General features: G+C 61.9%; 232 protein-coding genes, 2 tRNA genes and 8 pseudogenes (1 of these 242 running past the window's edge). 149 read left to right on the plus strand and 93 right to left on the minus strand.

Translation table 11 applies throughout. The annotated features are described in order from the left end of the window. Positions 1-706 precede the first annotated feature (706 nt). A complete protein-coding gene (locus X760_RS54090) occupies positions 707-1,603 on the minus strand; it encodes a LysR family transcriptional regulator (protein ID WP_023719100.1) in 897 nt (298 codons plus the stop codon). 97 nt (positions 1,604-1,700) lie between these two features. After that, positions 1,701-2,675 carry a thioredoxin-disulfide reductase gene (gene trxB, locus X760_RS54095; RefSeq protein ID WP_023719101.1) on the minus strand — a complete coding sequence of 325 codons (975 nt, stop codon included), beginning with the start codon at positions 2,673-2,675 and terminating at the stop codon, positions 1,701-1,703. A 268-nt stretch (positions 2,676-2,943) separates the two neighbouring features. Between trxB and X760_RS54100 the strand changes: the two are divergent. Then, positions 2,944-3,494, plus strand: a pseudogene (locus tag X760_RS54100) (Lrp/AsnC family transcriptional regulator). Positions 3,495-3,733: 239 nt separating this feature from the next. On the opposite strand, the gene X760_RS78855 reads toward X760_RS54100, so the two are convergent. From X760_RS78855 to X760_RS74710, 4 genes are all read right to left on the minus strand, one after another. Further along, positions 3,734-4,225, minus strand: a complete 492-nt coding sequence (locus X760_RS78855) for a DUF4145 domain-containing protein (protein ID WP_280940417.1) — start codon at positions 4,223-4,225, stop codon at positions 3,734-3,736. A gap of 282 nt (positions 4,226-4,507) precedes the next feature. Next, the gene (locus X760_RS73710; RefSeq protein WP_051409668.1) at positions 4,508-5,077 is read right to left on the minus strand and encodes a DUF4145 domain-containing protein; all 570 of its coding nucleotides are present in this window, start codon (positions 5,075-5,077) and stop codon (positions 4,508-4,510) included. A gap of 136 nt (positions 5,078-5,213) precedes the next feature. Next, positions 5,214-5,654, minus strand: a complete 441-nt coding sequence (locus tag X760_RS54105) for a hypothetical protein (protein WP_023719104.1) — start codon at positions 5,652-5,654, stop codon at positions 5,214-5,216. 113 nt (positions 5,655-5,767) lie between these two features. Continuing rightward, positions 5,768-6,247, minus strand: a complete 480-nt coding sequence (locus tag X760_RS74710) for a DUF2321 domain-containing protein (RefSeq protein ID WP_198030484.1) — start codon at positions 6,245-6,247, stop codon at positions 5,768-5,770. A gap of 192 nt (positions 6,248-6,439) precedes the next feature. Between X760_RS74710 and X760_RS76345 the strand changes: the two genes are divergently transcribed. Beyond that, the gene (locus X760_RS76345; RefSeq protein ID WP_156948076.1) at positions 6,440-6,862 is read left to right on the plus strand and encodes a hypothetical protein; all 423 of its coding nucleotides are present in this window, start codon (positions 6,440-6,442) and stop codon (positions 6,860-6,862) included. Positions 6,863-7,072: 210 nt separating this feature from the next. On the opposite strand, the pseudogene X760_RS0137950 reads toward X760_RS76345, so the two are convergent. The 3 genes and pseudogenes from X760_RS0137950 to X760_RS54120 form a co-directional block, all read right to left on the minus strand. Next, positions 7,073-7,624: pseudogene (locus X760_RS0137950) on the minus strand (SIS domain-containing protein); the annotation flags it as partial. Positions 7,625-7,631: 7 nt separating this feature from the next. Next, the gene (gene rfaE1 / locus X760_RS0137955) at positions 7,632-9,110 is read right to left on the minus strand and encodes a D-glycero-beta-D-manno-heptose-7-phosphate kinase (protein ID WP_031194062.1); all 1,479 of its coding nucleotides are present in this window, start codon (positions 9,108-9,110) and stop codon (positions 7,632-7,634) included. A gap of 139 nt (positions 9,111-9,249) precedes the next feature. After that, positions 9,250-9,882: a LysE family translocator gene (locus tag X760_RS54120; RefSeq protein WP_023719109.1), complete on the minus strand. Its 633-nt coding sequence runs from the start codon at positions 9,880-9,882 to the stop codon at positions 9,250-9,252. Positions 9,883-10,056: 174 nt separating this feature from the next. Between X760_RS54120 and rfaD the strand changes: the two genes are divergently transcribed. Genes rfaD through waaC form a run of 3 tightly spaced genes read left to right on the plus strand, consistent with a single transcriptional unit; the run spans position 10,057 to position 12,973 of the window. Then, on the plus strand, positions 10,057-11,007 hold the full coding sequence (gene rfaD, locus X760_RS54125; RefSeq protein ID WP_023719110.1) for an ADP-glyceromanno-heptose 6-epimerase: 951 nt from the start codon (positions 10,057-10,059) through the stop codon (positions 11,005-11,007). Beyond that, complete coding sequence (waaF, locus tag X760_RS54130) at positions 10,980-11,987, plus strand: lipopolysaccharide heptosyltransferase II (protein WP_023719111.1); 1,008 nt, start codon at positions 10,980-10,982, stop codon at positions 11,985-11,987. Before rfaD ends, waaF begins: the two co-directional genes overlap by 28 nt. Then, positions 11,984-12,973, plus strand: a complete 990-nt coding sequence (gene waaC, locus X760_RS54135) for a lipopolysaccharide heptosyltransferase I (protein ID WP_023719112.1) — start codon at positions 11,984-11,986, stop codon at positions 12,971-12,973. Before waaF ends, waaC begins: the two co-directional genes overlap by 4 nt. A 245-nt stretch (positions 12,974-13,218) precedes the next feature. Here waaC and greA read toward each other — a convergent pair whose 3' ends face one another. Both greA and X760_RS54145 read right to left on the minus strand, forming a co-directional pair. Next, complete coding sequence (gene greA, locus X760_RS54140) at positions 13,219-13,692, minus strand: transcription elongation factor GreA (RefSeq protein WP_023719113.1); 474 nt, start codon at positions 13,690-13,692, stop codon at positions 13,219-13,221. Positions 13,693-14,020: 328 nt separating this feature from the next. Next, a complete protein-coding gene (locus tag X760_RS54145; RefSeq protein ID WP_023719114.1) occupies positions 14,021-14,578 on the minus strand; it encodes a tetratricopeptide repeat protein in 558 nt (185 codons plus the stop codon). 237 nt (positions 14,579-14,815) lie between these two features. On the opposite strand from X760_RS54145, the gene X760_RS54150 reads away from it, so the two are divergent. The 3 genes from X760_RS54150 (at position 14,816) to X760_RS54155 (ending at position 17,260) form a co-directional block, all read left to right on the plus strand. Then, positions 14,816-15,241 carry a DUF3775 domain-containing protein gene (locus X760_RS54150; RefSeq protein WP_023719115.1) on the plus strand — a complete coding sequence of 142 codons (426 nt, stop codon included), beginning with the start codon at positions 14,816-14,818 and terminating at the stop codon, positions 15,239-15,241. Between the two features lie 76 nt (positions 15,242-15,317). Continuing rightward, positions 15,318-16,289: an extensin family protein gene (locus tag X760_RS0137960; RefSeq protein ID WP_031194065.1), complete on the plus strand. Its 972-nt coding sequence runs from the start codon at positions 15,318-15,320 to the stop codon at positions 16,287-16,289. A 116-nt stretch (positions 16,290-16,405) separates the two neighbouring features. Beyond that, complete coding sequence (locus X760_RS54155; protein WP_023719117.1) at positions 16,406-17,260, plus strand: extensin family protein; 855 nt, start codon at positions 16,406-16,408, stop codon at positions 17,258-17,260. 53 nt (positions 17,261-17,313) lie between these two features. Here the strand turns inward: X760_RS54155 and X760_RS54160 are convergent, their stop codons facing one another. Beyond that, a complete protein-coding gene (locus X760_RS54160) occupies positions 17,314-18,003 on the minus strand; it encodes a gamma-glutamylcyclotransferase (protein WP_245278589.1) in 690 nt (229 codons plus the stop codon). Positions 18,004-18,147: 144 nt separating this feature from the next. On the opposite strand from X760_RS54160, the gene X760_RS54165 reads away from it, so the two are divergent. After that, positions 18,148-18,855, plus strand: a complete 708-nt coding sequence (locus X760_RS54165; protein ID WP_023719119.1) for an LssY C-terminal domain-containing protein — start codon at positions 18,148-18,150, stop codon at positions 18,853-18,855. A 44-nt stretch (positions 18,856-18,899) separates the two neighbouring features. On the opposite strand, the gene X760_RS54170 is transcribed toward X760_RS54165, so the two are convergent. Beyond that, on the minus strand, positions 18,900-19,919 hold the full coding sequence (locus X760_RS54170; RefSeq protein ID WP_023719120.1) for an NAD(P)-dependent alcohol dehydrogenase: 1,020 nt from the start codon (positions 19,917-19,919) through the stop codon (positions 18,900-18,902). 126 nt (positions 19,920-20,045) lie between these two features. On the opposite strand from X760_RS54170, the gene X760_RS54175 reads away from it, so the two are divergent. Then, entirely contained in the window at positions 20,046-20,960 is a 915-nt protein-coding gene (locus X760_RS54175; protein ID WP_023719121.1) for a LysR family transcriptional regulator, read from the plus strand. A gap of 190 nt (positions 20,961-21,150) precedes the next feature. Then, positions 21,151-22,461 (plus strand): hemolysin family protein, encoded by a 1,311-nt coding sequence (locus X760_RS54180; RefSeq protein WP_023719122.1) that lies wholly within the window; start codon positions 21,151-21,153, stop codon positions 22,459-22,461. Positions 22,462-22,570: 109 nt separating this feature from the next. Here X760_RS54180 and arr read toward each other — a convergent pair whose 3' ends face one another. Further along, positions 22,571-22,993: an NAD(+)--rifampin ADP-ribosyltransferase gene (gene arr, locus X760_RS54185; protein ID WP_023719123.1), complete on the minus strand. Its 423-nt coding sequence runs from the start codon at positions 22,991-22,993 to the stop codon at positions 22,571-22,573. A gap of 184 nt (positions 22,994-23,177) precedes the next feature. Between arr and X760_RS54190 the strand changes: the two genes are divergently transcribed. Then, positions 23,178-23,471, plus strand: coding sequence for a hypothetical protein (locus X760_RS54190; RefSeq protein WP_023719124.1), 294 nt, complete (start codon positions 23,178-23,180; stop codon positions 23,469-23,471). Positions 23,472-23,524: 53 nt separating this feature from the next. Here the strand turns inward: X760_RS54190 and X760_RS0137965 are convergent, their stop codons facing one another. Next, on the minus strand, positions 23,525-23,815 hold the full coding sequence (locus X760_RS0137965) for a hypothetical protein (protein WP_023719125.1): 291 nt from the start codon (positions 23,813-23,815) through the stop codon (positions 23,525-23,527). A gap of 189 nt (positions 23,816-24,004) precedes the next feature. On the opposite strand from X760_RS0137965, the gene X760_RS54195 reads away from it, so the two are divergent. From X760_RS54195 to X760_RS54205, 3 genes are read left to right on the plus strand one after another with little or no spacing between them, the layout of a single operon-like run. Beyond that, positions 24,005-24,847 carry an N-acyl homoserine lactonase family protein gene (locus X760_RS54195; RefSeq protein ID WP_023719126.1) on the plus strand — a complete coding sequence of 281 codons (843 nt, stop codon included), beginning with the start codon at positions 24,005-24,007 and terminating at the stop codon, positions 24,845-24,847. After that, positions 24,844-25,317 carry a winged helix DNA-binding protein gene (locus tag X760_RS54200; RefSeq protein WP_023719127.1) on the plus strand — a complete coding sequence of 158 codons (474 nt, stop codon included), beginning with the start codon at positions 24,844-24,846 and terminating at the stop codon, positions 25,315-25,317. Before X760_RS54195 ends, X760_RS54200 begins: the two co-directional genes overlap by 4 nt. A gap of 7 nt (positions 25,318-25,324) precedes the next feature. Continuing rightward, the gene (locus X760_RS54205; protein WP_023719128.1) at positions 25,325-25,735 is read left to right on the plus strand and encodes an SRPBCC family protein; all 411 of its coding nucleotides are present in this window, start codon (positions 25,325-25,327) and stop codon (positions 25,733-25,735) included. Between the two features lie 58 nt (positions 25,736-25,793). Here the strand turns inward: X760_RS54205 and X760_RS74715 are convergent, their stop codons facing one another. Next, entirely contained in the window at positions 25,794-26,117 is a 324-nt protein-coding gene (locus X760_RS74715; RefSeq protein WP_084642673.1) for a GFA family protein, read from the minus strand. A 159-nt stretch (positions 26,118-26,276) separates the two neighbouring features. Between X760_RS74715 and X760_RS54210 the strand changes: the two genes are divergently transcribed. After that, positions 26,277-28,322, plus strand: coding sequence for an ABC transporter ATP-binding protein/permease (locus tag X760_RS54210; protein ID WP_023719129.1), 2,046 nt, complete (start codon positions 26,277-26,279; stop codon positions 28,320-28,322). Between the two features lie 41 nt (positions 28,323-28,363). Here the strand turns inward: X760_RS54210 and X760_RS76355 are convergent, their stop codons facing one another. Beyond that, a complete protein-coding gene (locus tag X760_RS76355; RefSeq protein ID WP_156948077.1) occupies positions 28,364-28,615 on the minus strand; it encodes a hypothetical protein in 252 nt (83 codons plus the stop codon). Here X760_RS76355 and X760_RS54215 point away from each other — a divergent pair. Beyond that, positions 28,608-29,081: a VOC family protein gene (locus X760_RS54215; protein WP_198030495.1), complete on the plus strand. Its 474-nt coding sequence runs from the start codon at positions 28,608-28,610 to the stop codon at positions 29,079-29,081. The two genes, X760_RS76355 and X760_RS54215, sit on opposite strands and share 8 nt — an antisense overlap. Before the next feature lie 120 nt (positions 29,082-29,201). After that, the gene (locus X760_RS54220; RefSeq protein ID WP_023719131.1) at positions 29,202-29,978 is read left to right on the plus strand and encodes a class I SAM-dependent methyltransferase; all 777 of its coding nucleotides are present in this window, start codon (positions 29,202-29,204) and stop codon (positions 29,976-29,978) included. Positions 29,979-30,039: 61 nt separating this feature from the next. Here X760_RS54220 and X760_RS54225 read toward each other — a convergent pair whose 3' ends face one another. Next, the gene (locus X760_RS54225) at positions 30,040-30,933 is read right to left on the minus strand and encodes a transcriptional regulator GcvA (RefSeq protein WP_023719132.1); all 894 of its coding nucleotides are present in this window, start codon (positions 30,931-30,933) and stop codon (positions 30,040-30,042) included. Positions 30,934-31,124: 191 nt separating this feature from the next. Here X760_RS54225 and X760_RS54230 point away from each other — a divergent pair, with 191 nt between their 5' ends. The 6 genes and pseudogenes from X760_RS54230 to X760_RS54250 all read left to right on the plus strand — a co-directional run bounded on the left by X760_RS54230 (position 31,125) and on the right by X760_RS54250 (position 34,239). Further along, the gene (locus X760_RS54230; RefSeq protein ID WP_031194070.1) at positions 31,125-31,310 is read left to right on the plus strand and encodes a hypothetical protein; all 186 of its coding nucleotides are present in this window, start codon (positions 31,125-31,127) and stop codon (positions 31,308-31,310) included. Positions 31,311-31,382: 72 nt separating this feature from the next. After that, a complete protein-coding gene (locus tag X760_RS54235) occupies positions 31,383-31,868 on the plus strand; it encodes a VOC family protein (protein WP_023719134.1) in 486 nt (161 codons plus the stop codon). Positions 31,869-31,903: 35 nt separating this feature from the next. After that, a complete protein-coding gene (locus X760_RS54240) occupies positions 31,904-32,632 on the plus strand; it encodes an SDR family oxidoreductase (protein WP_023719135.1) in 729 nt (242 codons plus the stop codon). A 237-nt stretch (positions 32,633-32,869) separates the two neighbouring features. Further along, complete coding sequence (locus tag X760_RS54245; RefSeq protein ID WP_023719136.1) at positions 32,870-33,304, plus strand: peptidylprolyl isomerase; 435 nt, start codon at positions 32,870-32,872, stop codon at positions 33,302-33,304. An 87-nt stretch (positions 33,305-33,391) separates the two neighbouring features. Then, positions 33,392-33,478: pseudogene (locus tag X760_RS74720) on the plus strand (AraC family transcriptional regulator); the annotation flags it as partial. Positions 33,479-33,507: 29 nt separating this feature from the next. Beyond that, a complete protein-coding gene (locus tag X760_RS54250) occupies positions 33,508-34,239 on the plus strand; it encodes an HAD family acid phosphatase (RefSeq protein WP_245278590.1) in 732 nt (243 codons plus the stop codon). A 49-nt stretch (positions 34,240-34,288) separates the two neighbouring features. Here the strand turns inward: X760_RS54250 and X760_RS54255 are convergent, their stop codons facing one another. Beyond that, on the minus strand, positions 34,289-35,269 hold the full coding sequence (locus X760_RS54255) for a zinc-binding dehydrogenase (RefSeq protein WP_023719139.1): 981 nt from the start codon (positions 35,267-35,269) through the stop codon (positions 34,289-34,291). Between the two features lie 98 nt (positions 35,270-35,367). On the opposite strand from X760_RS54255, the gene X760_RS54260 reads away from it, so the two are divergent. After that, positions 35,368-35,760 carry a helix-turn-helix domain-containing protein gene (locus tag X760_RS54260; protein ID WP_023719140.1) on the plus strand — a complete coding sequence of 131 codons (393 nt, stop codon included), beginning with the start codon at positions 35,368-35,370 and terminating at the stop codon, positions 35,758-35,760. A 73-nt stretch (positions 35,761-35,833) separates the two neighbouring features. On the opposite strand, the gene X760_RS54265 is transcribed toward X760_RS54260, so the two are convergent. Continuing rightward, positions 35,834-36,439 (minus strand): NADPH-dependent FMN reductase, encoded by a 606-nt coding sequence (locus X760_RS54265; protein WP_023719141.1) that lies wholly within the window; start codon positions 36,437-36,439, stop codon positions 35,834-35,836. 90 nt (positions 36,440-36,529) lie between these two features. Here X760_RS54265 and X760_RS54270 point away from each other — a divergent pair, with 90 nt between their 5' ends. After that, positions 36,530-36,898: a helix-turn-helix domain-containing protein gene (locus tag X760_RS54270; protein WP_023719142.1), complete on the plus strand. Its 369-nt coding sequence runs from the start codon at positions 36,530-36,532 to the stop codon at positions 36,896-36,898. Between the two features lie 50 nt (positions 36,899-36,948). Here X760_RS54270 and X760_RS54275 read toward each other — a convergent pair whose 3' ends face one another. The 7 genes and pseudogenes from X760_RS54275 to X760_RS54300 all read right to left on the minus strand — a co-directional run bounded on the left by X760_RS54275 (position 36,949) and on the right by X760_RS54300 (position 42,074). Further along, a complete protein-coding gene (locus X760_RS54275; RefSeq protein WP_245278591.1) occupies positions 36,949-37,314 on the minus strand; it encodes a hypothetical protein in 366 nt (121 codons plus the stop codon). Between the two features lie 97 nt (positions 37,315-37,411). Further along, positions 37,412-37,807 (minus strand): acyl-CoA thioesterase, encoded by a 396-nt coding sequence (locus X760_RS54280; protein WP_023678380.1) that lies wholly within the window; start codon positions 37,805-37,807, stop codon positions 37,412-37,414. Between the two features lie 157 nt (positions 37,808-37,964). Further along, positions 37,965-38,936 carry an MBL fold metallo-hydrolase gene (locus tag X760_RS54285; RefSeq protein ID WP_023719144.1) on the minus strand — a complete coding sequence of 324 codons (972 nt, stop codon included), beginning with the start codon at positions 38,934-38,936 and terminating at the stop codon, positions 37,965-37,967. A 266-nt stretch (positions 38,937-39,202) separates the two neighbouring features. Then, positions 39,203-39,358, minus strand: a pseudogene (locus tag X760_RS77960) (LysR family transcriptional regulator); the annotation flags it as partial. A 165-nt stretch (positions 39,359-39,523) separates the two neighbouring features. Then, on the minus strand, positions 39,524-39,976 hold the full coding sequence (locus X760_RS54290) for a nuclear transport factor 2 family protein (protein ID WP_023719146.1): 453 nt from the start codon (positions 39,974-39,976) through the stop codon (positions 39,524-39,526). 39 nt (positions 39,977-40,015) lie between these two features. Next, complete coding sequence (locus tag X760_RS54295; RefSeq protein ID WP_023719147.1) at positions 40,016-40,657, minus strand: hypothetical protein; 642 nt, start codon at positions 40,655-40,657, stop codon at positions 40,016-40,018. A gap of 130 nt (positions 40,658-40,787) precedes the next feature. Beyond that, the gene (locus X760_RS54300; RefSeq protein ID WP_198030486.1) at positions 40,788-42,074 is read right to left on the minus strand and encodes a LuxR C-terminal-related transcriptional regulator; all 1,287 of its coding nucleotides are present in this window, start codon (positions 42,072-42,074) and stop codon (positions 40,788-40,790) included. On the opposite strand from X760_RS54300, the gene X760_RS77210 reads away from it, so the two are divergent. Next, positions 42,063-42,365, plus strand: coding sequence for a hypothetical protein (locus X760_RS77210; RefSeq protein ID WP_198030487.1), 303 nt, complete (start codon positions 42,063-42,065; stop codon positions 42,363-42,365). The two genes, X760_RS54300 and X760_RS77210, sit on opposite strands and share 12 nt — an antisense overlap. Before the next feature lie 317 nt (positions 42,366-42,682). Here X760_RS77210 and X760_RS54305 read toward each other — a convergent pair whose 3' ends face one another. After that, positions 42,683-43,618, minus strand: a complete 936-nt coding sequence (locus tag X760_RS54305; protein ID WP_023719149.1) for a LysR family transcriptional regulator — start codon at positions 43,616-43,618, stop codon at positions 42,683-42,685. Between the two features lie 105 nt (positions 43,619-43,723). Here X760_RS54305 and X760_RS54310 point away from each other — a divergent pair, with 105 nt between their 5' ends. Beyond that, positions 43,724-44,515 carry an alpha/beta fold hydrolase gene (locus tag X760_RS54310; RefSeq protein WP_023719150.1) on the plus strand — a complete coding sequence of 264 codons (792 nt, stop codon included), beginning with the start codon at positions 43,724-43,726 and terminating at the stop codon, positions 44,513-44,515. A 211-nt stretch (positions 44,516-44,726) separates the two neighbouring features. Next, positions 44,727-45,206 (plus strand): GNAT family N-acetyltransferase, encoded by a 480-nt coding sequence (locus X760_RS54315; RefSeq protein ID WP_051409675.1) that lies wholly within the window; start codon positions 44,727-44,729, stop codon positions 45,204-45,206. A 16-nt stretch (positions 45,207-45,222) separates the two neighbouring features. On the opposite strand, the gene X760_RS0137975 is transcribed toward X760_RS54315, so the two are convergent. Continuing rightward, positions 45,223-45,831, minus strand: a complete 609-nt coding sequence (locus X760_RS0137975) for a hypothetical protein (RefSeq protein ID WP_198030488.1) — start codon at positions 45,829-45,831, stop codon at positions 45,223-45,225. Between the two features lie 394 nt (positions 45,832-46,225). Here X760_RS0137975 and X760_RS74725 point away from each other — a divergent pair, with 394 nt between their 5' ends. The 3 genes from X760_RS74725 to X760_RS54325 are packed head-to-tail and all read left to right on the plus strand — an operon-like array spanning position 46,226 to position 49,700. Continuing rightward, positions 46,226-46,840 (plus strand): SMI1/KNR4 family protein, encoded by a 615-nt coding sequence (locus tag X760_RS74725; RefSeq protein ID WP_198030489.1) that lies wholly within the window; start codon positions 46,226-46,228, stop codon positions 46,838-46,840. Positions 46,841-46,875: 35 nt separating this feature from the next. Continuing rightward, the gene (locus X760_RS54320) at positions 46,876-48,492 is read left to right on the plus strand and encodes a GMC family oxidoreductase N-terminal domain-containing protein (protein WP_023719153.1); all 1,617 of its coding nucleotides are present in this window, start codon (positions 46,876-46,878) and stop codon (positions 48,490-48,492) included. Then, positions 48,489-49,700 carry a mandelate racemase/muconate lactonizing enzyme family protein gene (locus tag X760_RS54325; RefSeq protein ID WP_023719154.1) on the plus strand — a complete coding sequence of 404 codons (1,212 nt, stop codon included), beginning with the start codon at positions 48,489-48,491 and terminating at the stop codon, positions 49,698-49,700. Before X760_RS54320 ends, X760_RS54325 begins: the two co-directional genes overlap by 4 nt. A gap of 91 nt (positions 49,701-49,791) precedes the next feature. Here the strand turns inward: X760_RS54325 and X760_RS54330 are convergent, their stop codons facing one another. Both X760_RS54330 and X760_RS54335 read right to left on the minus strand, forming a co-directional pair. Continuing rightward, on the minus strand, positions 49,792-50,214 hold the full coding sequence (locus X760_RS54330) for a GNAT family acetyltransferase (protein WP_023719155.1): 423 nt from the start codon (positions 50,212-50,214) through the stop codon (positions 49,792-49,794). 129 nt (positions 50,215-50,343) lie between these two features. Beyond that, positions 50,344-51,282 carry a diacylglycerol kinase family protein gene (locus X760_RS54335; protein WP_023719156.1) on the minus strand — a complete coding sequence of 313 codons (939 nt, stop codon included), beginning with the start codon at positions 51,280-51,282 and terminating at the stop codon, positions 50,344-50,346. A 737-nt stretch (positions 51,283-52,019) separates the two neighbouring features. On the opposite strand from X760_RS54335, the gene X760_RS54340 reads away from it, so the two are divergent. The 3 genes from X760_RS54340 to X760_RS54350 all read left to right on the plus strand — a co-directional run bounded on the left by X760_RS54340 (position 52,020) and on the right by X760_RS54350 (position 54,267). Further along, entirely contained in the window at positions 52,020-52,454 is a 435-nt protein-coding gene (locus tag X760_RS54340) for a DUF4383 domain-containing protein (protein ID WP_023719157.1), read from the plus strand. 6 nt (positions 52,455-52,460) lie between these two features. Next, positions 52,461-53,591 (plus strand): hypothetical protein, encoded by a 1,131-nt coding sequence (locus tag X760_RS54345; protein WP_023719158.1) that lies wholly within the window; start codon positions 52,461-52,463, stop codon positions 53,589-53,591. A gap of 160 nt (positions 53,592-53,751) precedes the next feature. Then, positions 53,752-54,267 (plus strand): hypothetical protein, encoded by a 516-nt coding sequence (locus tag X760_RS54350; protein ID WP_023719159.1) that lies wholly within the window; start codon positions 53,752-53,754, stop codon positions 54,265-54,267. Positions 54,268-54,275: 8 nt separating this feature from the next. On the opposite strand, the gene X760_RS54355 is transcribed toward X760_RS54350, so the two are convergent. Beyond that, positions 54,276-55,898, minus strand: a complete 1,623-nt coding sequence (locus tag X760_RS54355; protein WP_023719160.1) for an FAD-binding oxidoreductase — start codon at positions 55,896-55,898, stop codon at positions 54,276-54,278. 118 nt (positions 55,899-56,016) lie between these two features. Between X760_RS54355 and X760_RS54360 the strand changes: the two genes are divergently transcribed. Beyond that, positions 56,017-56,514 carry a DUF2314 domain-containing protein gene (locus tag X760_RS54360; RefSeq protein ID WP_023719161.1) on the plus strand — a complete coding sequence of 166 codons (498 nt, stop codon included), beginning with the start codon at positions 56,017-56,019 and terminating at the stop codon, positions 56,512-56,514. Positions 56,515-56,529: 15 nt separating this feature from the next. Here X760_RS54360 and X760_RS54365 read toward each other — a convergent pair whose 3' ends face one another. Both X760_RS54365 and X760_RS54370 read right to left on the minus strand, forming a co-directional pair. Further along, positions 56,530-57,501: a DUF3137 domain-containing protein gene (locus X760_RS54365; protein ID WP_023719162.1), complete on the minus strand. Its 972-nt coding sequence runs from the start codon at positions 57,499-57,501 to the stop codon at positions 56,530-56,532. A 73-nt stretch (positions 57,502-57,574) separates the two neighbouring features. Continuing rightward, positions 57,575-58,612, minus strand: coding sequence for a CapA family protein (locus X760_RS54370; protein ID WP_023719163.1), 1,038 nt, complete (start codon positions 58,610-58,612; stop codon positions 57,575-57,577). Positions 58,613-58,754: 142 nt separating this feature from the next. Between X760_RS54370 and X760_RS54375 the strand changes: the two genes are divergently transcribed. The 6 genes from X760_RS54375 (at position 58,755) to X760_RS54390 (ending at position 65,316) form a co-directional block, all read left to right on the plus strand. Continuing rightward, positions 58,755-60,008 (plus strand): hypothetical protein, encoded by a 1,254-nt coding sequence (locus X760_RS54375; RefSeq protein ID WP_023719164.1) that lies wholly within the window; start codon positions 58,755-58,757, stop codon positions 60,006-60,008. 113 nt (positions 60,009-60,121) lie between these two features. Continuing rightward, positions 60,122-63,292, plus strand: a complete 3,171-nt coding sequence (gene uvrB / locus X760_RS54380; protein WP_023719165.1) for an excinuclease ABC subunit UvrB — start codon at positions 60,122-60,124, stop codon at positions 63,290-63,292. A gap of 69 nt (positions 63,293-63,361) precedes the next feature. Next, positions 63,362-63,847 (plus strand): hypothetical protein, encoded by a 486-nt coding sequence (locus X760_RS0137980; protein WP_023719166.1) that lies wholly within the window; start codon positions 63,362-63,364, stop codon positions 63,845-63,847. 313 nt (positions 63,848-64,160) lie between these two features. After that, positions 64,161-64,334 (plus strand): hypothetical protein, encoded by a 174-nt coding sequence (locus X760_RS77215; RefSeq protein WP_023719167.1) that lies wholly within the window; start codon positions 64,161-64,163, stop codon positions 64,332-64,334. Positions 64,335-64,462: 128 nt separating this feature from the next. After that, positions 64,463-64,891 carry a glyoxalase/bleomycin resistance/extradiol dioxygenase family protein gene (locus tag X760_RS54385; protein WP_023719168.1) on the plus strand — a complete coding sequence of 143 codons (429 nt, stop codon included), beginning with the start codon at positions 64,463-64,465 and terminating at the stop codon, positions 64,889-64,891. Between the two features lie 71 nt (positions 64,892-64,962). Continuing rightward, positions 64,963-65,316, plus strand: a complete 354-nt coding sequence (locus X760_RS54390) for a DUF1428 family protein (RefSeq protein WP_023719169.1) — start codon at positions 64,963-64,965, stop codon at positions 65,314-65,316. Between the two features lie 109 nt (positions 65,317-65,425). Here the strand turns inward: X760_RS54390 and X760_RS54395 are convergent, their stop codons facing one another. The 3 genes from X760_RS54395 to X760_RS54405 form a co-directional block, all read right to left on the minus strand. Next, positions 65,426-67,060, minus strand: coding sequence for a tetratricopeptide repeat-containing sulfotransferase family protein (locus tag X760_RS54395; RefSeq protein WP_023719170.1), 1,635 nt, complete (start codon positions 67,058-67,060; stop codon positions 65,426-65,428). A gap of 172 nt (positions 67,061-67,232) precedes the next feature. Beyond that, a complete protein-coding gene (locus X760_RS54400; RefSeq protein ID WP_023719171.1) occupies positions 67,233-67,499 on the minus strand; it encodes a DUF1488 domain-containing protein in 267 nt (88 codons plus the stop codon). Positions 67,500-67,508: 9 nt separating this feature from the next. Then, on the minus strand, positions 67,509-67,691 hold the full coding sequence (locus X760_RS54405) for a hypothetical protein (protein ID WP_023719172.1): 183 nt from the start codon (positions 67,689-67,691) through the stop codon (positions 67,509-67,511). A gap of 410 nt (positions 67,692-68,101) precedes the next feature. Here X760_RS54405 and X760_RS54410 point away from each other — a divergent pair, with 410 nt between their 5' ends. From X760_RS54410 to X760_RS54420, 4 genes are read left to right on the plus strand one after another with little or no spacing between them, the layout of a single operon-like run. Beyond that, complete coding sequence (locus X760_RS54410; RefSeq protein ID WP_023719173.1) at positions 68,102-68,368, plus strand: hypothetical protein; 267 nt, start codon at positions 68,102-68,104, stop codon at positions 68,366-68,368. Continuing rightward, positions 68,365-68,610 (plus strand): hypothetical protein, encoded by a 246-nt coding sequence (locus X760_RS54415; protein WP_023719174.1) that lies wholly within the window; start codon positions 68,365-68,367, stop codon positions 68,608-68,610. Before X760_RS54410 ends, X760_RS54415 begins: the two co-directional genes overlap by 4 nt. Positions 68,611-68,648: 38 nt before the next feature. Next, positions 68,649-68,786 (plus strand): hypothetical protein, encoded by a 138-nt coding sequence (locus tag X760_RS77220; RefSeq protein ID WP_023719175.1) that lies wholly within the window; start codon positions 68,649-68,651, stop codon positions 68,784-68,786. Positions 68,787-68,821: 35 nt separating this feature from the next. Further along, the gene (locus X760_RS54420) at positions 68,822-69,046 is read left to right on the plus strand and encodes a hypothetical protein (protein ID WP_023719176.1); all 225 of its coding nucleotides are present in this window, start codon (positions 68,822-68,824) and stop codon (positions 69,044-69,046) included. Positions 69,047-69,056: 10 nt separating this feature from the next. Here the strand turns inward: X760_RS54420 and X760_RS54425 are convergent, their stop codons facing one another. Beyond that, positions 69,057-69,455: a Kazal-type serine protease inhibitor domain-containing protein gene (locus X760_RS54425; protein WP_023719177.1), complete on the minus strand. Its 399-nt coding sequence runs from the start codon at positions 69,453-69,455 to the stop codon at positions 69,057-69,059. A gap of 506 nt (positions 69,456-69,961) precedes the next feature. Here X760_RS54425 and X760_RS54430 point away from each other — a divergent pair. The 3 genes from X760_RS54430 (at position 69,962) to X760_RS54440 (ending at position 71,218) form a co-directional block, all read left to right on the plus strand. Further along, complete coding sequence (locus X760_RS54430) at positions 69,962-70,174, plus strand: cold-shock protein (RefSeq protein ID WP_006202520.1); 213 nt, start codon at positions 69,962-69,964, stop codon at positions 70,172-70,174. Between the two features lie 229 nt (positions 70,175-70,403). Beyond that, on the plus strand, positions 70,404-70,616 hold the full coding sequence (locus tag X760_RS54435; protein WP_006202521.1) for a cold-shock protein: 213 nt from the start codon (positions 70,404-70,406) through the stop codon (positions 70,614-70,616). A gap of 191 nt (positions 70,617-70,807) precedes the next feature. Further along, positions 70,808-71,218 (plus strand): BA14K family protein, encoded by a 411-nt coding sequence (locus X760_RS54440; RefSeq protein WP_023719178.1) that lies wholly within the window; start codon positions 70,808-70,810, stop codon positions 71,216-71,218. Positions 71,219-71,298: 80 nt separating this feature from the next. Here X760_RS54440 and X760_RS54445 read toward each other — a convergent pair whose 3' ends face one another. The 3 genes from X760_RS54445 to X760_RS54455 all read right to left on the minus strand — a co-directional run bounded on the left by X760_RS54445 (position 71,299) and on the right by X760_RS54455 (position 73,475). Then, complete coding sequence (locus X760_RS54445) at positions 71,299-71,940, minus strand: MBL fold metallo-hydrolase (protein WP_023719179.1); 642 nt, start codon at positions 71,938-71,940, stop codon at positions 71,299-71,301. 181 nt (positions 71,941-72,121) lie between these two features. Then, positions 72,122-72,436, minus strand: coding sequence for a hypothetical protein (locus X760_RS54450; protein WP_023719180.1), 315 nt, complete (start codon positions 72,434-72,436; stop codon positions 72,122-72,124). A 145-nt stretch (positions 72,437-72,581) separates the two neighbouring features. Next, positions 72,582-73,475, minus strand: coding sequence for a branched-chain amino acid aminotransferase (locus tag X760_RS54455; protein ID WP_023719181.1), 894 nt, complete (start codon positions 73,473-73,475; stop codon positions 72,582-72,584). A gap of 249 nt (positions 73,476-73,724) precedes the next feature. Between X760_RS54455 and X760_RS54460 the strand changes: the two genes are divergently transcribed. The 4 genes from X760_RS54460 to X760_RS54475 all read left to right on the plus strand — a co-directional run bounded on the left by X760_RS54460 (position 73,725) and on the right by X760_RS54475 (position 77,652). Further along, positions 73,725-74,252 (plus strand): MarR family transcriptional regulator, encoded by a 528-nt coding sequence (locus tag X760_RS54460; RefSeq protein ID WP_023719182.1) that lies wholly within the window; start codon positions 73,725-73,727, stop codon positions 74,250-74,252. Next, positions 74,239-74,958: a response regulator transcription factor gene (locus tag X760_RS54465; protein WP_023719183.1), complete on the plus strand. Its 720-nt coding sequence runs from the start codon at positions 74,239-74,241 to the stop codon at positions 74,956-74,958. Before X760_RS54460 ends, X760_RS54465 begins: the two co-directional genes overlap by 14 nt. Positions 74,959-75,009: 51 nt before the next feature. Beyond that, positions 75,010-76,425 (plus strand): ATP-binding protein, encoded by a 1,416-nt coding sequence (locus X760_RS54470; protein WP_023719184.1) that lies wholly within the window; start codon positions 75,010-75,012, stop codon positions 76,423-76,425. A gap of 204 nt (positions 76,426-76,629) precedes the next feature. Beyond that, on the plus strand, positions 76,630-77,652 hold the full coding sequence (locus X760_RS54475) for a glycosyltransferase family 1 protein (protein WP_023719185.1): 1,023 nt from the start codon (positions 76,630-76,632) through the stop codon (positions 77,650-77,652). 11 nt (positions 77,653-77,663) lie between these two features. Here X760_RS54475 and X760_RS54480 read toward each other — a convergent pair whose 3' ends face one another. The 3 genes from X760_RS54480 to X760_RS54490 form a co-directional block, all read right to left on the minus strand. Further along, on the minus strand, positions 77,664-78,023 hold the full coding sequence (locus X760_RS54480) for a tRNA-binding protein (protein ID WP_023719186.1): 360 nt from the start codon (positions 78,021-78,023) through the stop codon (positions 77,664-77,666). A 6-nt stretch (positions 78,024-78,029) separates the two neighbouring features. Next, positions 78,030-78,530: a YbjN domain-containing protein gene (locus tag X760_RS54485; RefSeq protein ID WP_023678420.1), complete on the minus strand. Its 501-nt coding sequence runs from the start codon at positions 78,528-78,530 to the stop codon at positions 78,030-78,032. Between the two features lie 329 nt (positions 78,531-78,859). After that, the gene (locus X760_RS54490; RefSeq protein ID WP_023719187.1) at positions 78,860-79,162 is read right to left on the minus strand and encodes an accessory factor UbiK family protein; all 303 of its coding nucleotides are present in this window, start codon (positions 79,160-79,162) and stop codon (positions 78,860-78,862) included. A 130-nt stretch (positions 79,163-79,292) separates the two neighbouring features. On the opposite strand from X760_RS54490, the gene lgt reads away from it, so the two are divergent. The 6 genes from lgt to X760_RS54520 all read left to right on the plus strand — a co-directional run bounded on the left by lgt (position 79,293) and on the right by X760_RS54520 (position 85,202). Then, positions 79,293-80,144: a prolipoprotein diacylglyceryl transferase gene (gene lgt / locus X760_RS54495; RefSeq protein ID WP_023719188.1), complete on the plus strand. Its 852-nt coding sequence runs from the start codon at positions 79,293-79,295 to the stop codon at positions 80,142-80,144. Beyond that, positions 80,141-81,229 carry a class I SAM-dependent methyltransferase gene (locus tag X760_RS54500; protein ID WP_023719189.1) on the plus strand — a complete coding sequence of 363 codons (1,089 nt, stop codon included), beginning with the start codon at positions 80,141-80,143 and terminating at the stop codon, positions 81,227-81,229. Before lgt ends, X760_RS54500 begins: the two co-directional genes overlap by 4 nt. A gap of 169 nt (positions 81,230-81,398) precedes the next feature. Then, entirely contained in the window at positions 81,399-82,187 is a 789-nt protein-coding gene (pgeF, locus tag X760_RS54505) for a peptidoglycan editing factor PgeF (protein ID WP_023719190.1), read from the plus strand. Then, positions 82,187-83,338 (plus strand): Xaa-Pro peptidase family protein, encoded by a 1,152-nt coding sequence (locus X760_RS54510; protein WP_023678425.1) that lies wholly within the window; start codon positions 82,187-82,189, stop codon positions 83,336-83,338. Before pgeF ends, X760_RS54510 begins: the two co-directional genes overlap by 1 nt. A 54-nt stretch (positions 83,339-83,392) precedes the next feature. Continuing rightward, positions 83,393-84,013 (plus strand): hypothetical protein, encoded by a 621-nt coding sequence (locus X760_RS54515; RefSeq protein WP_023719191.1) that lies wholly within the window; start codon positions 83,393-83,395, stop codon positions 84,011-84,013. Positions 84,014-84,266: 253 nt separating this feature from the next. Next, positions 84,267-85,202, plus strand: coding sequence for a ribose-phosphate pyrophosphokinase (locus X760_RS54520; RefSeq protein WP_023678427.1), 936 nt, complete (start codon positions 84,267-84,269; stop codon positions 85,200-85,202). A gap of 99 nt (positions 85,203-85,301) precedes the next feature. Here the strand turns inward: X760_RS54520 and X760_RS54525 are convergent, their stop codons facing one another. Then, positions 85,302-86,183, minus strand: a complete 882-nt coding sequence (locus tag X760_RS54525; protein WP_023719192.1) for a helix-turn-helix transcriptional regulator — start codon at positions 86,181-86,183, stop codon at positions 85,302-85,304. 129 nt (positions 86,184-86,312) lie between these two features. Between X760_RS54525 and X760_RS54530 the strand changes: the two genes are divergently transcribed. Next, positions 86,313-87,554 carry an MFS transporter gene (locus tag X760_RS54530; protein WP_023719193.1) on the plus strand — a complete coding sequence of 414 codons (1,242 nt, stop codon included), beginning with the start codon at positions 86,313-86,315 and terminating at the stop codon, positions 87,552-87,554. A gap of 114 nt (positions 87,555-87,668) precedes the next feature. Here X760_RS54530 and X760_RS54535 read toward each other — a convergent pair whose 3' ends face one another. Beyond that, positions 87,669-88,259: a metalloregulator ArsR/SmtB family transcription factor gene (locus X760_RS54535; RefSeq protein ID WP_245278592.1), complete on the minus strand. Its 591-nt coding sequence runs from the start codon at positions 88,257-88,259 to the stop codon at positions 87,669-87,671. Between X760_RS54535 and X760_RS77965 the strand changes: the two genes are divergently transcribed. From X760_RS77965 to X760_RS54575, 9 genes are all read left to right on the plus strand, one after another. Beyond that, positions 88,176-88,397, plus strand: a complete 222-nt coding sequence (locus X760_RS77965; RefSeq protein ID WP_245278603.1) for a hypothetical protein — start codon at positions 88,176-88,178, stop codon at positions 88,395-88,397. The two genes, X760_RS54535 and X760_RS77965, sit on opposite strands and share 84 nt — an antisense overlap. Before the next feature lie 43 nt (positions 88,398-88,440). Continuing rightward, entirely contained in the window at positions 88,441-88,935 is a 495-nt protein-coding gene (locus tag X760_RS54540) for a DUF2938 domain-containing protein (RefSeq protein WP_023719195.1), read from the plus strand. Between the two features lie 254 nt (positions 88,936-89,189). Further along, complete coding sequence (locus X760_RS54545; RefSeq protein WP_023719196.1) at positions 89,190-89,834, plus strand: 50S ribosomal protein L25/general stress protein Ctc; 645 nt, start codon at positions 89,190-89,192, stop codon at positions 89,832-89,834. 23 nt (positions 89,835-89,857) lie between these two features. Continuing rightward, positions 89,858-90,583 carry an aminoacyl-tRNA hydrolase gene (pth, locus tag X760_RS54550; protein WP_023719197.1) on the plus strand — a complete coding sequence of 242 codons (726 nt, stop codon included), beginning with the start codon at positions 89,858-89,860 and terminating at the stop codon, positions 90,581-90,583. A 3-nt stretch (positions 90,584-90,586) separates the two neighbouring features. Further along, a complete protein-coding gene (locus tag X760_RS54555) occupies positions 90,587-91,150 on the plus strand; it encodes a hypothetical protein (protein ID WP_023719198.1) in 564 nt (187 codons plus the stop codon). Between the two features lie 77 nt (positions 91,151-91,227). After that, positions 91,228-92,331, plus strand: coding sequence for a redox-regulated ATPase YchF (gene ychF, locus X760_RS54560; RefSeq protein ID WP_023719199.1), 1,104 nt, complete (start codon positions 91,228-91,230; stop codon positions 92,329-92,331). A 214-nt stretch (positions 92,332-92,545) separates the two neighbouring features. Continuing rightward, positions 92,546-93,520 (plus strand): magnesium/cobalt transporter CorA, encoded by a 975-nt coding sequence (gene corA / locus X760_RS54565; protein WP_023719200.1) that lies wholly within the window; start codon positions 92,546-92,548, stop codon positions 93,518-93,520. Between the two features lie 135 nt (positions 93,521-93,655). Next, positions 93,656-94,117 (plus strand): MaoC family dehydratase, encoded by a 462-nt coding sequence (locus tag X760_RS54570; protein WP_023719201.1) that lies wholly within the window; start codon positions 93,656-93,658, stop codon positions 94,115-94,117. Further along, the gene (locus X760_RS54575; protein ID WP_023719202.1) at positions 94,114-94,584 is read left to right on the plus strand and encodes a MaoC family dehydratase; all 471 of its coding nucleotides are present in this window, start codon (positions 94,114-94,116) and stop codon (positions 94,582-94,584) included. Before X760_RS54570 ends, X760_RS54575 begins: the two co-directional genes overlap by 4 nt. Positions 94,585-94,627: 43 nt before the next feature. On the opposite strand, the gene X760_RS54580 is transcribed toward X760_RS54575, so the two are convergent. The 4 genes from X760_RS54580 to petA form a co-directional block, all read right to left on the minus strand. Next, a complete protein-coding gene (locus X760_RS54580; RefSeq protein ID WP_023719203.1) occupies positions 94,628-95,173 on the minus strand; it encodes an adenine phosphoribosyltransferase in 546 nt (181 codons plus the stop codon). 214 nt (positions 95,174-95,387) lie between these two features. Further along, on the minus strand, positions 95,388-96,260 hold the full coding sequence (locus X760_RS54585) for a cytochrome c1 (RefSeq protein WP_023719204.1): 873 nt from the start codon (positions 96,258-96,260) through the stop codon (positions 95,388-95,390). An 89-nt stretch (positions 96,261-96,349) separates the two neighbouring features. Further along, positions 96,350-97,651, minus strand: a complete 1,302-nt coding sequence (locus X760_RS54590; RefSeq protein ID WP_023719205.1) for a cytochrome b N-terminal domain-containing protein — start codon at positions 97,649-97,651, stop codon at positions 96,350-96,352. Positions 97,652-97,667: 16 nt separating this feature from the next. Further along, entirely contained in the window at positions 97,668-98,228 is a 561-nt protein-coding gene (petA, locus tag X760_RS54595) for a ubiquinol-cytochrome c reductase iron-sulfur subunit (RefSeq protein WP_023719206.1), read from the minus strand. Between the two features lie 280 nt (positions 98,229-98,508). Between petA and X760_RS54600 the strand changes: the two genes are divergently transcribed. Beyond that, entirely contained in the window at positions 98,509-98,853 is a 345-nt protein-coding gene (locus X760_RS54600; RefSeq protein WP_023719207.1) for a cupin domain-containing protein, read from the plus strand. A 27-nt stretch (positions 98,854-98,880) separates the two neighbouring features. Here the strand turns inward: X760_RS54600 and X760_RS54605 are convergent, their stop codons facing one another. The 4 genes from X760_RS54605 to X760_RS0137990 all read right to left on the minus strand — a co-directional run bounded on the left by X760_RS54605 (position 98,881) and on the right by X760_RS0137990 (position 103,633). Further along, on the minus strand, positions 98,881-99,195 hold the full coding sequence (locus X760_RS54605) for a DUF6665 family protein (protein ID WP_023719208.1): 315 nt from the start codon (positions 99,193-99,195) through the stop codon (positions 98,881-98,883). Positions 99,196-99,294: 99 nt separating this feature from the next. Continuing rightward, positions 99,295-101,178, minus strand: coding sequence for an ABC transporter ATP-binding protein (locus X760_RS54610; protein ID WP_023719209.1), 1,884 nt, complete (start codon positions 101,176-101,178; stop codon positions 99,295-99,297). After that, positions 101,175-103,064: an ABC transporter ATP-binding protein gene (locus X760_RS54615; protein ID WP_023719210.1), complete on the minus strand. Its 1,890-nt coding sequence runs from the start codon at positions 103,062-103,064 to the stop codon at positions 101,175-101,177. The genes X760_RS54610 and X760_RS54615 overlap by 4 nt, the downstream gene beginning before the upstream one ends. Positions 103,065-103,090: 26 nt before the next feature. Next, positions 103,091-103,633 (minus strand): hypothetical protein, encoded by a 543-nt coding sequence (locus tag X760_RS0137990; RefSeq protein WP_031194085.1) that lies wholly within the window; start codon positions 103,631-103,633, stop codon positions 103,091-103,093. Positions 103,634-103,916: 283 nt separating this feature from the next. On the opposite strand from X760_RS0137990, the gene X760_RS54620 reads away from it, so the two are divergent. Together X760_RS54620 and soxR are read left to right on the plus strand one after the other, a co-directional pair. Next, positions 103,917-104,375 carry a tRNA (cytidine(34)-2'-O)-methyltransferase gene (locus tag X760_RS54620; protein ID WP_023719212.1) on the plus strand — a complete coding sequence of 153 codons (459 nt, stop codon included), beginning with the start codon at positions 103,917-103,919 and terminating at the stop codon, positions 104,373-104,375. A 170-nt stretch (positions 104,376-104,545) separates the two neighbouring features. After that, the gene (gene soxR / locus X760_RS54625) at positions 104,546-104,992 is read left to right on the plus strand and encodes a redox-sensitive transcriptional activator SoxR (protein ID WP_023719213.1); all 447 of its coding nucleotides are present in this window, start codon (positions 104,546-104,548) and stop codon (positions 104,990-104,992) included. Here the strand turns inward: soxR and X760_RS54630 are convergent. Then, complete coding sequence (locus X760_RS54630) at positions 104,989-105,246, minus strand: hypothetical protein (protein ID WP_023719214.1); 258 nt, start codon at positions 105,244-105,246, stop codon at positions 104,989-104,991. The two genes, soxR and X760_RS54630, sit on opposite strands and share 4 nt — an antisense overlap. 103 nt (positions 105,247-105,349) lie before the next feature. Here X760_RS54630 and hemF point away from each other — a divergent pair, with 103 nt between their 5' ends. The 3 genes from hemF to X760_RS54645 all read left to right on the plus strand — a co-directional run bounded on the left by hemF (position 105,350) and on the right by X760_RS54645 (position 107,255). Beyond that, positions 105,350-106,264: an oxygen-dependent coproporphyrinogen oxidase gene (gene hemF, locus X760_RS54635; RefSeq protein WP_023719215.1), complete on the plus strand. Its 915-nt coding sequence runs from the start codon at positions 105,350-105,352 to the stop codon at positions 106,262-106,264. A gap of 258 nt (positions 106,265-106,522) precedes the next feature. Next, entirely contained in the window at positions 106,523-106,783 is a 261-nt protein-coding gene (locus tag X760_RS54640; RefSeq protein ID WP_023679489.1) for a DUF1344 domain-containing protein, read from the plus strand. Positions 106,784-107,069: 286 nt separating this feature from the next. Continuing rightward, positions 107,070-107,255: a DUF1059 domain-containing protein gene (locus X760_RS54645; RefSeq protein ID WP_023679490.1), complete on the plus strand. Its 186-nt coding sequence runs from the start codon at positions 107,070-107,072 to the stop codon at positions 107,253-107,255. Positions 107,256-107,258: 3 nt separating this feature from the next. On the opposite strand, the gene X760_RS54650 is transcribed toward X760_RS54645, so the two are convergent. The 3 genes from X760_RS54650 to X760_RS54660 are packed head-to-tail and all read right to left on the minus strand — an operon-like array spanning position 107,259 to position 109,799. Continuing rightward, entirely contained in the window at positions 107,259-108,527 is a 1,269-nt protein-coding gene (locus X760_RS54650) for a CCA tRNA nucleotidyltransferase (RefSeq protein WP_031194088.1), read from the minus strand. Further along, on the minus strand, positions 108,524-109,156 hold the full coding sequence (locus X760_RS54655; protein ID WP_023719217.1) for a CoA pyrophosphatase: 633 nt from the start codon (positions 109,154-109,156) through the stop codon (positions 108,524-108,526). Before X760_RS54655 ends, X760_RS54650 begins: the two co-directional genes overlap by 4 nt. A gap of 13 nt (positions 109,157-109,169) precedes the next feature. After that, the gene (locus tag X760_RS54660; RefSeq protein ID WP_023719218.1) at positions 109,170-109,799 is read right to left on the minus strand and encodes a DUF1285 domain-containing protein; all 630 of its coding nucleotides are present in this window, start codon (positions 109,797-109,799) and stop codon (positions 109,170-109,172) included. A 145-nt stretch (positions 109,800-109,944) separates the two neighbouring features. On the opposite strand from X760_RS54660, the gene X760_RS54665 reads away from it, so the two are divergent. From X760_RS54665 to X760_RS54680, 4 genes are read left to right on the plus strand one after another with little or no spacing between them, the layout of a single operon-like run. Further along, positions 109,945-110,949, plus strand: a complete 1,005-nt coding sequence (locus tag X760_RS54665) for a MoxR family ATPase (protein WP_023719219.1) — start codon at positions 109,945-109,947, stop codon at positions 110,947-110,949. Next, positions 110,949-111,863, plus strand: a complete 915-nt coding sequence (locus X760_RS54670; protein ID WP_023719220.1) for a DUF58 domain-containing protein — start codon at positions 110,949-110,951, stop codon at positions 111,861-111,863. The genes X760_RS54665 and X760_RS54670 overlap by 1 nt, the downstream gene beginning before the upstream one ends. Then, positions 111,860-114,682, plus strand: coding sequence for a DUF4159 domain-containing protein (locus X760_RS54675; protein ID WP_023719221.1), 2,823 nt, complete (start codon positions 111,860-111,862; stop codon positions 114,680-114,682). The genes X760_RS54670 and X760_RS54675 overlap by 4 nt, the downstream gene beginning before the upstream one ends. A gap of 3 nt (positions 114,683-114,685) precedes the next feature. Continuing rightward, positions 114,686-116,773, plus strand: coding sequence for a membrane protein (locus X760_RS54680; RefSeq protein WP_023719222.1), 2,088 nt, complete (start codon positions 114,686-114,688; stop codon positions 116,771-116,773). Positions 116,774-116,813: 40 nt separating this feature from the next. Here the strand turns inward: X760_RS54680 and clpS are convergent, their stop codons facing one another. From clpS to X760_RS54695, 3 genes are all read right to left on the minus strand, one after another. Continuing rightward, positions 116,814-117,119, minus strand: a complete 306-nt coding sequence (gene clpS / locus X760_RS54685; protein WP_023719223.1) for an ATP-dependent Clp protease adapter ClpS — start codon at positions 117,117-117,119, stop codon at positions 116,814-116,816. Positions 117,120-117,374: 255 nt separating this feature from the next. Beyond that, positions 117,375-117,590, minus strand: a complete 216-nt coding sequence (locus X760_RS54690) for a hypothetical protein (RefSeq protein ID WP_023719224.1) — start codon at positions 117,588-117,590, stop codon at positions 117,375-117,377. Between the two features lie 36 nt (positions 117,591-117,626). After that, positions 117,627-117,971 carry a hypothetical protein gene (locus tag X760_RS54695; protein WP_023719225.1) on the minus strand — a complete coding sequence of 115 codons (345 nt, stop codon included), beginning with the start codon at positions 117,969-117,971 and terminating at the stop codon, positions 117,627-117,629. A 236-nt stretch (positions 117,972-118,207) separates the two neighbouring features. Between X760_RS54695 and X760_RS54700 the strand changes: the two genes are divergently transcribed. From X760_RS54700 to X760_RS74735, 3 genes are all read left to right on the plus strand, one after another. Next, complete coding sequence (locus tag X760_RS54700) at positions 118,208-118,924, plus strand: response regulator transcription factor (protein WP_023719226.1); 717 nt, start codon at positions 118,208-118,210, stop codon at positions 118,922-118,924. Continuing rightward, entirely contained in the window at positions 118,921-120,330 is a 1,410-nt protein-coding gene (locus tag X760_RS54705; protein ID WP_023719227.1) for an ATP-binding protein, read from the plus strand. Before X760_RS54700 ends, X760_RS54705 begins: the two co-directional genes overlap by 4 nt. 153 nt (positions 120,331-120,483) lie before the next feature. Next, positions 120,484-122,352, plus strand: a complete 1,869-nt coding sequence (locus tag X760_RS74735) for an ATP-binding protein (RefSeq protein WP_198030490.1) — start codon at positions 120,484-120,486, stop codon at positions 122,350-122,352. A gap of 171 nt (positions 122,353-122,523) precedes the next feature. Here the strand turns inward: X760_RS74735 and choV are convergent, their stop codons facing one another. From choV to X760_RS78860, 4 genes are all read right to left on the minus strand, one after another. After that, on the minus strand, positions 122,524-123,705 hold the full coding sequence (choV, locus tag X760_RS54710; protein WP_023719229.1) for a choline ABC transporter ATP-binding protein: 1,182 nt from the start codon (positions 123,703-123,705) through the stop codon (positions 122,524-122,526). Then, positions 123,702-124,556, minus strand: coding sequence for a choline ABC transporter permease subunit (gene choW, locus X760_RS54715; protein WP_023719230.1), 855 nt, complete (start codon positions 124,554-124,556; stop codon positions 123,702-123,704). Before choW ends, choV begins: the two co-directional genes overlap by 4 nt. 118 nt (positions 124,557-124,674) lie before the next feature. Next, positions 124,675-125,610 carry a choline ABC transporter substrate-binding protein gene (locus X760_RS54720; protein WP_023719231.1) on the minus strand — a complete coding sequence of 312 codons (936 nt, stop codon included), beginning with the start codon at positions 125,608-125,610 and terminating at the stop codon, positions 124,675-124,677. 15 nt (positions 125,611-125,625) lie between these two features. Continuing rightward, complete coding sequence (locus X760_RS78860; protein ID WP_280940418.1) at positions 125,626-125,754, minus strand: hypothetical protein; 129 nt, start codon at positions 125,752-125,754, stop codon at positions 125,626-125,628. 93 nt (positions 125,755-125,847) lie between these two features. Between X760_RS78860 and X760_RS54725 the strand changes: the two genes are divergently transcribed. The 9 genes from X760_RS54725 (at position 125,848) to X760_RS54765 (ending at position 136,552) form a co-directional block, all read left to right on the plus strand. Further along, positions 125,848-126,459 carry a thymidine kinase gene (locus X760_RS54725; protein WP_023719232.1) on the plus strand — a complete coding sequence of 204 codons (612 nt, stop codon included), beginning with the start codon at positions 125,848-125,850 and terminating at the stop codon, positions 126,457-126,459. 120 nt (positions 126,460-126,579) lie between these two features. Continuing rightward, positions 126,580-126,969, plus strand: a complete 390-nt coding sequence (locus X760_RS54730; protein WP_023719233.1) for a cytochrome c family protein — start codon at positions 126,580-126,582, stop codon at positions 126,967-126,969. Between the two features lie 212 nt (positions 126,970-127,181). Next, positions 127,182-128,270, plus strand: coding sequence for a hypothetical protein (locus tag X760_RS54735; RefSeq protein WP_023719234.1), 1,089 nt, complete (start codon positions 127,182-127,184; stop codon positions 128,268-128,270). Positions 128,271-128,304: 34 nt separating this feature from the next. Further along, complete coding sequence (locus X760_RS54740) at positions 128,305-129,450, plus strand: hypothetical protein (RefSeq protein WP_023719235.1); 1,146 nt, start codon at positions 128,305-128,307, stop codon at positions 129,448-129,450. 24 nt (positions 129,451-129,474) lie between these two features. Next, positions 129,475-131,385 carry an ATP-binding protein gene (locus X760_RS54745; RefSeq protein ID WP_023719236.1) on the plus strand — a complete coding sequence of 637 codons (1,911 nt, stop codon included), beginning with the start codon at positions 129,475-129,477 and terminating at the stop codon, positions 131,383-131,385. 137 nt (positions 131,386-131,522) lie between these two features. Next, positions 131,523-131,939, plus strand: coding sequence for an endonuclease domain-containing protein (locus X760_RS74740; protein WP_084642682.1), 417 nt, complete (start codon positions 131,523-131,525; stop codon positions 131,937-131,939). 185 nt (positions 131,940-132,124) lie between these two features. Beyond that, positions 132,125-133,429, plus strand: coding sequence for a DUF6638 family protein (locus tag X760_RS54755; RefSeq protein ID WP_023719238.1), 1,305 nt, complete (start codon positions 132,125-132,127; stop codon positions 133,427-133,429). A gap of 15 nt (positions 133,430-133,444) precedes the next feature. Further along, entirely contained in the window at positions 133,445-134,569 is a 1,125-nt protein-coding gene (locus tag X760_RS54760) for a DUF2333 family protein (protein ID WP_023719239.1), read from the plus strand. 303 nt (positions 134,570-134,872) lie between these two features. Continuing rightward, positions 134,873-136,552, plus strand: a complete 1,680-nt coding sequence (locus tag X760_RS54765) for a formate--tetrahydrofolate ligase (RefSeq protein ID WP_023719240.1) — start codon at positions 134,873-134,875, stop codon at positions 136,550-136,552. A gap of 71 nt (positions 136,553-136,623) precedes the next feature. Here X760_RS54765 and X760_RS54770 read toward each other — a convergent pair whose 3' ends face one another. Next, complete coding sequence (locus tag X760_RS54770; RefSeq protein ID WP_245278593.1) at positions 136,624-137,136, minus strand: cysteine hydrolase family protein; 513 nt, start codon at positions 137,134-137,136, stop codon at positions 136,624-136,626. A gap of 267 nt (positions 137,137-137,403) precedes the next feature. Here X760_RS54770 and X760_RS54775 point away from each other — a divergent pair, with 267 nt between their 5' ends. After that, on the plus strand, positions 137,404-138,390 hold the full coding sequence (locus X760_RS54775; RefSeq protein WP_023719241.1) for a helix-turn-helix domain-containing protein: 987 nt from the start codon (positions 137,404-137,406) through the stop codon (positions 138,388-138,390). A 6-nt stretch (positions 138,391-138,396) separates the two neighbouring features. Here X760_RS54775 and X760_RS54780 read toward each other — a convergent pair whose 3' ends face one another. Continuing rightward, positions 138,397-138,954 (minus strand): sugar O-acetyltransferase, encoded by a 558-nt coding sequence (locus X760_RS54780; protein WP_023719242.1) that lies wholly within the window; start codon positions 138,952-138,954, stop codon positions 138,397-138,399. A 146-nt stretch (positions 138,955-139,100) separates the two neighbouring features. On the opposite strand from X760_RS54780, the gene X760_RS54785 reads away from it, so the two are divergent. From X760_RS54785 to X760_RS54795, 3 genes are all read left to right on the plus strand, one after another. Continuing rightward, positions 139,101-139,562, plus strand: a complete 462-nt coding sequence (locus tag X760_RS54785) for a membrane protein (protein ID WP_023719243.1) — start codon at positions 139,101-139,103, stop codon at positions 139,560-139,562. Then, on the plus strand, positions 139,559-140,935 hold the full coding sequence (locus X760_RS54790) for an FAD-containing oxidoreductase (RefSeq protein WP_023719244.1): 1,377 nt from the start codon (positions 139,559-139,561) through the stop codon (positions 140,933-140,935). The genes X760_RS54785 and X760_RS54790 overlap by 4 nt, the downstream gene beginning before the upstream one ends. 140 nt (positions 140,936-141,075) lie before the next feature. Continuing rightward, the gene (locus tag X760_RS54795; protein WP_023719245.1) at positions 141,076-142,125 is read left to right on the plus strand and encodes a succinylglutamate desuccinylase/aspartoacylase family protein; all 1,050 of its coding nucleotides are present in this window, start codon (positions 141,076-141,078) and stop codon (positions 142,123-142,125) included. Between the two features lie 14 nt (positions 142,126-142,139). Here X760_RS54795 and X760_RS54800 read toward each other — a convergent pair whose 3' ends face one another. Continuing rightward, complete coding sequence (locus X760_RS54800) at positions 142,140-142,910, minus strand: isocitrate lyase/phosphoenolpyruvate mutase family protein (RefSeq protein WP_023719246.1); 771 nt, start codon at positions 142,908-142,910, stop codon at positions 142,140-142,142. Positions 142,911-143,229: 319 nt separating this feature from the next. Here X760_RS54800 and X760_RS54805 point away from each other — a divergent pair, with 319 nt between their 5' ends. Both X760_RS54805 and X760_RS54810 read left to right on the plus strand, forming a co-directional pair. Then, positions 143,230-145,419 (plus strand): anthranilate synthase, encoded by a 2,190-nt coding sequence (locus X760_RS54805; RefSeq protein WP_023719248.1) that lies wholly within the window; start codon positions 143,230-143,232, stop codon positions 145,417-145,419. A 47-nt stretch (positions 145,420-145,466) separates the two neighbouring features. After that, the gene (locus tag X760_RS54810) at positions 145,467-146,381 is read left to right on the plus strand and encodes a cation diffusion facilitator family transporter (RefSeq protein ID WP_031194094.1); all 915 of its coding nucleotides are present in this window, start codon (positions 145,467-145,469) and stop codon (positions 146,379-146,381) included. Between the two features lie 217 nt (positions 146,382-146,598). On the opposite strand, the gene vapB is transcribed toward X760_RS54810, so the two are convergent. Further along, entirely contained in the window at positions 146,599-146,847 is a 249-nt protein-coding gene (gene vapB, locus X760_RS54815; protein WP_023719250.1) for a type II toxin-antitoxin system VapB family antitoxin, read from the minus strand. A gap of 24 nt (positions 146,848-146,871) precedes the next feature. Next, positions 146,872-147,972, minus strand: coding sequence for a hypothetical protein (locus tag X760_RS54820; protein ID WP_023719251.1), 1,101 nt, complete (start codon positions 147,970-147,972; stop codon positions 146,872-146,874). A 102-nt stretch (positions 147,973-148,074) separates the two neighbouring features. Between X760_RS54820 and X760_RS54825 the strand changes: the two genes are divergently transcribed. From X760_RS54825 to X760_RS54840, 4 genes are all read left to right on the plus strand, one after another. Next, positions 148,075-148,527: a DsrE family protein gene (locus X760_RS54825; protein WP_023719252.1), complete on the plus strand. Its 453-nt coding sequence runs from the start codon at positions 148,075-148,077 to the stop codon at positions 148,525-148,527. A gap of 72 nt (positions 148,528-148,599) precedes the next feature. Next, the gene (locus X760_RS54830) at positions 148,600-149,397 is read left to right on the plus strand and encodes an SDR family oxidoreductase (protein ID WP_023719253.1); all 798 of its coding nucleotides are present in this window, start codon (positions 148,600-148,602) and stop codon (positions 149,395-149,397) included. Positions 149,398-149,446: 49 nt separating this feature from the next. Then, positions 149,447-149,755, plus strand: coding sequence for a putative quinol monooxygenase (locus X760_RS54835; RefSeq protein ID WP_023719254.1), 309 nt, complete (start codon positions 149,447-149,449; stop codon positions 149,753-149,755). A 269-nt stretch (positions 149,756-150,024) separates the two neighbouring features. Next, complete coding sequence (locus X760_RS54840) at positions 150,025-151,113, plus strand: AbrB family transcriptional regulator (protein WP_023719255.1); 1,089 nt, start codon at positions 150,025-150,027, stop codon at positions 151,111-151,113. A 19-nt stretch (positions 151,114-151,132) separates the two neighbouring features. Here X760_RS54840 and X760_RS54845 read toward each other — a convergent pair whose 3' ends face one another. Continuing rightward, complete coding sequence (locus X760_RS54845) at positions 151,133-151,447, minus strand: nuclear transport factor 2 family protein (protein ID WP_023719256.1); 315 nt, start codon at positions 151,445-151,447, stop codon at positions 151,133-151,135. Between the two features lie 528 nt (positions 151,448-151,975). On the opposite strand from X760_RS54845, the gene leuA reads away from it, so the two are divergent. From leuA to X760_RS54865, 4 genes are all read left to right on the plus strand, one after another. Beyond that, positions 151,976-153,715 (plus strand): 2-isopropylmalate synthase, encoded by a 1,740-nt coding sequence (gene leuA, locus X760_RS54850; RefSeq protein ID WP_031194096.1) that lies wholly within the window; start codon positions 151,976-151,978, stop codon positions 153,713-153,715. A 143-nt stretch (positions 153,716-153,858) separates the two neighbouring features. Next, a complete protein-coding gene (locus tag X760_RS54855; RefSeq protein ID WP_023719258.1) occupies positions 153,859-155,649 on the plus strand; it encodes a hypothetical protein in 1,791 nt (596 codons plus the stop codon). 185 nt (positions 155,650-155,834) lie between these two features. Continuing rightward, complete coding sequence (locus tag X760_RS54860) at positions 155,835-156,638, plus strand: alpha/beta fold hydrolase (protein ID WP_023719259.1); 804 nt, start codon at positions 155,835-155,837, stop codon at positions 156,636-156,638. A gap of 133 nt (positions 156,639-156,771) precedes the next feature. Next, positions 156,772-157,389 (plus strand): hypothetical protein, encoded by a 618-nt coding sequence (locus X760_RS54865; RefSeq protein WP_023719260.1) that lies wholly within the window; start codon positions 156,772-156,774, stop codon positions 157,387-157,389. Between the two features lie 76 nt (positions 157,390-157,465). Here the strand turns inward: X760_RS54865 and X760_RS54870 are convergent, their stop codons facing one another. Continuing rightward, entirely contained in the window at positions 157,466-158,410 is a 945-nt protein-coding gene (locus tag X760_RS54870; protein ID WP_023719261.1) for a metallophosphoesterase, read from the minus strand. A 53-nt stretch (positions 158,411-158,463) separates the two neighbouring features. On the opposite strand from X760_RS54870, the gene X760_RS54875 reads away from it, so the two are divergent. Further along, on the plus strand, positions 158,464-158,961 hold the full coding sequence (locus X760_RS54875; protein WP_023719262.1) for an NUDIX domain-containing protein: 498 nt from the start codon (positions 158,464-158,466) through the stop codon (positions 158,959-158,961). Positions 158,962-159,054: 93 nt separating this feature from the next. Then, positions 159,055-159,528 carry an ABZJ_00895 family protein gene (locus X760_RS77225; RefSeq protein WP_280940419.1) on the plus strand — a complete coding sequence of 158 codons (474 nt, stop codon included), beginning with the start codon at positions 159,055-159,057 and terminating at the stop codon, positions 159,526-159,528. Between the two features lie 10 nt (positions 159,529-159,538). Here the strand turns inward: X760_RS77225 and X760_RS54885 are convergent, their stop codons facing one another. Then, on the minus strand, positions 159,539-160,528 hold the full coding sequence (locus X760_RS54885) for a glutathione S-transferase family protein (RefSeq protein WP_023719264.1): 990 nt from the start codon (positions 160,526-160,528) through the stop codon (positions 159,539-159,541). A 272-nt stretch (positions 160,529-160,800) separates the two neighbouring features. Between X760_RS54885 and X760_RS54890 the strand changes: the two genes are divergently transcribed. The 4 genes from X760_RS54890 to X760_RS54905 all read left to right on the plus strand — a co-directional run bounded on the left by X760_RS54890 (position 160,801) and on the right by X760_RS54905 (position 163,452). Further along, positions 160,801-161,337 carry an N-acetyltransferase gene (locus X760_RS54890; protein WP_023719265.1) on the plus strand — a complete coding sequence of 179 codons (537 nt, stop codon included), beginning with the start codon at positions 160,801-160,803 and terminating at the stop codon, positions 161,335-161,337. 63 nt (positions 161,338-161,400) lie between these two features. Further along, positions 161,401-162,162, plus strand: coding sequence for a 3-hydroxyacyl-CoA dehydrogenase (locus X760_RS54895; protein ID WP_023719266.1), 762 nt, complete (start codon positions 161,401-161,403; stop codon positions 162,160-162,162). Then, the gene (locus X760_RS54900) at positions 162,134-162,940 is read left to right on the plus strand and encodes a HugZ family protein (RefSeq protein ID WP_198030492.1); all 807 of its coding nucleotides are present in this window, start codon (positions 162,134-162,136) and stop codon (positions 162,938-162,940) included. The genes X760_RS54895 and X760_RS54900 overlap by 29 nt, the downstream gene beginning before the upstream one ends. Positions 162,941-163,113: 173 nt before the next feature. After that, positions 163,114-163,452 (plus strand): metalloregulator ArsR/SmtB family transcription factor, encoded by a 339-nt coding sequence (locus X760_RS54905; RefSeq protein WP_023719268.1) that lies wholly within the window; start codon positions 163,114-163,116, stop codon positions 163,450-163,452. 105 nt (positions 163,453-163,557) lie between these two features. Here the strand turns inward: X760_RS54905 and X760_RS54910 are convergent, their stop codons facing one another. Further along, positions 163,558-164,562: a L,D-transpeptidase gene (locus tag X760_RS54910; RefSeq protein WP_023719269.1), complete on the minus strand. Its 1,005-nt coding sequence runs from the start codon at positions 164,560-164,562 to the stop codon at positions 163,558-163,560. Positions 164,563-164,862: 300 nt separating this feature from the next. Between X760_RS54910 and X760_RS54915 the strand changes: the two genes are divergently transcribed. Next, on the plus strand, positions 164,863-165,660 hold the full coding sequence (locus tag X760_RS54915; RefSeq protein ID WP_023719270.1) for an RNA methyltransferase: 798 nt from the start codon (positions 164,863-164,865) through the stop codon (positions 165,658-165,660). A 137-nt stretch (positions 165,661-165,797) separates the two neighbouring features. Here X760_RS54915 and X760_RS54920 read toward each other — a convergent pair whose 3' ends face one another. Both X760_RS54920 and X760_RS54925 read right to left on the minus strand, forming a co-directional pair. Further along, positions 165,798-166,961 (minus strand): hypothetical protein, encoded by a 1,164-nt coding sequence (locus X760_RS54920; protein WP_023719271.1) that lies wholly within the window; start codon positions 166,959-166,961, stop codon positions 165,798-165,800. 168 nt (positions 166,962-167,129) lie between these two features. Then, on the minus strand, positions 167,130-167,666 hold the full coding sequence (locus X760_RS54925) for an EipA family protein (protein ID WP_245278600.1): 537 nt from the start codon (positions 167,664-167,666) through the stop codon (positions 167,130-167,132). Positions 167,667-168,051: 385 nt separating this feature from the next. Between X760_RS54925 and X760_RS54930 the strand changes: the two genes are divergently transcribed. After that, positions 168,052-168,681: a histidine phosphotransferase family protein gene (locus tag X760_RS54930; RefSeq protein WP_023719273.1), complete on the plus strand. Its 630-nt coding sequence runs from the start codon at positions 168,052-168,054 to the stop codon at positions 168,679-168,681. Positions 168,682-168,917: 236 nt separating this feature from the next. Further along, complete coding sequence (locus X760_RS54935) at positions 168,918-169,286, plus strand: response regulator (protein WP_023719274.1); 369 nt, start codon at positions 168,918-168,920, stop codon at positions 169,284-169,286. Between the two features lie 94 nt (positions 169,287-169,380). Here the strand turns inward: X760_RS54935 and ctrA are convergent, their stop codons facing one another. Continuing rightward, positions 169,381-170,076 carry a cell cycle two-component system response regulator CtrA gene (ctrA, locus tag X760_RS54940; RefSeq protein ID WP_006203583.1) on the minus strand — a complete coding sequence of 232 codons (696 nt, stop codon included), beginning with the start codon at positions 170,074-170,076 and terminating at the stop codon, positions 169,381-169,383. A gap of 450 nt (positions 170,077-170,526) precedes the next feature. Here ctrA and X760_RS54945 point away from each other — a divergent pair, with 450 nt between their 5' ends. After that, positions 170,527-170,904, plus strand: coding sequence for a flagellar export protein FliJ (locus X760_RS54945; RefSeq protein WP_023719275.1), 378 nt, complete (start codon positions 170,527-170,529; stop codon positions 170,902-170,904). Between the two features lie 62 nt (positions 170,905-170,966). On the opposite strand, the gene X760_RS54950 is transcribed toward X760_RS54945, so the two are convergent. Continuing rightward, positions 170,967-171,362: a helix-turn-helix domain-containing protein gene (locus X760_RS54950; protein WP_023719276.1), complete on the minus strand. Its 396-nt coding sequence runs from the start codon at positions 171,360-171,362 to the stop codon at positions 170,967-170,969. Between the two features lie 94 nt (positions 171,363-171,456). Between X760_RS54950 and X760_RS54955 the strand changes: the two genes are divergently transcribed. Next, the gene (locus X760_RS54955; RefSeq protein WP_023719277.1) at positions 171,457-172,383 is read left to right on the plus strand and encodes an NADP-dependent oxidoreductase; all 927 of its coding nucleotides are present in this window, start codon (positions 171,457-171,459) and stop codon (positions 172,381-172,383) included. A 57-nt stretch (positions 172,384-172,440) separates the two neighbouring features. Here X760_RS54955 and X760_RS54960 read toward each other — a convergent pair whose 3' ends face one another. Continuing rightward, entirely contained in the window at positions 172,441-172,716 is a 276-nt protein-coding gene (locus tag X760_RS54960; protein WP_023679563.1) for a DUF1153 domain-containing protein, read from the minus strand. 260 nt (positions 172,717-172,976) lie between these two features. Between X760_RS54960 and mnmA the strand changes: the two genes are divergently transcribed. Continuing rightward, positions 172,977-174,167 (plus strand): tRNA 2-thiouridine(34) synthase MnmA, encoded by a 1,191-nt coding sequence (gene mnmA / locus X760_RS54965; RefSeq protein WP_023719279.1) that lies wholly within the window; start codon positions 172,977-172,979, stop codon positions 174,165-174,167. Positions 174,168-174,181: 14 nt separating this feature from the next. Here the strand turns inward: mnmA and X760_RS54970 are convergent, their stop codons facing one another. Beyond that, the gene (locus X760_RS54970; protein WP_023719280.1) at positions 174,182-175,141 is read right to left on the minus strand and encodes a Gfo/Idh/MocA family oxidoreductase; all 960 of its coding nucleotides are present in this window, start codon (positions 175,139-175,141) and stop codon (positions 174,182-174,184) included. Between the two features lie 236 nt (positions 175,142-175,377). Here X760_RS54970 and X760_RS54975 point away from each other — a divergent pair. Beyond that, positions 175,378-175,454, plus strand: a tRNA-Met gene (locus tag X760_RS54975). Here the strand turns inward: X760_RS54975 and X760_RS74755 are convergent. Beyond that, positions 175,411-177,045, minus strand: a complete 1,635-nt coding sequence (locus X760_RS74755) for a recombinase family protein (RefSeq protein ID WP_348633222.1) — start codon at positions 177,043-177,045, stop codon at positions 175,411-175,413. The genes X760_RS54975 and X760_RS74755 overlap by 44 nt on opposite strands. A 347-nt stretch (positions 177,046-177,392) precedes the next feature. On the opposite strand from X760_RS74755, the gene X760_RS54980 reads away from it, so the two are divergent. Then, a complete protein-coding gene (locus X760_RS54980) occupies positions 177,393-177,908 on the plus strand; it encodes a hypothetical protein (RefSeq protein WP_023719281.1) in 516 nt (171 codons plus the stop codon). Positions 177,909-178,307: 399 nt separating this feature from the next. Here X760_RS54980 and X760_RS76365 read toward each other — a convergent pair whose 3' ends face one another. Together X760_RS76365 and X760_RS76370 are read right to left on the minus strand one after the other, a co-directional pair. After that, complete coding sequence (locus X760_RS76365; RefSeq protein ID WP_156948078.1) at positions 178,308-178,496, minus strand: hypothetical protein; 189 nt, start codon at positions 178,494-178,496, stop codon at positions 178,308-178,310. Between the two features lie 79 nt (positions 178,497-178,575). Continuing rightward, the gene (locus X760_RS76370) at positions 178,576-178,740 is read right to left on the minus strand and encodes a hypothetical protein (protein WP_023719283.1); all 165 of its coding nucleotides are present in this window, start codon (positions 178,738-178,740) and stop codon (positions 178,576-178,578) included. Between the two features lie 1,256 nt (positions 178,741-179,996). On the opposite strand from X760_RS76370, the gene X760_RS54990 reads away from it, so the two are divergent. From X760_RS54990 to X760_RS76375, 3 genes are all read left to right on the plus strand, one after another. Further along, positions 179,997-181,127, plus strand: a complete 1,131-nt coding sequence (locus tag X760_RS54990) for a MexE family multidrug efflux RND transporter periplasmic adaptor subunit (protein ID WP_023719286.1) — start codon at positions 179,997-179,999, stop codon at positions 181,125-181,127. Then, positions 181,124-184,327, plus strand: coding sequence for a multidrug efflux RND transporter permease subunit (locus tag X760_RS54995; RefSeq protein WP_023719287.1), 3,204 nt, complete (start codon positions 181,124-181,126; stop codon positions 184,325-184,327). Before X760_RS54990 ends, X760_RS54995 begins: the two co-directional genes overlap by 4 nt. Before the next feature lie 143 nt (positions 184,328-184,470). Continuing rightward, the gene (locus X760_RS76375; RefSeq protein WP_023719288.1) at positions 184,471-184,629 is read left to right on the plus strand and encodes a hypothetical protein; all 159 of its coding nucleotides are present in this window, start codon (positions 184,471-184,473) and stop codon (positions 184,627-184,629) included. Between the two features lie 45 nt (positions 184,630-184,674). Here X760_RS76375 and X760_RS77970 read toward each other — a convergent pair whose 3' ends face one another. Further along, a complete protein-coding gene (locus X760_RS77970) occupies positions 184,675-185,136 on the minus strand; it encodes a hypothetical protein (protein ID WP_023719289.1) in 462 nt (153 codons plus the stop codon). Positions 185,137-185,450: 314 nt separating this feature from the next. On the opposite strand from X760_RS77970, the gene X760_RS73720 reads away from it, so the two are divergent. Then, a complete protein-coding gene (locus X760_RS73720; protein ID WP_156948081.1) occupies positions 185,451-185,918 on the plus strand; it encodes a DUF995 domain-containing protein in 468 nt (155 codons plus the stop codon). A 383-nt stretch (positions 185,919-186,301) separates the two neighbouring features. On the opposite strand, the pseudogene X760_RS74770 reads toward X760_RS73720, so the two are convergent. Then, a pseudogene (locus X760_RS74770) lies at positions 186,302-187,343 on the minus strand (IS3 family transposase); the annotation flags it as partial. A 66-nt stretch (positions 187,344-187,409) separates the two neighbouring features. On the opposite strand from X760_RS74770, the pseudogene nifA (X760_RS55020) reads away from it, so the two are divergent. From nifA (X760_RS55020) to X760_RS55060, 9 genes and pseudogenes are all read left to right on the plus strand, one after another. Next, positions 187,410-188,761: pseudogene (gene nifA, locus X760_RS55020) on the plus strand (nif-specific transcriptional activator NifA); the annotation flags it as partial. Positions 188,762-188,997: 236 nt separating this feature from the next. Further along, entirely contained in the window at positions 188,998-190,476 is a 1,479-nt protein-coding gene (gene nifB, locus X760_RS55025; RefSeq protein ID WP_023719294.1) for a nitrogenase cofactor biosynthesis protein NifB, read from the plus strand. Positions 190,477-190,507: 31 nt separating this feature from the next. After that, on the plus strand, positions 190,508-190,702 hold the full coding sequence (locus X760_RS55030; RefSeq protein WP_023719295.1) for a 4Fe-4S binding protein: 195 nt from the start codon (positions 190,508-190,510) through the stop codon (positions 190,700-190,702). A 99-nt stretch (positions 190,703-190,801) separates the two neighbouring features. Beyond that, the gene (locus X760_RS55035) at positions 190,802-191,122 is read left to right on the plus strand and encodes a nitrogen fixation protein NifZ (RefSeq protein WP_023719296.1); all 321 of its coding nucleotides are present in this window, start codon (positions 190,802-190,804) and stop codon (positions 191,120-191,122) included. After that, on the plus strand, positions 191,119-191,331 hold the full coding sequence (nifT, locus tag X760_RS55040) for a putative nitrogen fixation protein NifT (protein WP_023719297.1): 213 nt from the start codon (positions 191,119-191,121) through the stop codon (positions 191,329-191,331). Before X760_RS55035 ends, nifT begins: the two co-directional genes overlap by 4 nt. A gap of 38 nt (positions 191,332-191,369) precedes the next feature. Then, positions 191,370-192,275, plus strand: coding sequence for an SIR2 family protein (locus X760_RS55045; RefSeq protein WP_023719298.1), 906 nt, complete (start codon positions 191,370-191,372; stop codon positions 192,273-192,275). A 73-nt stretch (positions 192,276-192,348) separates the two neighbouring features. After that, positions 192,349-194,217 carry an ABC transporter ATP-binding protein gene (locus X760_RS55050; protein ID WP_023719299.1) on the plus strand — a complete coding sequence of 623 codons (1,869 nt, stop codon included), beginning with the start codon at positions 192,349-192,351 and terminating at the stop codon, positions 194,215-194,217. Then, positions 194,217-196,112: an ABC transporter ATP-binding protein gene (locus tag X760_RS55055; RefSeq protein WP_023719300.1), complete on the plus strand. Its 1,896-nt coding sequence runs from the start codon at positions 194,217-194,219 to the stop codon at positions 196,110-196,112. Before X760_RS55050 ends, X760_RS55055 begins: the two co-directional genes overlap by 1 nt. Positions 196,113-196,222: 110 nt before the next feature. Next, positions 196,223-196,474 (plus strand): hypothetical protein, encoded by a 252-nt coding sequence (locus X760_RS55060; protein ID WP_023719301.1) that lies wholly within the window; start codon positions 196,223-196,225, stop codon positions 196,472-196,474. 246 nt (positions 196,475-196,720) lie between these two features. On the opposite strand, the gene X760_RS74775 is transcribed toward X760_RS55060, so the two are convergent. The 3 genes from X760_RS74775 to nifA (X760_RS55070) form a co-directional block, all read right to left on the minus strand. Further along, entirely contained in the window at positions 196,721-197,761 is a 1,041-nt protein-coding gene (locus X760_RS74775) for an LLM class flavin-dependent oxidoreductase (RefSeq protein ID WP_023719302.1), read from the minus strand. A 91-nt stretch (positions 197,762-197,852) separates the two neighbouring features. Next, positions 197,853-198,992: a histidinol-phosphate transaminase gene (gene hisC / locus X760_RS55065; protein ID WP_023719303.1), complete on the minus strand. Its 1,140-nt coding sequence runs from the start codon at positions 198,990-198,992 to the stop codon at positions 197,853-197,855. Positions 198,993-199,227: 235 nt separating this feature from the next. Further along, a complete protein-coding gene (nifA, locus tag X760_RS55070) occupies positions 199,228-200,910 on the minus strand; it encodes a nif-specific transcriptional activator NifA (RefSeq protein ID WP_051409676.1) in 1,683 nt (560 codons plus the stop codon). A 1,089-nt stretch (positions 200,911-201,999) separates the two neighbouring features. Here nifA (X760_RS55070) and X760_RS55075 point away from each other — a divergent pair. Next, a complete protein-coding gene (locus X760_RS55075; RefSeq protein WP_023719305.1) occupies positions 202,000-203,328 on the plus strand; it encodes a dicarboxylate/amino acid:cation symporter in 1,329 nt (442 codons plus the stop codon). Between the two features lie 303 nt (positions 203,329-203,631). Next, on the plus strand, positions 203,632-204,663 hold the full coding sequence (locus X760_RS55080; RefSeq protein ID WP_023678260.1) for a LacI family DNA-binding transcriptional regulator: 1,032 nt from the start codon (positions 203,632-203,634) through the stop codon (positions 204,661-204,663). 581 nt (positions 204,664-205,244) lie between these two features. Here the strand turns inward: X760_RS55080 and X760_RS55085 are convergent. Then, the gene (locus X760_RS55085; RefSeq protein WP_023719306.1) at positions 205,245-206,174 is read right to left on the minus strand and encodes a LysR family transcriptional regulator; all 930 of its coding nucleotides are present in this window, start codon (positions 206,172-206,174) and stop codon (positions 205,245-205,247) included. 268 nt (positions 206,175-206,442) lie between these two features. Between X760_RS55085 and X760_RS55090 the strand changes: the two genes are divergently transcribed. The 13 genes and pseudogenes from X760_RS55090 (at position 206,443) to X760_RS55145 (ending at position 220,165) form a co-directional block, all read left to right on the plus strand. After that, positions 206,443-207,036: a NodA family N-acyltransferase gene (locus tag X760_RS55090; protein ID WP_023719307.1), complete on the plus strand. Its 594-nt coding sequence runs from the start codon at positions 206,443-206,445 to the stop codon at positions 207,034-207,036. Beyond that, positions 207,033-207,692, plus strand: coding sequence for a chitooligosaccharide deacetylase NodB (gene nodB, locus X760_RS55095; protein WP_023719308.1), 660 nt, complete (start codon positions 207,033-207,035; stop codon positions 207,690-207,692). Before X760_RS55090 ends, nodB begins: the two co-directional genes overlap by 4 nt. A 14-nt stretch (positions 207,693-207,706) precedes the next feature. Further along, a complete protein-coding gene (gene nodC, locus X760_RS0138055; RefSeq protein WP_031194121.1) occupies positions 207,707-209,032 on the plus strand; it encodes a chitooligosaccharide synthase NodC in 1,326 nt (441 codons plus the stop codon). A gap of 80 nt (positions 209,033-209,112) precedes the next feature. Then, complete coding sequence (gene nodS, locus X760_RS55100; RefSeq protein ID WP_031194123.1) at positions 209,113-209,709, plus strand: nodulation methyltransferase NodS; 597 nt, start codon at positions 209,113-209,115, stop codon at positions 209,707-209,709. Positions 209,710-209,744: 35 nt separating this feature from the next. Then, positions 209,745-210,029 carry a carbamoyltransferase N-terminal domain-containing protein gene (locus X760_RS55105; protein ID WP_023719310.1) on the plus strand — a complete coding sequence of 95 codons (285 nt, stop codon included), beginning with the start codon at positions 209,745-209,747 and terminating at the stop codon, positions 210,027-210,029. A 4-nt stretch (positions 210,030-210,033) separates the two neighbouring features. After that, complete coding sequence (gene nodI / locus X760_RS55110; protein WP_023719311.1) at positions 210,034-210,945, plus strand: nodulation factor ABC transporter ATP-binding protein NodI; 912 nt, start codon at positions 210,034-210,036, stop codon at positions 210,943-210,945. 3 nt (positions 210,946-210,948) lie between these two features. Further along, the gene (locus tag X760_RS55115) at positions 210,949-211,737 is read left to right on the plus strand and encodes an ABC transporter permease (protein WP_023719312.1); all 789 of its coding nucleotides are present in this window, start codon (positions 210,949-210,951) and stop codon (positions 211,735-211,737) included. A gap of 67 nt (positions 211,738-211,804) precedes the next feature. Next, a pseudogene (locus X760_RS0138060) lies at positions 211,805-212,588 on the plus strand (LysR family transcriptional regulator); the annotation flags it as partial. A 293-nt stretch (positions 212,589-212,881) separates the two neighbouring features. Next, positions 212,882-213,144, plus strand: a pseudogene (locus X760_RS74785) (hypothetical protein); the annotation flags it as partial. Positions 213,145-214,035: 891 nt separating this feature from the next. Continuing rightward, the gene (locus X760_RS55130) at positions 214,036-214,827 is read left to right on the plus strand and encodes a nodulation protein NodO (protein WP_023719315.1); all 792 of its coding nucleotides are present in this window, start codon (positions 214,036-214,038) and stop codon (positions 214,825-214,827) included. Positions 214,828-215,213: 386 nt separating this feature from the next. Continuing rightward, the gene (locus tag X760_RS55135; protein WP_245278601.1) at positions 215,214-216,986 is read left to right on the plus strand and encodes a type I secretion system permease/ATPase; all 1,773 of its coding nucleotides are present in this window, start codon (positions 215,214-215,216) and stop codon (positions 216,984-216,986) included. Then, positions 216,964-218,277 (plus strand): HlyD family type I secretion periplasmic adaptor subunit, encoded by a 1,314-nt coding sequence (locus tag X760_RS55140; protein ID WP_023719317.1) that lies wholly within the window; start codon positions 216,964-216,966, stop codon positions 218,275-218,277. Before X760_RS55135 ends, X760_RS55140 begins: the two co-directional genes overlap by 23 nt. 670 nt (positions 218,278-218,947) lie before the next feature. Next, positions 218,948-220,165 (plus strand): tyrosine-type recombinase/integrase, encoded by a 1,218-nt coding sequence (locus X760_RS55145; protein WP_245278594.1) that lies wholly within the window; start codon positions 218,948-218,950, stop codon positions 220,163-220,165. Between the two features lie 21 nt (positions 220,166-220,186). Here X760_RS55145 and X760_RS55150 read toward each other — a convergent pair. Continuing rightward, positions 220,187-220,262 (minus strand) — tRNA-Ile (locus X760_RS55150). A 171-nt stretch (positions 220,263-220,433) separates the two neighbouring features. On the opposite strand from X760_RS55150, the gene X760_RS55155 reads away from it, so the two are divergent. Further along, positions 220,434-221,144 (plus strand): SIMPL domain-containing protein, encoded by a 711-nt coding sequence (locus tag X760_RS55155; protein ID WP_023719319.1) that lies wholly within the window; start codon positions 220,434-220,436, stop codon positions 221,142-221,144. 135 nt (positions 221,145-221,279) lie between these two features. Here X760_RS55155 and X760_RS55160 read toward each other — a convergent pair whose 3' ends face one another. The 3 genes from X760_RS55160 to X760_RS79095 form a co-directional block, all read right to left on the minus strand. Further along, positions 221,280-221,639, minus strand: coding sequence for a hypothetical protein (locus tag X760_RS55160; protein WP_023719320.1), 360 nt, complete (start codon positions 221,637-221,639; stop codon positions 221,280-221,282). 247 nt (positions 221,640-221,886) lie between these two features. Next, positions 221,887-222,333 (minus strand): YcgN family cysteine cluster protein, encoded by a 447-nt coding sequence (locus X760_RS55165; protein WP_023719321.1) that lies wholly within the window; start codon positions 222,331-222,333, stop codon positions 221,887-221,889. A gap of 287 nt (positions 222,334-222,620) precedes the next feature. Then, positions 222,621-223,406 (minus strand): hypothetical protein, encoded by a 786-nt coding sequence (locus tag X760_RS79095; protein WP_348633219.1) that lies wholly within the window; start codon positions 223,404-223,406, stop codon positions 222,621-222,623. On the opposite strand from X760_RS79095, the gene X760_RS79100 reads away from it, so the two are divergent. Next, on the plus strand, positions 223,371-223,427 hold the beginning of the coding sequence (locus tag X760_RS79100) for an OmpA family protein (RefSeq protein WP_348633220.1). 1,227 nt of this gene lie beyond the right edge of the window; the window shows 57 of its 1,284 coding nt (coding positions 1-57); it begins with the start codon at positions 223,371-223,373; its stop codon lies off the right edge, out of view. The two genes, X760_RS79095 and X760_RS79100, sit on opposite strands and share 36 nt — an antisense overlap.

A 223,427-nucleotide genomic window follows, 5' to 3' on the forward strand; every position in this document is an offset into this window, starting at 1 on the left:
ATGGCCGCTCGCCCTTCAGAGCAAGCGCCGTTCTCTCTCCAAAACTTTTTGCAGAACCTTCAGGACACTATCGGCGGAGGAAGGTTCGGACGCGGTAGCCGCCTGAGCCCGGGTCGTCCGAGTGATGCCCCCATCCCCCGGACGAGCCACACCGCGTCCTATGCTCTGCTTAATCGATTTGGCGCGCCCGCGGCATGTTACCCGAGGTTACATGTCACTGTTACGCGCCAGTTCCGGCCGATTTTCTGGCGATGTGTTGGTTTCGGGCAACAAAAAAGCCGGATCAATGAAGACCCGGCTGAGTTTGATTGGAAGTGCCTGTTAAGGCTAACCTCCAGAGGGGAACACTCGAGAGCGCTAATGGGAGGAGAACGCGCTCAGGAGATGATCTATATATGTGCTCTTCATGCCCAAGAAACAAGCATCTATTTTGCAACACACACATGCAAAAAGGCGCCGGCTGTGGTCCAATCCGGCCCGAAGCGCAATAGGACCAGTTGAATCGCTGAAATGCAGCCTGCGGCAAGGCAAAAATCGATCTGCAGCCGCGAATCGGCAGCGATTCTTGCTCGGAAAGTCGAAAAACGCAGGATGACGTGGAATCGTGCAGCACGCGTTTGTTTTTTCGGCAGCCAGACCTTGCTGGGTGCATGTCGCCCAAAAGCCCGCCATCGGCGTCGCAACCTAGGCTGACTATCGACGCACTCTAAAACGACCAGCTGCGCGCCTTGGCGATGATGAAATCGCGGAAGACATGCAGCTTCGCCTGGTTCTTCATCGCGTCGGGATAGGCGAAATAGGTGTCGAAGGACGGCACCTCGGTCTCGGGCAGCAACTGCACCAGCCCCGAATCCTTGCTGACCACGTAATCCGGCAGCATGGCGATGCCGGCGCCGCCTTGCACCGCCCGCTTGATCGACAGGATGTCGTTGATCTGCAGCGTCGGCACCCTTTGCCCGCCTTCGAAATCGCCGACCGTTTCCAGCCAGTTCAGTTCCGACAGATGCGCCGGCACCGGCACGCCGAAGGTGACGATGCGATGGGCCTTCAGCTCGGCGATCGAATTCGGCTTGCCGTATTTGTTCACATAGGAGGGCGCCGCGTAGAGATGGAAATGCACGGTGAACAGGCGGCGCTGGATGAGGTCGGGCTGCTGCGGCTGGCGCAGCCGGATGGCGCAATCGGCCTGGCGCATTGTGAGGTCGAGCTCCTCATTGGCGAGGATAAGCTGCAGGCTGACCTCAGGATAGAGCTCGATGAATTCCTGCACGCGCTCGGTCAGCCAGCCGGCGCCGAGGCCGACCGTGGTCGTCACCCTGAGCACGCCGGAGGGCCGGTCCTTAGTCTCGGTCAGCCGCGACTTGATGGTTTCGAGCTTCATCAGCACGTCGTGCGCCGTGCGGAACAGCATCTCGCCCTGTTCGGTCAGCACCAGGCCGCGGGCGTGGCGATTGAACAGCGGCACGCCGACGTCATGCTCGAGCGCGCTGACCTGCCGCGAGATCGCCGATTGCGACAAATGCAGTGTTTCCGCGGCATGGGTGAACGACCCCGCTTCTGCTGCGGCGTGAAACACGCGTAGCTTGTCCCAATCCAACGCCATGATTTCCCCTCGTCCTGTTTTCTGGCGTCCGCCTGTTTTGGCGTCTGAATGAAAAATCAGGCTTTTGCGCGGCTTTTCTCAGCCGCTTGTTCAACAATCACTCCGCCGCTTCGCGGTGAACCTCGATCCCCGCCAAATATTTTTCCGCCTCGAGCGCGGCCATGCAGCCAAGCCCGGCCGCCGTCACCGCCTGGCGGTAGATATCGTCGGTCACGTCGCCGGCGGCGAACACGCCCGGCATGTCGGTGCGGGTCGAATCCGGTGCCGTCCACAGATAACCGTTCGGCTTCTGCTTCAGCTTGCCGGCAAACAGCTCGACCGCCGGTGCGTGGCCGATCGCCACAAACACGCCGTCGACCACGAGATGCATCTCCTGCCCGGTCACCACATTGCGCAGCTTCAGCCCTTCGACCGAAGGCGGCATCGGCGCCTTGCCGGGCCGGCCAGTGATCTCGTCGACGACCGTATCCCAGATGACGCGGACATTGTCCTTCTGCAGCAGCCGCTCGCGCAGGATGCGCTCGGCGCGGAAATCGCTGCGCCTGTGGATGACGGTGACGCTCTTGGCCAGGTTGGAGAGATAGAGCGCTTCCTCCACCGCCGAATTGCCGCCGCCGATCACCGCGACATCCTTGCCGCGATAGAAGAAGCCGTCGCAGGTGGCGCAGGCCGAGACGCCAAAGCCCATGAAGGTGTGTTCGCTCGGGATGCCCAGCCACTTCGCCTGCGCGCCGGTGGCGATGATCAGCGCGTCGGCGGTATAGGTCGTACCGGAATCGCCCTTGGCGCGGAACGGCCGCACATTGAGGTCGACCTCGGTGATGATGTCGTTGACGATGTCGGTGCCGACATGCTCGGCCTGCTTGAGCATTTCGCTCATCAGCCATGGGCCCTGGATCGGGTCGGCGAAGCCCGGATAGTTTTCGACATCGGTGGTGATCATCAGTTGCCCGCCCTGCTGCAGGCCGGCGACCAGCATTGGCTTGAGCATGGCGCGGGCGGCATAGATCGCCGCCGTATAGCCGGCAGGGCCGGAGCCGATGATGAGAACAGGCGCGTGCTTGGTGATCATGAAAAGCCTCTGCGGGGGAGCAGCCATGGATTGTGGCATGAACTCTCGTCGATTGTTGCGCGTAATGTAAGTGTTGCCTGCGACGCCAGCAAGGCAAGTTGCCGTTCGTCCCCGGAAAGCTTCCGCACCGGCGACGGCGACAAGCAACCGGTAGCAAGATGATGCGAAAATCCTCGATCCACCGGATGGAATAGACAGCAAAGTCGTTTAACTACAAAGTCGCGAAAGATTCTTTCGCGTCACCACGGAAGCCCGCACGGAAGCCGCCATGCCGATCAAGGCCGATCTCGATGCCATCGACTGGAAGATCCTGCGCGAGCTTCAGCAGGACGGGCGCATGACCAATGTCGAACTGTCGGGCCGGGTCGGCATTTCGGCGCCGCCATGCCTGCGCCGCGTCAGGCGGCTGGAAGAAGCCGGCATCATCCGCGGCTACCGCGCCTTGCTCAACGCGCCGGCGCTCGGCCTCGACGTCGTCGCCTTCTGCCTGATCGGCCTGCATCACCAGGCCNCGCCTTGCTCAACGCGCCGGCGCTCGGCCTCGACGTCGTCGCCTTCTGCCTGATCGGCCTGCATCACCAGGCCGACGCCGAGCTCAAGACCTTCGCCGAGCGCACCCGCGGCTGGCCGATCGTGCGCGATGCCTGGATGGTGTCGGGCGAGTCCGACTTCCTGCTGCATTGCGTGGCGAGCGACCTCGGCACCTTCCAGACCTTTGTCATCGAGGAACTGGCCTCGGCAGCCAATGTCGATACGGTGCGAACCGCGCTGACCATCCGCCGGGTCAAGGATGAAGGGCTAGTGGCGTTTTCGGCTTGAGGAGGCCCCACAGACGGCGCCTTCGCCAAAATTCTGTCTTCGGACCATGACGATTTCTCTTGGGCTGCCAAGCGGAACGAAATGCGGCGGCAGCGGCAAGCATCACGCAGGAAACCGGCTCCTTGACAATTCGTGGGAATGATCTGCGCAACGTAGGCGATGGACGCCGAACAAAGCCGCAGTCGGTTAATGGTGGCTGGAACGTCCTCGTGAGCGCCTCGCCCGGATATCGGGTCCGACTAGGGCACGACTTTCGGTTTCTTTAGAGCGGTCAACCGCGCAACCAGGGATGTGTACTGGTAGACTGCTTTCAGCAATTCCTTGGCAAGTTCTATCGCCAATTCGGACTCTTCCTTGCCTATGGCGTCATAATCCTTAGCCTCAATATGTGCGGCATCATTACCAAGAATCCGCAACTCGTCAGCCGCGGTGAGTAGCTCGGAAGGCACTACGGCGACTGAGCTCAACGCAGCCAAGCGACCTTTGAGATCTTTTCCAGCCGCTTTTTTGTCGTCGCATAGCTCTTCCAAAGTGCGCCGGACCATCAGAGCGGCCGCTCGGTAGCAGCCCGCAGCGTGGCATTTTATTGACTCCTCCAAGGTGGAGAGGATGTCTGGCGGGAGGTTCGTCGCATCGAAGTCGATGACTTCTGGTGGGTATGAGACCACTTCGTTGTTGGACGTAGCGACAAACACAAGCGACGAACACGCTGGGTTCGGGCACCTTCGCATGCCGGCCGCTGCCGACTTGGCAACCCTACGCCCATTAGGATCCGCCCATGTTATTAGCCATGTGACATCTGGGCAGTTAGAGTATCCATGAAACGATCCGGTATGACGGCAATGAGGGCAGCGAAGAGAGACTACTTGCGGATGGTGGTGACCCAAGTTCTCCTTTGGATTTAAGTCCAAATGCGCACCTCCAGTATGAAGTTAATCCAAGGTAATCAGACGTGGGTATGGTGGCAAGCGGCGCCTGACCCGCGTCCGAGGAATATCGAAGCGAGGGGCCTACTAGCTGGCCTGAGGTTCAAACCATTTTGCCGCTTGCAGGCTGTTCATTACCCTATCAGCGATGGCCTTGTAGCGTCTGGCATCGTCGACGCTAAAATCATGTGACGTTTCATGCGCAGCTCTATTGCCTAGTACCCGGAGATCATCGAGCAAAGCAGACGTGCCAGCGTCTATGAGTTCGTTGTCGCGAAGAAGTCGGATCATGTTGCCGAACGGAAGTTTACGGGCTTGCCCCGAGCTTTCGGCCAGCCCGTAAACAGCCGACTCCAATTCGGCACGGACTTCAAGGATAGCTGCGCGTGGGGATATTTGGACGATTTTGTCAAACCGAGAAATCTCTTCCGGTGTTGGTGGAGGGATCTCGATATTCTTGTGCGGCAGGTGCTCTGCCGTTTTTTCGGCTTCGCTGAGACGAAACGATATCTCCGTATCCTTGTGTTTTAAATGAAGCCGAGGAAGCAAAGGGCGGAGCTCTCCGCGGAAGATCCAGACGGCTGCCACAATGGCGGCGGGCCATGCCAAGGAAGTCGCTGATGCGAATAGGGAAGCAAAGAAATCCAAGTAATTCATTCTACCCCTTATTTGCCAGCAGCAAACCCGATTGCAGGTAATCATACATGGCGCTCACCGGCAAGCAGCGCCGCAACGCTCCCTGCAAAATGCTCCTGAGAGCCTAGGGCCATCTGTCATCAATCACCGTCGGCGACTATGAATACTCATAACGCCCGAGATCAACGTGCTTCCCGCAGTTCATGCAGTTGTATCGTCTCCGCCCTGAGTATTTGTCGTCATACTGAAGGATGGATCGCTTCCTTTGTTGAAAACAATTCGGGCAGACGAGATGGCTCGGTTCATCGCCCGGTTTCCCCGCTATCAGTTCATAAGCGTAAGTCTGGTCGCCAAAGTCTTTCAAAAGGTAGCGATCTGCTGTTTTCTCCCATCTTTCAAACTCGGCGATCTTTTCTTGTAGCTCGCGCATGGCGTCGCGCGATGCAGAGGCAGAGTGCTGAGCATCTGCGATCTTCTGCTGGAGCTCTATGACGGCAGCATTCAGTTTTACCTGGTCGTCAACATTCTTCAGGCCCTTCGCGATTTCAAAGGCTGCTGTGAGGGCCGAATAGCCACTCGCAATCACAGACAGATCCATTCGATGTCCCTCCGTCTAAAATAGATGGAAAGTAGATCAGGTTAGATGACTGCCGGCAAGAAGACTGGCGAACGAGCAAACTGATGTTGCAGAGCGAAGGTCTGCCGGGTTTGCTATAGTCCCATGGCCTTCTTCGCGGCATCGGTTGCGATTGACACCACGATATCCCGAATGCCCTTTCCAAGGATTGGTCCCGCTTTTGCGATCAGCTTGTTCACGCGAGTAGCAGCGACGGTTGTCTGAGCTGTGTCTGAAGCGAGGGCGATGAAGCTGGACTTAGCCTTCTCGCGTTCATCGGTCTCGATACCCTCTACTTCGTCGACGAGTTCTTTTGCAGCTGCGACAGCACGTTCAGTCCAGGGAAACGGCTTCCCGCATGCATGGCAGAAGGCAGGAATGTGCATCCCGGAAGAGATGTTGCCAAAATCGCTACGAATTATTCGGTTGCCGCGAATTGATGCACGACAGGAGGGGCAGGTGACGATTGTCTCTTCCCCACACCGAGGGCAAAATTTGCTGCTCGCGGCCGCCTCGACATTCCCGGTAATCGCATGGCCGTTAACGCATACTTGGCCCACCTTGTAGATTTGCAAGCGCTCCTCCAGGTGAAAAACAATCAAACTAGAAACAGAGAAATCAAATATGTCTCGCCGGGGCAATAGCCCTGGTGCTGGCTGCAAGCGTGGTACACCGAATAAAGCGAGCGTAGGGCGTCAAAAAAGTCGCTGCGACCGGCGACACCTCTCTGGCGCGACAGCAAAGCGGACGCCACGAGGCGGGACGACATGGCCAAAGCGCCAGCCCCGTATCCCAAGCTCGCCTCCATGCAGCACACCGGCCGGGGTGGCGGACCGATCCAGACCGTCGAACTCACGAAGCTGAGCGGTGATGACTTCGCACGTCTCGAATCCATCTTCGGTCCGCTTGCCGGACCCGGCGACGATCATGCGCCTAATCAGGGCGGAGAAGGCGAAGCGGCAGCTGAACGGCGTCGCATTGAGCGAGACGCTGAGAAGATCAACGCCAAGCGCCGCACGCTTGCTGGCTTCGTCAGGAGGCGTTGGCGGCTCTGGACCCCGGAACGCCATACGTCGCAGCCGGCATATCCACGCTATCTACGTGCACCTTGCCAAGTGCCTGACATCAAACAACCCGCCTCAACGGCGGTCTCGGCGCGAATCAGCACCATAGCTGAATTAGTAGCATAGCTGCCGGCACAAAGCAAGAACAAAATGTGGCGGCATCGACGAAGCTGCCGATCTCCCCCCTTGCGGGGGAGATTGCAGCTTCGCCGACGGCATCAACTCCGAATGCACAATCACCCTGCGTCGCAGAGGCGCGTTTCGACCATTTCGCACAAATGGTGATAAAGGCACAAATGCCCCTGCTGGATGATCGGCGTCGAGGTCGNGGCGCGTTTCGACCATTTCGCACAAATGGTGATAAAGGCACAAATGCCCCTGCTGGATGATCGGCGTCGAGGTCGAGGGGACGTTGAGCAGGATGTCGGAGAGCGGTTTCAGCTTGCCGCCGGTGTCGCCGGTCAGGCTGATCACCGTCATGCCCATCATGCGCGCTTGTTGGGCGGCGGCGAGGATGCTCGGCGAATTGCCGCTGGTCGAGATGGCGAGCAGCACGGCGCCCGCCGAACCATGCGCCTCGACCTGGCGCGCAAACACCGTGTCGAAGCCGTAATCATTGCCCCAGGCGGTCAGCACCGCCGCGTTGGCCGGCAGCGCGATGACGTTGTAGGCCTTGCGCTCCCTGAGGAAGCGGCCGACCAGCTCGCCGGCGATGTGGATGGCGTCGCTGGCCGAGCCGCCATTGCCGGCTATCAGCAGCGCCTTGCCCTGCGAAAGCGCGGCGAGGACGGCGCTGACCGCCCGCTCCATCTCGCTGGTCAGGTCGCGCTCGACCATCGCCGAAATGGCGGCCGCCGAGCGGGCCAGGTAATCGTTCAGTTCGGACATGAAATCCTCAGTTTCCGGCGCGTAATCTGCCAATGGTGCCGGTGGTGCTCTTGCCGGCGACGAGGTCGACCAGCACGACGCGCCCGCCGGCCTTCTGCACGACATCGGCGCCAACCACCTGATCGACCGTATAGTCGGCGCCCTTGACCAGTATGTCGGGGCTCAGCGCCTCGATCAGCGAAAGCGGCGTATCCTCCTCGAAGATGACGACGGCGTCGACGGAGGCAAGTGCTGCCAGCACGCAGGCCCGGTCATGCTGGTCGTTGACCGGGCGCCCCGGCCCTTTCAGCCGGCGCACCGAGGCATCGCTGTTGAGGCCGAGCACCAGCCGGTCGCACAGGCTGCGCGCCGCGTGCAACAGACTGACATGGCCGGCATGCAGGATATCGAAACAGCCATTGGTGAAGCCCACGCTCAAGCCCTCGTCCTTCCAGCCCGCCACCAGCCGCGCGGCGGCGGCGGCATCGAGGATGGCATCCTTGTGGGCAACCGGACCATGCGAGCGAAACAGCGCGCCGGTGAGTTCCTCGATCGTCAGCCGCGCCGTGCCGCGCTTGCCGACGACAACGCCGCCGGCGGCGTTGGCGATCGATCCGGCCATGACGCGATCCGCCCCTGCAGCAAGCGCCAGTGCAAACGTCGCGATCACCGTGTCGCCGGCGCCTGAAACGTCGAACACTTCGCGCGCCTGCGTGGCGATATGCCGGGCGTCGTCCGCACCGATGACGCTCATGCCCTTTTCGCTGCGCGTCGCGACGACGAAATCGAAACCGTGCGCCGCAATCAGCTGGCGCGCCGCCGCCTCGATCTCGTCGTCGGCGAACACCGCGCGGCCGACCGCCTCGCCGAGCTCCTTACGGTTGGGCGTGATTGCCGTCGCGCCGGCATAACGCGCATAGTCGCTGCCCTTCGGATCGACCAGCACCGGCTTGCCCGCTTCCCGACAGATCGAGATCAGCTCGCCGGCGACGCCGTCGAGCAGCACGCCCTTGCCATAGTCGGACAGGATGACGATGTCGGCGCGCGCCAGCGCGTCGCGGAAATGCCCGACCATCATCGCCCGCTCGGCATCGCCCAGCGGCTTGATTTCCTCTTCGTCGAAACGCAGCACCTGCTGGTTGAGCGCGCTGAAGCGGCTTTTCGACGACGTCATGCGATCGGCATCCTGCGCCAGCCCGCCGGTGTCGACGCCAAACTCGTCGAGCATGCGCATGAGGTTCTTGCCGGCCTCGTCAGCACCGATCACTGAGACCGGTATGGCGGCGGCGCCGAGCGAAACGATATTGGCGACGACATTGCCGGCGCCACCCATCGCCAGCGTTTCGCCGCGCCCGTGCAGCACGGGGATCGGCGCTTCCGGCGAAATGCGCTCGATTACGCCATTGACGAAACGGTCGAGGATGAAATCGCCGACCACCAGCACGGTGGCGCTGCCGAAGCGCGAGATGGCGCGGTGAAGAGGTTCGGGTGAAGGCAGCTTGATCATGTCAACGCGCGGGAGAGCCGATTTCAGTGACAGGGAAATTCGATTGGCAGGGCCGGCCGTTCATGGCGATGCCGATATACCGCAATTCCAGCCAACGCAACGGCAGGCCTTCGACCGATCGCGGCAGCGCGACGGTGCGTCAGCTTTTCTGCAACGCGACATGCACGCCCAGCCCGACGAGCACCGCACCGCCGGCGCGCCGCATCAGTCGTTGCGCCCGGCTCGAGCGCCGCAGCCTGGCGGTCACCGCGCCGGCCAGCATCACGCAAACAATGTCGGCCGACGAGAACATCAAATTGACGATCGTTCCAAGCACGACGAACTGCAGCCAGACCGGAAACCCTGCCGAGGCATCGATGAATTGCGGCAGGAACGCCATGAAGAAAATCGCCGTCTTGGGATTGAGCACCTCGACGGCAACGCTCTCGAAAAAGGCGCGGCGGGCGGATTTCGGCTGAATTCCCGGCAAAACCGCATCGCCTTGGGCCTTGGCGCGAAACAGCGAAACACCGAGCCAGATCAGATACAGTGCACCGACCAGCTTGACCGCCATGTAAAGCACCGGCACGGCATGGAAAAGCACCGACAGGCCGACAGCGGCGGCGAAGACATGGACATAGCCGCCGAGATGGATGCCGAGCGCCGCCATCAGGCCGGACCAGCGGCCGCGCGCCATGGTTTGCGCGGCGGCATAGAGCATCGCCGGACCGGGGATATAGGCGAAGATCGCCGTGGTGGCGAAAAAGGCGACAAGCAGTTCGGTTGACGGCATTACCTTGCTCCTGTCGCCGGTCGGCCGGCAGGCCGACCGAAACGAGACCTTTGCGGCGCCACTATGACGCTCATCCTGCCGCCCGCCACCTGCTTTGTCGACAGCCCGGCCCGGCTCCCCTATAAGGCCAGAATCCCACAAGGCTACAACCGACACAAGGTACCAGAGGCTTTCATGATCATCGTCACGGGCGGCGCCGGCATGATCGGTTCCAACATCGTCGCCGCGCTCAACGCCGACGGTTTCAGCGACATCCTCGTCGTCGACGACCTCACCGACGGCCACAAGATCGCCAATCTCGCCGATCTCGAGATCGCCGATTATCTCGACAAGGACGATTTCCTGGCGCGGATGGAAGCCGGGGACCTCGGCCGCATCGAGGCCGTCTTCCACCAGGGTGCCTGCTCGACGACCACCGAATGGAACGGCAAGTTCATGATGGACGTCAACTACACCTATTCGAAGCACTTGCTGCACGCCTGCCTGGCCCTGCGCGTACCCTTCCTCTATGCCTCGTCCGCTTCGGTCTATGGCGGCAGCGCCGAGTTCCGCGAGGATCCGCAATACGAACGGCCGCTCAACGTCTATGCCTATTCGAAAAAGCTGTTCGACGACTATGTCCGCCGCACCGTGTTCGATACCGACCATTCGCCGGTGGCGGGCCTGCGTTATTTCAACGTCTACGGACCGCGCGAGGCGCATAAAGGCGCCATGGCCTCGGTCGCCTTCCATTTGTTCAACCAGGTCGAACGCGGCGAAAACCCCAAGCTGTTCGGCGCCTATGACGGTTTCGGGCCCGGCGAGCAGAGCCGCGATTTCATCCATGTCGGCGACGTCGCCGACGTCAATCTGTGGCTGTGGAAACGCGGCTCGAGCGGCATCTTCAACTGCGGCACCGGCAAGGCCCAGCCGTTCCGCGCCATTGCCGAAACGGTGATCGATACGCTCGGCCAAGGCCAGATCGAATTCATCGAATTTCCCGACCACCTCAAGGGCAGCTACCAGAGCTTTACGCAAGCTGATATGTCCCGCTTGCGCGCAGCCGGTTACAATGGCCAGTTCCGCACAGTGGAAACCGGCGTCAGAGACTATGTCGAATGGCTGAAAGCCCAACGATCCTCGTGATCGGCCCACGCTGGGTGGGCGACATGGTGATGGCGCAGTGCCTGTTCCAGGCGCTGAGGGAGCTTCATCCGAGCGCCGCCATCGACGTGCTGGCGCCGGCCTGGGCAGCCCCCCTGGTCAAGCGCATGCCCGAAATACGCCAGCAGATCGATCTGCCGCTGAAATCCGGCGCGTTCGAATTCCGCGTCCGCAGGCGCTTCGGCCGCCTGCTGCGCGGCCGCTACGACATGGCCTATATCCTGCCGGGCAGCTGGAAGTCGGCGCTGATCCCGTTCTTTGCCGGCATTCCGCGCCGCGTCGGCCATCTCAAGGAAATGCGCTATGGGCTGCTGACCGACATCGTGCCCTTGCCCGATCGCCTGAAACGGCGCACCGCGCAGGCCTATTTCGGCCTTGCCCAGGGCGGCGGCTTCCGGGCTCCCAAGCTTGCCGTCGATCAGGATAACCAGGCGGCACTGCTCGGCCGTTTCGGGCTGACGGCGAGGAAATTCGTGGCACTTATGCCCGGCGCCGAATTCGGCCCGGCCAAGCGCTGGCCGAGCGAACACTATGCCGGCCTCGCCCGCGAGATGATGGCGAAGGGGTTTGGCGTGGCGCTGTTCGGATCGAAGAACGACGCCGAGGTGACGGCTGAAATCGCCGCGCTTGCGCCGGGCGCCGTCGATCTCGCCGGCCAGACGCGGCTGGAGGATGCCATCGACCTGATCGCCGCGGCGAGGCTCGCCGTCTCCAACGACAGCGGGCTGATGCATGTCGCCGCCGCGGTCGGCACGCCGGTTGTCGCCGTCTACGGCTCGACCTCGCCGCAGAACACGCCGCCGCTCGCAGAGCGTCGCGAACTGGTCTGGCTCGGCCTGTCCTGTTCGCCGTGCCACAGGAAGACCTGCCCACTCGGTCATCTCAACTGCCTGAAGACGCTGGACGTCGAACGCGTCGTGGTGGCGGCGGAGCGGCTGCTGGAAATGCCGGCCGCCGCATGAAGGTGCTGATCGTCAAGACGTCGTCGATGGGCGACGTCATCCACACCTTTCCCGCGATCGAGGATGCGCGCCGCGCCCGGCCCGGCCTGTCGTTCGACTGGTGCGTGGAAGAGGCCTTTGCCGGCATCGTGGCGCTGCATCCCGCCATCCAAACCATCCACAGCGTGGCGATCCGGCGCTGGCGCAGGAAGCTGCTCGAGCCCGGCACATGGCGGGAAGTGGTCGGCTTGTGCCGCGCCTTGCGCGATTGCCGCTACGACCTCGTTCTCGATGCGCAAGGCTTGTTGAAATCGGCGCTGGTGGCGCGGTTGGCGGCAGGACCGATCGCCGGTTTCGACCGCTCGAGCGCCCGCGAGCCTTCGGCGAGCCTGTTTTATGGCCATCGCTACGCCGTGCCGCGCGACCTGCATGCCATCGAGCGCACGAGACGGCTGTTCGGGCTGGCGCTCGGCTACGAGCCGGATTTTTCCCGGCTTGACTCCGGCATCGTGCCGCCAGCCGGAAGATCGACTTTTGTCGGCGAAAAGACCGCCTTCCTGCTGCACGGCACCAGCCGCGAGGACAAGAAATGGCCGGTCGCGGACTGGATCGAAACCGCCCGCCTGCTGGTGGATAAGGGGATGACGCCGGTCACCACCTGGTCGAACGACCGGGAAAAGGCAGTTGCCGAGGCGATCGCCGGCGCCGTTTCGCAAACCGTGGTGGTTCCCAGGTCGCCGCTTGCCGAGATCGCCGCTGTCATCGGCGGCTCGGCGCTGGTGATCGGCGCCGACACCGGCCTGACCCATCTCGCCAGCGCGTTCGCCCTGCCGACGGTGGCGGTATTCCTCGCCACCGAGCCCGGCCTGACCGGCCCGTGCGGCCCATTCTCATCGACGCTGCTGGCCAGACCCGGCCTCGGCATCACGCCGGCGGCGGTGATGGCGGAAGCCGAGAGATTGCTGGCGCTTCGGGAGATTGGTCAGCTCAAGGTCGGCAGGGGCTGATCTTCGGGACGAACAATTCCGGAAAGTCGGCGCTGGCCCTCATCAGGCTGCCGCCATCTTCTCCCCGTATTGGGACGGGGAGAAGGACGCCTTCACCGGGGATTTCGCCAATCGGTGACGTTGCAGAAGCGGCGTCGAGGTTCCGGACAGCCCCTTCTCCCCATCACTATACGGGCAGAAGTGCCCGGCAGGGCGATGAGGGGCGGCGCTGCCCGTCGGGATTAAGGCGCCTACCGCTTTGTCCCTCAGATAAATTGCACCTGGACGATCTCGTAGCCCCTGGCGCCGCCGGGCGCGTTGACCTCGATGGCGTCGCCGACTTCCTTGCCGATCAGGGCGCGCGCGATCGGCGAGGAGATCGAGATGCGGCCGGACTTCACGTCAGCCTCCTGGTCGCCGACGATCTGGTAGGTCTTTTTCTCCTCGGTATCCTCGTCGACAAGCACCACGGTGGCGCCGAACTTGACCTTGTCGCCGCTGAGCTTGGTGACGTCGATCACCTCGGCCCGCGCGATCAGATCCTCAAGCTCGTTGACCCGGCCCTCATTGAGGCTCTGCGCCTCTTTTGCCGCGTGATATTCGGCATTTTCGGAGAGGTCGCCATGCGAGCGCGCTTCGGAAATCGCCTCGATGATACGCGGCCGCTCCTGTTGCTGGCGCCAGCGCAGTTCTTCCTTCAATGACGCGAACCCCTCGCCTGTCATCGGGACCTTGTTCATATGCCTGACCTTTCCTGCCGCCGCCCCCGCAATCGGGAGCGACCTTGTCGATGGTACAAAAAGAAAACGGTCCGGCAGCCTCGGGCTAACGGAACCGTCTCACCACAATTTCGCAAGATATAGCAATCTTCGCGGGTTTTTCACGTCCAAAAAGTCGGTTTTTGAAAAATCATCCACCAATTGCGCGGGTGACCCGACGTCAAGCGGGTTTCCAAGATCGCATCGTGTGTACCGTGATGCCAAATCCCGGTTGTGGCCAAACGTGCGCAGCACAGCAAAAAACCGGCTGCGATCGCTCACAGCCGGTTATGAGGAGCGTTCCGGAGGATCAGCTCCTCATGAAATGATCGATCTGCTCCGACAGCATGCCGTATTCGCGAGACCCCTTGCCCGTGCGCTTCTCGATTTCGCGGAGCTGTTCCTGGGCGCCGGCAAGATCGCCGATCTGCAGGTGCGCCTCGCCGAGATATTCGCGCACCAGCGTGTAATTCGGGTCGATGCGCAGCGCTTCCTCGTAATAGCCGAGGCCGACGGTGATGCGGCCGGAATGGCGGTGCGAATAGCCGAGATAGTTGAGGATGCGCGGGTCCTGCTTGTTGGCGGCGAGGCTGAGCACGGCGATCGCCTCGTCATAGCGTCCATCCATCGCCAGCGCGCGACCGGCATCATAGATGCTGTCGTCGTCCAGCATGCCTTGCTTCGGCGAGACACATTTCTTCTGCTTCTTGTCCCAGGCCTCCCCCTTCTTGCACTGGCTCTGGCCGCCGCCGCCATTGCCGCCGCCGCCGCCACCACCTCCCCCGCCTTCACCAGCCGAAAACGCCGGAGCCGCAATCAGCGGCAGGGCGGCCATGGCCATGGCACAAATCAGCAATCGTCTGCGCATCGAACTCTCCTTAGAACCTGACAATGCAACACTAACGCCGGGCTGAAGCCGTTTCGTCCCCGGAAAATGCCATTCTATCTCAAAACCGCGATCTCTCCCAGCAAGGCCATCTTATCCCTGGAACAGAGGGCATCGGAAATCATGGTTCACGATCAACGCCGACGCGCAAGAGAACGTGACGAGCGCTGCAAATCCGCTATCATCGGGCCGACCGAGCACGAAGCAGGGAGACGGCCGGTGCAGCAACGCGTTGAACGAGACTGGGAGCTTTCGATCGGTCCCGACACCGTGCGCCTGTTCATCCTGAAGGCGAAGGCGCTCAGCGCCGCCGTCAACGAAGACTATGCCGACGGCGCCGAGCACGAGGTAGAGCTCGACGGCAACGCGCACGACAACCACCATCACGACGGCCTTGCCGAGGAAAGCTCCGAAAATCTCACCGAGGAGGAACTGCGCGAACTGATCGACGACCTCAATGTCGACGAAGCGGCCGAACTGATTGCGTTGGCCTGGGTCGGCCGCGGCGACTATGACGCGACGGAATGGACGGACGCGCTGACCGCCGCCCGCGAGCGCGCCAACAAGCGCACGGCAAAGTACCTGCTCGGCATGCCGCTGCTGGCGGACTGGCTCGAGGAGGGCCTGGAAGCGATCGGCGCGTGACGGCGCGGTTACCGATTGTGATCGCCGGCCCGCCTCGCCCAAGGCAACTTCCCTGCATTCTGGCCGTTGCGAAGTAATGGCGGCGTTTGGCTTTTTCAGATTGGGTAGATTGCTCCTGGCCGTTACGGCTACGTCGCTGACGGGACCCGCTCTGGCCAAGGCGCCCGAACTGCCGCAAACTGCACCGGTTCCGCAGTTCAACCAGGAAGCCACTCCGCCGTCGCCAGCCGACATCCCGGTCCCCGAACCGCGCCCGGCGGATGCCCCGGAGGCTGAGCCGCCCCAAAACGAGCAGCCGCAAAACGGGCAGCCCCAAAATGGCCAGCCCAAGACCCAGCAGCCGGAGCCGCCGGCGATTGCACCACAGCCTCCTGAAAAGCCGGCGCAGGCTGAGCCGCCGGCAAGCCCACCGGCCGCGCCACCAAACCCGGCCGAGGCAGACAAAAAGGCGGAGCAAGAAATCCTTCCAGATCCTCGCTCGGCCGCCATTGCCGGGAAGGAAATGCCGGCCGAAGAATTGGCCTGCCGCAGGCGGCTGAAGTCCATGGGCGTCGATTTCGAGGAGCGCAAGCCCGAGCATGATACGGCGGTCGGTTGCTCGATCCCTTACCCGGTCGTGCTGAAAACGCTCGGCAAATCCATCGCCATCGGTCCCGAAACCGAGCTCAATTGCCAGATGGCGGAAGCGGCCGCCCGCTTTGCTGCTTCGGTCATCCAGCCTGCCGCAAAGGCCGAGTTCGGCACGGATATCAAATCGATCGGCCAGGCCTCCGCCTTCGTCTGCCGGCCGCGCCACGCCGGCGGCAAACTGTCGGAGCACGCCTTCGGCAACGCCCTCGACATCGCCAGCTTCGCGCTTTCCGACGGGAAAGAGATCGATGTCGGTCCAACGCCGCCGCAGAAGGACGCGAAATTCCTGGATGCAGTGCGCAAGGCCGCCTGCGGGCCGTTCAAGACCGTGCTTGGCCCGGGCAGCGACGCCGATCATTCGCTACATCTCCACTTCGACCTCGAACCGCGCCGCAATGGCGGCACGTTTTGCCAATGACGCCGGGCGCCGACAGTGGCGCCGCAATTTGGCCGCAGGCGTGAACGGCGCCGCTGATTTTTCCTTTACTCTTCAGGTTTAGAGTCTGTGCCATCCAGGGACAGGGAACCCCTCCGATGGCCGGGCTATTTCGCGCTGCGCTTGCCGCTGCGCGGCACACAGGACGCGCGCGCATGGCCGGCAGGCTTGCCGCCGTGCTTGCCATTGCAGCGGTCTCGGCCTGCAATACCGACAGCGTGCTGTCGCTGCAGCCGGCCGTCGATGTCGGCAGCCAGACCGCTGCCGTTCCGCCCAATTCCGGCCCACAAGATTCCGGTCCCCAAGATTCCGGCCCGGAATATTCCGGCATGCAGCGCCTCGTCCCGTCCGACCCATATATGACGGCCGCCTATCCGCGCATGGACAACCCGATGTCGCCGGCCGAACAGATGCCGGCTACAGAGATCGATTGCCGCAAGGAACTGAAACGCCTCGGCGTCGTCTACACCGACGTTGCGGGGATCCATGAAGGCCAGTGCGGCATCGACTATCCGGTCAAGGTCTCGGCCATCGGCAGTGTCGAGATGAAGCCGGCCGCGACGCTGACCTGCGACATGGCCGCCACCTTTGCCGGCTGGACCAGGAACGAACTCGTCCCGTCGGCCCGCTGGCGCTATTTTTCAGGCGTCAAGACCATCCACCAGGGCTCGAGCTATTCCTGCCGCAGGATTGCCGGCGAAGGTGTTTTGTCGGAACACGGCAAGGGCAATGCGCTCGACGTGATGAGCATCGAGCTCAACAATGGTGACGACATCGACGTCCGCAAGCCCGGCCTGTTCGCCTTCCGCACACGCGGCTTCCTCAACAATGTGCGCGCCGACGGCTGCCAGTACTTCACCACCGTGCTCGGCCCCGGCTACAATTACGATCACCGCAACCATTTCCATTTCGACATCAAGAACCGCAAGAACGGCTACCGCGCCTGCCGCTGACCGTTCCGGTTTTCAGATGAAATTGGAACAAGCATTTCGCGAGAGCGTCCGGATCAGCTGCGTTGCGTGCCGCCGGTGGAAGCCTTGATGTGCTGCGCGACCAGACCCTGGACGTGCCACAAGTTTTTGTCGCGGATTCCGCTTTCCTCGAGCATGCTGACGGTGCGGAACAGATACTGGGCGGACGAACCCCAATGTCCGGCTGCGCGCGCCAATGTCTGTGCCACCTGATCGAGCGGCAGCCGCCCGGCATAAGCCTTGCCGTCGGGTGCCGCGACGAAGGCCAGGGCGCGTAGCGGACCGTCGCTGGCCTCGACCCAGATCCAGCGCGGCACGTTGGTAGGCGGGTTGGCGTCGATCTCCCGTCGCATCAGCCGACCGAGTTGCCCGAAATGATCTGCTGCCGGAAGTCTATAGACAACGCCTTTGCAGCTGCCGCCCCGGTCCAAAGCCAGCATCAAGGCCGGAACATCACGGGTTCCGCGCCAGCGGGTCAGCTTCAGGCAGAACGAGCGGTGCCATCCCGGCGCCGTAGCCGGGCGCCGCTCGACATAGTCGAATTCGGGATTCCAGATCAGCGAGCCGTAGGCAAAGACCCAGAGCACTTCGGGCCGGTATTCCAGCAGCAGCTGCTCGACAAGACCATCGAACTCCGCGTCGGTGTGTTCTGTCGTCCCGGGCTCGGGGCCGGGGTCGGGCTCGACACGTTCGACCAGCGCGACAAGGTCGGCGGTCAACGCCATGGCAGTGCCGCGCGCCGGTTTGCCCTTCATCACGCCCTCATTCGTGCTAGCCGGTTCTACGCCATTTCATGCTAAAATATGACGATAGACCGGCTGAGCGCCGCTTGCCAAGGATTTCCGGCCTGCCAGTTTGAGCGCCAATGCATGAGCCAACGAAGCCTTCGACGACGTGCAACGACCTGGCTGGTGGCATGCTGTGCCGCTTATCTTTCGCTCGCCTATTTCGCCGCGCCTGAGTTCTGGACGTTGCGGGACCGCAATTTTCGCAATCAGCAATTCGAGATGGTGACGCACACGCCGCAAGGCATTCCGGGCGATCCGATCAATGTCGGCCTGGTCGGCACCAAGAAGGAGCTTGTCCATGCTTTTGCCGTCGCCGGCTGGGATACGGCAGACGCGATCACGCTAAAGACCGCGATCGAGATCGGCGAAAGCGTACTGTTTAACCGCCCCTATCCCGACGCGCCGGTCAGCCGGCTGTTGTTCGAAGGCCGCGCCCAGGACCTCGCCTTCGAAAAACCGGTCGGCGCCAGCGCCGACCAGCGCCACCACGTCCGCTTCTGGCAGACCGATGCGACCGGCGACGACGGCCGGCCGCTTTGGCTGGGCTCGGCAAGCTTCGATCGCGGCGTTGGCCTCAGCCACGATACCGGCGCGATCACCCATCACATCGGCCCCGACATCGACGCCGAGCGCGACGAGTTGATGCGCGACCTCGCCGCTGCCGGCATACTGATCTCGACCAGCCAGATACCAGGCGTCGGCGCCACAAAGGCCGGGCGCAACGGCGAAGGCGATCCCTATTTCACCGACGGCAAGGCCATTGTCGGCGTGCTGCTGCAACTGCCGTAGGCGCCATCAGCCTTCCCGTCTGACAGCCATTTTCGTCGACGAGGTCAGGGCACGGTGATCACGATCTTGCCGAACGGTCCCGTCTCCAATCGCTCAAATGCCTGCGGCACCTCGTCGAAGCCAAACAGCTTGTCGATCACCGGCTTGATCGCAAGCGTCTCGATCGCCTGGTTCATCCGCTCGAAAGCGCGGCGATGGCCGATCGATATGCCCTGTACGACGATCCGGTTGCGCAGGAACGGAATGATTGGGAAGCTGAGCTCCATGCTGCCGAGAAGGCCGATGAGCGAGAGCCTGCCGTCGGCGCCCAGCGCATTGAGCGAGCGCCGCGCATTGTCGCCGCCGACCATTTCCAGCACATGCCTGACGCCGGCCCCGTTTGTCAGTTCGCGCGCCGCCTCGTCCCATGCCGGCTGGCTGCGATAATTGATCCCCTTCCAGGCGCCGAGCGCCTTCGCCCATTCGAGCTTCTCGTCGCTGCTCGAGGTGACGATGGCGCGCAGGCCGAAGGCGGTCGCGAACTGCAGCGCAAACAGCGACACGCCGCCGGTGCCCTGGATGAGAACGGTTTCGCCCGGGATCGGCTTGGCCGCCTCGACCAGCGCGAACCACGCCGTCAGCGCCGCGATCGGCAGCGTCGATGCCTCGACGTCGCTGAGCGACGGCGGCGCCGCCACGGCGGCATCCTCATGAAACAGCACATGCTCGGACAACGTGCCGGGCAGCGACGAACCCAACGTGTACTTGTGCAGTACGGGCGGGGCGTCGCCGTCCGGCCAGTCGGCGATCACCTGGCCGAGCACGCGCTGCCCGATGCCGAAGCGGCTGACTTTGCCGCCGGTAGCGACCACTTCGCCTACCGCATCCGATGTCGGCACGAACGGAAAGCTGAGGTCGGGTATCAGCACGCCATCGACGATCATCCTGTCCTTGTAATTCAGCGATACCGCTGTGACGCGCACCAGCAGGTCATGCGGCCCGGGTTCGGGCAGCTTTCCCTCAGCCGGCTTCAGCCTGGACAGGCCGAAACCGTTCATCTGCCAGGATTTGTTTTCGGTGCTCATTTGGTTCGCGCTCCGCGGTTGATGGCTGCGCGGACATTTACGCCGTTTCACTATGGAGAAAAGCGCTTCGATGTGGCATGTTTCGCAACAGATTAATGAGCGAAACTCTACAATAGGAGCGCTTCATTGGAAACGGCCAATCTGCAGGGCATCGTCGCATTCGTTCATACGGTGGAGGCTGGCAGCTTCACCGGCGCCGCTGTCCGGCTGCATGTCACGAAATCGGCGGTCGGCAAGTCGATCGCACAGCTGGAACAGCGATTGGGCGTTCGCCTGCTCAACCGTACCACCCGTAGCCTCAGCCCAACCAGCGAGGGCGTGAGCTACTATGAAGCCTGCGTCAGGGCGCTGGCCGAGATCGAAGCCGCCCAGTCACTGCTCGCTTCCCGCAAGCAGGTGCCTTCCGGGCGGCTGCGCGTCGACCTGCCTCTGGCTTTCGGCCGGCGATGCGTCGCCCCGGTGCTGTTCGACATTTCCAAAAAATTCCTGGATCTGACGATGGAAATCTCGTTCAACGACCGGCGCGTCGACCTGATCGAAGAAGGCATCGACCTGGCGGTGCGCATGGGCGATCTCGACGACAGCCTTTCGATCGCCGCGCGCCGCATCTATGCCCAGCGTTCGGGCATCATCGCCGCCCCCGCCTATCTCGATGCCCATGGCAGGCCGCAATCGATCGAGGATCTCGCCAGGCACAGCCTCATCGGCTACGGCCGCGACGGCGCTGTCCATCCCTGGACCGTCAGGCATGCCGACGGGCGTCTCGAAAAATTCGCGCCCAAGGCGCGGCTGGTGCTCGGCCACGGCGAACCGATGCTCGATGCGGTACTGGCCGGCTGCGGCATCGTCTTTCTGCCGACATGGCTGACGGCCGACAGCATCAGGCGCGGTGAGCTCGAAATGGTTCTGTCGGACTGTCTTGTCGAAAATACCGTGGTGCATGCCATCTGGCCGGTAACACGCAACCTCGCGCCAAAGGTGCGCGTCGTCGTCGACACCCTGATCGAGCATTTTTCCGCGCCGCCCTGGGATGCCGCTTGATTGCTCCGCCGGCTAGTTGAAAAGACAAAGGGCCATTGCTTAAGGTTTGCGCTGCCAGGGCGGCGCCGACTTCGACAATTGATAACCTCCAACACGAATTGGGCATTATCTTTTCTGTCTGAAGCGATTGCCCTGAAAAATCGCGACCGTCCTATTTTCGAAAACCGCGTGGCAATGCTATGGACCCGGCATGCTTTATGCTGAAATAGCCATCGTGGTCGTCCTCATCTGTGTGAACGGCCTTCTGTCGATGTCCGAGCTCGCCATCGTCTCGTCGCGGCCGGCGCGGCTCAAGGCGATGATCGACCGCAACGTCAAGGGCGCCGGCCGGGCTCTGGCGCTCGGCGCCAATCCGGGAAAATTCCTGTCCTCGGTGCAGATCGGCATCACTTTGGTCGGCGTCTTGTCCGGCGCCTTTTCCGGCGCCACGCTTGGCGAGCGGTTGGCCACCTTCCTGGCGTCGGCCGGTATCCGCGAAAGCCTCGCCGACCCGCTCGGCGTCGGCATCGTCGTTGCCCTGATCACCTATGGCTCGCTGATCATCGGCGAACTGGTGCCCAAGCAGATCGCCTTGCGCGACCCCGAACGGGTCGCCGTCAGGGTCGCTCCGGCAATGACCATCCTCGCCAGCTTCTCGGCGCCGCTGGTCTTCCTGCTCGACTTTTCCGGCCGTGCCCTCCTGTGGCTGCTTGGCCAGCGCGGCCAGAGCGAGGAGAAGGTCACCGACGAGGAGATCAAGATGCTGGTCGCCGAGGCCGAGCACCACGGCACCATCGAATCCGACGAACGCCGCATGATCGCGGGCGTCATGCGGCTCGGCGACCGTGCCGTGCGCGCGGTGATGACGCCGCGCACCGAGGTCGACTGGATCAATTTGCAAGCTGACGAGGCCGCCATCAGGAAGCTGCTGATGGATACCCAGCATTCGCGCCTGCCGGCCGGCGACGGCGGCGTCGATGCGATGATTGGTGTCGTCCAGACCCGCGACGTGCTGGCCGCGATGCTGGGCGGCCGCGCCCTGGACCCGCGCCGGCACGTGCGCACCGCCCCGATCGTGCATGACCAGGCCGACGCGCTGGATGTGCTTGCGACGCTGAAGGAATCCGACGTGCCGATGGCGCTGGTGCACGACGAATACGGCCATTTCGAAGGCATCGTCACCCCGGCCGACATACTGGAAGCGATCACCGGCGTCTTCCGCTCGGACCTCGATGCCGGCGACGAGGAAAACGCCGTCAAGCGCGAGGACGGCTCATGGCTGCTCGCCGGCTACATGCAGGCCGACGAGATGGCGGAGGTTCTCCGCATCGATCTGCCCGAGAACCGCGACTACGAAACCGTCGCCGGCTATGTGCTGTCGCATATGCACCATCTGCCGGCGACCGGCGAATGCGTCGACGCGCAAGGCTGGCGCTTCGAGGTCGTCGACCTCGACGGCCGCCGCATCGACAAGCTCATCGCCACCCGACTGCCCGGCGCCCACCGCGAGGTCGTGCGATAGGAGGCGGTGCGGTTGGGTCCTGACCCATTGCGGACGGCGAGCCGTGTTTCGCGGCGACTGCCGCCGACCGTAGGTCAGAGCCAGGCCTGGCAATTGCAGGACTTAGCGATCAATCGATCGCCTCGATGCCTTGCGCCTTCAGCCGTTCGATATGGTCCTTCATCTCTTTCAGCCGCTCCGGGGAGTGGCCCTGCCACTTGGCGACCTCGCCCGTGATCCTGAGCGGCTCGCGGGAGCGATAGGACTGCGTCGGATTGCCGGGAAATTTCTTGTCCGTAAGATTGGGGTCGTCCATGATCGGGCCGGTTGGCTCCACGATGTAGATCCTTTCCCGCCCGTCACCAGCGGCCAGCTCGGCACCCCAGATGGCCGCATCCAGAGTGCCGGTCAGATAGACCCAGGCTGCCTGCTTTCTCGCGCCGTAATTGGAGCTGTAGCCGGCTTCTATCAGGTCTCCCGGTTTAAGGTCGACCCGGGTGCCGTGGTAGAATTGGCGTGCGTTGTCGGGGGCTGTCATCGGCTCGCTACCCATCCTCGCTGTCTCAGGCATCATGGTGCCGTGGTGCGCACTATTTCATGCACGTCACCAAATCAAGCATCTGGCCGTGCGGTTATCGGCTCCCGACACCCATTCCGGTTGTCCCGCCCGATGCACGCTATCGGTCGGCTGCCGGTGCAGGTATTATCGGCGCCCTGTACGTTGCTAGGGTGGAAAAATGGATCTGCAAATCTTCAGGGATTCGATTGCAAAACCACAGCCGCCAGCCGGCTTGAGCCCTGCCCTGCAGGCGCTGTGGTGGGATGCAAAGGGCGATTGGGCTAAGGCGCACGAATGCGCGCAGCAGCGCGACGATACGGCGGGCATGCACGTGCATGCCTATCTCCACCGCAAGGAAGGCGACCAGTCGAATGCCGAATATTGGTATCGCCGCAGCAATGCCGCGCCGTCGACCTCAACGCTTGACGAGGAATGGGAAGAGTTGGCGCGTGCACTTCTAGGGCAAAGCTGACGCCTGCTCGGCCCCTCGCAAAATAGCCGGTCCTGCAACCACTCGCCGGGGCTTCAGCTGGCGCCCTGTGGCTTGTCCCTGCCGTTCCATTCCGCAGTGCGCGCCCGCGCCTCTTCGGCGATCAGCTTGAACTCCCGCATCTTCGCAGCCTCGATGGCGAATGCGCTGCTTGGCAGGACGCCGGGGTCCTCCTGACTGTTCTGAAACTGAAAACGGGCCTCCAGTTCGGCCCATATTCGCTCGGGTGCCGTATCCTTGTTGGCAAGCAGTGCGACGACCAGCGCCAAAGTCTCGCGCTGGGCGTTCAGCCGCCCTTCGATCTCTTCATTCGGCAATTCGGACATGCGGGTCGCTTCCAGTTTCTGGCTCAACGGCAAAATCGCACCCTTGTTCCGGAATTCAGCGCCTGCGCGATCGGGCTGAGCGGCAGATGCTCGCGATCGCCATCGCGCTGATCTTTTCTCCTCCGTCCTATTGACTCCTAAATATATGACGTGTCATACGATGACATATCATCTAATGGAGAGGAAAAAATGAAAGTACATGCCATCCGGACCGGGTCGGTCCGCATCAAGACGGCCCAGATCGAAGGACGCGGTCATGGGCTTGCCAGCATCTTTGCCGACAGGAACTGGTCCGGCTGGTTGCCGACCTTCGCCTGGGCCATCGAGCATGACGAAGGCGTCATTGTAGTCGACACTGGACAGGCGGCGCATCTGCTGAACGGGCACGGACGCTCGCTGCATCCGTTCTTTCGCTGGGAAGTGCACTTTCGTATCGAGCCGGAAGAAGAGATCGGGCCGCAGCTGCGTGGCCTGGGTATCGGGCCGCGCGACGTCAAACGGGTGGTGCTCACGCATCTGCACATGGACCACGATGCGGGCCTGGTGCATTTTCCCCATAGCGAGATACTCGCCGCCCCCAGTGAGATCGACACGGCGTCGGGTTTCATGGGAATGCTCCGCGGCTACCTGCCGCAGCGCTGGCCCGACTGGTTCAACCCCATACGGCTCGAGCTCGACGATGGACCGTTCGGCCAATTTGCGGCGAGCAAGCGCTTGACCAAAGCGGGCGACGTCGTGGCGATCGCAACTCCTGGTCACACTGCCGGTCATCTTTCGGTGCTGGTGGAGGATGGCGACGCAACGCTCTTTCTCGCCGGCGACACGTCTTACAACCAGGCACTGATGCTTGCCGGCAAGGTGGACGGCGTGGGACCCGATACAAAAATTGCCGCCGCCACCCTGCGAGCCGTCCGGCAGCTCGCCGAGCAGCAGCCGACGATCTATCTGCCGACCCATGATCCGGAGAGCGCCGTGCGGCTGGCGACGCGTCAGCTGGTGACCGCCCCGGTCGAACTGGGAGCGGCGGCATGAAACCAGAAGAGGAGCTGCGATTCCTCATTCTCGGCGCCCAGCGCGAAGGCAACAGGCTGCTTACCGACTTGCTCTCGCCGCTTGGCGTCACCCCTTCCCAGGCTGAAGTCATCAGCTGCCTGAAGGCCGGCGGACCAATGTCGCTCAATGCTGTTGGCAAGCTGCTGGTCTGCGAGACCGGCAGTCCCAGCCGGCTGGTAAGCACGCTGGTCGAGCGGGCGCTCGTCGTCAGGCGGGAAAACTCCGACGATCGCCGGCAGGTGGAGCTCGAACTGACACAGGAGGGGCACCGGCTCGCCGCCGAAATCCGGCAGGTCGAATCCCGGCTTTACGGATGGCTGGGCCAGCGGCTCACGCCGAACGAGGTCACAACCGCCGTCGGGCTGCTGCGAGTTCTGGTCGCCGGAACAGCCGCCGGCAACGCAATCGCCCGGCGCGATGGGCCATCATCCGATCTCCCGAAGGAATAAGTCACAAATGTTCGACATATCAATCGAGATCGACAGGCCTGCCCAGACCGTCTTCCGTCATATCGAGGATATTGAAGCGGCTCCGGCCTGGTACTCGGCTGTGCAGTCCGTAGCCAAGCTCACGGCCGGCCCGGTCGGGCGGGTCCTCGAAAACATCGTGGAGGTCACCGAGTTCGAAGTCGATGCACTGCTGACTTTGTCCAGCTTGAGCGGGCCGACGCCATTCACCTACCGCTTTCGGCTGGCGCCGACAGGCCACAGAACGCATCTCCACCTCGAGGGTTCGATTACCGGAAAAGGGCTTCCCGGGCCGATGGCGCTTCTCGCGCCGCTCGCGTCCAGCTTCTTCGAACGCGGCATGCGAATAAATCTTGAGAGCCTGAAGCGAATTGTCGAGACTGCTCGTCCAGCAGAGTGATCCCTGAAGTTCTGTTGCAACTCTGTGCCAGCGTCTGCACGCATCGCCATTTCGCTCCTCAAGCGACCTTGGGCAAGCCTTCCAAACAAAGCCATTTATGTTTCCTGTCAGGCCAGTGGAGCGTTGCCGGGGCCGGAAAATGCGGGTCCTCCAGACAGCCGACCGAGACCGACAGCGCATCCTTCAATCCTTCTGCCCGCATGAAAACGACCGATCCGCAAATGGTGCAGAATGTCTGCTCCAACCATTGTCCCGACGACCAGGTTCTGCGCCAGAATCTGGTCTCCCCTTTCTGTCCGACGAGGGCCGCGTCGGCGTAGATGGCCCGGTACGAAAACGCCGTCCCGGTGCATCGCTGACACTCCAGCCAACTGCACGCGATGCGCCTGCCGGCGGAGCTGCGTCGCGGTCACAGGAGCCGATGCAGGAGCGAGGCCGCTAGGGCAGCCGGCAATCATGAGCGAAACCCAGGCGCTGTTGGCAGCTGACCATCTCAAGCGGACGCTATGAAACCTTCTGATTTTTAAGCCGTTATCGCCGGATGCCCGAGGCTAGATTCAAGCCGAAATCGGTTGACGCCGCCCAATTGCGCGATGCCGAGAGGTCGCGCCACGAGAAACACTCGACTGTCGAAGCCGCGTCCGAGGTCGTCGGCGAGGCCGCGCCGCCGCCGGATTTCATCGAACCCGATCCGGAGCTGACACCCGAAGAGGCTGAGCAGGCGCGCAAGAGGTACCTGCTGAAGCGTTTCTGGATCAGCGCGCGCGGTTACTGGGGCAGCATTGGCGATAGGCTCGCTTGGCCATGCACGATCGGGCTGTTGGTCCTGATCGTCACCAATGTCGGCTTCCAGTATGGGATCAATGTCTGGAATCGCGCAATTTTCGACGCCATTGAGCAACGCAACGCCCATACCGTATATCGGCTGAGCGCCGTTTTCGTGCCGCTCGTGCTCGGAAGCACAAGCCTTGTGGTGGCACAAGTCTTCTTTCGTATGACGATACAGCGCCGCTGGCGCTCCTGGCTCACCACCGCAGTCATCGCGCGTTGGCTCGCAAGTGGCCGCTACTATCAGCTGAACCTCGTCGGCGGCGACCACAGCAATCCCGAAGCCCGCATCGCCGAGGATTTGCGGATTGCCACAGAATCGCCCGTCGATTTCATTGCCGGTGTCATCGTCGCATTTCTGTCGGCCTCGACCTTCATCGTGGTGCTGTGGACGATCGGCGGCGCCTTGACCCTGCCGATTGCAGGTTCGACCGTCACCATTCCCGGCTTCCTGGTCGTCACCGCGGTAATCTATGCCGCAATCACGTCCACCTCGATGGCGGTCATCGGCCGCCATTTCGTCCACCTCTCCGAGGAAAAAAACCAGGCGGAAGCTGAGTTCCGCTACACGCTGACGCGCGTGCGGGAAAACGGCGAGAGTATCGCATTGCTCGGCGGCGAGGAGGAGGAGCGCAGCGGCATGGACAAGACATTCGCCCATGTGCTCAGGCAGTGGGCGCTCCTTGCAGGCCAGCACATGCGCACAGCGCTGGTGTCGCAGGGGTCGAGCCTGTTTGCGCCGGTCGTGCCGGTTCTGCTTTGCGCTCCAAAGTTTCTCGAAGGCAGCATGACACTTGGACAGGTAATGCAGGCTGCCTCGGCCTTTGCCATCGTGCAGGGCGCGTTCGGATGGCTGGTCGACAACTACCCCCGTCTCGCTGATTGGAATGCCTGTGCACGGCGCATCGCCTCGCTGATGATGTCGCTCGACGGGCTCGAGCGGGCGGAACAGAGCAACACCCTTGGACGCATTAAGCGCGGCGAAACCGAAGGCGATGCGATGCTTGGGCTGAACAATCTCTCCGTGTCGCTCGACGACGGTACCGCCGTGGTCAAGGAGACCGAAGTCGTGATCAAACCAGCCGAGCGGGTGCTCGTTGCCGGCGAATCCGGCTCAGGCAAGAGCACGCTGGTGCGGGCCGTCGCAGGCCTGTGGCCGTGGGGTAGCGGCAGCGTCAACATCCACGCCGACAGACGGTTGTTCATGTTGCCGCAACGGCCTTACATCCCCACCGGGACGCTTCGCCGCGCAGTCGCCTATCCAGGCGCCGCCGACAACTGGACGCTGAAAAAGATCAAGGCGGCTCTCGACAAGGTGGGACTCGATTATCTCAACGCCAAGATCGAGGAGGACGCGCCATGGGACCAGACCTTGTCGGGTGGCGAAAAGCAGCGGCTCGCCTTCGCGCGTCTCCTGCTGCACAGCCCCGACATCATAGTGCTGGATGAAGCAACCTCAGCACTTGATGAGAAGAGCCAGGACAAGATGATGGAGATGATCATTCGCGAATTGCCGAAGGTCACCATCATCAGCGTAGCGCATCGCGCCGAGCTGGAAGCCTTTCATAGCCGCAAGATCACATTGGAGCGTCGCGAGGGCGGCGCAAAGCTTGTCAGCGATATCGATCTCGCCCCGCGGAAGGGCAGACGGAACTTGCTTGTGCGCCTCCTGAGGCACCGGGGCGCCCAACCGAAAGCCAGCACGACCTTGAGCAAAGCGGCGCTGCCCCAGACAAAGCTGCCCCAGACAAAAAAGTGAAGGCCACCGGTCGGGACCCGGCGGACCGTCGCCCGTTCCAGTCACTGCCCACATCTGGTCTTAAAAGTGCCAGCCGTGATACCTTGATGCCGTGCAGGTGTTGCTGTCGGAACGTCAGATGGCACGAGCGCATTCCATTTTCGTAGTGCAACGCCGAGGCTGGCTGTGCAAAAGCCCGGATTGACTTCAAGGCCCGGGTTGATTTCAAAAGCCCAGGTTGTTTCCAAAAGCCCAGGTTGATCAAAAGCCCAGGTTGATTCAAAAGCAAAGGGACCAGCAATGACAATCGCCAAGAACACGATCTGCCTTTGGTATGACAAGGACGCCGAGGCTGCGGCCCGCTTCTATGCCGAGACTTTCCCCGACAGCTTGGTGAAATCCGTCCACCGCGCTCCCAGCGACTACCCGTCCGGCAAGGCGGGCGACGTGCTGACGGTCGAGTTCACGGTCGCCGGCATCCCCTGCCTCGGCCTCAATGGCGGTCCCGCGTTCAAACACAACGAAACCTTCTCCTTCCAGATCGCCACCGACGATCAGCAGGAGACCGACCGCTACTGGAACGCCATCGTCGGCAATGGCGGCCAGGAAAGTGCCTGCGGTTGGTGCAAGGACAAATGGGGCATCTCCTGGCAAATCACGCCGCGCGTTCTGACCGAGGCGATGGCTGCCGGCGGCGACGAAGCAAAGCGCGCATTCGAGGCGATGATGGAGATGAAGAAAATCGACGTTGCCGCGATCGAGGCAGCGCGGCGCGGCTGATAGTGCTGGGGTGACCCGAAGCAGAAGTCGGTGCATCACCCGGCTGAGGAGATCATCGACAAGATCAGAGCGGAGCGGCTGGGAATGCCGCCGTGCCCATCATGTCCAGGCAGGCGTGCGATGGTGTTGAACTGCGCCGAGTTTTACGACGCCGAGCTGCGACGGCACAACGAGGTCTTCAGGGCTGCCGTCAAGGCGGGAACGCGTGATCGCGTGCTCGATATCGGATGCGGCTCGGGACAATCTTCTCGCGATGCTGCCCGCGTCGCGGTCGAAGGCAGCGTGCTCGGGGTGGACGTATCGGCCGAGATGCTCGAGTTCGCCCGGAGGCGTAGCGCGGACGAGGGATTGCGAAACGTCGCCTTCGAGCGCGGCAATGCGCAATTGCTGGCGTTTCCGCCTGCCGGCTTCGATCTGTGCATCAGTCGCTTTGGCGTGATGTTCTTTGCCGATCCGGCGGCGGCGTTCGCCAATATCGGCCGGGCGATGCGACCAGGGGCACGTCTTGTGTGGATGGTATGGCAGGGCCAGGACCGCAACGAGTGGGCGACTGCCATTCAGCGGGCGATTGCGCCGGGGACCGCCATATCGGCAGCCGCCGCCACCCCGTTTTCGCTCGGTGACCCCGTCATCACCGCGGAGGTCTTGCGTGCGTCCGGTTTTGTTTCGGTCGACTTTGCCGAAGTGCATGAACCGGTTTTCTATGGCCTGGACGTCGATGCGGCTTATGACGCTTTGCTTGGCCTGCAACTGGTGAAGGATCCGCTGGCTAGCGCGGATGTGGATGTCGCTGCGGCGCTGCGGCGGTTGCGCGAACTGCTCGACGCGCGCTTGACCGCGGACGGCGTGCTTTTCGACTCGCGTGCCTGGATCATCACCGCAGTTCGGGCGAGCTGATAGTAGCGGTTTTTCGGACATTGATCTGTAGGCGAACTGTCCCCTCGGCTCGGCCTTCCCGTCACCCTATTTGCGGCGTGACTTCTGAAAGCAGCCAATCCCGAAAAGCCCTGACTTTGCGCTGACGGATCGCCGCTGGCGGGTAGACGAGATAGAAGCTGGAGGGGGATTTCAGGGCGTGGCCGAAGGGCCGGACAAGTCGCCCGGCGGCAAGGTCGGCTGCAACGAGCATGGTCCGGCCCAGCACCACCCCTTCGCCTTGTGCTGCCGACTCCATCGCAAAGGTGGCAGAGTCGAAGGTAATCCCGCTCTGCGGGTCCACGCCGTCGACCCCGGCGCTTGCGAGCCAGGTCGCCCAGTCGATCGGAAAGCTGTCACGGATCAGCGTGTGATGTTTAAGATCCTGAGGAGTGCGGAGCGGATGTGCACCCTCAAGAAGCTTTGGGCTGCACACTGGAAACACCTCCTCGCCGGTCAAGAACTCTGACGTGAGCCCCGCATAATTTCCGCTGCCATACCGGACCGCGACATCGATGCCGTCGCCGAGGAAGTTGGTCAGCTTCCCGCTCGTCGAAACCCGCACATCGATGTCGCCATGCGCACGGTGAAAGCGATAGAGGCGTGGCACCAGCCATCTCCCCGCGAAGCCATCGGAGGTACTGACGTTCAGTGTCGAGCTCGAATAGCGGGCCGTTGCTGCAGCGGTGGCGGCAGCCAACTGGTCGAGCACCTCGCGCACCGCCCGCGCATAGGGCTCGCCGACGGCGGTCAGGCTCACCGAACGCGTACCGCGCTCGAACAGCTGCACACCGAGCTGATCCTCAAGGTTCTTGATCGCCCGGCTGATGGCGCCGTGGGTGACATGAAGTTCCTCTGCCGCCTTGGAGAAACTCAACAGGCGCGCCGCCGCCTCGAAGCTCGGCAAGGTGGTGAGGGGAGGCAGTTTCCGGGGCATGATCGATACCTGCATGTGTGAGCGATGCTCACACATTGTCGCCGATAAGTCGTTTGTCGTCCAGACCGGAAGACGGCATGTTTGCTCGCGTAATCAGCCATCCACCGCCGCTGCAAAAGGCAAGTCTGATGTGACTGATACTCTCGCTGACGAAAGTCGCGGGGCAACCGCCCACATCCACGGAGAGCACCATGAGCGCCAAACGAGTTGAACCCATCGTCGACGTCCTGACCGGCATGGCCGGCCGCATCCTCGCCTCGAGCAGCCGGCGCCGGACCGAGCGGCTGATTGCACGCTTCTCGACCCGCCGGCTCGAAGACCTCGGGTTTGCCCACGACTGGGACGGCTCGATCTATCGGCAGTCGGACCGCCGCTAGCCTGAACGAAAGTAACGGCGGACAGGTTCTTCGCGAAAGATCGCTGTCGCAAGGAATTAACGGAGAACGGACATGGCCACCATCCATCCATTCCTCTGGTTCAACACCGACGCCAAGGTGGCCCGCGATTTCTATCTCTCGGTCTTCAAGAACGGCAAAGTGCTCGAGACGATCGAATACACCGACTGGGTGTCCGGAACCAACAAGACGGTCCCGCATGCCACCTTCGATTTCGAGCTCGAGGGACTGCACCTTACAGCGCTCAACGCCGGGCCGCAGCCGCCCTTCAACGAGCGGCTCTCGCTCTACATCGAGACCAAGGACCAGGCCGAGACCGACTACTACTATGAGGCGCTCACCGCCGGCGGCGGCAGGGAACAACCCTGCGGCTGGCTCACTGACAAGTTCGGCGTCTATTGGCAGGTCATCCCGGAAATCCTGCCGCGGCTCAGTGCCGATCCGGATCGCGAAAAGGCCAACCGCGTCCGGCAGGCGATGTATGGGATGCGCAAGATCATCATCGCCGACCTCGAAGCCGCCTACGCCGGCAAGGCTTGACCCTCACCTACATCGCAAACGAATGGAGACCTCCCGTGACATCGCTCGTGGACAGGAAAGTCATCGTCGTCGGAGGCAGTTCCGGCATCGGTCTTGGCGTCGCGGAAGCTGCGCTCAACAGCGGAGCTAAGGTCGTGATCGTCGGGCGGTCGCACGAGAAACTGCAGGCCGCCGAACGGGCGCTCAATGCGGGTAATCGCGTGACAAGCTTGGTCGCCGACATGACCGACGAAGCGGGCGTCGCTCGCCTGTTCGACAAAGTCGGTGCGTTCGATCACCTCGTATCGACAGCCGGAACACTGCCGCCCGGCGACCCCATCGAGCGCGCCGACATGGAGGCGGTGCGGCGCTTCGTCGACAACAAGCTGATTGGCGCCGTCATGCTCGCCAAGCACGCGGTGCGCACCCTGAGGGCCGACGGCTCCATGACCTTCACGTCGGGTATCAACAAGGACAAGCCGCCGGTGCCGGGAGGCTCAGTCGTCGCGGCGATTGCCGGCTCATTCAGCTACTTCGCCCGCGCCCTGGCGCTCGAACTGGGCCCGACGCGCGTCAATGTCGTGTCGCCCGGATGGGTCGACACACCGATGTGGGACATCGTTGGAGAAGCCAAATCCGGCTTCTTTGCCGACATGGCTGCCCGGTTGCCATCGAGAAAAATTCCGACCGCTGCGGACGTCGCCGCCGCCTACCTCTACCTCATGGAAAGTGACTTCACGACCGGCGAGACAATCCGCATCGATGGCGGCCATAACCTGATCTAGCCGCCATTTGCACGCCGCCTGAATGGGTTGAGGCGGCATGACCGCCAGTCCGGCGCACTCCTGCCGGAGGCGGCGAGCGCCGGCGGCGTCATACCGACGTAGCTCAATCGGGGTTTACATCGGCAGCCAGGCACCTAGTTTTAACGTTTCGCGCCGTGCACTTGAGTGCGTGGATGATCGAGGACGGGACCGTGAGCTCTGGCCGGCCCCTCAAAACCTTCCAAAAGGATGACTACCATGACACAGGCCAAGAATGGCGACACCGTGCGCATCAATTACAATGGCCGCCTCGCAGACGGCACCCAATTCGATTCTTCCGGCAACGAACCGCTGCAATTCACGCTGGGTGAAGGACAGGTGATTCCCGGTCTTGAAACCCATGTCGAGGGCATGGAGGTGGGCGCGAAAAGCACCGTGACTGTTCCCGCCGAGGCCGCCTATGGCCCCCACCGCCCCGAAGCGGTCATGACCGTTGACCGCGCCCGCGTACCAGACAACATCAACGTCGATATCGGCACTCGATTGCAGGTCAGAACCCCAGAAGGGCGCCCCATGCCGGTAACAGTCGTCGGCGTGGACGACGCCAGCGTCAAGCTCGACGGCAATCATCCGTTGGCCGGGCGGGATCTGGTGTTCGACGTTGAACTGGTCGAGATCGTTCAGGCGGCGTAGGGCACGGTCAAGGCCGTGTTGGCTATGACCTGGGGTGACGCACTTGCGCCGGAGATTTCGGCGGTGCGTCACCTGTCGGAGGAAAAGACCGCGAGCAGCGCGGCGTTCGCGGTCGGTTACGAAAGCGTGTCACAATTCACCCGGGAGCACGGTCGTCTGTTCGGTCTCGCTTGACAGCGGACTTCTCGTGACCGCAAAGTCTCATGATGCGGGCGATTGGTTGGAATAGAATTGCGCGTGTCGGGGCAATCGTGCTGATGATCGGCACAAATGTTCCTGTGCCGGCACGTTCCGATTCGCTCCTTCTCACAAGCCCGTCCCAGCCAGCCAATGTCGGCGATGCGATGCTGGCGGCTGCCAATTATCATGATTCCGGCGACTATGATCGCGACCTTGCCGCAGTGGCGAAGCAGGCCGGCGACTGGGTCGTCAAGCGCGCGACGGAGGTGCCTCGCCCCGCACTGGTGCTCGACATCGACGAGACCGCTTTGGCCAACTGGGAAGTGATCACACGTGACAATTTCGGCCGCCCGATCAGCGGTGCCTGCGATATCGCAATCGACGGTCCCTGTGGCTGGGCCGCCTGGGACCAGCTTGCGAAGGATCCGGCCATTGACCCGGTGCTGGAGGTCTTCCGGCAGGCGCAAACGGCGAAAGTCGCGGTGTTCTTCATCACCGGACGTCCGGAGGACCAGCGTCAGGCAACCGAACAGAACCTGCAGTCGGCCGGCTATGCCGGCTATGAGCACCTTTACATGGTCCAGCCTGGGGCCAAATACGGCTCCGCCGCAGATTTCAAGGCACCCATAAGGGCCGAAATCGAAAAGGCCGGCTACACGATAATTGCCAATGTCGGCGACCAGCCATCCGACTTGTTCGGGGGGCATGCCGAGAAGCTGTTCCTGCTGCCAAATCCGTTCTATCGGGTTCGCTGACGGCCGGAACGGCACAAGCCCGGATCCCCGGCTCCTTGCCGAGCACCTACTAGGGTATCAAGACGACCTTGCCGGTCGCGCCGCGCTCGTCCAGCAGGCGATGCGCCTGACTGGCCTGGTCGAGCGGGAAGCGACCGCCGTTGGTCACTTTAAGCTCACCATTTGCCGCCAGATTGAAGAGCCCCGACAGGCCGTCACGGAGCACGTCTGGAGAAAGCAGCGGCAGCAGTGCAAAACCCCTCAGCGACTGGTTGCGGCCGATCATCGCCTCCATCTCCGGGGCGCCGAGCGCGTATCTGCCAAGTGCGGCAAACGCCAGCTCTCCGCGAGGTGCCAGAGCCTCCAGCGCAACCGCCGTCAGCGGGCCGCCGACAATGTCGTAGACGATGTCGACGCCGGCGCCGCCTGTCGCTACCCGGATGCGCTCTGGCCAGTCCGTTTTGCTGTAGTCGACGGCAACGTCGGCCCCCAGCGACAAAGCAAGATCGAGCTTGGCCTTGCTGCCGGCAGCCGCGATGACATTGCTCGCCCCTGCCCGCTTCGCAAGCTGGACAAGCAACGAACCGACGCCGCCCGCGGCAGCGGCGACCAGCACCGATTTGCCGGCCGGCGGGCTTTGCCGCGACAGATGCAACGCCGTCAGTCCTTGCACCATCAATGCCGTCGAGGCTTCGAACGAGAGCGCATCCGGCAAGGGCACGGCCAGGCTTGCGTCAATCGTCACATAATCGGCATAGCCGCCTAACGGGCGGCTCGAGGCGAACAACGGCGCGGCGACGCGCGTGCCGAGCAAGGAAGCATCCACCCCATGCCCGAGCGCCTCCACGATCCCGGCGGCCTCGACGCCAAGGATCATCGGCAGTTGCGGCGTCACCGCGTAGCGATCTGCGCGCATCAGCACTTCGAAGAAATTCACCCCGGCCGCACGAACGCGGACCAGGACCTCGCCGGCTTGCGGCTCGGGCTTCGGCACCTCAACCATTTCGAGAACGTCAGGGTCGCCGAAACGGTTCAGTTGAATGGCTCTCATCACATGCACCGATCGTTATTGGCATCGGCCGCTGTTTGCCACTATCTGCCTGGCTTCGACCACACACCGATTTGTCCGCCGCTGACCGGGAGGTGACCATGGCCAAGCTGATCAAGAGACTGCCGATGCTGCCGGCCGAGCGCGCGCTGAAAGTGATTTCGGGCCGCTGGAAGGCGATCATCCTCTACCATCTCTTCGACGGGCCGCGGCGGCTGTCGGCGCTGCAAGGGTTGATGCCCAATATCACGCAGAAAGTGCTGATCCAGCAGCTTCGCGAAATGGAAGAGCACGGCCTCGTTCGCCGCGAGATCTTTGCCGAGATTCCCTCGCGCGTGGAATATTCGGCGACGCTGCTCGGCCTCAGCCTCGAGCCCATCCTGCTGGCACTTTGCCAGTGGGGTCAGCACCACGCCGACGAGTTGAATGAGATGGACCGCCTTGCCGATTGCATCATCAGGCCAAGGCAAGCGCAGGACGCGCATGCCGTCTGAAAAAAGGGCGGCGCATGCGCCGCCCTGAATCCTTGGGAGAATTAATCCTTGGGAGGATTGTTCGAACCTGCGCTCAGGCCGCCTTGACTTCCTCGGCGACGGCATCGGCCTGACGCGCCGTCTTCAGTACCCTGGCCCACCATGCAATGTCGTTGACGAGCGCGGTTGCCGCCTGGTTGAGGTGCTCGAATTCATCGAGCTTCTTCTCACCTTGCTTGACGGCAAGGAAATCGGCCCAGGCGATGTGGACGGCGGACTTCACCGGCGCCATCTGCAACTCGACCGCATGCAGCCTCAGCTGCTCGACCGCACGCGCGCCACCAACGCTGCCATAGCCGACGAAGCCGGCCGCCTTCTTGTTCCACTCGTTGGCGGCGTAGTCGATGGCGTTCTTCAGCACGGCCGTCGGGCCATGATTGTATTCGGCGGCGGTGAAGATGAAGCCGTCGAATCCGGCGACCTTCTTTTGCCAGCGCTGCGCCACTTCGTTCTGCGACGGCGCCCAGGCGGAGGATGCGACCTCATCGAAGAACGGCAGCGGGAAATCGCGCAGGTCGACGACTTCGACATCGATGTCGGCATGCGACCTGGCGATCTTGGCAATCCATTGGGCCGGGACGTCGGCAAAGCGCGCGGCGCGGGTCGAACCAATGACGATGGCGATCTTGGGTTTTGACATAGAGGGGCTCTCCTTACAGGAATACTGGTATCGTTTAGATACCTGCGCTATATGAGTAACTGGCCGCTCAATGTGCAAGGAGGCACTTTTTTGTTACCAAGGCACCCGCACCGCACCGAGGACTGCCGCGCCATCTCGGAAATCCTGCAGCGCGTCGGCGACAAATGGACCGTGCTCGTCGTCGGCAAGCTCGGCGACGGGCCGCTGCGTTTCAACGAGCTGCGCAGCGCGGTCGGCGGCATTTCACAGAAGATGCTGACCACCACTTTGCGCGGGCTCGAGCGCGACGGCTTCGTCACGCGCACCGTGTTCGCGACCATCCCGCCGCGGGTCGACTACGAATTGACCGACCTTGGCTACGAGCTTCTGGTGCCGGTCGGTGCACTCGGCGAATGGGCGCGCAAGAACACCGAGCGTGTCAAGGTCGCGCGCGAAAAATTCGACGCCATGCACAGCTGAGCCCTTGCGCTGCAAGGGTTTGAACCTGACGGGGATCCTCCGGATGAGCCCTACTGCTGTAATTGCATCTTGCTCTTCGGCAGCTTCTCGATCCGGTTCCATTTCGGGTTGGGACTGACCACCTTGCCGCCAATCGTGCAGGTCGTGGTCGTCTCCTTCCGGCAATTGCTCACCGTCGTACCGCTGGTGTCGCATTTCGTCGCCGAGCAGATCTCGCACTTGGCCGCCTGCCCGTTGATGGTGCGGTTTTCCGACGTGCAGGTGGCGCCTGGATCGCCTTTTTTGACCTCGGCAAAAGCGCTTGCGGACGACAGGCAGAGCAAGGCTGCAAACGCACCGGCCAGGGCAGCGTTCAGCATGTGTTGACGCATTGTCTTTCCTCCCAAGATCCCGTCGCTCGCGCTGCAGGCGCGCATGCGGGAACCCGTTGGTCAAAGACCACGCCGGATCGCTGCCCGCATCCCCCGCGCGGGAGAGACGGCTGTTTAAGTTCGTCTTCTGGAATCAGGCCGGTCAGCCTTCCGCCGGAACCGCCTTCGGCTTGCCTTCGCCGTCCAGCGCCACCATGACGAAGTCGGCATGGGTGACCTTCTCCATCAGGTCGGAGAGATAGCGCTGCGCCCAGGCCTCGACCTTGAGCGTCATCGAGGTGCGGCCGACCCGTTCGACATGCGTATAGATGCACAGCGTGTCGCCGATCTTCATCGGCTTGGCGAAGGACATTTCCTTCACCGCCGCCGTCACCACGCGGCCCTTGGCGCGCTCGGCGGCGCGGATGCCGCAGGCGAGATCCATCTGCGCCATCACCCAGCCGCCAAAGATATCGCCCGCCGCATTGGCATCGGAAGGCATGGCCAGCGTCCTGAGCGTCAGATCGCCGATCGGCCGCCCGTCCGCGTAATGCACCATTTGGCCAATCCTCTCGAAGCCGATCGTCCGATCCCGTATCGTCATGGCACGGACAGGTCAACGCCACTGAATAGTGTCGCGGCCTGACGTTCGGCGATGCACTCTATGGCCGAGGTGAGAAAGCTGGCGCGCCCGAGCGCTTACCAATAGGTGCGCTTTACAAAGCGGGCCACGGCGTCGGGACGTAGGCGTAGGCGTTGCCTTCGCGGATCACATGACCGATGCCTGGGAAGGGCAGGTGCATGCCTGCGACGAGCAGGCCATCCGCTGACACCATGTCGAGCACCTTCTTGCGTGTGGCGATTGCGGCCTCCTGGTCCACGTCGAAGGCGATTGCCCATTCCGGATGCGCAAATTGCAGCGCGGAGGCGTGGATTACGTCAGTGAAGAGCAGCAGGTTGGCATCACCAGAGCCAATCCGAAGCGCGAGATGCCCCGGCGTATGTCCGGGCGCAGGCAATGCCCTGATTCCGGGCGCGATCTCGACCTCGCCTTCGATCTTCCTGACTTTGCCATCGTAAGGCACCAGCGATTTGCGCGCTATTTCGAAGTACGGCTTCATCTGGTCGGGCGCCTTGGATAGGATCCCGTCATCGTGCCAGAAAGCGAATTCCGGCGCGGCAACCACGACCTCCGCTGCCGGGAAGGCGGCCTTGCCGCCAATCCCGACAAGGCCGTTGGCATGGTCGGGATGGAGGTGGGTGATGATTACCGTGTCGATTTCTTCCGGCCTGACGCCGGCGGCTGCGAGCGCCTCAGGTATATGTCCCAGTATAGGCCCCATCGCCGATGCCGTGCCGGTATCGATCAGCACCCGCCTGTCGCCCCTGGTGACAAGGTAAGCGTTGACCGAGGTCGGGAGTGCCTTTGGCAGGAATGCCTTTGCCAGGAGCGCTTCAGCGGCAGCCGGATCGGCGGAAGGGAAGAGTTCGAGGCCAAGATTGAGGTAGCCGTCGCTCAGCGCAGTAATCTCGAGGTCGCCGAGCATAAACCTGTGGGCGCTCGCAAGCGAAGCCGGAGACGGGGCGGCGATAGCCGCAGCGTTGCTCGCAAAGAGGTTGATAGGGGAAAGTAGCAGGGCGCTGGCACTAAAGGCGCCAAGGCCGAACGTTCGACGGTCGATATTCATGGTCTTGTCCTTCGAATGTGCAGATGAAACTAGTCGCAGGCTACGGGGTCGCCGCCAGGGCAGATGCCGACCCCTCGGACCACTCTTCGAGCGGGGTCGGCGCGGGTCATGGCGAACTCCTTGCGACATCAATAATGCGCCTCACAAGCAGCTGGAATAGCGACGGGATGCAGTTCACTGCTGCAAATTATGCAGCAATCAATTTAGGCGGGTAAGGCCGCTCGTTTGGCCGTCCGCTGAACGGCCTGGCCGAGCCCCGGCTTTGCCTACTGGACAGGCTTCCGAGGCTCGAGCGCTCGACGCAACGTCGGCGCCTCTTGCTCGATATGATCCCACAGACGGTTGGAGATCGGCCCGTGCGGCCGGTCGCGGCGGCGCGCCACCGCGAACTCCTCGGTACGGCCTGGCAGATGACGGCCGGACGCTCCACGCGAACGCAAGGAATGGCCGGATTGCTGGACTAGCTGGACGTTGAATGTGGATCAATTCGGGCTGAAAAGAAGCAAAGTTCTGGCTCCATGACGGCGGCAGAGCCGATGGTCCCGCCAGCGCAATTCCTTTCCCTGCCCGTTTCGGACCGACGCTTTTCAGAACGCGAAATCCGCGGACTGAACGACATCGGCTGGGAGCCAGGTTTCATGAACCTGCAAGATCTCGGGCCCGCGGCTGTAGCCGCGATCGCGGACCACCATCGTCGTGACCCGGCCATTGTTCGGTTCATCGGAGTCCTTCGCGTCGCGTTGCCATTCGTGGTAGTTCACGACCGCCAGGTCGGCGCTTTGATGGCTGATCCGGATGTCGCGTATTTTGATACAGAAGGCCGGATTCGATCCGTAGATGCTCTTCATGTAACCTGCGAAGTCTTTTTTCCCGAACGCCCTGCCGCCTGGCATGATGGCGACCAGATCGTCGCTGATCCGGTCGAGCGCGTTCTTCTTGAACGTCGCGTCGTCGCCAGGGCATCGGCCCGCCACCCAGTCGGTGAAGAATTCGTGGATGTCGTGGATCGTCGCCTCGATTTCCTTCGTTTGAAGGGACATTTTTTCCTCCTGTCTCAAGATGATGCTGGATCAGGCGCTTTACGCCGTGGCTTGCCCCGACCGGACGCTGCTTGAGGACAGCCCGTACCACGCGAGCCACAGGCACATGAGAAGCGAGGAAACCAGCCAGATCGGACCCCCGATGCCGATCCCGAGCTGCTCACCGAGTGTCCACCCGGTTGCCGAAAGGATACCGAACGCCGAGCCGACGATCGCGGCCCATCGGGGCAGTATCCCGACGTTATCGCGGGCGTCGTGATACGCGACAAGCGCTGTCGCCAAGGCCAGCGCCCAGAATCCGTTACCCATGCCGCCGGAAAACGCCCACCAGGTCATGAAGGCGTTGGTGTCACCCCGGTCGGCCACGACCGCGACCACCGATGCCTCGGCGACTGCGGTGGAGAACGTGGTCAGGGCGCCGAGAGCCATCACCATCCAGGCGGAACTCAGCATCGGCGAATGCCGGACCCGGGGGTTGAGCGCCAGGTTCAGGAACGAAGCGCCGGCGATCAGGAACAGCGCCGCTGCCGCCGTCCAATGGACCATAGCCCATCGCCCATGGCCCTCGGCGATATTCTGCATCTGAACAGACAAATCCGCGTCCGGTGGCCCGTGAAAGACGAGCGCAGCCGCCAGCAGCAGCGTTCCGGTGGCGAGCCAGACACCGCCCGGCCCGCTCATGCTGTTATTATTCGTTTGCATCGGGAAAACCTCCTGTGGCCTTTACCACGCCATGAAGTTTAGACCCGCGTCACGGTTGCCCGCTTCGGCGTAAATACCCACGCAGCGAGAAATTTTGGCTTGGGTAGGATTACCCAGATACGCCCATGCCGATCAGGCCGTGCTCGACCGCAAAGGCCGTGGCTGCCGCGCGCGTGCGCACGTTCAGCCGCGTCAGGATATCGCTAACGTGACGGTCTACCGTCCGCTGGCTCAGACCGAGCTCGCCGGCAATTTCCGGGTTGGTCAGGCCTGACGCGATCAGGCGCAGAACCTGCGTCTGTCTGAGGGTGAGAACTTCGCTGCCTGTCGCCGTCATGATAGCCCGCAGCTTGCCGGCAACGGCTTCGTCGGGGCGCGCGCCGAGCTCGCGGAAAAGTCTTATCGCTTCGTCCAGTTCGGTCTGCGCCGCTTCAGTATCGCCGGTTGCGAGACAGGCCCGCGCTGTCAGCACCCGCATCCGGGCAAGATGATAGGGCGCCCGAAGGTCCCAGAGGATCTCCACTGCGCGCCGGATATGGGCCAATGCCTCCGCGGCTCGACCAGCATGGATCAGCACCCGCGCGGTAGCCTCGGCGGCTGCGGCGCGGACTGCATCCGCGGAATATTGGCGCGCGCAGTCGCGCAGTGTTTCGCACAGTTCCCAGGCGTCATCGGCCGAACCGACAGCGAGAGTGATTTCCACCGCAGCCGGCAAGAGGCGGAGTTTGCCCGGAATGTCATCGACCGACTGCAGTGCGCGGCGGATCGCCGAAAGGGCCGGCTGCTCGTGCCCCTGCTGCAATCGCATAAGCGCCAGCCCCGGCTGCGGATCGAACCCGAGCCTGCTCGCTGCGCGATAGGCGGCATCGGCCTCGTCCCATTGGCCGCGGAGGCGAAAGACCTCGCCCTTCTGGTAGAATGCCGGACCGGCGTGGTGCTTCGAGGGCCCCTGCTGAAGGCGGATGCTGGCGACACTGGCCTCGCGGCCGGCCTCGTCCCAGTGGCCGTCGAGGATCAGGATTTCGGCCCGGTGGATCAGGCATCGGCCGGTGAAGGCAACGATGTCGGGCTGTCCCGCGCACCATCCGATCAGCGCCGATGTCCATTCCCTCGCCCGGCTCGTGGCATGAAATTTCTGACAGATCTCGATCACGCTGCAGTAGACCAGCCCGGTAACGATCGGTGAGAGCCGGCCCGAGGTGACCGAAACCATCGCTTCGTCCAGCAGTTCGAAGCCTCGCACATAGTCGCCGCGCACGATCAATATCCGACCCTGAAGGTGGCGCGCGATAGCCAAGAGGTCCGGATCTTCGCAGCGCTGTCCGATCTCCGCGGCACGTGTTGCGTGGGTGAATGCTTCGTCCGGACTGTCGGCGGCGAGGCATTGTTCGACCATTGGGAGCTGAAGGTAACCTTGTTCTGCACATTCCGGCGCATGATCCGCGACCAACCGGTTGGCGCGGGTCAGCCATCCGCTGCCTTGGGCGAATTCGCCGCGAAACATCAGGGTGAGCCCGATCCAGAAGCCGCAACGCGCTGCGGATCGTTCGCGTCCGTTCCGGAGATGCTCTTCGAAAGCCCTCTCGTAGTCCCGAACGAATTCCTCCTCGCGCCCAAGCATGTAGGCGGCTTCCCCGAGGCGCTGGAGCTCGGCGCCGCCAAGTTCACTGCGGCGGCCTCTGTCTGACAGTTCGCGGTGAAGCCTGGACCAATCTCCGCGATTGGCTAGCTCCGCATACGGATCCGATGCAACTGCACCGTCTTCCGGCGACTTGTCGGGTGATCGGTCGGAGGGCGCGGGCATATCCTCAGAATAGCACATATCTTGCTGAGGAGGTGGCGGCAGGTTACCGACATGGCAGAAGTTCGTTTCGGGCTCAATCGAGCCGTTCATCGCGTCCGCCGCCGAGGACCGGGAAGGGTCGCACCCTGCCGTCTGCAAGGTGTTTGTCCAGCGACTGTTGTGTGGCGAAACCGGCTAAAATCCCAGTCGTGTGAAACTTGTCATGGCCGCTTAGGTGTCATTTCGCCCTCTACCGGAACCGCCCCCAACGTCGGCGCCTCTTGCTCGATATAATCCCACAGACGGTTCGAGATCGGCCCGTGCGGCCGGTCGCGGCGGCGCGCCACCACCAACTCCTCGGTGCGGCCTGGCAGATGACGACCGGCAATGGATTGCAGGCGTCCGTCGCGCAGTTCTTCCTCGATCAGGAAGCGGGGCATGTGGCCCCATCCGAGGCCTTGCAGGATGATTTCCTTCTTCATGCCCTGATCGGCCACCATGCATTGAGGCGCACCCTCGATCATGAAGTAGTCTTGTCGCGGTGAATGGCGGGCCGTGTCGCGCATGACACATTGGGTGAACGCGTGCATCTGATCCGGCGTGATGGGGTGCTTGATGCGCTCCGGCAGAAAGCCCGAAGCCACCACGGGAACGAATGGCACCTTGCACAGATCGATCCATTCCACCCGCGGATCGCTCTTGTCGATCCAGTGCAGGATCAAATCGGCTTCGTCATCGAAGAGGCGCTCCCACGGGCCGCCCACCGCCTCGAAATGCAGGTGCAGGCGTGTGCCCGGACACTGGGCGAAGAACCGTCCGAGCATGCCCAGTGCCTGCGGGCGCGGGCAAAGGTCGCCGATCACCACATGGATCTCGCTTTCTTCGCCCATTGACAGCTGAGCAGCATGAAGCCGCAAGCCCTCGAGCTCGCGCAGCAGCGATTGTGCCCTGCGATGGAACGACAGCCCTGCCTCGGTGGGGCGCACGCGATAGCCGCTGCGATCCAAGAGAACGAGGTCGAGTTGCCGCTCCAGCTTTGCAACGGCTGCGAACACCGCCGGGTGCGAGCGATGCAGCATGGCCGCCGCAGGCTGAAAGCCGCCGCAGCGGACCACGGCATCGAAGCATTGCAGGTCGTGCAAGGTGAATTCGGCCATGTCAGCTTACATTACAGAGATTATCCCATCTTTGTAATATCATCAAAAGCGTGCCGCCGCTAGGCTTTGCCACGTTCAACGCTCCAAAAGGAAGGTGTATTCACCATGAATGAGCTGGATTTCGTGACCGTCGGCGATGGCACGCGCATCGCCTACCGCATCGACGGCGACGCCGGGCAGCCTGTGTTGGTGCTGTCGAATTCCATCGCCACCACGCTGCGGATGTGGGACATGCAGGTCGACGAGCTGTCGAAGCATTTCCGTGTTCTGCGCTATGATTTTCGCGGCCACGGAGGGTCGAGCGTTCCGGCCGGCGCTTATTCGCTCGACCGGCTTGGCCGCGACGTGATCGAGTTGCTCGACGCCCTGGGCATTGAACGCGTACACTTCCTCGGTCTGTCGTTGGGCGGCTTCGTCGGGCAGTGGCTCGGCATCCACGCGCCCGAGCGGATCGAGCGCTTGATCCTGAGCAACTCCTCATCCTACCTCGGACCGGCAAAGCAGTTTGACGAGCGGATTGCCGCCGTGCTGCAGGCGCCGGATATGCCCGAAACCGCCGAGATGTTCCTGGGCAACTGGTTTCCTGCGCGTATGCTGGCGGCCAACGAGCCCGTCATCGAAGAATTTCGCGCCATGCTGCTGGCTATCGACCGGCAAGGCTTGGCTGGCTTGTTCGCGGCGGTTCGCGATGCGGACCTTCGCCGAACCATAGCGCTGATTTCCAGGCCAACGCTGGTAATCGCCGGCCGGCACGACACTGTGACAGCCGCCAGCCATAGCGAGCTGATCGCGGCGACGGTGCCCGGCGCGAAACTGGTTGTCCTGCCCGCGGTTCACTTGTCGAACGTCGAGTACCCCGTAGAATTCATGCAGGCCGTGCTCGGTTTTCTGCGCTGAGATGGAGCACTGAGTGAAACCCCGTTTTCGAACATCCCCCGCATGGACCGCAACCTATGATGCACTAACACGTAGCTCAGGCTAGACTGGGCAAGGTAGGTAGCGGATGACGGCTGACATGGAACTTGGCTTTCGCCCACTGACGCCCGATCTGTGGCCGGCGCTCGAGGACCTGTTCGGTGACAGCGCCGTCTGCAGTCGCTGTTGGTGTATGCACGGACGGATCGGTCGTTCTTACCGAAAGAGACCCGGCGAGGAAAACAAGGCCGCGTTCCGGCAGGACGTCCAGCATGGTCCGCCTCCAGGCGTACTTGCTTTCGACGGCGATACGGCTGTCGGATGGTGTCAGGTGACACCGCGAGATGCCCTGCCCTGGCTCGATCGGCTGTGGCAGCTCAAGCGTGTGGATGATGCGCCGGTCTGGTCCTTGTCCTGCCTCTACGTGCGAAAACGATACCGCAGGCGGGGCGTAACATTCCAGCTGATTGCGGAAGCACTGGAAGTCGCAAGGCGCGCAAATGCTCCTGTGCTCGAAGCCTATCCTTTCGACGCCGACGTATCGCCGAGCGCTTCCGGCAGCGGATATGCCTCCACCTTCGCGCGCGCCGGGTTCAGGGTCGTCGCTCGCAGAACGCCGGCCCGCCCGATCATGCGCTATGATTTCAAGCAGATTGCCGATCATCGCCTGTGATCGCAGCTTGAAGTTGTCATCCAGCCGCTATTGCGCCCGCTTCTCTTCTCGCTTTTGCGAGGATGGTCGTCTCCGGCGCAACGGCAAATTGCTCACAAAATGCATCGATGTGATGCTGGCCCCGACCCGCGTCTCCAACGGCAACAAGGGCCAAGCCCCAGGCGAGGTCTGTTTGCACATAGTTTTCCAACGAAAAACGTCGAAATTTCATCTTGGATCGTCGTTCGAAACTAGCAGCAACGTCCTTTAGTGCGGTGATTCTGGACCAGTCCTGCTGGGCAGCATTGAGCGCCGCCAAAGCTGCGCGTTCAACCTGATAGGAGCTATCGCTACTATAGAATGAGCACCAGTTGGGAATCCGGCCCGATGAATCTATCGGGTCAATGCAAAGGTCAAAATTCGCTGACTTCGCCGTCCTTTTCCACCGGAGGCTTCCGCCTCTGAAAAGTGGCACAAAGTCGATCGAGACGCCCCAACAGGCGGAGAAGGTCATGCCTTTCAACATCTGAAATTTCAGCAGATAGCGTATGTGATCTGTTGGACGGCCAACCCAGAACAAATCCCCTACTCGTTGAAAATCGGATGCCAAGCCGCCTTCCAATGCTCCAGCGGCAATGTCGCCCAACGCTTTACCACGCTGAGGCGCACGACGGAGGTCTGGCTGCCGACGAAATCTTTCGATCAAGCGGGAGAACATCTAACCTCTTCAACGGCAATCGTAAATGTTGAGCGTCACCGGCGAACATTACTGAACGCAAACAGATTAATCAAAGCCGTAGCGAGGCTCACCGACATTGCAACAGCAAGACTAGACTTCGGTAGCGGATCGCAGCTTGGCAAGTCTCACGTCTCCGGCCGAACGAACTGGCTGGCGACCTTAGGTTGTAGGCGCGAAAGTCACCGTCGGGCGTGATTACCAACTCTGTGGTGTTCGCCCGTTGTTTTCGATGTGATAGATCAGGTTGACAAGGTAGACCCTAGAACCCGTCAAAAGTGGGTAAATGGAGCTATTAGGGACAATGCGTTCGCAGGAAGAATGGTCAAGCAATGAAGACGCTCGTGCATACAGAGAGCTCCGAACCCTAGTCGATAAATGGAAACGCCTTGGGACGAAGACCTATCCGGATGGAACGGAGTGGATCGGACATACGCCAGATCGGGCTCCTGAAGCATATTTGCACCAGCTGTATGCTCCGCTTGGCGCCGTCGGAGTTGGGCAGATGGAGTCTGAAATTTCGTGCCGACTTCCAGATAATTTCCGTTGCTTTCTCATGCTCCACAACGGGATAGGTCTGTTTGCGAATTATATAAGCGTCTATGGGCTGCGACGTAGCTGGTCACGCACGAATTTGGTGGAGGCGGGTCAACAACCCTTCTCCATACTGGAACCAAATATAAAGAGACGACCAGGCAATGCACCAGACGATGTTCTCTTTATTGGTGCGCTAGGGGACAATGACGATTTAATTGGCATGAATCCGGACGGGAGGGTCTTTCGCTGGGAGAGTGATGATCCTCTGTCCGGTTCGATTAAGTCCTACACGAGCGTGTTNATTCAAACCGAATATCACCAGTCGCTTTTTTCACATCGGATGCCGGAAGACCCGGCGACGCCGCGTCGCGCCCAAGCCTAGGTTAGAGCCGAATTCCGGAGCCAGCCGCAGCCACCATGCAAACCTATGACTTCATCATCGTCGGTTCCGGCTCGGCCGGCTCGGTCCTGGCCGAAAGGCTGTCGGCTTCCGGCCGCTTCTCGGTGCTGGTGCTCGAGGCCGGCGGCAGCGACCGTCGCTTCTACGTCCAGATGCCGCTCGGCTACGGCAAGACCTTCTTCGACCCGGCGGTCAACTGGAACTACAAGGCCGAGCCGGATCCGGGTCTGGCCGGCAATGTCGACCACTGGCCGCGCGGCAAGCTGCTCGGCGGCTCGAGCTCGATCAACGCCATGGTCTGGATCAGGGGCGCGCGCGAGGATTTCGACGCTTGGGCAGCGGCCGGCAATCCCGGCTGGGGCTTCGATGACCTGCTGCCCGCCTTCAAGGCGCTGGAGGATAACCAGGCCGGCGCCGACCAATGGCGCGGCGTCGGCGGGCCGCTGCATATCACCGACTGCTCGACCTCCGTCCATCCGCTCACCAAGCGCTATCTCGCCGCCGCCAACCAAGCCGGCCTGCCGCTCAACCCGGATTTCAACGGCGCCTCGCAGGAAGGCGCCGGCGTCTACCAGATCACCACCAGGAACGGCCGCCGCATGTCGGCGGCGCGCGCCTTCCTGCGCCCGGCGATGAAGCGTAAAAACGTCCGCGTCGAGATCAACGCCCTGGCGACAAAAATCCTGTTCGAGGGCAAACGCGCCGTCGGCATCGAATATCTCCAGAATGGCGCGACGAAAACCGCCCGCGCCGGCCGCGAGATCATCCTGTCGGGCGGTTCGGTCAATTCGCCTCAACTTCTCCAGCTTTCCGGTGTCGGCCCGTCGGCGCTTCTTGGCGCGCTCGGCATTCCCGTCGTTCACGCCAACGAGAATGTCGGGGCAAACCTGCAGGACCACGTCGGCATCAACTACACGTTCAAGGGCAGGCTGCCGACGCTCAACCAGATCCTGCGCCCGTGGTGGGGCAAACTGCTGGTCGGCATGCAGTACGTGTTTTTGCGCTCGGGCCCGCTGTCGCTGTCGATGAACAATGCCGGCGGCTTCTTTCGCACCGATCCGGCCACGGCACGGCCCAACATGCAGCTCTATTTCCAGGCGTTTTCAACCGTCATTCCGAAGAGCGGCGAACGCCCGATCCTGACGCCCGATCCATGGCCGGGCTTTTCCATCGGGCTGTCCAATTGCCGTCCGTCGAGCCGCGGCGAAATCATGATCCGTTCCGCCAATCCGCGCGATTATCCCAAAATCGTCGCCAATGCCTTTTCGACCGAGGCGGACGTCGCTGAAATGCTGGCGGCGGTGAAATTCGTCAGGAAGATCGCCTCGATGCCGGCGATGGCCGAGATCATCGAGGAAGAGGTTTTGCCCGGTCCCTCGATCACCTCCGACGCGGATCTCATTCAGGATTTCAGGAAGCGCTCGGGCACCGTCTATCACCCGGTCTCGACCTGCCGCATGGGGCCGGACGCGGCGCACGCCGTCGTCGATCCGCGCCTCAAGGTACACGGCCTCGAGGCGTTGCGCGTTATCGACGCCTCGATCTTTCCCGACAACATAACCGGCAACACCAACGCCGCCGCGATCATGACCGGATGGAAGGGCGCCGAACTGGTTCTGGAGGATCAGAAATGAAAATCACCGACGTCAAGACCTGGGTGGTCGGCAATCCGCCGCCCGGCATCGGCGGTAAGTATTTCATCTTCGTCAAGCTCACCACCGATGGCGGCGTCGTCGGCTATGGCGAGGCCTACAACGCCACCTTCTCGGCTCATGTCACGGCGAAAATGGTCGAGGACATGGCCGAGCGTTATCTGATCGGCCGCGACCCGCACGATATCGAGACCTTCTTCCGCCGCGCCTATTCGTCCGGCTTCACCCAGAGGCCCGACGTGTCGGGCATGGGCTGTTTCTCGGCGCTGGAAATCGCCTGCTGGGACATTATCGGCAAAGAGGCCGGCAAGCCGGTCTACAAGTTGCTCGGCGGCCAGGTGCATGAAACGCTGCGTTCCTATACCTACCTCTACCCGCACAGCGGCAGCGTCCACACCGAGGACGCCCGCGGCAAGAACGTCTACAACGATCCCGATATGGCCGCCGCCTGCGCGCTCGAATATGTCGAGCAGGGTTTTAACGCGGTCAAGCTCGACCCAGCTGGCCCCTACACAGCCTTCGACGGCCACCAGCCGCGCCTCGTCGACATCGATCTCTCCGCCCGTATGGTCAAGGCGATCCGCGACGCGGTCGGCACAAGAGCCGACATCCTGTTCGGCACGCACGGCCAGTTCACCGCATCGGGTGCGCTGCGCCTCGCTCGCGCCATCGAGCCCTATGATCCGCTGTGGTTCGAGGAGCCGGTGCCGCCCGACATGCCCGAGGTCATGGCTCAAGTGGCGCGCGGCACTTCGATCCCGATCGCGACAGGGGAAAGACTGACGACGAAGTTCGAATTTGCCCGCGTTATCGAGAACCGTGCGGCGACCATTCTGCAGCCCGACCTCGGCCGCTCCGGCGGCATTCTCGAAACCAAGAAGATCGCCGCCATGGCCGAAGCCTATCACATCCAGGTCGCGCCACACTGCTATTGCGGGCCGATCGTCGGCGCCGCCAACATCCAGCTCGCGGTAACGCTGCCCAACTTCCTCATTCTGGAATCGCTGAAGCAGTGGGGCGGCTTCCACGAAAAGCTGCTGAAGAAGAAGATCGAATGGCAGGACGGCAACGTCATCCCGTCGAAGGAGCCAGGCCTCGGTGTCGAACTCGACGAAGCCGTCTGCGAGGCGCATCCCTGGACCGGCAAGGACCTGCATTTGCAGATGATGCAGACGCCGCTGATGCCGTGAGCGAGCGCCATGCCTTTATCGGCCTTGGCCATCCCGGCAGCCACCCGCCAGCCTGATCCGCAACGCCTTTACCATCGCCGTCCGTGCCAGCTCAGGCCTTGGAGAGCAGTTTGCTCATGCTCACGCGCTGCTCGACCTCATACCCGCACTTGCGGTAGAACCCGAGGACCGCTGAGTTGGAAGCGACAACTTGGAGGTTGATCTTTACGCAGCCAAGGGCGGCGAGCCGTTTTTCGGCTTCCTGGATGAGGGCCTCTCCGATCCCCTTGTGGCGATGGGATTGCAGGACGGCGATCCGGGAAATCCAGCCCCGGTGGCCATCATATCCAGCCATGATCGAACCGACGACCCGGCCAGATTCAAGCACAACCAAAAAGAGGTTCGGCTGGTATCTCAGCTTCTCGGGGATCGAAATATGAGCCGCGTTCCAAGGGCTGTCATCGGGGAATGCGTCCCGCCAAAGCGTATCAACCCCGTCAAAATGACTGTCGGTGTATTCAATGGTCGAGAACATTCATGTCCGTTCCAACTGGCCCGACCGGGGTTGTCTGACATCAGGCAGAATATCAGCAATTTCAAAGCGCTGAATGTATCTGCGGAATCAAAGCGGTAACGACCGGATTCAAAGTCTCAACACCTTGATTCAATATCTCAGCGTCAATGCGCCGGGCAGGATCTCGAAAGTTGCTGGTATGCGACCCGGCGATTCGCCGTCTATGTCGATCAGCGCGGCGTTCTTTTGCACATCGCCGAGCGGCTCGACAACCACTTTCTTGCCGCGCAGGATGGTGATCGCCGGATGGTTGCGGTGCCGCCCGCCATAGAGCAGGCGGATGTCCCAGATCAGCTTCAGCTTGCCGGCGGCGCGCAGGATGACGATGTCGAACTCGCCGTCGTTAAGCTCGGCGTCGGGCGCGATCATCATGCCGCCGCCGAAGAATTTGCCGTTGGCCACCGCCACCAATGCCATGCGCGCCTCGACCGGGGCACCGTCGTCGATGGTGATCGCAACCTCCTGGAACCGATAGCGGAGGAATTCCCAGACCGTGCGCCAGTAGAACAGTGCCTTGGCCGAAACCTTGCCCTTGCGCCTGTCGGCGTTGACGGCACGGTCGGTGGCGCCGGAAAGCCCGAGGCTGGCGATGTTGATGAAATGGCGGCTGGCCAGTGCGCCATGGTCGTCGACATAGCTGATGCAGCCGGCATCGACCTTGCGCGGCTTGGCCTCGGCAATCCGCTTCAGCGTCAGATCGACATTGTTCGACAGGCCGAGCCCGCGGGCGAAGTCGATGCCGGTGCCGCAAGGCAGCAGCCCAAGTTCAGCCGTCCGGCCGCTTTCCCGGAAAGCCTTCAGCAGCCCGTCGGCGACTTCGCTGGCGGTGCCGTCGCCGCCGGCCGCGATCACCAGCTCGAAGCCGATGGCGGCAAGGTCGAGCGCCAGCCGTTCGGCATCCCCCTCGGCCTGCGTTTCACGCAGCTCGAAATCACCGAAATGTCTTTTCAGCGAAGCCGCAACCTCCGGCCAATGCCGCTTGAGCCTGCCGCCGCCGGCGATCGGATTGAGAACCACCGCGACCTTCAAGCCTGCCTCCCCAAGGCCATCGAACACGCCTTCCAATCATTTGCCGGCATTGAAGCCCGCGCAGGGCCGCGGGGCAAGGGTCGATTACCCGACAATGCGGCTTCGGCATCGAGGCGGCAAATCCCGACCGGCGGCGGCAGAGATCGGAAAGTCGCTATTTTGGCAGGGTCAGTCCCCGATAATCCCGCTATCCACAGGCATGCGGCAGTTCCGCCAAACGCTTATCCGACGTACGTTAAAACCCATCTCAGGCGGCTACCGATCGCCACGCCGAAAGGCAAAGCGGAACGGCGGATTTCCTGAGGCCCGTACGGCCCTGAACGAGAACAGGCTTGCTTGTTGGAGGGATGGACGCCGAGACCTACGGGGCCGCGGGAAGCGTGCGAACGCCGACGGCGGACCGATGCTGCCATGAAGGACGGCAAAAACCTTCGATGGCGCGCTGGGCAAAGCTCGCAAGAGTGGAGACCGGCGTGGTCCGGAACGGACGCTGCCCTCGGGTGGCGACTGGCAGGACCGTCAAAATCAAGGCCGGCATGGCGCGACATCTTTCGGGAGTTGCTGCCGCGACCGTGTCCTGATCTGACAGGGAGGCGCTGGGAGAAATCCCGGCGCCGACTGTCTTTGTGGCCCCGCCTGACGATTTTGCCGGCGACGCTTCACGCTGCGCCAAAATCAGCTACTATCCATTTGCCGTCGGGGGCCGTTTAAAGGGGCCGACGGCAGGGGGACATTTCATGACGCTCATCCAGAAGCTTGCTGTTGCCTATGCTTTCCTGTTCTTCGGCGTTGTTGCCATCGGCTATGTGCCGGCTTTCAACGACGCCGGCGGCAATCTGTTCGGCCTGTTCTCGCTGCAATGGTACGACGATTTGCTGCACGCCTTCTCCGGCGTCTGGGCGCTGGCCGCCGCCTTCATCTCGCACCGCCAGGCGGTGTTCTATTTCAAGCTGTTCGGCTCGGTCTATCTGTTCGACGGCGTGCTCGGGCTGGTCACCGGTTCCGGCTGCCTCGATGGCGGCATTTTCATCAACGGCTTCCGCTCCCTGAACGACATCGAATTCCCGGCCCGCTTCTTCGCCAACCTGCCGCACATCGTCATCGGCGGCTTCGCCGTCTACGTCGGGTTCTGGCTGTCGAAACGCGTGTACGACCATTTCGCCACGGCCTGACCGGCCATGTTCCTGTTTCGCTGGCTGAAGCGCATCATCAAGGCGATCCTCTGGCTCGTCGTCATTGTCGTGTTGATCCCGATCGCCGGGCTGGCCTACGGCTTTCTCACCACGCCGTCGCTGGACACAACACCATTGCCGGGCATCGCCGGGGGTGCTCCGCCAAAGGCGCTGGCCGACAAGGTCCGTGCCGAGATCTCCGGCTACCAACGGCCGGAGGAATCGACCTTTCTCACCTATCCGGAATGGGCCATCGTCTACGCCGCCCGCGAATATGCCGGCTTTGTCGACAAGAACCAGCCGAGCGGCTTCCCTTATCTCTCCTATATCGGCCGCTTCTGGCAGGATTACGCGATGGTCACCCGCGCCAGCTCCGCCTACAAGTTCAACCTCGACAACCACCAGATGCTGGTGATCATCGGCACCAGCCACACGATCGAGCACGCCATCCAGTGGGCCTATGAAAATACGGTCGGCCGCATTACCGAAGCGACAGCCGGCAAGCGCACCACCGTCGACATCTACCAGGCCAAGGTCGCGGCCGACTACGCCGGTTTTCTCGATCAGGTGCCGTGGTACCAGTTTCCCTATGCCGAAAAACGTGCCGGCCTGTTAGCCGTCCAGCCGGCGCCGGACGACAGCGCCGTCCGCGCCGGCGAACGCAAGCTCGCCTTCGGCCTCGCCTACACCATCAAGCAGGGTTACGCCGATCTGATCAAGTCGGCGCTCGCCGCCACCACCGACCCGGCCTTGCTCGACATCCACGTCTGGGCCAAGGGTCCGGTCAGCGAGGTGACCCGCAACGAGCCCGACACCTTGCTGGAGCGCGATCTCGGCGCCGACGGCACGGTCTTCGTCACCAGGCGCTATCAGGTGTTCACCGACATGATCCCGCGCCTGATCGGCAAGGGCGTCTCCTTCGTCGAAATCGGCGGCAATGACGAGATCATGGTCACCGTGCTTTCCAATGACGAGATCAATGTTCCCCAAGGCGCACGCACCTTGTTCAGCTACCCGCTTCCGGCGGAACCTTCGACGCGCCGCACCGGCCTGACCGTCGCCGTGCGCAAGCTGCACGTCGTGCTGCCGGCGCTGATGACGGCGGGCGCCAGGCTCGAGCACGTCTACGACTACTGAGGCCTTTCGGTCACAGCCGGCCTCGGCAAGACGTTGCGTGATGCTCCGCCACGCTCATTCCACAATCGCGGCCAAATCCCGCCTTGTTCCGCAACGATTGATGATGCCGTAGCACTTTGATCTTGCGCACATGCGCCGGGCAATTCGGAGGGACAAGACCGTGATCAAGACCGCCCTTGTCGCCATGACCATCGTCGGCTGCGACTGCGACGCCAGGCTTTGCGAATATATCGGCGAGACGCCCGCCAAGTGGTCGACCATCGCTGAATGCGAAGCGGCGATGAAAAGCCAGATGCTGCACGAGCGCAATTTCGATTATCCGCTGGTCTCGGGCATCTGCCGGACACAGAACTCGTCTTCGTCATCGCAGCTCGCGGCGACCACTTCGGAGCCCGAATTGACGACGGCCAGTACGGCCGCGACAGAGCCGCTGCCAGCAGAACTGAGCCATCGGCCCAGTGCAGCGGTCGGAACGCAGGCGACGGCGACGGAAACAGAAGCCGTCCGGCCGGTCGCCTACGAAGCGGCGGTCGATGGCGGCAGCGCCCTGCTCTACCGCACGAAGACCGGTTACGCCGTGGTCAAGACCGATCTCGGCCGCGCCGCGTCGGCAACGATCGGCATCGCCAGGCGCTCGGCGAACTGGCTGGCGGCGAAGCTGCCTGACGGTCTGTAACCGGCACTTCAGGCCGTGCCGATCAGTGCCTTGATGGCGCGGTAAAAAGTCGAGGAAAACAGCTCCCCCGGATCGTATTGCCGCTTCTTCGCCAGGAAGGACGGCAGTTCCGGATAGGAGGCAAGCAGCTCCTTGCCCGTGTAGTGGAGTTGGTAGGGCAGGAAAAAACGCCCGCCATGCTTGATCGTCACGTCGATCAGCGCCCTTGTCAGTGCCCGCATCCTGGCATTGCCGTCGGCGTCGGTCGGCTGATTGATGTAGAGCACCAGCGAATAGGCCGGCTCCGGCGCATAATTCAGCGCCACATCCTCCTTGTGGACGATGCGTACCGACGCGTTGAGCACCGGCAGGCTCTGGTTGCGCAGGATCTCGCGCGCTTCCGCGATGAACGGGTTATAGGCCGCCCGCGGGATGAAATATTCGTGCAGTATGTCGGTCTCGTCGAGCAGGTCGTTGAACAGATAGGGCACTGAATCGTGCATCGGGTTGTTGCGCGTGACCAGGCAGGCCTCGCCCTCGGCCATTGCCGTCGTCCGCGCCACCGTGCAGCTCTCGAATTGCGGCTCCAGCGTCTTTTCGGTGAACCATTTCAGCTCCTGGAACAGGCTGCCCCATTTCGCCAGGTTGATGATCACCCGCTTGAGCCCAACCGAGCCCGGTTCACCGATTGCCGGCTGGTCGGCCGGCGGCTGGTCGGCGACCTTGTCATAGCGATAGACGATCATATCCTCGAGGAAATTGCCCGGCGCAGTCGACAGATGCCCATAAAACAGACCAATCGCCCTGTTTGGCTCCAGCACCTCGGCGAAGAACGTCGGGAAATCGTCCGATTTGATGATCTCGCGCGAGGTGCGGTAGACGGCGTTGTCGACGATGTCGAGTGTCGCCTCCAGCACCACGCCGAACAGGCCGTAGCCGCCGACGACGTGGCGGAACAGCTCGGTGTTTTCGGCCGGTGAGCAGGTCGTCACCGAACCGTCGGCCAGCATCACCCGCATCGAACGGATCGAGCCGGCGACCGAGCCGGCCTGATGGTCCATGCCATGCGCGTTGACCGACAGCGAGCCGCCGACCGAAAAGATGTCGGTCGACTGCATCGCCTTCACCGCGAAGCGCGGGTGCAAAAGGTTCTGGATGTCGTGCCAGCGCGCGCCCGGCTGCAAGGTCATCGCCTTCGCCGCCGCATCGATGCTGATCTTGTTGAATTTGCGCATGTCGAGGACCAGTGCGTTATCGTCGAAGGCGTGGCCGCCCATCGAGTGGCGCACCGCCGCGACCGAGACCTTCAGGCCATTGGTGCGGGCAAAGGCCAACGCGCTCGCAATGTGGTTTTCCTCGCTGACTTCGATAACGCCGTAGACCGGCGTCATCGAAAGGCCGCTGGCATCGTTGATGTCGCCGCCCTTGGTCAGCCATGGCAGCGACGGATCGTAGGCTGGCGCGTTCTCCAGCGGCTTCAGCGCCAGGTCGATGCCGTCAATGTCGGCAATGCGCCCGGAATTCTTCTGCGCCGACGGGCCGCGGGCCAGCCGCGCCACGGTCGTGCCGCCCCAGACCATCGCGCCGCCGACCACCGCCGCACCCAGCAGCAACCGCCGCGACAGGCGAAACCCCTTGCGTTCCTCGATCATAGCCCCACCCCACTGTCCCAGGAATAGCGCCGGATGGAGACAAAAACCAGTTGCCAATCAGACGTTCGGCGAATGATGATCCGGTTTGTCTGGCGGAAATGTCGAAAGCAGTCTCACCATGAAGCTTGCAGCCCGTACCGCACTTGCCATGTTGCTCGCGTTTGCTCCGGCATCATCAGCCGGCGCGCAGACTCCTGGTCAAGGCGACGACAAGGTCGTCAGCGTAGCTGGCGACGATCCGGAGATGGCGGCCGCTATCGAGCAGGCGCGTGCCGGTCTCGACGACTTCCTGGCATTGGCCGACGCGCCGCCATCCGGAACGGCCGACTTCCAATTGAAAGTCATGGTCAGGGATGGGGACGCCACTGAACATTTCTGGGTCATTCCCTTCCACCGTACGGCGGCCGGATTTGCGGGAACCTTGGACAACGAGCCGCAGACCGTTCACAACGTCGTGGCAGGCCAGGAGATCGAATTCAGCCGGGACGATATTTCCGACTGGGGCTATATGAAGAACGGCCGCCGGGTGGGAAGTTTCACTGTCTGCGTTCTCTTCAAAAAGATGTCGAAGGATGACGCCGACTATTATCGCCAGAACTATGGCTTCGATTGTTGACGGCTGAATTCCAGTTCAACCGGCTTCTACATCCTTCACGCCGATCTTTCGTACCAGTGCCGCGGTCGCCAGGATCGCGCCCATGTCGGCGATCATCGGCGCGACGTGTTTGGTGTAGTCGAGACGCGTGGAGATATCCGGCAGCTCGAAGAAATTCCTTTCCTGCGGCAGCAGCAGGAAACCGTCACTGCCGCTGAGCGCAACGCGTGCCGGATCGTTCGGCCGGGTTTCGCCGAGCCATTGCAGCGCCTGCGCCAGCCGCCCGGTCACCAGCGGCCGCGCCGCCTCGATATTGTCGGTGCGGAACTCGTAGGCGGCATCGAGCTCCGGCACGCCGCTGGACAATTCCTGCATCTTGCTGCCGAAGATGCCGCGGAAGAAGCCGACGACCTTGTTGGTCCGGCGCGCGGCGACCAATGTGCCGGGGAACGGCACGATCGTCTCGAAGGCGACGATGACGCCCTTGAACACTGCCGTCGTGCTCTTGCCCGTCCCTTCCCGGAGATCTGCTTCGTAAAGCTCGAACGGAAACCCTTCATAGCGGCCGGAAAAAACATCGTCGAAAGACTGCCGGTTGAACGGGCCAACCGTCTCGCGCGGCAACCGGTCGAACGAATTCGGCTTGACGTTGTGCCGGTATTGCATGTTCTCGATGAAGCCGAAGACGATCGGCAGCAGAGTGCTGCGGAACGACTGCCGCAATTTGCCCGCCGGCTTGATCGCCTTGAAATAGAGCAGGATCGCCGCCAGGAAGCCGCCGATATAGAGGAACACATGCGGGGTCGAGAACCACTGCTCGTTCGGGTCGGCAACCTCGTTGAAAAGCCAGGCCACAAGCGCCACGAACACCAGCAGCAGTCCGATGAACATCGGCACCCGCCAGCGCGTCTGGCGATGGGCCGAAGCTCTTTCGGCCTCGTAGACCTCGATGTTCTTCCTGATGCCGGCGATCACCGCTTCGCTCGGCATGAAATCCGCTGTTTCCATCGCCCACCCGCCGCCACAAGCCTGCCCGCGTAGCGCATGATAGCCGGTTTTGTGGACCGCGTCAGCGCAGCCGTCAGCGCGCGGCGAAGATCGCATCAAGGCGGGCCAGAACCCTTTGCCTCGATTTTCCCGCCAGCGCTTCAACCGGCACCAGCCGCTCATGATCGCCGGTGCGCAGCCGCATGAAGGCATGCAGCCGGTAGGCGGCGATGGCCCCGCGCGTGCCGGGATCGGCGCTGATGTCGACGACGAGAATGGCGCCGATACGGCCCGGCCATGGCTGGCGCGCGAAGCCGGTGCCGAAGAAATCGCCGAGCCCATAGGCAACGAGCGACTTGCCGATCCGCTCGATCGGCTGCACGACGTGGGCATGATGCCCGGCGACCAGGCCGACGCCACGTTCGGCCAGCAGCCGCGCCAGTGCCCGTGTCTTCGCACGCGGAAAATGCCGGAATTCCCAATCCCAATGCGGCACCGCGCAGAGGAAGTCGACACCCAAAGCGGCGTCGCGCGGCCATTGTCCCGGGTCGCTTGCCATCGAGACACGGCCCGCGAACTGGACCGCGTCGGCATTGCGCCACAAGGTAAAGGCGGCAAGGCCGATGGTCAGTTCCCCGACTGCAAACCGCTCGACTGGAGCCCCAGCACCGATCGTGCGGATGCCGAGCCGCGCCAGCACGGCAACGGTCTCGTCGAAGCCGGCAATGCCCTGGTCGAGCACATGGTTGTTGGCCAGCGACAGCACCAGTCTTTCCGGCGAAATGCCGGCGGCGGCCAGCGCCTCGGCAAGAAACCGCTCGCTCATCGCATGGTGCGTGCCAAGCCTTGTGCCCCAAACGGCGCTCGGCCGTTCCACCACCGGGCTTTCGCAATTGCCGACTACCAGATCGGCCGAGGCGAGCAGCGCCGCGATCGCCGGATCGCATTCCGGCGCGCTGCGATTGGCCACCGCCGAGATGTCGCCGACGAAAGCCAGCCGTACCGTCCGCACCGGCGCCGGTTCGAGCAGGGTTGCCGCCATCGGAGCGAAGCCGCGAGCAGCGCCGCCGAGCGAAGGCCGGAGGAAACGGGGAAGCCAGGACAGTTTGTAGGAAAGCGGATAATTCGACACGCGACGCCCAATCGTTTGCCCTGTGTAGACCGTCCGCCGGATTGATTGAAGCTTCGACTGTTATCGGTGAACCACAGGGCTACAGGCGCGCGAACCAAATGCGTGTATGATCCACTGCGGAGCGACAAAAGGGGCGATCACGATGAAGCGTTTTTCCAGGCTGATGGCAGGCGCCATCGTTCTTCTCCTGCCGCTGTCCTCGGCCGGAGCCGCGGCTCCCGAACCGGCGGCCCTGTTCGAGGCAAAAACCGTAGCTAAACGCGACAGCACTCTTGCCGCTCTGGAAGCCGCCGCGCCCGGCGATCCGGCCGCGACCTACGCCGCCGGCGCCGGCGAATTCTTCACCGCGCTGGAGATCCTGGCCGGCGGTCTGCACCGCCACGGTTTCGACAGCCCGCAATCCTTCATGCTGCCGCTGATGCGGCTGCCGGTGCCGGATAACGCCAATCCCGAGCCGCTGACCTACGACCAATTCCGTGCCATTCTCGTCGCCTTTCGCGACCGGTTGGAGAAATCCGCAGCCACGCTCGGTTCGGTACCCGCCGACGCCGACATCGGCATGGTCATCGACCTCATCCGTCTCGGCATCGACCTCAATGAGGACGGCACGATCGCGCCGGACGAAAGCGCCGCCGCGATCATGGCGTCTCTGTCACGCGGCGGTGGTGCGCCAGACGCGGCCGCACCCGCCTTCACGTTCCGCTTCGACCGCGCCGACGGTTATTGGCTGCAGGGCTATGCCGAGTTCCTGATGGCGCAGGCCGACTTCTGGCTGGCGCATGATTTCAGGAACACGTTCGACGGCTCCTTCCACATGCTGTTCCCCCACGCCAAACTGCCGCTTCAGGACACGCTCGTGCCGCTGGACGGCGGCAAGGGCGGCGGCATCCTGACGTCCGAATGGCGCCTCGCCGACTTCATCTCCCTGGTGCACCTCATCAACTGGCAAGTGGTCGAGCCTGAGCGCCGGCAAGCGGCACGCCGCCATCTCATGGAAATGATCAGGCTGTCGCGCGAGGACTGGAAAGCCATCCGCGCCGAAACCGACAATGACCGTGAATGGCTGCCCGGGCCGCAGCAGAAAGGCGCCAGCCCGCTCACCGGCCTCGAGGTCGGCGAGCAGCAGGTGCAGGCCTGGCTCGCCGCCCTGGCCATGGCCGAGGATCTGCTGGAAGGCCGCACCTTGCTGCCGCATTTCCGCATCGCCGACAAAGGCATCAACATGAAGCGCTTCTTCGACGAGCCGAAGCCCTTCGACCTGGTGCTGTCGATCACCGGCCCGGCCATCGCGCCCTATCTCGAACGCGGCAAGATTCTCACCAGCGAGGAGTTCAACCAGATCCAGCGCCAATTCGGCGGCGCCGGGTTTCTGACATTTGCGCTTTGGTTTAATTGAGCGGGAAACTTGGACGGTGCTCCTGACACCCTTCTGTCAGCAGCTGGATTGTGCCTCGCGCCCCTTGGCACTCCGCTCTTTCCATTTTGGCCGATACCTCCCATATTCGGGCCATGGCCAGACTCTCCGACAAGAAAACGCCGCCGCCGGCGAATGACGATCGCGCATCGCCGCCCAAGCGGCGCAGTCCGCTGACCGATTTCCTCGATGCCTCGGAGCCACTGCACGGCTTTGCCGAAGCGCCGCAGGCCGAGCTCACCGGCGCGCCGCTAACCGGCTCGATCGCCGACTGGGCCGAGCAGATCGAGCAGGAAGCCGAGAAGGAAGGGCGCGTTTCCGGCAAAGTCGGCGGCAAATTAGCGAAGTCGGCGAAAAAGATCCCCGAGCGCTCGTCTTCCCCCGGCCGTACGGCACGCGGCACCTCGATGGGCGGCGCGGCTTCGGCGCGGGAGCGCACCGCGGCCGGTCTCAATCCTGTCGCCGGCCTCGATGTCTCACTGGAAGAGGCCGAGACCATGGCTTCGGGCGGCGTCACCGCCACCGTCGCGGCGCTGTCGGCGCTGATCGAATCCGGCAATCCGCTGCACAAGGACGGCGTGCTGTGGACGCCGCACCGCCCTGCCCGGCCGGAAAAATCCGAAGGCGGCATCGCCATCAAGATGGTCTCGGATTTCGAGCCGGCCGGCGACCAGCCGACGGCGATCAAGGATCTGGTCGAGGGTGTCAACAGCAACGACCGCACCCAGGTGCTGCTCGGCGTCACCGGCTCGGGCAAGACCTTCACCATGGCTAAGGTGATCGAGGAGACGCAACGCCCCGCTCTGATCCTGGCGCCCAACAAGACGCTTGCCGCGCAGCTCTATTCCGAGTTCAAGAAATTCTTCCCGGAAAACGCCGTCGAGTATTTTGTCAGCTACTACGACTATTACCAGCCTGAGGCCTATGTGCCCCGGACCGACACCTACATCGAGAAGGAATCCTCGATCAACGAGCAGATCGATCGCATGCGCCACTCGGCGACGCGCTCGCTGCTCGAGCGTGACGACGTCATCATCGTCGCCTCGGTCTCCTGCATCTACGGTATCGGCTCGGTCGAGACCTATACGGCGATGACCTTCCAGATGCAGATCGGCGACCGCCTAGACCAGCGCGCGTTGCTCGCCGACCTCGTCGCCCAGCAATACAAGCGCCAGGACATAAACTTCGTCCGCGGCTCGTTCCGGGTGCGCGGCGACACGATCGAGATCTTCCCGGCTCACCTCGAGGACCGTGCCTGGCGCATCTCGTTGTTCGGCGACGAGATCGAGGCGATCACCGAATTCGATCCGCTGACGGGCCAAAAGACCGGCGAGCTGAAGAGCGTCAAGATCTACGCCAATTCGCACTATGTGACGCCGCGCCCGACCTTGAACCAGGCCATCAAGTCGATCAAGGAAGAACTCAAGCATAGGCTGGTCGAACTCGAACGGGCCGGTCGGTTGCTGGAGGCGCAGCGGCTGGAGCAGCGCACCCGCTTCGACCTGGAGATGCTTGAGGCGACCGGCTCCTGCGCCGGCATCGAGAATTACTCGCGCTATCTGACCGGCCGCCAGCCGGGCGATCCGCCGCCGACCTTGTTCGAATACATCCCCGACAATGCGTTGGTCTTTGTCGACGAAAGCCACGTCACCGTACCGCAGATCGGCGGCATGTATCGCGGCGACTTTCGCCGCAAGGCGACGCTGGCCGAGTACGGGTTCCGCCTGCCGTCCTGCATGGACAACCGGCCGCTGCGCTTCGAGGAGTGGGACGCCATGCGCCCGCTGTCCGTCGCGGTTTCGGCAACGCCCGGCGGCTGGGAGATGGAGCAGTCCGGCGGTGTTTTCGCCGAGCAGGTCATCCGCCCGACCGGCCTGATCGACCCGCCGGTCGAGGTGCGCCCGGCCAAGACGCAGGTCGACGATGTGGTGGGCGAAATCCGCGAGACCACCAAGGCCGGCTACCGCACGCTGGTCACCGTGCTGACCAAACGTATGGCCGAGGACCTGACCGAGTATCTGCATGAGCAAGGCATTCGCGTGCGCTACATGCACTCCGACATCGACACGCTGGAGCGTATCGAGATCCTGCGCGATCTGCGCCTCGGCGCCTTCGACGTGCTGGTCGGTATCAACCTGTTGCGCGAAGGCCTCGACATTCCCGAATGCGGCTTCGTCGCCATTCTCGATGCCGACAAGGAAGGTTTTCTGCGCTCCGAGACATCGCTGATCCAGACCATCGGCCGCGCCGCCAGAAACGTCGACGGCAAGGTCATCCTCTATGCCGACCAGATCACCGGCTCAATGGAGCGGGCGATGGCCGAGACCAACCGCCGTCGCGAAAAGCAGATGGAGTGGAACGCGGCCAACGGCATCACCCCGGAATCGGTCAAGTCGCGCATTTCGGACATCCTGGACTCGGTTTACGAGAAGGACCATGTCCGCGCCGACATCTCGCAGTTCACCGACAGCGCCGGCGCGATGATGGGCAACAATCTGAAAGCCCATCTCGACGCGATGGACAAGCAGATGCGCGACGCCGCCGCCAACCTCGATTTCGAGAAGGCGGCCCGCATCCGCGACGAGATCAAGCGGCTGCGCGAGATGGAACTGTCCATCTCCGACGATCCTTTGGCCAAATATGCCGACATGGAAAGCCCGGTCTCGGGCCGCGAAAAGGGCAAGCACAACAAGGGCGTGGCCAAACATCGTACATCAGAGGAACAGGAGCGTTTCCGCAAGCTCGACGAGGCACGTGCCGCCGAAGAGGCAGCCAAGGCTGCACGGCCCAACCTCTTCCGCAAGCCGGAGCTCGACGAAATGGGCGCCGACGGCGCCGTACCGGTGAAGAAGCCGCTGTTTGCCAAGCCGTCGCTGGACGATATGGGGCCTGGCACCGACATGACGACGCCGTCAGGCGCAGTGTCCCGTTCGCTGTTCAAGAAGCAGTCGGCGCAGGAGGCGCACGGCTCCGATTTCGGCATTCCCGGCGAACCGGCCAAACCGCTGTTCAAGAAGAACTCGCTCGACGAGATGACGGTGCGGCGCACGGAAAAGCCGGTCGAGGGAAAAGTGCCGGCCAAGCCACAGCCGATCTCCCCCCAAGTGGGGGAGATGCCCGGCAGGGCAGAGGGGGGCGCGAAGGATCGCGACGATTCCGCGAAGCCAATCGTCCGCCAGCGCGCCGGCATCGGCTCCTACGAAGATCCGGCCGATGCCCGCCGCGAAAAGCGTCGTCCTGGCAAGACTGGCAGACCAGGGAAATAGCAGCGGTTCTACCCATGGCGCTCCTCAAGCGACACATGTAACTTCACGCCACCGCTTGGGTGGCTACAGATGATGACGCGTCGTTTCTTTGGACTTCTCGCCGCCGTTGCCGCAGCCTTCCTGCCGTCACGCGCGACGTCTCAAACAACGAGCGCGCCGCGGCGCTTGCAGGACGACATTCCGGTCGCCGCGCAATGGATATCCAGCGCATTGCAAAGTTCGGGCTATCGCGTCGATTTCACGCCACGGAGCATATCGGAGGTAGAACGGTTCTTTCGCGAGCAGACGAAGGATGGAGAACCCATCTCTGGCGGGTTGATTTCACAAGATGTCGGGCCACGCCTGTTTGCGTTGGGATGTTACTGCGGTGAGGTGCTCCGCAAGGAACTCGGTGGGCATTGGCTGACGGATGACAACGATCCCGAAGGGGAAATCAACGCGGCCCTCGAAGTTGCAAGTGGAGTGACCTGCTGGCCCATGCAACGGGTCATGAAGCGGCTGCGCAGCAGCGAGGAGGACTTGGTGGCCTGGGCCGAAGGGATCAGGCGAGGCTGACACCCCGCATTGAAGATTCCGGCCTCTTACCCCTACCAACGCAAAATTACTTTTCTATAGTTATTTGCAGAACGATGATACGATCCNGAAGATTCCGGCCTCTTACCCCTACCAACGCAAAATTACTTTTCTATAGTTATTTGCAGAACGATGATACGATCCCGGTGCACCTCAAATTCTTCCGGGAGGTTGCCGAGGCCGACGGTTGAAAAATTGTGGAAAAAAATTCCGGCGCTCTGTCGGATGATGATCGCATGCCACGTCCTTGGGTTGCCGACACGGTGATGCCGGCGCCAATCGAGGAGAAAGCATCATGTCTATTCTGTCATCCATAGGTCACGCCGTGACGCGTTACTCGGCGGCTCGCGCCCGTTATCGCAGCGAACGCGCCATCCTTTCATTGCCGATCGAGTTGCGCAAAGATATCGGCTGGCCGGAAATCGTCGTCGACGCGCAAAACAGCCCGCGGATTCGCATCGAAGGTTGAAAGGTGGCAGTTGGCCGTTGCGGCAGGCGCCATTTCGAATCCAAAAAACCATCGGCCGTGTAGGATCGTCGCCGTTCCGTTCGTCCTGTGGTTCGCAAAGGCAAATCAGACGCAAAGAGGAGCATGACATGAATGACCAGCCGCAGACCCAGCCCGCCGCCAAGGTGCTTGGCGGATTGACGCCCTACCTTCAGCTGGACGGCGCTTTCAAAGCCTCCGAATTTTACCAAAAAGCCTTCGGTGCCGAGCAGGTCTTTGCCTATCCGCCGGACGAACAGGGCCGTACCATGCATATCCATCTCCACATCAACGGTTCGACGCTGATGCTTTCCGACTTCTATCCCGAGCATGGAATGCCCGCTGTGAAGCCGCAGGGCTACACCATGCAGCTCCATCTCGGCAGCGACGACATCGACGCTTGGTGGAAGCGGGCCATCGAGGCGGGCTGCGAGGAAGTCGTGCCGTTGCAGGTGATGTTCTGGGGCGACCGCTGGGGCAATATGCGTGATCCGTTCGGCGTCGAATGGGCAATGAACGCGCCGGTGAAAGCGGCTTAGGATCCCCACACAGGTATGTACCGGAAATCACCGCTCAAGAGGGCGGAAAACAATCGCATGGAGGAAATCAGATGTCTTATGTCGATGGTTTCGTACTTGCCGTGCCGAAGGCAAAGCTCGATGCCTACAAGAAGCTGGCGGAAACCGCCGGCGCCGTCTGGAAGGAGCACGGGGCGCTTGCCTATGTCGAATGCGTCGGCGACGACGTGCCCTATGGCGAGATCACCTCGTTCCCGCGCGCCGTGCAGGCCAAGGACGACGAGGTCGTCATCTTCTCGTGGGTCGTCTATGAATCGCGGCAGAGCCGCGACGCGGTGATGGCCAAGGTGATGGCCGACCCACGCATCAAGTCGGACTGGTCGACGATGCCGTTCGACGGCAAGCGCATGATCTTCGGCGGCTTTCAGCCGTTTATGGAGCTTTGATGCATGTCGCGCAGCGGTTTTGCGATAACGACATGCATAAAAACAAGGATCTAAAGCGCGTCGCATGAGGCCGATCGAGCGCGACGCGCTTTTAAGGCCCAGCGGCGCTCTAAGCCAGCCTGTCGAGCAGCGGCTTCAGCCGGTCGCCATAGCGCTTCCACAGATCGACCGAGCCCTGATACATCGGCTGCCGCACTTGCGCGGCGGACGCCGTGCGCACCGGCCGGTCGGTCCGGTGAAACGACAGCACGGCGTCATCCCATGGCAGGCCGAGATGGGCGATCAGTGCTCGCGACTGGCCTTCCTGGTCGGCGACGAAATCCTCGTAGCGAACGTCGTGCACGACATCAGGCAGCACGGCGTGCCAGTGCGCCATGATGTCGGTGTAGAGATTGTGGAAATCGGCGAGTTCGCCGAGATCGTAGCCGAAGCGGTGGCTGTCGCCGCGGAAGTGCACCTTGTAGATCGACAGGCAGGTCGCTGCCGCATCGCGCGCGCAATGGATGATCTTGGCCTGCGGCAGCATCATGTGGATGAAACCGACCAACAGGAAATTGCCGGGCATCTTATCGGTGACGTGCCGGAACCCGGGATAGCGGGCGTGCAGCATATCGAGATAGGCCTGGCCGGCCTCGGCATAGGCCTTATCGGACATGTCGGCGATGCCCCAGGGAAAGCCGCCCTTCATGCTGAGCGGAAACTGCTTGCCGACCGCCGTCTTCAATATGCTGAGCTCGCCAGCGCCATAGACTTGCGGGTGGCTGGCGATGATCTGCTCGACCAGCGTGGTACCGGAACGAGGCATGCCGACAATGAAGATCGGCGTGTCGTCGGTAATCCCGCTCGGCCTGTGCTTTTCAAAAAAGGCCTTGTCGAACACCGCCTTCATCGCCTCGAACTCGCCGCGCGTCTTGTCGGCGTCGTAGTCGATGCCCTGGCGGCGGATCGCGTTGCCTTCGGCGAAATAGTCGAAGGCGCGACCATAATCCCTGAGGTCGTCATTGGCCTTGCCGAGGCCGAAGGAAAGCTGCATGCGCGGCAGGCTGCCTTGCGGCGCCCTGGCGTGCTCCGCCTCCATCCGGGCAAGCTCGGCGTCGCGCTCCTTCTGGCGCTTGACCTGGGTGAGCATTAGCCAGGCCCTTGCCATGCCGGGATCCACCGCCAGCGCCTGCCTGAAAAGATCCGCAGCCTCGTCGAGACTGCCCTTTTCCATCAGCCCGACACCCAGGCCATGCAAAAGATCGGCATCCTTCGGCCGGATCGTCAGCGCCTCGCGAAAAACAGCTAATGCCTCATCCAGCCGGCCCGCTTCCTGCAGCGTCTCGGCAAGCCCGACACGGGCGCGGACATGGAACGGGTTGCGGCCGATCGTACCGCGATAAATATCCTCGGCGCCTTCGAATTGGCCGAGCTGCTTCAGCGACGAGCCGAGATTGTCGCGCGCCGCCAGTTGGTCCGGCCTGGTTGCCACCACCTTGCGGAAGAGATCGGCTGCGGCCGCGACCCGGCCGAGGTCGCGCAGCACGGTGCCGAGATTGTTGAGGAAATCCGGATTGTTCGGCTGCAGCCGAACCGACTGTTCGATCAGCGCCAGCCCCTCGGCGCTGCGCCCGGTCTGGTGCAGCAGAAGCCCGAGGAAATGCGCGGCGGCCGAGTGGTTAGCCTTTTGCGCCAGCACCTGACGGTAAAGCGCCTCGGCCTCCTGCCGGCGCCCCGCCTGGTGCAGCTGCAGCGCCTGCTGCACGTACTGGTCAAGCCCCAGGGGCGGCTGCCCGCCTGAGCCGTAACGTGCGCCTGCCGGTTGTCTCGGATTTCTGTTGATGGGAAACCTGCCGTGTTGTCCGCCTGCCGCGATCTAGGCCATCGCTGCGGCGCGTGCAAGAGCAGACGACGGGCACTATGGAGCAAACCCCAAACTAGCGGAAGTCGGCCGGCGTCAGCACATACATGTTCCTGCGGCCATGCGAGTAGGCTTCGCGCGCAATATCGTGGATCGACGAACGCTTGGCGTCGAAGGCGCTGAGAAATTCGGCTTCGGCTCCGCTTGCGGCCGGGTTTGCCGCCGAAAGTGCCGCAACCTCGACGAAGAACGGGACTTCGAACATGCCGTCATGGCCGACGAAACGAATACGCTTGGCCGCCGCGTCGTAGGAACGGCTGGGATTGGGAAAATTGAGTGTCATGGCTGCGCGTCAAATCAGGCGGTTGCTTTCGGCAAGCTGGCGCGCCCGCCGCACCGTGCCATCGGTGTCGGCAAGCCTTCGCCTTGCCGCCTCGTCGCTTCTTATCGTGAGGCGCGGCGACATAACCTTTATCGGCTTTGCGACGGGATTGACTGCAACTGTCGGGACATCCGGTGTTCTTGCGGAATTCATGACTCTCTTCCTTTCATACCTAAATAAATACAAATGCCGGAGGAATTTTTCCGGAAGTTCTTCAAACAATTTTTGAGGTGCACCGGGATCGTATCATCGTTCTGCAAATAACTATAGAAAAGTAATTTTGCGTTGGTAGGGGTANTTTTTGAGGTGCACCGGGATCGTATCATCGTTCTGCAAATAACTATAGAAAAGTAATTTTGCGTTGGTAGGGGTAAGAGGCCGGAATCTTCTTGAATAAGCCGCATTTTCGGACTAATGGTATGAAACCGTTTTTGGGTCATGCTTGGGCCCTCGCGGCGTCAGGGTTCTCGGCCCGCCAAACTGATCCAAATCGCCGACACCTGGTACCGCAATGCAGGCTCCGCTTTCGGAGCCAGGCCGGAAAGAAACTTCAAGGCACGAGAATGTCTGCCCGCACCACTCATTCCATCGCGCATTTCGCGGCACCTTTCGTGCTTGGCGGCCTGGATGGCATGCAGCCGGCCGGCGACTATGACATCGACCACGACGAGGAACTGATCGACGGCATGTCGTGGCTTGCCTGGCGCCGCGTCGCCACCTTCATCCATCTGCCGGCAAGGACGGTGAAAAGCCCGACCGGCCGGCTTGTCGCCGTCGACCACGCCGAACTCGAAGCAGCGCTTCGGCACGACCAGGAGAATGCCACATGATCCGCTTCCAGCAGAGTGCGCGGCGCACGGACACGCCCTCGCATATCTTCACCGTCGGCCAGACTGTTCGCATGAAGAGCCGCACCGGCCTTGCCCAAAAGACCGCGGAGCTGTTCCAGATAAAGAGCCGGCTGCCGGTCAAGGACGGCTCGCCGCAATATCGCATTCGCAGCGATCAGGAGACCTATGAGCGGGTCACCACGGAAGACAATCTCGAACCGGTCGACAACCCGGCCAACTGAGCCGAAAGCAATCCGCAACACGTATAAGGGATCAGAAAATGGCCAAGGGTCAACAGCGCAGCAATCGCGAGACACGCAAGCCCAAGAAGGACAAGGTGGCGGCAAAACCGGCCTCGCCCTTCGGCTCGGCGGTCAAGCAGGCGGAGACCGCTGTGAAACCCAAGTCCAAAGGCTAGGGTTCGATCGCACGACAATCTGCCTGGAGGCGTGCTTGAACTTCGTCATCGAGTTCTACCGCTCGCGCGATGCCGACGAAGCGACACTCGATCGAGTGTCGCTGGAGGCACCGAACCTGCGCGCCGCCCTGCAAGGCGCCGCCACGCTGCTTCACACGCTGATGATGCCGCAGATCCCCGATCGCCTGCGCATCTCTAACGAGGACGGCGCCGAGCTCTACGTCGGCCCCGCCGATGGTGCCTATCTGGACGAACAGTGAGGCCGGTGCGCTAGCACGGCCCATCATCGACGACCCGATAATCCGCCGCGCGGGCCTCGCATTCGTTGGGGAATGTGCGCAGCTCGCCATGGCGACGAGCGCAGACCGGGGCATACTCGCGCGTGCAGAATGTCTGCTCCTCACCGCCGCCACCGCCGTCGCGGCACTGGCCGTCCCGGATGATGCGGTATCCGGCCCGTTCGGCAAGGCAGGCATTGGCGAAGGTCTGGCGGTCGCCGCCGCGCCTGGCGCAGACCGGGTCATATTGCTTGGTGCAGAATTGCGGCCCCGGCCGTGGCGGGCGCGGCCCTGGCCCCTCGTCGACCACGACGGTGCAGGCCGCAAGAATTGCCGACAGGAACAAGATGGAAAAACCCTGCCGCGAGAAGATTGCCGCAAGAAGCCGCATGAATATTCCCTCCCTCGAAAACTCCCGCCCCCGCGTAATCGCGCCTGCATCGGGCCGATCTTCGTCAATCTCGCCATTCTGCTGCCAAATGCAACCCCGTTTGCAGCCTGGCGCATGCAAACCAAGGCGGTATGCCGGCGCAAAGCCAAACAGCACCGGCCCAGCTTGCTGGACCATGCCTGGGTTGCGTCTGGCCGATGACCGCGCGGAGAACCAGTTCTATCGGTGCGATGCGTCGGGATGCGCCTGTTGGGCCGCCCGCGGCTCTATCTTGCAAGCATCACGTTTCCGTGCGATAAATTTTGTGTTCGGGCATTTGCGACCCGGAGAGCGGAACGTTTTGGACGACCTTTCCCCGATACTGTGAATCTCTGACAGCCCCGTTTTCGGCGGGGGGTTTTACCATGCGCCAATGCATGACTGCCGAAGCAACCACCGGGACTTGCCCACGGCGCCAGGCGGCGGGCGGAACCACCAAGACTGACACGGGTGAAGGAGTTTCCCCAATGGCCCAGACCGGCACCGTTAAATTCTTCAACGCTACCAAAGGCTTCGGCTTCATTACGCCCGATGGCGGCGCCAAGGATGTATTCGTCCACATCTCGGCGATAGAGGCTTCCGGGCTGCGCACGCTCGTCGACGGTCAGAAGGTCACCTTCGATGTCGAGCCCGACCGTATGGGTAAGGGTCCGAAAGCGGTCAATCTCCGCGCCGCCTGAACGGCGGCGTGCCGCGCGTCCTTTCGGGTGTGTGAGGATGCTGCAAGGCTTTTGGTGTGAACTCGAATTTTATAAAGGCGCGGCGGTTTTCGTCGCGCCTTTTGTGTTCCGGGATGCTTGCCGGCACCCGCAAAACTTTCTCTTGCCGATGGCACTAAAATAAAGGACAAATTTCCGTCCGGGCATTTGCCGGCCCGAGACTGGACTTGTGGGATCAAAGGAGCTTCCCATGCCGCAGACCGGCACCGTCAAATTCTTCAATCACGCCAAGGGCTTCGGCTTCATCACGCCGGACGACGGGGCAAAGGATGTCTTCGTCCATATTTCGGCCGTGCAGGCGTCGGGTCTTCCCGGTCTTGAGGATGGGCAGAAAGTGACATTCGACACCGAGCCGGACAAGCGCGGCAAGGGTCCGAAAGCCGTCAACCTGTCGATCGGCTGAACCAGCCCCGGACAGAATGGACGTGGGCCGGTCTGGCCTGCGGTGTTTGCCGCATGTTTGAACCCCAGTTAAATGAACCGCTTGGTCAAATTTCGTTCAGCCCCCGTTCAGCCACGGTCGCATATTAATCTTCGTTAAAGCCGGACCGCATCCCCCCGAAAACGACCCGGGCCGGCACGAAGGAGACCGACATGAACGGAATTTTCAAGACTGCCATCCTGTCCGCCGCGGTCGTTGCGACCACGCTTGCGACCTTGCCTGCGGCCAGTGCCGATGAATGGCGCCATCACCGCCGCCACCACGGCCACGGCGACGCCGTTGCGGCCGGCGTCCTTGGTCTTGCGGCCGGTGCCTTGATCGGCGGTGCCCTCGCCAGCCCGCAGCCCCGCTATTACGACCCGGCCTATGATGATGAATACTACCGGCCTGCCCCGGTGCGCCGTTATTACGTGCAGCCGCGAGTGGCCTATGCCGAAAGCTATGCGGAGCCGTGGACCCGCGGCTGGTACGAATACTGCTCGGACCGCTACCAGAGCTTCAACGCGCGTACCGGCACGTTCACTGGCTATGACGGCGAACAGCATTTTTGCACCGCCAACTAAGACAGTTTTCCTGTCCTGAACAAAAGCGCTGCCCGGTGGGTGGCGCTTTTTGTTTTTCGCGGTTTCAGACCAGGCCGGCTTTAGACCAAATAAGGATTGCTCCGCCGCTCCTCACCAAAACGGCCGCCGGGACCATGGCCACAGATGAAGCCGATGTCGTCGCCCAACGGCAACAGCTTCTCCTTGATCGAGGCGATCAGCGCGGCGTGGTCGCCGCCCGGCAGGTCGGTGCGGCCGACCGAACCGCGGAACAGCACGTCGCCGACATGGGCGAACTTCGCCGCCCGGTTATAGTAGACGATGTGGCCGGGTGCGTGGCCCGGACAATGGAATACCTCAAACACCTGTGAGCCAAACGAAACGGTCTCGCCCTCGGCGAGGAACCGGTCGGGGACACAGTTGCGCACGGGATCGGTGATGCCGTAGCGCTTTGCCTGGTTCTGGAGATTGGCGAGCAGCGGACGGTCGGCGGCATGCGGGCCGATGATCTCGATATCGAGCGCCTCCTTCAGTTCCATGGCCCCGCCGGCATGGTCGATATGGCCATGCGTGATCCAGATCGCGCCGGCAGTGATCGCATTGTCCTTGAGCGCCGCCAGCACCTTGTCGATGTCGCCGCCCGGATCGACGACGACGCCCTGTCTGTCGTCCATGTCGAAGAGGATGGTGCAGTTCTGTTGGAACGGCGTGACCGGCACGATGCCGGCGTTGAGCTGACCCATATTTGTCCTTTCACACTGTCGGAGCTCCGCGCGTCCCCTCGAACGCGTCAGGAAAGCTCTAACCTTGTTGAATCAGGCCCTGATGTAGAGACACACGCGGACGGCGTCCACCGCTCCCGCAAACGGCAAACGAAATGGGCGGCCGAAGCCGCCCATTTGAAAAGCCTGAAACGTCGAAAGCTTATTTCTTCATCGCGTTCATGACCGCACCGATGATGCCGGTCAGGATGGCGCCGCCGCCGGCACCGCCAACGATGTTGGGAATGTTCAACGCGCTGCCGGCCCCTGCCGCCGTGGCGGCTGCTGCCGGATCGACCGCCCCACCGCCCAGCAGGCTGCTGAGGATGGCCGCCCCGCCGACGCCGCCAACAGCGCCGCCCAGGATTTTGGGAAGCTGACCCATCGCCGCCGTCTTGATAGCCGCGCCCACCGCCTGACCACCGATGATACCCGTAATCACCTGAATAATGATCGGAAGAAGCGTGTTCATATCCATATTTCCAATCCCTCCATAGCTGCCAGCCTCCCGGGCCGACGCCATCATGAGACGCCGAATTGGACGAAAGTCAAATGCGCAAACGCTTAAATAAAAGGGGCGGCCCGAAAACCGCCCCTACTTGATAAAAAAGCTGTGACTTTCGTTATTCTGCAGCAATCGCGTGGTTGGGTTGAACGGCTGCAGAATAGTCATTCATCAGCGTCTTGGCGATCTCACCGACCTCGAATCGGTACGGGCCGATCTCCGAAACCGGCGTCACCTCGGCCGCTGTCCCGGTGAGGAAGCACTGCTGGAAGCCTTCAAGCTCTTCCGGCATGATGGCGCGCTCGATCACCTCCAAACCGCGGTCCTTGGCAAGGCCGATGACCGTGCGGCGGGTGATGCCGTCGAGGAAGCAATCGGGCTTGGGCGTATGGATCTTGCCGTCCTTGACGAAGAAGATGTTGGCGCCTGTCGCTTCCGCCACCTGGCCACGCCAGTCGAGCATCATGGCGTCGGCATAGCCCTTGGCCTCGGCGGCATGCTTGGACATGGTGCAGATCATGTAGAGGCCGGCCGCCTTCGATTTCGACGGTGCGGTGCGCGGGTCGGGGCGGCGCCATTCGGCCATGTCGAGGCGGATGCCCTTCAGCTTCTGCGCCGGGTCGAAATAACTCGGCCACTGCCAGATGGCGATGGCGCAGTTGATCCGGCTGTTCTGCGCCGAAACGCCCATTTGTTCGCTGCCGCGCCACGCGATCGGCCGGACATAGGCGTCCTGGAAACCTTGCTTCTTCAACAGCGTGCGGCAGGCGTCGTCGATCATGGCGACCGAGTAGGGTATCTTGAAGCCAAGCAGGCGCGCCGACTCATGCAGGCGTTCGGTGTGGTCGGTCAGCTTGAAAATTTCGCCGCCATAGGCGCGCTCGCCCTCGAATACCGCGCTGGCGTAGTGCAGCCCGTGGGTCAAGACGTGGATCTTGGCGGCGGCCCATTTGACGAATTCGCCGTTCATCCAGATAAAGCCGTCCAGTTGGTCGAAGGGAATGGATGCCATGGTAACCTCCCGCGGGCGGCAGCCCGCACATCATTGTGTCGTTGCGTGTTTCGCCTCGGCCGCCGCGGGCGGCCATTGTCTCAAAGCGTAGGCGGATATTTAAGGTCTGGCAAACTCAGGAAGTTCCGGAAAAAAGGGCTTCGTTTGCCTTTTCGTTCGCAATCCGCCGAAAAGCTTGCCAAAAATTACCATCGCGCGGAAAATGCGTCAATAGTGCTGACATAATTTCCTGCTTCACACGGAGAAAAGATGACGAGCCACGCAGCCGCAGAGCCGATCAGGACGGCGATCACCGACGAGGATGGCATCGATTTCGCCATCATCGAGTTGTTCTTCTTCGCCTATCGCGACTTTACCTCCGATCCGGACCAGATCCTGGCCGACTACGGTTTTGGCCGTGCTCATCACCGGGTTCTGCATTTTGTCAATCGCCGGCCCGGCCTGACGGTCGCCGAGCTCCTCGACGTGCTCAAGATCACCAAGCAGAGCCTGGCGCGCGTGCTCAAGCAACTGATCGACACCGACCATATCGTGCAATTGCAGGGCCCTCGCGACCGCCGCCAGCGCGAGCTTTATCCGACGGCCAAGGGCCGTGCGCTGGCGCTGGCACTGGCGCGGCCACAGTCGCGCCGCATCCATGCTGCATTGGAGGATTCCGGAGCCACCGAACGCGCCGTTATCGAACGGTTCCTTGAGGCGATGGTCAATCCGGAACTAAGGGCGCAGATCGACATTGTGCCCGCAAAGATGTCAGGGAAAAGCCATGGAGACCATTGAGAGGGTTGATCATCCGACAGCACCGGAAGACGACGCGCCGCATCTGCTGGTGGTCGACGACGACACCCGAATCCGCAATCTTCTGAAACAGTATCTGACCGAAAACGGTTTTCGCGTCACCGTTGCCGGAAATTCCGGCGAGGCGCGGCGCAAGCTCACCGGCCTCGATTTCGATCTGATCGTGCTCGACGTCATGATGCCGGGTGAAAGCGGCGTCGATCTCACCAAGGCGCTGCGGGCGGAAAAGAACGTACCGATCCTGATGCTCACCGCACTGTCCGAAACCGACAGCCGGATCACCGGGCTCGAGGCCGGCGCCGACGACTATCTGCCAAAACCGTTCGACCCGCGCGAGCTGATCCTGCGAATCAACAATATCTTGCGCCGCGGCGGCCCCGCGACGACGCCCAAGGTCGAACAGCTGGTCTTCGGCCCCTATACCTTCCAGATCGCCAGGCGTGAGCTGAAGCGCGGCGGCGAGGCGCTCAAGCTGACGGACCGCGAGCAGGAAATCCTGGCGATCTTCGCTGCGCGTGCCGGCGAAACGATACCGCGGCATGAGCTTGTCGGCGACGAGTCCGAGGTCGGCGAGCGCACGATCGACGTCCAGATCAACCGGCTGCGCCGCAAGATCGAACGCGATCCGTCCAATCCGGTCTGGCTGCAGACCGTGCGCGGTATTGGGTATCGGCTCAGCGTGGAATAGAATGCCGCCGACAGCGGTCCTTTGCTGGGCCGCCGGTGAGCGAAAAGACGAATGGCGACCACGCAACTCGAACGGCCGGAAGATGGCGGCTTGAGCGCCCGCGCGACGCGGGCGCTCAAGGCCGTGCCGCGCGCTTGGAACCGTTTCTGGCGCCTGGTGTCGCTTTACATGCCGAAGCGGCTCTATGCCCGCTCGCTGATCATCGTCATCGCGCCAATGATCATGCTGCAGTCGGTCGTCGCCTTTGTCTTCATGGAGCGCCATTGGCAGACCGTGACGCAGCGCCTGTCGCAGGCCACGGTGCGCGACATCGCCGCCATCATCGACCTGATAGAGACCTATCCGCACGACGCCGACTACGCCAACGTCATCCGCATCGCCCAGGATCGCATGCAGTTGAAGGTCGACCTCCTGCCGCCAGACCCGCTGCCGCCACCCGGGCCAAAGCCGTTCTTCTCGATCCTCGACGAGATCCTTTCGTCCGAGATCACCCGCCAGATCAACCGTCCGTTCTGGATCGATACGGTCGGCAATTCAAATATCGTCGAGGTCCGCGTCCAGCTCGAGAACAAGGTGCTGCGGGTCTTCGTGCGCCGCAGCCAGGCCTATGCATCGAACACCCATATTTTCCTGATCTGGATGGTCGGCACCTCACTGGTGCTGCTGATGATCGCCATTCCCTTCCTGCGCAACCAGATCCGGCCGATTCTGACGCTGGCCGAGGCGGCCGAGAGCTTCGGCAAAGGCCGGCCGATGCCTCGCGATTTTCGCCCGCGCGGCGCCGAGGAAGTCCGCCGCGCCGGCTTTGCCTTCATCCAGATGCGCGAACGCATCGAACGCCAGCTCGAGCAGCGCACCGCCATGCTGAGCGGCGTCAGCCACGATCTGAGGACCATCCTCACCCGCTTCAAGCTGCAATTGGCGCTGGCCGGGACCAAGGCGGCCGACACCCAGGCACTCGACCAGGATATCGACGACATGCAGTCGATGCTGGAAGGCTACCTTGCCTTTGCACGCGGCGAAGCATCGGAAGACGCCGGCCGGTTCGACCTCGAAGCCTTCTTCGACAAGCTTCGCGAGGAAGCCGCGCTGCGCAAGCGCAAGCTGTCGACCGTGCTTGCCGGCGATCCGCATGTCCATGTGCGCCCCAATGCCTTTGCCCGGCTGCTGTCCAACGTCGTCGGCAATGCATTCCGCTATGCCAAGACGGTGGAGATCAATGCCAATCATGGACGCGGTTCGCTGCTCGTCACTATCGACGATGACGGTCCGGGCATTCCGCCCGAAAAGCGGGAGGATGTATTCAAGCCTTTCGTGCGGTTGGACGAGGCCCGCAACCTCGACGCCAGCGGCACCGGCCTTGGCCTTTCCATCGCACGCGACATTGCCCGCAGCCATGGCGGCGACATCGTCCTCGAACGCAGCCCGCTCGGCGGCCTGCGGGCGGTGATCAAGGTTCCGGCTTGACGGGAGCGAGGCCGGCCTTCATCCGCCCGTCATGAAACCATGGTGAAGAGCGCCAATGAAGCGCGCGATCCTGATTGATTCGGCCCTGCGGCCTCATTTCGACCCCGCGCCTGCCCGGGTGCGCTGGTGCGAGGCCAGAGCGGCGGCGTGGTCGCCGTTCAGGCATCGCGGCAAAGCAATCAAGCTCTCCGCCAAGGGACCGCCATGCGCATCCTGATGGTCACCGATGCCTGGCGCCCGCAAGTCAACGGCGTCGTCCACACGCTGGAGCGCCTCTCGGAGACTTTGAAATCCTTCGATGTCGAGACGGACTTCCTGACGCCGAACATCTTTCGCACCCTGCCTCTGCCGACCTATCCCGACATCAGGCTGGCGCTGACGACGCCGCACCGCGTGGCGCAGCTGATCGAGGCACGCAAGGCGGATCACATCCATATCGTCACCGAAGGACCGCTCGGCATTATGGCGCGGCGCTACTGCCGCAACGCCGGCCGTCCGTTCACGACCAGCTATCACACACGTTTTCCGGAATATCTGAGCGCGCGTCTGCCGGTGCCAGAAGCATGGGCCTATCGCTGGCTGCGCGATTTCCATAATTCAGGACAGGGCACGCTGGTCGCCACCCAGTCGCTTGCCGACGATCTTGCGGCACGCGGCTTCACCAAGCTTCGGCCATGGACGCGTGGCGTCGATACCGATCATTTTCGGCCGGATAAAAGAAAGGACCTGGGGCTTCCGGGACCGATCTTCCTCTGCGTCGGCCGCGTCGCGATCGAGAAGAACCTGCCGGCTTTCCTCGACCTGGACCTGCCCGGCAGCAAGGTGGTTGTCGGCGAAGGGCCGGAATTGGCGAAGCTGAAGGCCAGATATCCCGATACCCATTTTCTCGGCCATCGCCCGAACGACGAACTGGCCGAGATCTACGCCTCGGCCGACGTCTTCGTCTTCCCCAGCCGCACCGACACATTCGGCAACGTCATTATCGAGTCGTTGGCCAGCGGCACGCCTGTCGCAGCCTATCCCGTCACCGGGCCGATCGATATTGTGGGCGACGGCATAGGCGGCGCAGTCTCGCAAGAGCTGAGGCAAGCAGCGCTCGCCGCGCTTCTCGTCGACCGCACCGAGGCGCGGCAACGTGCTATGCGCTACAGCTGGAAGGCCTGTGCAGAAATGTTCATGGAAACGGTCGAAGGAGCACTGGGTACCACGCGAAAACTGGCCGCCTGAGCAAACCGCAGTTAGAATAACCTGCCGCCGTCCGGCACCTTACGCTCGATCGCGCCGAGGACGACGGCGCCCTCTTCATCGGGAAAACCGAGCGTCAGCACTTCCGACATGAATGGCCCGATTTGACGCGGCGGGAAATTGACCACCGCGAACACCTGCCGGCCGATCAGGCTTTCAGGTGTATAGTATTTCGTGATCTGGGCCGAGGATTTCTTCACCCCGATCACGGGACCGAAATCGATTTTCAACTTGATCGCCGGCTTGCGCGCCTCGGGAAAAGGCTCGGCCTCGACGATCGTGCCGGCGCGGATGTCGACGCGGTCGAAATCGGCGAAGCTGATCTCGGGTTTTCTCGCGTTGCTCGAACTCATCGATGATCAGGCGTTTCCGTAGGTTTCGAACAGCACGCCGGCGAGCGCGTCCTTGGCCGAAGTCCCCGACCAGACGACGAACTGGAAGGCCTGAAAATAGCATTCGCAGGCTTCCAGCGCCGACGACAGCAGCACCTCGACCTGCTGGCTCGACGGCTCAACCCCACCGGCCAGCAGCAGCGACTGGCGGAACATGATGGCGCCTTCCTGCTCCCAGAGGTCGAAATGGCCAAACAGCATCTGCTCGTTGATCAGCGAAAGCAGCCGCATCACCTCGAGCGCGCGCGCCTCAGGCACCTTGATGTCGAAAGCGCAGGCCAGGTGCAGCGCCTCGTAGTCCTCCATCCAGGAGAATGAAACGTGGTAGTCGGTCCAGCTTCCGGCAACCGAGATCGAGATCTCGTCGTCGCCGGCACGCTCGAAGGACCAGTCGTTGTTGTGGGCCACCTGCTCGATAACATCCACCGGATGGATTTCGCGGGAGAATTCGAGTTCGAGAAGTTCCATGAAATGCTTCCTGTCGTTCTGGGAGCGCCACCACACGCTCCGCGGGAGAGGCACACTCGAACAATTCTGTCTAGAACTCGGACGGCCAGGACTTCGTCAACGCAAAGACCCCGGACCGGACCCCACCGCCCGGCGCATGACCCTGCTCCGAATCATGCAACAAATTCAGTCTATTGATCGGGAGTCGCGTGACCAGCCCAATTTTTCGCACTGCGTCATTCGCATGTGGAAAGGCGCTGTCGGAAAGATCCACGCAGTACCGGTAAGCGATTCACGACAAAGCGCTTTTTGCGATCCGGCTTTGTGGAAAAGTTTAACGAATATTTTTATTATTTTTTTGCACGCGGCTTTGCCGAAGCCGCAGGCGCCGCCTGCCCGGTCATTTCGGCGAGCTTGGCCTCGAGCGCCTCGATGCGAGCAGCGAGGCGGGTGTTTTCTTCCCTGGCCTTCGCCGCCATGTCGCGAGCGGCCTCGAATTCCTCGCGCTGCACGACGTCCATAGAGTTGAGTATCCGCTCGGCCTGGCCCCTGAAGGCGGTCTCCACCTCGCGCCGCACGCCTTGCGCGGCACCGGCTGCGTCGGTCATCAGCTTGGCGAATTCATCGAGAATGCGGTTCGGTCCGGTCGCCATGGCAAATCCTCGCTTGGTCGAATTGACGTAGTGGCGCACGATGCGGAATGCAAGCATATGCTCGCCTTGACCCTGCCAAAACCCTGCCGCATGGTCCGCGCCCGAACCTGACCGGAACCGGGAGACCCTGTTGAGCGAATATTTGCTGCCGCTGGCTGCCCTGCCCTTCCCCAACATCGATCCAGTCATCGTCCGGATCGGACCGCTGGCGGTGCATTGGTACGGCGTCGGCTACATCGTCGGCATCCTGTTCGCCTGGTGGTATGCCAAGCGCCTCGTCACCAACCCGAAACTCTGGCCCGACGGCACCCTGCCGATGAAGCCCGTGGATCTCGACGACTTCATCGTCTGGGCGGCCATCGGCGTGGTGCTCGGCGGACGCACCGGCTACGTGTTGTTCTACGACCTGCCGCGTTACATCGCCAATCCGCTCGATATCGTCGCCGTCTGGCAGGGCGGCATGTCGTTTCATGGCGGCCTGCTCGGCGTCATTCTCGCCATGACGCTGTTTTCCCGGTCGCGTGGTATCCGCACATGGTCGCTGTTCGACGTTGTTGCCGCCGGCGTGCCGGTGGGGCTTGGCCTCGTTCGCCTGGCAAACTTCATCAATTCCGAACTATGGGGCCGACCGACCGACGTTCCATGGGCATTCGAATTCCCCAATGGCGGCCCATTTGCGCGCCATCCGAGCCAGATCTACGAGGCGCTGCTCGAAGGGCTGGTGTTGTTCCTTGTCCTGCGCTTTCTCACTCATTCGCGGCTCAAGCTGAAGACGCCGCGCTTCGTCGGCGGCGCCTTCATTGCCGTCTATGGCGCCTCGCGCGTCTTCGTCGAATTCTTCCGCGAGCCCGACCAGCAGCTCGGCTATCTCCTTGGCACGAGCTGGCTCACCATGGGCATGGTGCTGTCGCTGCCGATGGTGCTGGCCGGCATCTGGGCGATGGCTACAGCCAAGCCGGTGACAAAACCGCAGCCCGCATGACGCCGCTGAAGACCCGCATCGCCGAGCTGATCGGTGCGGTGGGACCGATCCCCATCAGCGAATACATGGCGCTCTGCCTGTTCGATCCGCAGGACGGCTATTATACGACACGCGAGCCGTTCGGCGCCGCCGGCGACTTCGTCACCGCGCCGGAGATCAGCCAGATGTTTGGCGAGCTGGTCGCCGTCTGGCTCTACCAGGCATGGCTGGCGATCGGCCGGCCGACGCCGGTCGCCATCGCCGAAATAGGCCCCGGCCGCGGCACGCTGATGAGAGATATGCTGCGCACGCTTTCGCGGCTCGATCCGACGCTTACCGCCAGCGCATCATTCGCCTTGATCGAGACCAGTCCGCGGTTGACCGAGGTCCAGAAACGGACGCTTGCCGGGACGTCGGCCACCATCGCCTGGAATGAAACCATCGACACACTACCGCAGGGGCAGCTTCTGATTGTTGGCAACGAGCTGTTTGACGCGGTGCCTATTCGCCAGTTCGTCCGCGCCGGAGCCGGCTGGCGCGAACGGATGATCGGTCTCGACGATGCGAACCAGCTTCGCTTTTTCGTCGGCGCCGGCTCGCTCGACCCGATGCTGCTGCCGGAGGATGCCGAGAATGCGCCGCAAGGTGCGATCGTCGAGGTGGCGCCAGCCCGCGCCGCCCTGATGGCGGCCATCGCCGGGCGACTTGCCGGATTTGGCGGCGCCGGCCTGTTTCTCGACTACGGTCACCTCCAGCCCGGCATCGGCGACACCTTGCAGGCCTTGCGCAAGCACGGTCATGAGGACGTGCTGGCGAATCCGGGGGAGGCCGACCTCACCGCCCATGTCGATTTCGCTGCCCTCGCTGCAACCGTTCGGGCACACAGCCTCGATGCCCACCTCTCCACGCAAGGTGAATTCCTGCTCAAGATGGGGCTTCTCGAACGAGCTGGCCGGCTCGGCGCCAATGCCGATGAGGCAGCTCGTGAAAAGATCGCGGCCGACGTCGAGCGCCTCGCCGGTCAGCAGGCGATGGGCGAGCTCTTCAAGGTGCTTGCCATCCTTCCTCCCGGCATTGCCGTTCCGCCGTTCGCAAGCGCGGATTGACTTTTCGCTGTCGCCTCTACCACTCTCCCCTCTCCGGCTGCGCCCGACATCAACTGCACTCGCCTTCAACTGCGCCCGCCTTCAACTCGCCTACCTTCAACTTGCCTACCTTCAACTCGCCGCCTTCAACGCGCTTGACGAAATCGCCCATACGGACAACAAAGCCGCCATGCTGAATCAGACCAAACCGGATCCCGTTCGGTCGCCCTTGCTGGAAACGGCGCAAGGCATCCGCCACGGCTACTTCACACGCGTCGGCGGCATTTCCAGCGGCATCTACCGGGGCCTCAACATCGGCACCGGATCGAGCGACGACCAGACGCTGGTGCGCGAGAATCGCCGCCGCGTCGCCGAATGGATGGGCGTGGCGGCAAGCCATCTGCTGACTGCTCATCAGGTTCATTCGCCGGACGTCGTCATCGCCAGGGAACCTTTTGCCGGCGAGCGTCCCAAGGCCGACGCCATCGTCACCGACCGGCCGGGCATTGCCATCGGGGCCTCGACCGCCGATTGCGGACCGGTCCTCTTCGCTGACGCCGAGGCGTGCATTATCGGAGCCGCCCATGCCGGCTGGAAAGGCGCTTTCACGGGAGTGCTGGAAAACACCATCGCGGCAATGGAAAGCCTCGGCGCCCGGCGTGACCGCATCGTCGCAGTGCTCGGTCCTTCCATCGGCCCACAGAATTACGAAGTCGGACCGGAATTCGTCGCCCGCTTCGTCGACGCCGATGCCGGTAATGCCCGCTATTTCGCGCCCTCCGCAAATGCCGGACACGCGATGTTCGATCTCAACCGCTACACGGTCGACCGGCTGACCAAGGCTGGCGTCAATGCCGAAGGGCTCGGCCGCTGCACCTATGCCGAGGAAGAGCTTTTCTACTCCTATCGGCGCAGCACGCATCGCAACGAGCCCGACTACGGACGGCAGGTTTCGGCAATCGTTTTGGAGACTGACTGATGGCGCTGCATTTCGAACGCTCGGAATTCGACGCGCGGCGCGATCGACTGATGATCGAGATCGCCGAAAAGAAGCTCGACGCCGTCCTGCTGTTTGCGCAGGAAAGCATGTATTGGCTAACCGGCTACGACACGTTCGGCTTCTGCTTTTTCCAGTGCCTGGTGGTCAAGGCCGACGGCTCGATGGTACTGCTGACGCGTTCGGCCGATTTGCGCCAGGCACGCCACACCTCGATCATCGACAACATCGTTTTGTGGACGGATCGCAACGGCGCCAATCCGGCGGTCGACCTGCGCAATTTGCTCAACGAGCTTGACCTGCTCGGCGCCCGCATCGGCGTCGAATACGACACCCACGGCCTGACGGCATATAATGGCCGGCGCCTCGACGAGCAGTTGCAGACCTTCGGGCAGATCGCAGATGCCTCTGGCATTGTCAGCCGGCTGCGGCTGTTCAAGAGCCCGGCCGAAATCGCCAAGGCGGAAAAAGCCGCAAATCTGGCCGACGACGCGCTGGACGCAGCACTGCCGCTGATCAAGCAGGGCGGCGATGAGGCGCTGATCCTCGCCGCCATGCAAGGCGCGATCTTTGCCGGCGGCGGCGATTATCCGGCCAACGAGTTCATCATCGGCTCGGGCGTCGACGCCCTGCTCTGCCGCTACAAGGCCGGTCGCCGCAAGCTCACCAAGAACGACCAGCTGACACTCGAATGGGCCGGTGTCTTCCACCACTACCATGCGGCAATGATGCGCACGGTGTTGACCGGCAAGGTATCGAAACGCCACCAGGAATTGTTCGATGCCGCCCGCGCCGCGCTACTTGCAGTCGAGAAGGCGATGACACCTGGTAATACGTTCGGCGACGTGTTCGACGCCCATGCCCGCACGCTCGAAGCCCACAATTTGACCAAGCACCGGCTCAATGCCTGCGGTTATTCGCTCGGCGCCCGCTTCACCCCGTCCTGGATGGATATGCCGATGTTCTATCAGGGTAATCCCGAACCGATTGCGCCGAACATGACGCTGTTCGCCCATATGATCATCATGGACTCCGAAACCGAAACGGCGATGACCCTTGGCCGCACCTACCTGACGACCGAATCCCAGCCGAAGCCGCTGTCCCGCCATGATCTCGACTTGATCGTGCAGTGAATCCATAATGGAAAAAGTGTGAGGGGCGTTCGTCGCCAAGGAGTTTTCAGGCTAATGAGACGATCGCATGTGACGACCGTGTCATTGCTCGCGGCGCTGGCGCTGGCGGCTTGCACCAATGCGAAGGACGTTCTCGAACCCTCGGCCATCGCCCCGCAATCGACCCAATCCCTGCCCGGAGCCGGCGGCGCCGCAACGCCCCCCTCAACTGCGGCGCCGTCTTCCGGCACCGCGCCAACTGCAGATACAGCGCAGCCTCCGGCGGCAGCAGCCGTGCCGCCCGCCAAAAGCGCCGCTGCCATTGCGCGAACCCGGCTGCAGGTGGCGCCGATCGTCGGCGCCTCGGTAGAAGCCGCGACACCGCTGACCGCCGAGCTTCAGACACGCGCCAGGCAGCGTGGCATCACCTTGGCCGGCAGCACCGACCAGACCCCAACGCACGTGCTCAAGGGCTATTTCTCGACCATGACGGAAGGCAAGGACACCACCGTCATCTATGTCTGGGACATCTATGACCCGGCCGGCAACCGGCTGCATCGCATCAACGGCCAGCAGAAGGCGCCCTCCGTGGGTGGCGGCGAAGGCTGGGCGGCGGTCGCGCCGGCGACCATGCAGGCGATTGCCGACCAGACAATCGACCAGTTCGTCACCTGGCTTGGCGGCGGCGCCGGCTGACCTGGAGCATGATTCCGAAAAGTGGAATCCGGTTTTCGGAAAAGAGCATGCTCAGACTGAAAGATAGAAGCTATCCCGATTCTGTCGGCATCGAAGTAGACCTATCGCCGCATCGTCAAGCCGTAAGCGATTATTGAGATTAGCCGGCGGATTCCCATTCACGACGCTTGCAATACCGGCGCGGGCCGCTAAAAGCCCGACTAAGAGGCTGGAGTGCTATCGGAGTCTCTCAATCCTTCGCCAGGAACGGTGCATGAAGCTCTTCGCGGGCAATTCCAACAGGGTGCTGGCCGAATCAGTCGCCCGCTACCTCAACATTCCGCTGGGCAAGGCCAGCGTCAGGCGCTTCGCTGACCAGGAAATCTTCGTCGAGATCCAGGAGAACGTGCGAGGCGAGGACGTCTTCATCCTGCAGTCCACCTCGTTCCCGACCAACGATCATCTGATGGAACTGCTCATCATGATCGACGCCTTCATGCGCTCCTCGGCCAAGCGTATCACTGCGGTTATTCCTTATTTCGGCTATGCCAGGCAGGACCGCCGCGCCTCCGGCCGCACACCGATCTCGGCCAAGCTGGTAGCCAACATGATCACGCGGGCGGGCGTCAACCGGGTGCTGACGCTGGATCTGCATGCCGGGCAAATTCAGGGCTTCTTCGACATCCCGACCGACAATCTGTTTTCCGTGCCGGTGATGGCGCGTGACGTGAAGGCGAAATACAAGCAGCTCGCCAATGTCATGGTGGTGTCGCCGGATGTCGGCGGCGTGGTCCGCGCCCGTGCCCTCGCCAAGCGCATCGATGCCCAGTTGGCCATCGTCGACAAGCGTCGCGAGCGCCCCGGCGAATCGGAAGTCATGAACGTCATCGGTGACGTGCGCGGCAAGGATTGCCTGTTGATCGACGACATCATTGATTCGGGCGGCACGCTATGCAACGCGGCCGATGCGCTGCTTGCCGACGGCGCCACCAGTGTCACCGCCTATACTACCCATGGCGTTTTGTCCGGCGGCGCCATCGCCCGCATCGGCGCCTCGAAACTGCAGGAACTGGTCATCACCGATTCCATCCAGCCGACCCAGGCAGTGCTGGACGCCGCCAATATCCGCGTCATCTCCATCGCCGAACTGATGGGCGAGGCGATCTCCCGCACGGCAACCGAGGAATCGGTGTCGAGCCTGTTCGATTAATACATGTCGCGCAAAAGTGAGCAGCGGTTTTGCGACAACGACATGCATAAAACAAGACCCTAAAGCGCGTCGCATGAGACCGGTCGAACGCGACGCGCTTTAGGGCTGCGACTCAGGCCGAGCCGGACCGCTTATTCGCCGCACACCTTCACCAGCATCACGGGCGCCGCGCATGTAACCGCGTGGCGAGGCTCCCAGCATGCGCTTGAACATGGTGATGAACGCCGGCACGCTGTCATAGCCGAGATCGAGCGCCACCCTTGTGATCGGCTCGCCGTCGGCCAGCCGTGGCAGCGCCGCGAACAGACAGGCCTGCTGGCGCCAAGTCGACAGCGACAATCCGGTCTGGCGATGAAAGGCGCGGGTGAAAGAGCGGCGGCTCATGCCGACGATAGCAGCCCATTCATCGATCGTCGCGTGCGGTGACGGTGCCGAGACGAAGCGCCGGCACAGCGCTGCCAGCCTTGCGTCGGACGGGAACGGCAGTCCGAGTGGCCGTTGCGGCAGGTTCGGGATTTCGTGCAGCAGGAGCTTCATGATCAGCCCGCCCCGCCCCTCCAGCTCGGCGCCCTGCGGCAGCTTTTCCGATTCCACGATCAGGCTGTGCATCAGATCGGTGATGCCGACGACGCGCAACCCGTCCGGCAGGCCGGGAATGGCCTCCGGCATCACATAGACGGAGCGCATGCTGACGTCGCCCAGCATCTCAACCGAGTGTTCGGTGCCGGCTGGGATCCACATCGCGTGGTCGGGGGGCACCATCCAGCGCCCATGCCGCGTCGTCACCAGCACGACACCGACCAGCGCGTGCAGCAACTGGCTGCGGCTGTGATGGTGCCGCGGCACGTGATAGCCGTCCGGATATTCGGTCGGCAGCGCCACCGCCGGCCCGACGGCCTGCTCCAGCCATTGCCAGCGACGCTCATGCAACAGCCCAAGATCGGTATCGCCCGCTCTGAACATTTCCCTGCCATGCGGCATCAGCTATGGCCCACTTGCGAAACTATTGGACCAAACCACGAAAGAAGTCGCGTGACAAGCAACGTATAAGGCAGCCGGCCCATAAGACCGCCTGCGGGAGCGCCCGCCAAAAAGACCACGGAGCCTGCCTTGACCGATACCACAGCAACCGCCGACGCCAAGCCGGCAGCGACCAGCCACATTTCAGCTCAGGCGACGGCCTTCACCGTCATCCTGGCGGTGAGCTTCTGCCATTGCATCAACGACATCATGCAGTCGCTGCTGTCGGCGATCTATCCGCTGCTGAAGGACAATTACGGTCTCGATTTCTGGCAGATCGGCCTTTTGACTTTCACCTTCCAGGTGACGGCATCCTTGCTGCAGCCGGTGATCGGCATGATTACCGACAAGCGGCCGATGCCGTATTCGCTGCCCTACGGCATGGCCTCTTCGTTGATCGGCCTGGTCGTGCTGGCCTATGCTGGACATTACTCGCTGCTCCTCATCGGCGCCTCGCTGATTGGCATTGGCTCGGCGATCTTCCACCCGGAATCCTCGCGCATCGCGCGCTTCGCCTCTGGTGGCAGGTTCGGCCTGGCACAGTCGCTGTTCCAGGTCGGCGGCAATTTCGGCCAGGCCATGGGGCCGCTGCTGGCAGCCTTCATCGTCGTGCCCTTCGGCCAGACCAGCATCGCCTGGTTCGCCGGCGGCTCGCTGATCGGCATCATCGTGCTGTGGCAGGTCGGCGGCTGGTACAGCCGCCTGCGTGCCGCGCAGAGCACCCGCAAGGCGGCAGGCTTCGTCTCGCCCTTCCCGCGCCGCAAGGTGATGGGAGCGCTGCTGGTGCTGACGCTGCTGGTACTGACCAAGAACGCCTATATTTCCAGCCTTGCCAGCTATTATACCTTCTATTCCATCCATAAATTCGGCGTTTCAGTCCAGATGTCGCAAGTCATGCTGTTCCTGTTCCTCGGCGCCTCGGCCCTGGGCATCCTGCTCGGCGGCCCGTTCGGCGACCGCTACGGGCAGAAGGCGATGATCTGGTTCTCGATCGTCGGCGTGCTGCCCTTCACCCTGGCCCTGCCCTATGCCAATTTCGAGTGGACGATGGTTCTCACCGTGCTGATTGGCCTGATCCTGTCCTCGGCCTTCTCGAACATCGTCGTCTTCGCGCAGGAACTCGTGCCCGGCCGGGTCGGCATGATCGCCGGCATCTTTTTCGGCTTCGCCTTCGGCATGGGCGGCATCGCGGCCGCCGTGCTTGGCGTCGTCGCCGACATGAAAGGCATCGATTTCGTCTTCCAGGTCTGCTCGTATTTGCCGCTACTCGGGCTGCTGACGGTTTTTCTGCCTAACATGAAGGAAGCGAGGAAGGTGACCACGGTCGGATGAAGCCCGGGTTCGGTTTCTAAGCGAATCCCCTCTTCCGACGCGCCCGTCCAGCCGCCGTGCCATCGCCCGCTGCGGTTATTTGGGCCAGGCCCGGCGACGCTGATTTGGCGGCCGTCAGCCGCTTTCGTAGTTCGTTCCCTCTACACCCAGGCCTGCAGCTGCCCACTCGGGCAAGCCGCCTTCGAACCGGCGCGAGGCCCAGCCTCGTGCCCTCAGGATTGCCAAAGCGTCGGCCGACAGAACGCACTGGACCCCACGACAATAGGCGACAACGACCTTCTCTCGTGGAAGCTCCGCAAGCCGCTGCTCCAGCTCATCAGCGGGAATGTTGATCGCACCCGGCAAATGCCCCGTCGCGAATTCGTTCTGCGGCCTGACATCGAGCAGCACGACTTCGTCGTTTCGCATGCGGCGCACGAGTTCCTCGCGCGAGATGTTTTCCAGCCTGTCCGGCTGGCTAATGCTGTCGTTGATAAACTCACGGATCTGCTCGCGTCTATGGTTTGCAAGGCTTCGCAGCGCCGCGAACACGTTTTCGATTGGGCCATCTGCAAGCCGGTACAGAACGCGTTTTCCGTCTCGCCGGGTCTGCACCAGGCCCGCTCGCTTGAGATGTTGAAGATGCTGCGACGTATTCGCCAATGCGATCCCCGAAAGCTGCGTCAGCTGCTCGACGGCCAGTTCGCCATCGGCAATGTGACGCAACAGAACCAGCCGGTGGGCATGCCCCAAGGTGCGGGCGAGATCCGCTACTTCGTCGAAGATCGGGTGGTGAACGTCCGTCCTTTTCATATGACTTGGCTAGCATTAATCAATCAATCAATCAATATGTTGAATGATTGATTCTAATTGGTTAATGTCTGACGGGTGAAACAGGAGAGCAAAAATGTTGGAGTTCGTTGTCCGTGCGGCCGTCATTGGTATCGGCGCGACAGCCCTGATGGACCTTTGGGGATGGTTTCTGAAGCGAATGCTCGCGATTCCATCGCTTGATTACGCCTGGGTCGGCCGCTGGATCGGACACTTTCCGCGTGGCCGTTTCGCGCACGCGAATATCGCGCAAGCTGCTCGCGTTCGCGGCGAAACCGCCATTGGATGGAGCGCACATTACGCGACCGGCATCGTATTTGCCGCGGCGCTGATTGGAGTGTGGAGCCTCGACTGGGCACGGCACCCGACAGTGCTTCCGGCCCTGTTGGTCGGCGTCTGCACCATCGTCGCCCCGTTCTTCGTGATGCAACCGGCTTTTGGGATCGGCATCGCGGCTTCGAAAGTTCCCAATCCGCGCACTGCGCGCCTGCGCAGCCTTATGACCCATCTGTCCTTTGGCGTCGGACTGTACATTGCAGCATTGCTTTCGGCACTGCCGTTTCCGGCCTGACATTGATGGGACACGGTCCGTCCCTGGGCACCTTCCGCCCCGCTTGCACCTCGCGCCGCCTTCCGCTATAGAGCCGCCACCCGCGTAGACACCCTTGGAGGCAACGCGGCGGAAGGCCGCCTTCCCGCATGATCCCGAAAAGTGGATTCCGGTTTTCGGACCAGGTCATGCGTTAGCTATGTCGGCTTTCGACGTTTACGGCCCCGGCACGTTGCCGGCCGCGAACGCTCCAGAACAACGCGAAAGGAAATGCCATGAGCCACGATACTTACGAGCTCAAGGCCGAAGCGCGCGAACAGGTCGGTAAGGGGTCCGCCCGTGCAGTTCGCCGCAACGGTAAAGTGCCTGCAGTGATTTACGGCGACAAGCAGCCTCCCCTGGCGATTGCGCTGACCTATAAGGACATCTACTACAAGATCCATGGCGGCGGGTTTCTGACCACGGTCGCCACGATCGATGTCGACGGCAACAAGATCCAGGTTCTGCCCAAGGACTTCCAGCTCGACCCGGTCAAGGATTTCCCGGTCCATGTCGATTTCCTGCGCATCGGCAAGGACACCGAAGTCAATGTCGACGTGCCCGTGCACTTCATCAATGAAGACAAGTCGCCCGGCATCAAGCGCGGCGGCGTGCTCAACATCGTGCGCCACGAGGTCGAATTCCACTGCCCGGCCAATGCGATCCCGGATTTCATCACCATCGATCTCACCGGCACCGATATTGGCGATTCGATCCACATTTCGGCCGTCACCTTGCCGGCCGGCGTCAAGCCGGTGATCTCCGACCGTGACTTCACCATCGCGACCATTGCCGGCTCCTCGGCGATGAAGCCGGAGGCCGTAGAAGAGACGACTGAAGCGGCTGCGCCCGAAGCGGCTCCTGCCGCCGAAGAGAAGTAACCCCTTCCCGCCCGGAGGCGACGATGCTTGTCTTTGCAGGCCTCGGCAATCCGGGCGCGAAATACGCCAACAACCGGCACAATGTCGGCTTCATGGCGGCGGACGCGATCGCCCGCCGCCATTCCTTTTCGCCCTGGTCGAAGAAATTCCAGGGGCTGATCGCCGAAGGCACGCTTGCCGGCGACAAGGTGATCCTGATCAAGCCGCAGACCTTCATGAACCTGTCCGGCCAATCGGTCGGCGAAGCCTTGCGCTTCTATAAGCTCGGCCCTTCGGCGCTGACTGTCTTTTATGACGAGATCGACCTTGCCGCCGGCAAGGTGCGGGTCAAGGTCGGTGGCGGCTCCGGCGGCCACAACGGTATCCGCTCGCTCGACCAGCACGTCGGCAAGGATTTTCGCCGTGTGCGCATCGGCGTCGGCCACCCCGGCGTCAAGGAAATGGTGCATGGCCATGTGCTCGGCGATTTCGCCAAGGCCGACCGCGAATGGCTGGACGTGCTGCTCGACGCAATCGCCGATGGTGCCGGATTGCTTGCCAAGGGCGACGACAATTCGTTCATGAATCGCGTGACGCTGGCGCTGCGCGACAAGCTCACGCCGACGGACGACGACGACCGCCCGCCACCCAAGGCGCCAAAGGCACAAAGCCACGTCCGTCAGGCACGGCCGCAGCAACCGGCGGCCAAGCTGCCCAAAACCGGCCCGATGGCGGCGATGCTGAAGAAGCTTTTTGGCGGCAAGGACTGAGCCATGAATATGGATGACGTCCAGCAATTGGTTCGCCGCGTAAGGCAGAAGTATGTTGATTATTTCGTCGCCGCTGCCGGCGAACTTGCTCGCAACGGCCAAGGATCGCATGCGACCGAGGTCAAGTTTTCGAACGTCGATTCCTTCTATCGAAATCTCATCGCGGTTGATTTCGTCGGCAATGACGGACAGCCAAATCCGCAGTTCATCAATAGCGATACCTATGTGAAATTCTCTCCGGATATTCACGCCGGGATCGGTGGAATGGATGTCCTCATCTCACCGTTCAAGTGGGACGAGGTTCATTTCAAATTCCCCGTAAATGAGCTTGACGGCGATCTCTTCGACGAATGGTTTCGCGGCTGGTTCGATATCGATGGCGAGCGTGAAACATCGGAGACCTTAGGAAGCATCATTCACAGTGCGCAATTGCTCGAGGGGCAACTGACGATCGATTTCGGAACCGCGGATGTCGACGCGTTCTGGCATCTTCTGCAAATACTGAGCAGGTCCGGCGTTCACGCGTTGGCGATAGGCACCGATGACATCGCGCAGCGTCTGAATTGAATTGCGCCTTGACGATCGTCGGCGCTTTCGCCCATAGCCCTGATCAAATTTCGATTTCCCGATAGGACCAGACAAAAATGGGTTTCAAATGCGGCATCGTTGGCTTGCCCAATGTCGGCAAGTCGACGCTCTTCAATGCGTTGACCAGGACGGCGGCGGCACAGGCCGCCAATTATCCGTTCTGCACCATCGAGCCGAACACCGGCGAGGTGGCGGTGCCCGACCCGCGCCTGCAGAAGATCGCCGCGATCGGCAAGTCGAAGGAGATCATCCCGACGCGCATCTCCTTCGTCGACATTGCCGGCCTGGTGCGCGGCGCCTCGAAGGGTGAAGGGCTGGGCAACCAGTTCCTCGCCAACATCCGCGAGGTCGACGCCATCGTCCATGTGCTGCGCTGTTTCGAGGATGACGACATCACCCATGTCGAGGGCCGCATCGATCCTGTCGCCGATGCCGAGACCGTCGAAACCGAATTGATGCTTGCCGACCTCGACAGCCTCGAGCGCCGCATCGTGCAGATCCGCAAGCGTGCCGCCGGCAAGGACAAGGAGGCAGCGACCGTACTTCCCATGATGGAAGCGGCGCTTGAACTACTGCAGGCCGGCAAGCCCGCCCGCATCCTGCTCAACGGCATCTCGGCTGAGGATCTGCGCATCCTGCAGGGACTGAACCTTTTGACGTCGCACCCGGTGCTTTACGTGTGCAACGTCGCCGAAGCCGATGCCGCCATCGGCAACGCCCATACCAGGGCGGTCGAGCAGATGGCGGCCGCGCAAGGTGCCCGCACCGTTGTGATTTCGGCGGCGATCGAGGCCGAGGTCGCCCAGCTCTCGGACGAAGAGGAAATGGAATTCCTGGCAACGCTCGGCCTGGACGAACCCGGCTTGAACAAGGTCATCCGCGCCGGCTACGAGCTGCTGCAGCTCATCACCTACTTTACCGTCGGGCCGAAGGAGACACGCGCCTGGACCGTGAACAAGGGCGCCAGGGCGCCGCAGGCGGCAGGCGTTATCCACACCGATTTCGAGCGCGGCTTCATCCGCGCCCAGACCATCGCCTATGACGACTTCGTCAGGCTGGGCGGCGAAGTGGCGGCTAAGGAGGCCGGCAAGGCGCGCGACGAAGGCAAGGAGTATGTCGTCCAGGACGGCGACATCATGCTGTTCAAGTTCAACACCTGACCAGGCGAGGGAGCCCAGCGGCCACCATTGCCGCCGCTCGATGCCAAACTTCAAAGCAGGGGTCGCAGTGCCTCTTGCGCTGCTTGACGGGCCGTCGTGCGGGGTCTAAGGGGCCTTTGCACCGGCCTCGCGCCTCACCTGCCCGTGTCCGTGCGATCTGACTGACGCGCCCCTCCAACGAACGCTCTTTGGCAACAGCAAGGGAGACCCGGCGATGATCAAGGCCTTCGTCGTCGACAATGATCGCCTGCGCCTGGTCGACGATCTCCTGCAGAACAGCGACACTGTGGTCTGGGTCGACCTCTTCAACCCGACAAAGGAAGAAGAGACGACAATTGAGACCTGGCTCGGCATCGCCGTTCCGACCCGCGAAGAGATGGAAGAGATCGAGATCTCGAGCCGTCTCTACGTCGAGGACGGCGCCTACTTCATGACCGCCATTCTGCCTGCGCAGACCGAGGTGGACGATCCGTTGATGTCGCCGGTTACCTTCGTGCTCGCCGGCAGCAGGCTGATCACCGTGCGGTACCACGAACCGAAGGCGTTTAAGACCTTTCCGCAGCGCGCCGAGAAGGTGGCGACCGGTTGCACCAGCGGCGACACCATCCTGATCGGACTACTGGAGGCGATCGTCGACCGCCTCGCCGACATTCTGGAGCGCGCCGGCCGCGACGTCGAGGCGATCTCGCGCGACATCTTCGAGGCACGCTCGACCAAGGTTTCCAAGCGCAACCGCGACTTCCAGGAGCTGTTGAAAGGCATTGGCCGCAAGGAGGATCTCGCCTCCTCGGTCCGCGACAGCCTGATCTCGCTGCAGCGCCTTGCCGGCTTCCTCGCCCATGCCTCCACGCAGACCAGGATGAGCAAGGATACCCGCGCCCGCATCAAGACCTTGTCGCGCGATGTGCTGTCGCTCGCCGACCACGCCACGTTCCTGTCGCAGAAGATCAGCTTCCTGCTCGACGCGACGCTCGGCATGATCTCGATCGAGCAGAACGCCATCATCAAGATCTTCTCCGTCGCCGCTGTCATCTTCCTGCCGCCGACGCTTGTCGCTTCAATCTACGGCATGAATTTCGACATCATCCCCGAGCTCAAATGGCACTTTGGTTATCCCTTCGCCATCGGCATGATGGTGCTTTCGGCAATCCTGCCCTTCTGGTATTTCCGCCGCCGCGGCTGGCTGTAGGGTCATCAATACCTCCGCTGCGGCTTGGGCGCCGCAGGCTGGCGCACTAGAAATTGCTTGACCAAATGCCGCGCTGCCTGCATCCGGGACCCCGACCCGCAGCGATCGTACAATCCTGAACAGGATTTCCAGACCATGACCGCAAAGACCTGGGCTTATGAGGATTTTGTCGAGGGCGCTTCGCTCGACCTCGGCACCAAGCTGGTAAGCGCCGCCGAAATCATAGAATTCGCCGGCGAGTTCGATGCCCAGGCGATGCATCTCGACGAGGCTGCGGGTAAGGCCAGCATCCTCGGCGGGCTGGCGGCTTCGGGTTGGCACACCTGCGCCATGTTCATGCGCATGCTGTGCGATGCCTTCCTGCTCGACTCGACCTCCCAGGGCGCGCCAGGCGTCGACCAGGTCAAATGGAAACGGCCGGTCCTGGCCGGCGACCTGTTGAGCGGCAGCACCACCGTCCTTGCCAAGCGCCTGTCTAGATCGAAGCCCCGGCTTGGCCTGGTGACCATGCGCAGCGAGTTGTTCAACCAGCGCGGCGAAGGTGTTTTCGAGCTCGAAAACGCCGTCATGTTCCTCACCCGCGAGGGCAGTGCGTGAGCCTCGACGAATTCTTCTGCATCGGTATCACCGTCACGCTCGGTTCGCATCGATTCGAACCGGAGGCGATCAAGGCGTTCGCCCGCAAATACGATCCGCAAGTTTTCCACATCGATGAAGAGGCGGCGAGGAACAGCATATTCGGCGGGCTCTGCGCCTCGGGCTGGCACACCGCCGCCACCTGGATGAAATTGAACCTCCAGGCTGGCATAGAGGCAGAGGTCGCCCGCTGGCCCGGCCCCGGGCCGGTGCCGGAATTCGGCCCCTCGCCCGGCTTCAAGAACCTCAAATGGCCCAAACCTGTCTATGCCGGGGAAACCGTGACTTTCACCCGCACGGCGCTGGCCCACCGCCCCATTGCCTCGCGACCGGGCTGGCGGCTGCTGACGCTCCGCTCAGAGGCCTTCGATTCGACGGGCGACAAGGTGATCGAATTCGAAAGTGCCGTGCTGGTGAAGGTGGGGTGAGCGGAATTCTTCCCTTCTGCCACGGGGGAGAAGGAAGAAACGCTCAATGCCCCTCAAACCCGATCAGCGTCCTCACCGGCACGCCGAGCCCCTCTAACCTCTCGCGGCCGCCAAGGTCCGGCAGGTCGATGACGAAGCAGGCGGCGAGAATGTCGGCGCCGATCTGCCGCAATAGCTTGACGGCCGCCTCCGCCGTGCCGCCGGTGGCGATCAAATCGTCGACGAGGATTACCTTCTCGCCCGGAGAAACACCGTCCTTGTGCATCTCCATCTCGTCCAGCCCGTATTCCAGGCTGTAGGCGACGCGCACCGTCTCGTAAGGCAACTTGCCCTTCTTGCGGATCGGCACGAAGCCGGCTGAGAGCTGGTGGGCGATGGCGCCGCCGAGGATGAAGCCGCGCGCCTCGATGCCGGCGATCTTGTCGATCTTCAGGCCGGCATAGGGATGCACCAGTTCGTCGATCGCGCGGCGGAAGGCCCGCGCATTGCCGAGCAGCGTGGTGATGTCGCGAAACAGGATGCCCGGCTTGGGATAATCCGGAATGGTGCGGATCGCGGCAAGCAGCGTCTCTTCGAGCGAGGACTTCATCAAGCGGCTCTCCGGGCCATTCAGATTCGGCTAAAGACGTGAAAGGAATTGGCCAATCGTAACCCGGTGCAGCCAAGTCCGGCTACCGCCATGTGACGCCTGACGGAAAATTGTCCGGCAAAGGGCCTTGTTCAGCGCCGGCTGCGATGAATCGACATGCCTGCAATGAAAAGGGCGCCTTTCGACGCCCTCGCATTCCCTTATATCGCAGGGCTCAGTGCGCCACGCCGGCCCACACCTTGCGCTTGGTCAGGTAGACCAGTGCGCCGAACAGCAGCAGGAAGACCAGTACGCGAAAGCCGGTCTTCTTGCGGTCCTCGAGGTGCGGTTCTGCCGCCCACATCAGGAAGGCCGACACGTCGCGAGAATACTGGTCGACCGTCTGCGGCGCCCCGTCATCATAGGTAACCTGGCCGTCGGAGAGCGGCTTCGGCATCTTCAGCGACACGCCGGACAGGAAGTACGGATTGTAGTGCGTGCCTTCTGGTATGACCATGCCCGCCGGCGGCTGTTGGTCGTAGCCGGTCAGCAGCGAGTGGATGTAGTCGGGGCCGCCCTGGGCATATTGCGTAAAGATGTCGAACACGAAGCGCGGGAAGCCGCGCTCGACGCCGCGCGCCTTGGCCAGCAGCGACATGTCGGGCGGTGCTGCACCGCCATTGGCCGCCGCCGCCGCTTCCTCGTTGGGGAACGGCGGCGGAAAATGGTCGGACGGCTTGCCGGGACGATCGAACATATCGCCGGCATCGTTCGGGCCGTCATGGATCGTATATTCGGCCGCCAGCGTCTTGATCTGCGCATCCGAATAGCCAAGGCCTTCCAGCGTACGGAACGCCACCAAATTCATCGAATGGCAGGCCGAGCAGACTTCCTTGTAGACCTTGAGCCCGCGCTGCAGCTGGGCCTTGTCGTAGGTGCCGAATGGCCCGGCGAAGCTCCAGTCCATTTCCTTCGGTTCGTCAATCGGGAAATGCGTCGGCGCCGCCTCATTGTGCGCCTCTTCCTGGGCGCTCGCTCCAGTGCCTGTGGCCCCAATGCCCGCGGCCACAAGGCCAAGCAGCGCCAACGAGGCGAGAATCTTCTTCATGCCATATCCCCTTGAGATTCTCTGACGCGCGGTCATCGTCCCGAGCATGATCTTGTCCGAAAACCGGTTTCCACTTTTCGGGATCATGCTCAGCCTTTGGTTTCCGGCGCGGCCGTGGCGCCGGCAGGATGTCCACCGCGACCCTTGTTCTTCTCGAGCACCGCCTCGGTGATCGAATTCGGCAGCCGCCGCGGCGTCTCGATCAGCCCAAGCACCGGCAGCGCTACCAGGAAGAAGGCGAAGTAGAACAGCGTCGCCATCTGCGCCATGAACACATAGCTGCCCTCGGCCGGCTGCGAGCCAAGCCAGCCGAGCAGGATGGCGTCGGCCATGAACAGCCAGAAGAACAGCTTGTACCAGGGCCGGTAGACAGCCGAGCGCACCTTCGAGGTGTCGAGCCACGGCACCAGGAACAGCATTACAATCGCGCCGAACATGCAGAGCACGCCGCCGAGTTTGGAGTTGATGGGCCCGATATTGAAGGTGATGGCGCGCAGGATCGCGTAGAACGGCAGGAAGTACCATTCCGGCACGATGTGGGCCGGCGTCTTCAGCGGGTTGGCCACGGTGTAATTGTCCGGATGGCCGAGATAGTTCGGCAGGTAGAACACGAAATAGGCGAAGACGAACAGGAACACGATCATGCCGAACCCGTCCTTGATGGTCGCGTAAGGCGTGAAGGCGAGCGTGTCGGTCTTCGATTTGACTTCGATGCCGGTCGGATTGTTCTGGCCGACGACGTGAAGCGCCCAGATGTGCAGCACGACGACGCCGGCGATCATGAACGGCAGCAGGTAATGCAGCGCAAAGAAGCGGTTCAACGTCGGATTGTCGACCGCGAAGCCGCCGAGGAGAAGCTGCTGGATCCAGTCGCCAACCAGCGGTATGGCGGTGAAGAAGCCGGTGATGACGGTGGCGCCCCAGAAGCTCATCTGGCCCCAAGGCAGCACATAGCCCATGAACCCGGTCGCCATCATCAGCAGGTAGATGATGCAGCCGAGGATCCACAGCAGCTCGCGCGGCGCCTTGTAGGAGCCGTAGTAGAGGCCACGGAAGATATGGATGTAGACGGCGACGAAGAAGAACGACGCGCCGTTCGAATGCAGGTAGCGCAGCAGCCAGCCCGAATTCACGTCGCGCATGATCTTCTCGACCGAATCGAAGGCGAGAGTGCTGTCGGCCGCGTAGTGCATGGCCAGCACGATACCCGTCAGGATCTGCGCCGCCAGCATGAGCGCGAGGATGCCGCCGAAGGTCCAGGCATAATTCAAATTGCGCGGCACCGGATAGGCGATGAAGCTGTCATAGACCAGCCGCGGCAGGGGCATGCGCGAATCGAACCAGCGTCCGATGCCGGTCTTGGGCGTATAGGTCGAGTGTCCCTCGCTCATCGAAATATCCCTTGCCTCAGCCGATACGGATCTTGGTGTCGGAAATAAACTGGAACACCGGTACCGCCATGTTCTCGGGTGCCGGCCCCTTCCGGATGCGGCCGGCGGTGTCGTATACGGAACCGTGGCACGGGCAGAACCAGCCGCCGAAATCGCCTTCCTGGCCGAGCGGGATGCAGCCGAGATGGGTGCAGACCTGGACCATCACCATCCACGCTTCCTTGCCCGGCGTGGTGCGGTTGGCGTCGGTCGCCGGCGCGTCGGCCGGCAAATTGGCATTGCGGGCAATTGGATCCTTGAGCTCGGCGAGATTGACCGCCTCGCCGTCCTTCATCTCTTGCTCAGTGCGGTTGCGCACGACCACCGGCTTGCCCCGCCACTTCACAACGAGCGACATTCCTGGCGTCAGCGAAGAGACGTCGACCTCAACCGAGGCAAGGGCCAGCGTCGAGGCATCCGGACGCATCTGATCGATGAACGGCCAAGCGACGGCGCCCGCGCCGACCACCGCGGCCATGCCGGTGGCGACGTAGAGAAAATCACGACGGTTGGGATCCTGGGTGTCGGTTGCGCTCACGGGTGCCTGATCCTTTCGCCTCTTCCATGCCGGCGGCCGAGCCTTGTTCCCGCTCAATCGCGCCGGCCCGACAGCGCATGGCGAACAGGCTAGCGAATTCCTCCGGCATTTGGGACTTGGGTTTATGCGTGAAGCCTGTTTTTGTCCAGACGGGTGAAGGCACAAGGGCAGATTGTCGCGGGGACGTAATTTGCCCGATGGAATGATTGGAAAATCGCAGGAAAACCAAACGACTGCGTTCGCCTCGACAGCGGGCGCTGGCGCGGTTTATCCTCGCCCTATGGCGCATGTTATAGACCGCGACAAATGGGCCGAAGCGCCCGACCACTGGCAGGGCGAGTTGCAGTGCGGCGCCTACGGCTCCAACAGCTGCCTGATCTTCAACTACCTGCCTGAGATCGGCGGCGGCCCCAGGCTGCACAGCCATCCCTATTGCGAGATTTTTATTATCCGGACCGGGACCGGCCTGTTCACCGTCGGCGACCGGCAGATCGAGGCCACATCCGGCCAGATCCTGATCGTACCGCCGGACACGCCACACAAATTCACCAATCTCGGGCCAGGCCCGCTGGAAACCACCGACATACACGAGAACGGCAGCTTCATCACCGAGTGGCTGGAATAACGCCTCCCAAACCGATTCCGGTTCGGATCATACGCTGGCGCCGAGCCTGGCCAGCACGGCCTTGGGAATATTGTATTCCCGGATCACCGCGTCGTGCTTGCGCAGGCCGCAGAGTTCGCGCTGGATGAAATAGCCGTGCACCGCTTCGGCTGCGTCCTTGAGCAGCTGGGCTCGATCGTCGCTGTCGCCATTCTCGCGCAGCCTCGTCAGTGTTTCCTCGACGCGCCGGCCGGCGCGGCCGAGCGCTGCCGCCTTTTCGCCGAGGATTTCGTGGCCAAGCAGATCCAACGCGCTCTCCTGCGCGCCGGACCGTCCGAAATTCGATGGCATTCTCACCGCCATGGCTCACTNCAAGCAGATCCAACGCGCTCTCCTGCGCGCCGGACCGTCCGAAATTCGATGGCATTCTCACCGCCATGGCTCACTCCGGTTTATGGAAAACTACTCCGCCGGCCGGGTCTCGGCCAACGCGCTCTCTTCGTTGAACAGGAAGCCGCCGGACTGCCGTTTCCACAGCCGTGCATAGAGCCCGTCGAGCGCAACCAGTTCGTCATGCGTGCCTTGTTCGACGATGCGGCCCTCGTCGAGCACCACCAGCCGGTCGAGTGCCGCGATGGTCGACAGCCGGTGCGCGATGGCGATGACTGTCTTGCCTTCCATCAGCCTTGCCAGATTCTCCTGGATTGCCGCCTCGATGTCGGAATCGAGCGCCGAGGTCGCCTCATCGAGCACCAGGATCGGTGCGTCCTTGAGGAAGACGCGGGCGATCGCCACGCGCTGGCGCTGGCCGCCCGAGAGCTTGACGCCGCGCTCGCCGACAAAGGCTTCATAGCCAGTACGATCGCGACTGTCGCGCAGGCCGAGGATGAACTCCTGCGCCTCGGCCTTCTCCGCTGCCGCGATCACCTCGGCGTCGGTTGCTTCCGACATGCCGAGCTTGATGTTGTCGCGCAAGGAACGGTGGAAAAGTGCCGTATCCTGGCTGACGACGCCGATATTAGCGCGCAGCGAATTCTGCGTGACCCTGGAGACGTCCTGCCCGTCAATGGTGATCTTGCCGCTCTCGAGGTCGTAGAGGCGCAGGATCAGGTTGACCAGCGTCGTCTTGCCTGCGCCGGACGGCCCGACCAGTCCGACCTTTTCACCCGGCCGCACCACGAGGTCGATGCCGTTGAGCACGCCGGACCCCTTGCCGTAATGGAACTCGACGTTTCTGACGTCGATGCGCCCACCGCCAACGAGAAGCTCTTTCGCGTCGGGCGCATCGGTCAGGCCGAGCGGCTTCGAGATCAGCGCCTTCGAGTTTTCCAGCACGCCGAGGTTCCGCAAAATACTGTTGAGCTGCATCATCAGCCGGCCGAGCAGCATGTTCAGCCGCAGCACCAAGGACAGCGTGAAGGCGACGGCGCCGACGGTGATCGAGCCTTCGACCCAGAGATAGACGGCAAAGCAGGCGATCGCCGTGATCATGATCCCCGACAGCATGGTCAGCGCCATGCGCACGCCGGTCAGCCGGCGGGTGAACGGGCGCAGCGCGTCGAGATAGATGTCGAAGCCGTTCCTGATATAGCGGTCGTCGCCATCGGCCGAGAACAGCTTCAGCGTCTGCACGTTCGAATAGGAATCGACGATGCGGCCGGTGATCATCGAGCCGGCTTCGGCGGTGGCCTCGGCATGCTTGCGGATCGCCGGCAAATAGCGTCTGGCCAGCAGGCCGAAGGCTGAGATCCAGATCACCACCAGCACCGCCAGCCTGAGATCGAGCCCGGCGACCAGCGCCAGCGTCGTCACCGTATAGACGGCCATGAACCAGACGACCTCGATGAAGCTTTCCATCAGATCGCCGGTCGCCTGCCCCGCCTGCCAGACCTTGGTCGCGATACGTCCGGCAAAATCGTTCTGGAAGAAGGCGTAGGACTGGCGCGACACATGGCGATGCGCCTGCCAGCGCACCAGATTATAGAAACCCGGCGTGATCGTCTGCTCGTCGACCAGCGCCGACAGGCCGACGACGATGGTGCGGATGACCAGCACCACGGCGATCATGAAGACAAGTTCGGGGCCGGCGGCAGTCCACAAGGCATGCCAGCTACGTTCGCCAGGAAGCTGGTCGAGGATGTCGACCAGCCGCCCGACGAAGTAGAACAGTCCGGCCTCGACCAACGGCGCGATGCCGCCGATCACCAGCATGGCGAAGAAAGCGATCTTCGCCTGCCCGACATAGTGCCAGAGGAAACCCCTGACGCCGGCAGGTGGCCGAAGGTCCGCGGGCTCCCGGAACGGATAGACCCAGTTCTCGAACCAGCGGTAGATGGCAGTCATCATTCGGCGGCTTCACCCTTGGCGAGTGCATCGTTGGCGGCTGCATCGTTGGCAGAGGGGCCGTCGTCGAGCAGGAAGCCGCCCGACTGGCGCTGCCAGAGCTGGGCGTAGAGCCCGCCGCTGGCAACGAGTTCCTCATGCGAACCTTCTTCGATGACGCGGCCCTTGTCCATCACGACGAGCCGGTCCATGGCGGCGATCGTCGACAGCCGGTGCGCGATGGCGATGACGGTCTTGCCTTGCATCAGTTTGTAGAGGTTCTCCTGGATGGCCGCCTCGGCCTCGGAATCGAGCGCGGACGTCGCCTCGTCGAGAATGAGGATCGGCGCGTCCTTCAGCATAACGCGGGCAATGGCAATGCGTTGCCGCTGGCCGCCGGACAATTTGACGCCGCGATCGCCGACATGCGCGTCGAAATTCTTGCGGCCACCGGCGTCCGAAAGCCCTGATATGAAATCAAGCGCTTCGGCGCGGCGTGCCGCCTCGACCAGCATCTCGTCACTGGCGTCCGGCCGGCCATAGAGGATGTTCTCGCGCACCGAACGATGCAGCAGCGAGGTGTCCTGCGTGACCATGCCGATCTGGGCGCGCAGCGAGTCCTGCGTCACCGCCGCGATGTCCTGGCCGTCGATCACGATCTTGCCGCTTTCAAGGTCGTAGAAGCGCAACAGAAGATTGACCAGCGTCGACTTGCCGGCACCCGAACGGCCGACGATGCCGACCTTCTCGCCCGGCTTCACCGTCAGCGACAGGCTTTCGATCACGCCCTTCTGCTTGCCGTAGTGGAAGCGGATGTCCTCAAAACGGATCTCGCCCTTGGTCACGGCAATATCCTTGGCCCCAGGCCTGTCTTCGACGAGGCGGGGCAGCGAGATCGAGCTGATGCCGTCTTGCACCGTGCCGATATTCTCGAACAGCGTGGACATCTCCCACATGATCCATTGCGACATGCCCCACAGCCGAAGCACGAGGCCGATGACTAGGGCGACGGCGCCGATCGTCACGGCCTGGCCGAGCCACAGCCACAGCGAGATCGCCGTGACCGAAAACAACAGCAGCGAATTCAGGATGTAGAGCAGGCCGTAGAGCTGCGTCACCAGCCGCATCGACCGATAGACGGTATCGAGAAAGCCGGCCATGCCTTCCCGGGCGAAGGACGCTTCGCGCCGCGCATGCGAGAACAGCTTGACCGTCTGGATGTTGGAGTAGCTGTCGACGACACGGCCGGTCATGGTCGAGCGCGCATTGGCCTGCTCCTCACCGACCTTGCCCAGCCGCGGGATAAAATAGCGCAAGAGCAGGACATAGCCGGCAAGCCAGACGGCAAGCGGCGCCGCCAGCCGCCAGTCTGCCGAGCCGACGATGAACAGCATGCCGAGAAAATAGACGACGATATAATTGAGCACGTCGATGAGCTTGATGACGCATTCGCGCACCGCGAGCGCAGTCTGCATCAGCTTGGTCGCGATGCGTCCGGCGAACTCGTCCTGATAGAAGCTCATCGACTGCTTGAGCAGATAGCGATGCACCTGCCAGCGGATACGCATCGGATAGTTGCCCATCAGCGTCTGCTGGTTGAGGAGCGAATGGAACCAGACCGTCGCCGGCAGCGCGAAAACCACGATGAAGGCCATGCCGGCCAGCTTCAAGCCTTCGGTCTGCAGGAACGTCTCGCGATTCTGCGCCGACAGCCAGTCGACGATCCGGCCCATGAAGCCGAACATCCACACCTCAGCCAGCGCGATGGCCGTCACCAGCACCGCATCGAGAGCGATGTAGGGCCACGCGCCGCGCGTATAATGCACGCAGAAGGCGATCAGCGTCCTCGGCGGCTCGACCGGTTCCGCAGCCGGAAACGGATCGAGCCTTTTTTCAAACCAGCTAAACATAGTGATGCTCACAATATTTTTTCCGCTCACGCGGCACGGGAACGGACGACGTGCCCAGACCGCATGGCGTCAAGGACCGGCGATACGGAATCGTCCGCCTCGCCGGTCCTGCTTCGCGCTATATAGGTTGTCGCGGGCCTTTCGCCGACAGTTTCGTTTGACGATGCTGACGACGTTTTGACGATCCGGATTTTCGCGCCGGTTTTTGCACCAGGCCGGATGAGCCTGATGATCCGGCGCACCAGCGACGGCCGGCTATAGTCCGGAACGGCATGCGAGAAATCGACGTCCGGCAGCATGCCGCGATGCGGACGCTGGCGGGTCTCGGCGTGAACCGCCGACGAGTAGGTCTCGCCGATTAAAAGCGCCCAAGTCGCGGTTTTGCGGTCGTGCAGGCTTCTTGAGCCGGGTATTCTACAGGGATCGAACATCGGTCCGTCCTCCAGTTGAAGATGCAGATAGAAGGGTGAACCAACCCGGACCGTGGGCACGCGCCGCGCGGCAAGGGTGATATCGGTCGAAGCACGTTCAGGTGGGGCGTTCAGCCCCTTCGACAGCTTAAAAAACATCGCCGGATTCCTTCGAAGGCCGAAAAAGGTTTCGGCGGGAATCGGTGCGATTGAAGTCTAGAAGTTCAGGAGAATCGTCGTACCGAAACCGCCGTCGGGCTGGTAAGCCCACGAGAGGGGTGGTGGATGTGCATGGCCATCATGAATTACCCCTTCATCGGTTCGGGTTGACAATGCTGGCCGTATAACCGACTTCGCAGAAAATGACCACCCGCCAGTCCAGGAATTTCCAAAACCGCGAGAGCTCTGTGGCTGATCTGCCACTTATTAGAAAGACGCGGAAATGAACGACCGTCTCCGCATTGCGCTCTACCAGCCGGATATCGCCGGCAATACCGGGACTATCCTGCGCTTCGCCGCTTGCCTCGGCCTTGGGGTCGACATCATCGAACCGACCGGCTTCCCGCTCTCCGACCGGGCGCTGAAACGGGCCGGCATGGACTATCTCGAAATGGCGGCGCTGACCCGGCATGTCGACTGGCACGCCTTCGAGGACTGGCGTAAAGGCGAAGCGCGGCGGCTGGTGCTGCTGTCGACCAAAGCCGCGAGCGCCTATACGGATTTCGTCTTCACCGGCGCCGACGTTCTTCTGTTCGGCCGCGAATCCGCAGGCGTTCCGGATCATGTCCACGAGGCGGCGGATGCGCGACTGACCATCCCGATGCAGGGCACCGCGCGCAGCATCAACGTCGCGCTTTCCGTCGCCATGGTGGCTGGCGAGGCGATGCGGCAGCTTGGATAGGATTTGCAGACCGTCAGCGCGCGCGGCGAGTACGGCCGCTTTCTGGTCGACGACTGCGCCCTCTCTTGTCATTCTAACCCAGGCGCACATCGCCTTCTCCTGCGGTTTGCCTATCCAGAATTTCTTCGTTACAAGCTCAACTTAACTTGAGGTCAAGCGGAAAATCGGAGATGGCTGCGGCAACGGAATTGACAGTCGGCCAGGTGGCGATGCGCAGCGGCGTCGCGGTGTCGGCGCTGCATTTCTACGAAGCGCGCGGGCTGATCCGCAGCCACCGTACCGCCGGTAATCAGCGGCGCTACGGCCGCGACGTGCTGAGGCGTGTGGCGATCATAAAGGTGGCGCAGGAGGTCGGCATTTCGTTGGCCGAGATCGGCACAGCACTTCGATCACTGCCTGAAGGCCGAACGCCGACGCGCGAGGACTGGAATCTGCTGTCGACGGCTTGGCGCGACGAACTCGACCAGAAGATTGCCCAGCTCAAGAAGCTGCGCGACGGGCTGACGGACTGCATCGGCTGCGGCTGCATGTCGATTGACAAATGCCCGCTGCGGAACAAGGGCGATCGGCTGAGCACCCGGGGGCCGGGAGCGAGACGGCTGTTGATCGAGCGTTAATCCGCCGCCGGCAGCCGCCTGATGGTGAATTCGATGACGTCGCCCGGCCGCTCGAACCAGCTTTCGATCTCTGTCCAATAGGCCTGCTTGGGAAAACGCTCGAACCACTCTTTCGCCTTGAGGCGCGCGTCGGAGCGCGGCAGCACGAAGGTCTCGCGCAGGAAGCCGTCGCGCGGCATGCGCCCGTTCTCGGCGCGCGAACGGTCGAGCCTTTTCTTCAGGCCATCCAGCGGCGGTCTTGCCGGGGTGCGCACGAAAGAACTCCATTCACACTTGACCCTTGCATCCAAGAGATTAGGGATCGCGGCCGGAAAAGACGAGTCATTTGTCGGGCGCGCCCGCAACCGGAGACAGCATTTGCAACGACCCGAGATACCGGCGGGGCTGCCAGCCGACATCGAACAGAAGAAGACGAAGGCACGGCTGTGGTTCGAGACGTTGCGCGAGCGCATCTGCGCCAGCTTCGAGCAGATCGAGCAGGACCTGCAGGGGCCGCAGGCCAGCTGGTCGCCCGGCCGCTTCGAAAAGACGCCGTGGCAACGCGATGCCGGCAACGGTGGCGGCGGTATCATGTCGATGATGCATGGCCGCGTCTTCGAAAAGGTCGGCGTCCACACCTCGACCGTTCATGGCGAATTCTCGCCCGAGTTCAGGAAGCAGATGCCGGGCGCCGACGACGACCCGTCCTTCTGGGCGAGCGGCATTTCGCTGATCGCCCATCCGTGGAACCCCAACGTGCCGGCCGTGCATATGAACACGCGCATGGTCGTCACATCGCGCCTGTGGTTCGGCGGCGGCGCCGACCTGACACCGGTGCTCGATCGCCGCCGCAGCCAGGACGACCCCGACACGATCGCCTTCCACAGGGCGATGCAATTTGCCTGCGAGAAGAACGCGGCGATCGCCGACTTCGCGAAATTCAAGGCCTGGTGCGACGAGTACTTTTACCTGCCGCACCGCGACGAGCCACGCGGCACCGGCGGTATCTTCTTCGACTGGCTGCATTCGGGCGAGGACAAAGGCGGCTGGGACGCCGATTTCAACTTCGTCCAGGATGTCGGGCGATCCTTTCTCGTCGTCTACGGGCATCTGGTGCGCGCCAACTTCAACGACAACTGGACCGATGGCGACCGTGACGAGCAGCTCATCCGCCGCGGCCGCTATGTCGAATTCAACTTGCTTCACGATCGCGGCACCATCTTCGGGCTGAAGACCGGCGGCAATGTCGCCTCGATCCTGTCCAGCCTGCCGCCAGAGGTGAAATGGCCGTAAAATCTCGGTGAGCGCGACGTGAGCCGCAATCGGGTCCAAATCCCGAGAATTTGACGGCGAATGTGGCGCAAGGCGCGCCAGAAAATATCTTTTTCGTCTAATATACTATTGAAAATATTGGGCTATTTGTCGCGTCGGGCCGGGAAACGCCGGCGGTTCTTACCCCCCGAGAGCTGCGACCCGACGTGACCGGACGGCCCATGATTAAGTGGGGTACCTCTCCCAAGCAGGTGCCCGCATTTTCCAGGAGAGCATGCCATGCGCAAGCTTATTATGACCGCAGCCGCTGCTGCCGTTCTCGCCTCTGGTACCGCCGCATTCGCCGCGGTCAAGCACACCACCGGCACGATCAAAAGCTTTGATGGAACGGCGATGAGCCTAGTTCTGGATAACGGAGCCACCTTTACGTTGCCCCAGACCTTCAAGGATCCTGGCCTGAAGGTCGGCGAAAAGGTCCGCGTCACGTGGGATATGAGCGGCAAGGACAAAATTGCCGAGGCAGTCAAGATCGTGAAGTGATGGCCTGCCCGCTGGAGCAAGACAACGTCTTGCCTCGGAGGTAGCGTAGAGGGCGGAGCAGCGATGCTCCGCCTTTTCGCAAACCCGTACACTAGAACGCCGCTTGTCGGCTTGGACGCGCGGCGCTCTAAGGCAACCAAAACCGTTCGATCGTGTTATGCTTAGCTGGCCAGCGTATAACCCGAATGCCGGAACCCGGTTTCGAGATCATGCGCGAGATCAAAGGTCTGGAGCTTCCGCGTCAGTGCGCTGCGCGGCGCTCCAAGGAGGAAATGAGGAGAAGCCGATGAAGGAATTCCATTGCGGGTCGCTCGTACCCGGCTGCGAGTGGCACACACGCGCCGAGGAGGAGGCAGAGGTCATGCGTCGTGCCGTCGAGCATCTGCGCGAGACGCATGGCGAGACGGTGATCCGCGAGACGATGATCGAGGCGATCCGCTCGCGCATCGAAAAGGTCCGCGACGCAGCGTGATGGTTAGGATTGGAGTGCCTCTGCGGCGCGCTTGAGCAGCGCGCCGCGATCAAGCGCAAAACCGGACTCGACCCATTCCTTTTCAAGATTCTTCAACGTTGCACCAAGCTTCGGCCCCGGTGAGGCGCCAAGTGTCGTCAGATCGGCGCCCTTGATCGGAAAAACAGGGCTTTGCCATTTTGCGGCGAAGGCAAGCAGGCGCGAGAAGCCGCTGGCTTCGAGCAGTGCGTCATTGTCTTCGACCGCGCGGGCTCGAGCGGAAGCGAGCGACAGCCGCAACCGATCGACAAAGCCTTGGCGGTCGCCAGAATAGAGCTTTTTCGCCAACTCTCCTTCGGTTGTTTTCGGATCGATGGCAGCGGTCATCGCCCAGTACCGCAGGCGGCTTGCCTCGCTCACGGAAAGCCTCAATCTCTCGGCAAGCGTTTTCATGCGCGCGGCATCCGGCGGCACGATGGCTTCCAGCCTGAGCAGCGGGTCCGGCGCCCAGGCCAGATCCTTCTCGGTCTTGGTCAGCCCGTGGATGGCATCAATGCCCCATCTCTCGCTTTCCGGCAAAACGCCGGTCAGAACGCCGGCCTGGCGCATCCACAGCAGCGCCCGCGACGGATCTGGCGCTGACAGCAATTTCTTCAACTCCCACCAGACGCGCTCGACCGAGAGCTGGTCGAGCCCCTGCTTCAGCCGGGCGCAAGCCTTCAACCCTTCGGCATCCGGCCTGCCGTCCCCATACCAGGCGAAAAAGCGGAAGAAACGCAGGATGCGCAGATAATCCTCGCGGATGCGCGCTTCCGGATCGCCGATGAAGCGCAGCCGCCGCGCTTCGATATCGGCGATACCGCCGACCAGATCGACGACAGTTCCGTCAGCTTCGGCGTAGAGTGCATTGATGGTGAAATCGCGCCGCTCCGCGTCGGCTTTCCAGTCGCGGCCGAACGACACTTTGGCGCGGCGGCCGTCGGTTTCGATATCGGCACGAAGCGTGGTGATTTCATAGGCCTTGCCGTGGGCGACCGCGGTGACGGTGCCATGCTCGATGCCGGTCGGCACCGTCTTGAAGCCTGCCGCCTCGGCGCGCCGGATGGTTTCCTCGGGCACTGTGGTGGTGGCGATGTCGATGTCGGCAACCGGCTGTCCGATAAGCGCATTGCGCACGGCACCGCCGGCGACACGCGCCTCCTCGCCACCGTCGGTCAGCGCGGCGAGGAGGCGCTGCAAGTGGCTTTCGTCGAGCCAGCCGGCCTTGCCCGCGATCGACACCGGATCGCTCACGAATAGAGCCTTTCATAAAGCGTTCGGATGATGCCCGCAGTAACGCCCCAGATGCGCTGGCCGCCATAGGGCATCTCGTAAAAGAACCATTCGAGGTCGTTCCACATGCGGCTGTCCCTGGTGTGGTTGGCGGGGTCCATCAGAAAGCCCAGCGGCACCTCGAAGACGGCATCGACTTCGTCGGAATTCAGCGTCAGGCTGAAACCGGGCCGCACAATCCCGAGCACCGGGGCGATGCGATAGCCGCTGCCGGAGACGTAGTCCGGCATGCGGCCGAGGATCTCGATATGATCCCCATCGAGACCGATCTCCTCGAACGTCTCGCGCAATGCCGCCGCTTCCGGGCTCACATCGGTTGGATCGATGGTTCCGCCGGGGAAAGCCACCTGCCCCGAATGGTTGCGCAGCTTTTCCGCCCGCCGGGTCAAAAGGACCGTGGCCTCGTGGCCATGGTCGACCACCGGGATCAGCACGGCGGCATCGCGCAGCGCCTTGGCCAGTTTCAGCCTGGGATGACCCGGATTGAAGCGGTGGTCGCCAAAATCGTCACCGGCATGCGCCTGCGGCTGCGCCACGACGCGCTGGCGAAACTCGGCGGCGGAAAATGGCACCGGCGTCACCTGATCCATCATAGGCGGTCCATCATGCGCTCAGCCGTTTCAGTTTCTCAGCCGGCATGATCGGATAGACCTCGCCTTTGGAACGGACGGCAAACATCGTCTTGCCGCCGATGTCGATCTCTTCGCCGTGCTCGACCAGCTCGTACATCACTGGCCGCGCCACCAGCGCTTCCAGCCGCCCGCGCACCAGCACATAGGGCTTCAGGCCACCTGTCTCGTCCTCGTCGACGAATCGCAGCGGATGCTCCGCCCCAGCCTCGACCACATCGCCGACATTGGTACGAAAGGTGATGATTTGCCCGTCGCCGGCGCCCGACACATCCATCTCGACGGCGATGAAGGGCGCGTCGGCGACGCGGATGCCGACCTTTTCCACCGGCGTCACCAGATAGGTCTTGCCGTCGTCGTCCTTGCGCAGCACCGAGGAGAAAAGCTGCACCAGCGGCATCCGGCCGATCGGCGTTCCCAGATAGAACCAGGTGCCGTCCTGCTTGATCTCCATGTCGAGATCGCCGCAAAATGCCGGATTCCAGCGTTCCACCGGCGCCGGCCCCTTGCCGGCGCGCGTCGCGCGCGAGACCAGCGCCTCTAGCCCACGCGCCTCGGTCGCGGCCGTCAGGCTCTCTTCACGATGCTCGGCGGCTTCTGTCATGGTCACGAAATAGTCACTGTTGTTCCGCTTGTCAGCCTAAGTCTGTGATTTAAGTTCTTTGCAGGCGCCATGCGAGGCCGAATCGCGGCATTCTGCGGCCCCCAAGGTGCCAAGCGGTATTTCCAACCAGAAGGATCGATGCTGCATGAGCGTTATGATCAAGGAAAGCCCGATCAGCGAAAAGGACATGGTGGCGCAGGCCGAGAAGGCGCTGGCTGACATTTCGAGGGTCCGCGACGGCGTCGGCCGGGTCATCTTCGGCCAGGAAAGCGTCGTCGAGCGCACGCTCGTCGCATTGCTGGCAGGCGGCCATGCACTGCTGGTCGGGGTGCCCGGCCTTGCCAAGACCAAGCTGGTCGAAACGCTGGGCATCGTGCTCGGCCTCGATTCGCGCCGCATCCAGTTCACGCCCGACCTGATGCCATCCGACATTCTCGGCTCAGAGGTGATGGAGCAGGATGAATTCGGCAAGCGTTCGTTCCGCTTCATTTCCGGACCGATCTTCGCGCAACTGCTGATGGCCGACGAGATCAACCGCGCCTCGCCGCGCACCCAGTCGGCGCTGCTGCAGTCGATGCAGGAATACCACGTCACCATTGCCGGCGTGCGCCATGACCTGCCGGCGCCGTTCCATGTTCTGGCGACGCAGAACCCGCTGGAGCAGGAGGGCACCTATCCGCTGCCCGAGGCTCAGCTCGACCGCTTCCTGATGCAGGTCGACATCCTTTACCCCGAGATCGAGGCGGAGCGCCGCATCCTGCTGGAAACCACCGGCATCGAGGATGCCAAGGCCGAAAACGTGCTGCAGCCGACGCGGCTGAAGGACATCCAGACGCTCATCCGCCGCATGCCGGTGCCTGAAAGCGTCGTCGAGGCGATCCTCAAGCTGGTGCGCTCGGCGCGTCCCGGCCAGGGCAACGCCGATACCGACAAGCACGTCGCCTGGGGCCCGGGCCCGCGCGCCAGTCAGGCGCTGACGCTGTGCGCCCGCGCCCGCGCCCTCTATGACGGCCGGCTGGCGCCGTCGGTCGACGATGTCCGCGCACTGGCCGAGCCGGTGCTGCAGCACCGCATGGCGCTGACCTTCGCCGCCCGCGCCGAGGGCACCACGGTACGCGACGTCGTGGCGAAGCTCGCGAAAGGGATTTGATGGCGCGCATCGGTGAAGCGCAGGCACCGACAGCGACGCGCGATGCGCTCGCCAGAGGCCGGTTGCGGGCTTCCCTGGTGCCGGACCTGCTGGTCGAGGCGCGCCGCATCGTCAACACGGTGATTGCCGGCTGGCATGGCCGTCGCAAGCGCGGCATCGGCGAGAATTTTTGGCAGTTCCGGCCCTATGTCGAAGGCGATTCCTCGCGCATCGACTGGCGCCGCTCGGCGCGCGACGACCACACCTATGTCCGCGACCGCGAATGGGAGGCCGCCCATACGGTGTGGCTGTGGGCCGACCCCTCGCCTTCCATGCTCTACAAATCGACCGGAGCCAGCGTTTCCAAGGAGTCGCGCGCTCTGGTGATGGCGCTGGCCATGGCCGAGCTTTTGTCGCGCAGCGGCGAGCGCATTGCCTGGCCGGGCCTGACCGACCCGTTCACCGCCCGCAATGGCGCCGAGCGCATCGCGGCGCAACTGATGCACGCCGCCGACCTGCCGGCAAAGCCCGACCTGTCCGGCATCCGCCGCTTCTGCGACATCGTCATCGTCAGCGATTTCCTCGACCCGGTTGAGGACACCATAGCCTGGCTGGACGTGCTCGCCCGCCACGGCGTGCGCGCCCATCTGATCGAGGTCGCCGATCCGGCCGAGGAAAGCTTCCCCTATGCGGGGCGCACCGAATTCACCGATCCTGAGACCGGCGACAAGCTGACCGCCGGCCGCGCCGAAATGCTGGGCGAAGAATATCGCCTGCTTTATGCCGCCCGCCGCCAGGAACTGGCCGCGTGGTGCAAACGGCTTGGCTGGAGCTTTACCGTCAATCATACCGACCGCCTTGCCTCCGAGGCGCTGGTGCGCATCCACATGGCGATGACCGCCGAGGGCGCCTTTGCCGGGAGGGCTCGCGCATGAGTTGGCTGCCGCTCTCCTTCGGGGCGCCGATGGTGCTGTGGGGCCTGCTGGCGCTGCCGGTGATCTGGTGGCTTCTGCGGCTGACCCCGCCCAGGCCGCAAACCGAGGTGTTTCCGCCGCTCAGGATTCTCGCCCGCGTGCTGAGGCGCGAAGAAACGCCGCAGCAGAGCCCGTGGTGGCTGACGTTGCTCAGGCTGCTGATGGCCGCGCTTATCGTGGCAGCACTTGCCGAGCCCGTCTTCAACCCGCGCGAAAAGCTGCCGGCCGAGGGCGCTGCCCTGGCGCTGGTGATCGACAATGACTGGGCAAGTGCCGCCGACTGGGGTAAGCGCGTCGCCACCGCCGAGCGGCTGATCGCCGATGCCAATTCGAACGGTGTGCCGGTGCTCATCGCTTTCACCGCCGAGAAGCCGAATGCCGAGATCGGTCCCTTCGATGCCGCTGCCGCGCTCAACCGGCTGCGCGCGGCAAAGCCGCGCCCGATCCCGACCGACCGCCCCGCCGTCTATGCCCGCGTCGCATCAGCCCTGGAGTCGCTGCCGGGCACCAGCGTTGCCGTGCTCGCCGATGGCCTGGCGGCGCAAGGCGACGAAGCCGCCTTCAACACGCTGTTGTCGAAGAACGCAGCACGCGTCGTCTGGGCCGTCTCCGACCGACTGTCGCTGACCGGCCTGACCGGCGCCGATAACCAGGTCGACGGCTTCGCCCTGACCGCCATCCGCGCACCGGGCGATCCGGCACCTGCACAGGTGACGGCCGGCGCCTTCGACGACAAGGGCCGCCGCATCGCCGACGCGACGCTGACCTTTGCCCCGGGCATAACCACCGCCACCGCCACGATGGCGGTGCCGTTCGAACTCCGCAACGACTTCGCCTACATCGCGCTCGATGGCGAACGCCAGGCCGGTGCCGTCCGCGTGCTCGATGAGAGCTCGAAACGCCGCCGCGTCGGGCTGCTGTCGCAGGCCGAGGCCGACCAGGCGCAACCGCTGCTGTCGCCGCTCTACTACATCCGCCGCGCCCTGCAGCCCTTCGCCGATCTCGTCGAGCCGTCCAGCGTCGATCTCGCCGATGCCATCCCGCAACTGCTCGATCAGAAACCGGCGATGATCGTCATGGCCGATGTCGGCACCATTCCGGAACAGGCCCGGGAAAGGCTGGTCGACTGGGTCGACAAGGGCGGCACGCTGGTGCGTTTTGCCGGTTCGCGGCTCGCCGCTGCCGGCAATGACGACGACCTGCTGCCGGTCCGGCTCCGCACAGGCGAGCGCTCGCTGGGCGGCGCGCTGTCATGGACGGCGCCGCAGCCGGTCACCGAATTCCCGAAAACCGGCCCCTTCGCCGACCTCGCGCCGCCCACCGAGGTCACCGTCACCAGGCAGGTGCTGGCCGAACCGACGCCCGATATCGTCGAGCGCACCTGGGCCACCCTTGCCGACGGTACGCCGCTGGTGACCGGGATGAAGAAGGACAAGGGTACGCTCGTGCTGTTCCACGTCACCCCCGAGGCGACATGGTCCAACCTGCCGATCTCCGGCAGCTTCGTCGAGATGCTGCGGCGCATCGTGCAACTGTCGCGCAACCAGGGAGCGGCGGTCGCCAATGCCGAAGCCGCCGCCACGTCGCTGGCACCTTATCGCATGATCGCCGCCGACGGCACGCTGGTGCCGCCGACGCCGGACGCCAGGCCGCTGGTGCCCGGCGCCGGCCCGCTGCCGGTGACGCTGGAAAACCCGCCCGGCCTCTACGGCTCCGAGACGGGGGTATTCGCTCACAATCTGCTCGGTGGCGACAGCGCATTCACGCCGCTGGCCCGGCCTGAGATCACCGTGCCGGTCACCACCGTCCAGTATGCCTTCGACGAGCAGCGCAACCTCAAAGGTCCGCTTGTCACGGCCACCCTGGTGCTGATGGTGCTCGACACGCTTGCCGTATTCTGGATGGGCGGCCTGTTGTCGCGCCGCCCGCGCCGTCCCGGTGCTGCGGCGACGGCAGCCGTCCTGCTGATTGCGCTCGGCGCCTTGATTGGCCACGCGGACGTCGCGCGTGCCGACGACGCCAAACCGGGAGATACGGAGGCGATCGGGGACATTTCAAAGACCCGGATCGCCTATGTGCTGACCGGCGAGCCGGGTGTCGACTCGATCAGCCGCGCCGGGCTCGAAGGCCTGACCCGCTTTCTCATCGAAAAAACCGCGCTCGAACCCGGAGCACCGGCCGGCGTCGACATCTCGAAGGACGAACTGTCCTTCTACCCGCTGATCTACTGGCCGATCGATCCCGCCGCCCCGATGCCGAGCGAGGCCGCCATCGCCCGTATCGACGCCTATATGCAGCAGGGCGGAACGGTCTTGTTCGACACCCGCGACCAGTTCGCCAACGGCATTGGTGCGGATTCGACCAGCCCCGCAACGGAGCGGCTGCGCGACATCCTCGGCAACCTCAACGTGCCACCGCTGGAACCGGTGCCTTCGGACCACGTGCTGACCAAATCCTTCTACATCCTTCCAGAGTTTCCCGGCCGCTTTGCCGGCAGCCCGCTTTGGGTCGAGGCATCGCTCGAAGCCAGCAACACCGAGCACCGCCCGGTGCGCACCGGCGACGGCGTTTCCCCGATCATGATCACCGCCAATGATTTCGCCGGCGCCTGGGCGGTCGACGAGAATGGCGACCCGCTATTGCCGACCGTGCCGTCGGATCCGATGCAGCGCATCTATGCGCTGCGCGCCGGCGTCAACATCATGATGTACATGCTGACCGGCAACTACAAATCCGACCAGGTGCACGTCCCGGTGCTGCTCGAACGGCTGGGGCAATAGACCATGAATTGGTCGCTCGCCTTCGAACCGCTCATCACTTGGCCGCTGCTCGCCGTGGTTCTGTTGCCGCTGCTGCTGCTGGCGCTGGTCGGCCTTTGGTTTCGCCAGCGCGGCGCGATCTTCCGCCTGGCAGCCCTGATTGCGCTGGCTGCGGCGTTGCTCAATCCGGTATTCCTCGACGAAGAGCGCGAGCCGCTGAAAAGTATCGTCGCCGTCGTCGTCGATCGCAGCCAGAGCCAGGATATAGGCGACCGCACCAAGCAGACCGACGCGGCCTTGGCCGGGCTTCAGCAGCGTCTCGGCCGCTTCAAGCAGTTCGACGTCCGTGTCGTCGAAGCCGGCAAGTCCGAAGCCGCCGACGAGCGCACCGAGACGCGGTTGTTTTCCTCGCTCGAAAATGCTTTCCGAGACGTGCCGCCGTCGCGCATTGGCGGCGCCATCATGATCACCGACGGCGAGGTGCATGACGCGCCGCTTGGCGCACCCGACTTCAATGCCCCTCTGCATGCGCTGATTACCGGCAACGACCATGAAAAGGACCGTCGCATCCGCTTCGAGAATGCGCCGCGCTTCGGCCTCGTCGGCAAGCCGCTCGACATGACCTATCGCGTCATCGCCACCAACAACGAAACCGGCCCGGTCGATGTCCGCGTATCGGTCAACGGCGAGCAGGTATCGGTCGAGCACGCCAACATCGGCCAGGCGATGCCGCTGCAGGTGACCATTCCCAGCGCCGGGCGCAACATCGTCGAACTCGCCATCGACCACGAACCGGGCGAACTCACCGATACCAACAACCGCGCCATCGCGCTGATCGACGGCATCCGCGAAAATCTGCGCGTGCTGCTCGTGTCCGGCGAACCACATGCCGGCGAGCGCACCTGGCGCAATTTGCTGAAATCCGACGCTTCGGTCGACCTCGTGCACTTCACCATCCTGCGCCCACCGGAAAAGCAGGACGGCACGCCGATCAACGAGTTGTCGCTGATCGCCTTCCCGACACGCGAGCTGTTCGTCGAGAAGATCAAGGATTTCGACCTGATCATCTTCGACCGCTATCAGCACCGCGACGTGCTGCCGATCCTCTATTACGACTACATTTCCGAATATGTCGAAAAAGGCGGCGCGCTGCTAATCGCGGCAGGCCCCGAATATGCCGGCGAAAGCTCGATCGCCCGCACGCCGCTGATGTCGGCGCTGCCGGCAATGCCGACCGGCGAGGTCATCGACAAGGCCTTCTACCCACGTCTCACCGATACCGGCCAGCGCCATCCGGTCACGCGCGGGCTCGACGGCTCCGCAACCGAGCCGCCGCACTGGAGCCGCTGGTTCCGCACCATCGGCGTCGAGAACCCCGAGGGCGAGGTGGTGATGAAGGGCGCCGACAACCGGCCGCTGCTGCTGCTCGACCGCAAGGGCGAAGGCCGCGTCGGCATGCTTTTGTCCGATCAGGGCTGGCTATGGGCGCGCGGCTTCGAGGGCGGCGGCCCGCATGTCCAGCTCTACCGACGCATCGCCCACTGGCTGATGAAGGAGCCCGAACTCGAGGAGGAGCGGCTGACCGCCGACGGCCGCGGCATGGTGCTTGAAATTCGCCGCCAGACGATGAGCGACGACCCCGGCCCGGCGCAGGTCATCACGCCGTCCGGCAAGGCACTGATCGTCAGGCTCGAGAAATCCGAGCCAGGCGTCTTCCTCGGCAGCGTCGAGACCAGCGAAATCGGTCTCTATCAGGTCGGCAATGGCGACCTGACGGCATTGGCCCATGTCGGGCCTGTCAACGCGCCGGAATTCACCGACGTCGTCTCCACCGAGAACCGGCTGAAACCGCCGGCTGAGGCAACCGGCGGCAGCGTTCGCCGGCTGGCGCCGGCCTCGGCGATTGGCAATCTCACCAGCACTGTCACGCTGCCCTCCATCGTCCCGGTTCGTGCCTCGGGCGCTGCCTCCGGCAACGACTGGATCGGCCTGCGCACCACCGACGACAGCGTGCTCAAGGCCGTCTCGCGCGTGCCGCTGTTCGGCGGCTTCCTCGGCCTCGGCCTGCTGCTTCTGGCGATGGGCTCGATGTGGTACCGCGAAGGACGGTAGTTCCCTTCTCTCTCCCTGCAAACGGGGCGAGGGAGGAGCTCTATTCCTCCGGCTCCGTCGTGAACATCAGCGGGTAGCCCTTAGCCTTGCCGGCATCGGTTGCCCGCGCCGCCTTGGTCTCGGCGACATCCCTGGTGAAGACGGCGACGACACAGACGCCGCGCCGGTGAGCGGTGATCATAACCCTATGTGCCTGGTCTTCACTGAGCTTGAACTCGGCCTTGAGCACCGTCACGACGAATTCGCGCGGCGTGAAGTCGTCATTGACCAGGATGACCTTGTAGAGCTTCGGCCGTTCGACCTTCGGCTTCGTGCTGGTACGGGGTTTTGTCGTGATTTCAGGCATTGGACCGGCAATTGCGTACGACAGCTTTGCGGTCATTTTGACATGGGCAAAAGCGGTCGTCCATTCAACCGCGCGCGATCGGCTTCCCGGCGAGCGCAGTTCACAAATCCATGCCTATGTGGGAACTGCCGTTTGGCGTTCAACCGGCGGTGTGGGCCGGGACCGGCCGTACTGTCTGCACGCCAACAAAAGATGACCGCTCCAGGCAAATCGCAACTGGAGCGGTCTTCTCATACGGCAGAAGATGTCGCTTGATCAGGCCTTCGGAGCTGCCTTGACCGCGTGCTTCTTGTGCTTCTTGACGGTCTTCTTGGCAGCGACCTTCTTCACGGCCTTGGCCGGCGCAGCGGTCGTTGTTGTCGTCGCAGCCGGGGTGGTGGTCGCGGCATTGGCGCTGCTGGCGCCGAGAACCGGCATCGAGAGGGCCAGCGCGATGGCGAGACCGAGGGCGGAGAGGAGGGACTTTTTCATGGCTTCACTTCCTTTTTGTGCAGATCGGATTGAGTGTCACTGAACGGGATCGATCGGTGTCACTCCAAGCAGCTTCAAAGCGTTCGCGAGCATCCGGATTCCCTGTGCCTGTTTCTTGTTGGCGCAGAACCGGTTTCCCTTTCTTTGAAGTGCTTTCGCCGCGGTGACCTGCGTTGCCGCGGCATGGGTTTCGAGGGCTTCGTCAAACTGGCGGTTCAGATCGATGCAACGCTCGCTGCGGGTGGTCGCCACCTTTGCATCGGCCGCCTTTGAATTGGCCGCCTTTGCATCGGCCAGCTTTGCATCGGCATGTTCGACCGCAGCCGTGACGAGCGAAATGGAAAGCAACGCACCCATCAGACTGATCGAGAACCTTTGCATTGGTCTGTCCGTAATCCCGTAACGCGTGTCGCAGCCGATGACCCGACCGCCACGGCACCACTTATGCCTTTGATTTTTTTCGGCAGTTTTTCCGGATTGTAGAATTTTGTTTCTGGATTGTTTCTGGGCGGCCGGATCAAGCCGCCGATCTCCACTGGCCAACTTATGGCCTGAATTCTATCGTCTGGCTGACGGCCGAAGCACCGCTTGGGCGATCCACAAATGACAGGTTTCCTGTGAAATCCGACCCCCACATACTGATCGTCGACGACGACAAGGGCATTCGCGACCTGCTTCAGGAATTTTTCCAGAAGCGAGGGCTGCATACATCGGTCGCCGCCGACGGCACCGAGATGGAGACCGTGCTGCGCCGCGCCCAGGTCGACCTGATCGTTCTGGACGTCATGCTGCCCGGCAAGAGCGGCCTGGAGCTCTGCCGCGAGTTGCGCGCCAATTATTCGACACCGATCATCATGCTGACCGCGGTCACCGAGACCACCGACCGCGTCGTCGGCCTGGAGATGGGCGCCGACGACTACGTGCCGAAACCCTTCGATCCGCGCGAGCTGCTCGCACGCATTCGTGCCGTCTTGAGGCGTAATGGCACCGCCGAACCACGACGTGCCGCTTCGCGGCAGATCTACCATTTCGCCGGCTGGACGATGGACTGTTCGCGCCGCCGGTTGATGGCGCCCGGCGACGTCAGGATCGAGCTGACGATGGCCGAATTCAATCTGCTGCAGACCTTCGTCAAGAGCGCGCAGCGCGTACTGAGCCGCGAGCAGCTCATCGAGCTGTCCGGCGGCGACAGCGGCTACAGCTTCGACCGCAGCGTCGACATTCTGGTCAGCCGGCTGCGGCGCAAGATGGAGGACGACCCGAAAACGCCGAAGCTGATCCTGACGGTGCGCAGCGGCGGCTATCAGTTCCTGCCTGAGACGACCTCCGAATGAGACGCATTCTGCCGCAAACGCTGCCGGCCTGGGTGCTGCTCATCGTCATCGCCGGCCTGCTGATCAGCCAGATCGCGACCCTCTACATCGTTTCGCGCGACCGTGCCGCCGCCAATGACGTCGTCGATCTCTACCGGCTCAACGACCGCGCCTTCTCGCTGGTACAGCTGATGCATGATGCCACCCCGGAACAGCGCAAGGCGACGGCCTCCGGCTTGTTCAACGCCACTTACGCGCTCACCGTCTCCGGCACGCCCGCTGTTACTTCGTCGATAGCCGGCGACGACGAGCTGGCCGAATTGGAGGACATATTGGTCGGCCGGCTATCGAAGTTCGGCATCACCGACGCGCGGGTCCGCCGCGACCCGGCAACGCACGAAGCCGACGCTCCCGGTGGGACGGTCGCCGGTCCCGATGTTGGCCAGGTCGAGCGCGACCTGCTGGTGCTGGCCGCCGATTTCGCCCAGAGCGACAAGCTGACCGCTTCGCTTCGCTTTGCCGACGGCCAATGGCTGAACTTCACCGAACCGAACACGCCGGCCGGGCCGATACTGAGCTTCGATAGCCTGCCGCTCTATGCCTTGATCGCCGGGCTGGTGGTGGCTTCCTCGATCTGGTCGCTGCGCCGGCTGACGGCGCCCTACCGGATGATGGAGACCGCGGTGAAGCGGATCGGCGAGGACCTGAAGAGCCCGCCGATCGCCGAGAGCGGCAGCCGCGAGGTGCGTACCGCGGCGAAGGCGGTCAATGCCATGCAGGCAAGGCTGCGCGCCTATGTCGAGGACCGCGAGCACCTCGCTGCGGCGCTCGCGCACGACCTGCGCACGCCACTGACCAGGATGCGGCTGCGCCTCGAACTGCTCAGGAATTCGACCATTCGCGCCGCACTGGGGCACGACCTGGCCGACATCGAAGGCATTGCCAGCTCGGTCATCGACTTCGCCACTTTCGAGGTGACCGAGGAGAAGAGCGAGAGGATCGATTTCTGGTCGCTCGTCGAATCGGTCGCCGACGGCTTCGAAGAGGTCTCGTTCGACAATGACGATGCGCGCTCGCGCGGCCTGATCTGCATAGCGCGCCCAGTCGCGCTCCGGCGCTGCGTCACCAATCTCGTCCAGAACGCGGTGACCTATGGCAAGAAGGCGCATCTCAACCTGCGCCAATCGGACAGGACCATCGCGCTGGCGATCCGCGACGAGGGGCCGGGCATACCGCAGGCCGAGCTCGACGCCGTGTTCGGCTCGTTCGTGCGCCTGGAACAGTCGCGCAACCGCCAGACCGGCGGCCTCGGCCTCGGCCTGACCATCGCCCGCAACATCGCCCGTAGCGCCGGCGGCGAGGTCAGCCTGTCCAATCACCCCGATGGCGGCCTGTTGACGGAACTGAGATTGCCGCTGGCGATATAAGCGTTAACGGCCTTTCATCGCCATGACCGACGCTCCAACCTAGAGTTTATTGTGTGCCCACTCTTTCGCGTTCGGGACGAACTCGACTACTATAGGATGATCGTCTGGCCGACCTGTCATCACAAGATAGTCGCCATGTCGTCAGGGGGACTAATGTCAGAGCCGTTGAATATCAAAGAACAGATTTCCATAGCCGTGTCGCTAGCAGAAGGGCAGTTTCGAGAATTCAAAAGCGCTTACGCTGGTCCGCCAGGACAAAAAACAAAAAGGGTACTCAGGGATATATGCAAAGACGTTGGTGAAGCCCTGGTCGCGTTCGCGAACGCGGACGGAGGCGAGTTGCTTATTGGAGTCGAAGATGATGGAGCGTTAACTGGAACCGATGATTTTACCGCCGAAGAGATCGCTCGAATTAAAGATGCGCCCAAATCTCATGTCCATAAAGACACACAATTGCAATCAGTCCTCTGTCGAGATACCCAGATCGACGGAAAAAGAGTAATCTATTTTCGTATCCCAAAAGGTACAAAGCACATCTATCTCACTTCAGACGGCCGCTGCCTAAAACGAAATGATTTAGAGTCCGTGCCTGTTCCTGCGGAGCAGATTCAGTTCGACCGGCGAGAAGTCTCTTCTCGTGAATATGATCGCGAGTTCGTAGATGGCGCCTCAGTTGCCGATCTCGAACCCGAAATGCTCAAGATAGTAGCAGAGCAAGTTTCGCAGGGCATCAGCATAGACAAATGCCTACAATATCTCGGGCTTGCCGAATATGATGCCGGCAGCGGCCTGCGAGTTCGCAGAGCGGCATTGTTACTCTTTGCAAAGTCGTCAGACCGATGGCACCCACGTGTTCAGGTACGCATACTGAGGGTAAGCGGTACAAATCTCGGCGCCGGCGCGTCATATAACGTGACAAGCGACTCGACTGTAAAAACAAATATATTTAGGCTAATTGACGAAGCATGGGATAACCTTAGGCTTCATTTGGTTACTACACGATTTCAGGAAGACGCTAGATTTAGAGCTACATACATCTACCCAGAGGTAGCATGCCGAGAAGCCTTGGTGAATGCAATCGCCCACCGAGATTACTCGGAGGAGGGGCGAGGAATCGAAATATATGTCTTTGACGATCGAATAGAAATAAAGAACCCAGGAGGTCTGCTCTCTTCAGTATCCGTCGCAGACATTACTTCGCTTCGCGGAGTTCATCAATCACGTAACTCGTATGTGGCCAGAGCGCTTCGCGAGATCGGTGTCATGCGTGAATTAGGCGAAGGAATGCGGCGTATATTTGAGCTTATGAAGAACAATGAACTAGCACCTCCAGAAATAACTACGGACGCGAGCTCGTTTGCTTTGGTTTTACACCATAGACCGATGTACAATAAGGATGAAGCACTTTGGCTAGAGCAATATGAAGGGCTTCAGCTTTCATCGGACGAAAAGGCTGTTATACTGATGGGTAGGCGAGGAGATTTGATTTCACCGAATGAGATTATTCGGACAATCGGTATCGTTGACACAGAAAACTACCGGCAGATTGTTCATTCTCTCCAGACAAAGGGGATATTTGAAACTGCACTCCCAAAGATGAAAGCTAAGCAACTCTCGCAGCGTAAGGGAGTTGGGGTTCGTGATATTCCGAGATTTAAAGTTAGACCGGCAAAGGACGCTGCCCACCGACGCGAGCCATCACAGGGACGCCAGCCGTCCCATAAAATTTACAAAGCTACCCCAGAGAGAATTGTGGAGAGCAAAGAGAAGGGCCTATACATCGGCAATATCCCACCAAATACGTCAGAGCGTGACATTATCATGGCCTTCAAAGAATATGACCAGCCTGCAACTGTGATTATTCCGAAAACTGGGGCGTTAAGCAGAGGTTTTGCTTTTGTAGAATTTGATGATGTTGCGACCGAACAGAAAGCTGTCGGCGCCGATATAATCTTAGGTGGAAGAAAACTTATTGTTAGGTGGAAAAACCCTCGAAGGCTGACTCCGGAAGCTAAGGAGTGAAGTACTTTAGTTCCTGTCACTCATAGGCGTATCGCCCACATTCCTATCCTATCCGCCGCGTTAGTTTGCGCTGGCGGTGCGGCGTGCGGCCATGTAGGCGAGTCGAAGCCACCCATTCCGAATTTCATCGGCGCGCCGACACCATGGACATGTCCGGAGACTGAACGAGATCTACCTTCTCAATACCGCGCTCAGCACATCCCTGACGCCGATGGCGCCGACGAAGCGCGACTGGTCGTCGAACAGCGCCACCGGTGCGGTCTGCGAGCGATGCATGGCCAGCATCACGGTCTTCAGCGAGGTGCCGGGATTGGCCCAGAATACCTGAGCCGTCTCCTCCGGCTGGGCTTCGACATCGGCGCAGGACACCCAGACCGCCGGCTTGCCGTCGCGCTCGGCCGCCGCCACCAGCCCATGCTCGTCGATCTTGAAGCGCGTCGTCTTGCGCCGGTCGAGCCACACCCAGCCGTTCTCGCCGTGCTCGAGGTCGCGGCGGTCGCGCATGACGTTCCACGCGGTCAGCACCGACAGCGGGTTCACATTGGCGATGAAGTCGCGGACATAGTCGTTGGCGGGCCGCAGCACGATGTCTTCCGGCGCACCGGTCTGCACGATGCGCCCGCCCTCCATGATAGTGATGTGGGTGCCGATCTTCAGCGCCTCCTCGAGGTCGTGGCTGACGAAGATGATGGTCTTCTTCAGTTCGGCCTGAAGCTGCAGCAGCTCGTCCTGCAGCTTGGTCCGGATCAGCGGATCGAGCGCCGAGAACGGCTCGTCCATCAGCAGGATCGGCGCCTCGGTGGCGAAGGCGCGCGCCAGGCCGACGCGCTGCTGCATGCCGCCGGAAAGCTCATGCGCGTATTTCTTCGACCACTGGTCGAGATGAACCAGCTTCAGCTGTTTGCTCACCCGCTCCTTGCGCTCGGCTTCCGGTACGCCGGCGAGCTCGAGGCCAAGGCCGACATTTTCCTCCACTGTGCGCCAAGGCAGCAGGCCGAACTGCTGGAACACCATTGCCACCTGCTTTTGCCGCAACCGCCGAAGCGTCGCCTCGTCGCAGGTGACGACGTCGACCGTACCATCGCCGTCCTTGACCAGCACCTGGCCGCGCGAGACGACGTTCAGCCGGTTGACGGCTCTGAGCAGCGTCGATTTGCCGGAGCCGGACAGGCCCATCAGCACCGAAATCTCACCCTCGTGCACGGTGAGGCTGGCACCGGCACAGCCCAGCACGTTACCGGTCTGTTCGAGGATCTCGGCACGGGTGGCGCCGCTGTCGATCAGCGCCAGCGAACCGGCCTGGTCGGCGCCAAAGACGATGTCGACATTCCTGAAATCGACGGCGACGGTCATTTCTTGCCTCCCACGCCGATGCGCGTCATTCGATCAAGCACGATGGCGAGCACGACGATGGCCAGACCTGCCTCAAGCCCGAGGTCGATCCGGCGCGACCCGAGCGCCCGGTTGATCTCTGTGCCGAGGCCGCCGGCGCCGATCAGGGCGGCGAACACCACCATCGACAGCGACAACATGATCGATTGGGTCAGCCCAGCCATGATGGTCGGCAGTGCCGAAGGCAGCTCGACCTTCCACAGCAGCTGGCGCTTGGTGGCGCCGAACGCTTCGCCCGCCTCGACGATCGATTTCGGCACCGAGGTGACGCCGAGATGGGTGAGCCGAACCGAGGTCGGGATGACGAAGATGATGGTGACGATCAGGCCGGGCGCGTTGCCGAGGCCGAACAGGGTCAGCACCGGGATCAGGTAGACGAAGGTCGGCAGCGTCTGCATCAGGTCGAGCACCGGCAGCATGACGCGATAGATCTTCGGCTTGTGCGCGGCCCAGATGCCGAGCGGCACGCCAATGGCCATCGAGACGGCGGCGGCGGCAACGACCAGCACCAGCGTCTCCACTGTCTGCTTCCACAGGTTCTGGTTGAGGATGAACAGCAACCCGATGAACACCGCCAAAGCAAGGCCTTTCGAACGCTGCAGGAAATAGGCGAGCAAAGCGATCAGGGCGATCAGCAGAACCGGCGGCAGCAACAGCAACCCGTCGACGATGCCATCGAGCAGGAAGTTGAGGCTGTTGGAGAAAGCCCTGAAGACGGTGTCGAAATTGTCGGTGAGAAAGCCGAAAAACGCCTTCCCCCACGCGCCTATGGGGATCTTGTAGCTGACCAGGAATTTGGAGATCGGATCCATCTAGCCCCTCTTCTGCCGGCGCCGTCCTTTGCCGGACGGTCATCTTGTCACAGGATATGATAAAGGGCAGCCATTTCTACCGTGGCTGCCCCTTGTCTCGTCATGCCAGATGGTCGGGTCAGCTTCCGAGCGCTGTTTTCACCGCTGCCGCCGCGTCGCCGCCGTCGAAGGTGGTGACGCCGGCGATCCAGGGAGCAACCGCGTCCGGGTGCTTCTTCAGCCAGTCGGTCGCGACCGTATTGGCGTCGCCGCCCTTCAGGATCGCGTCCATCATCTCGCCTTCCATGTCCAGGTTGAACTTCAGGTTGGTGATGAACTTGCCGGCGTTCGGGCACTCGGTCGTATAGCCCTTGCGCACGATCGTATGCACGGTGGCGGCGCCGAAGCCAGTGTCGCCCATGCCGTCGAGATAGGTGATCTTCATGGCGCCCATCACCGGATGCGGCGTCCAGCCGAGGAAGGCGATCCATTCATTGTTTTTGATCGACTGCTCGGCCTGGGTGAGCATGCCGGCTTCGGACGATTCGACCAGCTCGAAGCCTTCGAGATTGTCGGCCGGATTCTTGATCATGTCGAGGATGATACGATTGCCGTCATTGCCGGCCTCGATGCCGTAGATCTTGCCGTCGAACTTGTCCTTGAACTTGCCGAGATCGGTCAGCGTCTTGACGCCGGCGTCGGCGACATAGGTCGGCACGACGATGCCGTAGCCGGCACCGCTCAAATTCTCGCTCACGGTCTCGATGGAGCCTTCTGCGGTGTAGTCCTTGATGTCGTTGGTCATCGACGGCATCCAGTTGCCGAGGAAGACATCGAGGTCCTTGTTCTTCAGCGACGCCATCGTCACCGGCACCGAAAGCTGGATTACCTGCGGCTCGTAGCCGAGCGCGGTGAGCAGCACCGAGGCTATGCCGGTTGTCGCCTGGATGTCGGTCCAGCCGACATCGGACATGCGCACCGTCTTGCAGCTTTCCGGATCGCCGGCGAAGGCCGCAGTCGTGGATAGAAAAGCCGCCAGGCCGAGACCGGCGACGAATGAATTCATGCGCGACATCAAAATTCTCCCATTTCAGTTCTCGGTGAAGCGAAGTGGCGGTTTTATCTCCACCTTTGTTCCGTCAGCCAAACACCATTCTGCTGCGGTTTCAAGCACTAAGGCAACCACGATCAACGGCGCAGGCTGGTCGATCAACGACACGCCCGCCGCTTTCCGGATGGAAGTCGTCTTTTCCCGGTGGAATGTAGGCGCTCCCCCTCCCCGCTTTGTTGCAACTCGGCTTAAAAGGACGGCATGGCCAAGCTGTACTTCCACTATGCAACGATGAATGCCGGCAAGACGACGATGTTGTTGCAGGCCTCGTATAATTACCGCGAGCGCGGCATGACGACGATGCTGTTCATCGCCGGCCACTATCGCAAGGGCGATACCGGGCTGATCTCGTCGCGTATCGGCCTGGAGACGGAAGCCGAGATGTTCCGCGACGGCGACGACCTATTCGCCCGGGTCGCCGAGCATCATGACCACGCCACGGTCCATTGTGTCTTTATCGATGAGGCGCAGTTCCTCGAAGAGGAGCAGGTCTGGCAACTCGCCCGCATCGCCGACCGGCTGAACATCCCGGTCATGTGCTACGGCCTGCGCACCGATTTCCAAGGCAAGCTGTTTTCCGGCTCGCGCGCCCTGCTGGCGATCGCCGACGACCTGCGCGAGGTGCGCACCATCTGCCGCTGCGGCCGCAAGGCGACGATGGTGGTGCGCCTCGGCGCCGACGGCAAGGTGGCCAAACAGGGCGAACAAGTGGCGATCGGCAAGGACGTCTATGTCTCGCTCTGCCGCCGCCATTGGGAAGAGGAAATGGGCCGCGCCGCCCCAGACGATTTCATCGGCTTCACCAAAGCCTAAACCAGCGCTATTGCTTTCATCCGACCTCCCGGCTGACATTCGTTCCGCAATCGCGCCATTGCGGCCTTTGTTGAGCGTGCTGCCTATTTTGATCCACTGCCAGAGCCGTCGGGAGTTCCCATGCTTCGAGTAATTTCGTCTGCAACTGCTTTCCTCATTGCCGGCATCGTTGCCGCGCATGCCGACGGCGATGCTGCTCTCGGCAAGAAGGTCTTCAACAGATGCATGGTCTGTCACGAGGCAACGAGCGACCGCGACAAGGTCGGCCCGCATCTGCTTGGTGTCGTCGGCCGCACCGCCGGCACCGCGGACAGTTATCTCAGCCGTTACTCGCAGGCGATGAAGGATGCCGGCGCCGCCGGTTTGGTCTGGGACGAAGCAAACCTTGCCGAATACCTGCGCGCGCCCCGGCAGAAGGTCCCCGGCAACAAAATGGCCTTCTCCGGCCTGACCAGCGACGAGGACATCGCCAACGTCATCGCCTACCTCAAAGCCGATCCCAAGCCTTGAGCGTCGCTCCCGAGCAAAAATCCAGCCGAGGTCGAAGCGGTGCCTGACCGGCCGGCAGTTACAGCGTAATCATGGCTTGATTATCCTGCAGTCGCCTCCTGAAATTCTTTGTTTTCCTGTAATCCCATGTCTTCCGTCTTTCATTCGCCAAACCCGGCACATATATTCGCGGCGGTTTGCGAAACGAAACCGATGCCGAAGCGGAGGCCCCAATGGCGACATTGCAGAATTTCGATGCCGAGATTGCCAAGACCAAGCAGGTCGTGCAGGACATGCGCACCAAGATTGAGCAGTCCGGTGCCGTGCTCGACACGCTCGCCACCGCCGACAAGAAGATCGGCGATGCCAATTTCGACATCGAGAATGCCCGCATCGAGGATGTGCTGAAGCAGCAGAAGGTGATGGAAGGCAATATCGCCGACCTGATCATCGGCCTCGAGGACGCTACCAACGTCTTCGGCGCCGAATTCGAGAGCATGAAGAACTACACCGGCTGGGAAAGTTTCGTCGGCGTCTTCTCCAGCCAGCGCAAGCAGCGCATGCGCACCGACCGCGTCCGCAACATGTCGCTGGCCGGCAATTTGCAGGAACTGCTGGCGAAGTCCGACACCATCGTCGGCATCCTCAAGGCGCAGAAGCAGGTTCTCGACACGCGCTACAAAACCTCCGACGCCAGCCTGTCGCAGGTGATCGAGCGCCGCAAGACCACGATGTCCAATCTCGAGACCGTGCAGAAGCGCATCGAGGAGCTCAACCCGATGCTGCTCGACATCGAGAACAAGATCGCCGCCTCGACCAGCCAGAAGGGGCGCACGCAGCTTGAAGGCGAGCGTTCGAAACTGGCCACGGAATACAACGAGAAGCAGGCCAAGGAGCAAGAATTGCTGGCCGAAAGCCAGACGCTGGAGCGCTACACCTCGATGTTCCAGACCTTCGTCGATTCGCTCAACAACCAGATCGCGGCGCAATCGACGCTGATCAACAAGCTGACCATCGATACCGAGCAGCGCATCGTGCTGTACAAGGCGCTGGAAGATTCGCTGAAGACCGCCGCCCAACAGGATGTCGCCCACAAGATCAACACGCTGGGCAGCCAGGTCGACAACACCGCCGAAGAGACCATGGCCGGCATTGGTGCTGCCTCGCAGAAGCACATTGGCGATCTGCTTGAAATGCACGAGAAGAACATGGTCGCCACCGCCGACATCCAGCGCCGCAAGAAGCTCGCCGACGATGCCTTCGCCCGCCGCTTCGACGACGTGATGAAGAAGCACAATTCGGCAAATTACGTGCAGTCGTAATTGCTGCACGTGCACTGCTCCAAGGGCTGGCAGCATGACCCCCGAAAACGAAGCGGCGGCGCGCTATTTCTCGGCGATCGCGGCGGCACTTGGCGGCCTCGAAGTGTTCATGCGCGACGATCGCTCGCCGCTCTACCGGCACGGCATCGTCGCCAAGATCGTCGCCGAATATATTGCGCGGCTCGACAAGTCGTTCTCATGCTGGCGCAACCGGCTGGGCTTCACCGAGACGTTCCGCATCTCGCGCGCCGAAAGCGGTTTTCCGGTCTTTCAGAACCTGCTCGAGCTGGAAAACGACCGCCTCCAGGCCGATGCGCGCCTCGCCAACCTCCCGCTGGCCGGCGAGCTGCGCGAGGAAATGGCGGACTTCATCCTGCGCCACAAGGAATTTCCCGAAGCGCTGCAGAAATCGATGGCCGAGCGGCTCTACCTCGAAGACGTCAAGAGCGAGACCACCTTTGGCCCGTTCACGCTGGCCCAGACGGCCAAGGTTTCGGTCAATCCGAAGACGTTGCGGCCCTATTATCTGGTCCACTGGGCCTGCTTCGATGGCAGCGCCAACCTGCCGCTGGTCTATATGGTGACGGTCGAGGATTCCTCGGATGACATGATCCGGCAACTGGTCGACTCCGGCGGCAAGCTTAATGAGAGGGTCGACATTCCGCTGCCGGTCGACGGCCTGCTCAATCCCGAGCTCGCCCACCGTTTCGACGATTTCACCGAGAAGAATTCCGCCTACACGCTGTCGCCGGCGACCATCGCGGTCAACCTCGACAAGGATTTCGAACCGCTGCATCCCAAGCAGCTGCGTCGCGTCGTGCTCGGCCCGTTCTATTCTGCAGGGATTACCGACAACAATTCGACGGTAAGCGAAGTGCTGGCCAAGGTGCGCAAGCCGGAAAACGCCTGGCTGCTGACCTGGACCATCCAGGAGGTCTTTTCCAAGGCCGAGAAGCCAGGCCGCAAGGGGCTGTTCTCGAGCGAAAAGACGACGCAGGAATTCTTCATCAATACCGACGATCTCGAGGCCGCGCGCCAGGGCGTGTCGAGCTATGAGAACCATGCGCTGATCCCGCACGAGGCCTATCAGGCGCTCTATGCCGCCGGCGAGGCGCAGAAGATCTTTTCGGGCTACAAGGTCCACATCCTGTCCAAAGGGCAGGTCATCAGCGACGTCTGACCGTCAAATCGCGGAGCATCTTCCATGGACACCGGCCTGACCACCATCCCGGAAGCGGCAATTGAAAAGCACCGCGCAACTGCGCAAAGTTTCATCACCCGCATCGTCGTGCTGGAAGACCCATCGCGCGAGTCCGGCACAGCGCTTGCCGGCACCAACCGCCGCTTCGTCTCGACCGTCTCGGTCGGCTCGGTTCGCCGCACGCGCGAGGTCGAGCTCGCCAAAACCGTCGCCGCCGTCCATCCCGACGACCAATTGCTGACCATACCGCAGCACATGCTGTTGTTTCGCGCTCGGCGCGGGGCGGCAATAGCGCTAGCCATATCGGATGTCTTCGCCGAAGGCTCGGACCTCGAAAGCCTGCAGGCGAAAAACGCCCGCGCGCCGCTCGAAGGCGACGAAGCTGCCACCTTCAAGAAGCTGCTGTCGGCCTCTGCCTACATCTCCGCCTTCAGCCTCGCCTCCTATTTGTTCCAGCTGATCGACAGCGACGGCGAGGCGCCGAACGACACGCCCGAGCCGGACTTTCTGTTCGACACCCCGCAGGATGCGGTGAAGTCGATCGTGGCCGGGCTCGACAGGGCGATAGCAGGTTCGAAGGACGACGCCGACCTGATGACCCGCGCCCGCGCCTTTGCCCGCGTAGCCATCGACGGGCTGTTGGCGCGAAAGGGCCGCTTCGACGGCATCGGCCCGTTCGAGAACGCCCATATCCGCATCGACGTCGACGATTTTACCCTCGATGGTTTCGACGTCGCCCCTGGCAAGCGGGCAAAACCGCTGGTGATGACCTTCAAGAAACCGGAAGAGGTCGTCGGCAACCACATCGCCAAGTACCAGTCGGTAAAGCTCGCCAAGATGCTGATGGCGTACGACTTCGAGCGCGAGCTGAACCCATTCGTCGAGCTTGGCGGCTTCCTGTTCACGTTTATCGGCGACGGCGCGCCCGGCACCGGCAAGACGACGCTGATCCAGATGATCGCCGGCCTTCTCAACGGCTACAGCCAAGTCGCCGGCTATCCCTTCGCCTACGAAAATTTCGGCGTCGACCAGATCTCCTCCTACCAGGGCAAGTCCGGCCAGAACTGCCGCCAGTTCATCAACAATGTGCTGAACCCGCGCGTCATCGGCTTCGGCACCATCGACGATATCGACCAGGTCGCCGCACGCCGCTCAGACGACCGCGCCTCGGCCGGCCAGCAGGAAATCACCGGTGTGCTGATGGACGCTTTTGCCGGTGCGGCAACCGTGGTGCGCGGCAATTGCTCGTTCGGCATGTTTTCCAACTATCCCGAAAACGTTGACGACGCATTGCGCCAGCGCGCCGGCGCCCGCTGGCTGGTCGACGGCCCGCAGAGCCGCGACGACTACATCGACATCTTCGTCCTGCTCGCGGGCAAGAACCACAAGATCCCGCTCGGCGACCACAAGCTCTATGCCGCTCAGGAAATCCAGCGCGCGGTGATGGAGGCTTACGAGGAGCATGAGAAGCCGCAGGAAGACGGGCTGATGAAGGTCTATGAGCGCTACATGAAGGACAACGGCGCGCCGAAGTCGATGGCCGATATCGGCACCTATCTGCACTTGATCAAGGATGCCGAGCCGCGTTTCACCGGACGCGCCATCAAGAACGTCACCGACGCGATCAAGATGCGCGCCATGGACATCGAATTGCCCGACGAGTGGTTCGAGAAGCCGGAAGCCTTCATGCACAAAAGCTACGACGACAAGAAGGCGATGATCGAGGAACTGCGAGGGCCGTTCTCGATGGACATGGTCATGCAGGAGATCAACCGCTATGCGGATTCCGAATTCCGCTATTCCGACAAGTCGGACGATGCGGCGGTGAGCAAGATGATCCGCGACACCCGTCTGCGGGAGCGTGCCGTCCGCGAGATCGAGGAGTTGAAGAAGAAGGGAATGTGGAATGCGTGATCTTCCTTCTCACCGGATAGCACTGTTTCCGGTGCGATGCATAAGCTCCCACAGCAACGCTGAAAGACGTGGCTCAAACGCTGACGCCCCCCTCTCCCCGTTCTTCACGGGGAGAGGGTAAGGGTGAGGGGCAGCGCATGCGTGGGCCAGAAATAGACACAACCAAGCGCGCAAGGCGCCTGCGTCAATCCGACAACGATGCAGAAACCGCGCTCTGGCTGGAGTTGCGCGACCGCAGACTGAACGGCCATAAATTCGTACGGCAGTTGCCGATAGGCTCTTACTTCGTCGATTTCGCCTGCAGAGACTGCCAGCTCGTCGTCGAAGTCGATGGCAGTCAGCATGTCGGCAGCCAATATGATCGAATCCGAGATCGCTTCATCGTCTCCGATGGCTGGTCTATCCTTCGCTTTTGGAACGTAGACGTATTGAAGGAGCGGGAAGCAGTCCTTGAAACAGTGGTGGCTGCGATCGAAGGGCGCCTCGAACGCCATATCGAAACGCGTGATCTTCGATTTGTCGCCGCCAAAGGCTATGGAGAGACATGTCCTTGACCGTTTGCGCTGCCCCTCACCCTTACCCTCTCCCCGTGAAGAACGGGGAGAGGGGGGCGTCAGCGTNTGTCCTTGACCGTTTGCGCTGCCCCTCACCCTTACCCTCTCCCCGTGAAGAACGGGGAGAGGGGGGCGTCAGCGTTGGAGCTCGGTCATCCAGCGCAAGATCCGTTGGGACTACGCGCATGAGTCCCGCCAAGAAACCCGACCTGCTACGCGACAACGAGCTGATCTACGGCCGGCTGCTGACGGTCGACGAGCCGCATCTGATCCAGCGCTACAACAAGGCGATGGTCGCCTTCGGGCTGAAGCCGACCAAGCTGAAAAGCTTCGAGATCGACCGTACCGGCTTTTCGCCGCAGGTCGCCGAGGAATGCGGCGACTACAGCTACCTCGATCCGAACGAGGTCAACCGCCGCTTCATCATCCTGACGCCGTCGCAGATCGACCTGCCGGTGGTGCACACGGCTTTCTCCAACACCTCGCTGCTGATGTACGAGTTCATGTCGAAGAACCAGCGCGCCATCGATGCGCTGACAATCAAGGACGTCATCTACGGCGAGATCGAGGATTCAGTCCCCAAGGTCGACGACATCGAGGATCTGCTGTCGATCAATCAGGTCGAGTTCAAGGTGCTGTCGGCCGAGGACGTGCTGGGCAAGGCCGCCGAGCTCGGCAAGCTGGTCGACCGGCTGAAGCAGGAACCGGATGCCTGGCGCGACAATGCCATGCTTGCACACATGGTCGAGCTGGCGAAGGTCTGCGGCGACATCCGCGAGAATGCGCTGGTGCCGGACCAGGTGATCTTCCGCCACAACGCCTATTGGACCAGCCATTTCGGCGGGCTCTATGTGTTCGTCGATCCGGACGTGACGACGGTGATCAGCGACCCGGCAGCGCCCGGCTTCCGCCGCTCGCGGCCGTGGCAGGTGAGCTATCTCTCGATCCATGACGCCGACAAGGTGTTCAAGTTCCTCGCTTCGACCGGCCGCATCGAGCTGCCGCGCGCCTCATGGATCGAAACCTCCGGCTATCTCGAGCATCGCGCCGAAATGGTGGTGCGCGCCCTGATCCGCGACGCCGAGCCCGACCGCAATCTGACCGACGTCGATAAGGTCTGGCTGCAGACCTGGATCCACGGCCACGCCGATCTGATCACCAGGGACGGCAATTTTCCCTTCCTCAACGCCGCCAAGCGCGAGATCGCCCAACTTGGCCATCTCAAGATAGAGGATGTGTTCCCGCAGCAGCGCTTCCTGGTGATCCGCGCCAAGCCGGACCATCAAGACGCCTGGCTGACCAACCAGCTGATCTCGGACTTCGTGCCGCAGGACTTCGTCTCGCGTTACGTCTTCAACAAGCCGGGCTTCTACAGGGATTATGACGGCTTCAGCGACGCTTGGCGATCGCATGTTGTGGACGTTCTGAAAACCACATATTTGAAGGACAAGGTGGCGTTTCGCACACGCCTCTACGGCTTGACTGACTGAGGGGGTGACATCGCCATGCTTGATCCGATCGTGAATTTCTTCACCCGGATTTTCCAGTGGATTGGCCGCGGCATCGGCTTGCTCATCGGCGCGATCCTGTGGCCGTTCCTGTGGGCGGGGCGCTGGTACACGCAACGCGGCTGGATCCTGAAGGCGGTGCTCGGCCTGGCTGTCGTCGTGCTGATCGGCCTCTACATTAATTTCTTCTACGCCACCCAGTGGTGGAACAATTTCGACCCGAATTACGTCGACAAATACACGTTCGAAAAGCGCAACAGCTCCGCCGGTGAACAGGTCTCTGCAGGCGCCGGCACCGACACGGCCAAGACCTGCGGAAATTCAGCCATTGCCCAGGTTGCGGCCGACCTGACCGACTTCAACGTCAACCAGAATGCCTGGGTGTCGTCGATGATCCTCTACAAGCTCGGCCTGTTCGGCATCGACTGGGACCACACGCCGTTCATGGACAACAAGGCTTCGTTCCAGCGCGGCATCAACCAGGCGGTGCGGCGCACGGCGACCGAGCTTGCCGACAATCTCGGCCGCGTCCGCACCACCTCGCAGATCGACGCCGACCTGCAGGACGCCCGCGGCAATCTGCAGTTCGATGAGGAAACCTGGTACTTCGGCTTGAACCCGTTTGGTCCCAAGACGCCGACGCCGAGCTATTATCGCGACGCGGTGCGCAAGCTGCGTTCCTTCAACGCCCGTCTGGCAGCCTGCCAGGCCACGTTCGATGCCCGCGCCGACAATCTCAAGCAGTATATCGACCGCATCTCGTCCGACATCGGCTCGACCTCGGCGATCCTCAAGGAGCGTGCCGAAAACCACAACAATGGCTGGTTCGACACCCGTGCCGACGACCGCTTCTGGTTCGCCTATGGCCAGCTTTATGCCTATTACGGGCTGATGAAGGGCGCGCAGGCCGACTTCGAGGACGTCATCAAGGAAAAGCACCTGCAGAACCTGTGGGATACGATGGACGCGCAATTCGTCTCGGCGCTGCGCATCCAGCCCTTCATCATCGCCAATGGCCGCGAGGACGGCTGGCTGTTGCCGACACATCTGACGACGATGGGGTTTTACATACTCAGGGTCCGCTCGAACATGGTCGAGATCAGCAACGTGCTGACGCAGTAGCGGATTGTTCCGCGCAGCCGGCGCTGGTGAATTTGCGCCGTTGCTTCTGTCGCTTTTCGCGTATTACGCGGCTGTTTTGAGACGGCGGAACCGCGCCTGCTCTGGCTTCTATACGGCGCGGCGACCGGCGCGAAAAAAGAACCTGTAGCAGGGCAGCCGACCGCAGAGGCACTTTCTTCGTAGGAAACATAGTTGCATGAAAGTTGACGCCGCGGCAGCGACAGGGGTAGAACATGCCCGCGCCTGCAGTGCCGGGCTTGCGACCACAGTAATCGAATCCGTTCAATTCAGAGGGAAGCCGTCATGGCCGAAGTGAAGTCCGACATCGAGATCGCGCGCGGCGCCAGGAAGAAGCAGATCCAGGAGATCGGCCAGAAGATCGGCATTCCGAGCGAACATCTTCTGCCCTACGGCCACGACAAGGCGAAGATCTCGGCCGAGTTCATCAAGTCGGTGAAGGGCAACAAGGACGGCAAGCTGATCCTCGTCACCGCCATCAACCCGACACCGGCCGGCGAAGGCAAGACGACGACGACGGTGGGCTTGGGCGATGGCCTCAACCGCATCGGCAAGAAGGCCATCGTCTGCATCCGCGAGGCTTCGCTCGGACCGAATTTCGGCGTCAAGGGCGGTGCCGCCGGTGGCGGCTACGCGCAGGTCGTGCCTATGGAGGACATGAACCTCCACTTCACGGGCGATTTCCATGCCATCACCACCGCCCATAATCTGCTGTCGGCGCTGATCGACAACCATATCTATTGGGGCAACGAGCTCGGCATCGACACCCGCCGTGTCGTCTGGCGCCGCGTCATGGACATGAACGACCGGTCGCTGCGCGAGATCATCTGTTCGCTCGGCGGCGTCGCCAACGGTTTCCCGCGCGAGGGCGGTTTCGACATCACAGTCGCCTCGGAAGTCATGGCCATCCTGTGCCTGTCGACCGACCTGAAGGACCTCGAAAAGCGCCTCGGCGACATCATCGTTGCCTATCGCCGCGACAAGTCGGCCGTCTATGCACGCGACCTCAAGGCCGACGGCGCGATGGCCGTACTCTTGAAGGACGCCATGCAGCCCAATCTCGTGCAGACGCTGGAGAACAACCCGGCTTTCGTCCATGGCGGCCCCTTCGCCAACATCGCGCATGGCTGCAACTCCGTCGTTGCCACCACGACGGCGCTGAAGCTTGCCGATTACGTCGTCACCGAAGCCGGTTTCGGCGCCGATCTCGGTGCCGAAAAGTTCTTCGACATCAAATGCCGCAAGGCCGGCCTGAGGCCGGCAGCGGCGGTCATCGTCGCCACGGTTCGCGCCATGAAGATGAATGGCGGCGTCAAGAAGGAGGAACTCGGCAAGGAGAACGTCGAGGCGGTCAAGAAGGGATGTGCGAATCTCGGCCGCCACATCGAGAACATCCGCCAGTTCGGTGTGCCGGCCGTGGTCGCCATCAACCATTTCTACTCCGACACCGAGGCAGAGATCCAGGCGATGAAGGATTATGTCGCCTCGATGGGCGAAGAGGCGATCCTGTGCAAGCACTGGGCTCAGGGATCGGCCGGCATCGAGGAACTGGCCAAAAGAGTCGTGGCGTTGGCCGAATCCGGCGCGTCGCAATTTGCCCCGCTCTATCCCGACGCCATGCCGCTGTTCGAGAAGATCAACACCATCGTCCAGCGCATCTATCGCGGTTCCGAAGCGATCGCCGACAAATCGGTGCGCGACCAGCTCCACGCCTGGGAGCACGCCGGCTACGGTCATTTGCCGGTCTGCATGGCCAAGACGCAATATTCCTTCTCCACCGATCCGAATCTGCGCGGCGCGCCGACCGGCCACACCGTGCCGGTGCGCGAGGTCAGGCTGTCTGCCGGCGCCGGCTTCGTCGTCATCATCTGCGGCGAGGTGATGACCATGCCCGGTCTGCCTAAAGCGCCATCCTCGGAAAAGATCTTCCTGAACGAAATGGGCCAGATCGAGGGCCTGTTCTAAGGATATCAACGCTCGAACGGCAAAGGGCGCCGCAACGCTGCGGCGCCCCTCTGCCTGCTCGCAATAGTCTCCTACGCCGCGCTTCGCGCCAGCGCGCGCTGGTTGGAGGCATAGGGTGTGTCGTGCTGGGGTACCACGCCGGTCTTCAGGCAATCGATCCATTCGGCGGTTTTGAGAACGGCCGCGAAGCGCGACTGCAATACGATCGTCACGACGCGATGGATTTCCTCGCCCGAAGCGTAGCCGGCGCTGTTGGCGTAGGGCAACGACCCCGTCGCGTCCGACAGGAACTCGACCTCAAAACCCATATGCACGGCATGGATGACCGTGGACAGATCGCAATTATGCGTCATGTAGCCGATGACCGTGATCGTATCGATAGAGTTGGCGCGCAGCCACTCCTCTAAATCCGTGCCGGTGAAGGCGCTGGGCAAGTTCTTTTCGATGTAGTGGTCGCGGTTTCGCCTGGCGATTTCCGGGTGCAACTCGGCGCCATGGCTGCCCTTGGCGAAGACCGATGAGGTTTCCGGTGCCAACTGCTTGATGACCACCACCTTGACGCCTGCCTCGGTGGCCGCGTCCATCGCNCGCTCGCGCCACATTGACGACGCTCTCGCGGAACGGCGGATGCTGGATGGCGAGGTTGCCGCCGTCATAGTCGTTCTGAACATCGATGACGATGAGGGCGCGGCGTGGAGCTTTGCCTTTGGCTGGGTCCGACATGGGGTTTTCCTTTCCCGTTTGGCATTGATGGGTGGACGATAAGCGCGGCGCCGGATCGCAAAAAGTGTCCCGATTGACATTGTTCGAAAGAATTGGGACAATCGGTGTCACCCTTTGCTGGAGCTCCCATGGCCGATCCTGTCGTTGCCGCCATCGCCTTCGATGGCATCAGCCCGTTTCATCTCTCCGTGCCGTGTCTCGTGTTCGGCGCGGATCGCACGACGCTCGGCCTGCCGCGCTTCGACTTCCGGGTCTGCGCGATTGAGAACGGGCCGATCCGCACTGATGCCGGGCTGACCATCAGCGTCCCGCACGGGCTTTCCGCGCTTGATGATGCCGACATCGTCATCGTGCCGAGTTGGAACGATCTCGGGATCTCACCGCCGACGACACTGATCGAGGCGTTGCTTGGCGCGCACGAGCGCGGCGCGCTGATCGTCGGACTGTGCTTGGGAACGTTCGCTGTCGCGGCGACCGGATTGCTTTCAGGGCGGCGAGCCGCGACGCACTGGGCCTACGCGGATCAGCTGCAGGAACTCTATCCCGACATTCTCGTCGAACCGGAAGTGCTCTACATCGACAATGGCGATGTCGTGACATCCGCCGGCGTCGCCGCCGGGCTCGACTGCTGCCTGCACGTCGTACGGGCTCGTTACGGCGCGGAGGCAGCGCTTCGCCTTGCCCGGCAGATCGTGCTTTCTCCGCACAGGCAGGGCGGGCAGGCGCAATTCATCGAACGTCCCATCGCCAGGACCGGCAATGCGGACCGCTTCACCCAGGCTCTCGAAACGGTGCGCAAAACCCTGAGTGATCCGCACAGTCTGGACAGCGTTGCCGGTCTCGCCGGCCTCACTCGCCGGACGTTCACGCGCCGTTTCCAGAAAACGATCGGCACCAGTTTCGGCGACTGGCTGACCGACCAGCGTGTGCAACTGGCGCAGCGGCTGCTGGAAGCAACGGAAAAATCGATGGATACGGTTGCCTTCGAGGCCGGCTTCGGCAGCGCCACCTCGCTGCGCCAGCATTTCGCAGCGCGGCTCAGAACCTCGCCCGTGCAATACCGGCGCGAATTCTCGAGGAGTGTCGATTTGGATAGACGCGGCGCTTCACGCTGATCCGGCTCACCCGCTCCTGATTACCCGTGCCGGATTGCCGACCACCGTGGTGTTCGCCGCCACGTCGCGCGTCACCACGGCACCGGCGCCGACGATGGCGCCATCACCGATCCTGACCCCGCCGAGGATGATGGCACTGCCGCCGATCCAGACATTGTCGCCGATCTCGACCGGCCTGGCGATCTCCAGCCCTGCCCGCCGCCCGGCAGCCTGCTTGTGGTGCTCGGCGCAATAGATCTGCACATTCGGGCCGAGCAGCGTTCCCTTGCCGATGCGGACTTGCGCCGTATCGAGAATGGTGCAGCCGGCATTGAGGAAGACGCGGTCGCCGAGAAAGATGTTGAAGCCATAAGCGCAGTGGGACGGCGCTTCGATCCGGGCGCCCTCGCCTGCAGCGCCGAGCAGCGCCCGCAAGGCAGGCCCGATATCGCCGCGCTGTCGTGGTGGCAGGCTGTTGTGCTCGAACACCGCGTCGCGTGCCGTGATCCGCAGCGCCTCCAGTTCCGGGTCGAGGCAGCAATACCACTCGCCCGCCGCCATTTTCGTGCGTTCGCTCCCCGTCATGGCCGCAACTCCAGTCTCAATCTTTGCCAAGCACAACTGGTGAAAATACGGAAGCGCCGGCGGCGACACCACCTCTGGTCAAATACCGGACCTATGGTAGCTTGCTCTCTCGGACCTGTCCCAAGCCGGCCATCGAGGGATCAATCATGCTGTACATTCTTGCACTCCTGATTGGCATCGTTGCCGGGCTTCGCGCCATGACTGCGCCCGCCGCGGTCGCCTGGGGCGCCTGGCTAGGCTGGTTGCCGGTCACCGGCACCTGGGCGAGTTTCATGGGTCACTGGATCGCCGTCGGCATCTTCACCATCCTGGCCATCGCCGAACTGGTCACCGACCAGCTGCCATCGGCGCCGAGCCGCAAGGTGCCGCAGCAATTCGGCACGCGCATCGTCTTGGGCGCTTTCACCGGCGCGGTGATCGGCGCCACCGGCGGCGCCATCATCGGCGGCCTGATCGCCGGCGCCGTCGGCGCGGTGATCGGCACGTTGGGCGGCGCCGAGGCGCGTAAACGCCTGGCCACCGCCTTCGGCAAGGACCCGCCCGCCGCCTTCATCGAGGACGCGGTGGCGATCGTCGGCGGGCTTCTGATCGTGGCGGCGGTGGCATGACGGCAAAGACATTCGACGCCATCATCGTCGGTGCCGGGCAGGCCGGCCCACCGCTCGCCGGCCGGCTGAATGCGGGCGGCATGAGCGTGGCGCTGATCGAGCGAAAGCTGGTCGGCGGCACTTGCGTCAATACCGGCTGCACGCCGACCAAAACGATGGTGGCAAGCGCCTATGCCGCGCATCTCGCCCGCTGCGCCGCGGACTACGGTGTGACGCTCTCCGGTCCCATCGGCGTCAACTACAAGGCGATCAAGGCGCGCAAGGACAAAGTCTCGAACGATGCCCGCGGCAATCTCGAAGACTGGATTGCCGGCATGGACAAATGCACGCTCTATCGCGGCCATGCGCGCTTCGTGACCGCCAATACGGTGCGCGTCGGCGACGATCTGCTGAGCGCCGAAAAGATCTTCCTCAACACCGGCGGCCGCGCCTCGGTGCCCGACCTGCCCGGCCTCGACGGCATTTCTTACCTGACCAATTCGTCGATGATGGATCTCGACGTGCTGCCGCGCCATCTCATCGTCGTCGGCGGCAGCTATGTCTCGCTCGAATTCGCGCAGATGTTCCGCCGCTTCGGTTCCGAAGTCACGGTCATCGAAAAGAGCCCGCGCCTGATCGGCCGCGAGGACGATGACGTCTCGGACGCCATTTTGTCGATCCTCGAAAACGAAGCCATTGCCGTCCATCTCGGCGCCGACGATATCCGCTTCGCCAGGCGAGGCAACGAAATCGCCGTGACCTTCTCGCCAGGCAAGGCGGCTGCGGTCGGCTCGCATGTGCTGCTGGCCCTGGGCCGCACGCCAAACACCGACGATCTCGGCCTCGACAAAGCCGGCGTCGAGGTCGACAAACGCGGCTTCATCGTCGTCGACGACCAGCTGCGCACCAGCGTGCCCGGCATCTGGGCGATGGGCGACTGCAACGGCAAGGGCGCCTTCACCCACACCTCGTACAATGACTACGAGATTGTCGCCGCCAACCTGCTCGACAACGATCCGCGCAAGGTCAGCGACCGCATCGAGGCCTATGCGCTCTATATCGACCCACCACTCGGCCGCTGCGGCATGACCGAAGCCGCGGTAAGGAAATCCGGCCGCCGCGCCCTTGTCGGCCAGCGGCCAATGACCCGCGTCAGCCGTGCCGTCGAAAAAGGTGAGACGCAAGGCTTCATGAAGATCCTGGTCGATGCCGACACCAAGGAAATCCTCGGCTGTTCGGTGCTCGGCCCGGGTGGCGACGAGGCAGTGCACTGCGTGCTCGATCTGATGTATGCCAAGGCGCCAGTCAGTACGCTGGCGCGCGCGGTGCACATCCACCCGAACGTCTCGGAGCTTCTGCCGACCATCGCCCAGGAATTGAAGCCGCTGGCATAGGCCGGGCGCAGGCGTTATCTCGCGATCCTTTGAGCGCCAAGCCCGGATAGAGCCGTGCGCCCATAGCGCGAAAAGCTGGACCAATCGACAGTGTATTGGCGAAAGGGCATGTGTTCGGTCTCGTTTCCTGGAGACAGTCCATGCAGAAATCCATCGAACGCATCGCCGGCGACAGCGAGGGCGTTTCCTACGAATTCCCCGTCTTCCGCTTCACCGGAACGGACAAGACAGCGCCTTCGGCCTATCTGCAGGCGGCACTTCATGCCGGCGAATTGCCGGGCGTCGTTGCCATCGATGCGCTGATGCCGATGCTCAGCAGGGCGGAAGCCGAAGGCCGCATCAGCGGCAATATGACCATCGTGCCCTGGGCCAATCCGATCGGCCGCGCGCAATATCTCTATGGCGACCATCAGGGCCGCTTCCATCTGGGGACGCGCACCAATTTCAATCGCGGCTTTCCGCGGCTCGCCGCGCCCGACCTCACGCTCCTGCCGGCGCACGGCACGGTCGATCAGCGGCTGAAGACGCGGCTGCTGCAGCTCTCCATCGGCCACGACATCGTGCTCGACCTGCACTGCGACGATGAAGGCCTCGCCTACCTCTACGTCCACACCAGCCTGTGGCCGGCCATGGCGGATTGTGCGGCGGCTATGGGCGTCGATGCGGTGATGCTGTGGCACGAAGATCCCGACGGCACCTTCGAAGGCGCCTCGATCATGCCGTATCAGAACGTTCCCGCCGACGTCGCGCGCCTCGATCGGCGCGTCGCCACCACCGTCGAATATCGCGGCATACTCGACGTCGACGGCGCCCTCGCCAGCGCCGACGCCGAAGGGCTCTACCGGCTGCTGGTGGCGCGCGGCGTCATCCGGGATCAGACGCTGCCCGCGTCTGGCAGCTTCGGAGGACTCGTCGCGCCGATCGAAAATATCGAGATGATGCCGGCGCCCCGTTCGGGCGCGATCCTCTACCACGTGAAGCCGAGCGACCGCGTCACCAAGGGTGCGCGCCTTGCCACCATCGTCCACGCGCCGGGTGAGCCCGACGGCCGCACGGAAGTGTTGGCGCCCCAGGCCGGCCTCATCCTGACACGCCGCTCGCGCCGCATAATTCGCGCCGGCGAGGACCTCTTGAAGCTGGTCGGCGACAGGAAGAGTGCCGATGCAAGGTCGGGGACGCTGGAGGACTGACGCAACCCGCCAGGCTACCCCGAAATCGCCTGTCGCGCCTTGGACTCCAGCCATTCGGCCATCTGCCGGTAAGGCACCGGACCATGGCTCACGCGGGCGACGCCGAGTTCGGCAAGCCTCTGGCGCGGCGGCACATGCGCCAGTGCAATGATGTTGACCGGCAATGCCGTTGCCTGGCAGAGCGCCTCGATCAGGCCTTCATCGGCAAGCCCCGGCGCAAAGAAGCCATGCGCTCCGGCCCTTTCGTAGGCGTGCGCCCGCTCGATCGCCTGATCGAGGAGAGCCTTGTCGTGCGCATCCGGTTTCGCCTTCAGGAAAATGTCGGTTCGGGCGTTGATGAAGGCCGGAATACCCGAGGTCTTCACGGCCGCCGCGGCGGCTTCGATCCGCCTCACCTGTATGGCGATGTCGTGCAGCCCACTGCCGCCGACAATCTGATCCTCGAAATTAAAGCCGACGGCTCCAGCCTGCACGGCGAGCCCCACGCTGCGGGCGACAACCTCCGGAGCGACCCCGTAACCGCCCTCGAGGTCCATGGTTACCGGCAGATCCACCGCCGCAACGATGCGTTTGATGTTTTCGAGCGCCAGTTCCAACGGGATTTTCTCGCCATCGGCGAATCCGAAAGCGGCCGCGACCGGCCAGCTTCCGGTGGCGATGGCCTTGGCCCCTGCTTGCGCGATGATCTTGGCGGAGCCTGGGTCCCAGGCATTGTAGAGGACAATCGGGTTGCCCTTGACATGGAGGGAATGGAACGTCCGTGCGCGGTCGATCTGCTCGGTCATCGATGTTTTCCCGTCTTCCTGCTGTTTGATGCAGAGTCTAGGCAGGACTGCCGGTCTTGGCCATGTGCCATGGGTTGCGAAAGCAGCAGCCACCCCACAGACTTTCAAACCTGTTGCGCATACCGCTTTTCGCGGCTATGGATTTCGCCATGAATATGCGTTCGATCAAGACCATTTGGTGGTGGGCTCGCTGACAGCGGCCTGTTCGAACGCGTTCGCGTGACAATAGAAGGTGGCCGCAGCGGAATGTCCGGGCGGCCATTTGTTTTTTCAAGCCATTCCCGGGTCCGTTGCCCCAAAGACGCTGATGGAGACGGCAATGACGACGAAAATTCTGGAGAATGGCGCCGAGCGCTTCGTCACCGCGGGTGGCGTGGCGATTACCCGCCAGCGCCATGACCGGCCATATGAGGGCGCGATCGACGGCTATGTCGATGGCCTGAATTCGCGCCGCGGCGCCGTGTTTTCCTCGAATTACGAATATCCCGGCCGTTATACGCGCTGGGATACCGCCATCATCGATCCGCCGCTGGTGATCTCGGCACGCGGCCGCGCCATGCGCATCGAGGCGCTGAACCGCCGTGGCGAGGTGCTTTTGCCGGTGATCGGTACGGTGCTTGCCGGCCTTGACGATGTCACGATCGCCGAGACGTCGAACAAACTCATCCGCCTCGAGGTCGCCAAGCCCGGCCGTGTCTTCACCGAAGAGGAACGCAGCCGCGTTCCCTCCGTGTTCACCGTGCTGCGCGCCATCACTGCTTTGTTCAAGACCGAGGAAGACGCCAATCTCGGCCTCTATGGCGCCTTCGGCTACGACCTCGCCTTCCAGTTCGATCCGGTCGACTACAAGCTCGAGCGCAAGCCAAGCCAGCGCGATCTCGTGCTGTTCCTGCCCGACGAGATCCTCGTCGTCGACCACTATTCCACCAAGGCCTGGACCGACCGCTACGACTATTCCGGCGACGGCTTTTCGACCGAAGGCCTGCCGCGCGACGAAATCGTCGAGCCGTTCAGGACCGCCGACCGGATCCCGCCGCGCGGCGACCACGAGCCCGGCGAATATGCCAAGCTGGTGCGCAAGGCGATGAAGAGCTTTGAGCGCGGCGACCTGTTCGAAGTGGTGCCGGGGCAGATGTTCTACGAACGCTGCGAAACCCAGCCCTCCGAGATTTCCCGCAAGCTGAAGAGCATCAATCCCTCGCCCTATTCCTTCCTCATCAATCTCGGCGAGGGCGAATATCTGATCGGCGCCTCGCCGGAAATGTTCGTTCGCGTCAACGGCCGCCGCGTCGAGACCTGCCCGATCTCCGGCACTATCAAGCGCGGCGACGATGCCATTTCCGATAGCGAGCAGATCCTCAAGCTGCTCAATTCCAAGAAGGACGAGTCCGAACTCACCATGTGCTCGGATGTCGACCGCAACGACAAGTCGAGGGTCTGCGAGCCGGGCTCGGTGCGCGTCATCGGCCGTCGCCAGATCGAGATGTATTCGCGCCTGATCCACACCGTCGACCACATTGAGGGACGGCTGCGCGAAGGCATGGACGCCTTCGACGCCTTCCTGTCGCATGCCTGGGCCGTCACCGTCACCGGCGCGCCGAAATTATGGGCCATGCGCTTCATCGAGCAGAACGAGAAGAGCCCGCGCGCCTGGTATGGCGGGGCGATCGGCATGGTCAATTTCAACGGTGACATGAACACCGGCCTGACGCTTCGCACCATCCGCATCAAGGACGGCATTGCCGAGGTGCGCGCCGGCGCCACGCTGCTCTTCGACAGCATACCCGAAGAAGAAGAAGCCGAAACCGAACTGAAGGCATCCGCCATGATCTCCGCCATCCGCGACGCCAAGTCAGGCAATGCCGCCAGCACCGAACGCAGCACCGCGCGGGTCGGCGATGGCGTCAACATCCTGCTGGTCGACCACGAGGACTCCTTCGTCCATACGCTGGCCAACTATTTCCGCCAGACCGGCGCCAATGTCTCGACGGTGCGCACGCCGGTGCCGGACGAGGTCTTCGACCGGCTGAAGCCAAACCTGGTCGTGCTGTCGCCCGGCCCCGGCACGCCAAAGGACTTCGACTGCGCCGCCACCATCAAGCGAGCCCGTGCGCGCGACCTGCCGATCTTCGGCGTCTGCCTCGGGCTGCAGGCGCTGGCCGAGGCCTATGGCGGCGAGCTGCGGCAATTGCACATCCCGATGCATGGCAAGCCGTCGCGCATCCGCGTGTCGAAGCCGGGCATCATCTTCTCCGGCCTGCCCAAGGAGGTGACGGTCGGCCGCTATCATTCGATCTTTGCCGATCCGGTGCGGCTGCCCGATGGTTTTGTCGTTACCGCCGAGACCGAGGACGGCATCATCATGGCCTTCGAGCACCGCAAGGAGCCGATCGCCGCTGTGCAGTTCCACCCGGAATCGATCATGACGCTCGGCCACAATGCCGGCATGCGCATCATCGAGAACATCGTCGCGCACCTGCCGCGCAAGGCCAAGGAAAAGGCCGCTTAATTCGAGGGCTCAGTGTTGGGATTTCTTCCCCAGTGACCGCGGCAGAAATCAAAGCAGCCGCCAGGCAGAAGGTCGCCAGCCTCGCTTTCTGGTCGATCGTCGTCGCCTTCGTCGTGCTCGGCCTCAAGCTGGTGGCCTGGTACGTCACCGGTTCAGTTGCGCTTTATTCGGACGCGCTGGAATCGATCGTCAACGTCATTGCCTCGGCCGCCGCCTATTGGGCGATCCAGGTCAGCTACAAGCCAGCCGACCAGGACCATCCGTTCGGCCACCACAAGGCCGAGTATTTCTCGGCCGTCCTGGAAGGCGTGCTGATCGTGCTTGCCGCCCTGCTCATCCTCAACGAGGTCTGGTGGTCGTGGCAGCATCCGGCCCCGCTCGAACAGCCATGGACCGGCCTTGCCGTCAACGGCGTCGCAACCGTCATCAACGCCGTCTGGGCCTTGACGCTGATCCGCACCGGACGGAGTGAAAAATCACCGGCGCTGGTTGCCGACGGCAGGCATATCATGACCGACGTAGCGACCTCGGTCGGTGTGTTCATTGGCCTGGTCGGCGCCGTGCTGACCGGCTGGCAGGTTCTCGATCCGGCTCTTGCGGTGATCGTGGCGCTGAACATCCTGTGGCAGGGCTGGCACGTCATCGGCTCGTCGATGAACGGGCTGATGGACCGCGCCGTCGACACCCAGGAACATATCCGTATCCGCGACATCATCTCTGCCAATTGCAAGGGCGCGCTCGAGGTCCACGACCTGAAGACGCGCATCGCCGGCCGCGCCACCTTCATCGAGTTCCATCTGGTCGTCGACGCCGACATGTCGGTCGGCGCCAGCCACGTCATCTGCGACCGCATCGAGGACGCGCTGCGGGCAGAGATTCCTTCGGTTCGCGTCATCATCCATGTCGAGCCCGACGACGAAGCGAAACTGCCCAAGGGCACGACGGCCGTGCCGTTCGCGTGAAGCAATTCGCGCAGAAAAATCGCTCAGTCGTGATCCTTCGCGCCCCCCTCTGTCCTGCCGGACATCTCCCCCACAAGTGGGGAGATTGGCCGTCACCGCGGCTTTTGCCAATAGCCATAGTCGCAGGAGTGAGTGACGCGAGGAAGCTGCCGATCTCCCCCCAAGTGGGGGAGATGTCCGGCAGGACAGAGGGGGGCGCGAAGGATCGCTGTAGCCCTCATTCCGAGCCGCTGCGCGCCATGGATTCGAGGATCTGATCCGACGGACTTTCCAGAGCCGCCTCCGCGAAATCGTCATCAAGCGGACCGATCACTCTGTCCAGCCAAGCCCAATCCTGCGCAAGAGGCTCGATAATGACGCTCTGGCCGTGGCGGCTGATGAAAACCTCTTTGGTGTCGAAACGGTACTCCTTTGGCAAGCGCACCGCCTGCGAGCGGCCGGACCAAAACACCCTTGTCTTGCGCATGGCATCCACCTCCTCGTCACATGATCAAGGCCCGCAGGCGGCCTGCGGCATCGGCTCCAGCCGGTAGACCTTGTCGTCGGAGCTGGTGTCGCCTTCCGCCGCCTTCGAGCACAGATCGACGATCGGCAGGCCGCTGTTTGGGTTGGCCAGCATCATCGTGCCGTTGGCGCCGCGGCGGAGGAAAATCTCCTTTTGCGCGATATCGCAGGAGACACCACCCGTCTTCGCGCTCGCCGCGCAGCGCCACTGGTCGCCCTCGCCCTGGCAGTTATAGACCTGCGTGACCTTGGCCGATTTCTGCCGCGTGGTAACCGAAACGGCGATGTCTGCGCCGCTCGGCCAATTGGCGAGGTCGCCGCCCTTGGCGAAGGATGCCAGCTCGACCGGTCCGCGGAAAACCCGGATCGTCTGGGTCAGCTGATCGGGATGCGAGCCGAGATGCGCGGCATCATAGTCACGCCCGTAGCAGAAGGCCTGGTCCGGCTTCAGCCGCTCGCGCAATGGCGGGCCAAGTGCCGGATCGATCGGGTCGATGCGGGCGAACTCCGCCTTGCAGGTCGCGGCCGGCATCGGATCGAGCCTGAAGCCGTTGTCGTCCTTGCCCAGCGCCTGCCGTTCGTACTCCGCCTTGCCGAGCTCGTCTTCCGATCCGGCGTCGAGATAGAGGTCGGGCTGCACGTCCGAGACGATCAGCCGGCCCTTGTCGTCGACCTTCAGCGAAGCCATGGTGCGATCGCAGTCCATGCCGCAGCGGATCGGGCCGGTCGTGCCGTCCTCCGACTCATGACTGCACCAGCCGCCGAGCCATTCCGGCGCCTCGGCGCCGCGTACCGTCGTCGCCATGAAGCCATTGTAGGAGGAATCGATGCCGGTGCTTGGCTCCTCGTTTGGCCGGCTGACCGGATCGCGGCCGTAATAGAAGAAGATGCGCGCCACCTTCTGGTGCGGATGCGACTTGAGATGCGCGGCGTCGTAGACGCGGCCGAAACAGGCGTCCTTGCCGTCGGGGCTGAGCTCGGTGAGTTTGAGCGTGTCGTCGGCGAAAGCAGTGCCGGCGACGGCGGCAAGCAAGGCAACCCCAAGCCCGGCGCCCACAATGGTCCCCATTATGGTCCTCGACGTCATGCTACCCCTCCATTGCCCCGACAAGACGTGGCTTCAATTTATGCTAGGATCGAGGCCGAGGCCACGCAATTTGCGCGGGCCGGCTAAATGGGAGATGAAGCCATGCGACGCCGCGATATTTTCCGCGTCGGTCTTGCCGGGGCCGCCGGGCTTTTCGGGCTGCGCCCCACCAAGGCGGCAGCCATTGAAGTCAAGCCCGTCGAAGAGGAAAGGCAAAAGGTCGCCTATCACCTCAGCGATCTCGACAAGGTCAATTTCGTGCTCGGCAACATCAAGAACCACTTCGAAGGTACCGACGGCAAGGTCGACATCGCGCTTGTCGTGCACGGCCCAGCACTTGCTGCCTTCAAGTCGAAGGGCATATCCGCCGCCATTTCCGGGCGTTTCGCCGGCCTTGTCCAGGACGGGCTCAGCCCGCACGCCTGCGCCAATACCATGCACGGCATGGATATCGGCCTGGCCGACCTGCTCGACGGCTTCCATGCAGCCGACAGAGGCGGTGTCGTCAAGCTCGCCGAATTGCAGCGCCAGGGCTACGCCTATCTCAGGCCATAGGCTTTTACGGACTTGAACGCGAGGACTGCGAGGGCCTACGAAGAGCAGGCCGAGTCCCCCGGAGGAATAGACGTGCCAGCCACCACCACCCTTGTCAGCCCCTCTCTGGTCATCCCCGACCTTGCCGGAAAGGCGGTGCTGGTCACCGGCGCCTCGACCGGCATCGGCGCGGCGCTTGCACTTGCCTATGCCGCGCAGAAATGTCGCGTCGCACTGCACTACAATTCGAGCCGGGTGGCTGCCGAAAACTTGGCGGCGACCATTCGCAACGGTGGCGGCGACGTGTTCCTGACCCAGGGCGATTTCTCGATCCCCGCCGATGTCGAGCGCGTCGTCGAGGACAGTGCGCAACATTTCGGCCGGCTCGACGGCCTCGTCAACAATGCCGGCGGCATGCTCGGCCGCGTGCCCTATGCCGAGCAGACCGAGGCGCATTACGACGCGGTGATGGACCTCAACGCGCGTTCCGTGCTGACAGCTTCGCGCAAGGCGATCCCATGGCTGAAGCGGCAGGGCGGCTTCATCGTCAACACCTCCTCGATCGCCGCGCGCAACGGCGCCGGTGGCGGCGCCGGCCTTTACGGCTCCGCCAAGGCCTTCGTCTCCAACGTCACGCGCGGCATGGCCAAGGAGCTGATCGGTTTCAACATCCGCGTCAACGCGGTGGCGCCCGGCACGATCGCGACACCTTTCCACGAGCGCTACTCGACCGACGACCAGATGAAAGGCATGATCGCCACCATCCCGCAGGGCCGCGCCGGCACCGCCGAGGACTGCGTTGGCGCCTATCTGTTCCTCTCCTCCGATCTGTTGAGCGGCTACATCACCGGCCAGGTGATCGAGGTGAATGGCGGCCAGTTGATGCCGTAGACGGCGAACTGCATACTCCTGGTTGCGTAATCTCAACGGAGCAAAGCGAATGTACGGACTGATCGGCAAGATGCGGGCGACGCGCGGCCAGCGCGACGCGGTCATGGAGGTCCTGCTCGCCAGCACCGGCGCCATGCCCGGCTGCCTGAACTACATCATCGCCACCGACCCGGTCGACGCCGACGCGATCTGGGTGACCGAAGTGTGGACCGACGCCGAAAGCCACAAGGCTTCGCTGCAGCTGCCCGAAGTCCAGGCGGCAATCGCCAAGGCACGGCCGATCATCGCCGGCTTCGAGTTCCAGGTGGAAACGCGTCCGGTTGGTGGGTTTGGGTTGCCGGCGGTGAAGGCGGGATAGAGGAGAGGCCGGCGGGACAGCGCCCCCCCTCTGGCCTGCCGGCCATCTCCCCCTCAAGTGGGGAGATTGGCAGCTTCGCCGACAGCTCTCTTTTTGGAGATTGGCGAAGGCCGACGTGACATCCAATCTCCCCACTAGAGGGGGAGATGTCCGGCAGGACAGAGGGGGGCGCGAAGGATCGCTACGGATGGCTGGTGCCATTACCACCCAAGCCCTTTTCCCCCGCAAAAAGGTTCGCATTTTTTCGCGACCGGTCTAAGAGCCGATCTATGGATTCTTCCCCGAACCCGCCGGCCATCGAGCATCTGGCGCGGATCCACAAGGGCTGGCAGTGGCCGGTCCTGGTGGTGGTCTCGGTGCTGTTTGCCGGCGCGCTGGAACTCGCCGCCCTTCCCGCCGCGCTCTTGATCGGACCGATGCTGGCGGCCATCGCTGCCGGCACCAACGGCGCCACGGTGCGCGTGCCGCGGGTTCTGTTCGGCTCCGCCCAGGCGGTCGTCGGCTGCCTGGTCGCCAGTTCCATCTCGGCCGATATCTTTCCCGTCTTCTACAAGGAATGGCCGCTGTTCCTCGGCGTCGTGATGGCGACGGTCGCGGCATCCAGCCTGCTTGGCTGGCTGATCAGCCGCTGGCGCATCCTGCCCGGCACCACCGCCGTCTGGGGCTCGTCGCCGGGCGCCGCCACCGCCATGGTGCTGATGGCCGGTGCCTTCGGGGCCGACCAGCGCCTCGTCGCCTTCATGCTCTATCTGCGCGTCATCTGCGTCTCGATGACGGCAGCCCTGGTGGCCAAGCTTTGGGTCGACACCTCAGGCATCGAGGTGCCGGCCATCGTCTGGTTCCCGCCGGTCGATCCGCAAGGCTTGGCCGCGACGTTCGGCGTGGCGCTGGTCGGCGGCCTCGCGGGAAAGCTTTTCCGGCTGCCGTCGCCGTTTTTCCTCGGCACCTTCATTTTCGGCACCGTGATCCATCTCGGGCTCGGCGTGACCATGCAGCTGCCGCCCTGGCTGCTCGCCTTGAGCTATACGATAATCGGCTGGAGCATCGGCCTGAATTTCACCAGGGCCATCTTGCGCCACGCGGCCCGCGCGCTGCCGCAGATCGTCGGCTCGATCATTGCCCTGATCGTCTTTTGCGGCGGCCTCGCCTTCCTGATCAGCCGCCTGCTCGGCATCGATCCGCTGACCGCCTATCTGGCGACCAGCCCCGGCGGCATGGACAGCGTCGCTATCATCGCCGCCGCCGCGCAGCATGTCGACATCTCCTTCGTCATGGCGCTGCAATCGGCACGCTTCCTGATTGTGCTTCTGGTCGGCCCAAGCGTGGCGCGGCTGGTGGCGAGAAGCCTTCGGGAGTAAAGACCAGCCGGGCAGCGCGTCAGCTGATCACCAGGCTGGAGATGCGCTCGCCGTCCAGGGTGAACGCCATGTCGCCCTCGCCGTTGAAGCCGTTGCCTGTGACGGCAATGCGCACGTGATAGCTCTCGCCCGCCGGAGCAACGCGAACGATGCGGAGCCTGGATTGCACGCCGATATTGTCCGACTGGTTCCAGCGCGCAATCTGCTCGCGGCCCCGGAACGACCGGCCCCAGTCGCTCAGGAAGGCGTCGGGCGTGAAACTGTCCAGGAAGGCTTCGCTATCGCCGGCATTGGTGGCTTCGACAAAGCGGCGGATCGGATCGGGTGCGGTCATGTTTCCTCCTGGGAGGTGCCGGAAATAAAAAACCCGCCTCGACGGCGGGTCCTCGGCGCCAATCAGCACCATAGCCAGATTAGTAGCATAGCTGCCGGCACAAAGCAAGAACAAAGTTGCCCCACCCTCAACTTTGAATGTTGGCGAAAACCAAGGCGACATCCAATCTCCCCCTTGCGGGGGGAGATCGGCAGCTTCTGCGACGGCGAGGCTCCCACTTGCCTCGCTTTGCCCGCTCCTGTATGAAATCCGCCATGAGCCCGCGCGCCACCTCTTTTGCGTCCCGCCCGACCGGCATTGCCGGCCAGACCGTTCGCGCGCTTGCCTCCACCCTGCTGCTTCTCGGCCTTATCGGCGATCGCCGGGTTCGCTGAAGGAGCGCCCGGCGGTCGAATTGCCGCTCACGCGCACGCTCCTTGGCCAGTCACAAATTGGCACGTCACATCAAGCGAACGAAATTCTGGTAAAGGCGCCGCTCGCCACCAATCCGCCTGAAGCTGGATCCGCGAGCCGCCGGGAGAAACGACGATGAACGCACGAGAAGATATCCGCCTGAATGTAGAGGAAATCAGCAAGCCTGCGGTAAAGGGCATGCCGGACGCCGCCCGCAAATACCAGCCCTATCCGACCGTCGGCCTTGCCGATCGCACCTGGCCTTCGAGAGTGATCGACAAGGCGCCGATCTGGTGCTCGGTCGACCTGCGCGACGGCAACCAGGCGCTGATCGATCCGATGGGCCAGGAACGCAAGGCGCGCATGTTCGCCCTGCTGCTCGACATGGGCTTCAAGGAGATCGAGATCGGCTTCCCGTCGGCCTCGCAGACCGACTTCGATTTCGCCCGCTGGTGCATCGAACAAGGCAACGTGCCCGCCGACGTCTCGCTGCAGGTGCTGGTGCAGTGCCGGCCGGAACTGATCACCCGCACTTTCGAGGCGCTCAAGGGTGCCACCAGCCCGATCGTCCATTTCTACAACTCGACCAGCGAGCTGCAGCGCCGCGTCGTCTTCGAGAAGGACGTCGCCGGCATCAAGCGCATCGCCACCGATGCGGCCAAGATGATCACCGACATGGCGGCGAAGGCCGGCGGCGGCTACCGTTTCGAATATTCGCCGGAGAGCTTTACCGGCACCGAGCTCGACGTGGCGCTGGAGATCTGCAACGCCGTCACCGAGATCGTCACGCCGACGGCTGAAAACAAGCTGATCATCAACCTGCCCTCCACGGTCGAGATGTCGACGCCCAACATCTATGCCGACCGCATCGAATGGATGTGCCGCAATCTCGACAACCGCGAGAACCTGTTGATCTCGCTGCATCCGCACAATGACCGCGGCACCGGCATCGCCACCACCGAGCTCGGCCTGATGGCGGGCGCCGACCGCGTCGAAGGCACGTTGTTCGGCAATGGCGAGCGCACCGGCAATGTCGACATCGTCACGCTGGCGCTCAACATGTACACGCAAGGCGTCGATCCCGGGCTCGACTGCTCCGACATCAACCGCATGAAGGACGTCTACGAATACTCCAACCAGCTGAAGATCCCCGAGCGCCATCCCTATGTTGGCGAGCTCGTCTACACCGCCTTTTCCGGCTCGCACCAGGACGCCATCAACAAGGGCATGAAGGCGCTGCGCAAGGCCAACACGCCGCACTGGGAGGTGCCCTACCTGCCGATCGACCCGGCCGATGTCGGCCGCAGCTACGAAGCCATCATCCGCATCAACTCGCAGTCCGGCAAGGGCGGTATCGCCTATGTGCTGCATGCGGATTACGGCCTCAACCTGCCGCGCAACCTGCAGATCGAGTTCAGCCAGGCTATCCAGGCGATCACCGACGCCGAAGGCAAGGAGGTGCCGGCCAAGCGCATCTACGAGCGTTTTCTCGACACCTATGTCGACCAGCCCGGCGCGCGGCTGAAGTTCCTCGACCACCACACCTACCCCGACACCGAGGTCAAGGGCCGGCGCGTGGTCGAAGCGGTGATCCTCGACAGGGGCAAGGAGGTGACCATATCCGGCACCGGTACTGGCCCGATCGACGGCTTCGTCGATGCTCTGTCGCGCCATGTCGGGGTGCCGATGTCGGTGCTCGATTATTCCGAGCATTCCATGCAGCGCGGCTCGAATGCCTCGGCCATTTCCTATGTCGAGATGGAACATCCGGGCGGCAAGCTGTTCGGCGCCGGCATCAACACCAATATCGTCGCCGCCTCGCTCGAAGCCGTGGTTTCGGCCGCCAACCGCATCGTCGGCCGAAAGGGCGGCTAGCCGAAACTGCCAGGCCCGCGCCATCAGCCCACCGGATATTTATCCGGTGGGTACGCTATCGCACCATAAGCACATGCTTGTAAGGCGGCGCCAGCGCTATATGATCGTACCTCAACCTGTGCCGAATTCGAAGGGATCGACACTTGCAGCATACCACGCCTGCCGCCCCCGCAGTGCGCGAAACGTTGGAGCGATTGCTTGCCAGCGAAACGTTCGGACGATCCGAGCGCGCGCGCAAGCTGCTCCGCTACCTGGTCGAGCGCGAGCAGGCAGGCGAAGCCGATAGGCTCAAGGGCTTCTCTATAGCGATGGACGTCTTCGGCAAGGACGGCGATTTCGATCCGTCGACCGATGCGGTGGTGCGGGTGCAGGCCGGCAGGCTGCGCGAGCTGCTGCAGCAGTACTTCGCCAACGAGGGCGTTGCCGAACCGGTCCGCATCGCCATTCCGCGCGGCGGCTATGTTCCATCCTACGAACTCAATGCCATTCGCTTGCCGGCGGAGGCCGAGGCAGAGAGCAAGCCGCAGCCGGCGACAGAGGAGGCGGCGACGAGCGCCCCGCCCGGATCCTCGGAGGATGCCCGCAACCGGGCACATCCGGCTGCATTGCTGAGCGTTCCAGCGCTCAGCCCCGCTGCACCGTCGCTGCAGCGCCATTTGCAGTTCTTCTGGCTGGCGATCGCGCTGGTCATCCTCATGCTGGGTGTGCTGATCCTTCGCCAGGGCAGCGTGGTGTTGCTGACCGGCGGCGACACGGCGGTCGAGACCGCGGTGGCGACCGGCAGCATAGCGGCGCCTCCGGTTGAAACCCTCCCCCAGGTTTACATTGCCATCAAGGCCGACAGCGACGTGGCTCGCCGTGTCGCTGCATCACTGCGCGCCGGCCTTAGCGGCTTCGATACCATCAACTTCATCGGTCGTGATGCCGACAGCCCGCCCGATCCACTTACCGACGCCGCCAGCTTCGTGTTCGATGTCCTGCCCGGGCCGCGCAGCGGCGACATTATGCTCGAGCTGCAGAGCGTGGCGACCGGCCGCGTGCTGCTGTCACGCAACCTGACCGCCGGCGACAGCGCAAACACCGCTATCGAGGACCAAATCTCCGGCATTTTGAGCTCGGCTCTTCCCGCCTCGGGCACGATCTACAATTACATCGAGCAGAGCGGCATCCAGACCGGGCTGACGGCGTGTCTGGTGCTCAACGGCAAATATTATCTCGACCAGAACGCGCAGACGCACGAAGCCGCCTACCGCTGCCTCGAAGATCTTGCCAACCGGGAGGCGAAGTCGTCGCTCGTCTATTCGGAACTCGCGTCCTTGCATCTGGAGGCGGTCACCGACCATTATCCCTACCCCGCCGACGCGACGATGGAAAAGGCGATGATGTTTGCCCATCGCGCCATCCAGATGGGCCCCACCAGCCCCTATGCGCACCGCGCCCTTGGTTATCTCAATTCGCGCATCGGCAATTCCGAGGAATCGATCCGCTGGATGCGCAAGGCCTACGAACTCAATCCTTACGATCTCGCAATGGCCGCCGCCTATGGCTACGGGCTCGTTTTCGCCGGCAGGTACAGCGAGGGCACCCCGATCCTTGCTCACGCGGTGGATATCGCCAGCGCCCATCCGACATGGTGGGATTACGGGCTGTTCGCAGGAGAGTTCATGATGGGCGACATGAACAAGGCGACGCTTGCCAGCGACGGCTTGCGAACGACGGAAATGAAATCGCATTATCTGGCGGCGCGGCTGATCGGTGCCAACGCTGCCGGCCGCGAAAAGCTGGCAAGCAGGCTGCTGCAGGAATTGACCACAAAATTCCCGAAATTCGCAGCCGATCCGCGTGCAACGTTCGTCGAGCGCAGATATCCCGCCGATCTGACCAACCGGCTGGTAGAGGCCCTGCGCGCCGCCGGGCTTGGCGGTGCCAGCTGACGTCTTCCGGCGCGCGAACGACGTCAGCTGATCGCGAAAATTTTACTGGCCATCCGCACGGCCAAAGCGCAATTCAGACACGATTGAACCGCCCCAAACCCATCGCGGCATAAAGACCAATCGCGGCACAAAGATTGATCCCCCCGGCATCCGGACTGATCCCGGCACAAACCCATTAAGTTTGCATGACCCGATCCCTTTACGCTGCCGAACGGGGCACCGGCCCGACGACGATTGTCTTCCTGCATGGCTTCGGTGGCTGCCACGACGACTGGCGCGATGTGGTCGCGCCTCTGGCTCCGGGCGCGCGGACCTTGGCCTATGATCTGCCGGGTCATGGCTTGTCGTTCGATTTTCCGGGCGGCGGTCCGGCCAGGATCGCAGCCAGTGCCGTCCTTGCGGACCTTTCCGCACGCGAGATAAAGCGGGCCCATCTCGTCGGCCATTCGATGGGCGGCGCCGTGGCCGCCCTGATGGCATTGAGCGAGCCCGAAAGAATGGCTTCGCTGACGCTGCTGGCACCGGGCGGTCTTGGTCCTGAGATCAATGGCCCGCTGCTGCGCCGCTACGCCGCCGCTGCCGGCACCGACGAAATCCGCGCCTGCCTTGCCGCCATGTCGGGACCGCAAAGCCAGCCCCCGCAGCACCGGGTCGATCTCCTCAACGAGATGCGCCAGCGTCCCGGCCAGTTGGGGACACTTGTCGAGCTCGCAGCCGCCATGACCAGGGATGATCGGCAAGGTGTCATCCCGAGCGAGCGGCTTGAAACGCTGAACATGCCGGTGATGGTGGTTTGGGGGACGGACGACGCGGTGCTGCCCGTCAGCCAAGCGGACGGCCTGCCGAAGCGTTTTCATCTGCACCACGTGCTGGAAGCCGGCCACATGCTGGTCGAGGAAGCGCCCGGCCTGATCGCCGAGGCCATCCGTCGCAATATGCGACGCCGCAGCAGGCGGCTTCGTCCGGGATTCGCCGCTGCGGCGAGCTGATCGGTCTTCGCACAGGCACGGCGGCGGCGCTGGTGCTGCTCCAGCGAACCCTTGCCCACCCATCGATCTCGCAAGTGCATTTTGCCGGCGGCTGTGTTAATCCGGTGTTAACCAAACCCGCGAGGCAACGCCGATGAAGGATGCAGGCGAGAACATCACCCAGATCGATCAGTCGCGAAAACTGTCCGATGCCATTCGCGACGTCAAGAACGCCTTCGCCGACCGCGACGACGTCGTCGTCGACATGCGCGAAGCGCATCGCATGCGGCTCGATTTGCTTGCCGCCGAACTCGCCCCGGTGTTCGGCGACGTACCCACCGACATGGACAGTTTCGACTTCGCCGTCTCGTCCGGCCTGCAGCCAAGGCTGTGGATCGACGCCGTCAGCCATGTCGCCATGGGACGCGACCGCCGCACCTACCGCTTTCTCAAGGACACGCGCATCGGCCGCGTCGTGCTCGCCGAGTCGACCGAGATGAAGGTCGTTGCCGATCAGGTGACGCGCTATGTCGCCGAGCGCGTCGTCGAACGCCAAAGGATGATGGAAGGCGGCATCGAGCAGGCCGTCGCCGGCCTGAAACGCGCCCTAGTGGTGGAAGCCGAGCCGCCGCTGCATGTCCCTGCGCGCAGCAACGGCTGGTCGGCCTTCTTCTCGGGCCTGGGCCTGATCGCCGCCGGCGCCCTGGTCGGCCTGGCGATTTCGCTCGTGCTGTTCTGGGACCGTATTGTCGCAATGAAAATCAGCTTCTAGAGCCGTTCAGCGTTTCACGGAAACGCTGAACCGCTCTATCTCTTTGTTTTGACGCAATTCCGGACGGAAAACCGTTTCACACTTTTCCTGGAATTGCTCCAGCCATCGACGCCTCGGCTTCGACGCCAAGCTCCATTGTCTGCAGGTCGCTGGGCGGCAATGCCGGCCCGGTCAGGCCGCGGCGCGTCAGCCTGATCCGCCAATTGTCCTTTTCACCGTCGATGTCGAGCAGATTATATTGCGCCGGTGCATGCGAACTGCCGGGGGCCTGCCCGGCGGCGGCGACCCCGACCACCGGGATTTTGGCCTTGCGGGCGCCGATGAAGAAGAGCGACGGCACATGCGAATGGCCGTGCAGCACAAGCTCGGCGCCGTGCCGGTGAAGAACCTTGTGGAAGCGCGAGATGCCAAACAGCCGCTTGTTCTGCGAAACGGCGCCGCGCACCGGCGGGTGGTGGATCATGATCACCCGGAACAGGCCGCGCTTGCCTGTGGCGTCGAGCATGTCGCGCAGCCTTTCCGCCTGGCCTTCCAGAAAGAAGCCGTTGGCCATGAACGGAGCCGTGGCGCGCGCCGTGGAGACGCCGATCAGCGCAGCATCGCCGCGCACGCGCAGATAGGGAAAGGTGTTGCGGTCGACCGGCGTATTGACGCCGTCGCCGGTCATCCATGCTGCCCAGGACCGGCAGGTCTTGTCGAAGGCGCCCGGCACATAGGCATCATGATTTCCTGGCACGACCGACACGTCATTCGGCGAGCCCAGCGTCTCCAGCCAGTGCTTGGCCATCTCGATCTCTCCGTCGAGCGCCAGATTGACCAGGTCACCGGTGATGGCGAGATGGTCCGGCCCGCTGGCCTTCATGTCGGCGACGATCGTGTCGATGACGGCGTCGTGCATGTGGCGGCGGCGGTTACGCTGCCAATTGACGTAACCGACCACGCGCTTGGAGGCGAGATCGCGATAGGTTACATCGGGAAGCGGCCCCAGATGGACATCGGAAATATGCGCGAGCCTGAACATCTTTTCTTCATAGGCGAGGCGCGCGCGGCTTTCCACTCACGGTTTCGCGGACGATGACGCCGGATCCGGAGCAAGCCCTGCGCCAGACCGGCTGGCCAGGCTTCAGGGCAAGGCTGTTTCACCTGTACTTCGTACTGCGGCGGCCGATGACGCTCGGCGTGCGCGGCTTGATCCACGACCGCCCCTCCAATTCCATCTTCCTCATCCGCCACACCTATGTCCCTGGCTGGCACCTGCCCGGCGGTGGCGTCGAGTTGGGCGAGACGATGATCGAAGCGCTGACACGCGAAGTCTTCGAGGAAGGCAACATCGCGCTGACCGGACCGCCGGTGCTGAAGTCCCTGCATTTCAACCGCCGCGCCAGCCGCCGCGATCATGTCGGTCTCTATCTGGTCGAGGAGTTCGATCAGCCAGCACCCAAGCTGCCCGACCGCGAGATCGCCGAAGCCGGCTTCTTTCCGCTCGACCGCTTGCCGGAAGGCACGACACCGGCGACGCTGCGGCGGATTGCCGAAGTTTTTGAGGGGAATTCGGCATCGCCTTACTGGTAGATCATCTCTCCAACAGCTTTGGCTGCTTCGGTTTAGGCCGGCAACATCCATTGTTCTCCGAGAGACATATATATATTAGGCGATAAGAGAAAAATGAAACATAGCCAAAACGACAGGCTTAGAATCGTACTATATATCTCACTTTACACGGTAATTACTGTGACAACAATTCTTGCTACAGCCTTAATTTCGACAATGGTCCTTGGGATAGATCCATCCAGGTTGGAAAAAAGTGGAAGAGGCATCCAGTTCGCAATACAACTTTTTGCGGCATTCGTGACATATTTCGTTTTTATAAAGCGACATGCTCGGCTTTTTACTCGCACTGAATTCTGGAAAATGGTCGGCTTCTCAAGCCTGATAGAAATGGGTTTGGGAATGGCCGTGCTTCTGCTGTCGGGATCGTTTCGCGCAATCCCGCTCCAGATGTCGGTCCAGATCGTCATGATCGGCGGCATCGTGGCGTTCCTGGCAACGTCGCTCGGCTACTCCAATCGATTTGGAAATACCACATTGAAAGCTGATCTCGTCAGAAGGGCAAAGATGGACTCAGAAACCTTCCGCTAGGGCGCCGGTCTCACGCCGCCTTCCTGAACCTGTTGCGGTCGTGCAGCGCGCCATAGTCGAGCTCAGGCCCGACCGGCACGATGCGCGTCGGGTTGATGGTCTCGTGGCTGCCGTAATAGTGCGACTTGATGTGGTGCAAATTCACCGTGCCGGCGACGCCCGGCACCTGGTAGAGGTCGCGCAGATAATTCGACAGGTTCGGATAGTCGGCGATGCGGCGCAGATTGCACTTGAAATGGCCGACATAGACCGGGTCGAAGCGGACCAGTGTCGTGAACAGCCGCCAATCCGCCTCGGTGATGCGGCCGCCGACGAGATAGCGCTGCCTTGACAGACGGTCCTCCAGCATGTCGAGCGTGGAGAACAATTCGCCGAACGCCTCCTCGTAGGCTGGCTGCGTGGTGGCGAAGCCGGCACGATAAACGCCGTTGTTGACCGCGGGATAGACCAGCGCATTGACCGCATCGATCTCGCCGCGCAGCGGTTGCGGATAGAAATCGAGCTTGGCATCGCCCCATTCGTCGAAGGCCGAATTGAGCATGCGGATAATCTCGGAGGATTCGTTGGAAACGATGGTCTGCTCGCGTTTGTCCCACAGCACGGGAACGGTGACCCGGCCCGAATAGCCGGGATCGGCCCTGGTGTAGATCTGGTGCAGGAAATCGAGGCCGTAGAGCGTGTCGCCGGTCGCGCCGTCCTCGGCCAGGAACGTCCAGCCGTCGGCGCCCATGAAATGATGGACGACCGAGACGGAAATCACGTCCTCGAGTTTTTTGAGCACGCGAAAGATCAGCGTCCGATGCGCCCACGGGCAGGCGAGCGAGACATAGAGGTGATAGCGGCCGGGCTCGGCCTTGAAGCCACGTTTTCGCCCTTCGGCCGGGAAGCCGTGGCGGGTCACCCAGTCGCGCCACTGCGACTGCGCCCGCACGAATTTGCCGCCGCTCTCCCCGGTATCGTACCAGCGGTCCTGCCATTGGCCTTCGACTAGCAATCCCATGAAATGTCCTTTCGCGTTCCTGCCTGATGTAGGGCATGAAATGGACCTGCCGAAATCGCCAGCGCTGAACAGATCGTCAACAGCTGCGTCGTCGAGCGCAACCGGCCGATTGCGGCGGCTGAAAATTGGTGCTAGCGGACAATCCGCATGTTCGACTTTGCCCTGATCCGGTTCGACCGACGACGAAAGAGCGCCCGCGCTTGATGAAGCGCTGACTGGCGAACGCTGCCGCTTGCAGCAAACCTTTCCTCGCATACCGGAACGCAAAGACCATGAGCCTTGCCGACGTGAAATACCTGCCGGAAACTCCGGCGCATGATCCTGAAATCGAAGCCATCAATGACGAAGCCTTCGGGCCGGGCCGTTTCGTGCTTGCTGCCTACAGGATCCGCCAAGGTGGCCCGCATGAACGGGCTTTGTCCTTCGTGGCCGTCGACGGCGCAACCGTCGTCGCCTCGGTACGGATGACACGCATCGCCGCGGGCGCCGGCCGCTCGCTGATGCTAGGGCCGCTCGCCGTGCAGCCGGCCTTCAAGAACCTCGGCATCGGCCGCCGGCTGGTGGCAATCGCGCTCGAAGCCGCTGCCAAAGCCGGCGCGCCGGCCGTGATGCTGGTCGGCGACGAACCCTATTACGGTCCGCTCGGTTTCAAGAGGCTGCCGCGTGGGCAGATCTCGATGACGCGTCCGGTCGACCTCGACCGGCTTTTGGCGCACGAGATCGTGCCGGGCGCAGTGGCAAGGCTGGTGGGCGAGGTTTGCCACGCCGACCAGGCGAGGATTGGCGAGCACATCGCGGCGATGGCGTGACCATGCCGGCGCTGTCGCACGGTGGCTTGGCAGAATAGTCTGGGCTCGGAGGAGGACGTCGAGATGAACCCGAACGGCCAGATTGCGATCGTCACCGGTGGCGGCTCCGGCCTTGGCGAGGCGACGGCGCGCGCTCTTGCCGCCGGCGGCGCCAGGGTTGCCGTCCTCGATCTCGGCGTCGAGCGGGCGGCCAAGGTGGCGGCCGACATCGGCGGCATTGCCGTCCGATGCGATGTGAGCGACGCGGAAAGCGGTGCCGCTGCTGTCGCGGAAGTGGCTGAGACGCTCGGCGAGCCGCGCATCCTGGTCAATTGCGCCGGCATCGTTATCGGCATGAAGACGATCGGCAAGGACGGACCACATCCGCTCGACCAATACCGCAAGGTGATCGAGGTCAATCTGATCGGCACCTTCAACATGATCCGCCTGGTTGCCGACCGGACCGCGAAGCTCGAGCCGCTGCAGGGCGGCGAGCGCGGCGTCATCGTCAACACCGCATCGGTCGCCGCCTATGACGGCCAGATCGGCCAGGCGGCCTATTCGGCATCCAAAAGCGGCGTCGTCGGCATGACGCTGCCGGTGGCGCGCGATCTCGCCCGCTCCGGCATTCGCGTCTGCACCATCGCGCCCGGCATCTTCAGGACGCCGATGATGGCCGGCATGCCGCAGGAGGTGCAGGATTCGCTCGGTGCGGCAGTGCCCTTCCCTTCCCGTTTGGGCGAGCCTTCGGAATATGCCGCACTTGCCTTGCACATCATCGAGAACCAGATGCTCAACGGCGAGACCATTCGCCTCGATGGCGCCATCCGCATGGCGCCGAAGTAAACGCGACGGTGGTGCTTTGGACGAACCCAGGAAAGACGTGATCCGCGCGACCGACGCCGAGGCGATCAGGCTGGCAAAGACGCTGATCCGCAGCGCCCGTTTCGGCGCGCTGGCAGTGCTCGAGCCAGGAACCGGTTCGCCGCTGGCCAGCAGGGTCGGTGTCGCCACCGACATCGACGGCACGCCATTGATCCTGGTGTCGATGCTGTCCGCCCATACCGGCGCTATCCTTGCCGACCCGCGCTGCTCGCTGCTCGTCGGCGAACCCGGCAAGGGCGATCCGCTGGCGCATCCGCGATTGACGCTCGTCTGCCGCGCCGTACGGCTCGAACGCGGATCGAACGAACACGCCCGCGCCGAGCGGCGCTACCTCAACCGCAATCCCAAGGCGAAGCTCTATGCCGGGCTCGGCGACTTCTCGATCTTCCGGCTCGAACCGGAGCGCGCCAGCCTGAACGGCGGCTTCGGCAAGGCCTATCTGCTCGAACGCGCCGATCTGGTCGCGACGGGAGCAATCGTTGAAGAGCTTGCCGCCGGCGAGCAATCGGCACTCGACCACATGAACGCCGACCATCTCGATGCGATTGCCCTCTACGCAAGTCATTTCGGCGGGGCCGAGCGCGACGGCTGGATCGTCACCGGCTTCGACGCCGACGGGATGGATCTCGTATCCGGCGACAATGTCTGCCGGGTCTTTTTTCCCAATCCGCTGCAGGCGGCACGCGACCTCAGGCCTGTCCTGGTCGACATGGCAAAGGCTGCCCGATCGGCAAATTGATCACAGCCGCACAGTTAATCGGCTTGCATGGAAAGCAAGCCTTGAGATTTGAGCGAAATGTTCTACCTTTGCGAGTGACGCTGAATCGCTGGCGTGCATCTATAGGGAAAGTCTATGGAATCCGACGCTATTGCCCCCATAGCGGCGGATGAGCAGGAAGGCATGGGGGATCTATGGTCTCGAACAAGCTAGTCGCCAACGCCGGAGCCGCGGCCGCGTTTCTGACGCTGATGGGCAACGAAAAACGTTTGTTGATCATGAGCTATCTGGCCGAGGGCGAAATGTCGGTCGGCGCCATAGCCGAGAAAGTGTCGCTCAGCCAATCCGCTTTGTCGCAGCATCTGGCCAAGCTCAGGGCTTCCGACCTTGTCGAGACCCGTCGCGACCGGCAAATGATCTATTATTCCTGCAAATCCGGCGCGGTACGCGAACTGCTGCACATGCTGGACGGCATTTTCGGCGAAGGTGAACTGTCGCAGATGGCTCACCGGCTGCGTCGCGCCGGGACCTGATTGGCCGGGGCGGAGAACGCCCCGCCAAGTCCGTTTGGTCGCCAAGTCCGTTTGGCCGGCAAGTCCGTTTGGCCGGCAAGTCCGCTTTGCTGCCAAGTCCGCCTGCTACTGAGCGCGCTCTTCGGCGGCCTGCGCAATCTCGTCCTTGAACTCGACCTTCGTGCCAGGCTGCACCATGGAGGCGAGGTCTTCGGCATCCCAATTGGTCAACCGGATGCAGCCATGGGAAAAGGTCGTGCCGATCTTGCCCGGTTCCGGCGTGCCGTGGATGCCGTAGCTTTCGATGGAAAGATCGATCCAGACCGATCCCACCGGATTATTCGGCCCGGCAGCGATAGTGAAGGGCCGCTTGGTCTTGACCCCCTTGAAAGCGAAGTCCGGATCATAGTGATAGGTAGGGTTGTGCACCACGCGCTTGACCTCTGCCGTGCCGCTTGGCGCCGGTTTCTCGTCGCTCCCAATCGAGGCGGGGTAGACCGCCAGCCATTTGCCGGCACGGTCGAGCACACGCACCAGGCGAGCGCCCTTGTCGATCTCGACGGCGGCAACCCCGGCGGCAGGGTCGCCCCTGCCGACATCAGGCACCACCAACGTCCTGCCTGGTTTCCTGAGACTGGTGCCAGGATTAAGCATTCTCAACAATTGTTCGCTGATATGGAAGCGCTCGGCCAACTTCTCCACCGCATTGCGGTAACCGAGCCGCCGCAAGCGGGCCATCCTCTCCAAGCGGGCCGGAATACGCTTGGTGAAAGGTCCGCGCACGTCCTTGCGCATCACCTCATAGGTCACCAGCACCGGCCTGGCGGAGGTTGCGATGAGTTTGCTCCAGGTCTGTGGATCGAGCTTGCCGTCGGGCGGAAGTCCGTTTGCCGCCTGAAACGCGGCGACGGCCTTGGCGAAGTTCTGGGAAAGACGACCGTCGATCAGGCCCGGCGAGAAGCGGGCGCGATCCAGAAGGATCTGCGCCTTCAGCAGCATCGGATCGACACCCTTCGGTTCGCCGATAGTGAATTGGGCCTGATTGACGGTGGCTGGATCGAGCTTGGCTGCGCGAGCCACGCCGCATGCGAGGGCAAGCGTGGCGGCGAAGACGAGGAGGAGCCTGATCATCGATGTCCTCCCAGGACTGCAGCAGGAGCCCGCTTCTATGACGCGGCATGGCCCTGTGTGGTTCCTTCGCCCGATCGAAATTCTGAATTGAAGCGGCTTGGCCGAAGGGCCGTGCCGCGGGAATCAAGTATTTCTCGTCGCCAGGGGGCCTCGGCCCGGCGTCCAGTGATTGGGCTTGACCGTTCGAACGGCGTGCATCCATTTGGACGCTGAGATACGGTCCGAGCTTCGGATCCGGCATCATGCCTTCCGAAACCGAATCCCGATTCGCGGCCGATGCCATGGTCGGCCGAGGAAGCCATGAATCCGATCCGCATAGACGACCCGCAGGATCCCCGCGTCGCCGCCTATCTCGACATCCGGGAGCGAGATCTTGCCGGCCGGCAAGGCCGTTTCGTCGCCGAAGGCAAGGTGGTGCTCGACACGCTGCTCGCCGCCCGGCGCTTCGAGGCAGAATCGGTGCTGGTACTCGAAAACCGGCTGGCCGGCCTCGATGACGTCCTGCGCAAGGCGCCTGCCGGGCTCCCGATCTATGTCGCATCCAGCGAAATCATGGACAGGATCGCCGGATTCCACATGCATCGCGGCATATTGGCGATCGGCCGCAAAGGTGCGGCCATCTCCGCTGAGGCCTTGCTCGGCGCGCTGCCCGCCCGCGCGCTGATCGTTGTGCTGGTCGGCATCGCCAATCATGACAATATGGGCTCGATCTTCCGCAATGCCGCCGCCTTTGGCGCGGATGCCGTGCTTCTCGATCCGACCTGCTGCGATCCGCTGTACCGCAAGGCAATCCGCGTCTCGGTGGGCGCCGCCTTGAAAGTCCCCTTCGCCTCCTTTGCCGACGCCGCCGGCTGCATCGCCATACTCGACCAGCAAGGCTTCAGCCAATTCGCGTTGTCGCCGCACGGGCAAATCGACATTCGCGATGCCAAGAGAAACGAGCGGCTGGCTCTCTATCTCGGCACCGAGGGCGAAGGCCTGCCGGAAAGCCTGCTTGCTCGCCTGCAGACGCTGCGGATCGGTATGGCGCAGGATTTCGACAGCCTGAATGTCGCAGCGGCGTCAGCCATCGCACTTCATCATTTTTCCGGGGCCTGATGCATGTCGCGCAAAAGTGTGCAGCGGTTTTGCGGTAACGACATGCATCAAAACAAGAACATAAAGCGCGTCGCATGAGGCCGGTCGAACACGACGCGCTTTAGAGCCGGGCGTCTCGCTCTTGCGCTTGCGGCGTCTCAGTTGGTCGATGCGGCCTTCTGCAGCGCCCGCACGCGATCGGCAAGGCTGCGTCCGCCGCTCTCCGGCCGCGCATCCTCAGGCGCTGCAAGCGCCTGGGCGATCGGCGAATCCGGGCCGTCGAGCTTGGCCGTCAAGGCGACGACTTGCGCTGCCAGATCGTTCATCTCTTCGCGCAATGCCGCGCTGGCGCTGCCGGTATCGTCTCCGGCGTGTGATTTCGATGTTTCGACGGCAGCAAGATCTGTCTTCAGCCTCCTGTTCTCGCGTGCCAGCGATGTCAGCCTGGCCTCCAGCCGCTCGCGGTCGGCATCGAGCTTGGCGCTTGCCTTTTCGATGTCGCCGTTGGCGGTCGCATTGACCTGGCTTCCTGGCATGCCGGCAAGGGCCGCCGCAGGCGGGCTTTCAGCGCCTTTCGCCCTTTCGCGAAGGCGCACCAGTTCCTTTTCGCGGCGCTCCAGCCTGTCCTCGCGATCGGCCAACGTGGCGAGCAGGCGTTCGACCTTCTTTTCCAAGTCGCCGGTTCTTTTCTTCTCGGCCTTCAGCGCGTCCCGCAAAACCTTGCTTTCGGCTGTCAATTCCTGGCTGCGCCTGTCCGCCTCCTTGCGCTGGCCGCGCAGCAGCGAAATGTCGCTTGCCAGCTTCTGCAGCTCGGATTCGCGCGCCACCAGCTCGATCTGCCGGCTGCTGGACGAAAAACTGGCGTCGTCATACATGTGCTCCAGTTTTCGCAGTTCGAGCCCGCGCTTTTCGAGCGCGCGCTCGGTCTCCGCAAGCCTCTCCGACAGCTGCTGCCGCTGCTCATCGCGCTTGCGAAGCTCCTCGCTCCTGGTTGTGAGGTCGGCGACGACCCGGTTCTTATCCTGCCGCTCGGCCGCCAATTCCTTCAGGGCTTCGCGGTCGCGGCCGATCTCGACCAGCTGTTCGGCGGCTTTCTCGCGCAATGACTTGATGGTCATTTCGAGCCGGCGCGCCGAAACGGCGAACTCGGCGCGGACGCGATCCTTGTCCGCCTGGATCTCGGCCAGCGTCAGCGGCATCGAACCCTCGACGCGCCTGCGCGTCAGCGCCACCGCCCGCCGCCAGACGGCCGGGGCAATCATCAGCGCCAGAAAGCCCGCGCAGAGAAAGCCGAGGACAAAGAACAGGATCGACTGGACCAAGATGACTATCCGTTATGCATGGCCGGCCGTTATGGGCGGCAGGCAATGGTCAAAGTTCGACTTTGCCATCTTCGCATGACGGAAATCCGGCGCCGCGGCAAGGGTCTGCCGCGGCAAAGCTCAGACCGTGGGATCACAGGGCCAACCGCAGTGGCGCCATCGTGCAGGTCAGAACGGATTCCAGGTCGCGCGTTGGGTGAGCTTGAGGTAGCCGAGATTGACGCCAAGACGGGCGCCGACGCCGGTACGGATCGGCACGAGCAGCACATTGTTGTTCTTCAGCACGTTGAAACCGACGCCGGCGATGACATAGGCAGAGCCGGCGACGCCGCCAAAGCGGTTATAGAGGCTGCTCACATCGTCGAGATTGTAGACCAGCATCATCACGCGCGAGCCCTCGCCGCCGAAATCCCAGCCGAGCGACGGGCCTTGCCAGAACACTTTGTGATCGCCGGCATTCTTGGTGTAGAGCGTGCCTTCGCCATAGGTCAGGCCACCGATCAGCGCCCCGGACCCCTCTTCGCCGAGCAGATAGCCGTTCGGCAGGCCATAGGTGGCGAAAATCTTCTCGACGACCGTGGCCAGCCCACCCGATGTCGCGCCGAAGAATTTATGACCGGAATCAACGATCTCCTGGGCGGTGTACTCTTGCGCCCGCGCGGCCGATGTCGAAAAGGCGACAAGGCCGATGAGCGCGATCGTCATTGAGATGACACGGAAAAAAGTCCGGTCGTAGAATCGGGAAACCATGCTTCCAATCTCCGTCAGGGAGCACTTTCGCCGACGCCTCGCACCCGTACGGCTCTTTGGCGGCCGTTAAGGATGACTGTTAGGGGCAAACTATGCCGTAATCCTTTTTCAACCATTAAACTCTCACATGAACATGGCGGTTCGAAGGCTGTTTTCGCATGCCCGCGCAGCACCCAGGCTGCGTGAACACACCATTTTCGACAATGATAATTTTGGATTTGTTGCTGCACGCACAAGCGCTGTGTATTCACAATGCTTGGGAGAGAGGGTGATTCGTGTGGACAGGCGTGATCATGATCGCCCGGTCATTTTGTTGTGAAATTTGCAGGGATTTTTGCCGATGGCCGAGCTTTTCACCCTTTCCGCACCCGACCTGGCAGCGCTGCTGTGCAGTCGGGTCTGCCACGACATCATTTCGCCGGTCGGCGCCATAAACAACGGGCTTGAGCTGCTCGACGAAGGCGGCGCCGACGAAGACGCCATGAAGCTGATCCGCCAAAGCGCCAAAAACGCCTCCGCCCGCCTGCAATTCGCCCGCATCGCCTTCGGCGCCGCCGGTTCGGCCGGCATGCTGATCGACACCGGGGACGCCGAGGCCGTGGCCATCGCCTTCCTGAAGAACGAGAAGCCGGAACTGGTCTGGAACGGAACCCGCGCCCTATTGCCCAAGAACAAGGTCAAGCTGCTGCTCAACCTCATCCTCGTCGCCAACGCCGCCATTCCGCGCGGCGGCAGGCTGGTGGTCACGCTGGAGAACCTCGAGACCGAGCCGCGCTTTGCGCTCGCGGCGAGCGGCCCGATGCTGCGCGTGCCGCCCAAATTCCTGGAATTGCATTCCGGCCACAGACCGGAAGAGCCGATCGACGCGCATTCGGTGCAACCCTATTACACGCTGCTTTTGGCCCGCGAAGCCAACATGACGATATCGATCCATGCGACCGCCGACGAGATCGTCCTTTCCGTAGCCTGAAGTTCTCCAAAAGAGCGCGAAGTATTTCTCCAGGTCATATTTGCGGCACTGTCTTAACATCTGCGAGACGGGCTTGCGGATTGATTGGATGAAGCATTGCGAAAGAAGATTTCGCTTACAACACCTTCAGGAAAATTTTACCTAACGGCTTTTCGGCTTCTTTACCAGATCGGCCTATGTTCCCCGGCAGATGCCACGACGCTGCCGGTTCGCCGCATGGCAAAGAGGGTCCGGGAATGAAACGCTGCATGTTCGTCGACAATTCGAGCGTCATCAGGAAGGTTGCAAAGCGTATCCTGGGCGGCTCCGGCATGATGGTGATCGAAGCCGCCAGCGGCCATGAGGCGATCGAGATGTGCACTGCCGACATGCCGGACATCATCGTCGTCGACGGCGCCTTGCCGGACATGCAGGCGCAGGACCTCATCCGCCGCGTGCGCTCCATGGAAAGCCCGGTATTGCCGCAAGTTCTGATTTCGCTGGTCGAGGTCGACGTCGGGGCGATCATGCGGGCAAAACGCGCCGGCGCCCAGGGTTACCTGCTGAAGCCGTTCAACCGGCCGCAATTGCTCGAGTGCTTCCGCGCCTTGAAGATTGCCGCCTGATCAGGGGTCGTTCCATTCCGATGAAATCGGGATGAGGCTCTATCCTATTGTTTTACTGTGTTCTTTTCCGAAAACCGGCATCCACTTTTCGGGATCAGGCGCTGACGCGGATATCTTCCGGCTCACGCAGCACATAGCCGCGGCCCCAGACGGTCTCGATGTAATTCTGCCCGCCCGATGCGGCGTCGAGCTTCTTGCGCAGCTTGCAGATGAAGACGTCGATGATCTTCAGCTCCGGTTCGTCCATGCCGCCATAGAGATGATTGAGGAACATTTCCTTGGTCAGCGTGGTACCCTTGCGCAGCGAGAGCAGCTCCAGCATCTGATATTCCTTGCCGGTCAGATGCACGCGCTGGCCACCGACTTCAACGGTCTTGGCATCGAGATTGACCACCAGGTCGCCGGTGGTGATGACCGACTGGGCATGGCCCTTGGAACGCCGCACGATGGCATGGATGCGGGCGACCAGTTCGTCCTTGTGGAAGGGCTTGGTCATGTAATCGTCGGCGCCGAAGCCAAGGCCGCGCACCTTGTCCTCGATACCGGCCATGCCGGAGAGGATGAGGATCGGCGTCTTCACCTTGGACAGGCGAAGTGTCCTCAAAACTTCATAACCCGACATGTCGGGGAGATTGAGATCGAGGAGAATGATGTCGTAATCGTAAAGCTTGCCTAGATCGACACCCTCTTCACCAAGGTCGGTCGTATAGACATTGAAACTTTCCGATTTCAGCATCAGCTCGATGCTTTGTGCGGTTGCACTGTCGTCTTCTATCAGCAGAACGCGCATTTCATTCCCCTTTTCTGCCGCCGGACCATTTCACGACCCGTCCAGGACCGGAGCAGTGATTGCCTGAGCAGAGGCTGCCATCGAATGGTTAATAAAACCTAATTCCCCGTCCATGACGGTATCAGATTTTTTAACCCCTTTCTACACCTTGTTGAATCCAATAATGAATCACAGACCCAAACCGTTAATGCAGCACATTAATAAGCCAGACTAAGTGACTCTTCGGACTCGTTGGCCGGGTTTCGCGACGAGTAGCAGAATTTTTACCCGCCCTTAAGTCCTGAGCCGTATGATTAACAATGCCCGTAAACGAATGGTTACCGCCGGCAAAAAACTTTAGGAGTTTGTTTCCCATAGTTCCGGGAAAGCCGGTGGAAACGGGTGAAGCCTGGGCCTTGCCGGGTGAATTGGACGATATGTGCAGGTGTGCGTTTCCGGGAGTACCGAATCATGAAGTCACGTGAAAACCTCGTTCGGCTGAAGCAATTTCAGGTGAGCGAGAAGCGGCGGCAGCTGCTGCAGCTCGACATGATGATCGCCGAGTTCGAGCGCATGGCCGTCGAGCTGGAACTTCAGATCGCGGCCGAAGAGAAGAAGGCCGGCATCACCGACATCAATCATTTTGCCTATCCGACCTTCGCCAAGGCGGCACGCCTGCGCCGCGACAACCTCAGAAATTCGCAAAGCGACCTCGCCCAGCAGCGAAATGTCGCCGAATCATTGCTGAGCGAAGCCGAAGCGGAGCTTTCCAAGGCCGAGATGCTCGAATCGCGCGACACCAAGGCGCGCGACACGGAAGCCGGCGGCCGCAGCGCCATGATCGGCTGAAAACAAGGCTTTAACGCGCGTCGCGCTTGAGCGCTATTGCTGTGCACCGAACGGTGCCGGCCTCAGGCATCCAGATCTTCTTGCTGTTCGGCCGCCCGCGCGCGGGCGTCCTTGATGTCGGGCACATGCTGCTCCGACCAGGCCCTGATCTGATTGAGCAGTCCTGCCAGGTTCTGGCCAAGTTCGGTCAGCTCGTATTCGACCCGCGGGGGAATGACCGGGAACACCTCGCGCCGCACCAGGCCGTCGCGTTCCAGGATACGCAGCGTCTGCGTCAGCATTTTCGGGGTGATGCCTTCGAGCTTGCGCGCCAATTCGCCGTTGCGGAGCCGGCCCCGGCGCAACGCACAAATCACCAGGTGGACCCATTTGCTGGCGAGCGTCTCAAGCACCGCGTGCGAGGGGCACGTCCGTCGGAACGCGTCATAACCGGAAGGGAAACAATCTTCGCTATCCATGAGGTGCGTATATATCAAAAAGGTACATACTAGACAAGAGAATATTACTATCCAAATGATAGTGGCATATCAAACCAGCAGGAGAGAGCCTCCCATGCGTGCCATTATCCAGAATTCCTTCGGCGCACCCAACGTCCTCGTCATTGCCGATCGTCCCGCGCCATCACCCGAGGCCGGCGAAGTGCTGGTCCGCATCGAGGCGGCCGGCATCAATCCGGTCGACGGCGCAGTGCGCGGCGGCCACTATCCGCTGCTTGGCGAGCCGCCCTTCATCCTTGGTTGGGACGTTTCGGGAACTGTCGAGGCGCTGGGCTCCGGCCTGTCCGGCCTTAAGGTCGGCGATGCCGTCTTTGGCATGTCGCGCTTTCCCAAACAGGCGGCAGCTTACGCCGAACTCGCCACTGTCCCGGCTGATGAGCTTGCGCCGAAACCTGAAGGCATAGACCACGCCCAAGCCGCCGCGCTGCCGCTGGCCGGCCTGACGGCCTGGCAAGGCCTTGTCCGCCATGGCCGGCTCAATCCTGGCCAGCGCGTGCTGATCCACGCCGGAGCCGGCGGCGTCGGCCATCTGGCGGTGCAGATCGCCAAGGCGCGCGGTGCTTACGTCGTCGCGACCGCCAGCCCGGAAAAGCTTGATTTCGTCCGCTCGCTCGGCGCCGACGAGGTGATCGACTACACAGAGGATGATTTCACCGGAAAGGCTCGCGACATCGATCTCGTTCTGGAGCCGTTCGGCGGCGAGCATGCGGAGCAATCGCTAAAAGTGCTCAAGGCCGGCGGTGTTCTGGTGTCGCTGCTCGATGTCAGCGATGCCACCAAGGCAAAGGCCAGGACGCAAGGCATCCGCGTCGAGCGCATGTCCGTGGTGCCCGACCGTGCCGCTCTGGTGGAACTCGGCAAATTGATCGACGCGAAAAAGCTGGCCGTCCACGTGGCAAAGGCGTTTCCGCTCGAACAGGCCGGTGCCGCCCATGCCTTTCTCGCCACCAGGCCGATCGGCAAGGTGGTGCTGACGGTCTGAAATCCCAGATCGTCGCTCCGGCAAACTTTAAGGGCGCGGATCAGCGCCCTTATCGGACTAATGCCGGTATTGCTGGATGCGCGTGGTGCGCAGCCCGGCAAGGCCGTATTCGTCGATCGACGCCTGCCAGGACAGGAATTCCTCGGTGGTGAGCTTGTAGCGCTGGCACGCCTCTTCCAGGCTCAAAAGCCCGCCACGCACCGCCGCCACCACTTCCGCCTTGCGCCGGATAACCCAGCGACGTGTGTTCGTCGGCGGCAGATCGGCGATGGTAAGTGGGCTGCCGTCAGGCCCGATAACGTATTTGACTCGCGGTCTAATTAGATCGGTCATCGTACTCTCTACAAAAAACTCAAAGACCCAATCCCCACCACATTACCGCCACAGCTTTAAAATTTGGCTAAGCAGACCCTAATGGATAGGTAAGGATCATGAACGCCGCGTTAGTCTTTTCATCGGCATTTGAGATATCTGCCGGCACGCGCATTGAACCCGGCTGGAAAAATGAGCCGGCCTGCAAAGCTGGCGCGGCCGGGACGCTTGACCTATATTCCGGCCATTGGCATTGAAGCGCCGCGCAGAACGAAAGAACCATGAACAGCCTCGATCTTCCCGGACGCCCCGAAAACACCCGTGTCGTCGTCGCCATGTCGGGCGGTGTCGATTCGTCGGTTGTTGCCGGTCTCTTAAAGCACGAGGGCTACGACGTCGTCGGCGTCACGCTGCAGCTTTACGACCACGGCGCGGCAACGCACCGGGCCGGCTCATGCTGCGCCGGCCAGGACATCGACGATGCCCGCCGCGTCTCCGAGACGCTCGCCATCCCGCATTACGTGCTCGATTACGAGGAGCGCTTCCGCAAGGCGGTGATTGACCCGTTCGCCGAGAGCTATGTCGCCGGCGAAACGCCGATCCCTTGCGTCTCCTGCAATCAGACGGTGAAATTCGCCGATCTTCTCGCGACCGCCAAGGAACTCGGCGCCGACGCGCTGGCCACCGGTCACTACATCCGTTCCGGCGCCAATGGCGCCCACCGCGCGCTTTACCGGCCGGTCGACGCCGACCGCGACCAGAGCTACTTCCTGTTCGCCACCACCCAGGCGCAGATCGACTATCTGCGTTTTCCGCTCGGCGGCCTGTCGAAGCCTGAGGTTCGCGCCATCGCCGAGGAGATGGGACTGACGGTCGCCGCCAAGCAGGACAGCCAGGACATCTGTTTCGTGCCGCAGGGCAAATATTCCGACATCATCGCCAAGCTGAAGCCGGCTGCCGCCAATCCGGGCGACATCGTCCATATAGACGGGCGCGTGCTTGGCCGCCACGAAGGCATTTTGCGCTACACCGTCGGTCAGCGCCGCGGCATCGGCATCGCCTCCGGCGAGCCGCTCTACGTCGTCCATCTCGACGCCGACCGGGCCCGCGTCGTCGTCGGCCCGCGCGAGGCGCTGGAAACCCACAAGATCTTCTTGCGCAACATGAACTGGCTGGGCGATGGCCCGCTGACCGAGATCCTGGCGGCCGGGCTCGAGCTTTTCGCCAAGGTGCGCTCGACGCGGCCGCCGCGCCCGGCCGTGCTGCATCACCGCGCGGGCGTCACTTCGGTGGAGCTGGTCGACGGCGAGTCCGGCATCGCGCCCGGTCAGGCCTGCGTGCTCTATTCCGACGACGGCAACGAGGCGCGCGTGTTCGGCGGCGGCTTCATCGAGCGCTCCGAGCGCGGCGCCGAAGCCGAGGCGATGCTGACGCGGCTTGCCGTCCAGCCGGCGCGGGTTCCCGCCGAATAGACGGCGTTTTTCGCTTAGGGCCTGGTGTGGGCGACGGTGCCGGCGGTCAGGATGCGCAGCACTCGGATGGCTTCCTCGCCGCTGGTGCGCGGTTCGGCCCGCGTCTCGATGCAGCGGATGAAATGCTCCAGCTCGCGCGTCAGCGGCATGCCCTCGCCGACCGCCACATAGGACGGCTCGTTGGCGGTGAACGCCCATTGGCCGCTGTCCTGCCACACCGCGTGGCGGTAGACGGCAAGCTTGCGCTCCCACGGCTCGACATCGTCGAACACCGCCATCGCCTTGGTGCCGACCACGGTCAGCCGCCGTTCGCGGTAAGGGTTGAGCCGCGAGGCGAACAGATGGCCGCGCAGGCCGTTGGGAAAGCGCATGTGCAGATGCGCAAAGTCGCTGAGATTGTCGAGAAGGGCAGCGCCTTCGCCGCGCACCTCGACCGGCTCGGTGCCGGTGATGGCCAGGATCATCGACAGATCGTGCGGCGCCAGATCCCACAACGCATCGTTTTCGGTGTGGAACTTGCCGAGGCCGAGCCGGTGCGAATGGATGTAGCGGACCTCGCCGAGCTCGCCATTGTCGATCAGCGCCTTCAGCGTCTCGAATGCGGGATGGAAGCGCAGCACATGGCCGACCATGAAGACACGGCCATTGTCGGCGGCAGCCTGCACCGAGCGCTCGGCGTCGGGCACCGTCAGCGCGATCGGCTTCTCCACCAGCACGTCCTTGCCGCCGAGCACGGCGCGCACCGCCATGTCGGCATGGAACTGCGGCGGCAGCGCCATGACAATGGCGTCGACATCGTCGCGGGCAAACAGCGCCTCCGGCTCGATCGCCAGGCAATCCTGCTCGCTGGCAAAACCTTCCGCACGCGCAGGGTTGACGTCCGAAACCGCGTGCAGCGCGCCGAGCGCCTTGAGGGTGCGGATGTGGTTGCTTCCCCAGTATCCGCAACCCAGGACTGCAATGCGCGGTTTCATCAATTTCTGACCATGGCTTTCGTGGGCGAGACATAGCGACGTGCCTCGCCGAACTCAACCCCGGCCTGTGCGCCCAAATGTCTGCCCGGCAAAGCTTTAGGCGCCAGCAATATGCCGGCGCGGCAGCCACTTCGATGCTTGACAGGCTTGGCCTCGCAACCTTATATCCGCGCGACCTTGGCGAACGCGCCGATATGCCTGCCGATTTAAGCTGGATTTCGGGCCTTCGCCGCCCTGGCGGGGTAGCTCAGTTGGTTAGAGCACGGGAATCATAATCCTGGGGTCGGGGGTTCAAGTCCCTCTCCCGCTACCATCGCTCCCCCCCGAACGGAGACGCGGTGGCTCAGGCCCTGGTCGACCATGTTGGACAGATATCCATCGATCAGGATCGACGGCTGCTCACCCGCCTTTGGCGGGTAGACCGTCACTGTGGTCACGACGTCGCGGACGATCTTCTTGGCCTCTTCAGAGACGAAACCGTTGTCGCCGATCGCCGCGGCGAGCGCTTCGAGATCTCTGATATAGCGGGTGACCAGCGCCGGCTTCAGCGTAACGACCTTGGGCGGCTGCGGCGTCACCGCGAGCTCGCCCTCGAGGCGCTGGCGCTCAGCGCGCAGCTCGGGCAGGCGCTGCTCGGCCTCGGCTTCGGAGATCATACCTTTGACGTAGGCGTTCAGCACCCGGTCATATTCGCGCTTGGCAGCGTCAAGCCGTTGCGCTGCCTTTTCGCGCGAGGCGCCCTGCCCCGAATAGAGCTTTTGATGCTCATCATTGTAGGCGGCGACATAGTGGTCGATCAGCGCCTTGTCGTTCAGCCTGGCGCGCAAACCGTCCAGCACCGTCGCCTCGATATGATCGACGGCATAGGGCCGCGTGTTGGTGCACGAGCGCGATTCCTTGGCGCGCGTGCAGACGATGCGGGTCAGCCGTCCCATCTTGTCCTTCACCGACATGCCCGAGCCGCAGGCGCCACAGCGAAGCAGACCTGAAAGCAGCCGCGTGTTCTTGCGCTGCGGCGTCTCGCAACGATTGCGCGGCTTGCGGTTGTTGACCGCGGCGAACAGCTCGGCCGGCACGATGCGCAGATGCTCGGCGGCATGCTCCTGCCACTCGGACTTCGGATTGACGCGCGACTGGCGCCGGCCGCTATCCGGATCCTTGACCATGTGGACACGGTTCCAGACGATGCGGCTGTCATAGATGGCATTCTGCAGAATGCCGTAGCCTCGCTTTGGGTTGCCGTTGATAGTCCCACCCGACCAGTAGCGACCGCGCGGCGGGGCAATGTTGTCATCGTTCAACCCGCCGGCGATGTCGCGCGGCGTTCGGCCGGCCGCATACTCCTCGAAGATGCGCAGCACGATCGCCGCTTCTTCCGGCAAGATCGACAGTTCGCCAAGCTTTCCCGGCACCGGCGCATAGCCACAGGCCTTGCCGCCGGCGCTGCGGCCGTCGCGCACCACGCCGGCCATGCCGCGCCGCACCTTCTGCGCAAGATCCTGTAGATATAGCGCGCCGACCAGGCCGCGGATGCCGATCTGCACGATGTCTGCCCGGCCGTCATGCACGGCGCGGATTTCGATGCCGAGATGGGTGAGCCGCTTGTAGATGCCGGCGAGGTCTTCCTGGTCGCGCGACAGGCGGTCAAGCGCCTCGACGATGGGGACGTCGAACAGGCCGTCGCGCGCGGCGTCCATCATCGACAGCACGCCGTCGCGGCCCATGATCGAGGCGCCGGAGCGGGCGCGGTCGTGAAAGACGGTGGCGACGGTCAGCTGCTGCTTGGCGGCATAGTCCGAGCAGAGCGCTACCTGGTCCTCAATCGACCTGTCGGTCTGCAGGTCGCTTGAATAGCGGGCATAGAGTGCCGCTCGTTTCATGGGTGTTCTCCTGGCGGCGCTCATAAGCGTCGCGCGCCGCCTGACGCGCAAGGGCCTCGACGAGGCGCGCCAACGCCGCGGGCAGCGAGGAACCGCCGCCACAAGAGACGAGGAACCGCCGCCACAAGAGACGAGGCGGCCTTCGAGGTCGAGCGCGAGTTCACGTGCTTCATCGCCGAGACTGATAAGTACCGGTGCTGATGCCGCGACGGTTTTACAATCCCGCCGTAACCCGTTGATATCACACAAGCGACTTTCCGCCTGTTTTACAGGCAAGTCCTTGGAATCGGGTCGAAAGGGCTAGCTTCCCAAGCTGAACGCCTATCTGCCCTCAGTTTGAATTGGAAACTCGATTCTGCTATGAACCGGCAATGACCAAGACCTACTGGAAGACCATTGCAAAGCGCGCCTGGCGGGAAAGTCTCGCATCGGTCAGATGGAACAATTGGGAGCGCATTCTAGTTACTCTGGCTCCGCTTTTCGCTGTGTTTTTTGCCACTTGGTATTTCCTTGGCGATATGTCCGGAGCGCTAGTAAAGCTTGTGGCGGCCGTAGGTATGACAACGGTGCTGGCGGCGATTTTCTTTGTGTCGAAACTTCTTACTGTGCCCGCGAAACTGCAGGCCGAAGTTGAAGAGAGATTGAGCGCGACGACGAAGGCCGTTGATAAGGATGCTGCTCAAAAGGACCTAATCGCCAATCGCGTTGAAATCGTCCGGCAATTTGCCGGACTGTACGTCCTAAGCCACGACGGCATAACTTCTCGTATGATGGCAGGACTAGAGCTTCCTCCTGCCAAGTGGCTAAACACAGAATTGGCTAATGCAGGCCACAACTGGCGAGTTCGCAACATCTCCGGCTCCAATTTTGAGATGGTCGAAGATTGATTGCCGCTAACACTGGCCTCGGTCTTTGATAGACCATGGCCTGGGGGTTCTGGTTTCAACTTTTGTCCATTTTCGTGCGAATTCGGCCTGACGAACAATCGAAACTGTCGTTGATCAGAATGGCCTTTTCACTGGCCTGTCACGCCGGCATTCTAACCGCCCCGCTCTGACACAGCCTAGTGCGGGCTAAACGGACAACCTATCAATGAGGCGAACAATCACTTCGTCGTCTACTTTCTTCTTCCGGGCTCCTAACGGTAATGATTCAAAATGTGTCGCCGCCCGTCTGCGGCCCGCCGTTTCGCCCGAAATCAGGGAACGATATCGGCCCCCATGTATTAGAAATCAATGGACACTATGGAACCCCACGGCCACGGGATGGCGGCCGATATTTTGACGTCAGAAGTTGCCAACGCCAGGCAGCGCATTCACCGGACCGAGCTCGCGCATCAACGCACTGAAGAAATGCTGGCCGAGAATCTCGCGATGTGCAGAAGAATACAGGCCGCGCAACGGCGCGTGGTAGAGGCGAGATCGCGGCTGACGAAGATCGATCCCTGCAGCGCTGACAGAGTTCGCACGGGTCACGCAGCGGTCCCTCCGGGCTGACTGCCACGACAGGACTGCCTGATCATCTCGACTTGGACCGCAGACCAGAACGCGCTTTCTAGTTGCCTGACTTTTCTGCCGAGCGATAGGCGTTGACGAGCCGCTCGACACGTTCCCGCGTCACGGTCTTCCACTGGTCGGAAGGTTTGTCTTTGCCTTTTGCGGGCAGGTCTGCCGACTGAACCAGGTCCGGAGATTGAGCAGGTCGACTGAGCAGCATCATCGGACGATCTCGTCCCGGCCTTCCGGCCAGCCCTTTGCGAGCGTAAGGTCGGACATCGGAACGAAAGTCGGCTCCGCGAATTCTACTGCGAGATAATTGGAATCGTCGCCCATGAGGCTCGCGACCCTCCACCTTGAAACTGCGAGATACGGCGACGTATTTCGCGCAGCAAGGCTCGCGCAGCTGAGGCGGGAAATGGTGAGGCATATCCAGCGCACAGACGCCTCGGCTCAAAAAGTCGAGCAAGCGCTGGCTAGGTTGGCCGAAGCAAACGCACCCATGGACCGGCTCGCGCGGCATCAGTAGGGCCACGCTCATGTCCGCCTCCGCATCGGCACGATGTTGAGACGGCCGCGCACATAACTGATTTGCTCGAGACCTGATCGACATGGTTGGCACCGATCGTGCATCGCTGCTGCAAGAAGCCAGGATTCTGAAGGCGCATGGAGGTCTTACTTCCTGACCGAGTCCTGGCAGCCGAATGGTATTGGAACATTCGGGGGGGAAGCAGCAAAACGGGCTCTCGCTACCATAAACGTAATTTAGACCCGCCCCTTGGCGGGTTTTTCATTTCCGTCGCCGAGCTGGGTGCGCGCGGTTTCGCGGCTGACGCCGAGTGCAATTGCCACCGCAGCATCCTCCCGTTGACCAACCGGATGGACGCGCCGAGATGATGTCCTTCATTCCACGCTTCGCTGGTCGGAGAAAACCCGAACGGGCACGAGGCGTGCTATTCGCTGTGGCGGTGAGCTGACAACGTCGCTGTCGGCCACGGCGGAGCAGGTTTCCTCGGTGGATCTCGAACTGGTTCTTTGTGTCGATGTATCGTCTTCAACGAGCGAGACGGAACAACGGCTGCAGCGGGAGGGATATGTCAACGCACTGCTCGATGCCGAAGTGTTGCAGTCCATTAGAATCCGGCCGGCGTGGTAATGCCCATATCGGTCTCCTTCGACCAATATGAATCATAAGCCGTCCATCAAAGGAATCCTGAATCCCTTAATTCGCGACTGACTTTAGCCCGGTGGCGGGGCAGCCACAGGGTGGACATTTCAGCCCACATGGAAAATGATCATGTTGCCATGCACAACACTGCAGTGCTCTGATCTCGACGAGAAGCGTGAGCGTAGAAGCGGATCAACCGACCTCCGGTCCAGCGAGCGAGGACGCAAATGGACACCCCAGAGAATGGGCAATTGCATCGCGACGCGGGCGGGCGACCCCGTCGATCGGCCGGCTGGCTTGCCCGCGCCGCCATGTCGACGGCATTCCTGCTCGGCATGGCTTTCAGCAGCACTGCGTTTGCGCAGGACCAGCAGCTTCCCGTGGTGACGGCGGCCAAGCCGGTGGTCCGTGAAATCGTCGAGGACGACGAGTTCGTCGGGCGCTTCGAAGCCGTCGACCAGGTCGCCATCCGTTCGCGCGTCAGCGGCTATCTGGACAAGGTCAGCTTCCAGGACGGCGCACTGGTCAACAAGGGCGACCTGCTCTTCACCATCGACCAGCGTCCGTACCAGGCGGCTTATGATGCCGCCAAATCGCAAGTGGACGTCGCCAAGAGTCTGCTCGAATTCTCCAAGATGCAGCTGGATCGCGCCGACGAACTCGCCAAGACCGGCAATATCTCAACCGCGACGGTCGACGACCGCCGGCGGGAATACCTTTCGGCGCAGGCGCAGATGCAGGGCGCGACGGCTGCGCTGACGACGGCCAGCCTGAACATGGAATTCACCGAGATCAAGGCGCCCTTGTCCGGCCGCATCGACCGCCGGCTGGTGTCGGTCGGCAACCTCGTGCAGCCGGATTCCACCTTGCTGACGACCATCGTTACGCGCGATCCGATCGACTTCTATTTCGACGTCGATGAGCGCCTGTATTTCAGCTACGCCCGCGACGCGAAGGAGCGTGGCGGCAGCATGCAGGAAGGCGCCGGCGGGCTCGAGGTGGTGGTTCGCGTTGCCGACCGCGCGGAGGCGGTACTCAAAGGCAAGCTCGATTTTGCCGAGAACCGGATCGACAACGCGACCGGCACCATGCGGGTGCGTGCAAGTTTTCCCAACGCCGACGGCATTCTCCAGCCAGGCATGTTTGGGCGCATCAACGTGCCGGGGTCGCTGCCGCATAGCGGCGTGCTGGTGCCCGACAAGGCGATCGGCGCCGATCAGGATCGCCGCATCGTGTTCCTGGTGGATGAGGCCGGGATGGTGTCGGCCAAGCCTGTGCGCACCGGCCCGCTTCTCGACGGCTACCGGGTGATCCGCGCGGGCCTGACCGGCGACGAGACGATCATCGTCAACGGGCTGATGCACGCCAGGCCCGGCACCAAGGTGAAGGTCGAGATGGTGACGTTGCCGCCCAAGGCCGAGACCGCCGAGTTGCAGCAATGAGGTTCGCACATTTCTTCGTCGACCGTCCGATCTTCGCATCGGTCGTTTCGATCGTCCTGCTGATCCTCGGCGGGATTGCTTATACCCAGCTCCCGGTCGCGCAATATCCCGAGATCGCGCCGCCGACCATCGTCGTTCGCGCGCAGTATCCGGGCGCCGACGCCGAGACGGTCGCAGCGACGGTGGCAACGCCGATCGAGCAGGAGATCAACGGCGTCGAGGGCATGCTCTACATGTCGTCCTATTCATCGGGCGACGGGGCGATGGCGCTGACCATCACCTTCAAGCTGGGCACCGATCTCGACCAGGCGCAGGTGCTGGTGCAGAACCGCGTGTCGGTCGCCGAGCCGCGCCTGCCCGAAGAAGTCCGCCGCCTCGGCATCACCACCACCAAGACCTCGCCCGACCTGATGATGGTCGTGCACATGCTGTCGCCCGACAATACCTACGACCAGCTCTACGTCTCGAACTACGCCCGCTCGCGGGTGCGCGACATACTGCTCAGACTCGACGGCGTCGGCGACCTCATCATCTTCGGCGAACGCGAATATTCGCTGCGCATCTGGCTCGATCCGGAAAAACTGTCCGCCCTGGGGATGACCTCGGGCGATGTGGTGCAGGCGCTGCGCGACCAGAACGTCCAGGTGTCGGGTGGCTCGATCGGCGCGCCGCCGACCAGCACCGGCACGGCGTTCCAGTACACGGTCACCACGCAAGGCCGCTTCAACGACGCACGCGACTTCCGATACGTGATCGTCAAATCGACCGACGACGGCCGTCTGATCTCGCTGCAGGACGTGGCGCGCATCGAGCTCGGCGCCAAGGATTACGTCACCAACTCCTATCTCAACGGCAAACCGGCCGTGGCGCTCGCCATCTTCCAGCGGCCGAGCACCAATGCGCTCGCCGCAGCCGCGGAGATCCAGGACAAGATGAAGGAGCTTTCCCGCGACTTCCCGAAGGGGTTGAGCTACGACATCGTCTACAATCCGACCGAGTTCGTCGCCGAGTCGATCCAGGAGGTATACAAGACAATCCTCGAGGCGATGCTGCTGGTCATCATCGTCATCATCGTCTTCCTGCAATCGTGGCGCATGGCGATCGTGCCGATCGTGGCGATCCCCGTGTCGCTGATCGGCACGCTGGCGGTGCTTTACGCCGCCGGCTTCTCGCTCAATATGCTGACGCTGTTCGGCCTCGTTCTGGCGATTGGCATCGTCGTCGACGATGCGATCGTCGTGGTCGAGAACGTCGAGCGCAATATCGCCAGAGGGCTGGCGCCCAATCCGGCGTCGCACCTGACCATGGACGAAGTCGGAACGGCGGTCATCGCGATCTCGCTGGTGCTGATAGCCGTGTTCGTACCGACAGCCTTCATCCCCGGCATTTCTGGGCAGTTCTACCTGCAGTTTGCGATCACCATCGCGGTGTCGACGGCGATCTCGGCATTCAATTCGCTGACGCTTTCGCCGGCGCTGGCCGCACTGCTGTTCAAGCCGCATCACGCCGCGGCGGCGCCGCCGCGCTTTTTCTTGGCGCGGTTCGGACGGGCGCTCGCCGACGGCTTCAATCGCGGCTTCGACAGCGTCGCCCACTGGTATTCGAGCATCATCCGCGTGCTGGTCGGGTCGTGGATAACGATCGCCGCCATGCTGGCCGTTTTCGCGGCCCTCATCTTCGCCACGGTCTACATGGTGCAGGCGGTGCCGCGCGGTTTCATTCCGTCGCTCGACCAGGGCTATGCGATCGTCGTCGTCCAGTTGCCGGACGGCGCCTCGCTGTCGAGGACCGATGCGGTCATCCAGCAGGCGTCGCAGATCATCCAGAAAACGCCAGGCGTCGACTACGCAGTCGCCTTCGCCGGCTTCTCCGGCGCGACCTTCACCAACGCCAGCAACGCGGGCGTGATCTTCGCCAGGTTCAAGCCGTTTGACGAGCGACTGAAAGCCGGCCAGTCGGCGACCCAGGTCATCGGCAATCTGTTCGGCAGCCTGCAAAGCATCAAGGAAGCCTTCATTATCGCACTGCCGCCGCCGCCGATCCGCGGCGTCGGCAATGCCGGCGGCTTCAAGCTGCAGATCCAGGAGCGCAACAGCGCCGACATGCGGCAGATCCTGGCGCTTGCCAACGAAATCGCCGGCATGGCCACCAAGACGCCGGGGCTGACGGGCGTGTTCACCACGTTCTCCGCGTCGAGCCCGCAATTCTTCCTGGCGATCGATCGCGACAAGGCGCGCATCCTGAACGTGCCGATCCCCAACATCTTCGAGACGCTGTCGATCAATTTGGGCACCGCCTACGTCAACGACTTCAACGCTTTCGGGCGCGTCTACCAGGTGCGGGCGCAGGCCGACCAGGCGTTCCGCCTCGATCGCGCCGACATCTTGAAACTGAAGGTGCGCTCGGCGACCGGCGCGCTGGTTCCGCTCGGCACGTTGATCGAGATCCGCGACGTCACCGGCCCGGCGCTGGTCCAGCGCTACAACATGTACGTCTCGGTGCCGCTGCAGGGCAACGCCGCGCCCGGCGTTTCCACGGGCGACGCGCTGGCATTGATGGAAGGGATCACGGCAAAGACGCTGCCGGCCGGTACCTCCTATGAATGGACCGAGCTCGCCTATCAGGAGCGCAACACCGGCAATGCCGCTGTCTATATCTTCGGACTGTCGGTGCTGTTCGTGTTCCTGGCGCTGGCGGCGCAATATGAAAGCTGGGTGCTGCCGTTCGCCATTGTGCTGGTGGTGCCGCTCGGCGTGCTCGCGGCGTTGCTCGGCGTGTCTTTCCGAGGGCTGGACAACAACATCCTCGTGCAGATCGGCCTCATCGTGCTGATAGGGCTTGCCGCCAAGAACGCGATCCTGATCGTCGAATTCGCGCGCCAGGCGCAGGAACGCGGCCTGTCGGCCGCCGAGGCTGCCGTCGAAGCCTGCCGGCTCAGGCTGCGGCCGATCCTGATGACCGCTTTCTCGTTCATCCTCGGCGTCGTGCCGCTGATGATCGCAACGGGCCCGGGCGCAGAAATGCGCCAGTCGCTGGGCACCGCGGTGTTCTCCGGCATGCTCGGCGTCACCTTCGTCGGCCTGTTCCTGACGCCGGTGTTCTACGTCACGCTCAGGTCGCTGTTTTCACGGCGCAAGCCCCGTGCCGAGGCCGAGCCTTCGGGGCCGGCAGAGGCGCCATCGGAGACGGCCGCCGAGTAGGGTTACGAATTCGCCGCGTCGGGCGCGGCTTATCACTCCAGAAAATCGGCGGCGCGGTAACGGCCACGATCTGCGCGACAACCGCGACCTCCGGAGTCCTCGCTTGCGATGTCTGCTTTCAGGACGCGGCGAAGCTGATCTCTATGACCGAAATCAGGCGCGAAGCTGCCTTTCAACACCGGACCAAAGCGCTGGATTTTGATTCGTTTAAGATATCTGGCACGACCGAAGAGATTAGACTGCTGACCCCCGAATTTAATTCCCAGCAGACGGCTCTACTCAACCGCAGCAACGAAGCCTGAACTGGTAAATTATAGGGTCTGGGGAAAGGCGGTAGCGCTCTCCCGCTACCATCGCTCCCCCCGAACGGAGACGAGGTGGCCAAGGCCTTGGTCGACCATGTTTGACAGGTATCCATCAATCAGGATCGATGGCTGCTCGCCTGCCTTCGGCGGGTAGACTGTCACGGTCGACACGACGTCGCGGACGATCTTCTTGGCTTCTTCAGAGACGAAGCCATTCTCTCCGATCGCGGCGGCGAGCGCTTCCAGATCGCGGATGTAGCGGGCGACAAGCGCCGGCTTCAGCGTCACGACCTTCGGCGGCTGCGGCAGCACGGCGAGCTCGGCCTCGAGGTGCTGGCGCTCCTCGCGTAGCACTGGCAAGCGCTGCTCGGCTTCGGCTTCCGAAATCATGCCTTTGACATAGGCGTTCAGCACGCGGTCGTATTCGCGCCTGGCGGCGTCGAGCCGCTGGGCGGCCTTTTCGCGAGGCGCCCTGCCCCGAATAGAGCTTTTGATGCTCGTCATTGTAGGCGGCGACATAGTGGTCGATCAGCGCCTTGTCGTTCAACCTGGCGCGCAACCCGTCGATGACCGTCGCTTCGATATGATCGAGCGCATAGGGCCTGACATTGGTGCATGAGCGCGATTCCTTGGCGCGCGTGCACATGATGCGCGTCAGGCGACCCATCCTGTCCTTGACCGACATGCCCGACCCGCAGGCGCCGCAGCGCAGCGGGGTGTGCCAGCGCAAGTGCCTCACGTCGGCGATTTCCTGCCTCGATTCTCCTCTGAGGAAATGCTAAATTAGTCATTGCTTGGGCAAAGAGAGGGAGGTCTTTATGCGTGCATTTGCAATTTTTCTGTTAGGCGGCGCTTTGACTAGTTTTGTGTGTGCGTCCGCATGGGCCGGCAAGCTGCCGAAGGACGCGGTCGAATTAACCGCAGCCGAGGTCAAGGCGATATATTCAGGCAAGACCGGTATTTATGACGTCTCTAGCATTTACTATGCATCTGACGGCACAACCAAGGGAATCTTTGGCAAACCTAAGGTAACGGCAACTTTTAAGGGCACTTGGAGCGTAAGTGGTAATGAGATGTGCGCCAAGAATAAGCCAAAGGGTGATCCAAAAATCTACAGGGACTGCAACAAATTTTGGCGTTCTGGAAAAAGGATATATGACCTTTGGTCTGTCCACTATGATGGATCAAAGCCGGATCTAAAGAGCGGGTATGTTACCACTACCGTTAAGAAGCTTAAGGACGGAGATTTAGTGGCGAAAAAATACGCTGCTGCAGGCGGGGAGTGACAAAAGCGACAGGAACACGCAAGGAAAAAGCCCGCCACCGTGAGGCGGCGGGCTTAGCAGTTCCGTCTGGGTGCCGGTTCAGTGGCGCCCAGTGGGCCCTTCAAGGAACTCCATGAAGTTTTCCACCGCTCTGTCCGCTGGCGTTGACCGGGAGTTGCAAGCACTGAGAATGGCGGCGGCGATTTTCAGCATATCGGTGCGACTTCCAACAATCTTTGACACCACGGCATTTTCTGTGCCGCCGTCATAAGTCGAGCGCTGCAGGACATGCAGCGTCAGCCTGAGATTGTGGCCCATAAATTGGAGTGGGCCTGACGTTGCCCCCAGTTTCTATCCAGTTTTGAGTTCGTTTCCGGCGTGGGTTGTGCCCTGCTGGGCGGGNTGTAGTCGGCGTGCCACAGGGCGATGGCTACGCGTGCCTGAGCCAGCGAGGTAAACAGTGTCTCGTTGAGCAGTTCATCGCGCAGTCGGCCGTTGAAGCTCTCGATGAAGCCATTCTGCATCGGCTTGCCGGGCGCAATGTAATGCCATTCGACGCGGTTCTGATCCGCCCAGGCGAGGATGGCGTTCGAGGTGAACTCGCTGCCATTGTCGCTGACGATCATTCTCGGCCGGCCGCGCTCGGTGATGAGCCGGTCCAATTCGCGGGCAACCCGCATGCCCGAGAGAGATGTATCAACGATGAGTGCCAGGCACTCTCTCGTGCAGTCGTCGACGACGGCCAGGATGCGGAAGCGGCGCCCGTCGGTGAGCTGGTCCGATACGAAGTCGAGCGACCAGCGCTCGTCGGGCCTCAGNCGCCACGGCGACGAACGGCGAGCTTCTCCTCCCGATAAAGCCGGAACAGCTTCTTGTGGTTCACGATCAGGCCCTCCCGCCTCAGCATCACGAGAAGACGCCGGTAGCCGAACCGACGACGTTCCTGCGCGATTGCCTTCATCCGCTCGCGAACCTCGCGGTCGTCCGGCCTGCTGGTCTCGTAGCGAACCGTCATGCGGCAACAGCCGATGGCTTTATACGCCCGCCGTTCGCTCATCCCGAAGCCTTCCTTCAGGCGAGCGACAGCTTTCCGCTTGGCCGCGGGCGTCNACGCCCGCCGTTCGCTCATCCCGAAGCCTTCCTTCAGGCGAGCGACAGCTTTCCGCTTGGCCGCGGGCGTCACCATTTCTTTCCCACAAGATCCTTCAACGCGGCATTGTCGAGCATGGCGTCGGCCAGAAGCCGCTTTAGCCGCGTGTTCTCGTCCTCCAGCGCCTTCAGTCGCCGAGCCTCGGAGATATCCATCCCGCCGAAGCGGGCCTTCCAGTTGTAGATCGAGGCGTCGCTGACCCCGTGCTTGCGGCACAGATCGGCAACCGATACCCCGGCCTCGTGTTCCTTCAAAATTCCGATGATCTGCTCTTCAGAGAAGCGGCTGCGTTTCATGTCCTGGTCCTCTCGATGGGCCAGAACGAACTTCAAACCGGATTAGATCAGAGGGGCAAGGTCAGCACCATCCCAATTGCCTTTATCGGTATCCCGCTAAAGGCTGATCATAAGATACTTGGGACATTGTCGATCGACCGGGCCGGAGACGGCGCCACCGACTTTCGCAATGACGAGGACACATACTTCCTGACGATGGTCGCCAACCTTGTCGGCCGGATCATCCGTCTCCACGTATCCTGAGTACAGATCGTCAGGGGTCTGTCCATGAGCAATGGAGACCGGAGAAATCGCCCAACGAGGGGAGGATCTGCCACCCTGCCCGGCAGGCGGACGTCAAAATCGACGGGATCGTCGGGGAAAGCCCCGCACTCAAGCAGGTGCTCGAAACCGTCTCGGTCGTAGCAGGGACTAATTCCACCGTGCTTCTGCGGGGTGAAAGCGGCACCGGCAAGGAATTCTTTGCGCGGGCCATCCATAAGCTCTCACGTCGGAGAAAGAAGTCTTTCGTCAAATTGAACTGCGCCGCACTGTCTGAAAGCGTTCTGGAGTCAGAACTGTTTGGGCATGAAAAGGGCGCTTTCACGGGTGCTATCTCCCAGCGCGCCGGTCGTTTTGAATTGGCAAATGAGGGAACGCTGCTACTTGATGAAATCGGCGAGATTTCGCCGGCCTTTCAAGCCAAGCTGTTGCGTGTCTTGCAGGAAGGCGAGTTGGAGCGAGTCGGCGGCACCAAAACGCTACAGGTCGACGTCCGCCTCATATGCGCCACCAACAAGGACCTCGAGACGGCCGTCATAAAAGGGGAGTTCCGGGCCGACCTTTATTACCGCATCAATGTGGTGCCGATCATCCTGCCTCCGCTCAGAGAGCGACCCGGCGATATTCCACGCCTTGCGAACGCCTTCCTCGACCGATTCAACAAGGAGAACGATCGCGCACTCGCCTTCGCGCCGTCGGCGCTTGACCTGATCTCGCAATGCTACTTCCCTGGTAACGTCCGCGAACTGGAGAACTGCGTCCAAAGGACGGCCACACTTGCGCGTTCAAGGACGATCACTCCATCCGATTTCGCCTGTAAGAAGAGCCAGTGCCTTTCCTGGCTCCTCTGGAAGGGAGTCGACCGCTCGAATGGCGGCAATGCCATCGACGATCTCGCACGGGTCAACGCAGTGCCGGTCGGATTGCAGCTGCCGGCCAGTCGCATCGGTGCCTCGGCGGGCAAGGTATCTCCCCTTACGGCCGGCGATCCGAACGATCCCGCTTGTCCCCCGCGTCTGACGGAACGCGACCGGCTGATCGACGCGATGGACAAGGCCGGTTGGGTTCAGGCCAGGGCGGCTCGTATCCTCGGCCTCACGCCGCGGCAAGTCGGCTACGCCCTGCGCCGGCATGGTATCGAGGTGAAGAAATTCTAGGCATCCGCTGGTGAAACGTAAGCCCGGAGTAGTCTCCCTCACACTCTGCGCACCCAAGGCTGGTAACCTTCGCGACCCGATTTGCTTGTCCACTGTCGGAAGCCCGACAAAGGTGTGTCGGAGCAATCCGACGGAATCCGACACGAAAGCACAATTCGTGAACCAAAACCGCTCTTTGAGCTGGCATAGCTCTTGCGGTTTGAACTGCGACATTCACCCAGCAACGGAGCCGTTCGATGTCCGCACCGGCAATTTCGCTTGAGAGCCTCAGCACGACATTCGGTGACCAGTTGCTTGCCACCGTGAAAGCTGGTGGCTGCGCGTCTTCGTCCTGCGGCTCGTCGACAAAGCCGAACGACACGGATCCGGCTATCTGGGAGAAGATCAAGGATCACCCCTGCTTTTCAGAAGAGGCGCACCACTATTTCGCGCGCATACACGTCGCGGTCGCGCCCGGCTGCAATATCCAGTGCAACTACTGCAATCGCAAATATGACTGCGCCAACGAAAGCCGGCCTGGGGTGGTCTCCGAAAAGCTGACGCCCGACCAGGCGCTACGCAGGGTGATTGCGGTCGCCAACGAGGTGCCGCAGCTTTCCGTGCTCGGCATCGCCGGACCGGGCGATGCCTGTTACGACTGGAAGAAGACGAAGGCAACGTTCGAACGAGTCGCCAGGGAAATCCCAGACATCAAGTCTTGCATCTCCACGAATGGGCTCGCGCTGCCGGACCATGTCGATGAGCTTGCCGACATGAATGTCGATCACGTGACGATCACCATCAACATGGTCGACCCTGAGGTCGGTGCAAAGATCTATCCTTGGATCTTTTACGACCATCGCCGCTACGTCGGCATCGAAGCCGCCCGGATCCTGCACGAGCGGCAGATGTTGGGCCTGGAGATGCTGAGTGCGCGCGGCATCCTCACCAAAATCAATTCGGTGATGATCCCCGGCGTGAATGATGAGCATCTGATTGAGGTGAATAGATGGGTCAAGGAGCGAGGCGCGTTCCTGCACAACGTCATGCCGCTGATTTCGGACCCGGCGCACGGCACGCACTACGGACTGAGCGGGCAGCGCGGCCCAAACGCAATGGAGATGAAGGCTCTTCAGGATCGTCTCGAAGGCGGCGCCCAGTTGATGCGCCACTGCCGGCAGTGCCGGGCAGATGCCGTCGGCCTGCTTGGCGAGGATCGTGGCCAGGAATTCACGGCCGACCGGATTCCCGGCGCGGTCACCTACGATGCCAGCAAGCGCAAGGCCTATCGGGAGTTGGTCGTGCAGGAGCGCCGTGATCACGTGACGGCCAGGAGCCAAGCGATCGGAATGGTTAAGGCAGCGGGCCCCGGCAAGCCCCTTCTCTTCGCGGTGGCGAGTAAGGGCGGCGGCCGCGTCAATGAACATTTCGGCCACGCGAAGGAATTCCAGGTTTATCAAGCCTCGTCGAGGGGGATCAGCTTTGTCGGGCATCGCAAGGTGGAACAGTATTGCCTCGGCGGCTGGGGCGGAGAAGCCGCTCTCGATGGCGTCATCGCAGCGCTTGAAGGCATAGATATCGTGCTGTGCGCCAAGATCGGAAACTGCCCGCAGGATCAGCTCGCCGACGCTGGAATCCAAGCCACCGACGCATATGCCCATGACTATATCGAGACCGCAATCAGCGCGATTTACGCCGCCGCGTCTAGGACCCCCGCACTCGCGGCGACGGCCTGAGCTGTCTCATCCATTCGGACCAGGAGTTAAAATGGCTTTCAAGATCATCGCATCCCAATGCACCCAATGCGGCGCCTGCGAATTCGAATGTCCCTCCGGCGCGATCAAGTTCAAAGGCGAGAGCTATGTGGTCGACACGCAAAAGTGCACCGAATGCGAGGGAGCCTTCGATACGCAGCAATGTGCCTCGGTATGTCCGGTGCCGAAGACCTGCGTTCCTGCGTGACCGACAATTGGGATGCCGAGATGGTCGGGGCTGCCTCCAAAGCACGCCTGGAGCGCCTTGTTCCCAACCTGCAGCTTCAAGAGAAACCAGGGAACCGACATGTGGCTCGGACGCGAAGAGGAGGTCGAAATCCGCAGGCCTCCACGATTCATGCCGGGAGAGCGGGTTCGTGCCATTCGGCACATAAAGAATGACGGTACCTATCCTGGCAGGGAGATCGGCGAAAATCTCGTGCGGAAGGGCGACGAGGGATATGTGCGCGACATTGGCACCTTTCTCCAGCAGTTCTTCATCTATGCGGTCGAATGGATCGACCGTGGCACGGTCGTCGGCATGCGAGCGCGTGAACTGATGAGCCTCGACAAAGCCGAGGATCCCGGCAGTGCTGAAAGCAATACCAATGAAGGGACGGCCAGATGAAAGTCATGATCCGCAGGACCGAGGCTGGCTTATCGGCGTACGTCCCCAAGAAGGACCTCGAAGAGCCGATCATCAAGCTTGAGAAGGAAGAGTTGTGGGGCGGGACTGTGACGCTCAGGAACGGGTGGCGGCTCCTCCTACCCGATCTTCCGCGGGATACGCGTCTGCCGATCACCGTCGAGGCAAGGAAGATTTCCGAAGATGACTGATGCTGCCCATTGATAAGGGGCGTCGCGAGGAAACCAGCATGAACACGATCCCGACATCGGGCCACCTCGTCATCGTGCGGGACAGTTTTGCCGAAAAGCTGCTTGACCTGGCGAAGCAAGCGCTCGCCGCCGATGAGGTGATCCCCTATCTCGGTCCGGGTCTTCTTGGGTTCAACTGTGCGGAACCGCCTGTGCCGCATACGCCGGAGGTCGTTGCCGCGGCACTCAATGCGCGGGCGCCAGCCCCTTCCAAGATCCGCACCAATATGTGGTCGGTTGCGCAGTTCATCGAACAGCGCCGGCATCGCCGGACGCTTCAAGCTTGGATGACCGACATATTCGCAGCACCGGTGGCGCCGACCGTCCTCCACGCCTGGCTCGCAAGGCTGCCGCTCTCCCTCATCGTCGACAGCTGGTACGACAGCGCGATGCGCACGGCTCTCGTAGAGACCGGCCGAACGGACGTCGTCGAGATACAAGGCGTCACGCGGGCGAACGAAATCCGGGACATTTGGACGAAAACCTACGATCTGTCCGGGAGGGAACTCGACCCCCGATCGGGGGCAAAGACGGTTCTCTATACACCTCACGGGAGTATTAGGCCGGCGCAAAACTTTCTCGTCGCAGATTCCGACTATGTCGAAGTCCTGACCGAAATCGATATCCAGACACCGATCCCAGACGTGGTGAAGGAACGGCGCATCACCCGTGGATTTTTCTTCGTTGGCTGCCGCTTCAACGGTCAGATGCTGCGCACCTACGCCAGGCAGATCATGAAGCGCTCCCGAGGTCCACATTGCGCGGTAATGGACGCGGAAACGCTGACCAGAAACGAAGCGCGTTTCCTTGCGGCAAGCGGAATCACGGTGATCGACATGCCAGTAAGTGAAACCGCGGCTCGGCTTATAGGAACGGGCACTGCTGCAGGTGGTGGACAGGATTAACAATGGCGGGCCCCTTTGATGATTGGTCCTTCGGCTTGCCTCGAAGGCGCAAAATGCAGTCGGGAATACACCCGTGAGCAGTGATGCTATCGGCAGCGCAACGAACGCTCTGAATTCGTTGACCCATGTGGAAGCGGCGCGCTGGGGCCGGGATTTGAGTACGCTGTTGCGCATCACGCGTATGAATTTGCGGCATCCCTGGCAGGTCGCCTTCGCTATGGGCTCGACGATCATGGCGGCAATCCTCCAGTTGCTCATTCCCCAGCTTCTCGGCCGGGCTGTCGACCAGACCCAGACAGCCATTGGGGGCGGTGTCGCGGGGACCGCGGCAGGACAAGCGCTCTGGACCCCGGCTCTCCTGCTGCTCGCCGTCAGCGCGCTACGCGGCCTTTTCACGATGGCGCAGAACTATTTTGCCGAAGCAGTCGGGCATCATGTCGCGTACGAACTGCGGCTCGCCTACTACGACAAGATCCAGCGTCTCAGCTTTTCCTTTCACGACCGGGTCCATTCAGGCGATCTGATCACCATCGGAATGCTCGATCTCCAAGGCGTGCGGATGTATTTTTCCACCGCGCTCGTTCGCGTGCTCCTGCTCACCATGCTGATCGGGATCGGCGCCTACATGATGATCTCGACCGATCCCATGCTCGGCCTGGTCGCGCTGAGCTTCGTGCCTTTTGTCGCCTGGCGCTCATCGGCCACACAGCTTAGGCTGCGCGCCACCTGGCTCGACCTGCATGAGCGGCTTTCGGTACTAAGCCGCGTGATGGAGGAAAATCTCGCAGGCATCCGCGTGGTCCGCGCTTTTGCGTCTCAAGCCTATGAGATGCTGAAGTTCGACGGCGCTTCCAAGAACGCGCTCGACCTCGCCCACGACCGAGTTGACATCTACGTGCCCAGCACGTCGGCGATGACCTTGTCCTTCTTTTTCGCAATGGGATTGGTGCTCTGGATCGGTGGCAGCAGGCTCGTCGCTGGCGAGATCAGCGTCGGAACGGTGGCGACCTTCCTGACCTTCATGACAATCCTCCAAATGCCAGTCCGCCAGATCGGCCTCATGGTCAATGCCTTTGCCCGCGCTTCTAGCTGCGGTTCGCGGCTTTTCGGTCTCCTCGACCAGGAGATCACAATCAGGGATGCTCTCGAGGCCAGACCGCTCGAGATAAGCGACGGCACTCTGCGCTTCCACAATGTCTCATTTGCGTACCCCAGCGCCGAAAACCGCGCCATTTTGAAGAACCTCAGCTTTGAGGCCCGTAGAGGCGAGACGATCGCGATCGTCGGTCCGCCGGGTTCGGGCAAATCGACGATGGCTCATCTGGTCCCCCGCTTTTACGACGTGACCGGTGGCGCCATCACGCTGGACGGCCAGGACATACGTAATGTCACCCTCGCGACGCTTCGCAAGGCGGTCGCCGTCGTACAGCAGGATGCATTCCTATTCACCACCACGATCGAGAACAACATCGCTTATGGCGATCCCTGGGCGAAGAGACAGCGAATAGAACGCGCTGGCGAATTCGCCCAGCTCCACAACTACATCCTCGGGCTCCCAGCAGGCTACGAGACGGTCGTGGGCGAACGCGGCGTCTCTCTCTCTGGCGGCCAGCGCCAGCGTCTCACGATTGCTCGCACCATGATGCTGCGCCCCTCCGTCGTCGTTTTCGACGACTCAACGGCCGCGACCGATGCCGGCACCGAGCAGCGCATCCGCGCGGCGATGCGGCGCTTCGCCAAGGATCGGGTGACGATCATCATCGCGCACCGGCTGAGTGCGCTTATGCATGCCGATCAGATCCTTTTTGTCGATAACGGCGAAATCGTAGAACGCGGCACGCATCAAGAGCTTTTGGCGAAGCGGGGACGCTACAGGGCCCTTTACGATCTCCAGACGCGCCCGGGTGATGACATTATGACCCAGTATGGGGACGCCCGCTGATGGCCCAGGGCCGCGCCGGCGAACTCGAAGCCGACCGTGACGACGGCAGACGCCCTCCGCGCGCGGTTGTCGGCTCGCACCGCATCGAGGAGGAGATGTTCGGCCGGGCTTTCGACAAGAGCATCCTCCGGCGCATCTGGGCCTTCGTCCGTCCCTATCGGGCCAGGGTAGTCATCACGATTGCAGCAATGCTGATCTTCACCGGGACGCAGCTTCTCATCCCGTTGATCATCAGCTACGCGATCGACCCGGGCATGAACCCGGCAAGGAACGATCGCTCAGCCCAGCTTGCGGCCGTCGGCGCGTTCGTTTTGGCGATTTTGGTCAATTTCGCTGCCGGCTACATGCAGGAAACCGTGGTTGGGAAAGTGGCCGAAACTGTCCTGTTCGACATCCGCCGCGCCATGTTTGGCCATCTGCAGAAGGTCTCGCTCTCCTTCATGGACAAGACCGAGGTCGGACGCCTCATGTCGCGCCTGCAAGGCGACGTCAACTCCATACAGGAATTCCTCGAAACCTCGGTATATTCCATAGGCGATGTTGCGCTTCTCTTCGGCATCGTTTTCCTAATGCTGTGGCTCGACTTCCGCCTCGGCCTCCTGACGCTCTCGGTTCTGCCGGTCCTGGTGATCGTCCGCATTGTCTGGCTGCCGCGTGCCCGCGCCGCCTTCATGGCTGCACACGAGACTAATTCCGTCGTCAACGGCGCGCAGGCCGAAGCCATTCACGGCGTGCGCACCGTCCAGTCCATGGACCGCCAGCAGGTGAATTTCATCCTTTTTGACGACAAGGCCCATGCCAACCTCAGGACCCACCTGATCGCTGCCAAATATGCACTGGTCATGGTGCCTATCGTCGATGGCCTCACCGGCCTCGCCATGGCCGCCGTTATTGTGGTCGGCGGCTCGATGGTTCTGAATGGCCGCATAGATGTGGGCGTATTGGTTGCCTACCTATTTTACATCCAGCGCTTCTTTGACCCGATCCGCTCACTCACCCTGCAATATTCGGTCATGCAGCGCGCCATGGCCTCAGGCAAGCGCCTGGCCGATGTGCTCGACGTCAAGATCGATGTTCAGGACAAACCCAATGCCAAGGTGCTTTCGCCCGAAATGGACGGCTCGGTCGAGTTCAGGGACGTCACCTTCGGCTACAATCCGAACCGTTCGGTGCTGAAAAATGTTTCCTTCCGGGTCAATCCCGGCGAGACGGTCGCACTGGTCGGGCCGAGCGGTTCTGGCAAATCGAGTGCGATGGCCCTGGTCCACCGCTTCTATGATGTTCAGCAGGGCCAAGTGCTGGTCGGCGGATATGATGTGCGCGATCTCACCCAGGAATCGCTCGGCCGCCAGGTCGCCATGGTGCTGCAGGAGCCATTCCTGTTCACCGGGACGGTCTTCGAGAACATTCAATACCACAAGACAGAGGCCACGCGAGACAAGGTGATCGAGGCGGCCAAGGCGGTCGGCGCCCACGACTTCATCATGAGCCTCGCCGATGGGTATGAGACCCAACTTGGCGAACGCGGCGACAACTTATCTCTCGGCCAGCGCCAGCTTATCAGTTTCGCCCGCGCCCTCGTCGCCGACGCCAAGATCCTCGTGCTCGACGAAGCTACCGCCAAGATCGACAGCTACACGGAAATGCAGATTCAGAAGGCTCTGATAAAGCTGCTTGAAGGCCGTACTGGCCTCGTGATCGCCCACCGTCTTGCCACGATCCGGGGTGCCGACCGCATCATCGTGCTTCAGAATGGCCAAGTTATTGCGGCTGGCAACCACGATCAGCTAATAGCCACGGGGGGCCTCTATTCCAAACTCTACAATCTCAACTACGCCTCCTTTGACGATATTCCAGAACACGATACGACCGTACAAGCCGGCTCCCAGACCTGACGTCTTGGCGGCCTTGTGGTACTGACATTGACCTCGGGCGTGCCGGCGGACACTCAGGCCGCCGCAGACGAGGAAGCAGGCAGCATTCATGCAAAGCACTCGCGCCGATCGTGAAGACCGGCTGCGAACGATTTCCTCCAGCGTCGTTATCCGACCGCGGTGCACGCCGCGACATCGGCGAACTCGCTCCAGGTGGTGTCGCTCGGCGTAGCAAAGCCGCTCGCGAGCGCGCCCTCAACAGCGCCGTAGCGAGTGACGGCTTTGCTACCGCCGAGCCGCTGATGAAGCTGGATGCGGGAGCCGCCACCGGCGCCGCCCCGGTCGAGAAGAACCTCTTGCGGCGGGCTATGGGCAACGACTAGCGCGAGCGCGACGAGCAGATGCGTGCCGGCATCGTGACGCGCTCGGCCATCATCTCCTTAGGATCGTGCAGTCTCACACCGTGCCCAGATGCCGGCCAACGCACAAACCTGGTAATGTGTGCCGCCGGCTCGTCGTCAGTTTGGCCTCCCTCACGATTTCCCAATCCCCACCACGTGCACGCTCGAGCAATGTGAGGGAGCGCTGTTACAACGATTTACCTTCGGATCAGACCGCGAATTTCATGGTCAGCCAAGTCGAGCCATGATTTCGGATTGAATGGTCGTCGCGGTGTATAGGGAAGCATCTAGCGGCAGATTCCCAAATGCCAGTTGACAAAGAAGGTAGTTAGCACCTGCCTCTTCCAACTGACTGAGCAGAGCTTCTCGCACAGACGCTGCTGATCCTACCACGCACAATTCACTCTCGACTGCCGCATCGAAGGTCAGCGGCAGGTTGGGTGGAGTGGGGATAGTGTTAAGCTCGTAAAGGAATTGGAAGCTCTTGAGCCATCGTTCGTAAGCAGGTGCCGCGAGCGAATAGGCATGTGTGTCACAACGCCCAACCACGACCATGCGGAGCAATCCAATAAATGGCGCTCGATCGCCCGCGCCAGTGTTGTCCTCTTGATAGGCGCGGAACGCATCAGTAGTTTTGCGAACAGAAGAGGAAGGTCCTACACACGCGATATTTGCTCCATTCGCAGCGGCCCAGGCTGCGGACTCGGGTCGATTGGCGGCGACCCATGTCGGCGGATGTGGACGCTGATGAGGTCTTAGCGTCAAAGGAACGTCATTGAGCTCAAAATGGCGGCCTTGATAGCACAGCGTGCCAACCTTCATGGCATTAACAAGTATTTCAACAAGAATTTCGCTGGCTTCCGCATAGCGGCCCGGCACCGCGTCCGCACCAATCCCGAAGTAACCCAATTCGATCGGGAGAGCACCGCGCCCTATGCCCAGTTCGAGCCTGCCACCGCTCAACTGGTCCAGCATACAGATCTCTTCGAACGCACGCAGCGGATGATAAAGCGCAAGCAGCATCACCAAGGGTCCGAGACGCAGGCGCCGGGTGCGCTGGGCGACGCTCGATAAGAACAGATTCGGCGATGGACCTCTCCCATGGGGGGTACAGTGGTGCTCTGCGAGATGATAGGCATAGAACCCTAGCTGATCGCACGCCTCTGCTAATATCAGGCGATCTTCGTACTGCCGGGCGATATCGAGGCCGTCCTCGTCCAGATGATCGAAGATGCCGAAGGCTAGGTTTGAAGGAAAGACGTTTGTCACTCGATATTGTCCCCGATTTTAAAGAAAAATGTTGTCGTGCTTGGGTGACCAAGCAAGTCTAAACATAGCAATGTGTGATATCGGATTAGCGTCAGCGTACCGAACGAGCAGAGCCTGACGCTCCCCTGCCCGTGGTGCTTGGTATGTTTAAGCTTCCTACTATATCGCGAGCGGCAGCAAGAAATGCATCCAATTGCTCTTTTGTGCCGATGCTGACGCGGATGCAATGTTCCAAACCGTTGTCCGGAAAGTAGGCAACGAGTATCTTTTGCCTTTCTAAGGCTGCTTGCCACCATGAGCCGTCCTGTCCCGCTGGCACACGGGCTAGCAAGAAATTTGCGTGGGAGGGCGTTACGGAAAATCCAAGTTGCGACAGTGCGGCTGTCACTCGCTGTCGTTCATGTCTGATGTGCTTGTGGTTCTCTGCGTAGGCGCCGCGATGCGCAAGCACGCTGATACCAACCGCATGCCCGATCACGTTCATGTTGAAGACGTTCTGGATGTTGCGCAGCCTGCCAATAATCTCAGGGTGACCAAAACCGAAACCGACGCGAATGCCGGCGGCGGCATAGCTCTTCGAAAATGTTCTCAAGATCAGAAGGTTCGAATAACGGTTGATGAGGCGCAGCCCGTGATCGGGTGCAAAGTCGACGTAGGCCTCATCAAGGACGACCAGGCGATCCGATTGTGACACGAGGCGTTCGATATTGCTTATCGAGAGGAATGTTCCGGTCGGATTGTTTGGATTGGCCACCAGAATGAACTTGGCGTCTTTTGCCGGACCGGAAAGCAATTGCTCCATTGGCAGCGAATGAGTTTGACATCCGACCTCGAGAAACTCAGCACCATGCAACATGGCAAGTTTGCGGTTGAACGAAAACCCTGGCGATATCATCGCCACCTTGTCGCCAGGGGCGAGGAAAGCTCTGTAGATGAGTCCGAGCAGTTCAGACGACCCGTTGCCTGCGATGACCTGATCCGTGGATACGCCATAGGTATTGGACGCTGCTTCCCTCAAGCTGATGTTATCGTCGTCCGGATACAGATACTGGCGCTGGAGGGCCGCCACTGCACTTTGCATTATGATTGGCGGCAACGGAAACGGGTTCTCATTCGTATTCAGCTTGACAAAACTTCTGTCCGGCGCTGGTCCGTTGGACGGCAGAGCATCTAACTGTCGCGTCCCTTGCGGAAGAGACGAAAGCACAGCTTGCAGTTTTGCATCGGACATATTTTATCTCCGTTTCAGTCGCACAGGGGCATCCATATGAGCTCGCAACGAGAGCAACATGGCGGACGGATTGACGATGGCAGCGTCGCCTTTCACAAGATGGTCGCAACGCCGGCTGCCACGGGAATTCGGCCAGGCTGTCCTCGGTCGGATCGACTTGACGCGGACGCGGATCTGCATCCCTGCGCGGGCCAAGCCGCTAAGCGGTCTCAGCTAATCCGCCTGAGTCATGCTTTCACAGACGCTTGACCTCGATGCCGTATTTCCTCAGCACGTAGCCAATCTGGCGCGGGGTCAGTCCAAGCAGGCGCGCCGCCTTTGCCTGCACCCAGCCACATCTTTCCATGGCAGCAATGACGCGCTCGGCGTCGGTGGTCCTCGCGCCCAATGAGTGGGTTGCTCCGGCAGGCGGGACTGTGGTGGCGGCCGAACGAGCGGCCGCATCCGGAGGCGTGGCCGGATTCACTGCGTCTGGCAGGATTGGCGCTGGTTGCAGCGCGGCCTTGCCCGATCTGCTCTTCCGCAGCGCCTCGGCAAAGCATTGGTCGTGGGAGCACGCAAAGTCGTTTCTCCCGATTGATAGTCCCTCCGCCAGGATCGCTGTCCGGTGCACGCAATTTTCAAGCTCGCGAATGTTGCCGGGAAATTCACATTTCATCAGTACTTCAATCGCACGCGGATCGAAGGTCAGCGTACGGCCGTTCTCATCGTTGAAATTCTTGAGAAACTCAGCTGCGAGGAGCGGAATATCGCTGCGCCTTTGGCGTAATGCCGGCACCAGCAAGGGAACCACGTTGATGCGATAATATAGGTCGGCGCGGAACTCATTCCTTGCAACCGCCTCTTCAAGGTTCCTGTTCGTGGCGGCAATCACGCGAACGTCGACCTTGATGGTCTGGTTGCTGCCGACGCGCTCAAACTCCTGCTCCTGCAGCACGCGCAGTAGCTTTGCCTGGAAGGAGGCCGAGATCTCGCCGATCTCATCCAGAAACAACGTCCCCTTGTCGGCGAGCTCAAAGCGACCCTTGCGGGAATTGAACGCGCTTGTGAAGGCACCCTTCTCATGACCGAACAATTCGGATTCCAGGACTGTCTCTGGCAGCGCTGCACAATTGAGTTTGATGAAGGGCCGCTTGGCGCGCGGCGACAACTCGTGAATTGCCTTGGCGACCAGCTCCTTCCCGGTACCGGATTCGCCTCGCAACAGAACCGTGGTCTTTGCCTTAGCTACCACTGCGATCTTCTCGAGCAGCGCGCTTAGCGCCGGACTATCGCCAATCATGCCCTTGACGTGAACCTTCTTGCGCTGCGGTGCAGGGTGCTTGACATCAGAGAATTGCGTTTGCAGCCGATCTTCCACCTCCGTCGGTCGTTCGCGGTCGCCCGCGGAGAAGCGGTGCAACTTGACTGTCTGTCCCACCATGTTGGCTATCATGGTGAGCAGCCGGACATCATAATCGAGCCGATACGTTGACCTGCTGTCCAAGGCGCGGTCGATAGTCAGCGTGCCTACGGCGTTCCCATCAATACGAATGGGAACGCCGATGAAGGACACGGTGTCGGAGGCCCCAAGCACCTCTACGTCAGCGGCAGTGAAGGCCGAATGCACCGCTATGTTCTCGGCGACGAGCGGCGTGTCCGTCGTCACAATCAGATCGATTGCCTTGCGCGGCAGGCGCATCCGGGAGCGCTCATCGCTGTTCTCGTCGCAGCCGGTGACTACGGTGATGTCCAGTACGCCCTCAGCGTCGAAGAGAGCGATGATGCCGTGCCGCATCTGCACAAACGAGGGCAGGAGATCGACGACCTTGGCCAACGTGACTTCGAGCCGGGCGGGGTCGGTGAGTACTTTCGATATTTCGAAGATGCCGGTAAGCGCGTGCTCATGCGATGGCACAAAAGGGACCGCGGTGTTCATCTCGGACTTTGGGTAAGCCCTTTTCGCATCCGGAAGCGAAATGCGGCACTCGCTGGCATTTTGTTCTGATTTGGGAATGTTGTGGTGCATATGATCCTCGATCTCGCGCCATGAAATGCATGCCGGCGGCATGTGCGCCCGCGACGTCGCGGGCAAGCGCGAAAATGCTCTGACGTGAACTCGTGCCACCGCCGTGTGGTCGAGTGCAAAGCGGGTCGACCCCTGACGCATCGCTTGGCTCTCCCTCCACGAAGCTTGGCCACGTTCTCGGCTTGCACGGGGGCAACCACACGTTGATTTTCAAAAGACTGGAGCGAGGCGGGATAGTCAATCGATCTTTCTTTCATTCGTGAAACGAAACCTCGCTGCCTATGATAGAATTCATCAGTTCTAATTTTTGTCGGGATGTTGAACGACAGAAATACGGCGCCGGCGATGCGGTGCCCGAGCGGCTGACCGCGCCGAGTATAAATTGCCGGGCCGTGCCATTCACCAGCGCCTGCGAACCAGGGGCGGGAGCAATAATCACTGCCGACGACACTGGTCGGTCGCGGCAACCGCCATTTCCTCGATATTGATGACGCAGATAAGGCGGCGGCGTCGCGTGTGAAGGCGCGAAGCTGGCGGTCGAGCGCGGCTTTCTCGGCGGTGCTCGGAACTTCTGAACCGCATCGTCGCGGTCAGCACCAGCGGCGTCAATCCCTACGTCTCGACGTCGCTTTCAAGCTGTCGCTGCAGCGGGAGCGCGGCAAAGAACACGGCAATTCTCCGCTCTGGTGCCAGCGATGCGGCCCTTCCCAAAGTCGGCAAACCGAGGAGCCCACCACGATGTGCAGCAAAACCGCAAGCCAGAGAGATCGACCGGCAATCTGCCGGAGAACATCAAGCGCGTGCTGGACGGCGGCCTTGTCATTCCCGTCTTGTGCCACCGCATCCGATCATTGGCGAGCCCAACGTCAGTTCAGGTCATGCGGATCCATTTGGCATGGGTATTGCGGCGGCGTTGGTGCAGCGTTCGACCGGAGCGCCGCGATAGGGAGAAGCCCGGGAGAAGTCACGCCACCTCGATCCGGTCAGGGAGAGAGAACAGTGTCAGCTGCACAAGTCCGCGGCGCGAGTCCCGCGCCCCGCAAACCCTTCTATGCCAAGCTTTACGCGCAGGTGCTTGCCGCCATCGCCCTCGGCGTCGCAATTGGCTATTTCTATCCGGGGACCGGCGAGAGCCTGAAGCCGCTGGGTGATGCCTTCATCAAGCTGGTCAAGATGATCATCGCGCCTGTCATCTTCCTGACAATTGCGACCGGCATTGCCGGCATGAACGATCTTCACAAGGTCGGCCGGGTCGCCGGCAAGGCAATGGTCTATTTCCTCACCTTCTCGACGCTCGCGCTGATCGTCGGCCTCATCGTCGCCAATCTCGTCCAGCCTGGCGCCGGCCTCAACATCGATCCGGCCTCGCTCGATGTCCAGGCCGTGAATACCTATGCCGCAAAGGCCCACGAGCAGTCGGTCACCGGCTTCCTGATGAACATCATCCCGCCAACGATTGTCGGTGCCTTCGCGGAAGGCGACATCCTGCAGGTGCTGTTCTTCTCGGTTCTGTTCGGCATGGCGCTCGCGATGGCCGGAGAGACGGGCAAGCCTGTCGTTTGCTTCCTTCAGGCGCTCATCGCGCCTGTCTTCAAGCTCGTCGGCATTCTGATGAAGGCCGCCCCGATCGGCGCTTTCGGCGCAATGGCCTTCACGATCGGCAAATATGGCATCGGTTCGGTCGTCAACCTCGCGATGCTGGTCGCGACGTTCTATTTGACCGCCTTTCTCTTCGTGTTCGGGGTTCTCGGTGCGGTCTGCCGCTACAACGGCATTTCGATCTTTTCTCTCATTCGCTACATCAAGGAAGAGCTACTGCTTGTCCTCGCAACGTCCTCCTCGGAGGCCGCGCTTCCCTCGCTCATGCAGAAGATGGAGAAGGCGGGCGCCAGGCGTTCGGTTGTGGGTCTCGTCATCCCGGCCGGATATTCGTTCAATCTGGACGGCACGAATATCTACATGACCCTGGCGGCCCTCTTCATCGCGCAGGCGACGAACACGGATCTGTCAATCGGCGATCAGGTGCTGCTGCTGCTCGTTGCGATGCTTTCCTCCAAGGGCGCTGCAGGTGTGACAGGTGCGGGCTTCATCACCCTGGCTGCTACGCTCGCCGTAGTTCCGAGTGTTCCCGTTGCTGGGATGGCACTGATCCTCGGCATAGACCGCTTCATGTCCGAATGCCGGGCGCTGACGAATTGCGTTGGTAACGCAGTGGCATCCCTCGTCGTCGCACGCTGGGAAGGAGAATTGGACCAAGCGCAGATGAAAGCCGCCTTCTGCGGTCATCAGCTTGCCGAGGCATCAAGCCGGCTATCCTCCGCCGAGTAAGGTCGACGCACCGCGACCGGTTTCGCCAAGCTGGTCACATGACCTGAACGGTCGACTCGCAGGCTCTAAACGGCGCCTCACGGACCATGTATCAGAAGCGCTAAATGTGTGAGTGCAAATCATCGCCGCCCTAAGCGAATGAACTTTCCGTTATACCCGGCCGGTCTAGGTCTGGAGTAGTCCAATACGCTGTCGATCATTCAGTATGCGGGCGTCTTCACTTTTGCCCACCCGAAACCATTGTCGAATCGCGCTAGGTGACAGAGAGCCAGCCTGCGTCAAAAACCAATCAGAATAGGACCCATGACCAAGCGCCCCACAATTGCCGATCTCGCCCGCGAAGCCCGAGTCAGCGTAGCAACGGTCGATCGGGTTCTGAACGCCCGCCATCCGGTGCGCGAGGAGACCGCGCGGCGGGTCCACGACGCCGCCCACGCGATCGGCTATCATGCTGCCGGGCTCATCAAGCAGCGCTTGCGGCGAGACCTACCGTGCTACCGTCTGGGCTTCATCTTGAGAAAACCGGCCCAGCATTTCTACCAAGACTTTGCGCGCGAGGTCGAAGCGTCGGTCAATTTGGCCCAGTCCTTCCACGGCATTCCGCTCATCCAATTCGCCCCGTCACATATGCCGAGCGACCTAATCGCACCGCTCAAGGATTTGGGCGCACGCTGCCATGCGATCGCGATGGTGGCACCGGACCACCCGAAAATTACAGCAGCGGTTGAGGACCTCAAGGCCAAAGGCATTCCGGTTTTCTCGCTGCTTTCCGACTTCGCCGCCGGCGTGCGACAGGGCTATATCGGCCTCAACAACCGCAAGGTGGGGCGCACGGCCGCTTGGATGGTGTCCAAGGTCGCAAAACGGCCCGGCAAGGTGGCGGTGTTTGTCGGCAGCCATCGTTTCCAGGGGCACGAGCTCCGTGACGTCGGCTTTCGCTCCTATTGCCGTGAGAACGCGCCGACGTTCGAGGTGCTCGATCCGCTTGTGAACCTGGAGAAACGGCAGGTCACCTACGAGGCAACGCTTGATCTCATGCAGCGGGAACCCGAGCTCGTCGGCTTCTATGTCGCCGGCGGCGGCATGGAGGGCGCCATCTCCGCGGTCCGGGAAGAGGGTAAAAGTCGCGATCTCGTCGCGATCGTGAATGAAATCACGCCGGAATCTCGGGCGGCACTCGCAGATAACATCATCACGATGGCGGTCGCCACGCCAATGCGCCGGCTTTCCCAGGAGCTGATAACGCTGATGACGCGGGCTATCGAGACCGGCACTGCTGAAACACCAGGACAGACATTTCTGCCGTTCGACATCCATCTGCCGGAAAATATATGAAGCTGATGGATTCTATCGTAAGCGGGGAGTTTCCTTTCATAAATGAGAGAAAGTTGATTGATGATCCGATCCACGCGGGGTAGCCGCACCCCACAGGCCTCAGCCGCGGCCCAGGATGAAAGCGCCGATTGAGTGAACGGATCGGCCGCGCGTTCAGGCGGAAGCGCGAGGTAAATTCCCTACATCCGCAGCGTCGACCTCGACCGGCTTCATTGCCAACATCTCGACGTTGTCGGTGCAGGGCGGTGTCGTCAAGGATGCCTCACGCCAGTAGCCGAGCGAGGCCGGCACAGTCCATTGGGATCGACCTCGTCGACCGCCATCTCCTCGCCTGGCCGCGCGTGAAAAGCCGCGGCAAGGCTGGCAAAGTTGGCATTTGAGTGGGGCTAAACATCTTCTGGGACTTCGCTCGCGAAATCGGAGGCGGCAGTCAACTCAGCACCAACCCGGGCATGTGTTCTGCTCGTTCCTGGCCCTCGTACTCAGCAAGGAACTGCGCCGCTCTGCCGAGCCAAAGGCCTGACGCCCGAATGGCAACCGCTCCTACGCGATCGCGACCGCCTCCAGGAAGCCCGAGACGCTCAATAGCTTTCAAGCAAAGGCGCCAGGCGAGATGCCTCCTGCAACACCATTTCCCGCATCCACAGGCTTGCCGGATCAGTATTGTGAAGCGCGGGCCATTGGATGGCCTCCGTGAATGCGGGATGAGGAAGTGGCGGCGGAAGTCCGACAATCCGCAGGGGTGTTGTTTTTGCGAAATGCTGCGCCAGCCGTAAGGGCATGGTCCCGATGCGGTTGGTGCCTGATAGGACGGGCGCGATCAGGCTAAAGCCCTGTACGACGACCTCGATACGTCTCTCGAAACCGTGCTCGAGCAAATACCACTCCTCCATGGTGGGCTGCCGGGTGTGCCTGAATTTGAGCACGACATGCCCCATCGACAAGTATCGCTCGAATGTAAGTGGCTCTGACAGCTGCTTGTTCGTGCCGCAGCCTACGCATACGAGCATATCTTCGAACAGGGCTGCGCGAGGATGTTTCGACATGAACACTTCCGGCATAATCAGAAAATCAACGTCGCCGCGCCGGAGAAGCTCCTCGGGGTCGTCGCAAATAGGCAGACATTCGAAGCGGACGGCGGGAGCTTCCCGCGCAGTACGCTCTACGATCCTCTTAAAAAGCACGAGCGTGAGGTAATCGGAAAGCATGATTCGGAAGAGACGATCCGATTGGGCTGGGTTAAAGGCGTCGGAGGAAATAATCGATAGCTGGATGTGCAGCAATGCGTCCCGGACTGCTGGGGCAAGCCCCTCCGCGCGCGGTGTCAAAATGAGCTCGCGGCCGTTCATCGTAAATAGCTCATTGCTGAAGTAGGCGCGTAACCGAGCGACGGCGGCGCTCATGGCCGGCTGGCTCAGGTTAATACTGTTGGCCGCGGCAGTGACTTTACGCTCCCTGATCAGAGCGTCCAGCACAACGAGGAGATTCAGATCCAGCCCCTTAAACCGCATATCCTGATCTATCCAGCGTGTGGATGGGCATCATCTAAACAATCAATTTTACGAATTTACGAACCATGCATTAGAGGAACGTAAATGACCGACGTCAAGCTCAAATCGACGGCGCCGCGACACGGGCGGGAACATCGAGAGAGCTCACTGGCGAGCCCCACCGGCTGGCTCACCTTCGCTAACGACAACGGTTGAGTGCAGCCAACAACGCCGCCGCTTTGGCCGGGTAATGCGGCCCGCAAGAAACTATTTTGAAGAGAGGTCCTGAATGCGCCCTCAGGTGCAGTGGAAATTGTGCTGGGAAAACGAGTTGCAGCTCTCGGACCACGTCGAGCTCGCCCAGTTCTTTCGTAATACCTACGGGCCGACTGGGGCGTCCAACGCAGAACCGTTCGAAGGTAGTCGAAGCTGGGCCGGAGCCAGGCCTGAACTCCGCGCAATCGCCTATGATTCGAGCGGTGTAGCGGCTCACATGGGCATACTGCGCCGTTTCATCAAGGTTGACGCGGTCGATCTGTTGGTGGCTGAGCTGGGCCTGTACGGGGTACGTCCGGATCTTGAGGGTCTCGGAATCGCCCATTCAATCCATATCATGCTTCCAATACTGCAGGAGCTTGGCGTTCCATTCGCTTTCGGAACCGTCCGGGACGCGCTGCGGAATCATGTTGAGAGGTTCGGGCGGCGATACAGCCCTTTGGCCGTTTTGTCGGGAATTCGCGTGCGCTCCACCCGACCAGAGGCGCGCCTCGACCTGCCGCCCACACGCATCGATGACGCACTCACCATTGTTCTGGCAGTTGGACGGCCGATCAGCGAATGGCCCACGGGCACGATGATCGATCGGAACGGACCAGAGCTATGAGCCGTCCCGATTGCTTGTACGAAGTGCGCCGTGAGTGCTCTGACGGCACCGGCCGTCGCAGCGTTTATCTGACGTTTGACGACGGTCCCAATCCACTTGTCACACCGGAGATTCTGGATGTGTTGGCAGAGCAGCGGGTGCCGGCGACTTTCTTCGTCATCGGCGCCTACGCCTTAGAGCACCCGGATCTAATCCAACGAATGTTTGCAGAAGGGCACGAGCTAGGCAACCACACGATGACTCATCCGGATCTGTACAAATGCGGCTTCGGCGAAGTGCAACGTGAGATCTTTGAAGCGAACGGCGCCATCATGAGGGCGTGCCCTCAGGCCTCAGTGCGCTATATTCGCGCGCCCTACGGGGCCTGGAGCGAAGAAGTCTTCACAGCGTCACAGATCGCCGGGCTAACGGCCCTCCATTGGTCCGTCGACCCTCGAGATTGGTCTCGCCCTGGGGTCGACGCGATTATCGATACCGTGCTCGCCTCTGTCCGGCCGGGCGCAATCGTACTCTTGCACGACGGATGCCCTCCCGGCGAGTTGAGCCAGGGCGCTCACGCCGGTCTGCGCGACCAGACGGTCACGGCGCTGTCCCGGCTGATTCCAGCACTTCACGAGCGCGGATTTGTAATCCGCTCACTTCCTCAACATCACTGAACAAACGAGATCCCATGACTCTTCTTGGTACAACCAGCACTGTGGCCATTTCGCTTTATGCACTGCTCTCGACTGCTTATAAGAGCATGCAGGGGATTTATGCTCTGCCGACAAACGACTCATCGGCGTTGGAGGATCTCGTCGGCTCCGATCAACTGCCCAGCGTGGATGTCATCGTCCCCTGCTTCAACGAGGATCCGCGCACGCTTTCAGAGTGCCTGGCGTCCATTGCAGACCAAGAATACGCCGGAAGACTTCGGGTCTATGTGGTTGATGACGGTTCTGGAAATCGCGAAGCCGTAGGAACTGTCCACGAAACCTACGCGCGCGACCCTAGGTTCGACATCATTTTGCTTCCCGAGAATGTTGGAAAGCGCAAGGCGCAGATCGCCGCGATACGCCGCTCATCCGGGGATTTGGTGCTTAACGTTGATTCAGACACGATACTCGCGTCCGACGTCATCACCAAGCTTGTACCGAAGATGCGAGATCCAGCGGTCGGCGCAGTCATGGGTCAGTTGATTGCCAGTAACCGGAGCGAGAGCTGGCTGACAAGGCTGATAGACATGGAGTACTGGCTGGCTTGCAACGAGGAGCGCGCGGCACAGGCTCGCTTCGGTGCCGTTATGTGCTGTTGCGGCCCATGTGCCATGTACCGCCGGTCTGCGCTCCTTTTGTTACTGGACCAGTACGAGTCGCAATTTTTTCGGGGCAAGCCAAGCGACTTCGGGGAGGATCGCCATCTCACTATCCTCATGCTGAAAGCAGGCTTTCGAACCGAGTACGTTCCGGGCGCCATCGCGGCCACAGTCGTTCCGAACAGACTCGGACCGTATCTGCGCCAACAACTCCGTTGGGCACGAAGCACATTCCGGGACACGCTGCTTGGGCTGCGCTTGCTGCCCGGCCTCAATAGCTATCTCACGTTGGACGTGGTCGGACAGAATCTCGGGCCGCTACTCCTCGCCCTATCGGTACTAACGGGCCTCGCACATTTCGCACTGACAGGCACTGTGCCTTGGTGGACAGGACTGATGATTGTGTCCATGACCATGCTCCGATGCAGCGTGGTAGCATTTCGTGCTCGACAGTTTCGATTTCTGGGCTTTTCCCTGCACACGTTCATCAACATCTTTCTCTTACTTCCCTTGAAGGCCTACGCACTGTGTACATTGAGCAATAGCGATTGGCTGTCGCGAAGCTCTGCTGTCGCTACATCGAACACTGGGGGAAAACAGACCCCCACCCAAACTCCGATCACTGGATCAAGCAGGGCAGAATTCTCACCGCATGCGGCTCCGCTTCGCAGGCTCAATCTTGCGCGGATTCTTCGGGATTAGCGCTGTCGAGCAACATCTGCGGCGACGAGTGATCGCTAATTACCTAGGTGGACGAGAGGTGGACGAGTTTGACCCAGAACATGAATCATCAGTTGCTCGATCGGGAATTGGCCGCAGACGATCCGTGGCGCCTCGACGGCAATCCGTTCGAGCGGGAGCGCCACACGCAAATGCTCCAGCTGGCGCTTGCCCAAGGCTCCATTACAAATGCCCTCGAAGTCGGGTGCGCTGCCGGCGCATTCACGGAAAAACTAGCTCCCAACTGCCAAGGGCTCACCGTCATCGATGTCGTGGCGCAAGCGATTGCTCGAGCACGTCAACGGATAAAGGAGCCGTCGCGCATCAACTGGATAGTCTCCGATGTTCAACAGTTTTCGACCGACGAGTTGTTTGACCTGATCGTTGTGGCGGAGGTCCTATACTACCTCGAAGACATAGCCGAGATGCGCGCGGCCGTCAAAAACCTGGTGCGGGTGCTTGCGCCAGGCGGGCATCTGATCTTCGGATCGGCAAGGGATGCTAATTGCCGTCGCTGGGGTCACGCCGCTGGTGCTGAGCCGGTCATCGCCATGCTGAACGAAACGTTGATCGAGGTAGAGCGTCTTGAGTGTCGGGGCGAGTCGGTCAACGAAGACTGCTTGCTCGTCCGTTTCCGGAACCCGCTTTCCGCTTCCTGATCAATCGAATCTATCGCCGTTAACGTGGAGACACTATGCGCATCTGTGGTACCAAGCTGACCCATGATGGGGCGATCGCCCTTGTCGAGGATGGACGGCTCGTCTTCTGCGTTGAGCAGGAAAAGCGGCACAACAATCCGCGTTATCAAACCATCGATAATCTCGACGCAATTGTCGCCGCTTTGGCGGAACAGGGGCTAAATCCTTGTGATGTCGATCAGTTCGTTATCGACGGCTGGGATGGCGAAGACGAGTCACAGTTTCAGGTCCGGCAGGCAACCAAGCAACCGCCAGTCTTGGCGTCCCTCTCGGTAAAATGAACCCATGTCCATGGTAGCGATCGATCTTACTGACGTAAGCAAAACTTATGACAAGCTCGTTGTCGACAGACTGTCGTTCCGCGTTGCGGCGGGGGAATGCTTCGGGCTCCTGGGACCGAACGGTGCGGGCAAAAGCACGATTGCGCGTATGGTCCTCGGCATGACATCGCCTGATGCGGGGAAGATTACTGTGCTCGGCGCTCCAGTGCCGGCGCGCGCGCGTTTGGCACGTATGCGCATCGGCGTGGTCCCGCAGTTCGACAATCTTGATACCGCGTTCACTGTACGCGAGAACCTGTTGGTGTTCGGGCGCTACTTCCGGATGAGCAGACGCCAGATCGAAGCGGTCATACCATCGCTGCTTGAGTTCGCCCGCCTCGAGAACAAAGCGGATGCGCGCGTCGCCGAACTGTCCGGCGGCATGAAGCGGCGCCTGACGCTCGCGCGTGCGCTGATCAATGACCCGCACTTACTGGTGATGGACGAGCCGACCACCGGCCTCGATCCGCAGGCCCGCCACCTCATCTGGGAACGGCTGCGATCGCTGCTGGCGCGGGGCAAGACTATTCTTTTGACTACCCATTTCATGGAAGAGGCCGAGCGGCTGTGCGATCGGCTGTGCGTTATGGAGGAGGGGCGCAAGATCGCCGAAGGCCGCCCGTCCGCACTCATTGACGAGCAGATCGGCTGTGACGTGGTCGAGGTCTACGGCGGCAATCCGCATGAACTGGGTGCGCTGATCCGGCCGTACGCACAGCGCATCGAGGTGAGCGGTGAGACGCTTTTTTGCTATGCACCCGATCCGGAGCAGGTGCTGGTGCAGCTACGCGGGCGCGCGGGTCTGCGCCTTCTGCAGCGTCCCCCCAATCTCGAGGATGTGTTCTTGCGGCTAACCGGGCGCGAGATGGAGGACTGAACAATGGGCGAACGTTATGCGGCGGCCATGCCCGCCAATGCGTGGAATTGGGTCGCGGTTTGGCGCCGCAACTATCTTGGATGGAAGAAAATCGGGCTTGCATCGGTTCTCGGCAACCTCGCCGATCCGATGATCTATCTGTTCGGTCTCGGCTTTGGCATCGGAACAATGATAGGTCCTGTTGAGGGCACTTCGTACATTGCGTTTCTCGCGGCTGGCATGGTTGCCACAAGCGCGATGGCATCGGCGACTGCTGAAACGGTTTACGGGAGTTTCGGCCGCATGGACAACCAGCGCACCTGGGAAGGAATGTTATGCACTCAGCTGACGCTTGGCGATATCTTACTCGGCGAATTGGCGTGGGCAGCCACCAAGGCCCTGATGGCGGGCACAGCAATCACTGTTGTTGCCACCACGCTCGGCTACACATCGTGGCCATCCATCCTCTGCTTGCTGCCAGTAATCGCTCTCAGTGGCCTCGCCTTCGCGAGTCTAGCGATGGTCGTCACGGCGCTTGCGCCCAGTTATGAATATTTCATATTTTATAATACGCTTGTTATAACACCCATGCTGTTCCTTTGCGGCGCGATGTTTCCGGTCAACCAATTGCCCGGCGCTTTTCAGGACGTCGCCTCCTTGTTGCCGCTCGCACATGCAATTGACCTCATTCGTCCGGCGATGCTTGGCCGTCCGGCCGGCAGCATGGGCCTGCATATCGGCGCGCTTTGCATATACACGGTTTTGCCGTTCTTCCTATCGGTTGCTCTATTTCGTCGTCGGCTGATGCGTTGACGCTACTCACCATTCGTAAAATTGATTCTTTGGGCGATACCCATCCACGCGTCGGATAGGTCAATACATGCGTTTTAAGGGACTCGATCTAAATCTCCTGGTTGTGCTGGACGCTTTGATCAGGGAGCGTAAAGTCACCGCCGCGGCCCGCAGTATTAACCTGAGTCAGCCGGCCATGAGCGCCGCCGTCGGTCGGTTACGCGCCTATTTCAGCGATGAGCTATTTACGATGAACGGCCGCGAACTCATTTTGACACCGCGCGCGGAGGGGCTCGCCACAGCAGTCCGGGACGCATTGCTGCACATCCAGCTGTCGATTATTTCCTGGGACGCCTTTAACCCGGCCCGATCGGATCGTCGCTTCCGCATCATCCTTTCCGATTACCTCACGCTCGTATTTTTTAAGAAGATCGTAAAGCGTGCTGCGCGGGAAGCTCCCGCCGTCCGCTTCGAATGTCTGCTTATTTCCGACGACCCCGAGGAGCTTCTCCGGCGCGGCGACGTTGATTTTCTGATTATGCCCGAAGTGTTCATGTCGAAACATCCTCGCGCAGCCCTGTTCGAAGATATGCTCGTATGCGTAGGCTGCGGCACGAACAAGCAGCTGTCAGAGCCACTTACATTCGANGGAAGTGTTCATGTCGAAACATCCTCGCGCAGCCCTGTTCGAAGATATGCTCGTATGCGTAGGCTGCGGCACGAACAAGCAGCTGTCAGAGCCACTTACATTCGACCGATACTTGTCGATGGGGCAGGTTGTGCTTAAATTCGGGGACACCCGGCAGCCCTCCATCGAGGAATGGTATTTGCTCGAGAACGGTTTCGAGAGACGTATCGAGGTCGTCGTACAGGGCTTTAGCATGATCCCGCCCCTTCTATCAGGCACCAACCGCATTGGGACAATGCCCTTACGGCTGGCGCAGCATTTCGCAAAATTAACACCCCTGCGGATTGTCGAACTTCCGCCGCCACTTCCTGCCGCATTCACGGAGGCCGTCCAATGGCCTGCGCTTCACAATAATGATCCGGCAAGCCTATGGATGCGGGAAATGATGTTGCAGGAGGCATCTCGTATGATTACCCCGCCTAAGAGCACCGGACGTCTCAGTTGTCGGCCGACGACCCCTCCGTTATGAGAGGAGGCATGGATGGCGATTGGGATTGGGCGATTCCTGCATTGTCGAGAACGATGCAGGGAGAGCAGATCCTTCAGCCTGAAGAGGTGGCAGCGATGCTGCCGCTGCATGAGCTTGGCTGGGGAACCGACGGGCGAACGAATTCGGGTGCGCTCGCAACACGGTGCCTCGGTATCTAAGCGAGGGCGGGACTGTTCCGTTTCGCAAGCCTGTGCGGCCGACCGCGTTTGACGGACTGGACGATTGGCTGCGGGAGCGCTTCTTCCCCCATGGCTCGGGCTGGATGACGATCTCGACCCGCTCCAGATGCGCCGGGAACGCCTTGCGCGGTCGCGCAGCACGTCGCGGCTCGCCTGTCGGTCTTGCGGCCTCGAGCTCGGACTCAATCGCGCCGAGCCCGGTCTGGATTTCGAAGGCGAAGGCCTGCTAGGCACGTTCGAGCTTCTCGGAGCTGCGACCGAAGCGGCGCGCTCCAGCTGCTTGACGATCCCATGAAGGTCGGCGATCCTCACCTGGGCACGCTCGTTGAGTGTCGCCATCCGGACGATCTCGGCCTTGAGTGTTTCGCTCCGGAGTTGTTGCAGTTCGGCCTTCTCCGCCGCCATGGCGACGAACATCGCCTTGAGCGTATCGATTTCGTGGGGACGGGCCGAAGCGCTTCTCATCATGACGCCGACAGAAGCTTATTGTGCACGGCCTGAAGCCCGCCTTTTGCGCCTGAGTCACTTCGCCACCGCCTTCCGGCCGGACGCCGTCGCCGTTCGGCTCGAACGCGTGTCCAGTCCATGCCTTCGACGAGCGCCATCAGTTTCGGCGCGGCAAGCCGATCACGCCGTTCTCCGCCAGCGGAACTTGTCCTCGTCCAGCGCTCACGGTGCGGGTATGCCGGCGTCGAGCAAACAGAGAGAAGTTTGGGGCCCAACCAGGACGGCCCCGTTACGAAGTTCGTCCTAGTCCCGGTTTGAGTGTCGAATCTTCATCGATTGCTTGGGCGACCAGCGTCCCCGCCGCCAGCGAGCCCGCAACTGCTCAGCAGAAGGGCGAAGTGAACGTGAATGCATCCATTTCGTAAATGTGTGTCTATCCAAGCAATCGATTTCTCTAATTATCCGATGAGCAATATGAACGCGTCAGGCAGGGTGCATCATTAGGAGTATTTTCGATGGCAAAGATTATCGAGGGTGGCCCGGGTGCCGAAACACTCATCGGCACCGAGCTTGACGATTGGATGGAGGGTTTCCAGGGCGGTGACTGGATTGACGGTCGCGGCGGCAACGACGAGATCTCGGGTGGCCCGGACAGTGACCGACTCATCGGCGGCAAGGGTAACGACCGCATCTTCGGCGGAGATGGCTGGGACGATCTCTCCGGCGACAACGGCCGCTTCAACGCGCGCATCTCCGGTGAGGACAATGACAGGCTCAGCGGCGGTCCCGGCCAGGATGTCCTCTACGTGGGTGACGGCCAGGATACGTTGACCGGGGGCACCGACAGTGACACGTTCGTGTTCCAGTTCCACAATCCGGTGCCTGGGGTTGTCGGGTCGAAGTCGGACATTACCACTATCACCGATTTCAACCCGGCGGAGGACAAGTTCGCCTTCGATGCGGTGGGCCTCTACAATGACGGTTTTGGCGCGAACTTCGTCAACAACGCCAGCATACAGTCCGGCTACCCGGTGAGCAGCTTCTACAGTGGTGCGGCCTCAGGTGCGAACGGCGAACACGTCGTGGTAATCACTGGCGAATCTTTCAACTCTGCTTCTGAAGCCGCGAGTGCGATCTCCGGCGAGCACGCCGGCGACATCATTGTCTACCAAAGCAGCTACACCGACAGAGTCGCAACTCTGGCCTATGTCACCGCCGACAACAACGCGCATGAATTCGTCCACCTGGGCGGTGTGGTCACCGTGGCCGACCTAGGCCTGACCGCGTCGGACTTCACCTTCGTTTGATCCAGAAAACCCATACGGAACAGCGCCCCGCCCCCCGGGGGCGGGCGCTTCCGTTTCCGCTACTTGCGATGGGCCGGGGCGCCCGGGAGCAGTCGCAGCGTGTACAGCTTGACGAAGCCCTGCACGTCGCGCTGGTCGTACACCGAAATCTCCCTGAACGCGTGGAGGCGGAAGCCTGTTCGGGCCCTTGCGGCCGGCCACGATGACGTTGCCCTTCCAAGCCTTCAGCCGGACGGTGTTGTTGTTGACCCGCTCCATTAGATGCCAAGCCAAACATATTCGGCGGGAGCACTGATCCTGAATCAGCGAGTCGGTTGCCGCTCGGGGAGCAATATAGGGAGCTGGGTCGCCAGATCCTCACGGAGACCTACGTGAGTAACCATTCCTTGAAGGATTCAGCTTTGAGACCTTTCCCTCTGACTTCCGCTATTTGGGGAATTCTGTTGATCAGCGGCGTGGTCAACGTGCTTGCGCTGATCTCGCCGCTGTTCATGCTTCAGGTCTACGACCGCGTTCTGGCAAGTGGCAGCGTATCGACGCTAGTGGGGCTCGTCGTGCTTGCTGCAGGGCTTTATGCGTTCCAATGCCTGCTCGACGTTTTGCGCGCCCGCGTGCTGCTGCGGATTGGCGAGCGTTTCGATGAACAGTTTTCCGGACGCGTTCACGATGCGATCGTTCGCCTTCCGCTTTTAACGCGCATGCCGGGCGACGGCTTGCAGCCGCTTCGCGACCTCGACAATATTCGCGGATTCTTAGGTGGAAACGGTCCGACAGCGTTCTTCGATCTGCCATGGATGCTGCTTTATCTTGCCATTTGCTTCCTCCTTCATTTCTGGATCGGCATGACGGCACTTATCGGGGCGATCGGTCTCACATCTCTGACACTTCTTACCAACACTCTCTCGCAACGGCCGATACGCGATACCATTGACCACAACATGGTACGCAATGGTCTACTGGAAGCAGCGCGCCGCAATGCCGAGGTCGTGCAAGCTCTCGGTCTCGCAAAGCGGATCGCTGCCCGATGGCACAAGGCCAATGCCGAGTATCTGGCCGCCAACCGGAAAGCTGGGGACGTGGCAGGTGGGCTGGGTGGCATTGCAAAGTCGTTGCGCGTGCTGCTGCAATCGGCCATTCTTGCCGTCGGCGCGTACCTTGTCATCAGGCAGGAGGCTACGGCCGGGGTCATGATTGCCAGTTCGATCATGATGGGGCGTGCGCTGGCTCCGGTCGATCTGGCCATTTCAAGCTGGAAACCCTTCCTCATGGCGCGCCAGGGTTGGGCGCGGCTGGAGGACCTCCTGGGAAAGGTTCCTGAAACCGCTCCTGTTATGCCAATGCCTGCACCTGAACGCGAACTCCGCGTCGAAGGCGTGACAATCGTTCCGCCCGGCGAAAGGAAGCCGACCGTGACCGGCCTTGCGTTTGCCGTTCAGGCGGGAAGCGCACTCGGGATCATCGGTGCATCGGGTTCGGGCAAGTCGACACTCTCGCGCGCCATCGTCGGCGCATGGACGCCGGTCGCCGGAAAGGTTCGCATCGACAGCGCAAGCCTCGATCAATGGGACCCGGAAGCGCTAGGCCGTCATATCGGCTATTTGCCGCAAGGTGTTGAACTGTTCGACGGCACCATTGCCGAAAACATCGCTCGTTTTGAAGATAATCCTGACCCTGAGGCTATTGTCACCGCGGCGAAAGCAGCGGGCACGCACGAACTGATCCTCCGATTTGAGCACGGCTACGAAACTCCGATTGGTGAGGCCGGATCGGCACTTTCCGCCGGGCAGCGCCAGCGTATCGGTCTTGCCCGTGCTCTTTATCGAGACCCTTTCCTTGTTGTGCTGGATGAACCCAATGCCAATCTCGATGCGGAAGGTGAGGCTGCGGTCGTCAAGGCGATCGCCTCCGTGCGCGGGCGCAAGGGCATTGCGGTTGTCGTCGCCCATCGGCCGAGCGCCATGCGCGCCGTGGATTTTGTGTTGGTCATGGAAGGTGGACGGCAGCGAGCATTCGGTGCGCGTGATGAAGCGCTTTCCAAAGTCTTGAAGAGGGCAGCGATGGCACCAGGCGCTGGCGTCAAGGCCATCGAGTCTACACAGGATAACGTGGGAGAGCGCGCTGACATGGAGGATCCCGGTGGCCGGCATTCATCAGAATAATGACGTTTCCAGCTCCATTCGCCGGCACCTGGTGGCGGGCCTTCTGGCGAGCGTGATCTTTGTTGGAGGAGCCGGAGCCTGGGCGGCCTTCACGAATCTCTCCGGTGCGGTTGTCGCGTCCGGACACTTTGTCGTCGATTCCTATGTGAAGAAGGTGCAGCACCCGACCGGCGGGGTGGTGGGAGAAATCCTGGTGAGCGAAGGTGATAAAGTAAAAGCCGGCGACATCCTCATGCGGCTCGACGCCACCCAGACGCGCGCCACTCTCGCTGTAGTCACCAAGCGGCTCGATGAGCTGGCCGCCAACCTGGCACGACTCGAAGCTGAGCGTGACGATCTGGCGGAGATCGCCTTCCCGGACTGGCTGCTCGCCCGCAGAGATGTTCCGGACGTAGCTTCGGCAGTACATGGCGAGACGCGGCTGTTCGAATTCCGCAGACAATCCCGCGACGGAAGGCAGGCGCAGCTAGCGGAACGCATCACTCAATATGAGCACGAGATCGAGGGGCTCAAGGCGCAGGAAATCGCTTCTGAGAAAAGCACCGAGATTCTCCAAAAGGAAATTGCTGCCCTGAGTGGGCTGCGCGACCAAGGCATTGTCTCGGACCAACGCTTGAACAGCCTGAAGACGCAGGTTGCCACTTTCGGCGGCGAACGCGGTGAGAAGATTGCACATCAGGCACAGACGGCAGCCCGCATAGCCGAAACGCGCCTCCAGATCCTGCAGATCGATCCGGATTTCAAGACGGAAGTCGGCCAGGAGCTCAGAGAGGTTCAGGCGCAGGTTGGGGAGTATGTTGAGCGCAAGATGGCGGCTGAACAGGAACTGCGACGGATCGATATTGTCGCGCCGCAGTCAGGCGCCATTCAACAACTCGCAGTTCATACGGTCGGAGGAGTGATCACGCCCGCCGATCCGATTATGCTAATCGTGCCGGAAGGCGACGATCTTGCGCTTGAAGCACGAATCACCCCGAAGGACATCGACCAAATCCAGCTTGGTCACAAGGCCGTGCTGCGGATGTCAGCCTTCAATCTGAGGACCACGCCGGTATTGAACGGATATGTCAGCCGGATCGCAGCCGATCTGGCGACGGACGAAAAAAACGGCGTTTCGTATTACCTGGTGCGTCTGTCGGTTCCGCATGCGGAACTGACGAAGCTCAAGGACCTGACGCTCGTGCCCGGCATGCCGGCCGAAGCGATGATCCAGACGGGCGAGCGTACGGCGCTTTCTTATTTTGTGAAGCCGCTGTCGGACCAAATCAGTCGCGCATTCCATGAGGAATGAAAGTAATCCACAGAAATATTTTGTTTGTATTCTTGTTGGTTGTTACGCATGCATGAGAGTCATAACCGTCTGAAAACACAGCCATGCTTTCCTCAGTTGGATTCCGCCTCTGACTCAGATTCGTGGTTCCGCGGTCATTTTGCCCTTCCAAGTCGCCGACCATTCAGTTCTTGGCCTCGAGCGCATTAAGATACCCATCATCGTACACAAAGGCTGGAAAAGAGTCCGGTGTCTTGAGCGATCCTAGGTCTGGAGACCTAGGGTGAGCCTGCAAGCACAGGGCCAGGACATGATTGAGCGTCTGCAATATTCGGACAGGTACATAGGAAGACAGGCAGGCGTCAAAAACGCGCTTTCAACGCGCTAAACCGATGCTACGCACCCCGAGCGTCTTGCCGCCCTCGCTCCCGCCGGTAGGAATCAATCGCGAGCAGGCTGCGACGTTCATCGGCGTAAGCTCAACGACCTTTGATGAAATGGTCCAGGACGGCCGGATGCCGCAGCCACGAATGCCGAGCAAGGGGCGCATTGTTTGGGACGTCGAGGAACTTGTATTGGCCTTTCGAAAGCTCCCTCACCGCCAAATCGGAGGAGCACCAAAGCTTGACGAAGATTCGCCGCCACTAGACAATCCTTGGGATCGAAAACCACGAACATGACGGATGAGCCCGTGAAAATCGATCTTAAGGGCGTAGTGAAGGACACTGATCGCCACGGCAATGATCGGTACTATTTTCGCGCACCGGGTCGGAAGAAGGTCCGGCTCCGTGAACCGACCGGCAGCGACGAGTTCCTCGAGGAACTGCGCTGCGCACGCGCCGAGGTCTCTTATGTTCGGCCCGGCACTCTTCCCGAGATTTGCCGGCGCCTCCCCAAGCCTTCCGAGCCAGCGAAGAAAGGCACGTTAGTGTGGCTTTGCCAGGAGTATTACCGTCGGGGCGGCACGGAAATCACCCAAGACACTATGGCGCGCCGACGAGCAATTCTGGAGCGCGTATGCGAATTACCTCATCCCCTCGAAGGTGACCCGGATCCTCAGTATCCCACCAAGGGATCTCTGCCATTCGCCGGTATGAAACGGTCTCATGTTAAGGAGATCAGGGACACCAGGCTCGACGCCCTGGGCGCGGCAAACAATATCGTAAAAGCCATCAGCGCGATGTTTGAGTGGGCAAAGGACACAGAGATTCCGGGCGTCGACTCCAATCCCGCCCGCGGCATCAGACGGCTAAAGAGCGGCGACGGCTGGCACCCATGGGACGTGTCGGAGATCGTTCAATATGAGAAGCGGCATCCGCTGGGTACCGCAGCCAGACGTGCGCTCTCGATCTTCATGTTTACTGGCCTGCGGTTGTCCGACGTCGCGATCTTCGGTCGACAGCACATCACGCTCGTCTACAACGAGGAGACCGAGCAGTGGGAGAAGTGGATCAGAATTAAGCCTGGGAAGACCAGTCGTAACAAGGATGCGGTGTTGGTGGAGCTCCCGCTTCTGCCCGAACTAGAGGCGGAACTTGAGCACACGCCTTCCGACCAGATGACCTTCCTGGTCAATGAGTATGGTCGCCCGTTCTCGGAGAACGGTCTGGGCAACAAGATGCGCCAGTGGTGTGATCAAGCTGAGCTGCCGCACTGCAGTGCTCATGGAATTCGGAAGGCCGGCGCGACGATCGCCGCTGAGAACGGCGCGACGCACGAGCAGCTGAAGGCGATATATGGGTGGACTACGTACCAGCAGCCCGACCACTACATCAAGAAAGCGCGTCGCCGGAAGGTAGCGAGAGCGGCGAAATACCTGCTGGTTATCGATCGAAAAGAGAACAAAATTGTCCCACTTTCTGAGGGGGTTGAAAGAGGTGGGACAAAAATGGCCAAAAAATCCAATTAAATCAACGGCCACAAAAGCCAATGGTGGGCCCGGAGGGACTCGAACCCCCAACCAAGCGGTTATGAGCCGCCGGCTCTAACCATTGAGCTACAGGCCCCACGGCGTTGGATTAGTGTTTTTCCCTGAACCGCACAAGGCTTTCAGAGCGGCTTTCCGAGGGGGCTGGCCGAGACCGCCCAAATCAGCCCATATTGATAACCTATTGCACGTCCCCCAGTGGAGCCGCTCGACACTCGGCAGTCTTGGGATCGCAGATCGAGGAGATTTCATGACCAGACGTATTTTGCCACTGGCGATTGCCGCCGCAATCGCATTTCCGGCGATCGCCGGCGCCGCCGATTCGCCGCCGCCGCCGCGCATCGTCGTCACCGGCGAAGGCGAGGCGGCGATAGCACCCGATCTGGCTCTGCTGACGCTCAGCGTCATGCGCGAGGCCAAGACGGCGCGTGCCGCGCTCGATGCCAATAACGACGCCATGGCCGCGGTGATCGCGGCAATGAAATCGTCCGGCATCAAGGAGCGCGACCTGCAGACCGCGGGCATCCAGATCAACCCGCGCTATAACTACACCAACAAGCCCGACGGCAGCCAGGAGGCCGAACTTGTCGCCTATCAGGTGACCAACACGCTTTCGGTGCGCATCCGCGACATCGACAAGACCGGCGACATTCTCGACAAGGCGGTGTCGCTCGGCGTCAACCAGGGCGGCGGCATCTCCTTCTCCAACGACGATCCGGCGGCAGCCGTCACTGAAGCGCGCAAGAAGGCCGTCGCCAATGCCATGGCCAAGGCCAAGACGCTGGCCGAAGCGGCCGGCGTCGGCATCGGCCGGGTTCTGGAAATCACCGACCAGAATTTCGCACCACCGCCGATGCCAATCAACGCCAAGGCTTTCGATGCGGCCGGCGCATCGGTCCCCGTGCAGGCCGGCGAGAATTCCTATACCGCGCAGGTGACGGTGACTTTCGAACTGAAGTGATCGTCGATCGCAGCGCATAAAAAACCCCGGAGGACCGATCCTCCGGGGTTTTCGAGCCGCACCTTTCCGTCCTGGCGGAAAGAGGCTCCGCTACTTTACCGGCTGAAAGACGCCGGCCGCAAAGCTTCGACGGGCTTAGCGATAGATAATCGGACAACCGCGCTCGTTGGCGAATACGATCACCACGCGGTCGCCGTACTGGCGGCCAGCGACCTTGACCGTGCGGCGGTTGATGTCGACGATGCGGGCGCGGCGCAGGCCCATACGTTCGGCCTTGTCGAGGGCACGCTCGGGCGAACAGGAGCGGCGCCAGTTGCGCTCACGGCGGTGTTCGCGATAGTAACCATCATCTTCGTCGCCGGTATAGACGCCGACGCGCGGATCTTGGTTGTTGCCGAAGCCGAGATAGATACTGTCTGCATGGGCTGGGATGGCAGCAAGCGTGCCAAGGCCGACAAGAGCCGAAAGAGCCGCCGTCTTGATGGTGTTGAACATTGTCTTCTCTCCTTGTTTGAGGGTTTCCACCCGTTTTCGTCGAACCGATGGGAGGAGAATGCACCCGCCTGTCTGAATTTTTTGCGAACCGGCCGTTCATCTCCGGTTCATGCGGCAGAACCGGGATAGTCTCTCGCTTCCGGAACCGGTGCTATGGACGGCGGTCCTACATAGGGTGGACCGGCATGGGCGGATAGGCAACGTCCGTTTTGCTGTCGGTTCTGGGTCCTAGATTCCGGAGTAAATCCTAAGGCTCGTCTGCAAGCATATGGTCGAAATAATCCTCCGGCTCGGCAAGCTCCGTCTCGCTGGCGCTGACCCGGCCGCGCATCGAGATGCCGGCCTCGTGCACAGTCTCGTCGCTTCCCGACACCAGCCTGTGCCACCAATAGAGATCGCGGCCCTCGGCAACCAACCGGTAAGCGCAGGTCTTGGGCAGCCAGCTGATGGTGCGCACATTCTGCGGCGTCAGCCCGACGCAATCCGGAACACGCGCCAGCCGGTTGGTATAATCGGAGCAGCGGCAGCTTCCAGCGTCGAACAGCCGGCAGCCGACGCTGGTCCAGTAGATATCTCCGGTGTCCTCGTCTTCGAGTTTGGACAGGCAGCATTTGCCACAGCCGTCGCAGAGCGATTCCCACTCGGCCGGGGTCATCGCCTCCAGCGTCTTGGTTTTCCAGAACGGCTTTTCCATCGTCGGCATGTGGACCTCGGAGGCGTCAAGGTCAAGCGCAGCAACCCATGCACCCTCGTCCGAACAATACGCCGGGACCATACGCCAAGACCATACGAATGACATGAAGTCGCCTTCAAAACGCCGGTCAATCGCCCTGTGCCACCGCTAAGACCTACAAACAGGAACCAAACATGGTTGCTGAAAGTTTGGGCAGGGATGGGACGCCACAAGGAGTGTTTATGATGAAACGCCAACCACGGATTCTGGCAGGCACGGCGCTTGGCCTGTTGATGGCGTCCGCGCCGTTAGGCGCGTTCCCGCTGCAAGGCAGCGCCGCATTCGGCCCCGCTCGGAACAGCGCAGTGCTTATCCCGGCGCAGTCGAATTGCGCCGAAGGCGAGTCGGCCGAAGCCTGTGCCCAAGGCGGGCAGGCGGAGCCGGAACAGAAGCCCGGCAAGAGGCGCGAACGGCAGGAGCGAACCGAAGCACCCGCCGAACAATCGGGCGAGTCCGAGCAAAAGCCGCGCCGGAACAAGCGCGAGCAGCAACAGACCGAATCCGCGCCCGCCGAACAACTCGCGCCCTCGGGCGGAGAGGAGCAGGGCAATCAACGCAGGAAAAAGAGGCAGCAACAGCAGATCGAAGCCGAACAGCCGGCCGAGCAGGCTGCACCCGTGAATGACGATCAGCAGATCAAGCCGCGCAGGAAGAAGCGCGACCAGCAACAGCGGGAAGCCGCACCTGCTGAACAGCCGGCCGAGCAAGCTGCGCCCGCGAGCGACGATCAGCAGCAGCTCAAGCCGCGCAGGAAGAAGCGCGACCAGCAACAGCAGGAAGCCGCACCTGCTGAACAGCCGGCCGAGCAGGTTGCCCCTGCAAACGACAACGAGCAGGGCAATCCGCGCAAGAGGAAGAATAAGCAGGACCAGCAGGCGGCGCCGGCTCTCCCACAGGCCGAGCCACTTCCAACCGACAAGCAAGCCGCTCCTGCTCAAGCCGAACAGCCCCAGGACCAGGCGAAGAAACGCGGCAAGAAGCCCGTTGGGGAAGAGCCGGTGACAGGCGAACAGCAGCCCGCAACCGGTGAGCAACCCGCCACCGGCGAACAGGCA

This window comes from Mesorhizobium sp. LSHC420B00, from assembly GCF_000503055.1.
Classification (GTDB): domain Bacteria; phylum Pseudomonadota; class Alphaproteobacteria; order Rhizobiales; family Rhizobiaceae; genus Mesorhizobium.

Excerpts from the sequence above, each read along its gene's own strand:
- nodC (WP_031194121.1), top strand. The coding sequence starts at position 207,707 with ATGACTCTTCTTGGTACAACCAGCACTGTGGCCATTTCGCTTTATGCA.
- X760_RS54905 (WP_023719268.1), top strand. The coding sequence starts at position 163,114 with ATGGTCTCGAACAAGCTAGTCGCCAACGCCGGAGCCGCGGCCGCGTTT.
- X760_RS54680 (WP_023719222.1), top strand. The coding sequence starts at position 114,686 with ATGAATTGGTCGCTCGCCTTCGAACCGCTCATCACTTGGCCGCTGCTC.
- X760_RS54885 (WP_023719264.1), bottom strand. The coding sequence starts at position 160,528 with ATGGGATTGCTAGTCGAAGGCCAATGGCAGGACCGCTGGTACGATACC.
- X760_RS54795 (WP_023719245.1), top strand. The coding sequence starts at position 141,076 with ATGCAGAAATCCATCGAACGCATCGCCGGCGACAGCGAGGGCGTTTCC.
- X760_RS78855 (WP_280940417.1), bottom strand. The coding sequence starts at position 4,225 with ATGCGAAGGTGCCCGAACCCAGCGTGTTCGTCGCTTGTGTTTGTCGCT.
- X760_RS76345 (WP_156948076.1), top strand. The coding sequence starts at position 6,440 with ATGGCCAAAGCGCCAGCCCCGTATCCCAAGCTCGCCTCCATGCAGCAC.
- nifB (WP_023719294.1), top strand. The coding sequence starts at position 188,998 with ATGTCCGCACCGGCAATTTCGCTTGAGAGCCTCAGCACGACATTCGGT.
- X760_RS54375 (WP_023719164.1), top strand. The coding sequence starts at position 58,755 with ATGAAGCGTTTTTCCAGGCTGATGGCAGGCGCCATCGTTCTTCTCCTG.
- X760_RS73710 (WP_051409668.1), bottom strand. The coding sequence starts at position 5,077 with ATGAATTACTTGGATTTCTTTGCTTCCCTATTCGCATCAGCGACTTCC.
- X760_RS54610 (WP_023719209.1), bottom strand. The coding sequence starts at position 101,178 with ATGATGACTGCCATCTACCGCTGGTTCGAGAACTGGGTCTATCCGTTC.
- clpS (WP_023719223.1), bottom strand. The coding sequence starts at position 117,119 with ATGCCTGAAATCACGACAAAACCCCGTACCAGCACGAAGCCGAAGGTC.
- X760_RS54930 (WP_023719273.1), top strand. The coding sequence starts at position 168,052 with ATGGCCGAGCTTTTCACCCTTTCCGCACCCGACCTGGCAGCGCTGCTG.
- X760_RS54365 (WP_023719162.1), bottom strand. The coding sequence starts at position 57,501 with ATGGAAACAGCGGATTTCATGCCGAGCGAAGCGGTGATCGCCGGCATC.
- X760_RS54955 (WP_023719277.1), top strand. The coding sequence starts at position 171,457 with ATGCGTGCCATTATCCAGAATTCCTTCGGCGCACCCAACGTCCTCGTC.
- X760_RS54730 (WP_023719233.1), top strand. The coding sequence starts at position 126,580 with ATGCTTCGAGTAATTTCGTCTGCAACTGCTTTCCTCATTGCCGGCATC.
- X760_RS54280 (WP_023678380.1), bottom strand. The coding sequence starts at position 37,807 with ATGGTGCATTACGCGGACGGGCGGCCGATCGGCGATCTGACGCTCAGG.
- X760_RS54180 (WP_023719122.1), top strand. The coding sequence starts at position 21,151 with ATGCTTTATGCTGAAATAGCCATCGTGGTCGTCCTCATCTGTGTGAAC.
- X760_RS54805 (WP_023719248.1), top strand. The coding sequence starts at position 143,230 with ATGACGACGAAAATTCTGGAGAATGGCGCCGAGCGCTTCGTCACCGCG.
- X760_RS54435 (WP_006202521.1), top strand. The coding sequence starts at position 70,404 with ATGCCGCAGACCGGCACCGTCAAATTCTTCAATCACGCCAAGGGCTTC.
- X760_RS54145 (WP_023719114.1), bottom strand. The coding sequence starts at position 14,578 with ATGCGCAGACGATTGCTGATTTGTGCCATGGCCATGGCCGCCCTGCCG.
- X760_RS54220 (WP_023719131.1), top strand. The coding sequence starts at position 29,202 with ATGGTGTTGAACTGCGCCGAGTTTTACGACGCCGAGCTGCGACGGCAC.
- X760_RS54510 (WP_023678425.1), top strand. The coding sequence starts at position 82,187 with ATGGCGCTGCATTTCGAACGCTCGGAATTCGACGCGCGGCGCGATCGA.
- pgeF (WP_023719190.1), top strand. The coding sequence starts at position 81,399 with ATGCTGAATCAGACCAAACCGGATCCCGTTCGGTCGCCCTTGCTGGAA.
- X760_RS54605 (WP_023719208.1), bottom strand. The coding sequence starts at position 99,195 with ATGGCGGTGAGAATGCCATCGAATTTCGGACGGTCCGGCGCGCAGGAG.
- X760_RS55130 (WP_023719315.1), top strand. The coding sequence starts at position 214,036 with ATGGCAAAGATTATCGAGGGTGGCCCGGGTGCCGAAACACTCATCGGC.
- X760_RS54225 (WP_023719132.1), bottom strand. The coding sequence starts at position 30,933 with ATGCCCCGGAAACTGCCTCCCCTCACCACCTTGCCGAGCTTCGAGGCG.
- X760_RS54705 (WP_023719227.1), top strand. The coding sequence starts at position 118,921 with ATGAGACGCATTCTGCCGCAAACGCTGCCGGCCTGGGTGCTGCTCATC.
- corA (WP_023719200.1), top strand. The coding sequence starts at position 92,546 with ATGATCAAGGCCTTCGTCGTCGACAATGATCGCCTGCGCCTGGTCGAC.
- X760_RS54875 (WP_023719262.1), top strand. The coding sequence starts at position 158,464 with ATGACGCCGGATCCGGAGCAAGCCCTGCGCCAGACCGGCTGGCCAGGC.
- X760_RS54720 (WP_023719231.1), bottom strand. The coding sequence starts at position 125,610 with ATGTCGCGCATGAATTCATTCGTCGCCGGTCTCGGCCTGGCGGCTTTT.
- X760_RS54555 (WP_023719198.1), top strand. The coding sequence starts at position 90,587 with ATGAATATGGATGACGTCCAGCAATTGGTTCGCCGCGTAAGGCAGAAG.
- X760_RS54195 (WP_023719126.1), top strand. The coding sequence starts at position 24,005 with ATGAAAGTACATGCCATCCGGACCGGGTCGGTCCGCATCAAGACGGCC.
- X760_RS74740 (WP_084642682.1), top strand. The coding sequence starts at position 131,523 with ATGCGTGGGCCAGAAATAGACACAACCAAGCGCGCAAGGCGCCTGCGT.
- X760_RS54665 (WP_023719219.1), top strand. The coding sequence starts at position 109,945 with ATGAGCGTTATGATCAAGGAAAGCCCGATCAGCGAAAAGGACATGGTG.
- X760_RS54825 (WP_023719252.1), top strand. The coding sequence starts at position 148,075 with ATGCGACGCCGCGATATTTTCCGCGTCGGTCTTGCCGGGGCCGCCGGG.
- rfaE1 (WP_031194062.1), bottom strand. The coding sequence starts at position 9,110 with ATGATCAAGCTGCCTTCACCCGAACCTCTTCACCGCGCCATCTCGCGC.
- X760_RS54445 (WP_023719179.1), bottom strand. The coding sequence starts at position 71,940 with ATGGGTCAGCTCAACGCCGGCATCGTGCCGGTCACGCCGTTCCAACAG.
- X760_RS55085 (WP_023719306.1), bottom strand. The coding sequence starts at position 206,174 with ATGCGGTTTAAGGGGCTGGATCTGAATCTCCTCGTTGTGCTGGACGCT.
- X760_RS54990 (WP_023719286.1), top strand. The coding sequence starts at position 179,997 with ATGTCGACGGCATTCCTGCTCGGCATGGCTTTCAGCAGCACTGCGTTT.
- X760_RS54475 (WP_023719185.1), top strand. The coding sequence starts at position 76,630 with ATGCGCATCCTGATGGTCACCGATGCCTGGCGCCCGCAAGTCAACGGC.
- X760_RS55165 (WP_023719321.1), bottom strand. The coding sequence starts at position 222,333 with ATGGAAAAGCCGTTCTGGAAAACCAAGACGCTGGAGGCGATGACCCCG.
- X760_RS54120 (WP_023719109.1), bottom strand. The coding sequence starts at position 9,882 with ATGCCGTCAACCGAACTGCTTGTCGCCTTTTTCGCCACCACGGCGATC.
- X760_RS54275 (WP_245278591.1), bottom strand. The coding sequence starts at position 37,314 with ATGCGCGCCTGCAGCGCGAGCGACGGGATCTTGGGAGGAAAGACAATG.
- X760_RS54315 (WP_051409675.1), top strand. The coding sequence starts at position 44,727 with ATGCACGGACGGATCGGTCGTTCTTACCGAAAGAGACCCGGCGAGGAA.
- X760_RS54800 (WP_023719246.1), bottom strand. The coding sequence starts at position 142,910 with ATGACCGAGCAGATCGACCGCGCACGGACGTTCCATTCCCTCCATGTC.
- X760_RS54790 (WP_023719244.1), top strand. The coding sequence starts at position 139,559 with ATGACGGCAAAGACATTCGACGCCATCATCGTCGGTGCCGGGCAGGCC.
- X760_RS54915 (WP_023719270.1), top strand. The coding sequence starts at position 164,863 with ATGAATCCGATCCGCATAGACGACCCGCAGGATCCCCGCGTCGCCGCC.
- X760_RS55045 (WP_023719298.1), top strand. The coding sequence starts at position 191,370 with ATGAACACGATCCCGACATCGGGCCACCTCGTCATCGTGCGGGACAGT.
- nifT (WP_023719297.1), top strand. The coding sequence starts at position 191,119 with ATGAAAGTCATGATCCGCAGGACCGAGGCTGGCTTATCGGCGTACGTC.
- X760_RS54645 (WP_023679490.1), top strand. The coding sequence starts at position 107,070 with ATGAAGGAATTCCATTGCGGGTCGCTCGTACCCGGCTGCGAGTGGCAC.
- X760_RS55160 (WP_023719320.1), bottom strand. The coding sequence starts at position 221,639 with ATGTTCAACACCATCAAGACGGCGGCTCTTTCGGCTCTTGTCGGCCTT.
- X760_RS54820 (WP_023719251.1), bottom strand. The coding sequence starts at position 147,972 with ATGACGTCGAGGACCATAATGGGGACCATTGTGGGCGCCGGGCTTGGG.
- X760_RS54155 (WP_023719117.1), top strand. The coding sequence starts at position 16,406 with ATGGCCGGGCTATTTCGCGCTGCGCTTGCCGCTGCGCGGCACACAGGA.
- X760_RS54255 (WP_023719139.1), bottom strand. The coding sequence starts at position 35,269 with ATGAGAGCCATTCAACTGAACCGTTTCGGCGACCCTGACGTTCTCGAA.
- X760_RS54265 (WP_023719141.1), bottom strand. The coding sequence starts at position 36,439 with ATGTCAAAACCCAAGATCGCCATCGTCATTGGTTCGACCCGCGCCGCG.
- X760_RS54425 (WP_023719177.1), bottom strand. The coding sequence starts at position 69,455 with ATGCGGCTTCTTGCGGCAATCTTCTCGCGGCAGGGTTTTTCCATCTTG.
- X760_RS54845 (WP_023719256.1), bottom strand. The coding sequence starts at position 151,447 with ATGACCGCACCCGATCCGATCCGCCGCTTTGTCGAAGCCACCAATGCC.
- leuA (WP_031194096.1), top strand. The coding sequence starts at position 151,976 with ATGAACGCACGAGAAGATATCCGCCTGAATGTAGAGGAAATCAGCAAG.
- X760_RS54835 (WP_023719254.1), top strand. The coding sequence starts at position 149,447 with ATGTACGGACTGATCGGCAAGATGCGGGCGACGCGCGGCCAGCGCGAC.
- X760_RS54515 (WP_023719191.1), top strand. The coding sequence starts at position 83,393 with ATGAGACGATCGCATGTGACGACCGTGTCATTGCTCGCGGCGCTGGCG.
- nodI (WP_023719311.1), top strand. The coding sequence starts at position 210,034 with ATGTCCATGGTAGCGATCGATCTTACTGACGTAAGCAAAACTTATGAC.
- X760_RS54860 (WP_023719259.1), top strand. The coding sequence starts at position 155,835 with ATGACCCGATCCCTTTACGCTGCCGAACGGGGCACCGGCCCGACGACG.
- soxR (WP_023719213.1), top strand. The coding sequence starts at position 104,546 with ATGGCTGCGGCAACGGAATTGACAGTCGGCCAGGTGGCGATGCGCAGC.
- X760_RS54945 (WP_023719275.1), top strand. The coding sequence starts at position 170,527 with ATGAAGTCACGTGAAAACCTCGTTCGGCTGAAGCAATTTCAGGTGAGC.
- X760_RS77220 (WP_023719175.1), top strand. The coding sequence starts at position 68,649 with ATGGCCAAGGGTCAACAGCGCAGCAATCGCGAGACACGCAAGCCCAAG.
- X760_RS54305 (WP_023719149.1), bottom strand. The coding sequence starts at position 43,618 with ATGGCCGAATTCACCTTGCACGACCTGCAATGCTTCGATGCCGTGGTC.
- X760_RS76370 (WP_023719283.1), bottom strand. The coding sequence starts at position 178,740 with ATGATGCTGCTCAGTCGACCTGCTCAATCTCCGGACCTGGTTCAGTCG.
- hisC (WP_023719303.1), bottom strand. The coding sequence starts at position 198,992 with ATGTCCGATGCAAAACTGCAAGCTGTGCTTTCGTCTCTTCCGCAAGGG.
- ctrA (WP_006203583.1), bottom strand. The coding sequence starts at position 170,076 with ATGCGCGTTCTGCTGATAGAAGACGACAGTGCAACCGCACAAAGCATC.
- X760_RS54090 (WP_023719100.1), bottom strand. The coding sequence starts at position 1,603 with ATGGCGTTGGATTGGGACAAGCTACGCGTGTTTCACGCCGCAGCAGAA.
- X760_RS54160 (WP_245278589.1), bottom strand. The coding sequence starts at position 18,003 with ATGGCGTTGACCGCCGACCTTGTCGCGCTGGTCGAACGTGTCGAGCCC.
- X760_RS0137960 (WP_031194065.1), top strand. The coding sequence starts at position 15,318 with ATGGCGGCGTTTGGCTTTTTCAGATTGGGTAGATTGCTCCTGGCCGTT.
- X760_RS76375 (WP_023719288.1), top strand. The coding sequence starts at position 184,471 with ATGACCGAAATCAGGCGCGAAGCTGCCTTTCAACACCGGACCAAAGCG.
- X760_RS54660 (WP_023719218.1), bottom strand. The coding sequence starts at position 109,799 with ATGACAGAAGCCGCCGAGCATCGTGAAGAGAGCCTGACGGCCGCGACC.
- X760_RS54360 (WP_023719161.1), top strand. The coding sequence starts at position 56,017 with ATGAAGCTTGCAGCCCGTACCGCACTTGCCATGTTGCTCGCGTTTGCT.
- X760_RS77970 (WP_023719289.1), bottom strand. The coding sequence starts at position 185,136 with ATGACGAGCATCAAAAGCTCTATTCGGGGCAGGGCGCCTCGCGAAAAG.
- X760_RS54725 (WP_023719232.1), top strand. The coding sequence starts at position 125,848 with ATGGCCAAGCTGTACTTCCACTATGCAACGATGAATGCCGGCAAGACG.
- X760_RS54410 (WP_023719173.1), top strand. The coding sequence starts at position 68,102 with ATGTCTGCCCGCACCACTCATTCCATCGCGCATTTCGCGGCACCTTTC.
- choW (WP_023719230.1), bottom strand. The coding sequence starts at position 124,556 with ATGGATCCGATCTCCAAATTCCTGGTCAGCTACAAGATCCCCATAGGC.
- X760_RS74755 (WP_348633222.1), bottom strand. The coding sequence starts at position 177,045 with ATGAGCGCCGCCAGGAGAACACCCATGAAACGAGCGGCACTCTATGCC.
- X760_RS54205 (WP_023719128.1), top strand. The coding sequence starts at position 25,325 with ATGTTCGACATATCAATCGAGATCGACAGGCCTGCCCAGACCGTCTTC.
- X760_RS54570 (WP_023719201.1), top strand. The coding sequence starts at position 93,656 with ATGACCGCAAAGACCTGGGCTTATGAGGATTTTGTCGAGGGCGCTTCG.
- X760_RS54290 (WP_023719146.1), bottom strand. The coding sequence starts at position 39,976 with ATGTCCCTTCAAACGAAGGAAATCGAGGCGACGATCCACGACATCCAC.
- X760_RS54245 (WP_023719136.1), top strand. The coding sequence starts at position 32,870 with ATGACACAGGCCAAGAATGGCGACACCGTGCGCATCAATTACAATGGC.
- X760_RS54960 (WP_023679563.1), bottom strand. The coding sequence starts at position 172,716 with ATGACCGATCTAATTAGACCGCGAGTCAAATACGTTATCGGGCCTGAC.
- X760_RS54540 (WP_023719195.1), top strand. The coding sequence starts at position 88,441 with ATGTTGGAGTTCGTTGTCCGTGCGGCCGTCATTGGTATCGGCGCGACA.
- X760_RS54210 (WP_023719129.1), top strand. The coding sequence starts at position 26,277 with ATGCCCGAGGCTAGATTCAAGCCGAAATCGGTTGACGCCGCCCAATTG.
- X760_RS54895 (WP_023719266.1), top strand. The coding sequence starts at position 161,401 with ATGAACCCGAACGGCCAGATTGCGATCGTCACCGGTGGCGGCTCCGGC.
- rfaD (WP_023719110.1), top strand. The coding sequence starts at position 10,057 with ATGATCATCGTCACGGGCGGCGCCGGCATGATCGGTTCCAACATCGTC.
- X760_RS54600 (WP_023719207.1), top strand. The coding sequence starts at position 98,509 with ATGGCGCATGTTATAGACCGCGACAAATGGGCCGAAGCGCCCGACCAC.
- X760_RS54690 (WP_023719224.1), bottom strand. The coding sequence starts at position 117,590 with ATGAAAAAGTCCCTCCTCTCCGCCCTCGGTCTCGCCATCGCGCTGGCC.
- X760_RS54925 (WP_245278600.1), bottom strand. The coding sequence starts at position 167,666 with ATGACGATCGCGCTCATCGGCCTTGTCGCCTTTTCGACATCGGCCGCG.
- X760_RS54865 (WP_023719260.1), top strand. The coding sequence starts at position 156,772 with ATGAAGGATGCAGGCGAGAACATCACCCAGATCGATCAGTCGCGAAAA.
- X760_RS54900 (WP_198030492.1), top strand. The coding sequence starts at position 162,134 with ATGGCGCCATCCGCATGGCGCCGAAGTAAACGCGACGGTGGTGCTTTG.
- X760_RS54780 (WP_023719242.1), bottom strand. The coding sequence starts at position 138,954 with ATGACGGGGAGCGAACGCACGAAAATGGCGGCGGGCGAGTGGTATTGC.
- X760_RS54890 (WP_023719265.1), top strand. The coding sequence starts at position 160,801 with ATGAGCCTTGCCGACGTGAAATACCTGCCGGAAACTCCGGCGCATGAT.
- X760_RS54340 (WP_023719157.1), top strand. The coding sequence starts at position 52,020 with ATGACGCTCATCCAGAAGCTTGCTGTTGCCTATGCTTTCCTGTTCTTC.
- vapB (WP_023719250.1), bottom strand. The coding sequence starts at position 146,847 with ATGCGCAAGACAAGGGTGTTTTGGTCCGGCCGCTCGCAGGCGGTGCGC.
- X760_RS54785 (WP_023719243.1), top strand. The coding sequence starts at position 139,101 with ATGCTGTACATTCTTGCACTCCTGATTGGCATCGTTGCCGGGCTTCGC.
- X760_RS54330 (WP_023719155.1), bottom strand. The coding sequence starts at position 50,214 with ATGTTCTCGACCATTGAATACACCGACAGTCATTTTGACGGGGTTGAT.
- arr (WP_023719123.1), bottom strand. The coding sequence starts at position 22,993 with ATGGGTAGCGAGCCGATGACAGCCCCCGACAACGCACGCCAATTCTAC.
- waaF (WP_023719111.1), top strand. The coding sequence starts at position 10,980 with ATGGCTGAAAGCCCAACGATCCTCGTGATCGGCCCACGCTGGGTGGGC.
- X760_RS54980 (WP_023719281.1), top strand. The coding sequence starts at position 177,393 with ATGACCAAGACCTACTGGAAGACCATTGCAAAGCGCGCCTGGCGGGAA.
- X760_RS54545 (WP_023719196.1), top strand. The coding sequence starts at position 89,190 with ATGAGCCACGATACTTACGAGCTCAAGGCCGAAGCGCGCGAACAGGTC.
- X760_RS54345 (WP_023719158.1), top strand. The coding sequence starts at position 52,461 with ATGTTCCTGTTTCGCTGGCTGAAGCGCATCATCAAGGCGATCCTCTGG.
- X760_RS55115 (WP_023719312.1), top strand. The coding sequence starts at position 210,949 with ATGGGCGAACGTTATGCGGCGGCCATGCCCGCCAATGCGTGGAATTGG.
- waaC (WP_023719112.1), top strand. The coding sequence starts at position 11,984 with ATGAAGGTGCTGATCGTCAAGACGTCGTCGATGGGCGACGTCATCCAC.
- X760_RS54170 (WP_023719120.1), bottom strand. The coding sequence starts at position 19,919 with ATGAGCACCGAAAACAAATCCTGGCAGATGAACGGTTTCGGCCTGTCC.
- X760_RS54755 (WP_023719238.1), top strand. The coding sequence starts at position 132,125 with ATGAGTCCCGCCAAGAAACCCGACCTGCTACGCGACAACGAGCTGATC.
- pth (WP_023719197.1), top strand. The coding sequence starts at position 89,858 with ATGCTTGTCTTTGCAGGCCTCGGCAATCCGGGCGCGAAATACGCCAAC.
- X760_RS54760 (WP_023719239.1), top strand. The coding sequence starts at position 133,445 with ATGCTTGATCCGATCGTGAATTTCTTCACCCGGATTTTCCAGTGGATT.
- X760_RS54400 (WP_023719171.1), bottom strand. The coding sequence starts at position 67,499 with ATGACACTCAATTTTCCCAATCCCAGCCGTTCCTACGACGCGGCGGCC.
- X760_RS54415 (WP_023719174.1), top strand. The coding sequence starts at position 68,365 with ATGATCCGCTTCCAGCAGAGTGCGCGGCGCACGGACACGCCCTCGCAT.
- choV (WP_023719229.1), bottom strand. The coding sequence starts at position 123,705 with ATGACCGTCGCCGTCGATTTCAGGAATGTCGACATCGTCTTTGGCGCC.
- X760_RS54590 (WP_023719205.1), bottom strand. The coding sequence starts at position 97,651 with ATGAGCGAGGGACACTCGACCTATACGCCCAAGACCGGCATCGGACGC.
- X760_RS55030 (WP_023719295.1), top strand. The coding sequence starts at position 190,508 with ATGGCTTTCAAGATCATCGCATCCCAATGCACCCAATGCGGCGCCTGC.
- X760_RS54655 (WP_023719217.1), bottom strand. The coding sequence starts at position 109,156 with ATGGATCAGGTGACGCCGGTGCCATTTTCCGCCGCCGAGTTTCGCCAG.
- X760_RS55090 (WP_023719307.1), top strand. The coding sequence starts at position 206,443 with ATGCGCCCTCAGGTGCAGTGGAAATTGTGCTGGGAAAACGAGTTGCAG.
- X760_RS54105 (WP_023719104.1), bottom strand. The coding sequence starts at position 5,654 with ATGGATCTGTCTGTGATTGCGAGTGGCTATTCGGCCCTCACAGCAGCC.
- X760_RS54580 (WP_023719203.1), bottom strand. The coding sequence starts at position 95,173 with ATGAAGTCCTCGCTCGAAGAGACGCTGCTTGCCGCGATCCGCACCATT.
- X760_RS54310 (WP_023719150.1), top strand. The coding sequence starts at position 43,724 with ATGAATGAGCTGGATTTCGTGACCGTCGGCGATGGCACGCGCATCGCC.
- X760_RS54200 (WP_023719127.1), top strand. The coding sequence starts at position 24,844 with ATGAAACCAGAAGAGGAGCTGCGATTCCTCATTCTCGGCGCCCAGCGC.
- X760_RS55055 (WP_023719300.1), top strand. The coding sequence starts at position 194,217 with ATGGCCCAGGGCCGCGCCGGCGAACTCGAAGCCGACCGTGACGACGGC.
- X760_RS54230 (WP_031194070.1), top strand. The coding sequence starts at position 31,125 with ATGAGCGCCAAACGAGTTGAACCCATCGTCGACGTCCTGACCGGCATG.
- X760_RS54745 (WP_023719236.1), top strand. The coding sequence starts at position 129,475 with ATGGACACCGGCCTGACCACCATCCCGGAAGCGGCAATTGAAAAGCAC.
- X760_RS55035 (WP_023719296.1), top strand. The coding sequence starts at position 190,802 with ATGTGGCTCGGACGCGAAGAGGAGGTCGAAATCCGCAGGCCTCCACGA.
- X760_RS54470 (WP_023719184.1), top strand. The coding sequence starts at position 75,010 with ATGGCGACCACGCAACTCGAACGGCCGGAAGATGGCGGCTTGAGCGCC.
- X760_RS54385 (WP_023719168.1), top strand. The coding sequence starts at position 64,463 with ATGAATGACCAGCCGCAGACCCAGCCCGCCGCCAAGGTGCTTGGCGGA.
- X760_RS54485 (WP_023678420.1), bottom strand. The coding sequence starts at position 78,530 with ATGGAACTTCTCGAACTCGAATTCTCCCGCGAAATCCATCCGGTGGAT.
- X760_RS54165 (WP_023719119.1), top strand. The coding sequence starts at position 18,148 with ATGAGCCAACGAAGCCTTCGACGACGTGCAACGACCTGGCTGGTGGCA.
- X760_RS54670 (WP_023719220.1), top strand. The coding sequence starts at position 110,949 with ATGGCGCGCATCGGTGAAGCGCAGGCACCGACAGCGACGCGCGATGCG.
- X760_RS54525 (WP_023719192.1), bottom strand. The coding sequence starts at position 86,183 with ATGCCGCATGGCAGGGAAATGTTCAGAGCGGGCGATACCGATCTTGGG.
- X760_RS54460 (WP_023719182.1), top strand. The coding sequence starts at position 73,725 with ATGACGAGCCACGCAGCCGCAGAGCCGATCAGGACGGCGATCACCGAC.
- X760_RS54480 (WP_023719186.1), bottom strand. The coding sequence starts at position 78,023 with ATGAGTTCGAGCAACGCGAGAAAACCCGAGATCAGCTTCGCCGATTTC.
- X760_RS54765 (WP_023719240.1), top strand. The coding sequence starts at position 134,873 with ATGGCCGAAGTGAAGTCCGACATCGAGATCGCGCGCGGCGCCAGGAAG.
- X760_RS54740 (WP_023719235.1), top strand. The coding sequence starts at position 128,305 with ATGACCCCCGAAAACGAAGCGGCGGCGCGCTATTTCTCGGCGATCGCG.
- X760_RS54250 (WP_245278590.1), top strand. The coding sequence starts at position 33,508 with ATGATGCGGGCGATTGGTTGGAATAGAATTGCGCGTGTCGGGGCAATC.
- nodS (WP_031194123.1), top strand. The coding sequence starts at position 209,113 with ATGAATCATCAGTTGCTCGATCGGGAATTGGCCGCAGACGATCCGTGG.
- X760_RS54675 (WP_023719221.1), top strand. The coding sequence starts at position 111,860 with ATGAGTTGGCTGCCGCTCTCCTTCGGGGCGCCGATGGTGCTGTGGGGC.
- X760_RS55155 (WP_023719319.1), top strand. The coding sequence starts at position 220,434 with ATGACCAGACGTATTTTGCCACTGGCGATTGCCGCCGCAATCGCATTT.
- X760_RS54430 (WP_006202520.1), top strand. The coding sequence starts at position 69,962 with ATGGCCCAGACCGGCACCGTTAAATTCTTCAACGCTACCAAAGGCTTC.
- X760_RS54640 (WP_023679489.1), top strand. The coding sequence starts at position 106,523 with ATGCGCAAGCTTATTATGACCGCAGCCGCTGCTGCCGTTCTCGCCTCT.
- X760_RS54970 (WP_023719280.1), bottom strand. The coding sequence starts at position 175,141 with ATGAAACCGCGCATTGCAGTCCTGGGTTGCGGATACTGGGGAAGCAAC.
- X760_RS55105 (WP_023719310.1), top strand. The coding sequence starts at position 209,745 with ATGCGCATCTGTGGTACCAAGCTGACCCATGATGGGGCGATCGCCCTT.
- X760_RS54325 (WP_023719154.1), top strand. The coding sequence starts at position 48,489 with ATGAAAATCACCGACGTCAAGACCTGGGTGGTCGGCAATCCGCCGCCC.
- X760_RS54775 (WP_023719241.1), top strand. The coding sequence starts at position 137,404 with ATGGCCGATCCTGTCGTTGCCGCCATCGCCTTCGATGGCATCAGCCCG.
- X760_RS54500 (WP_023719189.1), top strand. The coding sequence starts at position 80,141 with ATGACGCCGCTGAAGACCCGCATCGCCGAGCTGATCGGTGCGGTGGGA.
- X760_RS54235 (WP_023719134.1), top strand. The coding sequence starts at position 31,383 with ATGGCCACCATCCATCCATTCCTCTGGTTCAACACCGACGCCAAGGTG.
- X760_RS54995 (WP_023719287.1), top strand. The coding sequence starts at position 181,124 with ATGAGGTTCGCACATTTCTTCGTCGACCGTCCGATCTTCGCATCGGTC.
- greA (WP_023719113.1), bottom strand. The coding sequence starts at position 13,692 with ATGAACAAGGTCCCGATGACAGGCGAGGGGTTCGCGTCATTGAAGGAA.
- X760_RS54735 (WP_023719234.1), top strand. The coding sequence starts at position 127,182 with ATGGCGACATTGCAGAATTTCGATGCCGAGATTGCCAAGACCAAGCAG.
- X760_RS54910 (WP_023719269.1), bottom strand. The coding sequence starts at position 164,562 with ATGATCAGGCTCCTCCTCGTCTTCGCCGCCACGCTTGCCCTCGCATGC.
- nodB (WP_023719308.1), top strand. The coding sequence starts at position 207,033 with ATGAGCCGTCCCGATTGCTTGTACGAAGTGCGCCGTGAGTGCTCTGAC.
- X760_RS0137980 (WP_023719166.1), top strand. The coding sequence starts at position 63,362 with ATGATGACGCGTCGTTTCTTTGGACTTCTCGCCGCCGTTGCCGCAGCC.
- X760_RS54455 (WP_023719181.1), bottom strand. The coding sequence starts at position 73,475 with ATGGCATCCATTCCCTTCGACCAACTGGACGGCTTTATCTGGATGAAC.
- X760_RS54520 (WP_023678427.1), top strand. The coding sequence starts at position 84,267 with ATGAAGCTCTTCGCGGGCAATTCCAACAGGGTGCTGGCCGAATCAGTC.
- X760_RS54950 (WP_023719276.1), bottom strand. The coding sequence starts at position 171,362 with ATGGATAGCGAAGATTGTTTCCCTTCCGGTTATGACGCGTTCCGACGG.
- X760_RS54870 (WP_023719261.1), bottom strand. The coding sequence starts at position 158,410 with ATGTTCAGGCTCGCGCATATTTCCGATGTCCATCTGGGGCCGCTTCCC.
- trxB (WP_023719101.1), bottom strand. The coding sequence starts at position 2,675 with ATGATCACCAAGCACGCGCCTGTTCTCATCATCGGCTCCGGCCCTGCC.
- X760_RS54390 (WP_023719169.1), top strand. The coding sequence starts at position 64,963 with ATGTCTTATGTCGATGGTTTCGTACTTGCCGTGCCGAAGGCAAAGCTC.
- ychF (WP_023719199.1), top strand. The coding sequence starts at position 91,228 with ATGGGTTTCAAATGCGGCATCGTTGGCTTGCCCAATGTCGGCAAGTCG.
- X760_RS54450 (WP_023719180.1), bottom strand. The coding sequence starts at position 72,436 with ATGGATATGAACACGCTTCTTCCGATCATTATTCAGGTGATTACGGGT.
- X760_RS54260 (WP_023719140.1), top strand. The coding sequence starts at position 35,368 with ATGGCCAAGCTGATCAAGAGACTGCCGATGCTGCCGGCCGAGCGCGCG.
- X760_RS54490 (WP_023719187.1), bottom strand. The coding sequence starts at position 79,162 with ATGGCGACCGGACCGAACCGCATTCTCGATGAATTCGCCAAGCTGATG.
- X760_RS54770 (WP_245278593.1), bottom strand. The coding sequence starts at position 137,136 with ATGGACGCGGCCACCGAGGCAGGCGTCAAGGTGGTGGTCATCAAGCAG.
- X760_RS54300 (WP_198030486.1), bottom strand. The coding sequence starts at position 42,074 with ATGGTCGAACAATGCCTCGCCGCCGACAGTCCGGACGAAGCATTCACC.
- X760_RS54465 (WP_023719183.1), top strand. The coding sequence starts at position 74,239 with ATGGAGACCATTGAGAGGGTTGATCATCCGACAGCACCGGAAGACGAC.
- X760_RS54190 (WP_023719124.1), top strand. The coding sequence starts at position 23,178 with ATGGATCTGCAAATCTTCAGGGATTCGATTGCAAAACCACAGCCGCCA.
- X760_RS54620 (WP_023719212.1), top strand. The coding sequence starts at position 103,917 with ATGAACGACCGTCTCCGCATTGCGCTCTACCAGCCGGATATCGCCGGC.
- X760_RS74735 (WP_198030490.1), top strand. The coding sequence starts at position 120,484 with ATGTCAGAGCCGTTGAATATCAAAGAACAGATTTCCATAGCCGTGTCG.
- nifA (WP_051409676.1), bottom strand. The coding sequence starts at position 200,910 with ATGAACACCGCGGTCCCTTTTGTGCCATCGCATGAGCACGCGCTTACC.
- X760_RS54295 (WP_023719147.1), bottom strand. The coding sequence starts at position 40,657 with ATGAGCGGGCCGGGCGGTGTCTGGCTCGCCACCGGAACGCTGCTGCTG.
- mnmA (WP_023719279.1), top strand. The coding sequence starts at position 172,977 with ATGAACAGCCTCGATCTTCCCGGACGCCCCGAAAACACCCGTGTCGTC.
- X760_RS55080 (WP_023678260.1), top strand. The coding sequence starts at position 203,632 with ATGACCAAGCGCCCCACAATTGCCGATCTCGCCCGCGAAGCCCGAGTC.
- X760_RS54405 (WP_023719172.1), bottom strand. The coding sequence starts at position 67,691 with ATGAATTCCGCAAGAACACCGGATGTCCCGACAGTTGCAGTCAATCCC.
- uvrB (WP_023719165.1), top strand. The coding sequence starts at position 60,122 with ATGGCCAGACTCTCCGACAAGAAAACGCCGCCGCCGGCGAATGACGAT.
- X760_RS54285 (WP_023719144.1), bottom strand. The coding sequence starts at position 38,936 with ATGAATATCGACCGTCGAACGTTCGGCCTTGGCGCCTTTAGTGCCAGC.
- X760_RS54320 (WP_023719153.1), top strand. The coding sequence starts at position 46,876 with ATGCAAACCTATGACTTCATCATCGTCGGTTCCGGCTCGGCCGGCTCG.
- X760_RS0137965 (WP_023719125.1), bottom strand. The coding sequence starts at position 23,815 with ATGTCCGAATTGCCGAATGAAGAGATCGAAGGGCGGCTGAACGCCCAG.
- X760_RS77225 (WP_280940419.1), top strand. The coding sequence starts at position 159,055 with ATGAAACATAGCCAAAACGACAGGCTTAGAATCGTACTATATATCTCA.
- X760_RS54840 (WP_023719255.1), top strand. The coding sequence starts at position 150,025 with ATGGATTCTTCCCCGAACCCGCCGGCCATCGAGCATCTGGCGCGGATC.
- X760_RS54695 (WP_023719225.1), bottom strand. The coding sequence starts at position 117,971 with ATGCAAAGGTTCTCGATCAGTCTGATGGGTGCGTTGCTTTCCATTTCG.
- X760_RS54440 (WP_023719178.1), top strand. The coding sequence starts at position 70,808 with ATGAACGGAATTTTCAAGACTGCCATCCTGTCCGCCGCGGTCGTTGCG.
- X760_RS77215 (WP_023719167.1), top strand. The coding sequence starts at position 64,161 with ATGTCTATTCTGTCATCCATAGGTCACGCCGTGACGCGTTACTCGGCG.
- X760_RS0137990 (WP_031194085.1), bottom strand. The coding sequence starts at position 103,633 with ATGTTTTTTAAGCTGTCGAAGGGGCTGAACGCCCCACCTGAACGTGCT.
- X760_RS77965 (WP_245278603.1), top strand. The coding sequence starts at position 88,176 with ATGCTGCGACGTATTCGCCAATGCGATCCCCGAAAGCTGCGTCAGCTG.
- X760_RS54355 (WP_023719160.1), bottom strand. The coding sequence starts at position 55,898 with ATGATCGAGGAACGCAAGGGGTTTCGCCTGTCGCGGCGGTTGCTGCTG.
- X760_RS54615 (WP_023719210.1), bottom strand. The coding sequence starts at position 103,064 with ATGTTTAGCTGGTTTGAAAAAAGGCTCGATCCGTTTCCGGCTGCGGAA.
- X760_RS54585 (WP_023719204.1), bottom strand. The coding sequence starts at position 96,260 with ATGAAGAAGATTCTCGCCTCGTTGGCGCTGCTTGGCCTTGTGGCCGCG.
- X760_RS54935 (WP_023719274.1), top strand. The coding sequence starts at position 168,918 with ATGAAACGCTGCATGTTCGTCGACAATTCGAGCGTCATCAGGAAGGTT.
- X760_RS73720 (WP_156948081.1), top strand. The coding sequence starts at position 185,451 with ATGCGTGCATTTGCAATTTTTCTGTTAGGCGGCGCTTTGACTAGTTTT.